The organism is Actinoplanes sp. NPDC051470 (assembly GCF_040682035.1).
GTDB lineage: Bacteria > Actinomycetota > Actinomycetes > Mycobacteriales > Micromonosporaceae > Actinoplanes.
The window spans coordinates 1-227875 of record NZ_JBFBAA010000013.1; the positions used below are offsets into that span (position 1 = coordinate 1).

The following is a 227875-nucleotide window of genomic DNA, read 5'->3' on the forward strand; positions in this document are numbered from 1 at the left end:
GCTCGCGTTCGGTCAGCACACTCGGTGGGCCACTGTCGGGCACCGGCGCCACGGCCGGGCGTACCGCCATCGCCACCGGGACGCGGCGGTCGCGCCGGCGCCTCTACCGCGGCGGGACGTCAGTCACTGATGCCGACGTCCCGGCCGAAGTCCTCCTGCTGCTTGTCCGACCAGTCCTCGATCTTCTGGCCGACCGTGCTGTCACCGACCTTGATGCCCGCGTCGTCCCCGGACCGGTCGGTGCTGGTGATCTTCTCGCCCAGCCAGCCTCCGGCGTAGGACCCCGCGCCGGCGAACACCGCCCCACAGGCCGGGGCCGCGGGCCCGCACACGCCGCCGGCTGCTGCTCCGAGCGCCCCAAGGCCCATGCTGAGGCCGGTCTCGATGCCGGCCTTGGTCCCGGCGGCGAACCACTTGTCCCCCTCACGCTTGTGCTTGGTGAAGCTGAGCGCACCGCCGATGGCGTCCCCGATCGGGCCGGCCGCCTTCCAGGCCTTGCTGCGACCGAGCTTGCCGGCCGCGTTCATGGCGGGGTCCTTCAGCTTGGCCGCGTCGGTCCACTTCTCGGTCTGCTTGGCGATGCCCTCGCCGGCCGACTGGAGCGCTCCGAGGTCGTCGGCCGCCTGCTTGCCCTTGTCGATCCCCTTGTCGATCGCCTTGTTGGCCTTGTCCTTGGTCTGCTCCCAGAGCTTGCCGGCCTTGTCGGACGCCTTCTGCGCGGCGCCCTTCGCGGCCTCCCCACCGGCTCCGATGGCGTCCTTGGCGACGTTCTTGAGCTTGTCGACACCTTCCTTGATCTTGTCGCCGATGTCGCCCAGGGAGAAGTGGCCGTCGATCTCGATGTTGGTGACCGGGTTGCCGCCGGCGAAGGCGTACCGGTTGTTGGTGAACGGGTCGACCGACATGTTGAGGTCGGCGAGCGCCCCGTTGTAGTAGTCGCGGCTGAGGAACCGGTTCAGGCCGGGGTTGTAGTTGCGGAAGCCCATGTTGTAGTCGCCGCTGACCTCGTCGAACCGCTTGCCGTTGAAGCGGTACGCGTTGTACGGCGTCTTGGCCGGGTCACCCGGCTGGGCGCCGCTGGGCTTGTCGATGCCGGTGAACTGCTGCTGGTCGTCCTTGCCGTAGGCGGTGTACCCGTACGTCGACTTCGAGTTGCCCTTGTCGTCGGTCAGCTGCTCGACGTCCTCGTGCGCGTTGTACCCGAGGTAGGCGTCCTCCTGCCCGCCGGGCGTGAAGGTGGTCTGCGACAACAGCTGCCCGGACGGCGAGTACTGGTACGACTTCTTCAGCTGACCGCCGACCTCCTCGGACAGGATCTTCTCCGAGGTGCCGAGGTAGCCGTACTCGGTGGTCTCGCTGCCCTTCTTGCGGGAGGCCTGCCGGTCCAGCGGGTCGTAGGTGTACTCCGTCGTGCCGCCCTGGAACTTCGACGCCGAGGTGACGCGGTTGAAGGAGTCGTACTTGTACGTCTGCAGGTCGATGCCCTGCGAGCTGATCTTCTCCATGCGGCCGAAGTCGTCGTACGTGTAGTCGGCCGTGGTTCCGTCCGTGGTCGACTTGGTCACCCGGTTGCGGTCGTAGGTGAAGGTCGTCTCGCCGTCCTTCAGCTTCTGCCGGATGACGTTGTTGTTGGCGTCGTGGTCGTATTCCTCGGTCGTCGCGCCGTGCCCGGTCTTGGTCACCTTCCGGATGCGGTCCAGCGGGTCGAACGAGTTCTCGGTCGTCGTGTCCAGGAACGCCGCGTTGTTGTCGGCGTTCTGCTTGTGGGCGACGTCCTTGCTGCGGTGGCCGTTGAGGTTGTACTCGTAGCTGTGCTCGTTGACCACCGCGTCGTTGTTCTTCTTCTCGACCTGGTGCTTCTCCTGGCCGTCGAGGTAGTAGTCCTTGGTGACCACGTTGCCGTTGGCCTTGGTCTCGGTCTTCACCTCGTGCCGCTTGGTGTAGGTGAACTTGGTGACCTTCAGCTTGGGATCGGTGCTGGACGTGCCGACCTTCGACTCGGCGGCGAGGTCGAGCGGGTTGTAGTTGAACTCGGAGAACTGCTTGTCGTGGGTGCGGGTCTTGGTCAGGCCGTTGGAGAAGTAGGTGAACGAGGTGGTGTTCTTCGTCGTCCCGGACTTCTTCTCCTCGATCTTGTCCACCCGGTTCAGCCCGTCGTAGGTCAGGGCGTACTGGTCGACCTTGGCGTCCGAGCTGGTGTCCTTCATCTCGGTGATGTTGCCGTTGAGGTCGTAGGTGTAGGCGAAGCTCTTCTTCTTCTGCCCGGCGCCGTCCCCGTCGTCGACCCGGGTCTTCTTCTTGCCGTCGGGGTAGTACGTCGTGCTCATCGACTGGGTCTTGTCCTTGCCGGTGACCTTGCGGCTGGTCTGCGCGCCGAGAGCGTCGTAGTCGTAGGTGGTCTTGATGTTCCACTCGTCGGTGCTGCTCCGCACCCAGCCGTTGTCGAAGTACTCGTGGGTGGTGTTGATCCGCTTGTCCTGGCCCTGCTTGCCCGACGGCGGCGAGCTGACCAGCTTGACCCGGCCCACCTCGTCGTACTCGTACGTGGTCTTCTCGGGGGTCTTGTACTCCGCGTCGTCCTCGTCGTACGGCTGGATCTGTTCCTTCACCCGGTTCATCGCGTCATAGACGGTGACGTTGGCGAAGTCGTTCTTGTCCGCCTCGGTCTCGACGCCGCGCGGCGTCTCCACCTTGGTGCGGTTGCCGACCTCGTCGTAGCCGAACCGGGTGGTGCGGTAGGTGACCTTGCCGTCCGCGGCCCGGCTGTACGGCACCCGCTGCTCGATCGGCTTGGCCCGCTCGTCGAGGACCGTGGTGGTCTCGTTGCCGTCCTGGTCCTTGCGGACGATCGGGTTCCCGTCGCCGTCGTAGCGGGTCTCCTGCCGGTTCCCGTCGGCGTCGAGGACCGCGGTGACCTGGTGCTTGCGGTCGTACTCGTAGGTCGTGTTGACGTCGTTGGGGTCGGTCGTGTCGTTCTTGCGCTGGTCGGCGATGGTCTTGAGGTTGCCGACCCGGTCGTAGGTGTAGGTGACCTTGCCGCCCTTGGCGTCGGTCATCTGCAGGACGCGGTTCAGCTCGTCGTAGACGTACCTGGTCCGGTAGTCGTTCGGGTCGGCGCTCGCGCTGCCCTTGGGCTCGGTGATCCAGATCAGGTTGCCGACGTTGTCGTACTCGTAGCTGGTTCGCCGTTCGGCCCCGCCCTGGGTGTCCGGCGGCTCCATGACGGCACGGATCCGGTCCATCGGGTCGTGGGTGGCCGTGGTCTTGGCCCCGTTGGCGCGGACGTCCTCGTAGACGTTGTCGTTGCGGTCGTAGCTCGGACCCGGGGTGATGATGTAGACGCCGTTGTCCTGGTCCTTCGGCACCTTGCTGCCCCGCGGCCGGCCGAACAGGTCGTACTCGTAGGTGCTCTTCTTCTTCCGGGCGTCCTCGACGCTGGTCACGTTGCCCAGCACGTCGTACTCGTACGTGGTGACGTTCTTGAGCGGGTCGGTGATCCGCTTGGGATAGCCCACCGGCTCGAAGTCGGAGAACAGGGTGGTCTTCTCGTTCGCGTCGGTGGCCGACTCCATCTGGCCGTACCGGTCGTAGGTGTAGGTGGTGGTGTAGTCACCCTCGACCCGGTCGGTGGCGACGCCCTTCGGGTCGGTCACCGAGACCAGGTTGGCGAAGTCGTCGTAGCCGAAGACCCAGTGCCGTCCCTCCGGGCTGATCTTGTCGATCAGCTCGGCGGTGTACCCCTTCAGCCCTGTGCGGTACATCAGCCTGGTCGGTGACTGCGGCGCCTGCGGGTCGGCGTTGGCCTCGGCGTCGCGGATCTCCGTGGGATAGCCCGTCCTGGGGTCGTACACCCACGTGGTGGTGGCCCCGTTGTCCTCCTTCAGCCGGTCCACGTTGTTGTCGGCGTCCCAGTGCAGCTCGGTCTTCTCACCCTTGGCGTTGGTCAGCAGGGTGGGCCGGCCGAAGCCGTCGATCAGGAACGTGGACAGCCGGCCCTGCGCGTCGAGAATGGTGGAGGTGATCTGCTTGTTGGCGTCGCCGTCGAGGTTCAGGTAGTCGAAGACGGTTTCCTTCTCCTCGCGGTCGACCACGGCCTTGGCCCGGAGCCGGCGGTTCTGGTTGTCGTTGGTGTCGTAGTAGCGCACCACCGTGGGGTTGCCGCGGGGGTCGTCGACCCGGGTCAGCTTCGGGTTGCCGTCGCCCAGCTTGTCGTCGTACCAGAACTGGAACGGCTTCTCCCCGCTGTCGCCCTGGCCGTCGACGACCAGCTGGAGCAGGCCCTTGTTGCTGTACGTGAAGGTGACCGTCCGGCCGTTGATGTCGGTGATCGACTTCAGCTGCTCGATGATCTTGCCGTTGTCGAGGTTGACGCCGCTCTTCTTCTCGTTGTTGACGAAGTAGTCGTACTGCGGGTCACCCTGCGCGTAGTAGTCCAGCGAGAGCGTGCGCCGGCCGGCCGAGTCGGTGATGTACTTCAGCACGCCCGTGTTCAGGTTGGACGCGGACGTCCGCTCGTACGTGTAGTTCAGCTCGTTGCCGTTGTTGTCGATGACCGCGGTCTGGTAGCCGTCGGTGTCGAAGAACGCCTTCGTCCGGTCCGGCCGGGTCATCACGTACGCCTTGGTGGTGTCCTCGTCACCGGTGCGCTGGAAGTACAGGTGCACGCCCTTGGGGTGGTCGTAGTCCCAGTCGGACGTCCTGGTGCTGTTGTGCTTGTTCAGCTGGAACACGTTGGTCGTGCCGTCCCCGTCGACCAGGTCGACCTTCTCGGGCCAGTCCGGCGTGCCGCCGGTGAACCGCAGCGGCGAGCCGAGCCGGGCGATGCTGGAGGTGGACAGCGACCAGCCGTAGCCGATGTACGAGTTGGACGTGTCCTGGCTGTTGTAGGTGAGCCGCACGAACGTGTTCAGGCCACGGCTCGGGTTGTCCAGCACGTCGTAGCTGAAGACGGCGTTGCCGCCGAACTGGTTGACCAGCACGTTCGAGCCGGCGCCGGCCGGTGAGCCGCCGTACTGATAGAACTTCTCCAGGCCGAGCTGGTCCGAGGTCGGGTCCTCGACGGCGATCTCCTGCGCCAGCGGGGGGATCTGCGCGGTCTGCGACAGCCACTGCCCGGTGGCCTTCTGCCGCAGGTCCCATTTCAGGACGAATGATTCCCGCTTGTTGGCCGTGTCCTGCCGGGCCGGCGTCATGATCTTCGCGGTCACCGTCTGCGCGTCACCACGGTTCAGGTCCGCGGTGAGCGCGGTGTCACGCCGGTTGTCGGCGGTCGTGACGTCCCGGCCGTCCGCCGTCTCCCAGCGGTACGAGAGCACCCAGTCGTCCTTCTTGATCACCTGGTCGGTGGTGTTGGCCACGGTGACCGGGGCGGAGTACTCGTCGCCCGGGATCATCCGGCTCGGCACCGTCGGGGCGTAGTACGTGCCCGCCGGGTCGGCGTAGACCACCGTCAGCTTCGGCTGCAGCAGCGGCTCGGCGCCCTCGCCGGAGAGGAACAGCGTGCGCTCCTGCGGCCCGGCCTCGTCGGCCAGCTTGATCAGGGCGCCCTTGTTGGTGTTCGGATCGGCGATCCACTTCTGCACCAGCGTGTCGGCGTCGAACTGCCGCACCACCGGGTCGTTGGTGACCTGGCTGACCGTGCCCAGCCCGGTGGCCTGGATGTCACCGCCCGGGCTGGTCCAGGCGGTGGCCGCGCTGGCCCGGTTCCAGCTGGCGGCGCCCTCGTCGAAGTCCTTGGTGAGCTCGTGCAGCTGGTAGGTGGCGCCGCTGCCGACGGTGTAGAAGCCCCAGAGGTTGACCTTGGCGTCGAGGACCCGGGCCCCGGTCGGCACGCCGTTCATGCTCGGGAACTTCACGACGGCGCGGGTCTTGCCGTACGTGGCGCTGTTGTTGCCCACCGACAGCCACGGCGAGCCCTGCAGCACGTCGTGTCCCACGGTCGGCTCGGTGCTGGACAACGTGGTGTCGCGGGAGTCGCCCTGGATCACCTTGACCACCCGGCCCGCCTTGGGCAGGCGGACGAGCTGGCTCTGCGAGCCGAGCAGCGACCCGTCCCGCAGCTTCACCGCGACCTGGTAGTAGAACGCGTTGCCGAACGGTTCGGCCGAGTTCGCCGGCGTGGGCTCGGCGCTGGTGTCGTTGTAGGCGGTCTGCCCCTTCTTCACCGGGGCGACCAGCGTGGCCCGGGTGGGCAGGAAGTGCTGCCAGATGCTGCGGTGGATCTGGTACTCGACGTAGTCGTCGTTGGCGTACGGAGCCCACTTCAGATCGGCGCCGGTGGACCGGATCGTCATCGGCGGCGCGAGGTCGACGCCCGGCTTGCCGTAGGTCAGCAGCAGCTTCGGCGTCTGGTCGACCTCGCCGTTGTAGGCGTACTCGGCGGCCTCGTACCGGGGCCCGCCGGTGTTCGGGGTCTCGGTGGTCGCCTTCAGCATGAACCCGTTGTTGGCCTGGGTGCCGTCCAGCCAGTTCTGCACGGTGTCCCGGACGCTGAAGTTGTGCCAGGCGTTGACCTGGTTCACCTTCTTGACGTCGGTGCCGCGCTTGATGAACCGGACCGCGTCGGCGACGACGGCCTTGCCTGCCACGTCGCCGAGCACGACCTTGTGGGTGGTCCCGGCCGCGAAGGAGTACGTGCCCAGGGTCGTCCACGCCCCGTCGCCGCCGGTGGTCTGGTTCACGTTCACCGTCGCCGTACCCCCGGCGTGGTGCACGGTGAACGGGGCGTTGGTGGCGCGGTCGGCGCCGCCGACGTGGTACGCCTCGACGGTGTAGACACCGGCCTCGGTCAGCCGCGGCACCCAGGTGAAGGTGTCACCGGTGCGGGTGTCCTTGTTCATCCGGTACCCGCCGCCGTTGCCGGCGCCCGTGGTGTTGGTCCACTCGCCGCTGAACGACGTCCGGTTGGCCTCCGAGTTGTCCACCGTGGTGCTGTTCTGGGCCAGATCCGCGCTCGAGCCGTTGATCGAGTTCCAGGTGACCGTGTCCTCGGTCCAGGGCGCGGTCACCCGGTACGCGCCGACCTCGACGTTGGCCGCGTCGGTGGTGTGCGTCTGGTCGAACCAGGTGCGCAGCTGCGCCGAGTCGAGCGTCGTCCCGGCGGGGATCCGCGACAGGTCGAAGCGCAACAGGCTGCGGGCGACGGAGCTGCTGGTGTTGCCCACCGACAGCCGCCAGTTGCCGTCGAAGTTCCGGGCCGGCTCGTCCGAGGTGATCATCGCGTCCTGCGACTGGGTGACCGTCGGCTGGATCTTCACGGTCGGGTCGACCACGACCGGGTACTTCCGCGCCGCGTCCGTCAGCCACGCCGCGTCCGGCGTGATCGTCACCAGGGACCGGGCGCCGCGTGCGGTCAGCGCCTGCGTCACCTTGCTGCTGTAGGCCTTGCCGTACGGGCTGCGCGCGTCGTCCTTGGCGTCGTACATGAACGGCTTGGGCAGGTAGAACAGCGGCGGGCCGTCACCGCCGGCGAAGGCGATCGACCCGTCCGGCCGCGCGACCGCGCCGACCCCGCGCAGATCCAGCACGAATCGGTACGCGGGGGCGGTCGCCGGCGCCGACCGGAGCCGGATGTCGCTCTTCAGCGCGGTCGGCGTCACCGTGTACGCGTACTCGACACCGTCCACGGCGAAGGTCGCGGTGCTCCCCTTGATCGCGGGCCGCACCGGGCGGGCCGGCCCGTCCAGGCCGACGGCCACCCGCCGGCCGTCCTGCTCGAAGGTCAGCAGGCGGTCGGTCCGGTCGCCGAAGTGCGTGATGAACGAGTTGGTCGTGTTCGCCGCCGGGTAACCGGGCCGGTCACTGGCCTTGATCCGGGTGTCGATGTTCTGCCACCGGCCCCGGTCGTCGCGGTAGTGCCGCGGCCCGGCCGACACCTCGTCCTGCACCCGCCCGTCCTTGAGCAGGAAGCGCTTGATGTTGACGGTCCGCTGGCCGACCAGCTCCCGGACCCGCTTGACGGCGGGCAGCGGCACCTTGGCCACCGGGCGTTCCGGCGTGCTGACCAGCTTGGCCGGTGTGCGGTCGCTGGTGGCGACCTCGCGGCCGGTCGCCAGGGGCACTCCCCTACCGGTCGCGCCGGTCGCCGGCGCCGCCTCGCCGGAGCCGGGCAGCCAGCCGCCCCTGCGGCCGGCCACATACACCCCGCTCCCCACCAGCGCGAGAACCGCTACGACGGCGATCCACCATCTGACGCGTACGGATTTCGACACACCAACCCCCCGTGGTTGTTGTCCCAGCACGACCTGTCGGAACGCAGCACGGAGGGCCGCGTCGCCCGGCAGGGTGCCGGAACAACGCGAATGAGATTGATTTCGGACAATGTAGTGCAGTCAGGCACGACGTTGTCGTGTCTGCGCCGAAGTGAAGTCAAGCCCCCGTGTAGTGCAATTGCCACGGACACGCTACGCAGAAAAGTTGCCACAAGGCAATGGCTCCTTCGGTCGAGAATCAGACGATCTCTCCACTGTGTATGCGGGGACTGTCCATGGTGGCTCGTCAAGCTGATTCGACGGGGTTGCAGGCCAAAAACCCGGGCGCTAATCTCCCGATGCTCGGGTTGTCACAACGGGGGAGGCACCATGAGGCAGTGGATCATGCATAGACAATCGGTCCTGCGCCGCGTCAGCGCCGTTTGCGCCGGAACACTCCTGCTGGTCGGGCTGACCGCGACGGCGGCGCGGGCGGCCGACGGAACCGCGCTGGGCCTGCCCACCTACGGGGCGATGGTCGTCGACGACGAACACTCCCTGGTCTTCGTCAGCGGGGGCCCCAGCTCGAACGGCATCGTCGTCACCGACTTCGACGGCCGGGTCCGCAAGACCATCGGCAGGCAGTACGGCGCCACCGGCATGGCCCTCAACGCCGACCGCACCAAGCTGTACGCCGCCCTCGCCGCCGGCGACGCGATCAGCGTCATCGACGTGCACACGCTCAAGGAGATCGACCGGTACCCCACCGGGTCGCGAACCTGCCCGACCCACCTGGCCCGCACCGGCGACAACATCTGGTTCGGCCACGGCTGCGACGACAACTGGACCGGCGGCGTCGGCCGCCTGGACACGGCGGTCAGCCCGGCCACGGTCCAGACCTCCCAGCAGGGCGAGGCGAGGTTCCTGCGTGCGCCGGTCCTCGCGTCGGCCGACGACGCCGACGGTCCGCTGGTGGCCAGCCAGCTGGCGCTGAGCCGCTCGACCAGCTGGGCCTACACGGTCGACGACAACGCTCTCGTGGCCCGGGCCAGCAGCGACGCCCCCGGCAGCAACCTGGTCGACACCGACGTCGACGCGACCGGCGAGTTGCTCTACACGGCGAGCCGGTCGACCAACGACTTCCCGGCGTACGAGACCGAGGATCTGGTCGGCCGGGGCGCCTACCGCGTCGGACAGCACCCGGCCGCGGTGTCCATCTCCCCCGACGACCAGTACCTCGCGCTCGGCATCCAGAACCCCGGCGACGACGTGCTCGTCTACGAGCCGGGCGGTGTCCTGCCGGTCGATCGGCTCGACGTCACCACCGACGTCGTCGCCCTGCGCGGGCTGGCCTGGTCCAAGTACGCCACCGAGCTGTTCGTGATCACCGTCGGCGCGAACGGCGGCTCCCCGACGCTGCGGATCGTCCACTTCTGATCGGCTCGGCATTCATTTCAAGCGATCATTCGGCGTGAATCCGGCACCTCGGGTCATTTATCGGACGGCACAATAGGGATTCATGAAATGGGGTGGCGGAAGAGTTCTCCGAGCTTCCGCCACCCACATTGTTCAGGCCGGGTCACCGGTGACCCGGGCCCGGGTCAGTTCTCCACGAGGGTGCGCAGTGTCCGGCGAAGCTGATCGGTCGCATTCGGACTGATCGCGGCCACGAACGCGCTCTCGGCCTTTCCGTACGCCAGCTCCGCCGCGTCGTAGGTCTGCAACCCCGGTGCGGTGAGCTCGACGACGTTCCTGCGCCGGTCTGCGGGGTCCGGGCGCCGCGTGATGATGCCCTTGCCCTCGAGCACGTCCAGCAACGCCACCATCGTGGTGCGGTCGATGCCGAGCGTCTGCGCCACCTGCAGCTGCGACGCCGGCTCCCGGTGGGCCAGGACCCGGAGCGCCCCGAAGTCCTTGCTGTCGATCCCCAGCGGCTCGAGCGCCGCGTCCGTCAACGCCGCGAGCTTGAGGGCCGCGTGCTTGAGGAGGTACCCCAAGACCTCGTGCGGGTCAGCGGTGGTGCTCGGCTCGGTGGACACGGGTCCCATCTTAGGCTTAGCCTGATCGTCAGTACTACTGACGATCAGACCTGCTGCGAAAGGCGCGACCATGATCCTCGTCACCGGAGGGCTCGGCTTCATCGGCTCCCACACCGTCCGCGCCCTCACCGACGCCGGCGAGGAGTGCGTCCTGCTCCAGCGCCGCACCCCGCAGGTCCCCCCGCACCTGGCCGACCTTCCCATCCACGTCGTCCAGGCCGACGTCGCCGACCTCGACGCCCTGCTCGCCGTGGGCCGGCAGTACCCGATCACCGGGATCGTGCACCTCGCCGTCGCTCTGCCGTGGCCGGTGACCGACGTCGACCCGATCGAGGCCACGAGGGGGGCGCTGGATGCGTTCCTCAACATCGTCCGCGCCGCGCAGGCCTGGGGTGTGCGCCGTGTCGTGGCCGCGAGCACCATCGGCGTCTACGGCTTCGGCTCCGGAGGCGCGCTGACCGAGGACGTGCCGATCCCCCTGGGGTACTTCCACCCCATCCCGACGTTCAAGAAGATCACCGAACTTCTCGCCGGCCACCTCTCGGACGTGACCGACGTGGACATCGTCAACGCACGCATCTCCGGCACCTGGGGTCCCGGCGGCCACCTGCCCGACCCGTTCTTCGCCGCACCCTCCCTGGCTCATGCCGCCGCCCGGCGCAGCCAACCCGACCTGTCCGGACTGCTCGCACCGCCGCACGCCGACGACGCTCTCGACCTGCTCTACGTCAAGGACACCGGTCGCGCGCTCGCGCTGCTGCAGCTCGCCGGGAAGCTGAACCACCCCACGTACAACGTCGCCTCCGGTCGCGCCACGAGCAACGCCGACGTCGTCACCGCGATCAACTCCGTCGAGCCCGGCTTCCAGTGCGAACTCCCCTCGGCCGGGGACCACCCGGTGAGCTGGCTCGACATCACGCGCCTGCGCGAGGACACCGGGTTCGAGCCCCGGTACGACACCGCCGCGGCTGCCGCCGACTACATCGCCTGGCTGCGCGCGGGAAACCAGCGGTAGCCCCCAGCCGTCCTCGGCTGCCCCGCAGCAGTGGTAGGTCCTGACGGTGTTCGGGGCCGCGATGCCGCTCTCCCCTACCACTGCTCGTGGCGGTGGTAGCGGAGCACGGCGGCGGGACAGCACTCTAGCTCCTGGCGGCCTCGTACTGGTCGAGGGCCGCGCCGAGCCGCGCGAACTTCTGGGTGTACTCGACCGGGACGGTGCCGGGCGGGGTCGCCGGGCGCTCCGGGTCCTGGTACTGGTCACCGAGGTTGGAGAAGACCGCGACGATGTAGTGCCGGTCGGCCGCGCCGGGCAACGACCTGACGACGCCGGCGTCGGAGCCGGTGTTGTTCACCCAGCCCGGCTTGTGGGCGAAGGTCACCTCGGCGGCCTCGTTGCAGGGCCGCACGTCCTGGCCGAAGGCCTCGCCCGCGACGGTGACCGTGCCGTCCTCGGCGACCCACCGGTCCGCGACCCGCTGCGGGATGCCCGCCGCCGGATAGTCCCGGCCGCAGTAGTTCGGCGTCGACAACATCCAGTTCCAGCCCTGCTCACCCAGCTTGGACATGAAGAGCCGGCGCGACGCGGAGGACAGGACGTCCCTGGTCACCGGCACGCCGGCCGGGGTCGTCCACAACGTGCCGGCGCCCCCGTTGACGACGGACAGCAGCTTCGCGGTGTCCAGCGAGCTCATCGTGACCGGGTTGCCCCAGCGCCCGCCGTTGACCGGGTTGGTGTTCTTGAGCTGCAACGTCTCCAGGCCGAGATCCTGGAACGCCTGGTTGAGCCCGTCGATCGCGCCGCGGTCATGCATCATCTTGATCAGCGCGCAGGTCGCCGCGTTCGACGACTCGGTCAGCGACTTGTCGACGTAGTTGCGGATCGTGTCACTGCTCGCCTCGCCGCAGAGCGAGCTGATCGTCGCCGGCTGGTACGCGTACGTGTCGTCGAGCGCGATCTGACCCTGGTCGACCAGGCGCAACACGCCGAAGTTGACCATCAGCTTGAGCACCGAGGCCGGGTACGGCGACATGAAGTCCAGGGGCGCGTCCTCCCGGCCGGGCACGATGTCGATCGTCCCCCGCGCCTGGTTGGCGTACCAGCCGGCATCGTCCCACTGCCGCCACCGCACGGCGCTGGTGTGATGGTTCTCGTCGACCGGCACGACCACACCGTGCTGGTACTGCGGGCTCATCAGCACGGTCGCCGAGCCGGTGATCCGGCCGTAGCCGTCCAGCTCGAGGACGGTGGCGTCGATCTGCGGCTGCTGCGAGATCGGCTCGGCGGCCGCGGCGGCGAGTCCCTTGACCCGCGGCGCCCCCTCCTTGTCGGCGGTCGCCTTCACCTTGACCGTGGCCGGCGGGGCGAGGTCGAGCACCTCCTGGAAGGCGAGTTCGTCCATCGTGGTCCGCAGGAACTCGGCGAGTGCCGGGGCCGGCGCCCGGGTGTCGGCCTGCGCCGTCATCGTGACCGACACGAGGCCGGCGGTGACGATCGCGGCGACTCCGCCGGCGATCAACCTTTTCGTTCGCAACATGGAGATCCGTCCACTAGAGAGGCGCTGCACGGCTTCCCATCCTCGCCTCTCGACCTGATTGAGAGTCAAGCGGGCACCGTCCGACGGTGTAGATGGCGTACGGCGTAAGCCGTGTGACCGCGCTCTCAAGCGGTTGTCTCTCACATCTATGTCAGGTTTTAGCGTGGGAGCCATGCAGATCTCAGGAGCCGTCGCCCTCGTCACCGGGGCCAACCGCGGCCTCGGCAAGCACTTCGCCGAGCAGCTTCTCTCCCGCGGCGCCAAGGTGTACGCCACCGCCCGCCGACCCGAACTCGTCGACCTCCCCGGCGCCACGGTGCTTCCGCTCGACATCACCGACCCGGACTCGGTCGCCGCCGCGGCGGCCGCCGCACCGGACGTCACGCTGCTTGTCAACAACGCCGGCATCGACACGGCGACCGGCCTGGTCACCGGCGACCTCGACCGGATCCGCCGCGAGCTCGACACCCACGTCTGGGGCACGCTCGCGATGATCCGGGCCTTCGCCCCACGGCTGTCCGACGGTGCGATCCTCAACGTGCTGTCGGCGATGTCGTGGTTCAACTATCCCGGCCACACCGCCTACGGCGTCGCCAAGGCCGCCGAGTGGAACCTGACCAACGGCGTACGCCTGGAGCTCGCCGAGCAGAAGACCCTGGTCACCGCCCTGCACCTCGGCGCCGCCGACACCGGGCTGAGTGACTACGACGGCCCCAAGGGCGACCCGGCCGTCCTCGTGCGGGCCGGCCTGGACGGGATCGAGCAGGACCGCGTCGAGGTGCTCGCCGACGAGTGGAGCGCCCACGTCAAGGCCTCCCTGGCCGGCGACCCCAGCGAGTTCTACCGGAACGACGAGTGAGGCCAGGACGACGAGTGAGGCCGGGACGGCGTCACGGCCAGGACAACATCACCTGGTCGACGATCCCGTCGAGCTCCGCGCGATCGAGGCCGTTGGCCGCGTGCACGGGAATGCCGAACGCCACCGCCATGATGTAACGGGCCAGCCGTTGCGGATCGGTGTCGCCGGGCAGGTCCCCCTCGTCCGACGCGCGGCGGAAACGCTGCTCGAGGCGGTCGCCGGCGGCGTTGCGCCACTGGACGAGCACGTCATGGACGGGACGGTTCTCGGCACTGGCCGACAGCGCGCCCTGGATGGTCAGGCACCCCGCGAAATTCTCGGGAAGGGTGGCGGTACGGACCGCTCCGCGCAGCAGCGCCTCGGCCACGGCCCGGGCGGTCGGCTGCGCCAGGGCATCGTCGAGGTAGCCGGCCGGGCCGTCCACGTACCGCTGCAGGGCCTTGCGGAACAGCTGCTCCTTGTTGCCGAAGGCCGCGTACATGCTCGTCCGGGTGATTCCCATGGCGCCGGTCAGGTCGGTGAGGCTCGAACCCTCGTACCCCTGCTCCCAGAACACCCGCATGGCGCGCTCCAGCGCCTCGTCGATGTCGAAGCCCCGAGGCCGGCCCATCACGGTGCTGCGGGAACCACTCATCGCGCGATCGTACCCCTCGGTACAGAAGTACTCCCCCGCCCGGTTGGTGTTCCCGCGCGGCACCATAATGGGCCGGTGATCCCGCTGCCCGCCGCGGTGACTGCCGCCCATGACCGAGCCGACGACGCCGGCTTCGCCTGCTCCAGCGAACCGCTCACCGGCCGGTTACTCGCCACGCTGAGCGCCGCGGTGCCGGTCGGCGGCCGCATTCTCGAGCTGGGCACCGGCGCCGGCGTCGGCCTGGCCTGGATCGCGCACGGCCTCGGCATCCGCCGCGACGTACGGGTCACCTCGGTGGACAACAACGAAGAACTCGCTGACGCCGTACGCCGGACCGGCCTGCCCGACGGCTTCGACATCCGCACCGGCGACGCCGAGGCCCTGCTACCGCACCTGGGCACCTTCGACCTGATCTTCGCCGACGCGCCGGCCGGCAAATGGACCGGCCTGGACCACACCATCGCCGCCCTCAACGGCCACGGCTGCCTGCTCGTCGACGACATGGATCCAGACCGCCACCCCGACCCCGCCCACCACGCGATCCTGGACCAGATCCGGCGAACCCTCACCGGACACGACGACCTGGTCACCACCGAACTACCGGTCGGCAGCGGCCTCATCATGGCCGTCCGCCGCTAGTCGAGTTCCTTCGCCTGGTCCTTCAGGGAGGTCAGGACGCGGCGGGTCTGCGGCGTGTCGGGGAGCAGCGCGAGAAGCACCGGAGCGGTCGAGAAGGCCGACTGGTGAACCATCAGGCGGCGGACCCATTCCATGCCCGCGGCCAGCTCGGCGAGGGGATCGGTCGCGCCGCCCTCACGGACCCAATTGCCGAGCGCCGAGCGGTGGATCGCGTCGATCAGGGCGGCGAGGGCCATCGACTGGAACGAGGGTGCGTCGGGCGGGAGGCGATCACGCAGGAACGACCGGGTCAGCGCCACGTACCGTTCGTGTTCGACGACCTCCCGCTTCCGCAGCTCGGGCACGACGCGGGTCAGCTTGTACCGCCGGAGGACGAGTTCGGGCCGGCTGAGGAAATCGCGCAGCGACTCCTCGGTGGCCGCGATGACGGCGTCCACCGGGTCGGTGCCGGGGGCGGACTCGGCCAGACAGCGCTCGACCAGCCCGAGGTGTTCGGTGTGGTCCGGGAAGACCAGTTCGTCCTTGCTCTGGAAGTGCCGGAAGACGGTGCGGCGGGACACGCTGGACGCTTCGGCGACGGCTTCGACCGTGACGTTCGCGTACCCCTCCTTCAGGAAGAGGGCCATCGCGATCTCCGAGATCCGGTACTTGGTCTCGAGTATGTTCCGCGATGTCACCGACCGGTGCCCTCTCCTGGGTCCGCGCTGTCCGGGCTGCGCCGCGACGACCTGCGTCGCAGCCGCCGGGCCAGCCACTGGTGACGCACGGTACCCCAGACGCCCCGGCGGAACAGCAGCACCACCAGCACGAAGACCGCGCCGGTGACCAGGTCGATGCCGTGGAAACCGGACGAGGCGAGGTAGTCGGCCAGCATCACGGTCAGGAACGCGCCCACGATTCCGCCCCACAGCGTGCCGATGCCGCCCAGCACCGTCATCAGAACAACATCGCCCGAGGTGCTCCAGTGCAGCTCGGTCAGCGCGACGAAACCGTGGCTGATGGCGAACACCCCGCCGGCCAGGCCGGTCAGCCCGGCCGACAGCACGAAGGCGATGAGCTTGTACTTCTCCACCTCGTAGCCGAGCGCCCGGGCCCGCTGGGTGTTGTCGCGGATCGACACCAGGACCCGGCCGAACGGCGAGTGCACGATCCGCCAGGCCGCCCACATGCCGAACAGCAGGATCGGCAGGGCCGCGTAGTAGAAGTAGAACGACTGGGTCTCCACCAGCTCGATGCCGAAAAAGGAGCGGGGTACGCCCTGCAGCCCGTTCTCGCCACCGGTCAGGTCGCTCCACCGGTAGCCGATGAAGTAGACCATCTGCGCGAAGGCGAGCGTCACCATCGCGAAGTAGATCCCGGACCGGCGCACCGACATGTACCCGATGGGAATGGCGAGAATCATCGCGAACACCGCGCCGCCGACGACCGCCACCGGGAACGGCACGCCGTAGTGCGTCGCGATCAGGCCGGCGACGTAGGCCGAGCTGCCCCAGAACGCCGCGTGTCCGAAGGAGAGCAGGCCCGCGTAGCCGAGCAGGATGTCCAGGGCGATCGCGAACAGCGCCAGCGCCACGATGTCCATCGCGACCGGCGGGTAGACGAACCAGGGCAGCGCCAGCGCGGTCACCAGGCCGGCGGCCAGCAGGATCCACCGCACCTTCGGGTCGCGTCCCGCGGGGGGCGCGTCCGCACCGGTGACCGGAGCCTCGGTAACCGCGGACTGCGTCATGCCGTCGCCTCCTTACGTCCGAACAGCCCGGCCGGCCGGACCAGGATGATCAGGGCCATCAGGACGAAGATGAGGATCTGGGCGAACGTCGGGGCGTACGCCTGCCCGAACGCCTCGACCAGGCCCACCAGGAAGCCCGCGACCACCGCACCGAGGATCGACCCGAGCCCGCCGATGACGACGACCGCGAACAGGATGATGGCGAAGTTGTTGCCCATGTCGGCGGTGATCGCCCGGAACGGCGCCGCGAGCACCCCGGCCAGGCCGGCGAGCGCGACGCCGAAGCCGAAGACCGGCGTCACCCAGCGACCCACGTTGATGCCCAGGGCCCGGGCAAGCTCGGGCTTCTCGGTCGAGGCCCGGACGATCATGCCGACCCTGGTCCGCGTCATCATCAGCCAGACGAGCACACAGACCGCCACCGAGAACAGCAGGACGAACAGCTGGTAGCGCGGCAGCACCACGCCGGCCAGGTCGACGCGTCCGGTGAGCCCGCCCGGAAGCTGGTACGGCAGCCCGGAGACGCCGTACCGCTGCTTGACCAGCTCGACGAGGACCAGGGTGAGGCCGAAGGTGAGCAGCAGGTTGTAGAGCGGGTCGAGCCGGAGCAGCCATTGGACGAGCAGCCGCTCCACCACGACGCCGAAGACGAACATCAGCACCGGCACCACCAGCAGCGACCACCACAGCGTGAGACCGAGGGTGTCGAGCAGGACGGCGGTGGCGACCGCGCCGAGCATGTAGAACGCGCCGTGGGCGAAGTTCACCACGCCCAGCACCCCGAAGATGACCGCCAGTCCCAGGGCGGCCAGCGCGTAGAAGCTGCCGGCCGCCAGTCCCTGTACGACGTACTGGAGAACCGCGCTCATGGCTTCATCGAGCAGCCGGACGCCTCGGCCGGCGGGAACCCCTTGGCCGCCGGAATCTTGGTCACGATCTCCTCGTAGTCCCAGGGCTCCTTCACGTCGGCCGGCTTCTTGACCCGGGCCAGGTTGGCGTCGTGGACGACCGAGTGGTCCTTGGCGCGGATCTCGCCGTTGCGCAGGAACACGTCGTTGACCTTCTTGCCCTCGAGCTTCCCGACCACCGCGTCGGTGTCGTCGGTGCCGGCCTCCTGGACCGCCTCCAGGTATTGCAGCGCCGCGGAGTAGTTGCCGGCGTGCTCGAAGCTCGGGCGGTTGCCGGTCTCGGCCAGGAACCGGTCGGCCCAGGCGCGTGCCTCGGCGTCCATGTTCCAGTACCAGGGGTCGGTGAACAGCGTGCCGGCGAACTGCTCCACGCCCAGCGAGTGGATGTCGTTGATGACCATCAGCCCGACGGCCAGCTCGACGCCCTTGTCCTTCAGCCCCGACTCGTTGAACTGCTTGACCAGGTTGATCAGGTCACCGCCGGCGTGCATCGTGCCGATCACGTCGGGATTGCTGCTGCCGGCCTTGGTGAGGAAGGTCGCGAAGTTCTCGTTCGGGAACGGCGTCGGGATGGTCTCCTGAACCGCGCCACCCGCCTTCGTGATCGCGTCGGTGAAGGACTTGGTCATGTTCTGCCCGAACTCGTAGTCGGGGAAGATGATCGTCCACTTCTTGCCGCCGCTCTGGGTGACCGTCGTGCCGGTGCCGTTGGCGAGCAGGTACGTGTTGTACGCCCACTGGAAGGTGTACTTGTTGCACTGGGCGCCGGTCAGCGCGGTGGTCGCCGCGCTCACGTCGAGGAACAGTTTCTTGTGGGTCTTCGCCTGGTTGGCGACGGCCAGGGCGGCGGACGAGGTCGGCACGTCCAGGATGACGTCCGCTCCCCCGCGCTCGTACAGCTCCGCGGCCTTGGTGTTGGCGATGTCCGGCTTGTTCTGGTGGTCGGTCGAGGTCACCTCGATCTTCTTGACGACCGCCTTGTCGCCGTACTTCTTCTGGTAGTCGGCGACGGCCATCTTGACCGCCTTGACGGAGTTCGGCCCGGACGCGTCCTTGTAGACCCCGGACTGGTCGTTGAGCACCGCCAGCACCAGCTTGTCCCCCGAGAAGGCGCCACCCGACCCACCGGGGCCTCCGCCACCGCAGGCGCCGAGAAGCAGGACGACCGTCATGGCCGGGACGCCGGCCCAGATTCGCTTGCTCATCATGATTTTCTCCACAGTGGTCAGATGCCGAGGTGTTTGAGGAGGTCGCCCTCGCGCCGCCGGAACTCGGAGTTGTCCAGGGTCTCCACGATCCGGCCCTGGCTGAGCAGGTAGTGCCGGTCGGCGACGGTGGCCGCGAACTTGACGTTCTGCTCGATGAGCAGCACGCCGGCGCCGCCGGCCTTGATCTCGCGGATGATCTCCCCGATCCGGGCCACCACCACCGGAGCCAGGCCCTCGGAGGGCTCATCCATGAGCAGCAGACGGGCCCCGGTCCGCAACACCCGGGCGATGGCCAGCATCTGCTGCTCCCCGCCGGACAGCGTGGTGCCCGACGCCTTGCGCCGCTCGGCGAGCACGGGGAACGCCTCGTAGACCCGGTCCAGCGGCCAGGCCCGGTCGGAGACCCTGGGCGGGAGCAGCAGGTTCTCCTCCACCGTCAGGCCGGCGTAGATGCCGCGGTCGTCCTGGACCCAGCCCATGCCGGCGCGGGCCCGCCGGTGCGCGGGCAGGCCAGTGACGTCCCGGCCGTGCAGACGGACGGTGCCGGCGACCTGCCGGTGCAGGCCGATCAGGCAGCGCACCAGGGTGGTCTTGCCGGCCCCGTTGCGCCCGGCCAGCGAGACGACCTCGCCCTCGCCCACGCGTACGTCCACCCCGTGCAACGCCTGCGCCTGCCCGTACCACGCCTTCAGACCGGTGACCTCAAGCATGGTCGGCCTCGCCCAAGTACGCGGTGATCACCCGTTCGTCGTCGCGGACCTCGTCGTAGCGGCCCTCGGCCAGCACCTTGCCCTGCTGCAGCACCGTCACCCGGTCGGCCAGGCTGCCGACGACATGCATGTTGTGGTCGACGAACACCACGGTGCGGCCGGCCGCGATCCGGCGGACCAGCTCGATGGTGCGGTCGACATCCTCGATCCCCATCCCGGCCGTCGGCTCGTCGAGGAGCATCACCGGTGGGTCCAGCGCCAGCACCAGGGACAGCTCCAGCGCGCGCTTCTGGCCGTACGCGAGCAGTCCGACCTGCTTGTCCGCCAGCGACATCAGTCCCACCTGGGACAGCAGCTCGTCCACACGGGCCCGGTGCCGGCCCAGCAGCTTCTCCGACCGCCAGAACCGGAACCCCTGGCTGCCGTGGCCCTGAAGAGCGAGTTCCACGTGCTCGCGACTGGTCAGCGTCTCGAAGAGGCTGGTGATCTGGAACGACCTGGCCACGCCCCGGCGCGCGACCTGCTCGGGCGGCCGGCCGGTGATGTCCTCGTCGAACACCATGATCGCCCCGGACGTCGGTGACAGGAAGCCGGTCAGCAGGTTGAACAGGGTGGTCTTGCCCGCGCCGTTGGGACCGACCAGCGCGTGCACGGTGCCCTCGCGGACCTCGAGGTCCACCGAGTCGACCGCGCGGAAGCCCCGGAACACCTTGGTCAGCGCCCGCGTGCGTACCGCCACCCGGCCCCCTTCCGGCCGGTTGTCGGTCGAGGTCACTGCGAACACACGAAGCTCTGCGCGAGGTCGGGATCGCCCGACCGGTATCTCGGCCAGCGCGGGTACTCGCAGAGCGGGCGGGTCCGGCCGTCCCTGGGGTCCTGCACCACCGGTCGGGCCGGCGGCCGCCCGTCCTCCACCCACTGCTCCAGGGCGGTCAGCGAGTCCCAGGTGGCGGCGAACGCCGGCGCCCCGAAGTTGGCGTGATTCGCACCCGGCGCGAGGTAGTACCGCATGAATTCGTTCGTCGGCCGGGCGCCGACCTTGGCGAGCACGCGCCGGTAGTAGTCGTTGGTGGAGCGATGGGAGACGAGCTCGTCCGCGGAACCGTGCATCAGGATCAGCCGTCCGCCGGAACGCGCGAAGGGGCGGAGGTCCACGTTGTTGCGGTCCTGGATGGTGGAGAGATAGCTGATCCGGGGAAACCACTTCCCGGGGCGCCGCGGGTCGACGTCGAGGGAGTTGTAGCCGGGGTCCCTGGTCAGGAAGTACTTGACCCACTGGTCCCAGTACTGGAAGCCGTACGCGCTCGTGGGTGGCATGGGGTTGGCGGGTGCGGTGACGCCGAACCCGAGATACGGCGTCCTCATGTCGGCGCCGGAGAGGAACGGGAAGCCGGGGTAGTACCGCTCGCCGCTGGCGATCCGGTACGGCCAGCTGAACGGGGTGGACGCGGCGGTCACCGAGGCGATCTGCGGGTCGGAGAGGCAGGTGGGCCCGGTGTCGGCGCCTCGGGGGCAGCGAAGCACCCGGGGGTCGAAGTGGCAGCCGCCGAGATTCGAGATGACCTTGTCCTCGACACCGTCCCGGCCGTCGCAGGCCGCCATGACGCTGTTGTAGAGGAGGGTCTGCTTGTCGGGCCCGGGGAACGCGCCGGGACGGGACATCACCTGCGCGAGGTACCCGAGATACAGGGCCTCGGCCATGTTGTTCCAGGCCGGGTAGGCCGAGATGACGCCGTCGAAGGCGTCCGGCCACCGTTGCGCGACGACCAGAGCCTCACGACCGCCGGTCGATCCGCCCGCGAAGTACGCCCGGCCGGGACGTACGCCGTAGCCATGACGGACCAGGTACAGGGCGGCGTCGTGGGTCTTCTTGAGCGCGTCGCCGGCGGCGAAGTTCCGGAGCGCCTCGTCGTTGCGGCCGAAGGACCCGTCCAGCGACGCCGCGGGACCGGCCTGGTGTCCGGAGTCGCTCGCGTACGTCGCATATCCCCGAGCCAGGGGCGTCGGCTGGTCGGGGCGGCCGAACGGCACGTTCTGGGCGATGTCGGGGATGGTGCCGTTGTATCCGCCGCCGCCGAACATCATCGTGTCGCGGTTCCAGCCGACCGGCAGGCCGATCCGCAGCCGGATGTCCGGAGCGGACGGATCCTTCGGGAAGAGCGCCGCGCGCACGTCGCAGTACTCCACGGTCCGGCCACTCACGACCTGGGTCACCAAGGCGGCCGACTCGACGCGGCCACCGCGGGTCGGCAGGCTGATCACCGAGGACGGGATCTCTTTCCCGGCCAGCTCGGCGCATCGCGGGACCGCGCTCACCGTGGCCGTGGCGGGCGCCGGCCCGACGACCATCGTGGCGCCCACCAACGCGGTCGCCAGCGCCACCCGCAGCATTCGACTCATGTCCGAACCCTCCTGACCCAGCACTCTGTGCCGCCGATACATCGATGTACGGCACTGGGTGCCACTGACTGTGCCATGGGTCACAGTCAGTGGCAAGGGTCAGTCCGAGGAATGTCGCGATTGGAATGGCGAGCACGAAGAAGCCGGCGGGCCCGTCACGGACCCGCCGGCTTCTCGGTCGTACTACCTCGCGCTACCTCCGGGCGCCGCGCGTCGGGAGCATGTCGTCCAACGGCAGCGGGACGGTGCGGAGCTCCGCGGTCGCGGTCGAGACACCGGCCCAGCGCCGCAGCGTGGCCGTCGCCGCCGCGGAGTCCGCCGGGTTCAGCCCGGCGATCCTCGCGCCGTGGTTGGCGCCCGGTGCGACGTACAGATAGGAGTCACGCCGGCTTGGGGCGAAGCGCTCGGCGCTCCACGGGTCGTTCTGGCCGTAGACGAACATCATGCGCTGCGAGAGCGTGCGCACCCACAGGTCCACATCGATCATCGGCAGCGGGTTGTGCGGCTTGCGCAGCTCTCGGGGCAGGGCCGAGTTCGCCGTGTAGAGCCCGGGGTACCGGCGCAACCCGCGCAGGTGGTCGAAGCGCAGGTCGGCCCAGCCGAGCTGGGTGGCCGCCTGGTAGTAGTACGGCCAGTAGTACTCCAGGCCCTGGTCGGTGTAGAACGACCAGCTCGCGACCGCGTCGATCCAGTCGTACAGCTGCTGGTCGGTGGCCGTGGCGGGCGGCACGCCGGCACAGGACGAGGTTCCCAGGTACTGCCAGAACGCCCACACCGTGTCCAGCACGGTCAGCTCCAGCGACCGGTCGGCCGTGCCCAGCGTCCGGGTGAACGTCCAGCCGTTCGCCGCGGCATCCGCCTGCAGCATCGGCACCAGGCGGTCACGGCGCTTCAGAGCTTCCTTCTGTACGCCGTTCAGCGCGCTGCGGCAGGCCGGGTCGCCGACCGTGGCGAAGAACCGGTCGTACGCGCCGTCGAGCTCGTTGAGCGGGTCGTTCGGGGCGACGTAGGCGACCACGCCGTCCACATCGTTCGGATAGAAGCGCCGGTGGTAGACCGACGTCATGCCGCCCTTGCTGCCACCGGTCTGGATCCACTTGCCGGCGTAGATGGCCTTGAAGGCCTGGACGATGCGGTGCTCGTCGCTGGCCTCCTGCCAGATGTTCAGGTCGGACCAGTCGGCCGGAGCGGGGCGCGACGGGCTGAAGAAGCGATGTTCCACCGAGACCTGGTTGGCGTTCAGGAGCGTGGTGGGCTCGGTACGCGACGGCCCGGGCGTGGCCGGCAGGCCGTAACCGCTGGTGGCGAGCACGACGGGCGCGTCGTCGGCCCGGTGCAGCAGGGTGAGCCGCTGCTCGTAGGTGCCGCCGCCGGGGTGCCGGTGGTCGGCCGGCTGACGGTAGGTCAGCACGAAGAACTGGTATCCGGTGGGTTCGGTGCGCGACACGACCGTCATGCCGGGGATCGCGGCGAGCCGCGTCGCCAGATCGGCCACGACACCGCGGGCGGACGCGACCGAGGCCGGCATCAGAAGGGCGAGCACAAGAAGAAGCACCGTCAGAACGCGACTACGCATTGACGGATGTTAGCTGGCGGGAACCCGGTGTCAAACCACTTCGATCAAGATCAGGGATCCGTACGCCGCGGTGAGCGCGACAGGATCGTGCAAGAGCGGAGAAGGATCGATCTAACGTTTCGGCTGTTCAGCGAGTCATGGTGGAACCACACACAGATCGCCACGCCGCACGAGCCAGGAGAATCAGATGATCGTCGGGCACGGATTCCACGCCACCATGACAGCCGCTCCGGGTCACAGCGACGAGGTGATCCGGCTGCTGCTGGCCGCGCCGTCACTGTCGCACCCGGACTGCGTCGTGTTCCTGGTCGGCCGGTCCGCCGGCAACCACGATGCCGCTGACCGTCCTGCGTCCCGCGGCGCCGGCCGCCTCGGCGCCGTGCGTCTACTGGATCCACGGCGGCGGCATGGTCATGGGCAACCGGTACTCGCAACTGGACATCCCGCTCGACTGGCTGAGCGACCTCGGCGCCGTCGTGGTCTCGGTGGACTACCGGCTGGCCCCCGAAGCCCGGGGCACCGCCCTGGTCGACGACTGCTATCTCGGCCTGACCTGGACGCTCGAGCACGCGACCGAGCTCGGCATCGACCCGCGGCGCGTCGTCGTGGCCGGCCTCAGCGCGGGCGGCGGCCTCGCCGCCGGGATCACCCTGATGGCCCGTGACCGTGGCGGCCCGGCGATCGCCGGCCAGGTGCTCATCGGGCCGATGCTCGACCACCGCAACCGGAGCGCGTCGAGCCGCCAGTTCGCCGGCGAGCCGGGCGTCTGGACCCGCGCGATGAACGAGTTCGGCTGGCGGTCCGTGCTCGACGGCATCGAGGGCGACGTTCCCGTGTATGTGTCACCCGCGCTCGCCGCCGACCTCTCCGATCTGCCGCCCGCCTACATCGACGCCGGCTCGGCCGAGGTCTTCCGCGACGAGGACGTCGCCCACGCGTACCGGATCTGGGCCGCCGGCGGGCGCGCCGAACTGCACATCTGGGACGGCGGCTTCCACGGCTTCGACGCCCTGTTCCCGGCCGCCCCGATCTCGGCCGGCGCCCGCCGTACCCGTGCCGCATGGTTGAGCCGCCTGCTGTCCACCACCTGAACCACCTCGGTCGTGATCAACGGCGGTCGTCCGGGAAACGCTCCAGTTCGTCACGAACCCGCTGGAGGGCCGCGAACAGCTCGGGACTGCGCTCGCCGAGCTCGGTGAGGTCACCGCGAAGGTGCAGCGACTGGGTCCACAACACCGACCGGCCCTGCTCGAGCATGTGGAACCCATGATGTGCACCTGCGACGCCGACCACCCCCACCGCCCGGAGGGTCGGCCCGGCTGCGGCGCCTACTGGACGTTGACCATCTCGGCCGTACCGCGGTGAACGATCCAGCGGCAACCGGCCACGCCACCGGGAGCCGGTTCAGCATCGCACCGGGACCCGGCCCGGCGACGCTCGACGATCTGCGCCGGGTCCAGCACCGGGACCGGTTGCTGCGTACCGAGCTGCCGCGGGGCCGGGAGGCGGCAACGGCCTGGCGCAACGGCCTCGGCGCGCTGCTCACGGCCCTGATCGGCTTCAGCCTGATCAAGGGCCGGGCGGACGTCGGCCAGCTCGCCGCGGTCGGCGCCACCTGGAACGGCCCGGAGAAGCCCAAGCCGGCGTTGCGGGTCACCACGCCCGCCGGGGTCGCCTGCGGCGCCGTCGTGCGGCTCACCCGGGGCACCGTGGTGCCGAAGACCAAGGCCGGCGAGGTCACGAACGATCTGACCACCGCAATATCCGTCCAGCCGGTCGACAAGTGCCCCGAACCGGCCACCGGATGAGCCGTCTTCCAAGGCCTAGGTGCCCGGCGGGGCGGTCAGGCGGCGGACCGCTTCGACCACGGCGGCGCGGCGGCGGCCCGGTTCGACCAGGTCGAGGAATTCCGGTTCGCGCAGCTGCCACATGTTGGCCAGGGCCAGCACGAGCGCGAGGATCTCGCCCGCCGCGATGTGGTCGGTGACGACGCCCCGGCTCTGGGCCTGAGCGATCGCCGCGACCTTGTCGGCCATCGCGGCGGTGGTCGAGGCCCGCCGGGCGGCCGGCTCGCCCCGCTCGAGCTGATACCAGGCCACGAAGCGCAGCACGCCGGGGTGAGCCAGGCCGGCGTCGCAGAGCCGGCGAGCTGACCGACCTGATGAGCGAACAGAAGTACCGGCCGATGGGCGCCTACGCGAAATCGAAGCGGGCCAACATCGTGTTCACCGTCGAACTCGCGCGCCGGCTGGCCGGCACCTCGATGACCGCGGTCGCCGTGCACCCGGGCGCGGCCCTGACCAACCTTCAGCAACACTCCCAGGGCCTGGCCGCCCGGCTGCTCATGCCGCTGCTCGGGCGGCTGGCGATGGGCTCACCCGAGGGCGCGGCCTGGCCCTCGCTCTGTGCCGCGACCAGCCCCGCGGTGGAGAGCGGCGCCTTCATCGGACCGGCCGGGCGCCGGCAGGACTCCGGCCCGCCCAGGCCGGCCCGCCTGCCCCGCGGCGCCGACCACCGGGCCACCGGGGCCGCCCTGTGGCGTGACAGCGAGCGCCTCACCGGCATCCCGTTCATCGTCTGATGAGCTCCCCGCGGATCGCGCTCGGCGACGACATTCGGCAACGTGTGCCACCGCGGCGGCCCGCCCATCACGGCCGGCCGGCGCACCGCTTCGTCACGCGAGGGTACGGAAGAAGGCGGTGACGTCCTCGGCGAAGAGGCCGGGCTGCTCCGCCGGCAGGAAGTTGCCGCCGGCCGGCAGTTCGGTCCAGTGGGTGACCGGGTTGTCCCGCTCGGCGAAACGCCGGACGGTGATGTCGGTTACGCCGAGCGCGACGCCGAGCGGAACCGTCGACTTCCCCTTCGGCGCCCAGGCGCCCGGGTCGTGTGCAGTCTCCCAGTAGAGGTTGGCCGACGAGCCGGCGGTGCCGGTGAACCAGTAGAGGCTCACGTTGGTCAGCAGCAGGTCGCGGTCGACGGCGTCGTCGGGCAGCTCGGCGGAGGGGTCGGTCCATTCCTTGAACTTCTCGACGATCCAGGCGAGCTGACCCACCGGCGAGTCGTGCAGCCCGAACGCGAGCGTCTGCGGCCGGGTCGACTGGATGGCGTTGAAGCCCATCCTGTCGTCGCGGAACTCCTGGAGCCGGCGCAGCCGGTCCTGTTCGGCGCCGGTGAGGCCGTCGAAGTCGGCGGGGTCGCCGGACGGGAAGGTGAGGTGGCCGTTGACGTGGATCCCGATCACCCGGTCGGGCGCCTGCCGGCCCATCTCGACGGCGATCCCGGCGCCGCCGCCGGTGCCCTGGACGCCGTACCGGTCGTAGCCGAGCCGGGCCATGATCTCGTTGAGGGCGGCCGCGCTCCGGGTGGTGTTCCAGCCGGCGTCGGTGAGCGGGCCGGAGAACGCGACGCCCGGGTTGCTGACCAGGACCAGGTGGAAGTGCTCGCGCAGCGCCTCGACGACCGGCAGGTAGAGCGCGAACGAGCCGGGCCAGTCGTGGCTGATCAGCAGCGGTGTCGCGGCCGGGTCGGCCGAGCGGAGGTGCGCGAAGTGCACGGTCTGCCCGTCGACCTCGGTGACGAACTGGGGCAGGCGGTTGAGGGCGGCCTCGGCGGCGCGCCAGTCGTACCCCTCGGCCCAGTAGGTGGCGAGGTCGCGCAAGTAGTCGACGGGGACGCCGCGGGTCCAGCCCTGGCCGGGGATCTCCGGGGTCCAGCGGGTGCGCATCAGTCGATCGTGCAGGTCATCGAGCTCGGCCTGCGGGATGGCGATCTGGAACGGGCGGATCTCGCTCACAACACACTCCTCTGCGTACGGAACGGAATGGTCTGTTCCGGTCGAGATTCAGCCTAGCACCATCTGACGCGGAGCGGAATACTTCGTTCCGTTCGGCTATCCTGGCGCCATGCCCAGCCCGACATCCGGCCGTGCCCAGCAGGCGATCCGCAACCACGAGGCGATCCTGGCCGCCGCCCGCGAGGTCTTCCTGGCCGACCCCCGCGCCCCGATCTCGGCCGTCGCCGAACGCGCCGGTGTCGGCATCAGCGCCCTCTACCGCCGCTACCCGAGCAAGGAAGACCTCCTGCGCACCCTCTGCCACGACGGCCTGCGCACCTACCTCGCCGAGGCCGAGCACGCCGCCGGGAACCCGGACGGATGGGCCGCCTTCGAGACCTTCCTGCGCGGCGTGGTCAGCGCCGACGTCCACTCCCTCACCGTGCACCTGGCCGGCACGTTCACCCCGACCGACGAGATGAACGCCGACGCCGTACGCGCGGGCGAACTCGCCGAGGCCCTGTTCCAGCGCGCCCACCCCGCCATGCGCGCCGACGCCACCAGCGGCGACCTGGCCATGCTGCTCGAGATGTGCGCGGCGATCCGGGTGCCCGATCCCGGGCGCACCACGCAGCTGCGGCAGCGCTACCTGACGATCCTGCTCGACGGGCTCCGCACCGGAAGCACCCCCGCGGCCGCGGCGCCGACGCCCGCCGAGCTCAACCTGCGCTGGCGGCAATCAACCGGGTGACCGCGTGTCGGATCGGGCCGCCCCGGTTCGTGGAAGGGGTGACCGAGAAATAAGGAAGGGAACTGACATGACTGCTGTCTACACCTGGGACGTGTTCTCCACGCTCGACGGATACGGCTCCTACACCGAGGGCGCCGACTGGGGTGGCTACTGGAGCAAGCAGGGTCCCGAACTGCTCGCACACCGGGCCTCGCTGTTCGATCCCGAGCCGCGGATGGTCTTCGGCGCCACCACCTTCCGGGAGACCGCCGAGATCATGACCTCGGGCATCGATCCCCTCTCCCTGGACGAGTGGAACGTCCGGACGATGCGCGCGCCGGCCACGGTGATCTCGTCCACGCTGACCGACACGCTGGGCTGGCCGGACGCCACCATCGTCAGCGGCGACGCGGTGGACATCGTCACCCGCCTCAAGAACGAGTCGGACGTCCCGCTGCGCTCGCCGGCCAGCCTGTCGCTGAACTGGGCGTTGATGGCCGCCGGGCTGGTCGACCGGCTGCAGGTGACGATCTTCCCGGTGGTCTCCGGCCGCACCGGGACCAGCCCGATCCTCGGCGGCGCGGACGACTTCGACCTGGAACTGCTGGAGAGCCGCACGCTCGACGGCGGCACCCTGGAGGTCGTCTACCGCCCCACCCTCCGGTCGTGAAACCGTAATCGGCGTTCCCACCTTCACCCCTGAAAAACCGTTACGGAGACCTGCCGCCCGAGGTCGTCGCGGGTCAGGAGCCCTGGTCAGAGCGATATGGCGCCGATCCGGCCGAGCGGATCGGCGCCCGCGCCGGACGGCGCCCTTGTTGTGCTTTCCGGAAACTTCTTGGCAACATTGGTGACTCGATGGGAGCGCTCCCAAGACGCCCCTCGCGCCCACGACCAAAGGATCACCCATGCCTCGCAAGTTCCTGGCCGCGGCGGCCGCCCTGGCCGCCGCGACGGCCGGCATCGCCGTCGCCGGCAATGCCTGGGCCGCCACCACGCTCGGCGCCTCGGCGGCACAGACCGGTCGCTACTACGGCGCCGCCATCGCGGCCGGCCGGCTCGGCGACTCGACCTACACCCGCATCCTGTCCACCGAGTTCAACGCGGTCACCCCCGAGAACGAGATGAAGTGGGACGCCACCGAGCCCCAGCAGGGCCGGTTCACCTACACCAACGGCGACCGCATCCTGGCCCAGGGCCAGGCGATCGGCGCCAAGGTCCGCGGGCACGCCCTGCTCTGGCACGCCCAGCAGCCCGGCTGGGCCCAGGGCATGTCCGGCTCGGCCCTGCGCAACGCGGCCATCAACCACGTCACCCAGGTCGCCACCCACTACCGCGGCAAGATCTACGCCTGGGACGTCGTCAACGAGGCGTTCGCCGACGGCGGCAGCGGCGGCCGCCGCGACTCCAATCTGCAGCGCACCGGCAACGACTGGATCGAAGCCGCGTTCCGCGCCGCACGGGCCGCCGACCCGAACGCCAAGCTCTGCTACAACGACTACAACACCGACGGGATCAACGCCAAGAGCACCGGCATCTACAACATGGTCCGCGACTTCAAGTCCCGCGGCGTGCCGATCGACTGCGTCGGCCTGCAGTCCCACCTGGGCACCACGATCGACTCCACCTATCAGCAGAACATCCAGCGCTTCGCCGACCTCGGCGTCGACGTCCAGATCACCGAACTCGACGTCCAGCAGGGCGGCAACCAGGCGAACATCTTCGCCACCGTGACCCGCGCCTGCCTGGCCGTCTCCCGCTGCACCGGCATCACGGTCTGGGGCATCCGCGACAGCGACTCCTGGCGCAGCGACAACCCCCTGCTGTTCGACGGCAACGGCAACAAGAAGGCCGCGTACACCTCGGTCCTGAACGCTCTGAACGCCGGCGGCGCCACCCCCGACCCCGACCCGGAGCCCGAGCCTGAGCCCGAGCCCGGCGCGGGTTGCACCGCGACGCTCACCCCGAACGCCTGGACCGGCGGCTACACCACCAGCGTGCGGGTGAACGCCGGCGGCAGCGCGCTCACCGGCTGGACGGTCAGCGTGTCCCTGCCCTCCGGCGGCACGATCACCAACGCCTGGAACGCGACCGTCTCCGGCAGCACCTTCACCAACGTCGGCTACAACGGCCGGGTCCCGGCCGGCGGCACCACCGAGTTCGGCTTCCAGGGCACCGGCGCCCCGCCCACCGCGACGCCCGTCTGCCAAGGGAGCTGACCGTGCGGACGTGGAAGGCCCTCATCGCGGCGGGGGTGCTGCTGTTCTCGGGCATCCCCGCGGTCGTCGGCGCCCCCGCCGCGCACGCCCTCGAGAACGGGGTCGCCCGCACCCCGCCGATGGGCTGGAACAGCTGGAACACCTTCGGCTGCAACATCAACGAGACCCTGATCCGGCAGATGGCCGACGCGATCGTCAGCAGCGGGATGCGGGACCTGGGTTACCGGTACGTGGTCGTGGACGACTGCTGGTTCAACCCGAACCGCGACTCGGCCGGGAACCTGCAGGGCGATCCCGGCCGGTTCCCGAGCGGGATGAAGGCGCTCGGTGACCACCTGCACGGCAAGGGCCTGAAGTTCGGCATCTACCAGGGCCCGCTGGACCGCACCTGCGCCCAGTACTTCGGCAGCTACCCCGGCGCGACCGGAAGCCTCAACCACGAGACCCAGGACGCCCGGCAGTTCGCCGCCTGGGGTGTGGACTACCTGAAGTACGACTGGTGCTCCCCCACCGGCACCATCGACGACCAGGTGCGGACCTTCGCCAAGATGCGTGACGCGCTCGCGGCGACCGGCCGGCCGATCGTCTACAGCATCAACTCCAACAGCGTGCACGCCAAGACCGGCCCGCAGCGCGACTGGGGCGACGTGGCCAACCTGTGGCGCACCACCGAGGACATCACCAACGCCTGGGACACCGGCCAGTCCAACGGGTACCCGATGGGCATCCAGAACATCGTCAACGTGACCGTGCCGCTGGCCGGCTACGCCGCCCCCGGTGGGTTCAACGACCCGGACATGATGGAGGTCGGCCGGGGCGGCATGACCGACACCGAGATGCGCAGCCACTTCGCGCTGTGGGCGATGCTGGCCGCGCCACTGATCGCCGGCAATGACATCCGGTCGATGAACGCGGCCACCCAGACCATCCTGAAGAACCAGGACCTGATCGCGATCAACCAGGACAGCCTCGGGTTGCAGGCGACCCAGGTGTCGAACGACGGCACCCGCCGGGTGCTGGCCAAGCGGCTCGCCGACGGCGACGTGGCGGTCGCCCTGTTCAACCAGGGCAGCGGCGCCACCACGATCTCGACCACCGCGGCCGCGGTGGGCAAGAGCGGCAACTCCTTCACCCTGCGCGAGGCGTGGACCGGCGCCACCAGCGGCAGCACCGGCGCCATCGCCGCGAGCGTGCCGGGGCACGGCACCGTCGTCTACCGGGTCAGCGGCGGCGCCACCACCCCGCCGCCGAGCGGCGCCGCCCTGGTCAGCGCCGCGTCCGGGCGCTGCCTGGACGTGCCGGACGGCGCGACGGCGAACGGCACCCAGCCGGTCATCTGGGACTGCAACGGCGGCGCCAACCAGCGCTGGACCGTGACCGGCCCGACCATCCAGGCGCTCGGCAAGTGCCTCGACGCCCCGCTCAACGCCGGCGCGGGCGCGAAGGCGCAGCTCTGGGACTGCAACGGCGGCAGCAATCAGCAGTGGACGATCAACTCCGACGGCACCGTCCGCGGCGCCGCCTCCGGGCTGTGCCTGGACGTCGACCGCAACCTGACCGCCAACGGCACCGCCGTGCTGCTGTGGACCTGCACCGCCGCCGCCAATCAGAGGTGGTCGCGGTGAAGCTCTGGATCGCCGCGGTGCTCGCCCTGGTCATCGGCGGCGCGGCCCCGGCCGCACCGTCCACGTTCAGCAATCCGGTGGTGTGGCAGGACTTCGCCGACGGCGACATCATCCGGGTCGGTGACGTCTACTACTACTCGGCGTCGACCATGCACTACTCGCCGGGCGCGCCGGTCCTGCGCTCCTACGACCTGGTGAACTGGGAGTACGCCGGACACTCCGTGCCCCGGCTCGACTTCGACTCGAGCGCCTACGACCTGACCGGCGGGCGGGCGTACGTCAAAGGCATCTGGGCCTCGGCGTTCAACTACCGGCCGGCCCGCAACACCTACTACTGGCTGGGCTGCACCGAGTTCAACCGCACCTACGTCTACACCTCGGCCTCGGCCGGGAACGGCTGGAGCAAGAAGGCCCGCATCAACAAGTGTTACTACGACGCCGGGCTGCTCTTCGACAATGACACCCCCTACGTCGCGTACGGCAACGGCACCATCAGCGTCGCCCAGCTCTCCCCCGACCTGACCGCGGAGGTGCGCTCGCAGGCGGTCTATCAGACGCCGGCGAGCATCGGCACGCTCGAAGGCGCGCGGATGTACAAGCGGGGCAACTACTACTACATCTGGCTGACCCGCCCGGCCAACGGTCAGTACGTGCTGCGGTCGACCAGCCCGTGGGGCCCGTACGAGCAACGGCAGGTCCTGCTCGACCTGCCCGGTCCGATCACCGGCGGCGGCGTCCCGCACCAGGGCGGGCTGGTGCAGACCCAGAACGGCGACTGGTGGTACATGGCCTTCACCGACGCGTACCCGGGCGGGCGCATGCCCACCCTCGCCCCGATCACCTGGAGCGGCGACGGGTGGCCGGTCCTGCAGACCGTCAACGGCCGCTGGGGGGCCAGCTATGCCCGGCCGAACCTGCCGTGGCACCCGCTGGCGCCGATGACCGGCGCCGACTCGTTCCCCGGCGGCACGCTCGGCCCGCAGTACGAGTGGAACCACAACCCCGACACGACGAAGTTCAGCGTGAACAACGGGCTGACCCTGTCGACCGCCACCGTCACCAACGATCTCTACGCCGCGCGCAACACCCTGACCCGTCGCATCCAAGGCCCGTCCTCGACCGCCACGGTGCAGCTCGACCACTCGGCCATGGCCAACGGGGACCGGGCCGGCCTGGCCATGCTGCGCGACTCCTCGGCGTGGATCGGCCTCCGCAAGGACAACGGCGTCACCCGGGTCTCGATGACCGACGGGCTGACCATGTCTGCCAACGGCTGGTCCACCACCGGGACCGGCGCCGAACGAGCCGGCGCCACGGTCGGCGGCGGGCCGATCTGGTTGCGGGTCAGCGCCGACATCCGGCCGGGCTCCGGCCGCACCGCCACCTTCTCCTACAGCACGAACGGGAGCACGTTCACCACGCTGGGGCCGGCCTTCCCGCTGACCAACGACTGGCGGTTCTTCATGGGCTACCGATTCGGCCTGTTCAACCACGCCACCCAGGCCCTGGGCGGTTCGGTCCGGGCCGGCCAGTTCACCGTCAGCACTCCCTGACCGTCTCCACGACCTGACCACCTCTACGACTGGCTCAGTCCGGCGGCCCGGGCCATGTGCGCGGCGTGCGAGCTGGGCCAGTCTGGGTCGGACCGGCCCAGCTCCTCCTCGTGCCGGCCGGGCCTCAGATCGCGTGGCCGATGGCCTTCTCGTAGTCCGTCACCGCCTCGTCGGCGGCCTCGGAGACCGCCTGCGGCAGCTTGTCGTCCCCGGCGATGTAGTGCAGCAGCGTTTCCGGCCGGTGCGGCGCTCCCGTGTCGTCGGTCGGCCAGGGCTCACCCGGGTAGGCGGTGGTCCAGAGGCCGGCCGCCGACTCGGCGACCGCCCGGTTGGTGTAGGCCAGGGCCGTGGCGACCAAATCGGTGCCCTGAGGCTGGATGTCGCGGAACCGCGGGGGGATCTCGACCGGCGCCGGCTCGGCGCCGGGTTCGGCCGCGGGCCGCCACCCGCCGGCCGCGGTGTCGTCACGTTCGGCGTCGAAGGCCTGCTCACCGGTGGTGGCGTCGTAACCGATGACCTTGTCGGCCCGGCCGTCGCCGTCCACGTCGGCGGCCAGGATGACGAGGTCTTCATCCTGCTGGACGGCGGTGTCGGGGCCGCCGCCCGGGATCGCGTCGAGGACGGCGGGACCCAGGTCGAACACCTGCGGGTCGGCGCCGGTCGTCTCGATGGTGATGTGCGCTTCCGGTTCGGGCCAGTCGTCGTTGGTCACGTGGTCGCTCATGAACGTTGGAGTGCCCGGATCGTCGCGATGTTCCCGGGAACATTGTCCGGGCCCGGGGCATCAGACCTGAGAACGAGTGGGGGTGCGGGTGGTTTCGGAGTGGGATCTCGGCGTCGATTTCGGCACGTCGAACACGGCTGCCGCCTACCGGTCGGGTGCTGCGCCGGCCCAGGTGGTCCGGCTGTCCTCGGCGGCCGACCAGGTGACCTCCGCGGTGCTGATGACCCCGGCGGGAGAGCTCAAGGCGGGCGCCGAGGCGGTGTCCTGGGCGATGGTGCACCCGGAAGGCTTCGAGCCCAGTCCCAAGGCGCTGCTGCACGAGGTCGGCGGCGGTCAGACCTGGCTGGGCGACCACGACGTGCAGGTGGCCGACCTGATCGCCGCGGTGCTCACCATGGTTTTGCGGCGCGGTCAGGAGCTGGCCGGTCCCACCCCGCCGGCCCGGCTGTTCCTGACCCACCCGGCCGCGTGGTCGGCGACGCTGACCGACGTCCTGGTCGAGGCCGCGCGCCGGGCCCGGATCGTCGCGGACCCGGCGCAGGTCACGCTGGTGCCGGAGCCGGTCGCGGCCGCGACCCGCTATGTGCTCCGGCGCGGGCGTCCGCTGCCGGCCGGGTCGGTGGTCGCGGTGTGTGACCTGGGCGGGGGTACGACGGACGTCGCGCTCCTGCGGGCCGACGAGCCCGGCCGGGCGCGCTGGACGGTGCTGGCCGAGCGTGGCGCCCGGGTCGGCGGGAACCTGTTCGACTCGCGGATGCGCGCCTGGGTGGACGAGCAGTTGCGGGCGCGCGGCCGCGACGACCTGCTCGCCGCCCTCGCCGACCCGGCCAACCTGGCCGCGGTGCTGACGCTGCGGGAACTGATCCGGGGCGCGAAGCACACCCTGTCGGACGGCGCGACCGTGGCACCCGTAGCGATCGCCGCGGCCGGGCTGCAGGACGTGCTCATGGTGACCGCGAGCGATCTGAGCGCCCTGATCGCCGGCGAGGTCGACCAGGTCGCCGGGCTGCTCACGGCCGCGCTGGCGGATGCGGGGCTGGAGCGTGGCGACGTCGCGGCGCTCTATCTCACCGGCGGCACCAGTCACGTCCCGCAGGTCCAGTCGAGGCTGGCCGCGGTGCTGGACCGGCCGGCCGAGCCGTACGAGGACGACCCCAAGACGGTGACCCCGCTCGGCGCCCTGGACAGCACCACCCTGTCGCGCCCCGCGTCGAGACCCCCGCCGCGCGGGCCGGCGTCCTCACGGTCGCTGACCCCGCTGGCGCCCCGGCTGCGCCTGCGCTCCGGCGTGGTGGCGGCGGCCTTCGCCCGGATCAGGGGCGAGGCGCTGACCGGCGACGGCCGGGCCGTCCTCACCGCCCGCTACCCGCGGGGGCGGGTCCGGGCGGCGATCGAGTTCTGGCCCGACCAGGGGCAGTGGCAGGTGTTCGACAACGACCCGCTGCTGTTCGCCCGGCACGTGATGAAGGGGCCGGTCGACGCGGTGGAAGCGCCGCGCCCGCCCGGCCTGCGGCACGCCGCGCTGGTCCGCTCCGGCGCCGGCGGGGCCGAGGCGCTGTCATTGCTGTGCCGGGTCCCGCACGGCCACCTCGTCTACGGCGGGTCACCGGCGCTCGTCACCGGGACCGGGTTGCGCGATCACCTGGTGGCGCTGACCGACGGCGCCCTCACGGTCGCGGCCGACCGGCTCGGCCTGACCTCCGGCGACGCCGGCCGGCCCGGATGGTTGCTGGTGCCACCCGGCTTCGAGAGCGTGCGGGAGAAGCTGGTGCAACGCCTGTACGCCGCGCCCGGCGAGCTGTTCGGCAGCATGCAGGCCCGGTTCGTCACGCCCGGCCCGGCGCGGGACCCCGCGGCGTGGGCGCGTGAGCTGGCGCTCGCCGGCGACGGCGCCCGGCTGATCGTCGAGCAGGAGATCCGCTCGGCGACCGCGGCGTGGCGGTGCTGCCTGTCCGAGTCGGCCGCGACCTTGTCGTTCGCCGGTGTCACGGTCCGTCCCGACGGCGCCGTCCTGGTGTCCCTCGACCTGGTGAAGTCGGCGCGTCCCGACCGGCGGCCGAAAGCGGATCCGGTGACCGCCTTCGCCGCCTGCCTGGACGCGGTCGAGGTGGCCGGCGACCCGCCGCCGCGGCCCGGCCCGGCCCGGGACGACACCCGCCTCGACCGGCGGGTGTACGGCCACGCCGACGAGGTGTACGGCTGGCTGCGGCGGACCGTCGCGGAGATGTTCGGCGGCCGGTTCATGGACCGGCCGTGCGGGTACCGGTTCGTCGATCACGACCGGCGGTGCGTCGTCCAGGTCGCCATCCCGCGCGCCGCGGTCCACGGTTCCTTCATCGTCGTGCCGGTCGGCTCCGACCATGGCCGGCCGATGAGCGATGTCGTCTTCCACGCCGAAGTCGTCCGTACGGCCGTCGCGCTGAAGCCGAACCCGGCGCACGCCGGAACTCAGGTCGCCGGGATGAAACAGGCCGTCTGGCAGCGTCTCACCCAGTCGTTCGAGGTGGTCGCCCCGTGAGCCCGGCCGGTGACCGCATCCGCCTGCCCGCGGAGGTCGCCCCCGCCTACCTCAGTGGCTTCCGGCTGCTCGCGAAGCACGACCGCGGCGCGGCGAGTGTTCTCACCACGCTGGCCGGCCGCCCGCTCAACCCACCGTCGGTCGTGGTCGTCGGTGAGGTCAAACGCGGCAAGAGCAGCCTGGTCAACGGGCTGCTGGGCCACGACGGGCTGTCACCCGTCGGCGTCGAGGTCACCACCGCCGCGTTCCTGCGCGTCGTCGCGCCGTCCGAGCGGCTGCCGGTCGGCCGGGCCGAGATCGTGCTGTCCGACGGCTCCGTCCGCGAGGTCTCGGCGCAGGCGGCGGCGCGGGCGGTGGACGACCGGACGGCCGACGCGTTCCTGCGTGCGGAACGGCTGGAGGCGATCGTGGTCGGGGCGGTCGTCGCCGCGGCCGGCCGTCATCTGCCCGGCGTACCCATCGTCGACACACCGGGCATCGGCGGCCTGGTCGCGGCGCACGCGCAGGTCTCCCGTCTGGCGGCCGGCGACGCCGGCGTCCTGCTCTTCGTCTGTGACGCCGGGCAGATCCTCACCGCGCCCGAACTGGCCTTCCTCACCGACGTCGCGGCCGGCGCCGACGCCGTCGTCCTCGCGCTGACCAAGACCGACCGGTTCCCGCGCTGGCGGGAGACCCTCGACGAGGACCGGCGGTTGCTGGACCGGCACGCGCCACGCCTGTCCGACGTGCCGATCGTGCCGGTCTCGGCCGCCCTGGCGGCGGCCGCCGAGCGCCTGCCGGCGGAGCAGCGCGATGCGCTGGAGGCGGCCGGGAACCTTCCGGCGCTGGCCGAGACCCTGCTGCGGGCGTTGGATCAGCGGCGGCAGCAGCGGACCCGGGCCCTGATGAGCGACCTCGACCTGGCGCTCGGCAAGGTGGCCGAGCGCGTCGGCGAGCGCCTCGTCGTGCTGAGCGATCCGGCCGCGGCGGCCGGTGCGAACGACGCCGACCGCGAGAAGCTGCGGGCCCTGACCGTCACCCGGGAACGCGCGCAGGCCGACCTGGAACGCGACCTCGGCCGGGTCCGCCGCGTCCTGGCGAACGAGATCGACACCGCGATCACCGAGCTGCAGGCACGGTGGGAGGCCGACCTGGCCCGGGAGAACAACGGGCATCAGGAGCAGGTCGCCCGCCGGTACGTGGCCCGGCTCGACAGCGAGCTGATCGCCCTGGCCGAGGAGCAGGGACAGCGCATCCGCTCGGCGATCGCCGCGGTGGCCGGCCTCCGGCTGGACGAGGAGCAGGCCGACGTCGTCATGACCTTCGTGCCCGCGCTGCGGGTACGCGCCGCGCTGCCACCCGCGCCGTCACCGTCCGGGCCGCTGACGCAGAAGAACGCCACCCTCGTGCAGCAGATCTCCGGCCTGGCCCGGAGCCTGACCATCGGCATCGCCAACCCGCTGATGATCCCGCTCGTGCTGGGACTGGGCGGCGGGGCGCTGTGGATGTCGGTGCGGACGATCAGCGCGCAGGAGGGCCGCCGGACGTTGACAACCATGGTCAGCCAGACGCTGCACCGGGCCCGCAACGACCTCACCGCGGCCGTCGACGACGCGATCCGCGAGACCAGGCCGGAGATCATCGTCGCGTACCGCAGGCATCTGGAGACCGTGACCCGGCAGACGCAGGAGCGGATCGCCGACCGGGACCGCCTGGCGAAGACCTCGCGGGACGGCCGGCAGTCCGAGCTGGCCGCCGTCGAGCACCACCTGGCCGCCATCGCCGACGGCCGCCGCCAGATCGCGGCGGTGTTGTCGGCGCCGATCGCGGCGTCACCGGGAACATCGCCGCCGCGGCCCGCATCGAATCCATGACCACCTCGGTCGAGCCGACGACTTCGGGAGCAACGAGATGAGTGACCCGCACATGACGGACGACGGCCCGGACGACCAGTTCGAGTTCGACGTCACCCAGGCGCCCCACCCGGAGGACCCGTTCACGCCGGCCGACGAGCCGGTCGCCGTGGTGGAGGACGTGGACGGCGCCGCGACGGACGGCTTCGTCGTCCAGGACGGCCAGCTGATCGGCGACCCGGTCGGCGACTCGCAGCACTGGTTCGAGCAGGCGGCGAACGGTTTCTGCGTGCCCTCCAGCGTGGCCCAGGTCGTCTCGGCGTTCACCGGCCGGCACTTCGCCGACGAACAGGATTTCGTCCAGGCCGCGAACGAGCTCAACGTGTTCACCGTCGGCCCGGACGGCGTTCCCAGCATGGACGTCCAGGGCGCACAGACCCTGCTCGACGCGGCCGGGGTGCCGTCGCACATCGAGGTGAGCGACCTGGACGGGCTGGCCGACCACCTCGCCGACGGCCACAAGATCATCCTGGCCATCGACAGCGGCGAGGTCTGGGGCACCGACACGCCGGGCGTCGAGGACCAGGCACCCGATCACGCCGTCGTCCTCACCGGCATCGACGTCGTCAACGGCACGGCCATCCTCTCCGACCCCGGTTCGCCGGACGGCAATCTGGAGACGGTGCCGCTGGACGTCCTGGCCGACGCCTGGGCCGACTCCGGCAACACCATGGTCGTCACCGACACCGCCCCGCCGGCCGACGGTGGAGCCGGCCTGCCGGTGCCTGGCGCCGAGCCCGAAACGGTGCTGGGGGCGTCCCTGGTGCCCCCGGAGCCGGGCGTGCTGGACGGCATCGGGAAGTTCATCGGCGATCACCCGGTGGTGCTGGTCCCGGTGGTGGTGGGGCTCGGAATGATGGCGTCGAAGGCGTCCAACCGGAAATGATCGACGTCGTGGTGGATCTCTGGCCGTACGCCGTGACCGGCGTCCTCGGCCTCGGCCTCGGCGTGCTGGCCGGCGTCGTCCTCGGCCGGGCCACGGCCCGGGGCGCCACGACCGTCGCCCCGGCGGCGCCCGCTCCGCCGCCGGTCGCCCCCGCGCCTCCCGCCCCGGCGCCGGTCATCCCGGCGCCGGCGCGGGCCGTCCCCGCCGACGCTCGCACCGATCACCTGGTGAGAGGCCTGATCACCGCCCACGATCTGGCCGTCCAGTTCCGGGCGACCAGCGTCGAGACCCACGTGACGACGGTCCTCGTCCGGGCCGGCGTACGGCAGCTCACGGCAACCGCGCGGGAAACCTTCGACGCGACCGTCCACGAAGCCGTCGGCGCCGAGCCCGGCGGCGCCGGCGGCCACGGCCCCGTGGTGCTCCGCCAGGTCCGGCCGGGCTGGGCCGACGACCACGCCGTGCTCCGGCCGGTGCAGGTGGTGGTCGCACGATGACGCCCTCCTCCGGCCGGGCCGCCGTGCCGGTCGGCCGGTCCGCGGTGCTGCTCGATCGGGTCGCCCGGCTCGCCGACGACCTGCGGCAAGCCGGCGACGAGACCCTCGAACCGGTCCTCGACGCCGTCGCGGCGGCGCTGACCGAGCCGCTGCGGGTCGCCGTCGTCGGTGTGGTCAAGGCCGGGAAGTCGACCCTGGTCAACGCGCTCATCGGACGTGACGTGGCGCCGACCGCCGTCGGCGAGTGCACGTCCATGGTCACCTGGTACTGCTTCGGCGAACCGAGCTCGCTGACCGTGCACCTGCGCGACGGCCACACGCTGAGCCGGCCGCTGCCCGGCGACCGGGTGCCCGCCGACGTCGGCGTCCCGGCCGAACAGGTCGCCCGGCTCGAAGTGCGGATCAAGGCGCCGGCGCTGCGGCAGATGACCCTGATCGACACTCCCGGCCTGTCCACCCTGACCCGGGCCAACGACGCGGCCACCCGCCTCGCCCTGCTCGGCGACGCGTCCTCACGTGCCTCGACCTCGGAGGCGGACGCCGTCCTGTTCGCCTTCCGGGACGCGGAACGCGAGTCCGACATCGGCTTCCTGCGGGCCTTCCGCGACGCCGGCGGCGGGGTCGGCGGGGTCGTCAACGCCCTGGGCGTCCTCACCCAGGCCGACCTGTTCGGATCGGGCCCGTGGAGCGGCGAGGACCCGTTCGCCCTGGCCGCGGCGGAAGCCCGCCGGCTGGCCGAACGCCACCCCGGCGAGCTGGTCGACGTGGTCCCGGTGTCCGGGCTGCTCGCCCAGACCGCGCAGACGGGAGCACTGAACGAGGCCGACGCCCGCGCCCTGGCCGCCCTGCGCGAACTCGACCCGGCCCTGCTGCAGGTCTGGGAGCAGGCCGGGCTGCCCGGCACGGTCCGGCCGGCCGAGGTACGCCGGCTGTTCGACCTGCTGGGTCCGTACGGCGTCACGGCCGGCCGGAATCACGCCGGCGACGGCCTGGCCGCGCTGTGGCCGTGGGTCGCGGCGACCTCCGGGCTCAGCGGCGTGGAGGCGGCGATCCGGGACCGGCTGGTTCAGCGCAGCGGCGTCCTCAAGGTCGCCCGGACGATGGCCCGGCTCGAGGCGGCGACCGCACCCGGCCGGTCGGCCGGCGATCACGGACGGGCCCGGGAGCTGATCGAGGCGGCCCGCGTGGACCCCGTCCTGCACCCGCTGCGCGAGCTGGCGATGCTGCACCAGATCAGCCGGGAGCACCCGGCCAGCCCGCTGCGGTCCGACCTCGAACGTCTGGTGTCGGCCGCCGACGACCGTGAACGGGTGGGGCTGGCGCCCGGGGTGGCCGGGACCGAACTCGCCGCGGCGGCGCAACGCCTCGCCGGACAGGCCCGCGCCCGGGCGGCGTCGCCGGAGCACCCGGGCGAGGCCGACGCCGCGCGGGTGCTGGTCCGCTCGTACCACCTCGTGGCCGGACGAGCCCGATGACGACGCCACGGTCAGCGCGGCGGGACCGCCTCCGGAACACCGAGGGCGGCGGCCACCGCGCGGCGGGCGCGGTTGAGGCGGCTCTTCACCGTCTGCACCCCGATGTCCTGGTGCGCGGCGATCTCCTCGTAGGTGAGATCGGCGTACTCGCGCAGCACGAACGCCACCCGGAAGTCGTCGGGCAGCAGACGCACCGCGGCGGCGATCCGGTCCGCCTCGTCGACCGCCGCGTACGCGTCGACCTCGACCGGGCGATCCAGCACATGATCCTCGGCCGGGGTGTCCCGGCGGCGGCGCACCAGCGCCAGCGCGGCGTTGGCCGCGATGCGGTGCAGCCAGGTGCCGAACCGCGACTCGGCGCGGAAGCCGCCCAGGTTGCGCCAGGCCGCGGTGAGCGCGTCCTGCAGCGCGTCGTCGGCGTCGTCGCGGTCGGCGGTGATCCGCAGGCACACCGCCCACACCCGGTTCCGGTACGGCGTCACGAGATCGGCGAAAGCGCGCGCGTCGCCGGCGGCCGCCCGCGCGAGCAGGACCGTCTCGTGCTCACCGCCCATCGGCCCGCCCCCCTCGTCGTGATCAGCCTACGGGGCTGTGAGCAGGGCGAACGTGTAATGGACGGGCACAGCTGGCCGACCGAACGTTTGTCCGGGTGCAACTTCCGGCCCCGGTACCCGGCCACCGGTACGACCCCGGAAGCGTGTATCCCGGCGCGGGCGAGGCGTAGAGTTTTCACGTACCGGCCGGCCTGCGGCGTCGGTGCGGAGGGCAGGTGACGACGCGATGACTGGCCCGGTTGCCGAGGACGCGATGGCGATCGTCGTACCCCCCGTGGTCTGGCATGCCGCCCTGGCGAACGCGATCGACCCGGCGAACGGCGCCGACGACCGCGCGCTCGCCGAGCTGATCCCGCCGCCCGAGATCCCGGCCCTCGATCCCCTGCCGCTCGACGACGACCTCGTCCTGGAGACGGCCCCCTGGGATCCGGCCGACGACGACTGGCCCGATCACGTCCTCGACCCCGAGCCCGATCAGGACTGACGTCCGATCGGAAATCCACTGTGGATTTACGGTGATCGCGATGAAAGACTCCGGTCATGACATCGAAGAAAGTGATTGCCATCCTGACTGCCGTCATGATCGCACTTACGGGGGTCTTCACGTTCGGAACCTCGCCCGCCTCCGCGGCGGCGCCGAAACCCGTCCAGGTCGATCTGGCCTTCTACCAGTTCGTGCACGGCCAGACCGGCAAGTGCCTGGAGGGCAGCGTGTCGGTCGGCATCCGGCTCGGCACCTGCGCCACCGACAACTCCTACCAGCTGTACCTGTTCGAGCCCGCCGGGTGGTCAACGTTGGCGAGCCCGCACGAATACTGCGTGGAGGCAGCCGCCAGCGTCGGTGTCCGCCCGGGCACCTGCACCCCCGACAACAGGTACCAGCAGTGGCGGTACTACCCCGCGACCGCCCAGCTCCAACACCTGCAGAGCTTGCTGTGCCTGGAGGCCTCGGCCAGCGTCGGCGTCCGGCTGGGCACCTGCAGCCCCAGCAACGCCAACAACACCTACCAGCAGTGGTACCTCAACTGACGCTCTTGTCCTGAACGCGGTTCACCGCCGTCCGGCCACCCTGCGCCGGACGGCGGCTACGCGGGCGTCCCGGGTCAGCGGATCGGCCGGAAGGCGGCCCGGATCTCGATGAAGGCTCGCGCCCGTGGAAGACCCGGGTCCACCCACCGGTGGCTGTCTCGGTGTGGGCGCCCGTGTCTTCCCGAGGATCATCCGGTACGCGAACACGGCGAACGACAGACTGCCGAGCAGGATCATCGCCAGCGGGATCAGGTCGCCGACGCTGGGCACGTCGTTGCGGAACAGCAGGTGGTCGCCCTCGGGCGTGCGAGCGCCGGCCGCGAGGACCATCACCACGCTCCACAGCCCCCAGGGCACACTGACCGCCCACCGCCGCCGGGTGGTGTGCAGCGCGAACCAGGCCAGCACCCAGTTCACCGCAACCGCGAAGACGACCGAGGCGCCGATCGGCGCCCCGGCCACCCGCAACGGCGTCAGGTAGAGCTCGACCACGGCGGTGACCAGGGTCGCGACCACCGTCACGCCCAGCCCGCCGGCCCGGATCACCCAGCGGTCGTCCGGGTCACTCGCCACGATGGTCATTTTCCACGCACATCGAACGCGGCGTCCGGCCGGGAATGCGGGCTCAGCCCGGCCGAACGCGGCGCGTGAGGTCAGTTGCCCCAGAAGATGTAGTTGGCGTTGTAGGGGACGCTGGTCTTCTGGCCGTCGGTGCAGGCGGTGGACGGAGCGACGCCACCGAAGGTGTTCATCCGCTGGATGTGCGTCACGGTGCTGAGGAAACCCTGACCGGAATGCGTCTTGACCTCGAGCAGCAACTCGGGGATGGCCCCGGGGACCGGTGAGTTGGCCACCGGGGCGGCGGTGATCAGCGAACCGTCCGACTCGGACTGCCAGGTCGGGCCGCCGAAGTGGTGGATCTTGCGGTTCGCGCCGTCGAACAGGCGGGCCTCGGGCACCGACGAGCCGGTGAACTTCCCACCCGTGCAGGTGTAGGTCTGTGTGCCGCTGCCGACCACGAACTGGCCGAGGATCTTCAGGCCGGCCGGCGGCTGGAGCGACGGGGCTTCGGCAGCGGAAGCCTGGTAGGTGACCGCCGAGACGCCGACCGTGACGAGGGCGGCGACAGCGAAGGCGATCTTCCGTTTCAACGTGAGCATGACCACGGATACGCGGGCCGGGACGTCACGGATGGGTACTTCCCAGAAGTACCTCATTTTGTTGCCCTCGGGGTGCACGCTCAGGGGAGGTCAGCCCTTCACCCGGGCGCCGGCCTGCCAGACCGCGGTGATGCGGGACGGGTCCGCGAGCAGCGAGATGTCGCGCAGCGGATCGCCGTCGACGATGACGATGTCCGCGTCGAAGCCGCTTCGCAGCAGGCCGGAGCGGGGCGCCTGCCGGCCCAGGGTGGCGGGACCGTTGGCGGTGGCGGCTTCGATCACGTCCAGCGCGTCCATGCCGATGTCGTTGAGCAACGCCGCCTCCCGCCCGTGACGCCCCCAGGCGGCGGGGGCGTCGCCGCTGCTCTGGATGTCCGTACCCATCGCGATCCGCACCCCGGCCTGGTGGGCGCGAGCGATGTTGGTCCGGTGGACCTCGGCGATGCCGGCAAGCTTGCGGGCCGCGTACGGCGGGAGCCCGCCGTCGTCGAGCAGCTCCCGGATGATGGTGAGGGTGGGTACCAGGATCGCGCCGGTTTCGCGCATCGCCGCGCAGACTTCGTCGTCGAGGTAGCTGCCGTGCTCGATGGTGAGCACGCCCGCCTCCAGCGCCGCCATGATCCCCGGCTTGCCGTGACAGTGCGCCGCGACACCCCGTTCGGCCAGCCCGGCGACCTCCACGATGGTACGCAGTTCCCGGCCGGTGAATTCCTGGTGGATCGGATCGTCGATGACGCTGAGCACGCCACCGGACGCACACACCTTGATGATCCGGGCGTTGCGGCGAAGCTGTTCACGCACCGCTTTCGCGCATTCGGCCTCGCCATCGGCCAACCGGAACTCGGTGCCCATCCGGGCGCAGTCGTCGATCCATCCGCTGGGCAGGCTGTGGATGTCGCCGTGGCCGCCGGTGGCGGACAGGATTGAGCCCGCGGCGTAGATCGCCGGGCCCGGCAGGTGGCCCTCGGCGACGACCGGGGCGAGTTGCAACCCCATTCCGCCGAGCTCACGGATGCTCGTGACGCCGGCGTCGAGGGCACGGCGCAGACCCGGTACGCCCCGGGCGGCCCGCGTCGCCGGATGCTCCTGAACCAGCAGGGCGGAATCGAAGGTGCCCGGACGGCCGCCCTTGACGTGCGTGTGACAGTCCCACATTCCCGGCATGACGGTGCGGGCCCGCACCGGCGCGACCGCCGAGGCGTCGATCGGTGCACCGTCGCGCGGACCCGCGTAGGCGATGACGGGGCCGTCGATGACGACGACACCGTCGCGGACGGGCGTACCACGGCCGGGGATCAGAAGATCCGCCTCGATGCGCTGCGTACTCATCTGGGCCTCGCGATCACCGGTAGCGTCAGCCGGCTGGGATGGGCCGGTCCATGGAAGATCTGGTTGCGGGCGACCTGGGTGCCGGTCATGGACGCGATGGTTCCGCCGCTGTTGGTGTTGCGGTCGTACCGCGGGAAGTTGCTGCTGGACACCTCGAGCCGGATGCGGTGCCCGGGACCGAAGACGTTCGATGTCACGCCCATGTCGATCGTGGCCTCGACGATCTGGCCGGGTTCCAGCGGCCGGGGCCGGCTCGTGCCGGCCCGGTACCCCAACCGGCACAGGCCTTCGCAGAGGATGATGGCGCGACCGTCGGGGAAGACGTCGACGAGTTTGCCGGTGACGTCGGTGTCCACCGCCGTCGAGGACATGTGCACGGTGAGGGCGACGTGGCCGGTGAGCTCCAGCGGTTCCGCGAGGAATTCGCTGGTGTAGCAGAGCACGTCGTCGCGACGTTCCACGTCGGCCTGATCGGCCGGGCCGGCGAGTCCGTCGACGCCGAGGGTCGGCCCGCCCACGGTCGGGACCGGGTCGAGTGGATCGTAGAAGAACGAGTCGCCGAGATCCTCGGCGGCGGGGCTCGTACGCAGCTGTCCGTCTCCCTCCGAGCTGTTGGCCCGTCCCGCGCTCCCCAGGAAGTAGTCGTCGTACCGGGTGTCGGGCAGCGGCCAGTCGTCCTCGTCGCGCCACCGGTCCGGACCCATGACGAAGATGCGTACCCGCGCACCTTGGTCGGCCTCGGCCCGGCCTCGCACCCACCGGTCGAAGAACCGCAGATGGGCCTGCGTCATCGCCGCCGCCTTGACGGACCCCGTGAGGCCGAACGAGCGGTCGGGGAAGACCCCCAGGTCGGCGCCGTCGCCGTGGCCCCATGGGCCGATGATGAGTTGCTGGCCTTCCCGGGCCGGCACGCTGCCGCCGGCACGGCGCATCGTGGTGTAAGAGCGGACGACTTCTCGCGCGAACACGTCGTACCAGCCGGTCACGTTCAGCGCCGGAACAGTGATCGCCGAGCTGCGATCCAACGAGTTCATGGGCTTCCAGTACGCGTCCGGGCCGGGATGGGCGAGCATCTCGCCGAGCCAGGGCAGGCCTCGGAGAAGGGCGCCCCGGTCACCGAGAGGCAACGAATACAGGGTGTCGGGGTCCTCGAGCGCGGCCCGGATCTCGGCCACGTCCCGCGGGTCGGCCGGTCCGGTGTTCCCTTGACGCGACAGGTTGGCCATGGCCATGCGGGCCGACCAGTTGAACAACGTGCTCTGCGACACCGCACCCGGAGTCGGGTACCAGGCCCGGTAGACGTCCGCCGAGGTCATCATGGGAGCGATCGCGCGCAGCGCCGGGGGCGCCTGCGTTGCCGCCTGCCACTGCGGGAAGCCCATGTACGAAGCGCCCCACATCCCCGTGCGGCCGTCGCACCACGCCTGGCCGGCGATCCAGGCCAGCGTGTCGACGGTGTCGCTCTGGTCGAAGCGGTGCGGTTCCATCAGCCCCGGGGACTGCCCGGTGCCGCGCACATCCTGGACGACGACCAGATAATCGTTGTCGACCAGGGTGCGGATGTCGGGCAGCTTCGGGTTGCCCAGGTGGGCGGTGGACGTTCTTCCGTACGGCGTGCGAGCGAGCAGGACCGGCCACGGACCCGATCCAGCCGGTCGCCAGAGATCGGTCGCCAGCGTGACGCCATCGCGCATCGGCACGGCGACGTCGGTGTCGATGCACAGGCCCATCTGGTTCTCCCTGTCGTCCGATGCCACTACCGGTTGAGCATCCAGTGACTGAAGGCCAGGTAGTTGGCGGCGAACTCCGCCGGCGTCGCCGAGTCCTCCACCTTCTTGGACAGCTCGTTGACCGTGCGATAGTGCGGAATCCGGTCCCGCTCGTAGGCGGTCAGCGCGGCGGGCACCCCGTCGGCGGAGGCCAGCAGCCGGGCCAGCACCAGGGCGTCCTCGACGCCCAGCGAAGCCCCTGCGGTGATGTGCGGAGAAAGTGCGTGAGCGGCGTCCCCGGCCAGGACCACGCGGTGCGACACCCACCGCGGCAACGGCGGCACCAGCATGATCTGGTTGTGCAGCACCTGTTCTTCCGGCGTCGAGGCGATCAGGGCCGGCAGGGCCGGATTCCAGCCCGTCGTGTCGAGGAACGCGGCCCGGTGCGTGGCCTGATCCTTCGCGGTGCCCTCCAGCGAATCCACGTTGAACTGGTTGACCAGCCAGTACACGGTGCCGTCGACGGTGGGCACGTACCCGCCCCGGGTGCGGTTCGCACCGAGCACGATGACCCCCTCGTCGACGGTGACGCCGGCCGGCGGCCGGACCACCGAGCGCCAGGCGTGATGGCCTTCGTGCTCGACGGCGTCGCTGCCCGGAAGCAGCAGGGATCGAACCACCGAGTAGGCGCCGTCGGCGCCGACGAGGACGTCCGCCTCGACGGTCGTCCGGTCGTCGAAATGGGCCGCCACGCCGGCATCGGTCTCGTCGTAGCCGACCAGCCGCGAGTTCAGGCGGATGTTGTCCCGGCCCACCGCGTCGGCGAGCAACTCGTTCAGCTTGGCCCGGTGCACGAGCAGGTACCGGTGGTCGTCCTCCGAGAACCCGGGAGGATGGATCAGTTCGCCCGCGTCGTCCCGGAAGTACATCTCCGCCGGCCGGCCGATGGCTCGTACCTGCTCACCCAGCCCCAGCTCGTCGAAGACCGCCAACGCGTTCGCCCATAACCCGAGCCCCGCGCCCGCCGCCCGGATCGCGGGCGCCTGCTCATGGATCACCGCCTCGATGCCCGCCCTGTGCATCGCGATCGCGCTGGTGAGTCCGACGATCCCGCCGCCGGCCACTACTGCACGCACGTGTCATACCTCCTGAATGGGCCGCGAATTCACTTCGTTCCGTGCCTGGCGCCGGTTCGGCCGTCAATGGAGCCGGGAGTGCGTGGTCGGCACCAGACGCACGGTCACCGCCTCGCCGGCCAGAAGGTCACCGAGCCGTGGTTTGATCTCGGACTCGAAAAGCGGATCGCGATGTACTCGCGCTACGACCTCTGCTCGTTCTTCATCGCTGCGGAACCCGCGGATCCAGATGAAAGCGTCTGCATCACCGGCATCGGTGAACGTGCCCGCAACAATCATCCCGTTCGCCTCGTGCAACGGAATGACCTGCTCGTCCATCCACCGGGCCAGCTCTTCGCCACGGCCGCGCACCGCCGATTCACGGCGCATCTCGTAGATCACCTGAAGCTCCTTCTCGCGCGATGTCGTACAGGTTGGGATTTCCTTCCCACGGCGCGGTCCGCACGATTGCCCACCGCCGGATCGCCCACCTCTGGTTCGCGTCGACAAGGTCGAGCCGCCAATAGCCCCGCATCGTGAGATGGTCGACGCCCGGGGTCGGGACGTGGTGATAGGCGACCATGTGGGCCCGGCAGCGCGCGGTGGCGCCGGAGACCTCGATGAGCAGGTTGGAACTCGCGTGATGCGTACAGGCGAAACCGCCGATGATCGCACGGGCCTTGGCCGTCATCTCCGGCGCCGTCAGTTCCTCGGCCGGCTCACCGGGCTGTCCCGTCAGGTCCAGCGTGACACGATCGGCGAACAGACCCTGAAAGCGTTCCCAATCCTTTTCGTCCTGGGCCCGCGCCAGATTGGCGACCACGTCGGAAATCCGAATATGGTCGATTGGCGTCACGTTCATACCGGCCACGCTAAACCGAGACGTCGGGGCAATCCAGTGCTATGTGGTAAAGCGACGATTTACCCGTACGCAATTGCAGTGCCGTCCCGACCGGCCCGATTCACGCCACCGTGTCGCGAGCGCGAATCCGGCGGATCAGCTCCATCACGCCGGACAGCAGAAGGGCGAGTCCGAGTCCGACCGCGAACGCCAGCAACGCGTTGTCCTGGAAGAGCACGCCGCCGAGGTACCCCGTCATGACGGTGTAGGCGCCCCAGGCGGCGCCCCCGACCAGGGTGAACAGGACGAACTGCCGATAGCTGTAGCGCACCATCCCGGTGGTCACGGTCACGAGGTAGCGCCCGACCGGAATGAACCTGGTGCTCACCAGGACGAATCCGCCACGGGCGGCCAGTTGCCGGGCGATCCACTCGTGCGTCGCACGTCGCCTGGAGCCGGGCGGAAGCCGCTTTCCGATCGCGGCGCTGAGCCGGCGGCCGAGCGCGTACGGAACCTGGTCGCCCAGGAAGGCGCCGACCGCGGTAGCGCCGATGACCAGCCCGAGGTTGGTGGACCCCGCGGCCGCGAAGACACCGGCGAGGATGATGACGGGCTCACTCGGGATCAGCGGGAGGAACGAGTCCAGCAAGGACACCGACATGAGGATCAGATATAGCCACGGGGACGACCCCAGCGACTCGGTCAGCGCAACCCAGTCAATCATCGAGTTCCTCTTTCGTCGGGGTGGAGTCAGATGAGCGCCCGGGTCAGGAGGACCAGGCCGATCGTCGCGCCGAAGGTGACGATGAGCGCCTTCAGCAGGCGGCCGGGCAGGCGCCGGGCCAGGGTCGCCCCCGCGTATCCCCCGGCCACCGTCGCGGGCGCCAGAACCAGAACGGCCGACCAGTTGACCGGGCCGAAGAGGGCGAACGCCGGTACCGTGACGGCTCCCACGGTCACGGTGAGGACGTTCTTGAGGGCGTTGATGCGGTTGAGCGTCTCGTCCAGCACGAGGGCCAGCGCGGCGACGTACATCACGCCCAGCGCGGCCCCGAAGTAGCCGCCGTACACGGCGCCGGCGAAGACCACCGCCTGCAGGGTGACCGCCCGCCGGCGGGGACCGAACGAGCGCGGGTGGCCGACCAGACCGCGCAGCCGCTCCTGGAAGAACAGCGTCGCCGCGGCGCCGAGCACCAGCACCGGCGCGACCAGCTCGAACGTGCGAGCGGGCGTCAGCAGCAGCAACGCGCAGCCGGCGGCCGAACCGGCGACGCAGGCGGGCAGCACCGCCGGGACGCGGCGCCACTGCCCGGCCAGGTCGGACCGGCTGCTCAGCGCGCTGGAGACGTAGCCGGGGAAGACAGAGACCGAGTTCGTGACGTTCGCCGAGATCGAGGGCAGCCCGGTCACGATCAAGCTGGGAAAGGTGATCAGCGAGCCGCCACCGGCCAGCGCGTTGATCACCCCGGCGACCACACCGGCGAGAATCAGCAGGAATACGTGTCCGAGGTCCATAGGATCCGAAATCCGTAAGAAGTTTTGATGCTCAGGGGGCATCGTCACGCTAATTCGTGTGCCGCGCGAACCCTAATGCAATTCGGTAAACCGACGATTTACCGTCATGCAATCGAAGCCGGGTGATGACGCGATCGCCATTTCATGACGAAACAGCAAAGCGCCACGAACACGGGGAGATGGCCGCCTAACCGGCGGTGAGGTCCGTGACCGCCGCCCGCACCTGGTCCCGCAGCCACGCGTGAGCCAGATCGGAGTCGTAGCGCTGGTGCCAGTTGCAGTTGATCGAAGCCGCGGGGAAGTCGGCCGGCAACGGCACACAGACCATCTTGAACGCCTCGACGAGTGGGCGGCTGACCAGCGCCGTCGTGGTGACCAGCAGGTCGCTCCGGCTGGCCGCGTGCAGGGCCATGGCGCCGGTTGTCACCGCCGCGGCCACATGACGTCGTAAGCCTTCGGCGATGAGCAATTCGTCGATCGGCCCGGTGAGGCGGCCACGCCGCGAGACGACCACGTGCGGATACGAGGCGTAGGACCGCAGGTCGAGGCGGCCGCCGCAGGGGTGCCCGGAACGCATCGCCACCACGAGGGGATCGGAGCCGAGCGTTTCGGAGCGGAACTCCGTCAGATCCGGTTGATCCTGACTGAGTTCGACATCGACCCGGCCGCGCCGCAGGTCACCGGTGTCCACGGAACTCTCGGTCAGGATGCGAAGTCGCACCCCGGGCGCCGTCTCCCCCACCCGGCGCAGCAGCGCCGGGGCCAGCGCCGTGGCGAGTCCGTCGTGGCACTGCAGCGTGAAGGTGCGTTCCAACTGCTCCAGATCCAGCGTACGGCTCGGCACCAGCACGTCATGGGCCTGGCTCAGCAGGAGGCGGACGTCCTCGCGGATCGCCGTGGCGTACGGCGTCGGAACCATCGTGCGCCCCGTGCGAACCAGGATGTCGTCACCGGTCAGCTTTCGGAGCCGGCCAAGGCTGCGGCTGATCGCGGGTGACGACAGGCGGAGTCGCTCGGCCGCACCCATCACGCTGCCTTCGTCGAGCAGGGCGTCCAGCACGACCAGAAGGTTCAGATCTAGTTGCACGCCGGTAAATGGTACTCGGGCGGAGTTTCTTCTGAAGAAAGGCGCCAGGCTCAGCGTTTGCTCTCCGTGGCCGTACGCGCCAGATTGGGTTCATGACGACCGCCCAGCAGCACCGCACCGCCGCCCGGCTCGGCGCCGCCCAGGGGGTGCTGGGCGCCGACCAGGTGCGGGAGTTCATCCGCGAGCAGCTCGACGCCGTGGACGCCGACGGGCGCAGTGTCTGCGTGCTCGTGCCGGACGGCACCCGTACCTGTCCCCTGCCTCTGCTTCTCGGCGCCGTCCACGCGGCGCTGCACGGGCGGGTGAGCCGGCTGACCACGCTCATCGCGCTGGGCACACATCAGCCGATGAGCGACGCGGCGATCGCCCGGCACCTGGGGTTCGAGGAGGGGGCGCTGGAGGCGACCTATCCCGGCATGACGGTGCTCAACCACGAGTGGTGGCGGCCCGAGACCTTCGCCGACCTGGGTACGATCCCGGCGGCCCGGCTGGCCGAGCTGTCCGGGGGGCGGCTCGGTCTGGACGTACCCGTCAAGCTCAACAAGGCGGTCGTCGAGCACGACATCGCGCTGGTCGTCGGGCCGGTCCTGCCCCACGAGGTGGTCGGCATCTCCGGTGGCAACAAGTACTTCTTCCCGGGGGTCGCCGGCCAGGACATCATCGACGTCTCGCACTGGGTCGGCGCGCTGATCACCTCGGCCGAGATCATCGGCACCACGGCGGTCACCCCGGTGCGGGCCCTGATCAACGAGGGCGCGGCGCTCGTACCCACCGAGAAGTTGTCGTTCTGCGTCGTCGGCGAGGCGGGCAGCCGCAACCTGCACTCGATCTCCTTCGGCGACACGATCACGGCCTGGGCCGACGCCGCCGAGGTGTGCGCGGCCACCCACGTCCACCACCTCGACGCGCCCGTCCGCCGGGTGATCTCCCTCGTGCCGGAGATGTACGACGACATCTGGACCGGCGCCAAGGGCTTCTACAAGCTCGAACCGGTCGTCGCCGACGGGGGCGAGGTCATCCTGTACGCGCCGCACATCACCCAGATCTCGACCAGCCACCCCGAGATCCTCGAGATCGGCTACCACTGCCGCGACTACTTCGTGAAGCAGTGGGACCGCTTCCAGCACATCCACTGGGGCACGCTGGCCCACTCCACCCACCTGCGCGGGGCGGGCACCTACGACGCCGAGACCGGTGAGGAACGCCTGCGGGTCAAGGTGACGCTGGCGACGCGGATCCCGGAGGAGGTGTGCCGCGCGGCCAACCTCGGCTACCTCGACCCCGACTCCCTCGACCTGGCGGCCGAGCAGGCGGCGGGCAGCTTCGTGGTGCCCGACGCGGGCGAGGTGCTGTTCCGGCTCCGCTCACGCCGCATCGACCTCATCGGACGACACTGACCCCGTCGTGGGCCCAGGCGTCCGCCGTCCGGGCCAGGCGCCGGACGGCGGCGGCCGTGTCCGGTGGCAGGCCGCTCGCTTCGAGGTCGGCGGCGGCCAGGGCCTCGGCGCCCGGCACGCTGGCCGGATCCGGACGGCGGTCCCGGCCACCCCGGTGAGCACGGCCACCGGCCGGCGCGCTAACGGCGGGGAAGGGCGAGGGCCGGATAGTCGCGCAAGGTGATCGCCTCGGCCTTGGCGAACTGCTTGGCGAGGAACTGCCTGGACGGCCAGCGGGTCATCATCCGCATGGAGAGCGCCCGGAGCCGGATCATCGCGCGGGACCGGGGCGCGAACCCGCTGATCCCGCCGGGCGGCAGCGCCATGCCACCGGCCACGTACGCGGCCATCCGGTCCTGGTAGGCGGCGAAGGCCTGCTCCGGTCCGTCGGCCTCGGCCAGCTCACCGGCCAGCACGTAGGCGCCGACCAGGCCGAAGCTGGTGCCCATCCCGGCCAGCGGCGAACCGCAGTAGCCGGCGTCGCCGAGCAGCACCACCCGGCCGCGCCACCAGCGGTCCACCCGGACCTGGCTGATCGAGTCGAAGTAGAAGTCGCCGGCGCCCGGCATCGCCGCCAGCAGCTCGTCGACCCGCCAGCCGGCGCCGGACATCCGCTCGGCCAGAACCCGCTGCTCCTCGGCCCGCGACAGCCGGTCGAAGCGTGGCTCGGGCTCGCGGAAGGACAGCGAGGCGTTGGCGGTGCCGCCCCGCTCCGGGCGCACGTTCGCGACCCGGCCGCCGGGCGCGTTGTACATCAGCAGCCAGTGGTCGAGGTCGCCCGGATCAGGAACGCTGAAGTACGCCGAGTACGCGCCCAGAAAGCGGACGTAGCGCTCGTCCGGGCCGAAGGCGAGGCCCCGGACGCCGGAACGCACACCGTCGGCGCCGACCACCAGGTCGTACCTCTCGCTCGTCCCGCCGGCGAACGTGACGTCGACGCCGTCGCGGTCCTGGGTCAGCGCGGTGATCCGGTCGCCGAAGCGGTAGCCGGCCTGGCCGCTGGTGGCGTCGAGGAGGATGCGGGCCAGGTCGCCGCGGGCGATCTCGATCTCGGCCACGATGCCCTCACCGCCGAACGCGTCGACCGGCAACTCGGCGAGCCGGCGCCCACGGCCGTCGATCAGGGCGCACCCACGCTCGTCGACCTGCTGCTCGCGGATCCGCTCGCGCAGACCCATGAGCTCCACGACACCCCGGGCGACGCCCCGGATGTCGACGGCGTGGCCGCCCGGGCGCGGCCGCTCGGTGCGTTCGACGACGGTCACCTCGGCGCCCGCCCGGTGCAGCCACAGTGCCAGAGCCGGCCCGGCGATGCCGGCGCCGGAGATCAGTACACGCATGTCCCCGCTCCTCTGCGTACTCTGTACATCGATGGCCAGGACGCTAGGCAGGAGCGGCGGTCCGGGGCAAAAATCGTACTAGTACGGGACGGCTGGTGTACTACCGTGGAGGCTCCCTATCGGAGGATTGTCGCCGACATCCGGCGGCAGATCGAGAACGGCTCGCTGCGCCCCGGTGACCGGGTCCCGTCGGCCCGGGCGATCACCCGCGAGTGGGGTGTCGCCGTCGCCACCGCGACCAAGGCCCACGCCGCCCTGCGGGAGGCCGGCCTGACCGTCGGCCGCCCCGGGGTCGGCACCGTGGTCGCGAGCCCGGTGCGCGACGCCGAGCTCAGCCGCGACCGGGTGATCACCGCGGCGGTGCGGATCGCCGACCGGGACGGCATGGCCGACGTCTCCATGCGCCGCATCGCCACCACGCTGAACGTGGCCACCATGTCCCTCTACCGGCACGTACCGAGCCGTGACGACCTGGTCACCGGCATGATCGACGCGGCCCTGGGCGACCTGCCCGGCACCCTCCGCAACACCGGCGACTGGCGGGCCGACCTGCAACGATGCGCCCGCGCCCTGTGGGCGGTCTTCCAGCGGCACCCGTGGCTCGGCCCGTCGATGTCGCTGACCCGCCCCCAGCCGGCGCCGAACGCGATGCACCTCGGCGAGTGGATGATGGGCGCGCTCGACCGGACCGGGCTGGCCGTCACCGACCGGATGCTCGTGCAGGTGCTGATCTTCAGCTTCGTCCGCGGCGTCGCCAGTGGCCTCGAACCGGAGGCGCAGGCCTTCCGCGACACCGGCCTGACCGACGACGAGTGGATGGAACGCCAGGGCCCGGCCTTCCAGCGCCTGGCCGCCCGCCAACCGGTGCCGCACTACGAGCAGCTGATCAACCTGGACTCCGACTTCGAGTTCGACCTGGACGTCCTCTTCGAGTTCGGCCTGGCCCGCCTCCTCGACGGCCTGGCCGTCCTGATCGACCGCTGATGGGCCGGTCAGCGGCCGGTGGGCGGTGACACCAGCCCGATGACGGCGGTCACGACCAGCGCCAGGGCGGCCACCAGGGCGACCACCGGCAGCACGGCCGCGCCCTCGGTCAGCACCCGATAGCCGGTGGTGAGGATGAGCACCAACCCGACGACGAGGTAGAACGCGCTCATCGGCCGGGTGCGGGGAATGACATGAAACCGGCGGTCACTCATGCGAACACTCCTTGTGGTTGCCGATACCGGATCTCATCCCAGGTTCCCGAACGCCCGGACGCGGAACGACCCACTCTCGACGGATCTTGCTCGTCGACCCGTGGTACGAAAGGACCACCGGTCACGGTCTGGGGTCGCCGCGAAGCAGGCTGTAGACGACCATGTCGTGCCAGGCGCCCTTCCGGAACTGCGCGTGCCGGGCGATGCCCTCGCGCTGGAAACCGGCCTTCTCCAGGCCCCGGAGCGCGGCACGGTTCCCGACGTCGGTCTCCGCCTGCAACCGCTCGAACGTCGTGGTGTCGAACAGGTAGTTCGCCAGCAGCGTCAGCGCGGGGCCGCCCACCCCACGGCCGCGGAATCCGGGGTTCAGCCGCATCCCGACATTCAACGCGCGGGACGGCGGATTCGGCCCGTGCGGCACCGGGAGCCATGAGGCCCGGCCGGCCACCGCGCCGTCGGCGTCCTCGATCACCAGGGTGCCGGTGTCGTAGCCGATCAGCCCGTCGGCGGCGAAGGCCCGCTCCAGCGCGTTGGTGGCGACGAAGCCGAAGGTGTCGATCGGATCGTCCCCATGGTCGACGAGCAGCAGGGGCAGATCTTCACGCCGGACAGCTCGTAGTTTGACTCCAACCATCCGCCGATGATGCGGGCGCGGTGGCATCAGCCGCCACACCGGGGCGCGAACATGCCACGCCGTCTGCCCCGATCTCCCGGATTCCGGGCCTCTCCGGCCTCGCGATGGCTTCGCGATGGCCTCGCGAAGGCTTCGCGATGGCGAAGCCGTTGATCATTGGCAATCACCCGGCGCGGTCGCGACCGCGGGCTCTCGTACAGTTGCCGTCGCGAGGGCGGCCAGATCGATCATCGTGAAAGGACTCGGATGAGCGACGGCCGGGCGTCCTGGGCATCGCGGCCGGCGTGACTACTCCGTGCCGTCCGCCGGCAGGCGTTCCGGCAGTCCGAGCCGGGGAACTGGTCGTCGTGAATGGTGGTGACAAACTCATCACCGGGCTCAGGCGAGCAGCTCGGCGAACTCGGCCGGGTCGATGATCGGGATGCCGAGTTTGGCGGCCTTCGTCGCCTTGGCCGTGGTCGTCTCGGAGGTGACCAGGGCGGTGGTGGCCGCCGAGACGCTGCCGCTGGCCCGGCCGCCCAGCTCCTCGATGCGCTCGCTCACCGTGGTGCGCGTGTAGCCGGGGACGGTGCCGCTGACCACGTACGTCCTGCCGTCGAGGGGTTTGTCACCCGTGGTCTCGGGGACGCTCATGGTGACGCCGGCCGCGGCCAGCCGGTCGATGACGCCGGCCATGGCGGCCAGGCCGTCGACCACGTGTTGGGCCTTGATCAGGCCCATCTTGTCGATCTCGGCGATCTCGTCGACCGTGGCCGCCCGCAACGCGTCCATCGTCTTGAACCGGGCGGCGAGCCAGCGGCCGACGCTGCGCCCGGTCATCCGGATACCCAGGCCGGTGATGACCCGGTTGAACGGCTGGGTCTTGCTGTGGTCGAGCGACGCGACCACCTTGGCCGCGTTGAGCTTGCCCAGCAGGACCACCCCGCCGGCCTTGGTGTTGCCGACGGGCAGCTCGGCCAGCTGGTCGGCGGTGAGCGCGTACAGGTCGGCGACGTCGGTCGCGAGGCCGGCGTTGACCAGCGCGACGCAGAGCGCCTCCCCCGCCCCTTCGACATCCATGGCCTCGCGGCTGCACCAGTATTCGAGCGCGTTGGTGGCGCTGCACGAGGCGGTGTGGCAGCGCCAGAGCAGGCTGGATTTGTCCCACGGTTCGCCGCACTGCGGGCAGGTCTCGGGCGGCGTCCACGGGGTGAGGCCGTGCGGCTGCTCACCGATGGGCGCGGTGACGCGCGGGATGACGTCACCGGCCCGCCACACGGCGACGGTCTGGCCGATGGCGAGGCCCTGGTCCTCGACGAACTTGGGGTTGTGCAGCGTCGCGTAGCTGATCGTGGTGCCGTCGACGAACACCGGGTCGAGCACGGCGCGCAGGGAGATCCGGCCGGTACGCCCGACCCGCACCTCGATGGCGCGCAGCACCGTGGAGCCCGTGTCAGCGGGGTATTTGAAGGCGGCCGCCCAATGCGGTGTGCGGCTGCCCGACCCGAGCCGGCGGCGGGTCGATTCCAGGTCGGCGGCGAGCACCGCGCCGTCGATCGGGAAGTCGAGGCCGCGGCGCACCTCACCGATGCGCCTGATGGCGGCGAGCGCGGCGTCGGCGTCGGCGGCGACCTGGACCTCGCCGGTGGCCAGCCGCCCGGCCGTGGGGAAGCCGAGCCCGGCCGCGTGAGCCATGCGCTCCTGGTGGGAGGGGAAGTCGCCGGAGATGTCGTACGCCGCGAAGGTCATCGGCGTCTCGTAGGTGCGGTCGACGCTGCGGATCGAACCCGCGACCGCGCCCCGCGAGTTGATGAACGCCTTGGCGCCGGCGGCGACCCGGTTCGCGCTGGCGGCCTCGAAGTCGGCCACCGTCATGTAGACCTCGCCGCGGACCTCCCCCGTCCACCCGGTGGCCAGGCGGGCGGGCAGGCCGGCGACCCCACGCAACACCTGGGCGGTGACGTTCTCACCGCTGCTCCCGTCACCGCGCAGCGCGGCCAGCACGAGCCGGCCCGACGCGTATTCCACCCGGATCGCGAGCCCGTCGAGCTTGACCTCGACCAGGCAGGGATCGCCACCGAGGCTCACCACGAACGCGCGTACCTCGTCTTCACCGGTGACCTTGCTCAGCGACATCATCGGCACCGGGTGGCGCACGTCACCGCCGCCGGACACACCGGCCGCGACCCGGGTGGTGACGCCGTGGTCGTCCCATTCCGGATGGGCCTTCTTGGCCTCGGCGATGCGGTCGAGCAGCGCGTCGTAGTCGGCGTCGGTCATCAGCACGTCGCCGGTGTCGTAGTACGACCTGGCGGCGGCCTGCGCCTGGCCGACAGCGGTGGCGAAGTCGGCGGCGGTGAGGGCGGTCTCCGTCATGCCGACAACCTACGACGCCGGTACGACAGGATCACGACGACTCACCTGGTCACCAGGCGGTCGGGGCGTAATCCTTGAGGAAGCAGCCGTACACGTCCTCGCCCTGCTCGCCGCGCACGATCGGGTCGTAGACCCGGGCCGCGCCGTCGACCAGGTCGAGCGGCGCGTGGAAGCCCTCGTCGGCCAGCCGCATCCTGGTCGGGTGCGGGCGCTCGTCGGTGATCCAGCCGGTGTCCACGCTGGTCATCAGGATGCCGTCGGCGAACATGTCCTCGCCGCTGGTGCGGGTCAGCATGTTCAGCGCCGCCTTGGCCATGTTGGTGTGCGGGTGCCCGGCGCCCTTGTAGCCGCGGCTGAACACGCCCTCCATCGCCGACACGTTGACCACGTACCGGCGCGGGAACGGCGACGCCGCCATCGCCGCGCGCAGCCGGCTGATCAGGATGAACGGCGCGGTGCTGTTGCAGAGCTGCACCTCCAGCAGCTCCAGGGCGTCGACCTCGTGCACCCGGGCGCTCCAGCTGTTGTCCGGGGCCAGGTCGGGCACCAGCCCGCCGGCGTCGATCGCGGACATCGCCGCGATCCGCTCTCGCGACGCGGACCCGGCGGTCAGCGCGAGCGCGGTGAGCGCGTGCGGGCTCAGCGCGGGGCTGGTCCCTTCCAGAGCCGCCGGGTGTACGCGCTGAGAAGCGTCATGCCCGCCCAGGTACTCCAGCTCCGGCAGCGGCCCGTCCGGCAGCCCGGCCGACTCGGCCACCTCCAGCGCGGCGTACGAGCCGGGCGAGCGGCGCACCGTCTGGGCGGCGTTGTTGATCAGAATGTCGAGCGGCCCCGCCGCGGCCACCGAATCGGCCAGCGCGACCACCTGCGACGGGTCGCGCAGGTCGATCCCGACGACCCGCAGCCGGTGCAGCCAGTCGGCGCTGTCCGGCATGCTGGTGAACCGGCGCACCGCGTCGTGCGGGAACCGGGTCGTGATGGTGGTGTGCGCGCCGTCGCGCAGCAGCCGCAGCGCGATGTACATGCCGATCTTCGCGCGGCCGCCGGTGAGCAGGGCGCGGCGCCCGGTCAGGTCGGTGCGGGCGTCGCGGCGGCTGAAGTTCAGCTCGGCGCAGGACGGGCAGAGCTGGTGGTAGAACGCGTCCACCTGGCGGTAGCGCTGCTTGCAGGTGTAACAGCCGCGGGACTGCTGGAGGAACCCGGCGACCGGCGCCTCGGTCCGCGTACGCAGCGGAATGCCCTGGGTCTCGTCATCGAGCCGGCCCGGAGCGCCGGTGGCGGTGGCCGCGGTGACAGCGGCGTCCGCGGCCAGGATGGCGTCCCGGCGTTCCCGGCGGCGCTGCTCCTTGGCGGTCTTGTAGATGGCGGCGGTGGCGCGGCGCACGCGTACCGCATCGGGGTGTTCCGGCGGCAGCGACTCGACCTCGGCCAGGACAGCCAGGGCAAGCTCGAGCCGCGCGGGGTCGATGCCGTTGATCATGGTTCCGGTGTTTCCTTCACGCTCACTGCCGTCTCACTCCGGTGCGTCGGGCTGCGCCGTCCGCCGCGGCCGCCCGCAGAACTCTACGCAGTGCCGCCGGTCACAGCCATTCCGCCCTTACCACCGATCTGCTGTTCGCGCCAGACAACCGGCGTCGGCACGCCCCACCCAGGTGGCACACGTCGCGCCGTCGACCATCCCGGTGGGCTGGCCCCTGCTGCGCAACCCGTCCAACCGGCGGCGGGCGCTGTCGCTGACGGCCCGGCAGTTCCGCTACAGCCACGGCAATGCGCTCTCCCCCGCCGAATCCGATGAGCTGCACCGGCGGTGGACCATCCCGTCGCCGGGCCGGCCGGTGTTCGAGCTGGTGTTCGCCAACCTGTCCCGCCACTCACCGGCCACGGTCGACACGGCCCGCCCGGACCGGGGACCGCTGCTCGTGATCGCCGGCGGCAAGGACCACAGCGCACCGGCGGCCGTGGCCAAGGCGACGGTCAAGCGCTACCGCGGCTCGCCGGCCGACTTTCGCGAGTTCCCCGGCCGCGGCCACTCGATGCCGGTCGACAGTGGCTGGCGCGAGGTCGCCGACGTCACGCTGACCTGGCTCGAAAGGCACCTCCGCTAACCGTTCTTGCGCTCGGCCGCGAAAGCACGGTCTGCGATCCGGTCAGCCGCTGCGATGTGCTCGCGGTCAGCTCGGTCACCGGCCTCGGGCCGCAACGGCATCTGGACCGTGCGCGGCCGCGTTGTGCGAGGTGGCGGCTGATCCGGCGCTGATCATGGCCGGAAAGGTCAGACTTGCTACCGGGCGTCATGTGCGGTCTATTGAGGTCTCGCAACGCCGGGGGTGAGAACGTGTCCGGATCACCGTACATCCGCCGTCTCTTGATGTGGACCTTGCCGCTGGTGCTGGTGATCTCGGCCGGGACGGCGGTTCCCGCTGACGCCGCGCCGCCCCGCCGATTCGTGCCGGGTGTCGACGCGTCCGGCCCGGACCACGCCTACGGGTTCGTCCGGGGGGTCAACAACCGCGGTCAGGTGCTGGTCGATGTCCGTACGCTGTGGCAGAACGGCCGGTACACCGACCTGGGGAGCCTGGGCGGTGACTACACCCGCGCCGCGGCCCTCAACGACGCCGGCGAGGTGGTCGGCGAGAGCAACCGGGCCGACGGTGACTACCACGCCTTCCTGTGGCGGCGGGGCCGGATGATCGACCTCGGCACGCTCGGTGGCACCACGAGCACCGCCCTCGCGATCGGCGTGAACGGGCACGTGGCCGGGAACGCCACGCTGCCGGACGGCTCGGAGCACGTCTTCCTCTGGCGGAACGGGGTGATGACCGACACCGGTCTCCCGGCCGCGCGCTCCAACGCGGTGCACGTCAACGCGCACGGCCAGATCGCCTTCAGCTATCCGGCCGAGAACTTCACCTCGAAGGGGTACTTCTGGGATCGGGGCCGGGCGACCGCCCTCGGTTCGCTCGGCGGCGGCGCGGTGACCGTCGTCGGGCTCAACGACCGCGGCGAGATCGCCGGGTTCGGCCCGGTCGCGTCCGGCGAGATCCACGGGTTCCGGTGGTGGCGCGGCCGGATGACCGATCTGGGGACCTTCGGCTGGGACGACGTGTTCACGTCCGGCATCAACAACCGCGGTCAGATCACCGGCACCGCCCAGACCACCCGGGGCCAGCATGCCTTCGTGTGGGAGAAGGGCGTCCTGAAGGATCTCATGGCGAATGTTCCGCAGGGGGTGGTGGGCGAGTCGTGGGGCATCAATGAGCGCGGCGACGTGGTGGGGAACAGCGTGATGCCCGACCTTGGCCGGCGGGGAACGGTCTGGCGGCACGGCCGGGTCATCCTGCTCGACACGGTCGACCGGCTGGGAAGCCAGGGCAGCTACATCAACGATCGCGGCCTGGTCGCGGGCATCGCCATCGACGAGTTCGACCCGCCGCGAGCGGCGGTGTGGGACACCGCGCGGTACTGAACCGGCGTCCCGGCCAGGACGGAACCTAGGCTGACGGCATGATGATCGAACATCGTGGCCGGCGACCCGTTGTGCCGGAATCGGCGTACGTTGCTCCTTCGGCGGTGCTGTGTGGCGCGGTGCGGCTCGGCGAACGGGTCCGCGTGCTGCACGGCGCCGTGCTGTCGGCCGAGGACGGCGAGGTCACCGTCGGCTCGGACGTCGTGATCATGGAGAACGCGCTGGTCCGCGGCCGGGAGAAACACCCCGCGATCGTCGGGGACGCGGTCCTGATCGGCCCGCACGCGCACGTGAACGGGGCCGTCATCGAGGACGAGGTGTTCGTCGCGACCGGCGCCGGCCTCTTTCCCGGCGCGGTGGCGGGCACCGGCTCGGAACTGCGGATCAACAGTGTCCTGCACGTCAACTCGCGGCTGGAACCGGGCACGGTGGTGCCGATCGGCTGGATCGCGGCCGGTAATCCCGCCCGGCTGTTCCCGCCGAACGAGCACGAGGAACTGTGGAAGGTGCAACAGACCCTCGACTTCACCGGCACGGTGTACGGCGTTCCGCCCGGCACCGGCATGCGCGCCATCATGGCGGGCCAGGTGGCGTTCTACGGGGCGCACGCCGACGATCGCACCATCACGTCCTGAGGCATGAGCCCCGTCAGCGCCCGCTCAGCGCTGCGCGACTACCGAGGCACTCGTCGCCTGCGTCGACGGCCTGCTGTTCGACCGCCTGGCCGGCGCGGGCTCCCGCCACGCGCCGGCCCCGGGTTCCGCCGCGAGCCGCCGAGATCTCGCGACCGCGGTGTCGGCCCTGCTGCGGGCCTTCGCGGCGAAGGACGACGGCTAACGCAGCTGGCTCTCCTGATAGAAGCCGCTGTCGACCAGCGCCTTCCGGTAGTTGGTCTTGTTCACGATCGCGGTGCCGAGCAACATCGACGGCACGACCTTGACGCCGTTGTCGTAGTCCTTGTCGTTGTTCGTGGCCGGCTTCTGCCCCTTGAGCACGGCATCGGCCATCTGGGCGCTCGTCTTGGCCAGGTCGCGGTAGTCCTTGAAGATGGTCGAGTACTGCTCGTCGGCGATGATCGACTTGACCGAGGCCGCCTCCGCGTCCTGGCCGGTGACGACCGGGTAGGGCTGGCCCGTGGTGCCGTAACCGTTGCTCTTCAGGGCGGAAAGAATACCGATCGAGATCCCGTCGTACGGCGACAGCACGCCGTCGACCTTCAGACCCGAGCGGTACGTGGAGGTCAGCAGGTTCTCCATCCGGTCCTGAGCGGTCTTGGGCTGCCACCGCAGGATCGCGATCTTCTTGAAGGCGGTCTGGTTGCTCGGCACCTTCAGCACACCCTTGTCGAGGTACGGCTTCAGCACCGACATCGCCCCGTTGAAGAAGAACGTGGCGTTGTTGTCGTCCGGCGAGCCGGCGAACAGCTCCACGTTGAACGGTCCCTTGGCCGAGCCCGGCGTCCCGTCGGCGTTGAGCACCTTCAGACCGGTCAGCAACGAGGTCGCCTGCTGCACACCGACCTTGTAGTTGTCGAAGGTGGCGTAGTAGTCCACATTCGGCGAGTTGCGGATCAGCCGGTCGTACGAGATGACCGGAATCTTCTTGTCCTTGGCGCTGTCCAGCTGGGTGGTGATCGCGGTGCCGTCGATCGACGCGATGATCAGCAGTTTGACGCCCTTGGTGATCTGGTTGTCCAGCTGGTTCACCTGGGTCGGGATGTCGTCCTCGGCGTACTGCAGGTCGACCTTGTAACCCAGCGCCTCCAGTTCCTTCTTGACGTTCTCGCCGTCGCCGATCCAGCGCTCCGAGGACCGTGTCGGCATGGTCACGCCGATCAGCGCGCCGGCGTTGTTCACGAACCCGGCCGGCCGGTCCACGGTCTTCTCGCTGGAACCGCAGGCGGCCAGCGCGAGGACCAGGACCGCAGCCGCGGCGAGGCGGGCGTACCGCATGAGCTTCTCCTTCTCTGTCACGGGATTGAAGCGCCGTACACGCCGATCTCGGCCGTGTTGACGTAGTAGCAACCGGTGTGGTCGTCGGGGCAGGTGATGCCCTCCTCGGCGATCTGCGTGCCGAGCATCGTGTAGCGGAGGAAACGCACCCGCGACGTGCTGCCCGCGGCGAGCGGCACCTCGTTCATCCGGTTGCGGTCGGCCACCCCGAAGTGGCCCTCGGCGGCGACCGTCCAGGCCTGGCCGTCGGCCGACGTCTCGACCCGGTAGTCACCGGTCGAGGCGCTGGCGTCGCCGCAGTCACCGGTCGGGTTGACCGCGACCGCCGCCACGTCGACCGTGACCGGAAGCCGCACCACCAGGTATCGCGGGTCGATCCGGCCGTCCTCGCCGTACACCGCGTCGCTGAGCCACCCGCTGCCCGGCCGGCCGTCCACCGCGTTGCCCGGACCGCAGCCGAAGTCGCTGAAGTCCTCGCCGTTGAAGCCGGTCACCTCACCGCCGGCGCTGGTCGCGGCCCAGTTCCAGCGCAGCCCCCAGTCCACCCGGTTGACACCCCGCTCGACCCGCAGGTCACGGAAGGCCGGCTCGTAGCCCGGCAGCGTGGCGCTGACCTTCGGGTAGGTGCCACCCGGCCGGACGCCGGTGATCGTGTACGCGCCCCGTGCGTCGGTGACCGCCCGGTACGAGCCGCCGAAGCCGGACGCGTGCCCGGCGAAGGTGACCGTGACCCCGCTCAGCGGCGCGCCGGTGAACGCGTCGGTGACCGTGCCGGTGACCGAGGTGCGCGAGGCGTCCCCGGCCGGCGGCATCGAGAAGTCCTCGACCGGCGTGGCATCGTCGCCGCCCAGGTCGGCGGCGAACCAGCCCATCCCCCGGGCGGCGAACACCTTCCAGATCTTCCCGGCGTCCCGGCCGCCCCGGGTGACCCGGTCGGCCATCACGATCGAGTTGCGCATGTCCAGGAACGACGGGTTCGCCGGCGACAGCTCCATGGCCCGGGTGACCAGCGATTCGGCGATCTTCGAGCCCACCGCCGTACGCAGATCCCAGAGCGTCTCGCCCCAGATCTCGCCGTCCGCGTGCTCCTCCGGGTACCCGCGGATCCGGCCGAAGTCGCCGTACGTGTACCCGCCCGGCCCGGCCCCCTCGGCGCCGGGGCAGACCGTCGCGCCCGCGCCGACCGCGCAGTCCAGCGGCTGGGTGCGGATCAGGTTCTGGCCGTCGCCCACGTACCGGCCGACCAGCACCTCACCCGGCGCCGCGGTGTCGGTCTGGAGGCCCTGGGCGACGAGGTGGTCGAAGGCGTACCAGTCGCTCCAGGCCTCGCCCATCGACAGACCCTGGATGCCGGTCAGCGTCGAGTTTCCGGACGCGTCGACCACCAGGCGATTGGACATGCCGTGGGTGTACTCGTGGTACACCACGTCGGCCTCGTCGCCCGAGTTGGCGGCCAGGAAGGGGTCCTCCGGCCAGGACGGGGCCCGGAACAGGAACATCTGCATCCGGCCGGGCACGCCGTCCGGGGTGGGCAGCATGGTTGCGTTGTCGGCGTGCTCCTCGTCCGGGAAGCCGTTCGCGGTGTCGGCGCCGTCGATCGCGTCGACCTCGATCGGGTCACCGTCGGCGGTCTCGTAGTTGCCGGCCGCCCGGGTGAAGCCGATCGGCGACTTCTCCAGGTGGTCGTGGAAGCTGCTCACGTAGTAGAACAGCTGGGCCGCGTTCTGCTTCGCGTTGTCCTTCCACGAGTACGCGACCTTCGGGTCCCACGAGCACTGCTTGTCCGCCGCGCAGGGCGGGCCGACCTGGCCGGTGAAGTCCTTGAACGGGAACCGCCAGTCACCCGGCCTGTTCGGGGCGACCTCCTCACCGGCGTCGGCCACGTCGTCGTCGTTCACGTCGAGGAACACGTGCGCCGACTCGCCGGACAGCGTGGTCGCGTCGGGCGCGATCCAGCCCGCGAGGGATCGGCGCTGCTGGGCGCCGCCGAGCGGGGCGCCCGGGTAGTTCCGCCACACCAGCGCGGACGGGTCGTTGTCGTGCACCAGCAGGTCCTGGCGGTAGAGGACGCGGCCGGTCGCCGCGTCGACCACGTGCAGGTAGCCGGTCTTGGTGGAAAGGATCTGCCAGGCCGGGGTGGCGCCGCCCGGGGTGACGAAGGCGACCGGCTCGGCCGGGCCGTCGGCCGGGCCACCGACGTCCTGGGCCGCGGCGTCGCGGGCCTGCGCGGCGGACAGTTTGGCGCGGCCCAGCGAGGCCGGCAGCGACGCCGCCGGGGAGCCGGTGACCTGGATCAGCTCGCCGTTCCTGGTGACGTCGGCCTTGACGCCGTTGCCGAACACCGGCACGTTGCCCACGACCTGCTCGTAGCTCAGGTGGTGGGTGCCGTCGACGTCGACGTAGTCCTTGCGGAACCGCAAGGCGGCGGTGTCGCCGAAGACGCCGGGATTGGCGGCGAGGTAGCCGGCGACGATCTCCTTGGCCGGCTTGGCGCTGGCGGCGGTCAGGAACCCGTCGAGGCGGGCGACGCGCCGGGCCGTCCCGGTGACCGGGTCGATGTCGACCAGGCCCTGCGGGCCGAGGCCCTCGTGCAGCCTGGTGACGGCGGCAGGCCGGTGGGCGCCGGGGGCGCCCGGCTGGAGCGTCCGTGCGTCGAAGTGCACCCGACGGCCCGGCTCGGGGCGGGGCGCGGCGGACGCCGGGACGGGGACGACGCCGATACCGAGGAGCACCGCGGAGGCGACCGCGACCGCCCGGCGTGCTCGTGCCGATGTCATCGGATGACTCCTTCACGCCGCCTGAACGGCATCTAATGTGGAAGGCCACCGTAGGCAACCAGGCGTTGTTCAGGATCGGTCGCGATCACTGAACAACAAACGCCGAACACGGCGGGACCCAGCGACGACGACGGATGGAGGTCCGGTGCCCCGACAGGAACGGCCGCTGGAGTCCGAGGACACCCCGCTGCTGCGATTCGCCGGTGACCTGCGGCGACTTCGCCGCCGGGCCGGCCTGCCGTCGTACCGGGAGCTCGGGAAGCGGACGAACTACTCGGCGGCGGCGCTGTCCGAGGCGTTGTCCGGCCGCCGGCTGCCCAGCCTCGCCGTCACCGGGGCGGTGGTCCGCGCCTGCCATGGTGACCTCGACGAATGGACCACCCGGTGGCGTGACCTGGCCGCCGCGCAACCGGCCGCGGGCAGCGACCCGGTGGCGCCGTACGTGGGGCTGGCCCCCTATCAGGTCGGTGACGCCGACCGGTTCTTCGGCCGCGAGGCCGTCACCGACACGCTGGCCACGCTGGTCGAGGACCGCCCGTTCGTCGGCGTCTTCGGCGCCTCCGGCGCGGGCAAGTCGTCGCTGCTGCGGGCCGGTCTGATCGCCCACAGCAAACGCACTCCCCTGCTGCTCGCAGCGGGCGCCGATCCGATCACCGAGCTGGCCGCGGCGGTGGCGCATCTCGCCGACGAACCCACCGACCGGGTCCGCCGCGACCTCGCGGCCGGCCCCGAGGCCCTGCGCGGCTGGCTCGCCAAGGCCGCCGACGACCTGCTGCTGGTGGTCGACCAGTTCGAGGAGGTCTTCACGCTCTGCGACGACCCGGCCCGGCTCTGGCTGATCCGGGCGCTGACCACGGCCGCGGGACCACGCGCCCGGGTCGTGATCAGCGCCCGCGCCGACTTCTACGGTCACTGCGCACGCCATCCCGAGCTGGTCGCCGCGCTGCACCGGGCCCAGGTCCTGGTCGGCCCCATGTCGACCGAGGAGCTCCGGTCGGCGATCACCGAACCGGCCGCGCGGGCCGGGGCGTCGATCGAGACGGCGCTGGTGGCCCGGCTCGTCGCCGACGTCGCCGGTCAGCCGGCCGCCCTGCCGCTGGTGTCACACACCCTGGCCGAGACCTGGCGCCGGCGGCGCGGGATGGTCCTGACCCTGGCCGGCTACGAGGACGTCGGTGGCATCGAGCACGCGCTGGCCCGGACCGCCGAACACACCTTCGAGGCGCTCTCCGACGACGACCGGGGCGCGGCGCGGCGGTTGTTCCTGCGGCTGGTGGTGCCGGGCGACGGCACCGCGGACACCAGGCGCCGGGTCCCGCGCACCGATCTGGACGTGCCGGACGCGCTGCTCGACCGGCTCGCCGCCGCGCGGCTGATCACCATCGACCGGGACAGCGTCGAGCTGACCCACGAAGCGCTGCTGCGGGCCTGGCCCCGCCTGGCCGGGTGGATCGACCAGGACCGCGACGACCTGCGCGCCCAGCACCGGCTCACCGAGGCGACCGCGGCCTGGGCCGCCCACGACCACGATCCCGACACCCTCTACCGCGGCGCCCGGCTCGACCAGGCCGCCCGGTTGCGCGACCGGCTCAACCCGGGCGAGCGGGCCTTCCTCGACGCCGGCCTGGCCGCCGAACACGCACGCACCCTGGCCGGCCGGCGCGCCACCCGCCGGTTGCGCCGGCTCGCCGCCGGGCTGACCGCCCTGGCCGTGCTGCTCGCCGGCACCGCCACCCTCGCGGTGGCCGCCCAGCACAGGGCCGCCCGGCAGCGCAACGAGGCGCTGTCCCTGCGAGCCGCCGACGCCGCCCGGAGCCTGATCACCTCCCAGCCCCGCGAGGCCGCCGCCCTGGCCCTGGCCGCGTACCGGCTCGCGCCCACCGCCGAGTCCCGGGACGCGCTGATCCTGGCGCAGGCGGCGGCCGGCGCCACCACCCTCGGCCAGGGCTTGTCGAGCCCGCCCGGCCGGTACGCGGTCACCTACGACAAGGAGACGCAGGGCGAGCGGCTCTGGCGCCGGGACGGCACGACCTGGCGACCGGCGGGCAGCCTTCCCGCCACGACCGGTTACCTCCACCTGAGCAGCCTCGACGAGAACCGGGCCATCTACTGGAACGCGGACAACAGATCCCTGCTGTGGGACCTGACCGACCTGGACCACCCTCGCCACATCCGGGCCCCGGCCGATCTGGAGATGAAGGACAGCATGGACCGGACCGGTTCCGTGCTGGGCGCGGTGGGGGCCGACCGGGCGGCCCGGGTGTGGCGGGTCGGTGACCGGTCGGCCCGCCGGCTGCCGGCCGACGGCGTGGTCGGGACGGCCGTGCTCGCCGACGGCACCGGCATCGTCCTGAGCCGGCGGGTCGGCGACCAGGACGCGATCGAGCTGTGGACCCTCGACGGTCGCCGGAGCGCCACCCTGCTGCGGGTGCCGCACCCGGCGGTTCTCCGGGCCGGGCCGGGCGGGCTGATCGCCGTCACGTCCTACGCTCGTGAGGTGTCCACGACCATCATGGACGCGACCGACCCCGGCGCCCCGCGAATCGTGGCCCGGGCCGGTGGCCTGGACGAGACGGCGGCCATCACCTTCGACGCGGCCGGCCGGGCGGTGGCCGTCGTGGACGGCACCCAAGCCCGGATCTGGGACGTCGCGACCGGCCGGAACCTGCTGACCCTGCACACCCAGGGCCTCCGCCTGAACGCGCCCCGCCTCGACGGCCATGACCTGGCCGTCGTCGACGGGAAGTCGGCGATGTGGCGGATCGATCCCGACCTGACCGCGGTGATCCGGCAGGTCTGCTCCCGGCCCGTCATCGTGGACCGGGCCCGCTACTTCCCCGGCACCCCGGGCCAGCGGTTGTGCCCCGGGTGACGCGGAGATCCGGTCAGCCGGGGGCCTGAGCGAGGGGCTGGATGGCGGCACGAAGACGCTCCCGGAGCCACCGGGAGGCGGGGTCGTGGTCGACCCGGCGGTGCCAGCGCAGTTCGACGTTCGCGGTCGGCAGGTCGAAGGGCACCTCGTGGCGGCGCAACGGGACGCCGCGTTCGGCCAGGTGCGCGGCCGTGACGTGCGGCACGAGGCAGATGAGGCCGTGTTCGAGGGCCATCAGAGCACCCACCGAGTAGGACGGAACGACCGCGGCGACCTGGCGGGACCGGCCGATCCGTTCCAGGGCGTCATCGAGCGGACCCCGGGCGAGGCCGCGTCGCGAGGCGGAGATGTGCGGATGGCGGCACAGGTCGTCCACCGTGAGGTGCGGGGCCCGGCCCAGGTCGGAGTCGGCGGCCACGACCGCGACGAAGTGGGCGGTGAACAACGCCGACGTCAGGATGTCGGGCGGGGGCGGGTCCGCGACCCCGACGTCGAGGTCGATCGAGCCGTCGCGCAACGGCTCCGGTTCCTTGGAGTCCTGATGGACGAACCGCAGGCGGACGCCGGGCGCCTCGTCGGCGATCCGGCGGGTGAGCCGGGGCGCGAGAACCGGGGTGAGAGCGTCGTTCAGGCGGATGGCGAAGGTGCGCTGCCAGGTGGCGGGGTCGCTGCCGGCGGGATCGGCGCGCAGGCCGTCGGCGGCGTCGAGCAGCGCTTTGACCCGGCCCGCGGCGTGCTGGGCGAACGGGGTCGGAACCAGGCCACGGCCGGCCCGGACGAGGATCGGATCGTTCAGGGCCCGCCGCAATCGGCTCAGCGCGCGGCTGGTCGCCGGCGCCGACAGGTGCAGGCGACCAGCCGCCTCCACGACGCTGCCGGTGTCCATCAGCGCGTGGAAGACGCGCAGCAGGTTGAGGTCCAGTTCCTCCGGCATGCGCGCTCCCTGTCGTGCGTACGACGCAAGTAGTCCTTACCAACAATGCACTGGGCATCATGCCAGGCGGAACCAATACTGCTGTCATGCCGAGAATCGTGCGTCCTACCGCCCATGGCACACCCGATGTGCTTGTCGTGACCGAGGTGCCGGCGCCGCGCGCGTCCGACGGCGAGGTGGTCGTCGAGGTGCGCGCCGCGGGCGTCAATCCGATCGACTGGAAGATCTACAGCGGCGCCTTCCACACCGTGGACGACGACCACAAGGACGCCGCCGGGATCGCCGCCTCGATGCCGTCGATCGGGCTGGAATGCGCGGGCGTGATCACTGAGGTCGGCGCGGAGGTGACCGGCGTGCGGGTCGGGGACGAGGTCATCGTCTACCCCGTGACGGGCGCCTACGCCGACTACGTGACCGCCCCGGCCGCCTCGATCGTCGCCAAACCGGCCGGGCTCGGGTGGGCCGAGGCCGGGTCGCTGCTGCTGACCGGCACCACCGCGGTCCACGCGCTGCAGGTGACCGGCGTCGGCGCCGGTGACACGGTGCTCGTGCACGGCGGGTCCGGCGGCGTCGGCCTGATGGGCGTCCAGCTGGCGGCCGCGGCCGGGGCGACGGTCGTCGCCACCGCGGCCGAACGCAACCACGCGTTGCTGCGCGAGCTGAAGGCCGTCCCGGTCGCCTACGGCCCCGGGCTGGCCGACCGGGTACGCGCCGCCGCACCGCGGGGCGTGAGCGCCGCAGTGGACTTCGCCGGCACCGACGAGGCGCTCGACGTGTCGCTGGAGCTGGTGGCCGATCGCGCCCGGATCGCCTCGATCACCGGGTCGGCGCGGCGGGCCTCGGCGGGCATCCGGCTGCTCGGCTACGGGCCGGGGCAGGACGCGGGAACCGAGGTCCGCAACGCCGCCCGCCGGGATCTCGTCGAACGCGCCGGGTCCGGGGCGCTGCGCGTGATCGTCGAGGCCACCTTCCCGCTCGCCGATGCCGCGAAGGCCCACGAGATCGGCCTGGCCGGACACGGTCCCGGCAAGCTGGTGCTGCTTCCCTGACCGGCATAGTTCCGTAAGTTTCGGATTGAAACCTTTCGAGTCCCCGCTTCGTCGCCACCGCAGAAGAATTCGATCAGCCTAGGAAGGGGGCATAACTCCAGCTCAAGAGCCTCCGAAGGGGAAATGCGGCCAGCCGGCGCCGGAATCTACTTCCGGATGTTTTCCGGAAAGTATTGTTTCGCTGGTGTTGCGATGCCTAGCATGGCCTGACATTCACCTTCATCGCTCTCTGGTTCAGGTCGGGCAATCCACCGACATCCCCTTCACCCCGCACGGTGGCTCGATGCCCCCTGCCCGCGTGAAGCCGGGTGGCCCGGTCCGGGACCGAGAAAGGAGGCCATCGTGGCAATCAGCTCCCCCGTTCCGCCCGCCGGCTCGTCACGACGCCGGTCGCTGCCCTTCCGTCCCCTGCTCGGTGTCGCCGCGGTCGTCCTCGCCGCGGCCGGCCTGGGTCTGGCCATGCCCGCCGCCAACGCCGCGGCGAACACCCTGGGCGCCGCGGCCGCCCAGTCGGGCCGCTATTTCGGCACGGCCATCGCGGCCGGCCGGCTCAACGACTCGACGTACAGCACGATCGCCGCCCGCGAATTCAACATGATCACGGCCGAGAACGAGATGAAGCCGGACGCGACGGAACCCAACCGCGGCCAGTTCAACTTCAGCTCCGGCGACCAGATCTACAACTGGGCGACCCAGCGCGGCCTGAAGGTGCGCGGCCACACCCTCGCCTGGCACGCACAGCAGCCGGGCTGGATGCAGAGCCTCAACGGCAGCGCCCTGCGCCAGGCGATGATCGACCACATCAACGGCGTGATGGCCCACTACCGCGGCAAGCTCGCCGCCTGGGACGTCGTCAACGAGGCCTTCGAGGAGAACGGCAGCCGCCGCAACTCCAACCTGCAGGGCACCGGCAACGACTGGATCGAGGTGGCGTTCCGCACCGCCCGCGCCGCCGACCCGAACGTCAAGCTCTGCTACAACGACTACAACATCGAGAACTGGTCGTACGCCAAGACGCAGGGCGTCTACAACATGATCCGGGACTTCAAGTCCCGCGGCGTGCCGATCGACTGCGTGGGCCTGCAGACCCACTTCACCGGCGGCAGTTCGCTGCCGGGCAACTTCCAGACCACCCTGTCGAGCTTCGCCGCGCTGGGCGTGGATGTCGCCCTGACCGAGGTCGACGTCACCAACGCTTCCACCTCGCAGTACGCCGGGCTCACCCAGGCCTGCCTCAACGTGCCGCGCTGCATCGGCATCACGGTGTGGGGCGTGCGGGACAGCGATTCGTGGCGCTCCAACGAGAGCCCGCTGCTGTTCGACGGTGGCGGCAACAAGAAGGCGGCGTACACCTCGGTGCTCAACGTCCTCAACTCGGCGAGCCCCGGGCCGTCGCCCAGCGATGATCCCTCCACCCCGCCGAACCCCGGTGGCTCGGGCCGGATCGTCGGCGCCCAGTCGGGCCGGTGCGTCGACGTGCCGGGCGCGTCCCAGAACAACGGCACCCGGGTCCAGCTCTACGACTGCAACGGTCAGTCCAACCAGGCCTGGACGCTCACCTCGAGCAAGCAGCTGACCGTGTACGGCAACCGGTGCCTGGACGCCGCCGGCTCGGGCAACGGGTCGGCCGTGCAGATCTACAGCTGCAACGGGCAGACGAACCAGCAGTGGAACGTCACCTCCGGCGGCACCATCACCGGCGTGCAGTCCGGGCGCTGCCTGGACGTCTGGGGCAGCGGCAACGGTCAGCAGATCCAGCTCTACGACTGCAACGGACAGGCCAACCAGCGGTTCAGCCTGAGCTGAGCCCCATGGACCGAGGCGGTGCGGCGTCACCACCGGGCTCGCCGCGCCGCCTCGCACCATCCCCACCCGAGAGGTGACTCGCAATGGCAGCACGCAAGACCCTTGTCCTGACGGCCGTGGTGGCTCTGGGCCTGGCCGGCCTGTCCGCCTGCGGAGGGGGCGACGACGGCGGCTCCGACTCCGGCGGCAACGTCACGATGACGTTGTGGCAGAACGCCACGACCGGCCCCGGCCGGGCGTTCTGGGACAAGGTGGCGGCCGACTTCCACACCGCCCACCCGAACGTGACGATCAAGGTCCAGACGGTCCAGAACGAGGACCTCGACGGCAAGCTGCAGACCGCGCTGAACTCCGGCTCGGCGCCCGACCTGTTCCTGCAGCGCGGCGGCGGCAAGATGGCCGCGATGGTCGAGGCCGGCCAGCTCAAGGACATCAGCGACGACATCACCGCCGAGACCAAGGCGGCGGTGGGCGCCGTGCTCGGTACCGGCACGGTCGACGGCAAGACGTACGCCGTACCGACCTCGATCCTGCCCGGCGGTCTCTGGTACAGCCAGGACCTGTTCAAGGCGGCCGGGGTGACCACGCCACCGGCCACCCTGGACGAGCTCAACGCGGCCGTCACCAAGCTCAACGCGAAGAACACCCCGATCGCGCTGGGCGGCAAGGACGCCTGGCCGGCCGCCCACTGGTACTACTGGTTCGCCCTGCGCGCGTGCAGCAAGGCCACGCTCGACGCCACCGCCAAGAGCAAGACCTTCGACGACCCGTGCTGGACCAAGGCCGGTGAGGACCTCAAGGCGTTCGCCGCCACCCAGCCGTTCAACAACGGCTTCCTGACCACCTCGGCGCAGCAGGGCGCGGGCAGCTCGGCGGGCCTGATCGCCAACCGGAAGGCGAGCATGGAGCTCATGGGCGCCTGGGACCCGGGCGTGATCGCCGGCCTTACCAAGGACACCAAGCCGCTGCCCGACCTGGGCTTCTTCCCCTTCCCGGCGGTTCCCGGCGGCCAGGGCGACCCGGCCGCGATCATGGGCGGCGCGGACGGCTTCTCGTGTTCGGCCAAGGCGCCCAAGGAGTGCGCCGACTTCCTGAACTACCTGGTGACCAAGGACGTGCAGACGGCCTCCTACAAGGCCTTCAACTCGCTGCCGGTCAACAAGGAGGCCCAGGCGGTCATCACCGAGCCCTACCTCAAGGCGTGCCTCGAGGCCTACAACAAGGCGCCGTACGTGTCGCAGTGGCTCGACACCGTCTACGGCCAGAGCGTCGGCAACGCCCTGAACGTCGGCGTCGTCAACCTGCTGGCCGGCAAGGGCGACGTCGCCGGGATCATCAAGGCCGTCAACGACGCGGCCAAGAAGGGTTGACGTGAGCGCTGCTGTCACCGAGGGAGCGTCCAGCAGCCGCGCGCGGGACGGGGGCGACGTTCCGGCGCCGCCCCCGCTCCGGCCCCGCCGCCGCGGGATCGGCTGGGCCCAGCGCCTGGAGATCCTGCTGCTGTCCGGCCCGGCGATCGTCGTCTTCGTCGGTTTCGTGATCGTCCCGGTCCTGCTCGCCGCCTACTACGGCTTCTATCGCTGGAAGGGCTACGGGGTTCCGACGAACTTCGTCGGCCTCGACAACTACGTCACCATCCTCGAGGACAGCTCGTTCCACGAGGCGCTGTGGCACAACGGGTTGATCGTCGTGCTGTCGATCGTCCTGCAGGGCCCGATCGCCGTCGGGCTGGCCCTGCTGCTCAACCGGAGGATGCGCGGGCAGTCGGTGATCCGGGTGCTGATCTTCGTACCGTACGTGATCTCCGAGGTCATCGTCGGGACCGCCTGGAGCCTGATGCTGCAGACCAACGGCGCGGTCAACGACGTGCTGCGGTCGATCGGGCTGGGCGGGCTGGCCGAGGACTGGCTGGCCGACCCGAAGCTGGCCATCTGGACCCTGATGCTGATCCTGACCTGGAAGTACATCGGGTTCGCGGTGATCCTGTTCCTGGCCGGGATGCAGAACATCCCGGAGGAGCTGTCCGAGGCGGCGGCGATGGACGGCGCGTCGTTCTGGCAGACCCAGCGGGAGATCACCCTGCCGCTGCTCGCGCCGACGATCCGGATCTGGGCCTTCCTGTCGATCATCGGCGCGCTGCAGCTGTTCGACCTGGTCTACATCATCTGGGGCCAGTACGTCGCCTCGACCGCCGGCACCTCGACGATGGCGACGTACATGGTCGTCGAGGGCCGCAACGCCGCCAATTACGGCTACGGCAACGCGGTGGCCGTCGTGCTGTTCCTGATCTCCCTGACCATCGCGCTGGTGTACCAGCGCTTCGTTCTGCGCCGGGACACCGAGGGCGCGCTCACCGAGGGAGCCTAGGCATGGCCAGAAAGGCAAGCGGCGGAGGCGACCCGATCGTCTACGTGGCCGCCCTGCTGCTGATCGGGGTCATGCTCGGTCCCGTCCTCTACATCATCATCGGCGGGTTCCGGACCAACTCGCAGATCACCGTCGACCCGGCCGGTCTGCCCGACCCGTGGGTGGGCGGCAACTACACCGACGTGCTGACCAGCGACACGTTCTGGCGCCAGGTCGGCAACTCGACCATCGCCGCGGTGGCCACCACCCTCGGCGTCGTCATGCTGGGCGTGATGGCGAGCTTCGTGCTGGCCCGCTACCGGTTCCGTGGCCGCGGGGCGATGTACGCGCTGTTCGCCGCCGGCCTGATGTTCCCGATCACCGTGGCCATCACGCCGCTCTACATCCTGATCAAGAATCTGGGCCTGGTGAACACCCTGCCCGGCGTCATCCTCCCGCAGATCGCCTTCGGGCTGCCCACCACGGTCATCATCCTGGTGCCGTTCCTGCGGGCGATCCCCCGGGAGATCGAGGAGGCGGCGATCATCGACCGGTGCAGCCGGCTCGGCTTCTTCTGGCGGATCGTGCTCCCGCTCTCGGTCCCCGGCCTGGTCACCACCGGGATCCTGGCCTTCATCGGCAGCTGGAACAGCTACCTGCTGCCGTTGTTCATCCTGAACGACCAGGACACCTTCACCCTGCCGCTGGGCGTGCAGGCCTTCTCGTCGCAGTACTCGGTCGACACGGCGAAGGTGCTCGCCTTCACCTCGTTGTCGATGATCCCGGCACTGGTGTTCTTCAGCCTGTTCGAACGCCGCATCGTCGGCGGGCTCACCGGCGCGGTCAAGGGGTGACCTGCGGATAGTGCTCGTTAAGATGCCGTCATGACGGCTCCTTCGAACGCGTTCCCGCTCCCGCCGCGCCGGCGCGCCGAGCGGCTGAGCGTCGCCGTCGTCAGCGAGCTGGCCGAGCTCATCGTGACCGGTCAGATCGCCGAGGGTGAGCTGCTCCCGCCCGAGGGCCCGCTCAGCGAGCACTTCGGGGTGAGCCGCACGGTGATCCGCGAGTCGGCGAAGCTGCTCGAGGAGAAGGGCCTGGTGCTGGTGACCCAGGGCCGGGGAACGCAGGTGGCGCGGTCCGGCTCCTGGAACATGCTCGACCCGGTGGTGATCTCGGCCCTGATCGACAACGACGAGTCCTCGGGGGTGCTCGACGAGCTGTCCATCGTCCGCGGGAACCTCGAGTCGGCGATGGCCGGCGCGGTGGCCGCCGGCCGTACGCCGGACGAGCTGACCCGCATCGAGCACGCGCTGCAGGTGATGCGGGAGATGCCGTACGAGAGCGACTCCTTCCGCCAGGCCGACGTGGTCTTCCACCTGACGGTCATGGAGCTGTCCCGCAACCGGCTGGCCGAGAACATCGCCAAGCGCCTCTACCTGCGGGCCCAGGAGAGCAGCCGGTTCCGGGGCTTCGGGTACGAGAACGCGTTCCGGTCCACTCTGGACGAGCACACCGCCATCGTCGAAGCGATCTCCCGCCGGGACGTCGCCGCCGCCGAACGCGTCATGCGCGAGCACATCATCGGTTCCTGGCAGCGCCGCCGGTTCCAGCCCCCCAAGAACTGAGCCGGGTAGCCAGGGTTCTGGTCGCTCACGGCCGGCAAGATCACCATCGTGACAGGCGCCCAACAGCTTCCTGACATTCGTGATTCAGGGTGGCGTCATGCGCGTACATACCATCTGTGCCATGGCCGGACTGGCCTTGGGCCTGCAGCTCCTTACCACCGGATGCGACGCGTCGGCCGACACCGCGGCGCCGGAGGTTGCGACGTTGCAGACAGCGTCGGCCGCCACGTCGGCGGTGCCCTCCCCGGTGACACAAGAGCGTCCGTTGATCCGTCCCGATGACGACCCGGCGACGGTCGACCGGCTCACCGAAGTCTGGACCGCCTGCCTGATCCGCCAGGGGATCCCGATCACCCCCCAGAGGCCGAAGGTGGACCTTTCCGACGAGCGTTACCGGGACAAGGCGAAGGCGTGTGAGTCCAAGCTCCCGGAGCCGTGGCTCGACCGTGAACGACGTACCAACCCACACTTCGAGGACCTCATGCGGGCCGAGGTCAAGTGCCTGAAGGACAAGGGGTACGACGTGACGCTCGGCGGGGATCCGCTGTATCCGATGTACGCCGGCGGCCCGTCAGAGAGCAATCGCGCCTTCGAGGATGAGCAGGAGTGTCAGCGTCAGGCGTTCCAGGAGTCCATCGAGAAATACAAAGGGTGACGCTGACGGCCACAGGTGGCGCAGGTCGGCCGGTCGGCGATCCCCAGCTGATCAGAAGGGCTCCCGCGGCGAGTCGGGAACCAGGCGCCGGCCCGCCCACGCCGGGCGGACGTGCGGCCCGCCCACCGCGGGCACCGAGGCGGGCGGACGGATCTCGGCGATACGCTGCTCGTCGACCCGGATGCCGAGGCCCGGCTCATCGCCGAGGACGATCCCGCCGTCCTGGTGTTCCTGGTCCACCCGCAGACCGGCCGGCCAGGTGAGTGCCTGCACCTCGAAGGTCAGGTGGTTGGGCACCGCGGTGGCGGCGTGGGCCAGCGGGCTGGCGTGCGCGCCGACCGGGCTCACCGGCAGGTCGAGGCTGTGGGCCACGGCCGCCACCCGGAGGAAGTGGGTGATCCCCCAGACGTTGCCGACCTGGACGATGTCCACCGCGCCGGCGTCAAGCAACGGCCGGTACTGCTCGAGCCCGGTGAGGTTCTCGCCGGTGGCCACGGCCGCGCGGATGCCCCGGCGGACCGACGCGAGCCCGGCGGCGTCCCACCGGCGTACCGGCTCCTCGACCCAGGTGAGGTCGACCGCCCGCTCCAGCTCGGTCACGTACCGCACGGCCTGCGACCGGTTCCAGGACTCGTTGGCGTCGAACATCAGGGCCGGACGCGCTGAGTTGCGCCCGAGGACGTCCCGGAGCGCTCGCAGCCGGCGCAGGTCGTGGTCGAGGTCGCGGCCGCCCTTCACCTTGCCGGACGCGAAGCCGCGGGCGGCGAAGTCCTCGTACAGCCGGACCAGGTCGTCGTCGCCTAGGGCGATGTCGAGGCCCGAGGCGTAGCCCGGGACGAACCGGTCCAGTCCACCGAGCAGGCGCCACAACGGTTCGCCGGCGGCCTTCGCCTTGAGGTCCCAGAGCGCCATGTCGAGCACGCCGATGGTGCCGAAGACCGCGCCGGCGTGCCCGGTCTTGAACACCGCGGCCAGCATCCGGTCGTACAGCGCCGACACGCCCCGGGGGTCCTCCCCCTCGACCACGGCGAAGACGCTCGCCACGTCCGGGTGCGGGCCGACCCCGATCCCCTCCAGCCCGGCGTCGGTCTCGACGATCAGCACGTGCACGTCGGTGCGAGGCTCGGGCATCACCCCGTTGGCGTCGCCGATCAGCCGGCCCCAGTCGTACTCGGTGGTCAGGCTGCGAAAACCGGTGACCTTCACACTCGCTCCTCTGCTGCGGGTACGCGACTCACTCCTTGGTGCCGCCCGCCGTCATGCCGGACACCAGGAACCGTTGGGAGAACAGGAAGACGACGAGTACCGGGAGCACCGAGACGACGGTGGCCAGCGCCAGCGTCGGCAGCTGCACCGACTCCGACCCGGCCGAGCTGGGGTTGAACGCCGGGGTCGAGGCCAGCAACGAGGTGAGCCCGACCTGGATCGGGTAGCCGTCGCTGGACGGCAGCATCACGAACGGCAGGAAGAAGTTGTTCCAGCTCTGCACGAAGCTGAAGAACGCCACCAGCGCCACGATCGGCGCGGCCAGCGGCAGGGCCACCTTGGTGAACACCTGGATCTCCCGGCATCCGTCGATCCGGGCCGCGGCGAGCAGGTCCCGCGGGATGCTGGTGGAGAAGTAGATGTACGTCAGGTAGACCCCGAACGGGAAGAACGACATCGGCAGGATCACCGACAGCGGGCTGCCGATCAGCCCGACGGTGTTGAGCTCGAGGAAGATCGGCAGCACCAGCGCGGTGTTCGGGATCAGCATCACGACCAGCGTGACGATCAGCAGCAGGCGGCGGAACCGGAACTCGGTCAGCGCCAGGGCGTAGCCGGCCGGGATGCCGGCGATCAGGGTGACGACGAGAGCGCCGATCGCGTACACGGCCGAATTGCCGACCCACGTGGTGACCGCGCCGTCCTGGAAGCCGAACAGCTGGTCCGCGTTGGCCGCCAGGCCGGACCATCGGCCGGGCGCGAACGGGCTGCCCACCGTGAGCTCGCGGGCCGTCTTGGTCGAGGCCAGGAGCAACCACACGAGGGGTACGAGGAAGAACAGCGTGAAGACCGCCAGCAGCAGCCCGGCGATCGCGCGGCCACTCCAGCCACGGGCAGAGGTCATGGCTCAGTCCTTCTCGAACAGACCGCCGCGCGTCACGAACACGGCGGACAGGGCGAGGGCGATGACCAGCAGCAGCAGCGAGATCGCGGCGGCGCCGTTGAAGTCGTTCTGCTGGAAGGCGTACTGGTACGCCAGCTGGTTGAGCGAGTAGTCGTTGGGCACGACCGCGTTGCTGGCCTGCGAGAGCAGCTGGGGCTCGACGAACAGCTGGGTGCCCGCGGCGAGCGACATGATCCCCATGTACGAGATCCACTTACGCAACAGGGGAAGCTGGATCCGCCAGGCGATCTGCGCCGGGCCGGCGCCGTCCATCCGGGCGGCCTCGATCACCTCGGCCGAGATGTTGTTCAGCGCCCCGTACATGATGACGATCCATCCGCCCGCCCCGGTCCAGAACGCGATGATGGCGAAGATCGGCGGCAGGTTCGCGGGCACGATGACCTCGACGAAGCTGCCGAAGCCGAACAGGTGCAGCAGACCGGCGGCCGGTCCGGCGGCCGGGTCGAGCACGAACAGCCACAGCAGGACGCTGGAGGCGCCGGCCAGGGCGCCCGGCAGGTAGAACACCAGCCGCAGCGTGCTGCTCAGCCAGCGCACCGACACGGCGTGCACGACGATGGCCAGGAAGGTCACCAGCACGATCAGTGCGACCAGCCAGATCACCAGGTAGAGGGCGACATGGCCGACGGCCGGGAGGAACCGGAAGTCACCGATCGCCCGGGTGAAGTTGTCCAGCCCGGCGAACCCGCCCTCGGCGTCGGTGAACGCCAGCCACAGCGAGTAGAGGGCCGGCAGCACGCCGAAGGCCAGCGTCAGCACCGCGTACGGGGCGACGAAGCCGTAGCTCATCGCGTTCCCGGGCCGGCCCGCCGGCCGCCGGCCCGGCCGGCGACGTTGAACCGCCGCCGGCCGGACCGCCCCTTCGACCGCTGTCACTTGGCCGTGTAGCCGTTGACCTGGGCCTGGTTCTTGATCGCCGTCTCCCACTCGGGCAGCAGGTCGACCAGGCTCTTGCCGTCGGCGATGGCCGGGGTGATCGTCTTGGCCCAGACGGCCTCCTGGCTGAACGTCCCGGAACCCCAGCCGTCCCAGATCTGGGTGCCGGCCTTCACCAGGTTCTGCAGGTCGGTGGCGTAGTAGCCGCTGGACTCCTGCTTCTTGATCCACTTCTCCCCCGCCGAGGCGAAGGCCGGGTAGCCGGGAGCGACGTTCACCTGGTAGTCGTCGGCGGTCGTGACGAACTCGGCGAACGTCGCGGCTGCCTTGAGGTTCTTCGAGTGGCTGCTGATGAACCAGGTGCCGCCACCGACGTTGCCGGTAACCGCGGGATCCGACGACCAGGCCGGCGGGGCGCCGACGCCGAGCTGACCCTTGGGGACGTTCAGCGCCTGCGGGTTGTTGAAGATGGCGCCCGCATACCAGGCCGGGCCGGGCATGACGAGGACCTTGCCGGCGTACTTCTTCACGAACTCCGGCGTGAAGACGCTGATGTTCGGGGTGGTGCCGTTCTTGATCAGGGTGTCCAGCATCGCCGCGGCGCGCTTGCACTCCTCACTGCCGGTGACGACGGTGACCGTCTTGGGCCCGGTGACGCCGTTCGCCTGGCACTTGCTGGCCCAGAAGAAGACCTCCGGCGTCCAGGCGTCGCCGACGGTGCCGACGATGTAGCCCGGGTGCTCCTTGGCCACCTTCTCGCCGAGGGCCTGGTAGTCCGGCCAGGTGGCGGGGACCTGATAGCCGAACTTGTCGAGGAGCGTCTTGTTGTACCAGAGGACGGCCTGGGCGAGGTCGTTGCGCAGGCAGTAGACCTTGCCCTCGACGGTGCAGGGGTTCAGCGAGCCCGCGGTGAAGCCGTCCAGCGTGGCCTTGGGCACGAGCCCGTCGCTGAGCGTGGCCGCGAACGCCTGCTTGCCGTTGGTCTTCTGGCTGGCCCAGGCCGCGTCGTTGTTCTGGCTGGAGAAGACGACGTCGGGCCAGCCGCTGCCGGCCCGGTCGAACAGCTGCATCTTGGTCCGGAAGGAGTTGGAACCGTTGGCGGAGCCGTCGTAGCTGACCGCCTTGACCGGCACGTCGGGGTTGGCCTTCTTGAAGGCCTCGACCGCGCCCGCCCGGTCGGCGTCCACCCAGACCGTGATCTCGGCCTTCTCGTCCTGGGTCACCTGGGGGAAGCCGTACGAGCCGGCCGAGTCGTTCGTGTCGCCACCACCGTTGCAGGCGGTCAAGGCCAGGGCGGCGGCCAGGAGCCCGGCGGCCATGGCCCCACGCCCCCGCCACAACCGTGTCGTATCACCCATGTCGGATCCTTGTCGGTCAACGTGTTGATGGTCCGTTCATCGTCACGAAATGTAAGGGCATACGTATCACCTTTGCAATAGGTGATACGTATGCTGTTTCCGTCGGCGCGAGTCTGTCGTACCCATGAACGACACTGGGGCGGTGAGGACGTCGAGGCGGGAGGCGAGCATCGCCCACGTCGACCTCGACGCGATGTTCGCCGCGGTCGAACAGCGCGACAAGGTGTCGCTGCGCGGCCGGCCGGTCATCGTCGGCGGCGTGGCGGGTCGCGGCGTCGTCGCCACCGCGTCCTATGAGGCTCGCCGTTACGGAGCGCGCTCGGCGATGCCGACCGCCGAGGCCCGGCGGCGCTGCCCACCGGGCACCGCCTTCCTGGCGCCCCGGTTCGCCGCCTACCGGCGGACCAGCGAGGTGGTGATGGCCGTCCTGGCCGATCTGTCACCCCTGGTGGAGCAGGTCTCCATCGACGAGGCCTACGTCGACCTGGCCGCCGCCGGCCGGCACGACCTGTCCGGGCCGGGCGTCACCGCGCTCGCCGAGCAGGTCAAGCAGATGATCGCCGCCGCGACCGGCGGCGTCACCGCGTCGATCGGCGTCGGCACCTCGAAGCTCGTCGCCAAGATCGGCTCGGATCTGAACAAGCCCGACGGGCTGACCGTGGCCCCGCCCGGCGGCGAACAGGCGCTGCTGCACCCGTTGCCGGTGACCCGGCTGCCCGGGGTCGGGCCGGCCACCGCCGAACGGCTGCGCCGCGCCGGCGCCCACACCATCGGCGCGCTGGCCGCCGTGCCGCTGCCCGAGTTGATCGACTGGTTCGGCCAGGCCCACGGGGCCGGGCTGTACCGGCTGGCCCGCGCCGACGACGACCGCCCCCTGGTCGGGGAACGCGAGGCGAAGTCGGTGTCGGCCGAGGAGACCTTCGACGTCGACCTGACCGACCGGACCCGGCTGAACACCGAGATCGACCTGCTCGCCACCCGGGTCGGCGGCCGGCTCCGGGCCGGGGGCGTGTCGGCCCGCACGGTGACGATCAAGGTCCGGCACTACGACTTCACCACGATCACCCGGTCGGTGACCCGGGCCCAGCCCACCGACGACCCCCGGCTCGTCGCCCAGCTCGCCCGCCGCCTGCTGGCCGAGATCGACACCTCCAGCGGCATCCGCCTGCTCGGCGTCGGCGTCACCACGCTGGCCGACTTCGTCCAGGACGACCTCTTCGCCACACCGGCCGAAGCCCTTCCGGTGGCCCCGGCCGCCGCCACCGAGGAGAGGACCGAGGCGCCGGTCGAGTGGCGGCCCGGCCAGGATGTCCGGCACGACGTGCACGGCGCCGGCTGGGTGTGGGGCAGCGGTCAGGGCCGCGTGACCGTCCGCTTCGAAGGCCCCACCACCCCGCCCGGACCGGTACGCACCTTCGCGATCGGCGACCCGGCCCTGCACCGGGCCGATCCGCCCGACTGGACCTGATCCGGTCACTCCGGCCTCCGCCGCGAGATGGGGTCACTCCGCCGCGAGGTGGCTGACGACGTGGGTGAGGATGAGTCGCTGACCGGCCGGTGCGGGATGGACGCCGTCGGCCTCGAGGAACGAGCCGACGTCCGCACCCCGGGTCGCGGCGTGCAGGTCGAGACCGGCCGGGTCGACCTTGCGGACGATCTCGGCGACCTCGGCGATGTCGCTCGCCCGCCACCACACCGGGTCACCGGCGAAGAAGTCGTCGATGCGCCGCTGGTCGGCCGCCGGTGGGGTGATCAGCGTGGTGGCGGCGCCGAGACCGGTGATGAGGTCGAGGAGCACGCGCAGGTTGCGCTCGGTCTCGGGTCCGGTGGCCATCCGGTGTCCGGCGGCCCGGCCGTGGACGCGGACGTCATTGGTGCCGAGCATGAGCAGGACCCGGGTCGGCCGGCCGGCTTCGAGCAGATCGAACCGTTCGATCACGTCGGCGGTGGTGTTGCCGCTGACGCCCAGGTTGATCATCGTGGGAGCCTCCGCGCCGGCCGGCGTCACGGCGGCCGACAGGATCTCGAACCAGCCGATGCGGTCGGCGGTGATGGAGTCGCCGATCGCGACCACCCGGTCCTCCGGGCGGAACGGCAGGGCGCGGAGCAGGTCCCGGAAGGCCGCGTCGGCGAGCATCTCGGCCGCGGTCTCCCGCACCTGGGCGGCGAAGGTGTCGACGATCGATCGCACGGCCGGCACGGAGCACCGGAGCATCTGGGCGAGCAGGTCGTCGTGCAGATCGTCGGTGACCGGGAAACGCCGCAGCATCGGCCAGTTGCGGGTGTGCGTGTAGCGGACGAAGTTCCGGCGCTCGTCGTCGGTCGGGCCGTGCGTGCTGGTCATGTGTCGGTTCCGGTCGTGAGAAGGTGCGGTCGGATCAGCCCTTGATCGAGCCCTGGAGCAGCGCGGCCACGAACCGGCGCTGGAAGACCAGGAACACGGCCAGGGTGGGCGCGAGGATGAGCAGCGAACCGGCGCAGAGCAGCGGGATGTCGGTGCCCCACTGGCCCTGGAAGGCGCCGAGGGCGCCGGCCATGGTGCGTTTCGCCGGGTCGTCGACCAGCACGATGGCCAGCAGAAACTGGTTCCAGGTCCAGAGGAACAGCAGGATCGCCAGGGACGACAGGGCGGGCCGGGCCAGCGGCAGGTGCACCCGCCGGAACAGCTGCCAGGTGGTGGCGCCGTCGAGGCGCGCCGCCTCGGACAGGTCTTCCGGCATGGTCACGAAGTGGGCCCGCATCCAGAGCACCGAGAACGGCATGAACAGGCCGATGAGCGGCAGGATGATCGCCCAGCGGGTGTTGAGCAGTCCCAGGTCGCGAACCTGGTAGTACAGCGGCGTGATGATGCCCTCGAACGGCAGCGTCAGCCCGAGCACGAAGATCAGGAAGCCGATGCGGTGACCGGGCATGCGCAGATGGCCGAAGGCGAACCCGGCCATGGTGCCGAACAGCAGCGAGATCGGGACGACGCCGGCCACGATCAGGGCGCTGGAGACCAGCAGCTGGCCCATCCGCGCCGACCGGAAGGCGTCGGCGAAGTTCCCCCACTGTGGATCGTCCGGCCAGGACAGCCCGGCCGGATAGCTGCCCGACGGGTGCAACGCGGTGACGAACAGGCTGACGAAGGGCACCACGGTGATCGCCATCAGGAGCAGCAGCAGGACGCGCCCGATCAGGGCCTCGCGGCGGTTGACGATCATCGGGATCCGTCTCGGGTGAATCGCTGGACCGGCAGGACGCAGGCCAGGACGAGCAGCACGAGCACGACCGCCAGGGCGGAGGCCCGGCCCACCTCACGCTCGGCGAAGGCCAGATAGAAGATCTCCAGCCCGGGAACCATGGTGGAGTTGCCCGGCCCGCCCTGGGTGGCGATGTAGACGATGTCGAAGCTGGCCAGGGCGGCGATGATGGTGACGGTCACGCAGACGCCGATCTCCTGGCGCAGGCTGGGCAGCGTGATGGCGAAGAACTCGCGCACCGGGCCGGCCCCGTCGAGGCGCGCCGACTCGTACAGCGCGACATCGATCTTGCTCATCCCGGCCAGCAGGAGCAGCGTGCACAGCCCGACGAGCACCCAGGCGCCGATCACCCCGACGGCCGGCAGCGCGGTCCCGAAGTCACCCAGCCACGCGCGGGTGACGCCGCCCAGGCCGACGGCCGACAGGAACTCGTTGGCCAGACCGGTCGTGGACAGCAGCCAGCTCCACATGATGCCGGCCGCGACCAGCGGGATGACCTGCGGCAGGAACAGCACCGTACGGGCGACCAGGGCCAGCCGGCTCTGCGCGATGCCGCGGATCGTGGCCGCCACGAACAGGCCGAGCAGCACCGGGATTCCGCTGAAGAACAGGATCAGCTCGAACGCGTGCAGGATCGGCGCGAACTGCTCGGGATCGGTGAACAGCCGGGTGTAGTTCGCGGCCCCGACCCAGCGGGACGCGCCGATGCCGTTCCAGTCGTAGAACGAGTACTGGACGGTCAGCGCCAGGGGACGCAGCACGAAGACGGCGTACATCACGGCCGCGGGGGCGGCGAACAGCCAGCCGAGCCAGGCCCCGGGGCGGCGCGAACGCCGCACCGGAGCCGTCGCGGTCCGGGTCGCGGATCGAGGACGGGTCACCTGATCAGCCCTTGACCTGACTCTCGTAATCCTTTTGCACGGACTTCAACAGGGCGTCCGCGCTCTGCTGACCGGCGGCCAGCTTCTGCAGTTGCGGGGTCCAGCTCTTGGCGTAGATCGCGCCGGTCGCGTTGGCGATGAAGTCCATGGCCCCGTTGTCCTTGCCGATGGTGGCGCCGGCGGTCAGCGTCGCCGCGGTGACGGTGCCCTCCTTGACCGGGGGCATGTAGGCGTCCGACGGGCCCATCGGGTGTGAGCCGCCGACCGTCACGGCGATGTCGCGGGCCTTCTGATTGGTCGCCACCCAGTTCAGGAAGTACGCGGCGCAGTCCGCGTGCGGCGCCTTGGCGCTGATCCCGTAGGTCAGGGGCGCCGACATCGCGGCCTGCTTGCCGCCCGGCGCCTGCGGGGGCATCAGGAAGAAGCCGGCGTTGCCCGCCATCTGCTTGTCGAGGTTGCCGGACTCCCAGTCACCGTTGAAGATGAACAGCGCCTTGCCGCCGATGAAGCGGCTCATCATCGTCGCGTAGTCCTGCGAGTTGATGTCCGGGGCGAAGTAACCGGCCTTGATCCACTTCTCCAGGTGTTGGGTGGCCTGCAGGTTGCTCGGGGTGTCGATGGTGGCGCCGGGCTTCTGGAAGATCCAGTCGTTGATCGCGGCCGGATCGCCGTACGCGGCCATCAGGTTCTGCAGGGGGAAGGCGAGCCCGCCGGTCGCGCCGCCGTTGAACTGGTTGATCGGCGTGAGCCCGGCGTCCTTGGCCTTCCGCAGGACGGTGTCCAGCTCGGCCAGCGTGGCCGGCGGTTGCGTCATGCCGATCTGGGCGGCCAGCTTCTTGTTGTAGAAGACGCCGGTCATGCTGAAGTTCAGCCCCTGCGCCTGCAGCGGACCGTCACCACGCTGACCACCGGGGTTGACCCGCAGCTGCTCCAGCTGCGACGCCGGCCACTTGTCCCACCCGTACGCCTGGGCGTAGGCGTCCAGGGGCTTGAGCAGGCTGTCCTTGACCAGCTCGGAGACCTGCGGCAGCCGCATCAGATCGGGCGGGTCGTCGGCCAGCACCCTCGGCGCGTTCTGGGTGATCACCGCGAACTGGTCCTCGCGGACCTCCCACTTGACGTTCGGGAACTGCTTGGTGAACTCGTCGGCGAGCTGCTTGGGTAGCGGGAAGCCGGTCTCGAAATAGCCCTTCAGGGTGACCGGATCGCTGCCGCAGGAGGTGGTCACCGCGGCCGCGCTGCTCGCCGCGTCCGGGGTTCCGGAGTCGCTGCCCGGAGCGCTGCAGCCGGCCGCGGCGATCAGGAGACCGGTGCAGGCCAGCGCCGCTATCGTCGGATATCTCATGCTTCACCACATTCTCGGATGGACGTAGCCCGGCCGCGAGGGACATGGCCGGTGGGGCGTCGACACATCTGCGTTACAAGCACGAAACCCCACCTCGAAAGCGGTGTCAAGAGATTCTATCGAAGCACTTTTCTAGGCGGCCGCACTCGTCCCGATCAGGGCTTCCCCGGGTTTCACCGCTGGTCAGGTGGTCGACCGCGCGACCAGGCGCACGTCGAGCGTCGTGGTCGAACGCAGGTCCGAGCCACCGAGATGACCCAGCAGGACGCTGAGCGCGGCACTGCCGGACTCCTCGAACGGCTGGCGCACGGTGGTCAGGTCGGCCGCCATGGCCATCTCACCGTCGTCGAAACCCATCACGGCCACGTCCTGCGGGACACGCAGCCCCCGCTCACGAGCCTCCAGCAGCACGCCAACGGCCAGCGTGTCGTGGTGCGCCATGACGGCGGTGGGACGGTCGGCGTCGTCGAACAGGCCGGCGGCGGCCCGGCGCGCCGCCTCGATCGCGTTGTCGCTGCTGGTCACCACCACCGAGCCGCCGGCCGCGGTGATGACCTCGCGGAAACCGGTGAGCCGCTTGACGGCCTGTGACTCGTAGTCCGAGACCTGCCTCTCCAGCAGGTAGCCGACACGGCGGTGACCACGGTCGCGCAGATGTGCGGCCGCGATCCGCCCGCCGTCGCGGTCGTCGATGACCACCCGGCTGAACAGGGCGCTGTCCGCGTCGACGGCCACCGTGGGCAGGCGCCGCTCCCGCAGCCGATCGGCGATGGCGTCCTCGATGCGCAGACCCATCACGATCAGGCCGTCCAGCCGCCCGTGCACCGGCATACTGGCCAGCACCGGGGAGGACGCCAGCGCCGCCGACTCGTGGTCGAAGACCAGGACGTCGATCTCCAGCTCGGTGGCCGCCGTGAGGAGCCCGGACAACCGGCGCAGATACGATCCGTAGGAGGTGAAGGGCGCCATCACCCCGACCCGCCCGGTACCCCGCCGCGCCAGGCTGACCGCCTGCACCTTCGGGACGAACCCGAGCTCGTCGACGGCCGCGAGGACCCGCTCCCGGGTCGCCGCGCTGACCCGGTCGGGCTTGTTCAGCACGTTGGAGACGGTCGAGATGCTGACCCGCGCACGATCGGCGACCTCGTAGATCGTGACCCGATGACCCGTCGTCAACGCCCCGCCCGCCTCACGTAGAGCCCGCCTGCAAACGGCTTTGTCAGAAGGACTCTACAACCGCGTACGCCCAGCCCGGGGCAACGGCCGCGACCGTCGCCCCGGCTGGGAACCCTCAGCGCTGGAGGGTCAGCAGGCCCGGCCGGTAGGGCAGGCGGCCGTAGTCGCCGCCGGAGCTGGGTGACCGGCCCTGGTAGAGCAGTCGCAGGTTGCAGGGGTCGATGGTCATGGTCTGATCGGCGCTGACCCGCACCAGCTCGCCGTGGCTGATGTCGTTGGTCCAGGTGGCGCCGCTGTTGGCCTTGCCGGCGAACGGGTTGCTCTCGGTCGAGGCCTGCGGCGTCCACGAACCGCCCAGGCTGCTGGCCGTGAACGAGCGGAAGTAGCGCCCGTTGGCCCCGATCGCCTCGACGATCATCAGGTACTGGCTCTGACCCTGGACCTTGTAGACCTGGACCGCCTCGAACAGGTTGTTGGTGGAGTCGCTCAGCACCACCGTCGACGCCGTGCCGAAGCTGCCCGGGAAGTTCCCGATCGGCATGCTCGCCCGGTAGATCTTGCCGTTGTCGCCGGCGAAGAACAGGTACATGGTGCTGGAGTCACCGATCACCGCCTGGTCGATCGGCCCGGTGCCGGAGCCCGAGATGGTGCCGGAGAACAGCGTCTGCGGCGCCGACCAGCCGTTCGCGTTGGTCGGGTCGCTCGACGTGCGGTAGGAGAAGGCCGGGCCACCCCACTGGTACGCCAGCACCCAGAGGCCGCGCGGCGCGAAGTAGAACAACGAGGGCGCGACGGTGGCCGACGACATCGCGTTCTGACCCGCCGAGGCCATGTCCGACCAGTTGGTGAACAGGTTGAAGTTCATCGACCCCCACGTGGTGCCGTTGTCGTGGGTGGTGGCGTAGACGAGCTGCCGGCCGTTGTAGGGGACGGTGGTGAAGTCCTTCAACGACACCCAGCCCGACCGGGGCTGGGCCAGCGCGCCCGTCGACGACCAGCGGTAGCTCGACGGGAGCGAGCACGTGGCGGAGCTGTCGCCGACCCGGACCAGTTGCCACTGCTGGTTGGTGCCGCCCCAGTCGTCGTACTGCACGACGTTGGCGCCATCGGCCGTCGACGCGCCCTGGACCTCGACCGCCTTGCTGCTCTGCCGGCCGATCAGGCGGACGTAGCCGTCGGCCGAGTCGGCCAGCCGGAACTGCTGGTTCTGCCCGTTGCCGTCGGCCCACTGCACGATGGCGCCGCCGTTGACCGTCGAGTAGTTGTAGACGTCGAGCACCTTGCCGGAGTGCCGTGACCGGACCCGGTAGAAGCCGTCGCCGGAGTCGACGAACTGCCACTGCTGCTGGTTGCCGTCGTTGCGGGCCCACTGGGTGATCCGGCCACCGTCGGCGGTGGACTGGTTGTACACGTCGAGCGCCTTGCCGCTGTTGCGGTTCACCAGCACGTACCAGGCGGCCGGATCGACCGTCGCGGCCGACGCCGGCGTCGGCGACACCACCGCCGGGAGAACGCCGGCCAGCAGCATGACGGTTATCGCACCCAGCCACTTCCGGGCACCATGAAACGCGGACATGAGACTCCCCTGGTTGTTATCGCTAACAGGTCTGACGGAGCTGCTCAGCATGCAGATGGTGCACATCTGTGGGAACGCTCCCATCGAGTACGGCCGATGTTGCCAGAATGTTTCCGCGCCCTCAAGTGCGGCCGATTCGGGGCGTCCCGCGTAACACTTTCCGGCCGCCTCGAGGAAGGAGCGGGCAATGGCGGTGGACGGCTGGACCGACCTCGTGGACGCCGCCCGCGCCGGTGACCAGCGGGCCGCCGAACGGCTGATCACCCACTGCCTGCCGCTGCTGTACCGCATCGTCGGCGAGGCGCTGGGCGATCACCCCGACGTCGACGACGTCGTGCAGGAGACCGTCCTGCGGGCCCACCGGGACCTGTCGGCGCTGCGTACCCCCGAGGGTTTCCGGCCGTGGCTGGTCGCCATCGCGATGCACCAGATCAGCAACCGCCAGCAGGCCTGGCGACGGCAGCGGAGCCGGGTCACGTCGCTCGACCAGGCGGTGCGCGTCGCCGATCCGGGCGCGGAGTTCGCCGATGCCACCCTGCTGCGGCTGAGCCTGTCCGACCAGCGCCGGCAGATCGCCGAGGCCGCCCGCTGGCTCGATCCCGGCGATCGGGACCTGCTTCCGCTCTGGTGGCGGGAGGTCGCGGGTGACCTCAGCCGCGCCGAACTGGTCGCGGTCCTGGGGGTCGGCTCCGGCCACGCCCGGGTCCGGATCCAGCGGATGCGCCGGCAGCTCGAGCTGACCCGCCTGCTGGTCGCCGCGCTGGGCGCCACGCCCCGCTGCCCCGGCCTGGCCGCGATCGCCCACGGCTGGGACGGCACGCCGGGCCCGCGGTGGCGCAAACGCTTCGGCCGGCACGTGCGCGGGTGCGACCGATGCGGGGCGGCCCGATCCGGATTCGTGCCGCTGGACCGGCTGCTGGCCGGCGCGGCCGCCGTCTCCGGGCCGGCCGGCGCGGCCACCGAGGTCCTCGCCGGCGGCGCCGGGTGGCTGGGTCAGCTCGCGGGGGCGAAGATCGCCGCCGCGCTGCTGGTCGGCGCGACCGTCTCCAGCGGCATCTACCTCAACCTCCCCAGTGAACAACCACGCGCCGCGGACGCCGCCGAACCGGCCCCTCCCCCAGCGGCCCGGCCCGGCCCAGCCTCCCGGCCCGGCCCGACGGCCCGGCCCGACGGCCCGGCGCCCCGGCCCAGCGCAGCGGCACGGCCCAGCCCGGCGGACCCTCTTCCGCCCGGCCGGTTCGTGATCCGCCCGGTCGCCGGGGCGGGCACCGTCGTGGCGCTCGACGGTGCCCAGCTGGTCGAGGCGGCCGGCCCGCCCGGCCTGACGGTCACCGTGACACCGGGCCTCGCCGACCGGAACTGCGTATCGCTGCGCGCCGCCGACGGCCGGTACGTCCGGCACTCCTCCTTCCGCCTGCGGCTCGACCCGGACGACGGGCAGGTGCTGTTCCAGATGGACGCCACGTTCTGCCCGGCGCCCGGGGCCACGCCCGGCAGCGTCCGGCTCGCCTCCTACAACTTCCCGGTCCGGTTCGTGCACGCGACCGGCGACGGCCCCCTGGGCCTGGACCCGGAAGAGACCGGCGCGGCGTACGCCGGGGAGACGTCCTACCGGTTCACCGGGTCGTAGCAGGCCGGGAAGGGCCGGTGTCCACGACGAGCCGGCCGCGGAAGATCTGGCTCACCGCCAAGGCGTGCCGGGCCGCCGGCGTCACCATCGGGCCGAGCCGCGATCCGCTCGGTGGCCAGGGCGGCGGCGGTCGGAGGCTCCCGCTCGGTGTCGGGATCGGCCCACCGGCGCGAGCGCTGATCGATGCGCCGGACCGGAGTAGGGTCAGGCTCAATCGACCGAGTGGAAGGCAGGGCATGGGCACCGTTTCGCCCCAGCGGCTGGCCGCGATCTTCGTGGAGGTCGCCGACACCCTCGTCGACGAGTTCGAGCTGCTCGACTTCCTGCAGATGCTCACCGACCGGGCCAACAACCTGGTCGGCGCGGCCGCGACCGGCCTGATGCTGGCCGACGAGCGGGGGCGGCTGGAGTTCGCGGCCGGCTCCGACGAGAACGTCCGCCTGGTCGAGCTGTTCCAGCTGCAGAACGGCGAGGGCCCGTGCTTGGACGCCTTCCGCAGCGGCACGCCGGTGGTCAATGTCGACCTCGCTGCCGCCGTGGATCGCTGGCCCCGCTTCGCCGTCCGGGCCGCGGAGGCGGGTTTCCAGTCGGTGCACGCGTTTCCGCTGCGGCTGCGGTCGCAGGTGATCGGCGCGCTCAACGTGTTCGGCGGCACCACCGGCGGCGATTTCGACGCCGCCGATGTCCCGATCATGCAGGCCCTGGCCGACGTGGCGGCGATCGGCCTGATCCAGCAGCGCGCGATCAGCCGCGGCGAGACCTTGACCGAGCAGTTGCGCGGGGCGCTCAACAGCCGGGTCGTCATCGAGCAGGCCAAGGGCGCGCTGGCCCAGATCGACGGGATCTCGGTCGACGAGGCCTTCCTGCGGATCCGGGCGTACGCCCGGAACAACAACCGCAAGCTCACCGAGGTGGCCCACCTGGTCGTCACCAACATGGGAAGCCTGCCGGGGCTGAGCCGGCCATGACGCCGGGTCAGCCCGGCGCCACCCGCGTCAAGCGGTCCACCGGCCGCTGGAGCAGGGCCGCGAGTTCGAGCTCGGCGTAACTCAGCCGGGAGACGGTCAGCGCGGCGGGCCGTCCCACGAGCCGGGCCGCGTCGCTGATCCGCCGGCGCAGGATGCTGACGATCCAGCTCATGCCGTCGACCTCCGGCGCCCGCTCACACCCGGCCAGCCACCACACTTCGACGTAGGTGGCCGCGAGGACCTCGCTGACCCGGCGGTCATCCGGGAGACCGGCGGCCAGCTCGGCCCGGGCGGCCTCGGACGTCCGGTCGAACAGCGCCACGAAGGCCGGAACGCTGCCGCGGGAGATCAGCTCGATCAGGGTGGAGTCGCTGGACCCCTCGACGTCGATCTCGGCCGGGGGTTCGACGGGTTCGGGAGAACCGGCGCTCATGCACGCTCCAGGACAGGCGGAGGCAGACGGGGCCGCCAGAGTCCGGAGCGACTCGCCCGATGTCATCGAGCGTCACGGCAACGCTACGCCGGTGGAACATGCCGAGGCTACCGTCGTCCTCAGAAGGGAGCACAAGAGTCCGATTGGTCATCCGGACCCGTCCAACGCGAAACATGGCTTCCCTCGGCGGAGGGCTCCGGCCCCAGAGCGCGTACGGTTGGGGTCACACCGGCTCTTCGGCTTCCTGCGACGTGCGCATCGCGCCCGCCCCTTGATGGCGCGGATGTCGTCGACAGGAAGGCAGCTCGATGACCGAGACCACGATGACGCGTGTCCCACAGACCCCTGACCAGGGCGTACGTCTGCGTCTGGACCCGAAACCGTCCCGCACCACCGTCCTCGACGGCGCCTGGTGGCCCCGGTCGACGGATGCGGTCGCCGAACTCCCCGCCCTCCTGGAGGGCCTGCACGACCTCCGGGGCGAGATCACGCACGTGCTGTTCAACACCACGGAGTGGGACCAGCCCCACCCGCGCCGGGCCGCCTCGGGCCGCCGGGTCGTCCGGCTGGGCTGGTTCACCTCCCAGCCGCCCGGCCTGGTCACCCTGATCAGCGGCTCGGGTGACCGTTTCGATCTGCTGGTCGTCCCACCGGCCACGACGCCGGCCTCGGCCGAGCGGGTCATGGCCGCCGCGGCCGACGCGGCCGACAAGCGACGCACCCCCGAACTCCTCGGCACCGCCGACATCACATCGGAGAGCAGGCCATGATCATTTCACGGACATCTGTCGTCACCGCGCTTCGCGAGCGCGGCCAGCAGGACCGGGCCGACTTCGTCGAGAAGGAACTGCCCGAGCAGGTCGACTCGACCCGGCACACCGGGCTGCTGGCGATGCTCCGGCTCGATCCGGCCGAGCTGGCCGCCTCGGAATCCGCGTGACCGCCGGGACGATCAGATACGGATTTCTCAGCACCTACCCGCCGACCCGATGCGGTCTGGCGACGTTCAACGCCGCCCTCGCCACCCACCTCGGCGAGGCCGGCGTGGCCGGCGGCATCGTCCGGGTGATGACCCGCGCTGACGGCTCCACACCGCCACCCGGCGTCGTACACACCTGGACGGCCACCACACCGGCCGGCTGGCGCGACGCCGCCGAGGTGCTCAACACCTTCGACGTCGCCGTCGTCCAGCACGAGTACGGCATCTACCCGGGCCGCGACGGCGGCGAGGTGCTGCCTCTGCTGCGGCGGCTCACCGTGCCCAGCGTGGTGGTGCTGCACACCGTGCTCACCCGCCCCACCCCCTCGCAGAAGTCGTTGCTCGAGCAGATCGTGGCCGCCGCCGGCGCGGTCGTCACCCTGACCACGACCGCGCACGACCGGCTGCTCATCGGGTACGCCGTCGACGCGTCGAAGATCTCGGTGATCCCGCACGGCGCCTCCGGGTACGCCGGCGCCCCGCCGGCCACCCGCCCGCAGCGGCACCTGCTCACCTGGGGCCTGCTCGGACCCGGCAAGGGCATCGAATGGGCGCTCCAGGCCCTGGCCCGGTTGCGCCGGCTCGACCCCACGCCCACCTACACGGTGGCCGGGCGGACCCACCCCAAGCAGGTCGAACTGCACGGCGAGGCGTACCGGACGGGTCTGCACCAGCTGGGCGCCACCCTCGGCATCGCGCACATGGTGAACTACCGGTCGGAGTACCTCGACGACGCCAGGCTCGGCGAACTCATCCGCTCGGCCGACGTCGTCGTGCTGCCGTACGACTCCACCGAGCAGGTCACCTCCGGCGTCCTCGTCGAGGCGGTGGCGGCCGGCGTCCCGGTCGTCGCGACCACATTCCCGCACGCGGTGGAAGTGCTCACCGACGGCCCCGGCATCCTCGTGCCCCACCGGAACCCGGCCGCCCTCTCGACCGCCATCCGGCGGATCCTGACCACTCGCGGCCTGGCCGCCTCGCTGCGGGAGAGCGCCCGCCCGGCCGGATCGGCGCCGCCCTGGCCGGTCGTCGCCGAGCAGTACCACGCGCTGGCCGCGACGCTGCTCGCCGCCGACCACCGCGCGGCTGCCGTTGTGGCCACGTGACCACAACCGACGAGGTCCGGACCGTACCGGCGCCTCCGTTCGCGCACCTCTCGCGGCTCACCGACGACACCGGGCTGTTCGAGCACGCCCGGCACGGCATCGCCCGCCGCCAGCACGGCTACTGCACCGACGACGTCGCCCGGGGGCTCGTCGTCACCTGCCGTGAGCCCGACCCGCCGCCCGAGGTTCTGCGCCTGGCCGAGCGCTACCTGACCTTCCTCACCCACGCCCAGGACGACGAGGGCGCCTTCCACAACCGGCTCGACTTCGAGCGGCGGTGGACCGACCAGCCCGGGCTCGGCGACTGGTGGGGACGGGCCCTGTGGGGTCTGGCCACCGCGGCGGCCCGGAGCCCGGCCTCCTGGATCCGCGAGGAGGCGCATCTCGCGTTCGTCCGGGGCGCGTCCCGCCGGTCCGCGGCCCCGCGGGCCATGGCCTTCGCCGCGCTCGGCGCCGCGGAGCTGCTCCGGGCCGACCCGGACGACGATCTGGCCGCCGACCTGCTGGCCGAGGCGTCCACGGCGATCGGACGACCCGGCCACGACCCGGGCTGGCCGTGGCCGGACGGGCGGTTGACGTACGCCAACGCCGCCCTGGCCGAGGCCGTCATCGCCGCCGGCGATCTGCTGGACGACCCACCCACCCTCGCCGCCGGTCTGCGGATGCTCGGCTGGCTGGTGGACATCCAGGTCAGCGACGGCCACCTGTCGGTCCTCCCGTCGGCCGGCTGGCAGCGCGGCGGCCCCCGGCTCCGGCACGACCAGCAACCCATCGAGGTGGCGGCCCTGGCCGACGCCTGCGCCACCGCGGCCGCGGTCACCGGCGATCCGGGCTGGGAGCGGGGCGTACGCCAGTCCATCGACTGGTTCCTGGGCGACAACGACGTCGGCGAGGTCATGTGGGACCCGGCCACCGGCGGCGGGTACGACGGGCTGACCCTGCTGGGCCCGAACCGCAACCAGGGCGCCGAGTCGACCCTGGCCCTGGTCGCCACCCTGCAGTTGAACCGGCATCTCCCCGCGCGCGTACTGGAGGAGGTGGCGGTACTGCGGTGAACCGGCTGACCCAGGGCGTGGTCATGCTGCTGTTCGGCGGCGCGATCATCCGGGCCACGCTGACCGACATGTTCCTGCGCTACGTCAAGGAAGGCCTGCGGCCCTTCCTGCTGGCGACCGGCGCGTTGCTGATCGCGGCCGCGGTGATGACCATCGGGTACGAGCTGCGCTCCCTCCGTACCCACCGCGAAGAACCCGATGACACCCACCGCGAAGAACCGGACAGCACCCACCGGGAAGAACCGGACGACGGGCACGGGCACGCGCATCACGAGCCGAGGGTCGGCTGGCTGCTCCTGCTGCCGGTGGTCGGCCTGCTGCTGATCGCCCCGCCGGCCCTGGGCGCGTTCTCGGCCGGGCAGGCCGGATCGATCGCGGCCGAGCCGTCCGACTACCCTCCCCTGCCGGCCGGCGACCCCGTACCCGTGGGCCTGCTCGACTACGCGTCCCGGGCGGTGTTCGACCAGGGCAAGAGCCTGTCCGGCCGCACGGTGCGGCTGACCGGTTTCGTCACGAAGGGCCCGGGCGGCCGGCCGATGCTGGCCCGGATGGTGCTGAACTGCTGCGCCGCCGACGGCCGCCCGATCAAGGTCGGGCTGACCGGCGAGGCGACGGTCGACGCGGCCCCGGACACCTGGGTGCAGGTCGACGGCGTCTACAGCGGCAAGGTGGGCAAGGACCCGGTCAACGACGCGAAGGTCGCCTATCTCGAGGTGAGGTCGTGGCGGGAGACCACGGAACCGGCCCAGCCGTACGCGTGAGGGTCAGCGGAGGGTACGCAGATCCAGGCTGTGCCGCAGGAACAGATCCTGGGTGCCGGTCGACCACCACAGCATCCCGCCGCGGTAGGTGACGTTGGCGGCGTCCGGGCTGATCTGGACCGTCCGCTTCCCGGCGATGTCGTAGGCCATCAGCCGCACGTTGCCGGAGTAGTCGGCGTTGCCGCCGGTCTCGGCGTAGAGCTCGAGGCGATCCAGCGCCCCGACGTCGGCCACGATCGTCTCCACCGAGCCCGCGGCGACCTCGCGCCGGCCGGTGCCGTCGGGACGGATCAGCCGGATCAGCGCGCCGTCCTCGGTCAGCGAGACGGCGCGGCACCAGCGTGGACCGCAGTTGGTCACCGCCCGGGGATCGCCCGGCACCGCCTGGCGCTGCCCGGTGACCAGGTTCTTCAACGTGGTCGCGCCGGAACCGGAGGTGACGCCGTCGACCAGCCAGGGCCACGCCGACAGCTGCCAGGTGCCCGGCTCCGAGGTGCTCTCCACCGCGCCACCGGTCAGGGCGATCGACCGCACCTCGGTGGTCCCGTACCGGCCGGCGGCGACCCACCGCACCCGGCCGCCGGCGATCACCAGGTCGAACTCGGACTGGTAGAAGCGGGCCTCCCCCATGTCGGCCGTCACCCGCCGCGGCGCCCGCCGGTCGCGGAGGCCGGCCGCCCACAGCTGCGGCCGCAGGTCGCCGTCGCCCTCGGCCCAGGCCACCACGCCACCGTCGGCCGTGACCGCCGAGAAGGACGGGTTGGCCCGGGTGGGCAGGCGCCGGAGCTGCCGCAGCGATCCGTCCGGCCGGCGGATCAGCAGCCGCAGGTAGGCGCCGTCGCGGGTGAGCGCCGTGCCGATCGAGGTGCGGGCGTCGAGGAACCAGGCCGGGGTGTACGCGCTGCCGTCCGCCAGCAGCGCGGGCACGTTGCCGCGCTGGGCCTGGGGCCAGGCCACCCCGGCCGTCAGCGGGGCGGCCGGCTTACCCTGCCCGGGCGGCGCCAGCACCAGCACGCCGCCGGCCGCGGTGGCGACGAGCAGGCTCAGCAGCGTCTGCCGGATCACAGGATCACCGCCGCGACCGCCACACCGACGCCGATGGCCAGGACGAACGTGGCCGGGGCGAAGCGGACCATGAACCGCCGGCCGAACACCCCCGCCTGCATCGAGATGAGCTTGAGGTCGACCATCGGCCCGACCACCAGGAACACCAGCCTGGAGGTGAGCGAGAACTGCGACAACGACGCGGCGACGAAGGCGTCGGCCTCGCTGCAGATGGACAGCAGGACGGCCAGGACGGCCAGCGCGATGACCGAGAGCACCGGGTTGTCGGCCAGGGTCTGCAGCCAGGCCTCGGGCACCAGCACGTTGATCGTGGCGGCCGCGGCCGCACCCACCACCAGGAATCCGCCCGCGTGCATCACGTCGTGCCGGCAGGCCGCCCAGAACGCCTGGGCCTTGGACTGCCCGTCCAGGTCGGGCCGGTGGGGCAGCCTGATCCATTCCGCCTTGCCCAGGCGCAGCCACAGCCAGCCCATCACCACCGCGACGATCAGGCTGGCCACGCCGCGGGCCACCACCATCTCGAGGTTGCCCGGGAAGGCGACCGCGGTGGCGGTCAGCACGATCGGATTGATCGCCGGCGCGGCCAGCAGGAAGGCCAGCGCGGCGGCCGGGGTGACGCCACGACGGATCAGGGACCCGGCGATCGGCACGCTGCCGCACTCGCAGCCCGGCAGCACCACGCCGGCCAGGCCGGCGGCGGGCACGGCCAGGGCCGGGTGCCGCGGCAGGGCGCGGGCCCAGAACGACCGGGGCACGAACACCGCGATCACCGCCGAGAGCGCCACGCCGAAGACCAGGAAGGGCGCCGCCTGGATCAGGACCGAGACGAACACCGTGGCCCAGGTCTGGAGGCCGGCGCCGGACAGCAGCCGCGACAGCGGGCCACGGAAGATCACCAGCAGGACCAGGAGCGCGGCCAGCACCTCGATGGAGCCGAACCGGCCCCTCTTGCGGCCCGGTTTCGGCTCCTCGGCGTCCCGCGACGCGTGTGGTCGCGCCTTCGTGCTCTCACCTGTGGTCAAGACTGCTCCTTCACCGGCCCGACGACCGGGGACCGGCCCGACGACCGGGACCGGGGCCAAAATAGCGTGATCTCACGAGCACGCGATGACGTCGCTCACATCCGGCCCTCCCCGAGGACCGTACGGGGGGTTCGATTGGCTGGTTCAGGCGGAAAGCTGTCAGAATCTTCCGATGCTCTTGCGCCCGGATGCCACGGAACAGCTGACCGAGCTCCTGCGGTCCCGGATTCTCGTCCTCGACGGCGCGATGGGCACGATGATCCAACGGCACGTCTTCACCGAGGAAGACTTCCGGGGCGAGCGGTTCGCCGACTGGCCGTCCGACGTACGCGGCAACAACGACCTGCTGTCGATCACCCAGCCCGAGGCGATCCGCGAGATCCACCGCGACTACCTGCGGGCCGGGGCCGACCTGATCGAGACCAACACGTTCAACGCCCAGCGGATCTCGCTGGCCGACTACGGCATGCAGGACATCGCGTACGAGCTGAACCTCGCGGCGGCCCGGCTGGCCCGGGCCGAGTGCGACGCGGCGACCGAGGCCGAACCGGCCCGGCCCCGGTTCGTGGTCGGCGCCCTGGGCCCGACCAACCGGACCGCATCGATCTCGCCCGACGTCAACGACCCCGGCGCGCGCAACGTCACCTACACCGAGCTGGTCGAGGCCTACCTGGAGCAGGCGAACGGCCTGGTCGACGGCGGCGCCGACATCCTGATGGTCGAGACGATCTTCGACACGCTGAACGCCAAGGCCGCGATCTTCGCCCTGGAGACCCTCTTCGAGGAGCGCGACCGCCGCTGGCCGGTGATGATCTCGGGCACCATCACCGACGCCTCCGGCCGCACGCTGTCCGGTCAGGTGACCGAGGCGTTCTGGAACTCCGTACGCCACGCCCGGCCCTTGCTCGTCGGGCTCAACTGCGCCCTCGGGGCCCAGGAGATGCGGCCCTACCTGGCCGAGGTGTCGCGCCTGGCCGGCTGCTTCGTCTCCTGCTATCCGAACGCCGGCCTGCCCAACCAGTTCGGCGAGTACGACGAACTGCCGGCCCAGACCGCCGCGATCGTGCGGGAGTTCGCCGAGAGCGGCCTGGTCAACGTGCTCGGCGGCTGCTGCGGCACCACCCCGGAACACATCGCGGCGATGGCCGCGGCCGTCGACGGCCTCACGCCGCGGGTGCCGGCCACCCCGGCGACGGCCACCCGGCTGTCCGGCCTCGAGCCGCTCAACATCACCGCCGAGTCGCTGTTCGTCAACGTCGGCGAGCGGACCAACATCACCGGCTCGGCGCGGTTCCGCAACCTGATCCGCGACGGTGACTACCCGGCCGCCCTCGCGGTCGCCCGTCAGCAGGTCGAGAACGGCGCCCAGGTCATCGACATCAACATGGACGAGGGGATGATCGACGGCGTCGCGGCGATGGACCGCTTCGTCAAGCTGATCGCCGGCGAGCCCGACATCAGCCGCGTCCCGCTGATGATCGACTCGTCGAAGTTCGAGGTGATCGAGGCCGGGCTGCGCTGCGTGCAGGGCAAGCCGATCGTGAACTCGATCTCGCTGAAGGAGGGCGAGGAGAAGTTCCGGGCCCAGGCCCGGCTGTGCCGCAAGTACGGCGCCGCCGTGGTCGTGATGGCCTTCGACGAGGACGGCCAGGCCGACAACCTCGAGCGCCGCCGGCAGATCTGCGAGCGGGCCTACCGGATCCTGGTCGACGAGGTCGGCTTCCCGGCCGAGGACATCATCTTCGACCCGAACATCTTCGCCGTCGCCACCGGCATCGAGGAGCACGCGAACTACGGCGTCGACTTCATCGAGGGAACCCGCTGGATCAAGCAGAACCTGCCCGGCGCCCTGGTGTCCGGCGGCGTGTCCAACGTGTCCTTCTCGTTCCGCGGCAACAACGCCGTCCGGGAGGCCATCCACGCGGTCTTCCTCTACCACGCCGTCGCCGCCGGCATGGACATGGGCATCGTGAACGCGGGCGCCCTGGTCGTCTACGACGAGGTCGATCCGGTGCTGCGCGAGCGCATCGAGGACGTGGTCCTCAACCGCCGTCCCGACGCCGGGGAACGATTGCTGGAGATCGCCACCGAGTTCGCCGGTGACGGCCGCAAGGCCGAGGCGGTCAACGACGCCTGGCGCTCGCTGCCGGTCGGCGAACGCATCACCCACGCCCTGGTGAAGGGCATCGACGACCATGTGGCGGCCGACACCGAGGAGCTCCGGGCGCTCATCGAGGCCCGCGGCGGCCAGCCCATCGAGGTCATCGAGGGCCCGCTGATGTCCGGCATGAACGTCGTCGGCGACCTGTTCGGCGCGGGCAAGATGTTCCTGCCCCAGGTGGTCAAGTCGGCGCGGGTGATGAAGAAGGCCGTCGCCTACCTGATCCCCTTCATCGAGGCGACCAAGACACCGGAGAGCGCCGGCCGCAGCAACGGCGTCGTGATCATGGCCACCGTCAAGGGCGACGTGCACGACATCGGCAAGAACATCGTCGGCGTCGTCCTGCAGTGCAACAACTACGAGGTCATCGACCTCGGCGTGATGGTGCCGGCCGAGAAGATCCTGGCCGCGGCCGAGGAACACGGCGCCGACATCATCGGGCTGTCCGGGCTGATCACCCCCTCGCTGGAGGAGATGGTCACATTCGCGGCCGAGATGGAGCGCCGCGGGCTCGAGATCCCGCTGCTCCTCGGCGGCGCCACCACGTCCCGGGCGCACACCGCGGTCAAGGTCGACCAGAAGTACCACGGGCCGGTCATCTGGGTGAAGGACGCCTCACGCTCGGTCCCGGTGGTCGCGGCGCTGCTGTCCGACGAGCAGCGCCCCGGCCTGCTGGCCGAGATCGAGACCGACTACCAGGCGCTGCGGGAGCGGTACGCCGCCCGCAACGACACCAAGGTGATGCTCCCGATCGCGGCGGCGCGCGAGAACCACACGCCGATCGACTGGGATGGCTACCGCCCGCCGCGGCCCCGGCTGCTCGCCGCGCAGTCGCCCCGGGTCCACCAGGACGGCCGGCCGGCCCGGGCGGCACACCAGTTCGTCAAGACGTTCACCGACTACCCGCTCAGCGAACTGCGCGAGTACATCGACTGGCAGCCGTTCTTCAACGCCTGGGAGATGAAGGGCCGGTTCCCCGACATCCTCAACAACCCGGCCACCGGGGAGGCCGCCCGCCGGCTGTACGACGACGCCCAGGCCATGCTCGACAAGCTGATCGCCGAGAAGTGGATCACCGCGTCCGGCGTCTTCGGGCTGTTCCCGGCCAACGCGGTCGGCGACGACATCGAGGTCTACACCGGCGAGGACCGCGGCTCGGTGCTCAGCACCCTGCACCAGCTGCGCCAGCAGACCGAACACCGGGCCGGCGTGCCCCACCGCTCGCTCGCCGACTTCGTCGCGCCCCGCGAGACCGGCCTGCCCGACTACGTCGGCGCGTTCGCGGTGACCGCCGGCCTCGGCATCGGCGACAAGATCACCGAGTTCAAGGCCGCGATGGACGACTACAGCGCCATCCTGCTCGAATCGATCGCCGACCGGCTGGCCGAGGCCTTCGCCGAGCGGCTCCACGAGCGGGTCCGCACCGAGTTCTGGGCCTACCAGCCCGACGAGAAGCTCGACAACGAGGCGCTGATCAAGGAGAAGTACGTCGGCATCCGGCCCGCTCCCGGCTACCCGGCCTGCCCCGAGCACACCGAGAAGCAGACCATCTGGCAGCTGCTCGACGTCCAGGCCAACACCGGCATCGAACTGACCGAGAGCATGGCCATGTGGCCGGGCGCCGCGGTCAGCGGCCTGTACTTCTCGCACCCGCGGTCGCAGTACTTCGTCCTCGGCCAGATCGGCCGGGACCAGGTCGAGGAGTACGCCCGCCGCAAGGGCTGGACGGTCTCCGAGGCGGAGAAGTGGCTCGCGCCCAACCTCGGTTACCGCTCGGACAACGACTGACGGTGGCCGACCGGCACCCGGCCGGATCGGTGCGGCTCAGGCCGCGCCGCCTTGCGGTTCAGGCGTGGTCCCGCCTCGGCCTGACGGTCAGGCGAGCGCGCGCCCGAGGATGGCGACCAGGTCTTCGGCCGCGCGGACGGTGTCGAAGGCCGGGTCGTCCAGGCTCTCCGCCACGATGGCGTCCAGCGCGCCGTTGACGATCACCGCGGTGACCCGCGGGTCGACGCCGGAGCGGTAGTCGCCGGCCGCCGACGCCGCCGCGACCAGGCCGGCGACCGAATCGCGGCGGCTGGGCGCGCCGTCCATGTCGCCGACGTCGGTCCCGGCGGCCACGTTCTCGATGATCATGCGGGTGTGGGCGGGGTAGTCACGCAGGTAGGCCACCATCGACCGGATGTACGCGTAGAGCGCGGCCGCTCCGGAGCTCGCGTCGACCGCGGCGCCGACCTGGCCGGTCAACGACTCCAGGACCGAGGTGTACGCGGCCCGCACCACCGCGTCCTTCGACGGGAAGTGGTAGAGCACCGCAGCCTTCGAGATGCCGGCCGCCTCGGCGATCCGGGCCAGCGAGGTGCCCGTGTACCCATGCTCGGCCACCAGGTCGATCGTCACGCCGATGAGCTGCGCCCGCCGGGCCTGCTCGGTGATGGTGAGTGGCTTGGCGGTGTTGTTCGAGGTCACGACCCTGATCCTACCCTGCGGTTGCAATTTCTACCGCGTGGTCATTAATCTAACCGCATGGTTAAGTGGATGCTCGGCATACTCCTGGTGATCGTCGTCGCGGTCGCCTACGGGCTGCGCGACCCGTCACCGGTCGGCTACTTCACGTCGGCCGCGGCGCACGACCGGTTCATCACGACATATCAGGCGGCGATGGCCGACCTGCCACGGCCCGACCGCACGGTGGACGTCCGCACGAGCTTCGGCGTCGTGCGGCTCTACCACTTCGCCGGCGGCGCCGATCCGGCCGCCGCCCCCCTGCTGCTCCTGCCGGGGCGGGCCTCGGCGTCACCGGTCTGGGCCGACAACCTGCCGTCCCTGCTGCGGCAGCGCAGCGTGTACACGGTGGACCTGCTCGGCGAGCCCGGCCTGAGCATCCAGGAACGGCCGATCGGGACCAACGCCGACCACGCGCAGTGGCTGCACGAGGTGCTGGTGGCCCTGCCCGAGCCGCGGATCCACCTGTTCGGGCTGTCGTTCGGCGGCTGGACGGCGATGAACCTGGCCGTGCACCGGCCGGAGAAGGTCGCCGGCGTCGTGCTGCTCGACCCGATCATGGTCTTCGCCGGCCTGTCCCCCGGCGTGGTGCTGCGGTCCATCCCGATCAGCGTCAAGTGGGCGCCGCGGTCGTGGCGGGACGGCTTCGCCAGCTGGACCGCGAACGACGCGCCGGTGGCCGACGTGCCGGTGGCCGACATGATCGAGGCCGGGCTGCACGCCTACCAGGTGAAGGTGTCCGCGCCCACCCGGCCGTCCGATCAGGAGCTCGCCGCGGCCGGCGTCCCGGTGCTGGTCCTGATGGCCGGGAAATCCCGCATGCACGACTCGGCCGAGGCGGCGGAGACCGCGCGGCGGCTGCTGGCCCACGAGACGGTGAAGATCTATCCCGAGGCGTCGCACGCCATCAACGGCGAATACCCCGACGAGATCGCCGCGGACATCGCCGCGTTCCTCCGGTAGACCGACGGCGCCGAGCGGATACCAAAGTTGATATCCGCTCCGGACGGCCGCCGATAGCGTGAGGCGATGGTTCCGGAAACTGAGGCCTGGGAGATCCGGCCGCCACAACACCGGGTGGACCGGCGGTTCATCGTCTGGCAGACGTTGGTGGCGGTGCTCTGGAGCGCCGGTGTGCTCGGCGTACTCGGCGCGATCCATCGTTTCGCCGAGGTCACGCGGCCGTGGCTGGGTCCGGTGCTGATAGTGCTCGCGGTGCTCCTCGCCGTGCAGATCCTCGTCGCGCCGACCGCGCGATACCTGGTCCACCGCTGGCAGGCCACCGACGACGCGGTCTACGCGCTCGAGGGGTGGCTCACCCGGCGATGGCAGATCGTGCCGATCAGCCGCATCCAGAGCATCGACACCGAGATCGGGCCGCTGCAACAGCTTCTCGGGCTGGCGACCATCCGGGTCACCACCGCGTCGTCCGAGGGCAAGATCTCGATCGAGGGCCTGGACGCCACGGTCGCCCGGACGACGGTCGACCGGCTGCGCGAGGTCACCGCGGCGACCGCCGGCGATGCGACGTGACCGCGGAGGCCGTTGACGCGTACCCCTGGCGGCGGTTGAGCATCCGGGCCGTCTACCTCGACCTGGTCCGGATCGCCGGCTCGCTGGTGCCCGGATACCTGGGCGTCACACTCGGCGAGGACGGACCCATCTGGTTCCTGGTCGCCGGATCCGCCCTGGGTCTGCTCGGCGCGGCCGGCGGCCTCGTGCGCTGGATGACCACCCGGTACCGGATCGAGCCGGAGCGGGTCGAGATGCGCAGCGGGCTCCTGCAACGCAAGCACCGCACGGTCGCCCGAGACCGCATCCGCACCGTCGACAGCACGGCGACGTTCCTCCAGCGGGCCCTCGGCCTGCGGGTCGTCCGGGTCGGGTCCGGTGACGCGGGCTCGTCGTTCGATCTCAACGCCCTGGACCACCGGCAGGCCGCCCTGCTGCACCGCGAGCTGTTGCCGGGCGCCACACCGGAACTGGCCGCCCAGATCCTCGTACCTCGGTCCAAGCCGTCCGGCAGGTGACGCCGTCCGGTCAGCGCTCGATCAACCGCATCTGCTCCTCGGTGTGGTGACCACCCTCGGCCACCGGCAGCGCGGTCAGGGTCGCGAGCTGCTCGGACGTGAGCGTGACGGCGTCGGCGGCGGCGTTCTCCTCGAGCCGGGACACCCGCCTGGTGCCGGGAATCGGAACGACGTCGTCGCCCTGGGCGAGCAACCAGGCCAGCGCCACCTGGCCCGACGTGGCGCCGACCTGATCGGCGACCGCCTGCACCTGGTCGGCGAGGCGAAGGTTGCGCTGGAAGTTCTCGCCGGTGAAGCGCGGGTGGTTCTTGCGGAAGTCGCTGTCGTCCAGGTTCTGGACGTCGGCCGGGGTGCGCAGGGCGCCGGTGAGGAAGCCGCGGCCCAGCGGGGAGTAGGCGACCAGCCCGATGCCGAGCTCGCGCAGCAGCGGCAGGATCTCCTCCTGGTCGCGGGTCCACAGCGAATACTCGGACTGCAACGCCGTGACCGGGTGCACGGCGTGGGCCCGGCGGATGGTGCCGGCCCAGGCCTCGGACAGGCCGACGTACCGGATCTTGCCGGCCTGGACGAGCTCGGCCAGCGCGCCCATGGTGTCCTCGATCGGGGTGTCCGGGTCGACGCGGTGCTGGTAGTACAGGTCGATGTGGTCGGTGCCGAGCCGCTTCAGCGAGCCGTCGACCGCGGAGCGGATGCTGTCCGGGCTGCTGTCCGCCCGGCCGGCGTCGCGTCCGGTGTGCGAGATCAGGCCGAACTTGGTGGCCAGCACGACCCGGTCGCGGCGGCCGCTCAGCGCCCGGCCGACCAGTTCCTCGTTGACGTACGGGCCGTAGAATTCGGCGGTGTCGATGAGCGTGACGCCGAGGTCGATCGCCCGGTGGATGGTGCGGATGGATCCGGCGTCGTCGCGGCCGGCGCCGCTGTAGCCGAACGACATCCCCATCGTGCCCAGGCCGATCCGGGCGACCTCGAGCCGGCCGAGTTTCGCGCTGCGCATGGTGTTCCTCCGTGATGTTTCGTCGATGTGGGGCCGGGCGGGATCAGGCACCACGTACCCGTCCCGAATCCAGCAAACCCCGGCGGGCCCGCTGCCGGGAGGTTCCGCTGTAACGGGTAACAACAGGACCCCCACCGTCCCCGCCACCGTGCTGGCGCTGGACGAGACGCGGCTGCGCGCGGCCGGCCTCACCCGGGCAGAAGGCGCGGTACACCCGGGCGGTGGCCGCCGCGGTGATCGACGGCTCGCTCGATCTGGACGGGCCGGCGCGGCTCGACGACGACGCGGCCCTGCTGCTCCCGGGCTGAGTCAGCGGCAGCTGGAGGTCTGGGTCTCTCCGTTGAAGGTGTCGATGTTCCCGACCTTCCAGGATCCACCCTGGCGCACCGCGTCGACGGCGAACATCGCGCCCGCGGTGGCGGTCTGCTTGCTCGCGGTGCTGGTGTCGCTCTGGGTGGCGAAGACCAGGACCCGCGCCCGGTCGCCGGTCAGCATCTCCACCCCGCTGTTGGTGACCGTGACCGTGACGACCAGACGTTGCTTCGGCGCGTGCTGCCGGACCACCGCGAACAGCTGGTCGTACTGGCAGACCGCCTTGCCGGTGAGCAGGGTCCGGGCCGCCTGCTGGGTCTTGTCCAGGTCGTCGTAGCGGTAGGAGAAGAGCGTGTTGACCGCGCTGGCGACCTGCCCGTTGGCCTCGCTGGTGGCGGCGTTGTCGGTGAGCGCGGTGTTCGTACCGGCCGCGGCGCGCACCTGCTGCGCCTGCTGGGCGAACCACACCGCCAGCGCGCCCAGGACGAGGGCGCACACGCCGAGGATCAGGGCCGGCCGCAGGGACCGCGGCTCGCGAGGCGGTTCGGGAGCCGACTTGGGAGCCGGCTTGGGAGCCGGCTCGGGAGGTTCCGCCGCCGCCGGGGCCGGGTCGACGGCCGCGCGGCGCCGCATCATGCGCCGGGTGACGCTCCGGCTGGGTGGCTGGGTCGAGGTCGGCATGCGGGCTGATTCCTTCCGTGCGCGGGCTCAGGCCGCGGAGACCGGCACCTGTCCGATGGAGCTGAGCTTCCAGATCGTTCCGGTGCGGGTGAGCTGGCCCGCCAACCGTTCCCGTTTGGTGGTCGCCCGGCCGGTCGCCGGGGTCACCGTCAACTCGATGGCCACGATGACGCTCGCCTTGCCGGCGCGATCGTCCAGCTCGGTCACCGCGCCGTCGAGGATCTTGGCCGTGGTGACGGTCTTCGCCTTCTTGATCTGGGTGAGGAAGTTCTGGCGGCCCTGGCTGAGCTGGTCGTGCAGGGCGCCGGTGGTGGACTCGGCCCAGAGGTCGACACCGCTCTCGGCCGTACGGTAATCGAGGGTGTTGAGATTTTGGATCGCCTGCTCGGCGCTGCGCAGAACCTCGTCGCGGGTGTGCGAGTAGCGCAGCGAGTCGTCATGCGTGGCCGACCACCAGGACCAGCCGGTCCAGCCGGCGGCCCCGGCGGCGATCAGGGCCAGGACGAGGGCCAGAGACACCAGGTGGCGGCGCAGGAAGGTCATCGGACGGCTCCACTCGCGGCGCGGTCGGCCCGCTCGTGCAGGCGCCGGGCCCGCAGGACCAGCTCCATGGCGAACCGGGAGTCGGGGTCGTCGAGCTGGTCGCCCAGGCTCTGCTCGAGCTGACGCATGCGGTAGCGGACGGTCTGTGGGTGCACCCGCAACCGTTCGGCGATCTTGGCGGCCGAGCCGCGCGCCTCCAGCCAGGCCTCGAGCGTCTCGATCAGCCGGTCGCGGCGGTGGGCGGTCAGGTCACGCACGGCGGCGAACTCGCGGCCGGCCAGCTGCTCGACCAGCGCCCGGTCGGAGAACAGCAGCATCTCGCAGAGATGGTCCTCGCACAGGATGGCCGGCTCGGCGTCGATCGCGCCCGACTCGGCCAGCGCGAGCGCCTGCCGGGCCCAGCGCAGCGAGTCGGACGCCGCGCTCAGCCGCACGGTCGGGCCGACGGCCAGGCGGCTGCCGGGGAACTCCGCGATCAGGCCGGCCCGGCGGTCGGCCGAGAGCCGCCCGGGCACCAGCAGGTAGGGCTCGACGGCGTCGAGATCGGACAACACGTCGTCCAGCGGCGGCGTCGCCTCGGGGCTGCCCAGGCCCACCGCGATCATGGTCACCTCGTCCGGCACGGTCCAGCCGGCCAGGTTGGCCAGGTCTTTCACGGCGCTGACGGGGGCCGGCGGAGACTCCAGGATCAGCCGCAGCAGCCGGCGGCGCCACTGGTTCAGCGCGTCGGCCGAGCGCGCCTTCGCCTCCACGTACCCCTCGACCGACAGCGCGGCCAGCTGGTCGATGTAGGCGAACAGCGCGTCGGCGAGCTGGAACATGATCGCCGACGGGAGGCTCTCCCGCCGGCCCACCTTCACCGCGCGCTGCCAGGCCACCCGGGCGCCGACCCGGTAGGCCGCCTGGAGGCTGTCCAGGCTGCGGTCCTCGTTGGCCTCGTACCGGCCGAGCCGCCGGAACACCCAGTCCCAGCCCTGGTGCGGGGCGGACGGGTCGGCGACCTGGTCGACGAAGGACTCGAGCGCGTGCTCGACGCCCAGCCGCAGGGTCTGGCCGTAGGGGCCGTCCATCGGGCGGGCGTACTCGGGGATGGTCTCGCGGATCTCGGCGATCACCTCGCCGGCCAGGCTCGGGAGCTCGGCCCGCATGATCACGGCCATCTGGCGGGGGAACATCTCGGCCGGCTTCAACCGGCCGTTCCTCGCGGCCTGGCTGTCGACCTGCAACGGACGGGTCATCGACGTCTGCCCCTCCTTGACACCCTGCGGCCGGCTCGACGTAGGCATCGAACATAGTCCATCTCGACCGGCTTGGCTCAAGTCCCTGGATTGCGCGAGTTGTGACAACTCGCGGGTCGACATCGCGCGGCAGATGACAAGAAATCGAGGCCGGGCCGGCGCCGACACAATTCATTGACATGACCGCTTGTGGCCCTATGTAACCCGCCAGTAACCTACCGCCGAGGCCGCCTCCGAGCCACTGACGGCCATCGATCCGAAGTCCTGCCTACGGCGCCGGGCGGGCTCGGAAAGCCAGGCCCAGCGGCCGTTCAGCCGGGGGCCTTTCCACAGGAGAGTGCCAATGCGCGTACGGAAAGCAAGTGTTCTCCTCGTCGCGGCCATGGCCGCCTCGGCCCTCGGCGTCAGCGCCTCACCAGCCTCCGCCGCGGCCGAACTCAGTGCCACCTACCCGATCAACGGCGTCAGCCACATCGCATCCAACGACTCCGACCTGCCGCTCGGTCCGGGCAGCCTGCACGCGACCGTCAACCTGGACAGCGGCGCGCTCGCCGCCGAGGTCTCCCTGCCCGCGGCGACCGGCGAGTTCAAGGAGCTCGGCTTCATCCCGGTGACCGCGACGGTCGAGCTCACCGAGGCCGAGCCGACCACCGGGCAGCTCGACCTCAACACCGGCCAGCTGCGGACCACCTCGCACATCACCATGCGGCTGACCCGGCTCACCATCGCCGGCCTGCCCGCACCGGTCGGCAGCCGCTGCCAGACCAGGGAGCCGGCCGAGGTTCCGCTGACCTCGCAGCCCGGGTTCAGTGTGCTTCGCGGTGGCGTTGTCACCGGGACGTACACCATCCCGCCGTTCCAGCACTGCCTGCTCAACACCGGGCTGATCAACCTGACCATCCCCGGCTCGGGCAACACCCTCTCCCTGACCCTCGGCCCGGCCGTCGTCGGCTGAGCCACAGTGCATCCCCCCACTGAGGAGGCAAGATGAGAATCCGCAACCGCGTCACCCGCGTCATGTTCTCGTGCGCCGCCGCGACCAGCGCGGCCGTGCTGGCCGGCGCCGGCTCGGCCCACGCCGCGGACGACGCCACGATCAGCATCACCAGCACATCGCCGGACGGCGCGTACACCGCCGTCACGTCGCACAGCTCGTTCCTGGACCTCAACTCCGGTGTCACGCTGACCTGTACGGCCGGCGGAGGCCAGAACTACGGTTCGCAGGGCACCGGCGCGCTGCCCGACCAGTCCGGCCAGCCTTTGCCGTCCACGCAGGCCACCGGCATCTCGAGCCTGCTGTTCAACACCGCCGGCGGCTGCACCAGCCTGCTCGGGTCGGTGACCTCGATCGCGACGGACACGCCGTACGAGATCGTCATCCAGAACTACCCGGGCGTGAAGTCCGACGGCGTCACCCCGGCCAACGGGGACGGCTACATCCACATCAAGAACGTCAACGTCTCGATGCCGGCCTGCTCGTTCACCGTCTCGGGCGACGCTCCGATCTACTACGACAACGCGACCCACTCGCTCAACGTCACCCCGGACGTCGCGCCGGAGTACGGCACCGGCGCCGGCGGCGACGTCACGCTGCCGGACGGGCCGCTGACCATCAACAACGTCCGCGGCTGCCTCGGTGAGGTGAACAACGGCGACATCGGCGCGTACTACGCCACCGCCGACGCCGAGGACCCGTTCGGCAACGACACGCCGTACGTCCTCGACTCCGGTCTGCAGATCACCTCGCCGTAGTGCTCATGAGAAGAATCCCCACGCCCCGGTCGCTGCGGCGACCGGGGCGCTGGCTCACCCGGACAGCCGCGGTCGCGGTGCTGATCGCCGCGACCGGCGCGCTGAGCTCGGCCGCGCCGGCGGCTGTCGAGGAGAGCCGCCGGGTGCCGGGAGCGGCGCCGCGAGCCGAGCCGGGCATCCCGCCGGCCTGCAGCGCCTTCCACATACCGGGCGAGCTCCAGCAGCTGGGCTGCGCGTTCGTGGTCGGCTACGCCAACGTGAACAAGCTGAACGGCGCGGTCCTGCTCGGCGTCCCCGACCCGGGTCTGGTCAGCGTCGTCATCGTGGCCAACCGGAGCTTCTGCGTGCCGTCGACGATCTCGCTCCCGCTCTGCGTCATCCGCGGCGGTGTGCGGCACACCCTGACCGAGTACAAGTTCATGCTGGAACCCAACGGCATCACCCCCGACATGGCGGAAGGGGAGTTCCCGCCGGCCGCCCAGACGCTGCTGACCTTCGGCTTCATGCCGGTCAGCGCGAAGATGCACCTCCGGGAGCTCGGCCCGATCAGCGGCACGGCGGAGACGACGCAGGCGAACGGCCGGCACACCCTGATCTCGACCACGCTGTCCGGCAAGGTCACGATCCAGCTCACCGACGTCAAGGTCAACGGCGTGCCGATGAACACCGGCGTGTGTCACACCCTCGATCCGGAGGAGGACAACCTCCACCTCTCCGGATCGGGCGACAACTCCACCATCCCGCCCGCCGGATACACCGTCGCCCGCGGCGGTCCGCTCATCGGCACCACCGACATCCCCCCGTTCACCGACTGCGTGGGCGACGACGGTGAAGACCTGACCCCCCTGTTCACGGCGTCGGTGTCCGGTCCGGGCAACTACACGAAGATGATCCAGGGGAACCTCTGCTCCCCCGACATCAGCGGCGCCAACGGCTGCCCGCCCCAGATCCCGGTGCCGGAGCGATGAAGGGACATTCGATGGGCATCGAAGTGCAGGCCGACGGTCTGACCAAGTCCTTCGGCGGGCACACGGTGTGGCGGGACGTCTCGCTGACCCTTCCGGCCGGCGAGATCTCGGTCATGCTGGGCCCGTCCGGCACCGGCAAGACCGTCTTCCTCAAGACCCTCGTCGGCCTGGTCCGTCCCGACCGCGGCCGGGTCGTGGTGAACGGCGTCGACATCGTCTCCTGCCGGGAACGCCAGCTCTACCGCAGCCGACGGCTGATGGGCGTGATGTTCCAGGACGGCGCGCTGTTCGGCTCGATGACCCTGTTCGACAACATCGCCTTCCCGCTGCGCGAGCACACTCGCCGCAACGAGCGGGAGGTCCGGTCCATCGTCGAGGAGAAGATGGCGATGGTCGGCCTGAGCGGCGCCGAGTCCAAGCTGCCCGGTCAGATCTCCGGTGGCATGCGCAAACGTGCCGGCCTGGCCCGGGCGCTGGTCCTCGACCCCGAGTTCGTCCTGTGCGACGAACCCGATTCGGGGCTGGATCCGGTGCGTACGGCGTACCTCTCCCAGCTCCTGATCGACCTCAACGCCCAGATCGCGGCGACCATGCTGATCGTCACCCACAACATCGACATGGCGCGCACCGTCTCGCACAACATCGGCATGCTCTACCGGCGGGAGCTGGTCGCCTTCGGACCGCGCGAGGTCCTGCTCACCAGCGGCGAACCGGCGGTGGAGCAGTTCCTCGGTGGCCGGCGCCACGGGCCGATCGGCATGTCCGAGGAGAAGGACACCGCATGAACGTTCTGGCTGACACCGGCCGGGTGTTCACGCTCGCGGCCCAGGTGGCCCGGATGTCGTTCAGCACCCGGCCGCAGATTCGCGAGACGGTCGAGCAGTTCTGGTTCATCGCCAGCGTGACGATCCTGCCGGCCGCGCTGGTCTCGATCCCGTTCGGCGCGGTCATCGCCCTCCAGGTCGGCTCGCTGACCCGGCAGCTGGGCGCCGAGTCGTTCACCGGCGCGGCCAGCGTGCTGGCCATCGTCCAGCAGGCCAGCCCGCTGGTCACCGCGCTGCTCGTGGCCGGCGCGGGCGGCTCGGCCATCTGCGCCGACCTGGGCGCCCGCACCATCCGGGAGGAGATGGACGCGATGGAGGTGATGGGCATCTCGCCGGTCCAGCGCCTGGTCGTGCCGCGGGTCTGGGCCGCGATGGGCGTGGCCGTGCTGCTCAACGGGCTGGTCTCCACGGTCGGCGTGGCCGGCGGCTACTTCTTCAACGTGGTCATGCAGAACGGCACTCCCGGGGCGTACCTGGCCAGCTTCTCCGCCCTGGCCCACCTGCCCGACCTGTGGATCAGCGAGCTCAAGGCGCTCATCTTCGGCTTCATCGCCGGGGTGGTCGCGGCCAACCGCGGGCTCAGCTCCAAGGGCGGCCCCAAGGGGGTGGGCGACGCGGTGAACCAGTCCGTCGTCCTGGCCTTCCTGCTGCTGTTCTTCGTCAACCTGGTGATCACGGCCATCTACCTGCGGGTCGTACCGCCGAAGGGGGCCTGAGGTGAGGTGGGACCGGGCGCTGTCCCCGGTGGACACCCTGGGCGACTCGCTGGCCTTCTACGTCCGCGTCGCGCTGTGGGTGCCCCGCGCGCTGTACCGCTACTCGCGGGAGATCCTGCGCCTGCTGTCCGAGGTCGCCTTCGGCAGCGGCGGCCTGGGCGTCATCGGCGGCACGGTCGGCGTGATGATCGCGATGACCATGTTCACCGGCACGGTCGTCGGGCTCCAGGGGTACGCCGCGATGAACCAGATCGGCACCTCGGCCTTCACCGGCTTCATCTCGGCCTACTTCAACACCCGGGAGATCGCGCCCCTGGTGGCCGGCCTGGCCCTGTCGGCCACGGTCGGCGCCGGCTTCACCGCCCAGCTCGGCGCGATGCGCATCTCCGAGGAGGTGGACGCGCTCGAGGTGATGGGCATCCCCAGCCTGCCCTACCTGGTCACCACCCGGGTGGTGGCCGGGTTCGTCGCCATCATCCCGCTGTACGGCATGGGCCTGATCAGCTCGTACGCCGCCTCCCGGTTCACGACCATCGTGTTCAACGGGCAGTCGGCCGGCACCTACGACCACTACTTCGCGCTGTTCCTGCCGGCCCAGGACGTGCTGTGGTCGGTCGCCAAGGTGCTCGTCTTCAGCGTCCTGGTCATCCTGACGCACTGCTACTACGGCTACCGGGCGAGCGGCGGCCCGGCCGGCGTCGGCGTGGCCGTGGGGCGCGCCGTCCGCAGTGCCATCGTGCTCATCAGCCTGACCGACTTCCTGCTCAGCCTGGCCATCTGGGGCGCCACCACGACGGTGAAGGTGGCCGGCTGATGACCACAATGAGCCGGCGCCTGGCCGGATTCGCCTTCCTCGCGGTCATCGTGCTGCTGGTGTGGCTGGTCGTCGCCCGCTACCAGGGACGGTTCACCCCGGCGGCGATGGTCGTGGTGGAGACCGACAGCGCCGGCAACAACATCCACCCCGGCGCCGAGGTGAAGGCCCGCGGCATCGTGGTCGGCCAGGTCCGCCGGATCTCGTCGACCGGCGACGGCGCCCGGCTCGACCTGGCGCTGCGGCCCGACCAGTTCCCGCTGCTGCCGGCCGACGTCAAGGTTCAGCTGCTGCCGACCACCCTGTTCGGCGAGCGGTACGTCGCCCTGGTCCTGCCGAGCCGCCCCGGCCCGGCCCGGCTGGCCGAGCACGCGGTCATCCCGCAGGACCGGTCGGCCAACGCCATCGAGCTGGAGCGGGTCCTCGCGAACCTGCTGCCCCTGCTGCAGGCGGTGCAGCCGCAGAAGTTGTCGGTCACGCTGACCGCCATCGCCCAGGCCCTGGACGGCCGGGGCGCCCAGCTCGGGACGACGCTGCGCGAGCTCAACGCGTACCTCACCGAGCTGGAACCGTCGTTGCCGGCGCTCAACGAGAACATCACCCGGCTGGTCGAGGTGGTGAACAGCTACGCCGACGCGGCGCCCGACCTGACCGACGCGCTGACCCATCTGAGCGTCACCAGCCGGACCCTGGCCGAGCAGCAGAACAACCTGCGCGCGCTGTACGCCTCGGTGACCACGACCGGAGGTGACGTGAACACGTTCCTGCTGACCAACAAGGACACCATCGTACGGTTGTCGGCCGACAGCCGGCCGTCGCTGGCCGTGCTGGCCAAGTACGCGCCGGAGTTCCCGTGTGTCCTGCAACAGCTCACCGACACGGCGTCCGACATGGACAAAGCCCTCGGCAAGGGTACGACGCAGCCGGGCCTGCGCGTGAAGCTGCACGTCTCCCCGTCCCGCGGGGCGTACCTGCCCGGGAAGGACGACCCCGTCTACCAGGACAAGGACGGGCCCGCCTGCTACCCGACACCGTACGGCCTGGCCAACGCCCCGCCGGAGAGTGAGTACCTGAACGAGCTGATGGCCGCGTCGATCGGCGTGCCGCCACGGTCGCTGCCGTCCTGGAGCAGCCTGCTGGTCGGCCCGATCTTCCGCGGCCGGGAGGTGACGCTGACCCCATGACCAGGAGCATCGCCGGCCCGGCGATCAAGGGCACCTTGTTCGCCGTCATCACCGTGTTCACCACCGCCGTGCTCGGCCTGAGCATCGCCAACACCGGCGTCGGCGAGACACAGACCTACCGCGCCCAGTTCACCGACGTGACCGGCCTGTCCGACGGCGACGACATCCGGATCGCCGGGGTACGGGTGGGCCAGGTGACCGGCATCCGGGTGGTCGACCGCCGGGTGGCCGAGGTGCGGTTCACCGTCGACGCCGCGCGTACCCTGCCGGCCTCGGTGACCGCCACCATCAAGTACCGCAACCTGGTCGGGCAGCGCTACATCACGCTGGCCCAGGGCGTGGGCCCGGTCGGCCGGACCCTGACCCCCGGGCAGACCATCCCGCTCGGGCGCACCACGCCGGCGCTCGACCTCACCGCGCTGTTCAACGGGTTCCAGCCGCTGTTCCAGGCGCTGGCCCCCGAAGACGTCAACCAGCTGGCCAACGAGGTCGTCCAGGTGCTGCAGGGCGAGGACACCACGGTGGAGAGCCTGCTGGCCCACACGGCCTCGCTGACCTCCACCCTGGCCGCCAAGGACGAGGTGATCGGCCGGGTCATCGACAACCTCAACGCCGTCCTGAAGACCGTCAACGGGCGCGGCGACAAGCTCTCCACCCTGGTCGCCACCCTGCAGGAGCTGGTCTCCGGGCTGGCCCGCGACCGCAAACCGATCGGCGAGGCGATCGACGCGATCGGCGACCTGACCACCAGCACGGCCGGCCTGCTGAAGGACGGCCGGGAGCCGCTGCGCCAGGACATCGTCGCGCTCGGCCAGGTGTCGGCCAACCTGTCGGAGGGACCCGAGCTGGACACGTTCCTGCAGACCCTGCCGGTGAAGATGGAGAACATCGGGCGGGTCGCGTCGTACGGCTCCTGGCTGAACTTCTACCTCTGCTCGGCGACGGTCAGCGGGGTCGCCGCCACGGACGGGTTCCCACCGCCGACCGGGCTGCCGGTGACCGAGGCGAGGTGCCGATGACCGGCCGCCGTCCCATGCTCGCCGGTGTGCTCGGCATCGCGCTGGCCGCCACGCTCGCATTCCTCGCGTTCAACGCCGAGAACCTGCCGATCGTCGGCGGCGGCACCACGTACACGGCTGATTTCACCGAGGCGGCCGGCCTGCACACCGGCAACGAGGTGCGGGTCGCCGGGGTGAAGGTGGGCAAGGTGACGCGCGTGGCCCTGCACGGCGGTCTGGTGCGCGTCGGCTTCCGGGTCAAGGACACCTGGGTCGGCGACGCCAGCACCGCGGCCATCCGGATCAAGACCCTGCTCGGCGAGAAGTTCCTCGCCCTCGACCCGCTCGGCGGCGCGGCACAGAACCCGCGGACCACCATCCCGGCCGCCCGGACGACGTCGCCGTACGACGTCACCGAGGCGTTCGGCCAGCTGTCCGACACCGTGGATCAGATCGACACCGACGCGCTGGCCCGCAGCTTCGAGGCGATGTCGCAGACCTTCCGCAACACGCCCGACTCGGTCAAGGGGGCGTTGCGGGGACTGTCCGACCTGTCCCGCACCATCTCCTCCCGGGACACCCAGCTGGCCGAGCTGCTCACCGCGACCAGGCAGATCACCGGGCGGCTGGCCGACGACAACACGCGGTTCCAGGCGCTGCTGGCCGACGGCAACCTGCTGCTGGCCGAGGTCCAGCGGCGGCGTGACGCGATCGCCGCGCTGCTGACCGGCACCCGGCAACTGGCCGCGCAGATCTCGGGGCTGGTCGCCGACAACACCGCGACGCTGGGGCCGGCGCTGGCTGCGCTCGACCGGGTCACCGACGTGCTCCAGCGCAACCAGGACAACCTCACCCGGGCGCTCGCGCTGGCCGGCCCTTATTACCGACTAGTCGGTAACTCCATCGGCAACGGCCGCTGGTTCGACGCGTACCTGTGCGGCCTGGTGCCCGTCTCGTACCAGGCGCCCGGCACCGCGCCGCCCAGCGGATGCCTGCCACCGAGGACGGGGAGCACCCGATGAGCCACCACTACCCGGCATCGGATCGGCGGACCGTCCGGCTCCTCGCCGCCCTCGTCGCGATCTCGGTCGTCTTCGCCGGCTCCATGGTCTGGCTGGTGATCCGCGACGTCGGCCTCAAGCACATCGTCGCCTACTTCGGTGAGGCCGTCGGCGTCTACGCCGGCTCGGACGTCCGGGTGCTCGGCGTACCGGTCGGCACCATCACGTCGGTCGAACCGCAGGGCACGCGGGTACGGGTGGGAATCACCATCGACCGCGGGGTCGACGTGCCGGCCGGCGCCCTGGCCGCGGTCGTCGCCCCCAGCGTCGTCAGCGACCGGTACGTGCAGCTCAGCCCGCCCTACACCGGCGGGAAGAAGATGGCCGACGACGGCGTGATCCCGGTCGGCCGCACCGCCACGCCGGTCGAGCTCGACCAGCTCTACGAGAGCCTCAACCGGCTGGCCACGGCCCTGGGACCGGACGGCGCCAACCGCACCGGCGCCCTGTCCGACCTGCTGGACACCGGCGCCGCCAACCTGGACGGCAACGGCCGGGCGATGGGCACCAGCATCGCCGAGCTCGGCAAGGCCACGCGCACGCTGTCGGGCTCCCAGGCCGACCTGTTCGACACCATCGCCAACCTCGAGCGCTTCACGGCCATGCTGCGGGACAGCGACGACCAGGTGGCCAAGGCGGAGACCCAGCTCCGCGACGTGGCCGGGTTCCTCGCCGACGACCGGCAGGAACTGGCCGCCGCGCTCCGCGAGCTGGCCACCGCCCTGATCCAGGTGCGCGACTTCATCCGGGACAACCGGGGGCGGCTGAGGTCCAACGTGGACAAGCTGGCCTCGATCACCGAGACCCTGCTCCGGCAGCGCGCCTCGCTCGAGGAGGCGCTGGACGTGGCCCCGCTGGCGCTCACCAACGTGGCCGGGGCGTACAACCCGGAGACCGGGTCCTTCGAGGGCCGGGGGAATCTGAGGGAGCTCACGCCCCTGCCGCTGCCCGCGGTGGGAGGCCGCTGATGCGCCGCCTGCTGGTTCTCCCGGTCGTTCTGGCGCTGCTCTCCGGCTGCTCCTTCTCCGGCGCCGCCGACCTGCCGCTGCCCGGCGGCGCCGACCTCGGCGATCACCCGTACCGCGTGGTCGCCGACTTCGCCGACGTCCTGGATCTGGTTCCGCACGCGGCGGTCCGGGTGAACAACGTGCCGGTCGGCCGGGTGTCGAAGATCGAGCTGCCGGACGGGAGCTGGACCGCGCGGGTGACCATGGAGGTCAACGGATCGGTCCACCTGCCGGCCAACGCCGTGGCCCGCCTGCACCAGTCCAGCCTGCTCGGCGAGAAGTACGTTCAGCTGGCCGGCCCGGCCGACGGATCGGGCGCCGGGACGCTGAGCGACGGCGCCGAGATCCCGTTGTCCCGCACGAACCGCAACCCGGAGGTGGAGGAGGTCCTCGGCGCCCTCTCCATGCTGCTCAACGGGGGCGGGATCGCCCAGCTGCGCACCATCACCGTGGAGCTGAACGACGCGCTGGACGGCAACGAGCCCGAGATCCGGGCGCTGCTGACCAACATCGACACGCTGATGTCCAACCTGGACGCTCATCGCAAGGACATCACCGCCGCGATCGACGGGCTCAACCGGTTCGCGGGCACGCTGGCCCAGCGGGATCGGCAGATCGGCACCATCCTGGACGACCTCTCCCCCGGGCTGCGGGTGCTGGAACAGCAGCGCGGCGAGCTGGTCACGATGTTGCAGTCGCTCGACTCGCTGTCCCGTACGGCGGTGGACACCATCGAGCGGAGCCAGGCCGACGTGGTGGCCGACCTGAAGCTGCTTGAGCCGGTGCTGCGGCAGCTCAGCAACGCCGGGCAGACCCTCCCGCAGGCGCTGCAGATCCTGCTGACCTACCCGTTCACCGACGCCGCCCTCGACGCGATCAAGGGTGACTACCTCAACGCGTACCTGTCGCTGGTGGCCGCGCCCGGCACCACCGTGATCCCGCCGCTGACCCCCGGCGACGTCCTCGCCATGGCGGCGAAGAAGGCCCAGGCGCGTCGTACGCCGGCCTCGACCCGGCCCTCGCCCGGCGCCAGCCCTCCGCCGCTTCCGCTGCCCGCCGTCAGTTCGACCCCGCCGCCGTCCACCTCGACGTCTCCTTCCCCGACCGGCCCACCTCCCGCGTCTCCATCGGAAGCTCCCCCTTCCAGCCCTCCGGCGCCATCGGACCCCCCGGCGCCGCCGGAGGCCTCCCCGGAAGCCGGAGGTGACGGCTGATGCTCACGCTCGGCGCGAAACTCAAGATCGTCCTGTTCGTCGTCCTCGGCGCGCTCGTGGTCGGGTTCATCGGGCTGCGGTACGCCGACCTGGGCCGATTCGTCGGGCACAGCGGCTACTACGTGGTCCAGCTGGAGCTGGGCGAGGCCGGCGGCATCTTCACCAACGCGGAGGTGACCTACCGCGGGGTGGCGATCGGGCGGGTCGGCGCCATGCGGCTGACCGCCGGCGGCATCGAGGCCGACCTCAAGATCGACGATTCCGCGCCGCGCATCCCGGCCGCGGTCCAGGCCGTGGTGGCCAACCGGTCGGCGGTCGGCGAGCAGTACGTCGACCTGCGCCCGAAGAGCGACGGCGGACCGTACCTGGCCGCCGGATCGCTCATCAAGCGCGCCGACACCCGCCTTCCGCTGCCGGTCACCACCCTGCTCACCTCGGTCGACGGCCTGGCCGCCTCGGTGCCCAAGGACTCGCTGCGCACCGTGGTCGACGAGCTCGACCTGGCCCTGGCCGGCCAGGGGCCGAACCTGCAGATCCTGCTGGACACCGGCGGGGACCTGACCCGGGCCGCGACGGACAACCTCGGCCCCACCACCCAGCTGCTCGACAACGGCCGGGTGGTGCTCCGGACCCAGCAGGACTCGAGTGACGCGCTGCGCTCGTTCAGCCGGGACCTCAACCTGCTCAACGCGCAGCTGGAGAGCTCCGACCCCGACCTGCGGCGGCTCATCCTTGCCGCCCCCGGCGCCGCCGACCAGGTGAGCGGGCTGCTGGAGGACACCGATCCGGGCCTCGGCGTGCTGCTGAGCAACCTGCTGACCACCTCGGACATCGTGCTGATCCGCCGCGACGGTCTGGAGCAGGCGCTGGTGACGCTGCCGGCGGTGACCGCGGCCGGTTCGACCGCCGTCACCCCGGACGGCATCGAGATGGGCCTGGTCACCACCTTCTTCAACCCGCCGCCGTGCCTCAGCGGCTACGACGACACGGCGTACCGCAACGGGCTCGACACGTCGCCCGCCACCGAGCTGAACACCGCCGCGCACTGCTCGCTGGACCCCAGCACCGGGGTCGAGGTCCGCGGCCCGGCCAACGCGCCCCGCCCGAAGAAGTAGCTAGTAGGTGAAGCGGGAGACCAGGGTCTGCAGCTGGCCGGCGGTGGTGGCGAGGTTGTCGGCGGCGCTGCGGGTGTCGCCGACGGTCTCGGTGGTCCGCCGGGCGGCCTGGGAGACGCCGGTGATGCCCGCGGCGATGTCGCCGGCGCCGCTGGCCGCCTCGGACAGGGTGCGGTTCATCTCCTGGGTGGTGGCGGTCTGTTCCTCGACGGCGGAGGCGATGGTGAGCTGGATGCCGTTGATGCGCTCGATGATGGCCGAGATCTCGCCGATCGCGGTGACCGCGCCATCGGTGTCGGCCTGGATGGTCTGCACCCGCCGGGAGATGTCCTCGGTCGCCTTGGCGGTCTCCTGAGCGAGGTCCTTGACCTCGCCGGCGACCACGGCGAAACCCTTGCCGGCCTCGCCGGCGCGAGCGGCCTCGATGGTGGCGTTGAGCGCGAGCAGGTTGGTCTGTTCGGCGATCGAGGTGATCACCTTGACCACGGTGGCGATCTCGCTGGACGACTCCCCCAGCCGGGAGACGATGGTGTTCGTCGCGGTCGCCACCTCGACCGCCTTGGCCGCGACCTCGGAGGCCTCGCTGGTGGACACCGAGATCTCCCGGATCGACGAGTCGACCTCGGTGGAGCCGGTGGACACCACGTGCAGGTTGTCGGACACCACCTTGGCCGCGTCGGCCACCGACCCGGCCTGCGACGACGCCTCGGACGCGGCCGCGTCGACCGCCCCGGACACCGCGGTGAGCTGCCCGGCGGCGGTCTGCAGGGTGCCGGCGGTGCCGGCCAGCTGGACCACGTCGGCGCGCAGCCGGGAGATGGCCTGGTCGAGGGACGCGGCCATCCGGCCCACCTCGTCGGTGGTGGTCACGCCGGAGGTAAGGGTCAGGTCGCCGCGGGTGAGGCCCTCGGCCAGGCGGCCGACCCCCTGGACCGCCCGGCGGACGTTGTTCATCACGCGCAGCCCGATCAGGGAGCTGACCAGGATGCCGGCGGCGAGCAGCACGCCGATGATCCACATCGCGTTGCGCGCCCGCCCCTCGGCGGCGTCGATGCTGTCCTGGGCCAGCTCGCCGGCCCGCTGCTGCAGGGCGGTCTGATCGGCGGTCAGCGCCCCGTACACGGCGTTGTACTGCTGGAGCAGCGCGTTCATGTCCTGCGACGGGGACGGCACGGGGCCGGTGGTGATGAACGTGACGAACGCCTGCCAGTCCTTCTCGGCCTTGGCCACGGTCTGCGCGCCCTCCGAGTCGGCGCTGAGCGCGGCGCGCAGCTGGGTCAGGGCGTCCGTGATGGCCTGACGATTGGCGGCCAGCCCCTTGTTGATCTCGGAGGCGATGGTGGGATACAGCTGTGCCGCCGAGATGCCGCCGCTGAACGCCTCGACGTTCTTGCTGAACGATCCCACCGCGCTCTCGACGGCGATGGTCTGCCGTTGCGCCGTCTCGGCGTCCCGGTTGAGCCGCTGTACGGTGTAGATCGCTACCGCGCCGACGATCAGGCCGCTGATGATCGCCGCCAGCATCGCCGCACTCATCTTCACCCGCAGCGAACGGTTGTCGAACGCCCCCGCGATACCCATCCCGACGCCCTTCCTGATCAGAGTCCCTTTTCGCATCCTCGTCCGGCGGCGTCGTTCGTGCTGGTCATTGGCCATGCTCCCGGCAATTTGGCCTTCCTTATAGCCACATACACCTACAAACCGGGCAGAAGTAGCAGCTCGCCCAAGCCGCCGGCCGGCCGGCTTCGGCGCGCACCGCCACCTTGAGGCGACAGGGCCGGCCGATCTCCGGCCGGCCGCCGTCGACCCACGTCGACGATGTCGTACCGAACATCTGACTCACTTCTCCATAGCGGGCCACCGGCCGCCGTTGTTCCACTGTGGACTTTGATGAGTCTCGATGCGAGAATCCCGCCATGACATCGAAGAGAGTGACTGCCGTTCTGGTTGCCGTCATGATCGCACTCACGGGGTTCTTCACGATCGCGAACTCGCCCGCCTCGGCGGCGTCCAAGCCCGTCCAGGTCCTGGCCTGGTACCACCTTCAGCACATCAAGACCACCAAATGCCTGGAGGGCAGCATCTCGGTCGGCATCCGGCTCGGCACCTGTTCCGCCACCAACTCCTACCAGCAGTTCCTGTTCGACGACGGGACGTGGGACTCGCTGGCGAACTCGAACGGCTTCTGCGTGGAGGCCGCCCCGAGCGTCGGCGTCCGGCCGGGCGACTGCAACGGCACCGACTACCAGCAGTGGTACTACTACCCGGCGACCGGCGCGGTCCAGCACATGCGGAGCAGGCTGTGCCTCGAGGCCGCCACCACCGTCGCCCCCCGGCTGGGCGAGTGCGGCATCAACGAGTATCAGCAGTGGTGGCTCTACGCGTGACGCATGAGGGCCATCGAGCCCCGGCCGGTGGCGGGCACGGCCTGCCACCGGCGGCGCTCTGGTAGGCCGCCGACCGAGAGATTCCGCTCGATGGCCGGACGGTAGTTGCGCGGCGCGGGCCGGTGGTGATTGCATGGCCCGCGGCTGTCCCTCTGACGCCGGTCAGGAGGCCGTCATGCTCACCGCGCTGGGTCGCACCGTCTACCTTCGCCGCTTCGTCGTCATCGCCGTGTGGGCGGTGGTCGCGGTGGCCGGCGGCGTGTTCGGCGGCTCCATCTACGACCGCACACAGTCGATCGACCCGCTGCCCGCCGGAGCGCCGGCCACGGTGGCGCAGGAACGCGTGGACAAGGTGTCGCCCGAAGGGGACCGGCTGGTCGCCGTGATCTCCGGGCGTGACGTCGGCGCCATCGCGCTGATCAACAGCGTCACCCAGATCTCGTACGAGATCCGCGACTACCCCGGGGTCGCCGAGGTCCAGGACGCCTACACCACACCGTTCCGGGAGATCTCCACCGACAACCGCAGCTCCCTGATCACGGTCGAGCTCGACCCGGGCCTGAGCGACGACGACGCGTTGCGGGTCGCCGACCAGGTCAGCGCCGCCCTGCTCCGCATCGACGCCCCGGAGATCCTGATCGGCGGCGAGCTGCTGGCCGAACGGGAGTTCGCCGACCAGGCCGTCCGGGACGCGGCCCTGGGCGAGACCGTGGCGCTGGTCTGCGTGGCGCTGCTGCTGATCGTGGTCCTGGGCGGCCTGGTGGCGGGGCTGCTGCCGCTGGCCGCGGCGGTCGGCGCGGTCACCGCCACGCTGCTCACGCTGACCGGGCTGGCCCGCCTGCTGCCGGTCAGCGAGTACACGGTCAACGTGGTCACCCTGCTCGGCATCGGGCTGGCGGTCGACTACAGCCTGCTGATGATCGCCCGGTTCCGGGAGGAACGGGCCGCCGACCCGGACGCGCCGCTGGTCGAGCTGATGGCCCGGACGGTGGGCACCGCCGGCCGGGCGGTGCTGGTGTCCGGCTCGGCCGTCACCGCGGCGCTGGTCGGGCTGTTCGCCTTCGGCGACCCGCTGCTGGCCGCGATGGCGCTGGGCGGGGCGCTGGTCGTCGCCCTGGCCACGGCGACCGGGCTGACGCTCGTACCGGCGTTGGTCGCGGTCTCGCACCGCCGCATCCCGGCGACCGGCCGGGGCCGGGGCTTCGGCCTGCTGAAACGTCAGGCCTCGTTCGCCCAGCGCCGGCCCGCCCTGGTGGCCCTGGCCGCGGCGGCCGGCCTGCTGGCGCTGAGCACCCCGCTGTTCTTCGTGGAGTTCGCCAACTCGGACGTCCGCGCGCTGCCGCGGAGCAGCGAGGCGCGGCAGACGTACGAGGCGGTGCACGGCCGGTTCGCCGACCCGCCCAAGGCGCCGCTGACCGTGGTCATCGAGGCCGACCCGGCCCAGCTCGGGGAGCTGTACGAGACCATCAAGCGGATGCCGGGCGTCTCCGACGTGTTCGAACGGGACCAGCTGCCGCCCGGGGTGAGCGTCGCCGACGTGGTGCCGCGCGGCCCGGCCGACGGCGAGCAGGCCCAGGGGCTGGTGGCCGACCTCCGGGCCCTCGACGCGCCCGCTCCCGTGCTGGTGACCGGCCCGGCCGCCGAGCTGGTCGACGAGAAGCGGTCGGTGGCCGACCGCCTGCCCGTCGCCCTGCTGATCATCGTCCTGGCCACCGGGGCGCTGCTGTTCGCCCTCACGCGCTCGGTGGTCGTGCCGGTCAAGGCCATCGTGATGAACATCCTCACCCTGCTGGCCACCATGGGGGTGCTGGTCGCGGTCTTCCAGTGGGGCTGGGGCGCCGGCGTGCTGGGCTTCGAGCCGTGGGGCGCGCTCGACCTGACCACGCCGCTGCTGCTGTTCGTCTTCGCGTTCGGCCTGTCGATGGACTACGAGGTGTTCCTGCTGGCCCGCATCAAGGAGGAATGGGACCGGCGGACGGCGACCGACCGGGCGGCCAGCGACCGCGCCGTCCTGGCCGGGATCACCGCCACCGGCCCGGTGGTCACCGCGGCCGCCCTGGCCATCGGCATCGTCTTCCTCGGCTTCGTCCTCGGCGACCTGGTCGCGGTGAAGGAGATCGGCGTCGGCATGGCCGTGGCGGTCCTGCTGGACGTCACGGTGGTGCGCGGCCTGCTCCTGCCGGCGACGATGTCGCTGCTCGGACGATGGAACTGGTGGCGGCCGGGCACGAAACCCGAGGTGCCGGCGCCGCCGGTGCCGGTGGGCTGATCGTCAGCCGAGGTCGCGGAGCTTCGCCTCGATGCTCTCGCGGCGCTGGGTGAGAACGTCGATCACCGCCTCGTTCTCGGCGATGCCGGTGAGGTCGGTGGCCAGCTCCTCGGGCTCCACGACCCCCTCCGACCGGGTTCCGTCCGAGCTGCGGCGGGCCTCGGCGTCCTCATCCAGCCGGCGTAGTTCCACGAGCTGCGTGTCGATGTCGGCGAGTTCCTGACGGAGCTGGTCGGCGTTCGTCTGATCGGTCATGACCCTCATAGTAGGTACGGCTCGCTCCCTACGGCGTGCGTCGACGGCGGCGACCATCGGCATGGCGTCCGGGCCGGCCGCCCGTGCGTGGCCCAGGTCAGGCCGGCAGGCGCTCGCGCGGGCGTTGTCGACACTGTGAAAGAGGGTGACCACGCACGGACGCGGAGGCGTAGCGGAGCGAGCCGACCCTCGGCGGGAGCGACGGTCTGAGCCACCCGCTCGGCTACGACCTCACGCTCTTGATCGTGAAGCCGTCGTCAGTAGAGGGTCGGCCATCGGGCCGGCGGCCAGGCCAGCACCGCGTAGATCTGGACGAGCGCCGCCTGCTGGATCGCCTCGGTGCCGCCGTCGGCGTTGAAGTGCACAAGACCGGTGGCGGGATCGCGGTTGGTGGCCCACACCTGGTCGGCGTACCGGGCCATCGCCTGCCGATTTTTCCGGCCGCCGGTCACCGATTCGAGCAGCAGCAGGTTTTTGAAGTAGATCGAGTTGAAGAAGATCGGCTGGCGGTGCAGGCGGCCCTGGGTGACGTAGTAGGTGTAGGCCGCGTCGGCGATCCGCTGCGCCCGCCGCAGGTAGGTGCGGTCGTGGGTCACCTGGTAGAGCAGGACGTTCACGCCGACCGGCACGCCCTGGTTGTACGACCAGATGGTCTTCTCCAGCGTGCCGTCGAGGTCGAGGTGGTCCCAGTAGAGGCCGCTGGGGCTCTGCAGATAGGTGTTGGTCCAGTGGTAGAACCGGAGCGCGGAGTCGAGGTAGTGGCGCTTGCCGGTGATCTGGTAGAGCCGGATTCCGAGCTGGGCGCCCGGCATGTTCGACACCGTGTTCCGGTCGTTGCTCCAGGTGGCCTGGGTCCAGAACACCCCGCCGGGAGCGGCGTGGCTGGTGTCGGTGTCCCAGCCGGACTCGACCAGGGTGAAGATCTCCTTCGCGCGCTTCAGCGCCGCGGCGTCACCGGTCTGCAGGTAGCGCTGGATCTTGGCCAGGCCGACCCATTCGTTGTCGTCGTAGAACATGTCGCCGCCGGCGCCGTAGGGCGCGACCGGGTACGAGTCGTAGCCGGGCAGGCCGGTCGTGCCGCCGGTGGCGTTCCAGTACCGTTCCTGGGCCTTGGCCCGCGCGGCGTAGGCACGCTCACCGCGCGGGTTCGCCACGGTGAGGTCGAGCGCGGCGATGTGGACCTGGGAGTACGGCCACTCGTAGGAGTACGGGTTGTCGCCGGCCTCGACCGGGTACTGCTCGCGGTAGAGCCCGGAGCCGTCAGCGGTGCCGAAGTATCGGTCGAGGGCCGAATAGGCGGCCAGCGCGCGGGCGGTCTGTGCCGACCGGCCGGGTTCGCGGTGGCCCGGCGCGGCCGACGCCGGCGCGGTCAGCACCATCAGGGTCGCGCTGAGGACGGCCCCCGCGAACACGAGCCGATGTGAACGTAGGCGCACGTGGACTCCCAACGTTGACAACGTTGCCATCCTCGCCCCCGTTATTCAACGTTGTCAATGATCAGCGGTGGTAGGTGCTTCTGGTGTCCTGGCCGCTGACGGCCTGGTAGGCCCGGAGCCCCCGCTGCTCGGCGCCGTTCCAGAAGTAGGACTCCTGGCCGGCCGGCACCCGTCCCCGGTAGGTGTTGTCGTTCAGCACCACGCGGGCGTTCTTGGCGGCGCCGCCGGCCGGAGCGTTCCGGAAGAGGAGCACGGCCTGGTCCGGGTTCGTCGCGATGACGGTGTTGTGCCTGATCGTGGTGTCGTGCACGTAGTACTGCAGGAGCATCTCGGGCGACCCGTCGTTCAGGGTGTTGTTGCCGCGCAGGAGGTTGCCGGTGACGGTCACGTCGTACGCCTCGCCGCGGTCCTGGTCGTAGCCGCCGATGGCCAGGCCGGTGTAGCGGCTGCCGGTCACGGTGTTGTCCTTGACCGTGATGTCGTTCGTACGGCCCTGACGCCATTCCGACGCGACCTCGATGCCGATGTCCGAGGCGTCCACCCGGTTGCCGGTGATGGTGATGGCGGCGCCGCCGTCGACGTAGATGCCGTCGGCGCAGTTGCACCAGGAGCCGTCGTCCCAATAGGCCGGGTTGCCCTCGCTGATGATGCGGGACACCCGGTTGCCCGCGATCAGCCCGTTCCGGGCCCGGTTGACCTCGGTGAACCGGGCCGCCCCGCCGATGGTCGACTCGAACCCGATCGCGTCGATGCCGATGTTGTTGTTGTCGTGGATGACGTTGTGGGTCACCGACCAGCCGTCGACGTTCCCGTTCAGCACCAGCGTCTCGCTGGCGCCGAGAACGAGATGGTCGAGCTCGTTGCCGGTGATGCTCACGTCGGAGAGCGACCGGGCCGCGCTCGTGCCGAACACGGCGATGCCGTGCGCGTTCATGTCGAAGCTGCCCAGGGTGCCGTTGTCGTTGCCGAGATGGTGCACGTGGTTGCCGCTGAGCCGGATCGCGTGACCCGAGCCGATCACCAGGATGCCGATCGGCACCGCCGTGAGCAGGCTGGTGCGGTAGCCGGTCACGGTCAGGCCCGAGACGGTCACGTCGGAGCTGTCGCGGATCTCGACCATGCCGCTCTGCCCGGCGAGCGGCGCCAGGCCCGCCCCGTCGAGCACCGCTCCGGCGTCGGCCCGCACCGTGAGGTGGGCGCGGTCCTTGATGACGATCCGCTGGCGGGCGTACCGGCCGCCCAGCAGCCGCACGGTGCCGCCGGGACGGCCGAGACGATCAACGGCGAGCTGCGGGGTACGCAGCGGATGACGAGCCGTCCCGTCGGCGGTGTCGGATCCGTGAGGGGACACGTACAGCGTCGTCCGGCCTCTCGCCTCGGCCCCGGCGCCCGACAGTCCAAGGACGACGGCAGCGGCGGCGACAACGGCGACGACACGTCTGATGGTCGGCATCCTGCGACTATCGCGCGCCACCACTGACCAGCGCAAACGCACAAAACGCGATGAGCGTTTGGGTTAGTTCTCGGTGCCGCAGTTGAAGGGGGTCACGCCGGCTGCCATCCGGATGCCGCCGTAGAGGTGGGCCAGCAGCAGCGGGTCGGAGTAGTACTCGCTCTTGTGGCCCATCGCGGTGTAGAAGGCGCGACCGCCGTCGAACGGCTGGCACCAGGAGACCGGGTGGTGCGGGCCCATGCCGGGCGAGCCGCCGGGAACGCTGTAACCCCGGGGGTCGTACGTCCGCTCGTCCACCTCGGCCAGGACGCGCACGGTGTGCCGGGGGTTGGTGCGGAAGTTGTACCACTCCTCCTCCCGGTCCCAGTAGCGCGGCAGCGGCCGGGTGGCCGGGGTGTCCCGGCCGAGAACGTTCACGGTCGCGACCTGGAACTGGGCGTTGACCGAGCCCGGGTGGTCACGGAAGTACGCGCCGACCAGCCGGCCGTACCAGGGCCAGTCGTACTCGGTGTCCGAGGCGGCGTGGACGCCCGCGTAGCCGCCGCCGGCACGGATGTAGCGCTTGAAGGCCGCCTGCTGCTGGTCGTTCAGCACGTCACCGGTGGTGCTGAGCCACACCACGACGTCGTACCGGGCCAGGTTGGCGTCGGTGAACGCCGACGCGTCCTCGGTGGCGTCGACGGTGAAGTTGTGCTCGGCGCCGAGCTGCCGGATGGCGGCCACCCCGGCCGGGATCGAGTCGTGCCGGAAGGCCGCGGTCTTGGAGAAGACCAGCGCGGTGAACCGGGGGTGCGCCGACGCCGTCGCGGCCGCCGGACCGGCCAGCCCCACCGCCACCACCATGGCCACCAGGTACGTGAGCAAGCGCTTCATGACCCCTCCTCGGCGTCGTACGCCATCGAAGCCTATGACTTCTGCCCAGGCCTGGGAAGAGCGCTAGAAGTAGTCGTGCAGGGTCGGCGCCGGGCCGGCGGTCGCGGCGCGCAGCAGCTCGTCGGTGCCGGCGTCCCCGCCGGTCAGGAAGCCGCTGCGGCGCAGTTGCTGCGGGGTGCCCGCGCCCGCGTACCAGGCGGCCAGGCCGCGCGGCGCCAGCCGGACCGTGCCCTCGCCGCCCGGCTCCAACCGGCCGTTCCCGCCGGCGAGCACCAGCCGGTGGCGGCCCTGATGCCACGGGCAGACGTCGTCGGACAGCTCGAGGTCGACCTCGCCGGTCAGGTGCCGCGGCCAGCCCCGGGCGGCGACCGCGCCAGGGGCGTCGACGACCCGCAGCATCCACGGCCGGGCCGACTCGGGCTTGGCATCACCCCGCGCCACCAGCGACCAGACCGGATCGGCGGCGCCCAGCCGGATCAGCACGGTGGGCGCGACGCTGGCCCAGGCGCCGAGCATGGCCAGCAGCGTGCGTGTCGCCTCCGGCGTCCGTCCGATCAGGTCGTCCACCGTGAGCCGGCCGTTCGCGTCGTAGCCGGGGCCACGGTTCCAGCTGGCGTACCCGGCGATCGTGCCGGTGTCGTCCACGGCGACGGTGAAGCCGTGGTACGCGGCCAGCACCTGCGCCGGGGTCGCCCCGAAGGCCGGACCGGACCGCTCCATCAGCCCGCTGCCGGCCCGCGCCACCTCGCGGTAGATCTCGGACACGGCGGGGAGGTCGGCCTCGGTCGCCGGTCGCAACGTGGTCGTGGCATCAGGCCCGATCTCGGCCAGCACCCGGGCCGGCACCCGGTGGTGAACCAGCGCGCCGACCTCTTCCCACCCGAGGGCCCGGTACGGCGCCGGCGTGGTGTCGAACAGGGTGCTGATCACCGCGCCCCGCTCCCGGGCGCCTTCCAGCAGCCGGGTCAGCACCAGCCGGGCCAGGCCACGCCCGCGCAGCTCGGGTGCGGTCGACACACCGGCGATGCCGCTGACCGGCACGATCCGGCCGCCGAACCACTGGCCCTGCTCGCGATCGTCGGCCTTGGCCACCAGCCGCCCGGCCGGGTCGAAGACGCCGAGCACGCGCCGGCCCGGCGAGTCCGGGGTCCAGCCCTCGGGAACGGGCTGTTCGGCGTAGCCGAAGGCGAGGCTGCCGAGGTGCCACGCGAGCTGCCGATCCGCCGGCCCGAGCGGCCGTACGTGGTACGTCATGCCGGCCATCCTGCCAGCCCGCCCGGTCAGCGGGCGGCCCTCAGTCCTCCGGCGCGGCGGGGGTGGTCCGGGCGATCGCCTTCTCGAGGAGCAGCCAGGCCAGGAGCGAGACGACAGTCAGCCCGGTGAGCACGTACCAGCGGCCCAGCAGGCCGAAGTCGCCCGAGCGGCCCATCGTGTGCAGGACGCTGGCGGCGGCGAGCGGGAGGCAGGCGACGGCGAGGAGCACGCGGCGGCGCCAGACCCGGAACCGGCCGGCCGGCGCGCTGTCGGTGGTGGAGGGAGCGTTCATGCCGGAAAGTCTGGCCGACGCGGCCCGGCCGGCGGATCGGGCTCCGGAGGGAGATCCGTCTATAACCTTGGGTGGAGGCCGCGCTCAGCCGGCGACCTCCACGCGAGCCGTGGCCCGGTGGAGGCGCACGGCCATCGCGGCGGCCAGGACCAGGAAGGCCAGGACGACGATCATCGCGTTCCGCAGGCCGTAGTGGTCGCCGAGGAAGCCCAGGGCCGGCGGCCCGACCAGGAAGGCCACGTATCCGACGGTCGCCACCAGCGACACCCGGGCCGCCGGGTGGTCGCCCGAGTCCCCGGCCGCCGACATCGCCACCGGGAAGCCGAGGGCGGCGCCCAGGCCCCAGAGCAGGACGGCGGCGAACGCCACGAGCCGGCTGTCGACGACGATGACCAGGGCCACGCCGGCACCGCCGATGATCGCGCCGGCGGCGAGCACCCGCGCCCGGCCGTACCGCTCCAGGAAGCGGTTGCCGGTGAACCGGCCGAGCGTCATCGCGGCGGCGAAGACGACGTAGACCGCCGAGCCCAGGGCGGCGCCGAAGCCGTGGCCATCCACCATGATCAGCGGCAGCCAGTCGTTGGCGGCGCCCTCGGTCAGGGCCATCGCGAGCGTGATGACGCCGATGATCAGCAGGATCGGGTCGCGCCAGACCGGAGCGCTCCCCCGCTCGCGGTTCCCGGCGGCGGTTCCCCGGCCCAGGCCGGCCGGCAGGTGGCGGACCGAGAGCACCGCCACCGGAACGCTGATCAGGCCGATCACGAGAAGATGCCAGGCCGCCGGGTACGCCACGGCGGTGAGCACCATGCCGGCGGTGGCGCCGACGACCGTGCCGAGGCTGAAGAAGCCGTGCATCGTCGGCAGCACCGGCCGCCCGAGGATCCGCTCGACGGGTGGGGGCGCGGTCCATGCGGTGGTTCCTTCCTGAGTGCGTACGAACGTACGCACTCCCCATCGCTTTGGGCCCCTAGAGCGAGCAGGATCACGGCGCTGACCTGGGCCTCCGACCGGCCGGCGGGCGTCCGCGAACGTCCCGCCGGGCGAACGGCGAGATACCGGGCCGCCCGGACATGTGCTGGGTGAAAGATCATTCCCAGCTCGAGTGGAGGTGGCATGGACGAGGAGCATTTCAGCGCGCTCTTCGCCGCGCAGTTCCCCGATGTGTGGCGATTCGCCCGCCGGCGTACGACATCCGAGACCGACGCCGACGACATCACGGCCGAGACGTTCGCGGTCGCCTGGCGGCGGCGCGACGACATCCCCGGTGCGGACGCGCGGCTGTGGCTGTTCGGGGTGGCGCGGCGCATCCTGGCCAACCACCGGCGCGAAGGGGTCCGCCGCGACCGGCTGCACCTGCGCCTGGTCAGCATCGACCGGCCGCCGGAGGCGTACGAGGACGCCGAACCGTCGCCGCAGGGCCTGTGGTCGGCGCTGGCCGCCCTCGACGAGGACGACCGTGAGCTGCTGCTCCTGCGCGCCTGGGACAGCCTCGGCGCCGGTGAGATCGCGACGCTGCTCGACCTGACCCCGGCGATCGTCTCGTCGCGGCTGCACAAGGCGCGCCTCAAACTCGACCGCCACCTGCGGAACCTGGACCCCCGACCCGCCCTGAACGAACGGAGACGTCATGCCTGAGCTCGAGGACGACGACCTGACCATGCTGCGCACGCTGGACCCGTCCGTCAGCGACCAGCCACCCGCCCCGGGCTCCGCCCGCTACCAGGACATCCTGCACCGCGCGATGTCCACATCCGCGACCGCCGAGCCCGTCGCGGCCGGCCCGGCGCGCCTGGCTCGTCCGGCCCGCCCGGCGCGTTCCTGGCGATGGCCGCTGACCTGGGCCGCCGCGGTCACCGCGGCCGCGGCGGCCGCGGTGCTGACCGTGGTCACGGTCGGCGGGAGTGGCCCGGCGCCGGACCAGATGGTGCTGGCGGCGGCCAACACCACGGCCGACGTCACCTCCCTGCGGGGCGTCACCCAGGTGCGGGCGGAGGACGGCCGGCCGAGGTCGGCGACGATCGAGGTCTCCGGCGAGAACATGTCGCTGGTGTCGCGCGACGGCCCGGTCACGGTCACCTCGGTCATCGTCGGCGGCCGGTTCTACGAGCGGGCCAGCGACGACCCGAAACCCCGGACCGGAAAGGTCACCCCCGAGTCGAGCCTCGCCCCGTTCGCCGAGTCGACCGGCGCGGTGGTGCGGGCCGCGTTGGCGGACGCCGAGGTGGAGGACCTGGGCGAGGAGAAGGTCCGCGGGTCCGAGGCGACCCATTACCGGCTGGAGATCACCACCGGCGCCCGGGCCGCCCTGGCCGCCCTGCCGGCCGGCCAGACCGCGTGGTTCGAGCTGGAGAACGCCGACGAGATCGCCTCGATCGACGTGTGGGCCGCCGGCAACCTCATCCGCCGCGTCACCGTCGACCGGGGGCCAGCCGGCTCCTCCAGCACCGAGTTCTACGACTTCAACCAGCCGATCACCGTCACGGTCCCGCCGGGCTTCTAGCTCAACCCGAATTCGGGCCCAGCTTGAGGTGACTGGTGATGCGGTAGCGGTCGCCGCGGTAGATGGACCGGGTGAACTCGATCACCCGGCCTCTGCCGTCGCGGGTGGTCCGTTCGAAGAGCAGGGCCGGTGAGTAGAGCGGCACGCCGAGCAGCTGGGACTCCTGGGCGTCGGTGACCGTGGGCTCGGTGGTCTGCACCGCGTCGGTCGGGTCCACGCCGAAGCGTTCGCGCATCAGGCGGTAGAGCGAGCCGGCCACGAAGTCGTCGGCCGTGATGCCGGTGACCAGGGCGGCGGGCAGCCGGATCTCCTCGATGGCCATCGGTTCGCCGTCGACCATCCGCCGGCGCGTCACGTGGAGCAGGTCGTCGCCCGGGGAGACCCGCAACCGCCGGCCGAGCCGGGCGCCGGCCGATTCGGTGCGGAACACGAGCACCTCGCTCGTCCAGTCCCCCTCGGCCGGCGGGACGGGCTGCCCGGAGGCGGACGGAACCTCCTGCGAGATCTTGTGCGGGCTGGTGAACGTGCCGCGCCCGTGCTGACGGACGAGCAGGCCGTCGCGGGCCAGCTCGTCGATGGCCGCCCGGACCGTCGGCCGGGAGACGCCGAGGTGTTCGCACAGCGACCGCTCGGACGGCATGGGATCGCCCGGCGCGCGCACCTCGATCAGCTCGCGCAGTTTCTCCCGTACCTCAGCCCGCCGCACAGCATCACCCTATGCCCTGCCGAGATTTACCAGTGGTAACACAGGACTTGACGTGGGCTGGTGGCATGGAGGACGGTCAATACCTTACCACTGGTCAGTTCGGCGCATCCCACGAAGGAGCCCACCCCCATGGGACTCGAGCCAAGACGCAAGACCGTCATCGGTACGACCATCGCCCTGGCCGCCGCGGCCCTCACCGGCCTCGGCGTCGCCTCCGCGCCGAGCAGCAGCGCCGCGGTCGGCTGCGGCGTGCTGTTCGACGACTTCAGCTATTCGTCGCGCACCGACCCGGCGCTGAGCCAGCGCGGCTGGAGCATCCGGAGCAACGCCGGCGGCCCCGGCGTACCCGGCGCGCAGTGGCTCGCCGACAACGTGGCCTTCCCGACCGTCGACGGGCAGAAGGTCGCCCAGCTCAAGGCGGTCACCAACGGCGCCGCCGGCGGCACGTCGCACGCCGAGTTCTCGCAGAGCAACCGGCGCTTCTTCGAGGGCACCTACCTGGCCCGGATCAAGTTCTCGGACGCCCCGGCGAGCGGATCCGACGGCGACCACGTGAACCAGACCTTCTACACGATCTCCCCGCTGGCCGCGCCCCGCGACCCCACCTACTCCGAGCTGGACTTCTCCGAGTACCTGCCGAACGGCGGCTGGGGCGAGGCGGGCCCGATCAACTACCAGACCACCTGGTACACGTACGTCGCCGACCCCTGGTACGCCGACAACCAGCACAGCCAGCAGGCGAGGAGCATCAACGGCTGGCACGACGTGATGGCGACCGTGTCCGGCGGCCACGTCAAGTACTACATCGACGGCGCGCTGGTCGGTGACCACTCGGGCAAGTACTACCCCCGGCAGAACATGTCGATCGACTTCAACCAGTGGTTCATCGACCTGGCCGGGCACGCCGGCGGCACCAGCACCTACCTGCAGTCGGTCGACTACCTCTACCACGCCAAGAAGCAGGTGCTGACCCCGGCGCAGGCGACCGCGACGATCAACGGCTACCGGTCCGCGGGCAGCACGCACACCGACAGCGTGGTCAGCACCAACGACTGCGACGCCGGCACCCCGCCCGGCAACGACCCTCCCCCGGCCTCCGGCGCGACGATGCTCCAGTCCAACTTCAGCGGCCGCTGCATCGACATCCCCGGCGCCAACCCGGTCGACGGGGCGCTGCTCCAGATGTACGACTGCAACAACAGCGCCGCGCAGAAGTGGTCGTCCGAGTCCGACGGCACGCTTCGCGCGATGGGCAAGTGCATGGACCCGGCCGGCGGCGCACTCACCAACGGCACGCCGATCCAGCTGACCGGCTGCAACACCAACCCGGTCCAGCGGTTCACCCTCACCTCGGCCCGGACCCTGGTGAACGTCTCCTCGGGCCGGTGCGTCGACATCAAGGACTGGAACGGCAGCAACGGGGCGACCCTGCAACTCTGGGACTGCGGCGGCGCCGCCAACCAGATCTGGGGCCGTCTCTAGATCAAGATCAAGGGCCGATGTGTACGTACGGCGCCCACAGGCTGGGTGCGGCCGGCCGCCGGTCGCGCAGGGACCGGACCGCGTCGTGCAGGGCGGCGGCCGTGCCGGTCAGGTCGCCGGCCTCGGCGATGCCCGCGTACACGGCACGGGCCACCCGTGGGGCGTACCGGTCACTGACCGCCCACAGGGTGCCGATGACCTGGCGGAACCCGGCGAGCTGCACCGTGCCGGCCAGGCTGATCGCCTCGTCGGGCAGCCGCCGGCTGCCGCTGAACGTCTCGCAGGCCGACAGGTACGCCAGCTCGGCCTGACCGGCCCGGTGTGCGACCAGGTCGCGCACGGTCAGCGGCCGGTCGTGCAGCAGCAGCCGGCTGGCCGACGGGGCGTTCAGGTCGTGCGCGGCGTGGCAGGCGAAATGCGCGAGGTCGCACCCGGCCACGGCGGCCAGCACCGCCGCCCGGGTGGCCGCGGGCCCGACCGCGAGGGTCGCGTCCGGATATCGGGCGGTGACCTCGGCCAGCTCCTCCTCGGCGCCGGGGAGGTCGGCGTACCCGTCGGTGTGGGGCATGGCGACGACCAGCGCGCGCGTTCCGGTGGAGGCGGCCGCACGGGGCGGCCGGGCGTGCAGGAGCGCCCGCGCGGTCGGCGTGTAGGACGACACGACCCGGTCCAGCACGGTGTCGCGCCCGCCGGCGCCGTGACGCCCGGCGGCGTGCAGCGGCAGGATGGCCAGCCGGCCGGTCGGGCACCACCACAGCCGGGTGTCCGGCCCAGCGACGTCCAGGTCGGCCAGGATCGGCGCGGCGATGACGTCCCACAGCCAGCCCAGGATCTCGCCGAGCTCGGCCTCGGGCCGCCTCCGGTCGCCGTCCCGGCCGGCGACGAAGCGCAGCAGCTCGTCCGCGCGGCGCCCCACCTCGGCGTGGTCGAGGCCGGGCAGCGCGGTCACCCGTACGTCGTCCGGGGCGACCGTGATCGCGTCGCAGCGCAGCCGGCTGACGTTGACGATGACCAGCGGCCCCCCACCGGCGCCGGCCGAGAGCCGCTCGAAGGCGGGCGGGCGGAGGAAGTCGGCGAAGCCGGGCAGTTCACGGATCTCGGCCAGCAGCCGGTCCTGTTCGCGCACGAGCGCGTGTACCCGATCGGCGTCCGGCTGGTCGCCGCCCTCGGCCGAGCGGGCGCCGAGCTCGTCCTGGACCGCGCGGAGCCGCTCGGCCGGCTCGGGCGCCGCGGCACGCAGCCGGTCGTACCCGGAACGCCCGTCGATGACCTGGGTGAGCAGCACGCCGCGGCCCTGTTCGAGCAGCTCCACGGCGAGCCGGGGCCGTCCGGCGGTCAGCGCGCAGGCGGCCGCGTCCACCGCCACGTCCTCGAACTCGGCCAGCAGGCGCTCCTGGTCCGGCCGGCTCAGCCCACGCCAGGCGATCGCCTCCAGCAGCCCGACCGCGGTGGCGTACGCCTCCACCGCCTCGGCCGGCCGGCCGGTCTCCACGATGAAGTCGCCGAGCAGCCGGGCCACGAACGCCCGGAAATCGGCCGGCGCCACCTCCACCGCGACCGACGCCCGGAGCGCCTCCTCGGCCTCCGCGCGGGTGCGGTCGTCGTGGCGGCGGCGCCATACATCCATCAGGACCCGGCCGAGGTACGAGAGCGCGACCGCGTGGATCCGGCCCGGTAGCGGCGCCTCGACGGTGGCCCGGCAGAGTTCCCTAGCCGCCCGGTCGAGGTCGCGGGCCTTGCCGGTCAACTGGTACCGGATCCACAGGGCGGACCCGAGGTTGCTGACCGACAGCGAGCGGTTCGCGGCGGTGGCCGACCGGTCGGCGATCGCGTCGGTCAGCACGCTGACCGCCTCGTCCAGCGCGGCGATCTCCTCGCCCTCGTTCGCTCCGGTCTTCTCGGCGGCCCTCGCGAACGGTTCACCCACCTCGCCGCCGGCCAGAACGGCGGCCAGCTCGGCCAGCACCGCGCGGCGGCGGCCGTCGCTCTCGGCGTGCTGGGCCCGCAGCACCAGGCTCCGGCCGAGGCTGTTGAGCATCAGCGTCCGCTGCGTGGAACCGGACGGGCTCGGCGGCGACCGCCTCGCGAAGCACCCGCACCGCCTCGTCGATGGTCGCGCCACTCTCCTCGCCGGTGACGATCAGCGCGTTCCCCAGCATGTGCAGGGCCTTCGGCCGGGCGACATGCCCGGCGGGCATCAACGTCGTCACCTCACGGAACACCCGCACCGCCTCGTCCAGCGACTCGGTCTGTCCGGTCTGGAGGCCGCGCTCGGCCAGCGCCTCGCCGAGGTTGCCGAGGTACAGCGGCCGGGTCGCCGGCGGCGTTCCCGGGGCCTCGGCGGCCAGCCGGCCGAAGCGGATGGCCTCGTCCAGGTCGGCGATGTCGCCGTCGTCGCGCCACCGGCGGCTCAGCGCGCCGGAGAGGTTGCTGGCGTACATCCCGCGGTTGACATGGGTGGCGGTGGCCGAGGCGACCGCGCGGTGGTGCGCCTCGATCGCCTCGTCCAGCGCGGGCGCGTCGGAAGTGCGCTCGTGCAGCCGGAGCAGCGCGCCGCCCAGGTTGGTCCAGACGATCCCCGGCTCGGCGAAGTCGTCGGGCAGGGCGGCCGCGGCCGCGCGGAAGGTGGCCACCGCCTCGGTCAGGGTGGCCAGGTCGCCGGCGGTGTCGAAGGACAGCACCAGCGCGTTGCCCAGGTCGGACTGGAAGCCGCCGCGGGCGGGGTCATCGGCCGGGGAGGCCGCCACCGCCCGGCGTAGCACGTCGACCATCTCCGGCAGGTCGTCGCGCCGGCCCAGCCACTCCATCCGCTGGCCCAGCGCCGCACCCAGCAGCCCGAGGACGGCGTACCGGAACGGGTGGTCGTCCGGTGTCGACGCGACGGCGTCCCGGGCGGTCGCGACGGCCTCGTCGAACAGCCGCGGGTCGCCGGACGCGGCCGCCCGCCTGAGCATGCCCGCGACATTGCCCGCCTGGTACAACGGCGCCATCGTGCGCGCGTCGCTCTGGCGAACGATCGCGGACACCTCCTCGAGGACGGCGGCCGGAGTCGGCTCGCCGGTCTCCGGGCCGGGCGCGTCGGTGGCCGGTGGGCCGGCCAGCAGCGGGCCGATCAGGATCCGGGCCTGCTCCGCGAACGACGGGAGGGCGCCGGGCAGCGCGGCGCGGATCTGATCGAGAACCTCGGTCACGCCGCTCGCCGGGTCGCTGTCGCCGCCCAGCGCCGCTCGGCCGGCCATCGCGCTGGCCAGCCGGGACGCCCGCCACGGGTAGAAATGGCTGCCGGTCGGCGTCAGCGACACCGCGGTCCGAAGCAGCTCGATCGCCTCGTCCAGGGACGACAGATCCGCGGCGTACAGGCAGCGCAGCTCCAGCGCGTGGCTGAGGTTGACCAGGCGCATGGCCCGGAGGTCGGGATCGTCGGCCGGGTCCTCCAGCGCGGCCCGGTAGTAGCCGATCGCCTCGTCCATCACCACCAGGTCGCTGTCCCGCTGGGCCAGGTGGCTCAGGGCGCTGCCCAGGCCGGTGTACACGGTGTAGAGGTGTGGATGGGCCGGGACGGCCGCCACCAGCGCCAGCGCCCCCCGGTGGATCGCCAGCGCCTGCTCCAGGCCGGCGACGTCGTGGTTGCGCTCGTACCGCATGCACAGCACGTCGCCCATGGTCGACAACCGCTCGGCCAGCTCCGGCGAATCAGGCGGGGTGTACGCCACCGCCCGCCGGGTCCACACCAGCGACGCGTCCAGCAGCCGCGGGTCCTCATTGGCCAGAAAGGCGGCCTGCAGGCGCAGGGCGAGCCGCTCGGACCCCCGGACCTGGGTTCGCGCCCACCACGACCGCACACCCATCCCGGGCCCTCCCCCTTCGAGGTGAACTGAGGATAGCCAGCACACCGGGCCCGGCCGATCCCTCCAACGGGTGCCGTACCCCAGGTGGGAAATCGACCAGGCTAGTTGACTCCGGAGGTGAGCTCGCCGAAGAGGCGGTTCGCGGTGGGCGAGGCGAACTGGCGCTGCAATTCGGCTCGGGCGATCTTCCGGCGGAACTCGCCGGCGTAGGAGGGGTCGCCGGCGTCGTGCATGGTGTCGGTGATCCACGCGGCGAACGCCTGGTAGTTCCAGACGTGGCGCAGGCAGTCCTCGGAATAGCGGCCGAGCAGGGTCGAGTCGCCGGTCCGCTCCTTCTCGATGACGGCGCGGGCCAGCGTCTCGGCGTCGTTGAGGGCGAGGTTGATGCCCTTGGCGCTCATCGGCGGGACGATGTGCGCGGCGTCGCCGAGCAGATGGAGCCGGCCGTGGGCCATGGGCTCGTGGACCACACTGCGCAGCGGCACGATCTGCTTGGTGATGATCGGACCGGCCTCGCGGGGGCTGCCGTAGCGGGCCGCCAGCTCACTCCAGATCCGCTCGTCCGGCCACTGCTCGAGGGTGGCGTCGAGGGGGATCTGCAGATAGATGCGGCTGGCGTTCGCCCCGCGGGGAATCAGCCCGGCCAGGCCGCGCGAGTGGATCGCCATGCCCGCCGAGGTTCCCGGCACGGCGGCCAGGACGCTGAGCCAGGCGTAGCCGTACTCGTGGGAGTAGCGGGTCAGGACGCCGGCCGGGATCGAGGCCCGGCTGACGCCGCGGTCGCCGTCGCACCCGGCGATAAAGTCGCAGCGGACGGCCCGGTCGGCCCCGCCGGCGTCGCGGTAGCGCACGAACGGGTGCTCGCTGTCGAGATCGCCGAGGGTGACGTCGGCGGCCTGGAAGCGGAGGTCTCCACCCTCCCGCAGGAAGACGTCGGTGAGGTTGCGGACCAGGATCTGTTGCGGGCACAGGATGCTGTCCTTGTTGTCCTCGTCGTCCAGGTCGATCGGCAGCTCGTCGCCGTCGATCCAGAAGCCGCCCGCGCCGTCGGGCAGCGATTCGCCCTCCAGCACCTCGTCGAGGCCCCACGCGCGGTACATGCGCACCCCACGGGCGTCGACCGTTCCGGCCCGCTGGCGCTGTTCGACGTACTCCCGGCTGTTCTTCTCGACGATGACGCAGCCGACGCCGTTACGCCGCAGGAAATTGCCGAGGGTGAGCCCGGCGACGCCGGCGCCGACGATGACGACGGTGGTCTGATCGCTTGGTTGAACCATGCGACCACTGTGAACGCGCCGGTTTCCGCCTGCCACCGGTGAATGACCGGCGGGCACCGCAATCCCGCCAACTTTCCGCGGCTACCTCAGCCGGGCCTGATATCGGCCCGGGGTCTGGCCCACAACCTCGGTGAACGCCTCGATGAAGCTGGTCGGGTTCGACCATCCGCAGGCGGTCGCGGTCTCGGTGACCGACCGTCCGCCGGTCAGGTGGATGAGGCCGTGATGAATCCGCAGCATGGTGCGCCAGCGATGGAAGCTCATCCCCAGTTCGAGGTGGAACAGGCGGCTGAGCGTTCGCTCGCTTGCGCCGGTCAGGCGCCCGAGGCCGGCCAGGGTCGTGTTCCGGCTGGGGTCGGCGTGCAGGACATCGGTCACGGCGCGAAGCCGGTCGTCGCGCGGCTCGGGCAGGTGCAGTGACTGCTCGGGCGTCTCGGCCAGTTCGTCGATCAGCACCGTACGCAGCCGGTCGTGGGCGCCGGCGCGGGTCTCGGACCGGTCGGTCAGCGCGAGCAGAACCTCACGCAGGAGCGGGCCGACCGCGAACACGCTCGGGTGGGCCACCAGCTCGCCGCACAGGCTCTCCGGGACGGCGACGAGGCGGACGTCGGTGTCGCCGTAGAAGCGGTGGGCGTGCTGAAACCCCGGTGGCGTCCAGGTCACCCGGTTGGCCGGCGCGACCCAGGTGCCACGTTCGGTCGTGGTGGCCAGCGCGCCCGCCGCCGCGTACACCAGCTGCCCTTGACGGTGTGAGTGGTGGTCCAGGTGGAAGCCGTGCGGCAGCCGGCCGGCGCCGCTGGGCGTGTCCTGGGGCTGGCGGGTTTCCGGCATAGGGCGTCAGGTTACCGGTGATGCTCCGGGACAGCCCCCGGCCGGGTCTCTAGGCTGAGGTGATGAAGGTTCTGTCCATCCAGTCGGCGGTCGCGCACGGTCACGTCGGGAACTCCGCGGCCGTGTTCCCGCTGCAACGCATCGGTGTCGAGGTTGTGCCCGTCCCGACGGTGAACTTCTCCAACCACACCGGCTACGGCGCCTGGCGGGGGCCGCTCATCCCGCCGCCCGATGTGGCCGAGATTCTGCTCGGCGTGGAGGAGCGGGGGGTGTTCCCGCAGATCGACGTCGTGCTCTCCGGCTACCAGGGCGGGGTGGGCATCGGCGACGTCATCATCGATGCCGTACGCCGGGTGAAGGCCGCGAACCCGTCGGCGCTCTACGCGTGCGACCCGGTCATGGGCAACGCCAGGTCCGGCTGTTTCGTGGCGCCGGAGATCCCCGACCTGCTGCGCGACCGGGTCGTGCCGGTGGCCGACATCATCACCCCGAACCAGTTCGAGCTGGGGTTCCTGACCGGCACCGAACCGGCGAGCATCGAGACGACCCTGGCCTCGGCCGACCTGGCCCGCGCCATGGGCCCGTCGACCGTGCTGGTGACCAGCGTGGAGCGCCCCGACCGGGCGGACGGCACGATCGAGATGCTCGTGGTCAACGCCGCCGGGGCCTGGCTGGTCGGCACCCCGCACCTGCCGTTCAAGGCCAACGGGTCCGGCGACGTCACGGCGGCCCTGTTCACCGCCCACTACGTCGAGACCGGCGACGCGGCGGTGGCGCTGGAGCGTACGGTCTCCAGCGTCTTCGATCTGCTCGAGACCACCCACCGATCCGGCGAGCGCGAACTCCAGCTGGTGCAGGCCCAGGAGTTCTACGCCACGCCGCGCATGCAGTTCCGCGCCAAGCAGGTTCGCTGACCCCAGGCGTCAAACGCTCCGTCAAACAGTGCGGCTGTGTCCTGGACGCAGGCATTGAGCGAAGGAGAATGCGATGTCACTGTTCATGGATGTGCACCACGTCGAGGGTGGGGTCGCGGCGGCCGATGTCGCCGCCGCACACGACGCCGACCTGGCGACGCAGGGCGAGTTCGGCGTGAACTACCTGAAGTACTGGGTCGACGAGGAGGCCGGGAAGATCTTCTGCCTGGTCGACGCGCCGGACGCCGAGGCCGCGAACGCCGTGCACCGCAAGGCGCACGGGCTGGTCGCCGACGAGATCTACCCGATCAGCTCCGAGGGCTGAGTGGCTCTCACCGTCCATCTGCTGGGTGCCCCGTCGGTCGAGCGGTCCGACGGGGTGACCTACCAGGTCCGCAGCCGTAAGAGCTGGGCGTTGCTGGCCTGCCTGATCCTCAGCGAGCGTCCACCGGCCCGCGAACGCCTGGCCGGCCTGCTCTACCCGGACGCCGACGACCCGATGCGGGCGCTGCGCTGGGGACTGACCGAGATCCGCCGCTGTCTGGGCGTCGCCGTGGACGGTGATCCCGTGGTGCTCAGGCTGCCGCCCGAGGCGGTGGTCGACGTCGACGTGCTGACCCACGGTTCCTGGTCCGCCGCCGCGACACTGCCCGGCCTGGGCGCCGACCTGCTCGAGGGCGTGGCCGTACGCGGCGCGCCGGTGTTCGAGTCGTGGCTGCTGTCCGAGCGCCGCCGGGTCGCCGCCGCCTCCGAGGCGATGCTGCACGAGGCGGCGCTGGGCCGGCTGGCCGGCGGAGACCTCACCGGCGCGCGCGACCTGGCCGTCCGCGCGGCGGCGATGAGCCCGCTCGACGAGAACCATCAGGCCCTGCTGATCCGCCTGTACCGGCTGGCCGGGGACGACGCCGCGGCGGAGAAACAGCACCGGGCGGTCACCGAGCTCTTCGCCACGGAGCTGGGCGTACGCCCGGGAATCGCGGTCGACGAAGCCCTGCGCGAGTCGCGGCAGGACCGCGACCCGGCGGCTGACGTCGCGTCCATCGAAGCCGTGATGGAGGCCGGCGCCGCGGCGGTGGCGGCCGGCGCGGTGGACACCGGCGTGCGTTCGCTGCGCACCGCGGTCCGCCTGGCCGACCGGGCGAGACCCGAACCGGTGCGGCTGCGGGTGGTCGCCCGCCTGCGGCTGGCCGAGGCCTTGATCCACTCGCTGCGCGGGATGGACGAGCACCTCGCGGCCGGTGACGTGGCGACCGCGGCGGCCGTGCTGGAGCAGGCCTTCGCCCGCGCGTGCCGGCTGGGCGACCCCTGCTGGGAGGGCATGTCGGCCCGGTCCCTGGCCCTGGTCGCCGACGCGCGCGGCGAGCAGGACCGGCCCTTCGAGCTGCTCGCCGACGCGCGGACCCGATCGACCCGGCTGGCCGACCCGTACGTCTGGCTCGAAGCGCACATCCTCGACGCGCAATGCGACCTCGGCCTCCGGCACGGCCACCCCGACACCGCGCGCTGGGTCGACACGCTGCGCCGGCTGTCGTCGCGGACCGGGATGCGGGAGATGACCGTCCGCGCGCTGCGGCACAGCGCGGCTTTGGGCAACACCGCCGACGGCGAGGCGGCGAGCCTGCTCAGCCGGCGATCCGGGTGATCAGGAAGTCGACCCGCTCTGCCTGCCCGTCCGGGGGGATGCGGCCGCTCTCCGACAGGACGGCCATCCCGTGCAGCGCGCTCCAGAGGACTTCGGCGTGCAGCCCGCGCCGGTCGTTCTCGGGCGGGAAGCAGCTGACGAACTCGTCGAAACCGGCCCGCAGCGGGGGCGGTGTCTCGGCGCTGCCGAACGTCAGGTCGGTGGGCAGGATGAACATGGCCTGGTACAGGGCCGGTCGCTCGGTCGCGAACCCCAGGTAGGCGCGGCAGACGGCGCGCAGGGGCGCTTCGGGCTCGGTGGCTTCTTCAGGCTTGGTGGCTTCTTGAGGCTTCGTGGCTTCTTCGGGCTCGGTGGCTTCTCCGGGCTCGGTGGCGGCCAGCCGCGCGCGGCGCAGGTGGTCGGCGAGCTCGCCGAATCCGGCCAGGGCGACGGCGCTGACGATGGCGTCCTTGCCGTCGAAGTGGCTGTACAGCACCGGCTGGCTGTACTCGACCCGGTCGGCCAGCCGCCGGGTCGTGACCGCCTCCCAGCCCTCGCTCTCGGCGAGTTCGCGCGCGGCCGTGATGATCAGCTGGTGACGGTGAGCCCGTTCCCGCTCGCGGCGCTCGCTGATGGCGGACATGACGCAATCCTAGCAGCGCTAGACATCCTAACGACGACAATCTACCGTTGCCGCCAGCGGCGCTGGCCGCCATCGGGGCCCGCGCCTTCTGGGTGCCGTAGGAAGGAGCCGCCACTCATGCCCAGCTTCGAAATCACCCCGATCGGTACGGTCCGGAACGACCGCACGGACGTCCAGCACACCGACAACTGGGGCGCCGTCCGCAGCACGATCACCGTCGACGAACGCTTCGGTGATGCGTGCCTGCAAGGCCTGGAGGGCTTCTCCCACGTGGAGGTCCTCTTCGTCTTCGATCAGTTCCCGGACGACGGCGACCACCGCGAACCCCGTCCCTACCGCGGCCGTTCCGACCTGCCGCCGGTCGGCGTGTTCGCCGGTCGCGGCCCCCGCCGTCCGAACCGCATCGGAGTGACGAGCTGCGCCATCGAGTCCGTCCACGGCCGCGAACTGACCGTGCGGGGCCTCGACGCGGTCACGGGCACCCCCGTCATCGACCTGAAGCCGACGATGACCGAGTTCCTCCCGGTGGACGTCAAACAGCCGGACTGGGTCAGCCCTCTGATGTCGGAGTACTTCCAGCCGTGAACGCGGCGTTCTCCCGTTCCGTAGGCGCGGCCTTCTCCCGCTCCACGATGGCGGCGCTCTCCCGTTCGGCGATGGCGGCGCTCTCCCGTTCGGCGATGGCGGCCTGGATACGACGGAGCGTACGCAGGGCTTTCTTCGCCGCGGCCCGAACCTCGCCATCGAAGACGGTCACGCCACGGTCGCCGGCCATCAGCCGCTCCAGCGTGGCAATGGCCCGGTCGTCGCCGGTCGATCCCAGCGCGACGGCGGCCCAGTAGCGCTGATCCGGATCCGGGCTGTCCGCCGCGGCCAGCAGCCGGGGCAGCACCTCCGGGGTGAACAGGGCCAACGCGCTGGCGATGTGACCGATCCGGGGGAACCGCCGATGCTCGAACTCGTCCCAGAGCGCCTCCAGCGCCGCGTCGCCACCGATGGCGGCCAGCGCGTCAGCGGTCTGCGCCCGTAGCCAGTCGGCCTCATCGCCGAGCAGCGCCCGCAGCCCCGGCACGGCCGAGGCGTCCCCGAGGCGGCCGAGGGCAGTCACCGCTTCACTCCGGACCATCCACTGCGAGTGGTCGAGCAGCGTGATCAGCTGGGGCACGGCGGCCCGGATGTCCATCGCCGCGCATCCCATCGCGGCCCAGGCCTGGCAGTTGTACCGGGTGTCACCGAGCGCGGCCAGCAACGGCTCCTGCAACTCGGCATCGGCGAAGACCGCCGCCTGGTTCATCGCCCGCGAATACAGGGACCGGTGGAAATCCCGATAGTCGCGGACAAGCACCTGCAGGGCAGCGATGGCCGACTCGTCGCCGTGCTTCCTGGCCCGGTCGAGCAGCTGGTAGACATGCGCTTCGCGCGTCTCGAGATCTCCCGATCGAAGGCCTTGCAGGTCAGCGGGATTCACCGCACGACCATACGCGCCACCACCGCCCCGGCCGGACCCGCCCGCCGCGCCGGTGGTCAGCATCTCGCTCCGGCGGTCACCAGGTGAGGCAGCGCCACGCCCACTCGGCCGGGCCGTAGCGGAACGAACGCAACCACGGGACGCTCCACACCGCCTGGACGGCGAGGATGCCGGTGGTCAGGCCGTTCTCAGGGGGCCGGCGGCCGCGGTGGCCTGGACGGCTTCGCGTCAGCGGCGGATCGGCCAGCTCAATCATCGGCCTGCGGGCCGGGGCATCGGCACCGCATCAACGGGTCGAGCTCGTCGGCGCGTTCGTGCCGTAGCGCGTGTCCGCGTTCTCCGACCGCTTTCCACTGGGCGGCGGTCAGGCGCCGGGAGTTCCAGAAGAGCCGGGCGGCTTCGGCCGCGTCCGGGTGCACCGGCCGGTGATCGCCGGACACGTCCACGCCGGTCAGCGCGGCTAGATCGAGGATCGGTATGTCGATGGCCGCGCCGAGGCCGATGAGCAGGTCGGGTGTCAGCTCCTTGGTACCGCGCCCGATCGCGCCGATGGTCGCGGCCGACAGCGCCGGCCGGCGGCCCAGACCGAGCATGGCCTTGGCCGCGTTCATCCAGCCGAGGTCGCGGTTCTCCAGCAGCCGCAGGACCAGACCGCCGGGGCCGTCCGGGTATTGCCGGTGCGGCGGCGTCGGCTGGCGGGGCACGAAAGGCGCCGGCAGCAGCGGCATCGCCCGGATCAGAGCGCCGAGATCCGGTACGGCGCCGGGGATGTAGGTCAGCGTCCAGATGAGACTGCCGAGCCTTGCCGCCCCGGGCCGTCTGCGCATGGCGAGGTCATCCGGCACCTCCTGACCGGCGATGGCGAACAGGTCGCTGGTGTGCAGTCCGAGCGCGGGCGCCAACCGCCGCAACTGGTCCGGGCGGGGCCCGCCGCCGTCTTTATCCCCCACCGAGCCGGGCCTGCCGCCGCCGTCATCCCCCACCGAGCCAGGCTCGCCGCCGCCGTCATCCCCCACCGGGCCGGCGGCCAGCCGAGCCAGCTCTCCGGAGTCAAGGCCGCGCCGAGCCGCAAGCCGCATCAGCCGCACGTCGAACTCCGTCACCGCCGCAGCCTACGAGGTCCGCCCCCGCCCGCGCAGGTGAGCTTGCCGCGTTGATCGACCGTTGCGGATCGCAAGTCAACGTGAACGTCGTTCTTACTCTGAGCACCCGACCCATCGGGCACCGCGCTTTCGCAAAGCGACTCAGCAGGCGTTCGCCCAGGTCCGTCACGTCCGGGCCGACTCGGCCCAGCCCCCGACCGTGCCCGGCAAAGGCGCGGTCGTCGTGGACGATCACGGGGCGAGCGCGGTCGTCCGTGGACGATCACCGGGCGAGCCGCTCAGCGCGTCAAGGCGAGCGCCAGGACGATCGGCCGCGGCTGGCCCGGCCAGGCGCCGGTGAGTGCGGGAAGCGTGGACGGCGGCGGGACGGTGAGTTCGAGGCCGCGTACGACGGTCAGGATCAACGGGGTGCTGATGATCGAGGTGACCTCGTCGCTGTCCAGTACGCCGTCGACCTGGCCGATCGCCGGGACGGGGCGGGCGTCGGCGACCGTCGAGGCGATGCTCATGGACGGCTCGCGGCGTTCGAGCCGGCCGTCCACCTCGATGTGTTCCTCGGCCTGCCCGTCGCCCCGGAGAACCGCGGCGGCCAGGGCGGCCACGTAGACCGGATCGCCGCACGCGTCGTAGACCCAGCGCTTGCCCAGGACCGAGTGCTCGCAGGTGCCGACGAGCGAGGCGTCGCGGCCGGGCAGCGGGGCGTCCCGGTAGGTCAGGGGAACCTGGTACACGAGTTCGTCGCCGGCGCTGACCAGCAGGGTCTCCACGCCGACCTCGCCCGCCGGGTCGTCGAACCGGAAGGCGGCCAGCCGGGTCAGCCGTGGTTCCGCCGGGCCACGGAACCACCGCTTGCCGGGCAGCCAGCCGGCGAGCAACTCAAGCTTGGACGGGTGAATTTCCGCTCGATGCAGGATCGCCATCCCCGGATCATCCCAGGACACACCGACGGACCGGACCCCACGGGCAGGCGCGGGGACCAGGAAAAGTTGGCTAGAAAAGGTTACTTCGAGCCCGTTGGCGGGGTCCGCGGCGATCATGTGCTACCTTGGCCTGGTTGCAGATTTGGTTTCCGTAGACGTTTTGGGCGCCTGATGGGTTATCTGAAACCCCGTGCAGGCGCCTTTTGTCGTGTCGTTCCGACGCGGTTGATCAAGCGGCGGCGAATGAATCCGCACAGTGCGGATTCCAACAGCCTGAAAGGGCAGACATGGCTACAGGTACCGTGAAGTGGTTCAACGCCGACAAGGGCTTCGGCTTCATCAGCCCGGACGATGGCGGCGCTGACGTCTTCGCCCACTTCTCCGCGATCTCGGCGAGTGGCTTCCGCAGCCTCGACGAGAACCAGAAGGTGGAGTTCGACATCACCCAGGGCCAGAAGGGCCCGCAGGCGGAGAACATCCGCCCGCTCTGATCCACCATACGTACGGCGGTCCGACTGGTTCAGCGGGCCGCCGTTCGGCTTTCTAAGATCACGTACGGCGGCCCGGCTGATTCAGCGGGTCGCCGTTCGGCGTTTCATGTGGCGATCGTCACCGGCACGGAGGCCGCCTCACGCGGCAGTCGCCACCTGGACGAGGGCCGCTTCATGTGACGGTGGTCACCTGGACGCCGCCTCAGGCGGCGGTCGTCACCGGGACGGGGGCGGCACGGTACGCAGCACCGCGGTCGGGGCGTCGGCGATGCGCGGACCGCCTGCGCCGACCGGCGCCGGCGCCGGGCCTGCGGCGGGGGCTGGGGCCGGGAGCACGGCATCGGGGCCGTTCCGGCGGCGGAGCAGCATCAGCACCAGGGCGCCCAGGCCCACGGCGACCAGCAGACCGCCCAAAATCGAGAACAGCAGCAGCGAATCACCGCCACCCTGGCCACCGGCGGCCCGGAGGGCGGCCGGCGGCGACGCCACGGCGGCGACTTCCTCGGCCGCCGGCGACTCGGCCGCCACGGGCGCACTCGCCACCGCGGAAGGCGACGGCGGTGGTGTGGACGGCGCGGCCACCGCGGCCATGGTCAGCCGCACGGTCGCGGCGCCGCCGGCGGTGCCCTGGGCCGACGCGCGAGCGGCGCGGTAGCCGTCCTTGCCCGCGGCGACCGTGATGAGGCCGGTGGCGATCGGCTTGCTGTCGCTCGACCTGATCGAGAACATGCCGTTCCCGTCGCTGGTCGTCCGGAAGTTGTGCCCGGCGCTGTCCCGCACGGTCACGTTCGCGCCACGGATCGCCTTCCCGCCGGCGTCGCGGACCCGGCCGGAGACCTGGCTCACCGCGGACGGCGCGCGGTCCGAGCCGCGTACGAGAATCATCTTGTGGGCGAAGCCGGTCCGCCGACCGATCCGCACGGTGACCGCGAGGTTAAGACCGCTCTCCTGCCCCTCGCTGACCTGGGGCGCGACCACCGTCGCGGTGAAGGACGCGCTCTGACCGGCCCCGAGGTCCTTGGTCGCGGAACACCCGGCGGTGCATCGCAGGCCGCCGGACACGGCCACGAAAGCCCGTTCGGTCCCGCGATCGTTGTTGGTGACCCGGAAGCGCACCCGCACCGACGCGCCGGACTTCACGTTGTCCGACGACACGCTCTCGATGCTGATGGCGGGAGGGGCCGCCGCGACCGGGGCCGCGGACACCGCGAGGGCCGCGCCGGCCAGCACGATCAAGGCGGCGCCTCGGGCCCACCCGGCACGTCTACGCGTCGTCACGTCAGTTACCTTCCCGCGAGCGAGCGACACCGGTCGATGACGCCGCGGCCACTATGCCCTGTCGCGGGTGGGGGTACAAACTGGCCCAGGTAGCCGGCTCGGAGCGTGGTTACGGTTGCCGCCATGGATTTCCCTGTCGTCCAGCGACTGATCGACGCCATCAACGCGCACGACCTCGACGCGCTCGTCGCCACCTTCGCCGAAGACTTCACCTGCACCTGGCCGGCCCATCCGGCCCGATCGTTCGACACCCCGGACCAGGTCCGCCGGAACTGGGCCTCCATCTTCGAGCGGTTCCCCGAGGTCGACATCTCGGTGACCCGGTCGGTCGTGTCGGCCGACGAGTTCTGGGGCGAGTTCCACTACGTGCTGCCCGGCGCGGCCGACATGCGCGGCGTGATCATCATCAAGGTGCGCGACGACGCGATCGTCCAGTCACGGTTCTACATGGAGGAGGTCGAGCACACCCCGGTGCCGCACCCCATGCCGAGCGTGGCGGCCGGTACGTCCGCGGGCTGACACAATGGCCGGGTGCCAGAGGACGACTTCGGGAGCGCGCTCCGAGAGCTGCGGGCGCGGGTCTCGCCCGAGTCCGCCGGGATCCCGGCCTCGCCGCCTCGTCACCGCCGGGTGCCCGGCCTGCGCCGCGCCGAGCTGGCCGGCCGGGCCGGTGTCTCCGAGGAACACCTCAAACGGATGGAGCAGGGCCGCCGCCGGCCGTCACCGAGCGTGGTCGACGCGCTCGCCGGGGCTCTGCGGCTCAGCGCCGGCCAGCACGAACACCTGCGTACGCTCGCCGGGTACGCCCCACCGCCGGCCCGGGCCGGCCTGGTACCACGCGAGATCACCCCGGCGGCGAGGCGGATGCTCGACCGGCTGACCGAGGTGCCGGCCTGTGTCTGCGACGCGACCTGGTCGGTGCTGGCCGGCAACGAGCGCTGGAACGCGTACGCCTGCCCCTCGCGGTCGGCGCACGGCCGGGACCGGAACATGGCCTGGCGGGTCTTCACCGAGGCGGAAACCGATGTCTTCCGTACGCCCGGCCACCTCGCCGCCGTCCGCGCCTCGATGGTGGCCGGGCTGCGCGCCGCCGCCCACCGTTATCCCGCCGACCCCGAGCTCCGCTCGCTGATCGCCGACCTCCGCGCGCTCGGCGACGGGTTCGTCCGGCTCTGGGAGGACCCGGCCGCCCACCCGGACGGCCTCGACCGGCTGCGGGTCCCGGACGGCCGGGGCGGGCGTACCTCGTTCGACAAGGACGTGTTGACCCTCACGCCGGGAGACCTGCGGCTGGTCGTCTTCACGCAGCCGGCGACCGCGGCCTAACGGGCCTGTTCCACGCTGCACCACCAGCTCGTACGCCCACCGACCTTGCTCATCGCCATCGGCGCGCCGTCGCGCGGGCAGTGGCCGCCCGCGACCCGGAACGGGATCACCTCGAGCGTGTGCACCCCGCCCTCCTTGATCGCCGACCGCACGGCCCGGCGCGTCGCCCGCAGCAGGCGATCGATGTCGTCGCTGGCGAGCCGGTCGACGCGGCGGCCGGGGTTGATCCGCGCCGACCACAGGATCTGGTCGGCCAGCAGGTTGCCGATGCCGGCGACCGCGCCCTGGTCGAGCAGGCGCGCCTTGACCGGGGCGGTGCCGCCCGCGAGCGCCGCCCGGAACTGGCCCGGTGTCATCGTCGCCGCGTCCGGGCCCAGGGCCTCCACCGGCGGGTCCAGCCGGACACGGCCGAGCCGACGGGGGTCGACCAGCATCAGGCGCCCACCGTCGGCGAAGCTCAAGGAGAAGCGGGACCACCGGTAGTCGCCGGCCCGGCGGCGGCCCTCCCAGTAGTCGCCGCCGTCGATCTCGCTGCCGTCCGGGTCGGCGATCACGATCTTGCCGGACATGCCGAGGTGAATGCCCAGCTCGGGGCCGTCGTCGCTGGTGTCGCACCACATGCTCTTGCCCCGGCGATGGGCCACCACCAGCTCCAGGCCGACCAGCGCGTCCCTGATCTGGCCGGGAAGATGAGGGCGGCAGACGTACGGGTCGGAGTCGTCCACGTCGACGATCTTGCGACCGAGGCCGGCCCGTTCGATGACCGCGCGGGCCGACTCGACCTCCGGCAGCTCCGGCATGTTTCCTCCCGACCGACAGGTGCTCGCCCCCCGGCATGGTTACCTCAAAGTGCCTTCTTCCCGACGGAAACCTGCTCTCCTACGGTAATCAAGAACCTTGAACGCCTCGAGAGAAGAGCAACCCATGTCCCGCATCACCGTCATCGGCGGCACCGGGTACGCCGGATCGGCCATCGTCGCGGAGGCCGCCGCCCGTGGTCACGACGTCACCGTGCTGAGCCGCTCGCTTCCGGCCGAGGGCGTCCCGGGCGTGACCTACGTCCAGGGCGACGCCGCGGGCGAGGCGGCGCTGTCCTCGGTCATCTCCGGTGCGGAGGTCGTGGTGGGCGCCCTCGCGCCGCGCGGCCCGCTGGCCGAGTCCTTCCGCGACGTGTACCGCTCGATCGCGCGGCTGGCCGACACCAACGGGGCGCGGCTGTACCTGGTCGGCGGCTTCTCGTCGCTGCGCCCGGCGGCCGGGGCCCCGCGGTTCGTGACCGACCTCAGCCACGCCGGCCGAGTTCCACCACGAGATCCGCGCCGGGGCGGCCGTCGTCATCGAGGATCTCCCGGCCACGCCGGAGTCGCTCAACTGGGTGTTCGTGAGCCCGGCCGGCGGGTTCGGCTCGTACGCGCCCGGCGAGCGGCGGGGCGAGTACCGGCTCGGCGGCGACATCGCCGTTCAGCCCGACGGCGGCGGGGAGATCTCCGGTGTGGACTACGCGCTCGGGTTCGTCGATCTGATCGAGAAGGGCGACCACCACCGGGCGCACGTCAACCTCGCGTACTGAGTCGAATCGGTGCGGCCCGCGCGGCCGCGGGCGTAGCGTCTAGGTGGTGATCAGGCGTGGGCTCCCTGCCGCGCCGGGACGCCGGCGCTCCGCGTGGCTGCTGTTGTCGGTGGTCACGCTGGGATTGTGCGGGACGCTGCTGGCCGCGGCCGCGCTGCTGCACGCGGAGCGCGAGCGGGTCACCCGCGCCCTGGCGCTGCAGGCAGCCCTGGTGCAGACCCTGGTCACCGGGGAGATCCGCCGGTACACCGGGTTCCTGTCCGACCTCGCCGCGGCGCTGGGCGCCCAGTCCCGGCTCGAGGCGCCCGAGTTCGCCGCGATGACCGCGCAGGTGGACCGGGAGCGGCTGCCCGGCGCGTCCGCGCTGAGCATGGTCGTGCCGGCGTCGCTGGACCGCATCCCGCAGGTGCAGGCCTACTGGCGGGCGCGGGGCGTGACCGGGCTGACGCTGCGGCCGAACGGCGCCGCCGACGAACACCGCTTCGTCGTGCTCAGCCGCACCCTGGACGGCACGGGCTCGGCGGTGGGGCGCGACCTGACCGCGTCGGGTGAGGCGTCCGAGGCGCTCCGGCAGGCCCGCGACACGGGTACGGTGACCGCGAGCCGCACCTACCGGCTGTTGCGCGACGCGTTGCTGCCGGTCGAGGACCAGCAGTTGTCGTTCCTGTTCGCCGCTCCGATCCGGGCCACCTCACCCGAGGCCGCGGACGTCGGCGAGTTCCGCGGCTGGCTGGTCATGGGCCTGCGGGGTGAGGATTTCCTGCGGCAGACGATCGGGCTCGCCGCCGGTGACGGGGTGGCCGTGACGCTGTCCGACGGCACGGCCGGCGATGTTGTCCCGGTCGCCGGGTGGCGGCCCGCCGTCCGGCTCGACACCACGACCCCGGCGCTCGTGGTCACCGTTCCCGCGGCCCAGCGGGCCTGGCAGCTCGCGGTGGCGCCGACCGTGCGGCTGCTGCCCGGCGGCCGGCACAGCAGCGTGCTCGCCCTGCTGATCGGGGGCACGCTGACCGCGTTGCTGGCGGTCCTCATCCGTACGGTGCTGACGTCCCGCGACCGCGCGGTCCGCCAGGTCGAGGTGGCCACGGCGGCGCTGCGTGAGGACATCGCCCGCCGGGAGGCGGTCGAGGCCCAGCTGCGGCACCGCGAGATCGAGCTGAAGGGCTTCGCCGGGGTGGTCGCCCACGACCTGCGCAATCCGCTGGCCCGGGTCATCGGGTACGCCGACGTGCTGCGCGAACACGTCGCCACGATGCCGCCGGAGCAGGGGATGTTCCTGGACCGGTTGCAGGCCGGCACGAGTCAGATGCAGCAGTTGATCGACGACCTGCTCGACTACGCCACCGCCGACAACCGGGTCCTGGAGCCGGTCCGGGTCGACCTCGACGAGCTCGTCGCCGCGGTCCTGCACGACCGCGTCGGCCCGGGACCGGGGCCGCGGCCGACGGTCGTGCTGGGCGCCTTGCCGGTGGTCGAGGGTGATCCCACGCTGCTGCGGCAGGTGTTCGACAACCTGATCGGCAACGCGCTCAAGTACACCCGGAGCGGCGAGGCGGCCCAGGTCGAGATCGACGCGATGCCGGCCGGCGACGACGGCTGGCGGATCGAGGTCCGCGACCGTGGCATCGGCATCCCGCCGGATCAGCGGGCGGCCGTGTTCGACGCTTTCGTCCGCGCGCCGGGCGGCCGCCCGTACCCGGGAACCGGTCTTGGTCTGGCCATCGTGGCGCGCATCATCGAGCGGCACGGCGGCCGGATCGACATCGAGGACAACCCGGGCGGCGGCAGTCTCTTCTGGTTCACCCTCAAGCAGCGGGTCCGCGAGGTCGTGGCGTAAGCGCAGGTCAGGCCGCGGGGAGGCGGACCTCGAACCGGCAGCCGCCGGTCACGTTGCGGACGCCGACGCGGCCGCCGTGGGCCTCGACCAGGCCGCGCACGATGGCCAGGCCGAGCCCGCCGCCCGCGCCGGACGGGGTGCGGGCCCGCTCGCCCCGGAACGCGACGTCGAACACCCGGCCCAGGTCGTCGGCCGGGATGCCGCCGCAGGTGTCGGAGACGGCCAGCCACACGTCGCCGCGGTCGTGCCCGGCCGCGATGTGCACGGTGCCGTCGGCCGGCGTGTAGCGGACCGAGTTGATCAGCAGGTTGCGGACCACCCGGGCCAGTTCCGGTTCGCCGGCGCGCACCACGGGCCAGCCCGTCTCGGGGGCGAGCACGGTGATCCGGCGGCTGGCGGCCAGCGGCGCCACCCCGGCGATCGCGTCGGACACCACGTCGTGCAGCGGCACCGAGGTCGGCACCAGGCGCAGGGCGCCCGCGTTGATCCGGGACAGCTCGAACAGGTCGTCGACGAGCTGGGTCATCCGGTCGGTCTCGACGCGGATCCGCCGGTGGTAGTCGGCGGCGGTCACCGGGTCGGCCACCACGCCGTCCTCCAGGGCCTCGGCCATCGCGCGCAGGCCGGCCAGCGGCGTACGCAGATCATGCGAGACCCAGGCGACCAGCTCGCGCCGCCCCGCCTCGAGCGAGCGCTCGCGTTGCCGCGCCGCCCGCGCCCACACCGCGGCGGCGGCCAGCCGCCGCCCGAACAACCCGCCGACGAGCAGGCTCACCACCGCCGACGCGGCCACCGTGACCAGCACGACGTTCAGGTCGTGCCCGGACAGGAACATCGCGAACGCGACCGCGCCCACCCCGGCCACGACGGCGAGCACGGTCACCGCGAGCAGCACCATGATGTGCACCAGGATCGACCGGCCCCGCAGCAGCCGCAGGACGACCGCGCCCAGCCCGGCCACCACCGCGCCGGCCAGCAGCGCGTAGAGGCCGATCAGCAGCATGTCGGACATCAGCGCACCGACTCGTAGCGGTAGCCGACGCCCCACACGGTGAGGATGCGGCTCGGCGCGGCCGGATCGGTCTCGATCTTCTCCCGCAGCCGCCGCACGTGCACCGTGACCGTCGACTGGTCGCCGAACTGCCAGCCCCACACCTTGCCCAGCAGGTCGGTGCGGGACCAGGCCCGGCCCGGGTTGCGCAGCAGGAACGCCAGCAGGTCGAACTCGCGGCCGGTCAGCGCGAGCGGCGCGCCGGCCAGCGTCGCGGTCCGCCGGGCGGTGTCCGCGGTCAGGTCGCCGTCGGCCAGCATGGCCGGCCCGTCCGGGTCCTCGACCGGCGCGGCGGTGCGGCGCAGCACCGACCGGATGCGCAGGACCAGCTCGCGCGGCGAGAACGGCTTGGTCACGTAGTCGTCGGCGCCGACCTCGAGCCCGAGCACCCGGTCGGCCTCCTCGCCGAGCGCGGTCAGCATCACCACCGGCAGGTCGGGGTGTTGCCGGCGCACCCGGCGGCACACCTCGATGCCGTCGATCCCGGGCATCATCAGGTCGAGCACCACGAGGTCGGGCCGGCGGGTGGCGATGGCGGCCAGCCCGTCGGCCCCGTCGCCGGCCAGCGTCACGTCGTAGCCGGCCTGTTCGAGGTAGCGGCGCACGACGTCGCTGACCGTGCGGTCGTCATCGACCACCAGCACCTGATGTCCCACGCCGGACAGGCTACCCATCGCCGCCCGATTCAGGGCTTTCCGAAGTCTTACGGTTGCGGACACGCGCCACCACCGTGGTCACCGCGAGCAGGATCGGCATCCACACCCCGTCGTGCAGGACCAGCACGGCGGCGAGGAAGATCACCACCCCGGCCAGGCGGATGTCCGGGTCGGTGAGCAGGCCCAGCGCGGCGAAGGCCAGGACGGCCACCCCGGCCAGGACGAGCAGGGTACGCCCGCGGGTCACGACTCCTCCCGTACGGTGATCCGCCCGACCCACTTGGTCTGCAGCACCCCGGGCCGGTTGGGGGCGATGAGCCGGGCCGGATAGCCGTGGTCGGCGTGCAGCAGGTCGCCCCGCAGCCGCAGCGCGATCAGGGTCAGCGGGTCACGGACGTGTTCGGACGCCACCGTCGACACCCGGTAGCGGCCGCCGGCCTGCAGCGACTCGACCTCGGCGACGGCGTGCTCGGGGTCGGCGCCGGCCAGGGCGACGAGGTCACGCAGCCGCACACCGGTCCAGGTCGCGGTCGAGCTCCAGCCCTCGACGCAGGTGATCGGCAGGATCGCGGTGTGCTGCGGCAGGGCGTTCAGCGCGGCCAGGTCGAAGCTGAGCTCGCCGGTGGGTCCGGCCACGATCATCCGGTACGCCGGATCGTGGATCGCCGCGGCCACGCCGGCCGCGGTGGCGGTCTTGTTCACCGGCAGGCCCTGGGGACCCTCGTTCGGGCGGCGGGGCGCGAGCAGCGCGATCGGGGCGAGCGGCCGGACCGTCTGCCCGGCGGTGAACAGCGTGATCAGCCCGGCGGCGGCGCCCACCCCGAGCAGCAGCCGGCGCCGGTCGGGCGACATCCGCTCCGACCGCAGCCGCCTGGTGCCGAGGTGGATCAGCATCGCGCCGATCAGCAGCCAGGCCACCCAGTGGTGCGCGGCGGTGAAGAAGAAGGGCATCAGCGCGTACGTCTGGAAGATGTTGAGAATGCCGCTGACCACCTGGAACAGCGACGCGGCGACGAGCGCGGCGACGGCGCCCCGTTCGGCCGCGTGCCCGACCGTCCGGGCCGGTGGCCAGGTGAACAGGCGCGGGTAGACCGACCACAGCTTGGCCACGAGCAGCGGCGCCGAGGCGAGCCCGGTGATCACGTGCAGGCCCTGGGTGACCTGGTAGAGGCGGATCGGGCGGGACGGCCACCAGAACCAGCCGGGCGGGTGCTGGATGAGGTGGCTGAGCAGGCCGGTGACGAAGCAGACGGCGAACGCGAGGCCCAGCCACATCCCGAGGCGGCTGGTCAGCGCGGTGGACCGGAGCCCGGACGGGAAGGCGCCGGGCCGCCAGGGTCCGCGCCGCCACCGTTCCAGGGGCGCCGGTAGCGGGCTGAGCCAGTACCGCGTCAGCCGGCTGATCACCGCGGCGCGAGAGTGGCGAACCATCGCCCGGCCTCCGTCCAGACCCGCAGCGGGCGAAGCTCGGCCGCCGCGGCCAGGTCACCCACGTCGTTGGCGGCGACCGTGGCCCAGGCCAGCGCGGCCACCTCGCCGCGGTGGGCGACGTGGTGCGCGGTGGCATCGCCGGCCCAGCTCGGGGTGCCCGGCGGCGCCAGCTCCAGGTGCAGCCGGCCGTCGTCGCCGACCAGGTCGCGGCAGCGGCGCAGCAGCCGGGGCGGGTCGCCGCCGATGCCGATGTTGCCGTCGGCGAGCAGCAGGTGCTCCCAGCGGCCGGTGCCGGGCAGCGGGCCGAAGACGTCCCGCCGGACGGCCGTCGCGCCGCGCCGCCGGGCCATCCGCACGGCCGCGGCGCTGACGTCGATGCCGAGGCACGTCCGGCCCGCCGCGGCCAGGGCGGCGGTCAACCGGCCCGGACCGCAGCCCACGTCGAGGGTGGGGCCGGTGCAGGCGGCGAGCAGGCCGGCGTCGCCCGGGATGTCGTCGCGGCACCAGAGGGCCGGGTCGAGGATCAGCCCGCCGCCGGGGCCGTGCACCGCGAACGACGCCGGGACCTCGGCCTCGGCCCGGCGGAACACGGCGTCGAAGACCGCGGCGGCGCTCATCGGGCGGCCGCCACGGCCCGGGCGAACCGGCTCCGCGGCGGGCAGCCGCCGGCCACCGCGTACGCGTCGTCGGCGGTGTCGACATCGCGCAGGACGGGAAGCGCCGTGACCCGCAGGCCCTGGCGCCGCAACGCCTCCAGGGTCATCGCGCCGGTCTCCGGGGTCGAGGTCGGTATGTCGCGCAGCACCTCGGCGTACTCCCGGCGCCGCAGGCCGAGCAACCACCAGCCACCGTCCGCGGCCGGGCCCAGCACCGCGTCGGCCCGGGTCAGCGACCACATCGCCTGGTCCAGCGTGGCGGCCGTCAGCTGCGGGGTGTCCATGCCGATGAGCAGGGCGGGAGCGTCGTGGTCGGCGAAGGCGTTGGCCAGCCGCTCACCCAGCGGCCCGCCGCGCTGCGAGCTGGTCCGCCACCCCGGCGGGGCCGGGTAGGAGCCGTCGACCACCAGGACCCGCTCGGCGGCGGCCGACCCGGTGACCACGTCGAGGGTGTCGGCCAGCGCGGCGGCCGCGAGCCCGGCGGCCTGCTCCGGCGTCCAGGGTGGGCACAGCCGGGTCTTGACCCGGCCCGGCACCGGCGCCTTGGCCATCACCAGAATCCGCACGCTCATCGGGCCAGCACCACGCTCATGTCGCGGACGGCCCGGGCTGTGCCGCGCAGCGTGCCGGTCACCTTCGAGCGGGTGCCCGCGGCGCGCGGATGGTAGTCGACGTCCACCTCGACCACCGGCCAGCCGGCCCGTCCGGCGCTGATCAGCAGCTCCAGCGGGTAGCCGAACCGCCGGTCGCGCAGGCCGAGCGCGAGCAGGTCGGCGCGGCGGGCCGCGCGCATCGGGCCGATGTCGTGCACCGGCAGGCCGGCGGTGCGGCGCAACCGCCAGCTGAGCGCGGCGTTGGCGAGCCGCGCGTGCGCGGGCCAGACCCCGGCCGCCACCGGCCGGCGCCGTCCGACCGCGAGCCGGGCCGTCCCCTGCCGCACCGGGCCGGCGACCCGCGGCAGCTGCGCCGGGTCGAACGAGCCGTCGGCGTCCATCACGCAGACCACCCCGTCGTCCGGGTCGGCGGCCATCGTCCCGGCGTGCACCGCGGCGCCGTAGCCCGGCTCGGCCACCTCGATGACCATCGCGCCGTAGGCCCGGGCCACGTCGGCCGTGCCGTCGGTCGACCCGTTGTCGACCACGATCGGCCGGTAGCCCGGCGGCATCCGGGTCAGCAGGCCGGGCAGGGCACGAGCCTCGTCCCGGCAGGGCAGCACCACATCGCTCATACCCCGGAAAGCTAGTGACGGCCCGGCCGGAAAGGCCTTACGCGCCGATGACGAACCCTTACCGAACGATGACATCCGGTGAATCGGCCGCCGATCGCTCCTAGGGTCGGCACTATGGTTCATGTGCTCGTGACCGGCGGCGCCGGTTTCATCGGTTCCCATGTCGTCACCGCGTTGCTCGCGGAGGGACACGACGTCACCGTCATCGACTCCGGCAACCCCGCGGCCCACCGCGCGCCGCTGCCGGCCGACGTCGCCGGCGTCCCGGTCCGCCAGGTCGACGTGCGCGATCGCGCGGCGGTGGCGGCGGCGCTGACCGGTGTGGACGCCGTCGTGCACCAGGCGGCCATGGTCGGGCTCGGCGTCGACCTCGACGACCTGCCCGACTACGTCGGCTGCAACGACCTCGGCACGGCCGTGCTGCTGGCCGAGATGGCGCGCGCCGGGGTGCGGCGGCTGGTGCTGGCCAGCTCCATGGTGGTGTACGGCGAGGGCGCGTACACCTGCCCGCGGCACGGCCCGGTGCGCCCGCCGGCCCGCGACCGGTCCGATCTCGACGCCGGCCGGTTCGAGACCGCCTGCCCACGCTGTCACGCCGACCTCGCCTCCGAACAGGTCGACGAGGACGCCCCGCTCGACCCGCGCAGCGTCTACGCGGCCACGAAGGTCGCCCAGGAGCATCTGAGCGCGGCGTGGGCCCGGCAGAGCGGCGGCGCGGTGACCGCCCTGCGCTACCACAACGTGTACGGCCCCGGCATGCCGCGGGACACGCCGTACAGCGGGGTCGCGGCCATCTTCCGCTCCGCGTTGCAGGCCGGCCGCCCGCCCCGGGTCTTCGAGGACGGCGCCCAGCGACGCGACTTCGTGCACGTCCGCGACGTGGCCGCGGCCAACGTGGCGGCGCTGGAGGCCGACCGCCCCGGCTTCCGCGCCTACAACGTGGCGTCCGGCCGGCCCGCCACGATCGGCGCGATGGCCACCGCGCTCGCCACCGCCGCGGGTGGACCGGCGCCGCTGATCACCGGGGAATTCCGCCTCGGCGACGTCCGGCACGTGGTCGCCTCGGCCGACCGGGCCTCGGCCGAGCTCGGCTTCGCGGCGTCGATCGGGCTGGCCGACGGGATGGCCGAGTTCGCCACCGCCCCGCTCCGCGGATGAGGCCGGTCCGGTCACGGGCCGACCTGGCCGTCGCCTCGGGCGCGTTCGGGCTCTTCGCCCTCGCGTCCATCGCGGGCGTTCTGCTCTGGCTGGCCGGGCGCCCGGTGCACGCCAGCACCGCGCCGCTGTTCGCGCACTGGCGGCCCCATCTCGGCCCCGGCACCGTACCCGCGCTGGTGATCGCCGTTCTGGTCTGCCGCTACGGCTTCGAGCTGTCCCGCCGCCTGTCCTGGCGGAAGCTGTGCCTGCTCGCCTACGCCACCGCGGCGGCCTGGATCACCGCCCTGGCCCTGGTCGACGGCTGGCAACGCGGCCTGGCCGGGCGGCTCACCACCAAGTGGGAATACCTGCACGAGGTCCCCGGCGTCACCGACGTCGCGGCCATGCTGCGCGGCTTCACCGGCCGCATCCTCGACTTCCAGCCCGACTCGTGGACCACACACGTGTCCGGCCACCCGCCCGGGGCGCTGCTCGTCTTCCTCGCCCTCGACCGGATCGGCCTGTCCGGCGGCGGCTGGGCCGGCGTCCTCTGCATCCTGGCCGGCGCGGCCACCGCGGTCGCCGTGCCGCACACCGTCCGGCTGCTCGGCACCGAGGACGCGGCCCGGGCGGTCGTGCCGTTCCTCGTGCTGTTCCCCGGCGCCGTGTGGATCGGCGTCTCGGCCGACGGCCTCTTCGCCGGGGTCACCGCCACCGGCCTCGCCCTGCTCGCCGCCGGGGTCCGGCGCCGGTCGCCGGTGCGGCTGGTGGGCGCGGGCCTGCTGCTCGGCGCCGGGTGCTACCTGTCGTACGGGCTGGTGCTGATCGCCCCGATCGCGCTGGCGGTGGTCTGGCTCGGCCGGGCCCGGCTGCGCGACATGGCCTGGGTCACCGCCGGGGCGGCCGTGGTCGTGGCGGCGTTCACCCTGGCCGGCTTCAACTGGCTGACCGGCTACCACCTGGTGGTCGAGCGCTACTACCAGGGGGTGGCCGCGGACCGGGCGTACGCGTACTGGATCTGGGCGAACCTCGCCATCGTCCTGGCCGTCTCCGCGGGCCCGGCCGCAACCGTCATCCTGCGCCGCGCCGTTGTTCTGCTCCGCACACCCGCCGATCTGCTCCGCTCACCCGCCGGTCCGCCCAGCTCATCCGCCCGTCCGCTTCGCTCCCCCGCCGGCCTGTTCCGCTCCCCCGCCCGTGTGCTCCCCGCCGACCTCCCTGATCACGCCGGCCTTCGCGAACACGCCGGCCTTCGCGAACACGCCGGGCCGCTGCTGACCCTGGCCGCCACGGCCGCGATCGTCGCCGCCGACCTCTCCGGCTACAGCAAGGCTGAGGTCGAGCGCATCTGGCTGCCCTTCGTCGTCTGGCTGCCCGCCGCGGCCGCCCTCCTGCCGGTCGACCGCCGCCGCACCTGGCTGATCGCCCAGGCGACGGTCGCGCTGCTGGCCAACCACTTGTTACTAACTGGTTGGTAGCAAGCCGGCGCGCCTGCGTTGTCACCAACCAGAGAGCGAGGGCCGGCACCCAGCGAGAGCAGGCACGACGCGAGGGCGGGCACCGACGCGAGGGCCGGCCGGTGCGGATGGGACGGACCTTCAGCCGGAAGGGTGTCCAGTTGGTGACGGGCCGGTGAGTCTCAGCCTCGGCCGGGATCAGTACGGGCCGGAGGTGCACGTGGAACGTAGTGTCGAGATCGTGGCCGACTTCGCCGAGCTGGCCCAGCCCTGGCGGCGGGAGATCGTCGCCCACTGCTACCGGATGCTCGGTTCGGCGGCCGATGCCGAGGACGCCGCCCAGGAGACGTTCCTGCGGGCGTGGCGGGGCTTCGACCGGTTCGAGGGCCGGTCGTCCCCGCGGACCTGGCTGCATCAGATCGCCACGAACGTGTGCCTGCGCCAGCTCGAGCAGCGCGCCCGCCGGGTGTTGCCGGCCGGGCTGGGCGGCCCCGAGCCGGACTGGCGCCGTCGAGCCCGGCCGGCCGACGCGGGCACCCCGTGGATCGCGCCGTTCCCGGTGGATCCGGCCGAGGTGGCGGCGACCCGGCAGCAGGTGCGGCTGGCGTTCGTCGCGGCGTTGCACCACCTTCCGGTACGCCAGCGGGCGGCGCTGCTCCTGCGTGACGTCGCCCAGCTCTCCGCGGACGAGGTGGCGGCCGCGCTGGACACCACGACCGTCGCGGTGAACGGCGCCCTGCTGCGCGCCCGCGACCGGATGGCCCGGCTGTCCCCCGATCCGGACGAGCTGAGCGAGCCGGACGACCCTGCGACCCGGGCCCGGCTGCGGCGTTACGTCGAGGCCTTCGAGAACGCCGATGTCGGCGCGCTCACGGCGGTGCTGCGTGAGGACGTGACCCTGGAGATGCCGCCGCACGCCACCTGGTTCGCCGGACGCGGTGCGGTCCTCGGCTTCCTCGGCGCGCATGTGCTGCGCGAGCCGGGCCGCTTCACCGTCCTCGAGGTGCGGCCGGGGGCCAACGACCAGCCGACGCTCGCGATGTACGCCGGGGCCGAGGCCCACGCGCTGCAGGTGCTCGACCTGGACGCGGGCGGCATCCGGCGGATCCACATCTTCCTGCAACCGGAACTGTTCCCGATCTTCGGGCAGCCGGTGAGTCTGGGCGCCGGGCGGGATCTTCCTGGGTGAACCCGATGCTCTGGAGGAACCGATGACGACAATGACCGGCAGAACTGTAGTGGTGGTCGGCGGCAGCCGCGGCCTGGGACTCGGCATCGCCGTGGCCGCCCGGGACGCGGGAGCGCACGTGACCGTCGTGGCCCGCGACCTGTCATCGCTCGGAGACCTGGACGGTGATCAGGGCCATGCCACCGACGAGGCCTTCGCCGAGAAGGTGCTGGCCGGCCGGAACCCCGACCTGCTGGTGCTCACGGCCGGGGCGGTCCCGCCGATGGCGCCGCTGAGCGGGCACACCTGGGAAACCTTCTCGGCGCACTGGCACGCCGACGTACGCATCGCCTTCACCTGGCTGCGGGCGGCCTTGCGCGTGCCGCTCGCGCCGGGTTCGCGGGTGATCGTGTTCGGCAGCGCGGCCGAGCTGCGCGGTTCGCCGCTCAGCGGTGGGTACGCCGGCGCGAAGGCCACCGTCCGGCTGATCACCGGCTACGCCGCGGCCGAGGCGACCGGCATCACGATGACCACGGTGCTACCGGTCATCACGCCGGGAACCACGGTCGGGGAAACCGCGATCCGGGGGTACGCCGAGAAGTCCGGCTCGACCCCGGAGGCCTTCCGGGCGGCCCTGCCGGCGGCGCCGACCCCGGAGTCCGTGGGCGCCGCCGTTGTCCGCCTCGCCCTCGAACCCGCTGGTTCCCTGGCCGGCGCCTACGTCGTGGACGGCACCAGGTTACAGCCCCGATAGCTTCTGCTGCCGGCCGAAGCGGCGGATCTTGGCGAACATGTCCTCGAGCAGGAACCGGACGTCGACGGCCTCGACGACCCGGATGGGATGCCCGGAACCGGGCAGGTAGTGGCCCTCTCGCCCGAAGCGGGGCGCCGGCACGGTGCGGAACTGGCCGCCGCGCGGATAGAGCATGAGGGCGATGGCGGGCGAGTCGCCCAGCGACCGGGACTCGATCGGTTCCGGGTGGTGGGCGGCGTTCCACTCGACCATCTGCCGGATCAGATAGTCGGCCAGCTCGGAGGTGCCGCCGATCTTCTCCTCGAGCTCGGCGTAGCTCACCGACACCTGCGAGTACACATCGGACGGCACCTGCCACACCGTGATGCCGGAGTCGAAGACCACGTTGGCGGCGGCGATGTCGTTGCTGAGGTTGAACTCGATGCCGGGCGAGGTCTCGACGCCGCCGTGGCCGACGCCGCCGATCCAGATCACCACGACGTCGCGGCCGACGATGGCCGGGTCGAGCAGGATGGCCGAGGCCATGTCGGTCAGCGGGCCGAGGAAGGCGACGTAGAGCTTGTCGTCCGCGGTGGCGAGCTTGCTCTCCTCGATGATCAGGCGTGCGCCGGGGCTGTCCCGCGGCGACGACTCGTCGGTGATACCGGCGGCAGCGCCGTCGGCCACCACGACCTGACCCGCCTGGCCGGTGAGCCCGAGCAGCAGGTCGATCTCGGCCCGGGAGTCCGCCATGCTGTGCTCGCTGCGGCGGTCGCCGAAGTGCGCGGCGATCAGCCCTCGAACGTCGAGCGTCGACGACATCAGCGCGTGCACGATGGCGAACTGGTCGTCGGCCTCGTTCTTGGCGTCGGTGTCCAGGATGACCCGTCGACGGCGGCTGGCGGGCATGATCGCTCCTCGCGCCGTGCATATCAATTCATAGGCGAATCGAAACGATATTCGGCGCGTGAGCCCGCCGTCAAGATCGGGTCCGGATGCGGCGAGTCACGGGCGCGAGGTCAGGTGGGCCACGACCAGGTCGCCGATCATCGTGCGCAGGTGGTCGCGCAGGCCCGGGTCGAGCAGGTCGCGGTCGAAGATGGCCCGGAACGTGTACCGGTTGGCGCCTCGGAAGACACAAAAAGCACTGATGACCATGTGTACGTCGAGAGCGTCGAGATCGTCGCGGAAGATCCCGGCGGCCCGGCCGCGGTCGATGATCCGGGTCAGCACATCGAGCGCGGGCGCGGCGAGCACCTCACGGGAACTCGACTGACGCAGGTGCTCGGCGTAGTGGATGTTCTCGATCGCGACCAGCCGCACGAAGTCCTGATGTGACTCGTGGTGGTCGAAGGTCAGCTCGGCCAGCTGGCGCAACGCCTCGACCGGCTCCAGGTCGTCCACGTCGAGCTGCTGCTCCAGCGACCGGATGTGCCGGTACGCCTGCTCCAGGACGGCCAGGAAGAGCCCCTCCTTGCCACCGAAGTAGTAGTAGATCATCCGCTTGGTGGTGCGGGTCTTGGCCGCGATCTCGTCGACCCGGGCGCCGGCGTACCCCTGGTCGGCGAACTCGTGCGTGGCCACGTCGATGATCTCGGCCCGGGTCCGCTCGGCGTCCCGGACCCGTGGTGTGGTGGCGTCCGATGCCATCTGCCGCCCTCCGGTCGTGTCACCGCCGACTGTACGGCCGGACCGCACCGGCGGCGCCGTAGCACCCCTGATGCATGACAGCCACGAAGCACCGGCGGGCTGAGCCGGCCTTTCGACCTCGCTCGAAAGGCTGGCCGCGAGGTGCCGCCCGCACGACGGTTGGGTCCATGATGACGGGGATCCACGGCGTCGGCGCCGTGACCGGCTACGGCTGGGGACGCGAACAACTCTGGGACGGGCTGCTCACCGGGCGGTCGGCCTGCACGCCCAGCCCGGGTTACCGGCCCGGACCGGACGATGCCGGGTACGCCGCCCACGTGCCGGACGGCGGCGACCCCGCCGACGGGCCCAGCCGCTTCGCCCGGGCCATGCGCGCCGCGGCCCGGGAGGCCATCGAGGACGCCAAGGCGAACGGCTGGGTGCCCGGGTTGCGGGTCGGCCTGCTGCACGCCACCGTCCTCGGCGAGGTCGACCTGTGGCGGGACTTCTACACCGTCCGCGACCGCAGGGTCTCCACCCGCGACTACCTGGCCCTGATGCCCTCCACCCCGATGTCGTTGCTGATGCAGGAGTACGGCTTCCGGGGCCCGGCCATGGCCGTCTCGGCGATGTGCGCCTCGGGCAACGCCGGCGTGATCACCGCCAAGGCCTGGATCGACGCGGGCGTGGTGGACGACGTGATCCTCATCGCGACCGACCTGTCCTGCACCCCCGAGACGCTGGAGCACTTCGTCGGGCTCGGGGTCGCGGTCACCGACACGGCGCCGCTGCTGGCGTCCCGGCCGTTCCAGGCCGGCAGCCGCGGCTTCGTCATGGGCGAGGCCTCGGTCGCCTTCGTCCTGTCGGCCGGCGACGGCCGCCCGTACGCACGGGTCCACGGCGGCGCCATGACCCACGACGCCTACCACGTCACCTCGATCGAGCCGGGGCTGGACTCGGTCCGGCGCTGCTTCACCGACGCCATCGCCGGCGCCGGTGCCGACGCCGGTGAGGTGCGCTATCTCAACGCGCACGGCCCCGGCACCCGCCAGTGCGACGCCGCCGAGTCGGCGATGCTCGCCTCGCTGTTCCCGCCGGCCGCCCGGGTCTTCTCGGTGAAACCTCTCACCGGGCACTGCCAGGGCGCCGCCTCGGCCGTGGAGATCGCGGTCAGCGCGCTCGCCTACCGCCGCGGCGTCATCCCCGCTCCCCCGGCCGTCGCCGAGGCTCACCCACAGCTACTGGCCGGCGTGCAACCGATCGAGCCGGGCCTGACGGTCAAGTCATCGCTCGGCATGGGCGGCCACAATGCGGTCATCGTGATCGGCCCGCCCGATTGATGCCGGGCGCATCGCTTGACTCCGGGCGCGCATCGCTTCATTCCGGGCGCGCGAAAGGGCGCCCGCTCGAAAGCGGGACGCCCTTTTCACCTTTTCCGAGCGGCCGGGTCAGAACCAGACTTTTCGGCCACCGACCGGACGGCCGACGGCGCCGAGGATCCAGAGCACAGCACCGATGACCAGGAGAATGATGCCGATCGTGTAGAGGATCGACACCTTCAGGAAAATGCCCAGCAGCAAGAGGATGAGGCCCAGAATCAGCATGACTTTGCTCCGTTTCGACGGCGGGCATCTCCCGCAGACGCATCCCTTGTACCCAACCCGTCGAAATACCAATCCGCCTCGATGAACGACTCTTGGCGGGGCCGCGATGACGCCGGGACCGGCGTCATCGCGGGTCGCCGATCACGAGACGGTCTGCTCGCAGGTGGCGGCGAAGGTGTCGTTGCCGCCGTTGCCGATGCAGAGGTCGCTCACCCCGCCGACCGTCTCGGCCTGGCCGGTGCCGCCGTCGAGGTAGTCGCCGCCGTCGCCGCCCTTGACCGTGTCACTGTCGTTCTCGCCGTGCAGGCTGTCGTCGCCGATCTGCCCGTCGAGGTAGTCGTTGCCGTCGCCGCCGTAGATGCGGTCGGCGTCACCGAAGACGGTCGCCGGCGACCCGGAGTCGCCCCAGATGCCGTCCGCGCCGGGGCCGCCGAAGATGAGGTCCTCGCCCTTGCCGCCGTAGACCGTGTCGACGCCGCCGCGGGCGCAGATCGTGTCGTCGCCGGCGCCGCCGTCGATGGTCTCGCCGCTGTCGGTCCCGATGATGACGTCGGCGCCGCCGGTGCCGGTCACGCCGGCCACGGTCGCCGCCAGTCCGTTACAGGTGACCGTGGCCGAGGCCGGGGCGGGCGCCGTCAGGGTCGCGGCCGTGGTCGCGATGATCGCCGCGGCCACCATGATGATTCGTCGTCCCATGAGTCAGTCCTCCGCTACTGCCGCCGCCCGGGTGGCGGTGGCGGTAGTCAGAGTCGGCGCGTTCGTCAGCGCCGCCTCACGGTGGCGTCAGGGTTTGCGGGCGACGCCGCCGATCATGCTGTAGTACGTGTCCTTCTGGTCGACCGGCGCCTCGTCGCCGGGGCGCCACTCGACCGGCGGCACCAGGCCCGGCTCGACCATCTCGAAGTCGCCGAAGTACGCCTGGATCTCGTCGCGGCGCCGCCACCGGCCGGTGCCCATGGTCGTGTTGAACACGTGCTCGGCCTCGCGCACCTTCTCGGAGATCTCCGGGTGCTCGTCGGCCGGGTCCCAGAAGTGGATCAGGGCCAGGTGACTGCCCGCGGGCAGCGCGTCGCGCAGCGTGGCGGCGATCCGGCCCGGGTCCTCGGTGTCGTGCACGTGGTGCAGGATCGACAGCAGCAGCAGGCCGATCGGCTCGGTGAAGTCGAGGCACTGGCGGACCACGGGGTGTTCGAGGACCTTCTCGGGCGTGCGGATGTCGGCCTCGATGACCGTGGTGTTCGGCTCGTCCGCGAGCAGCGCGCGGCCGTGCACGAGAACCATCGGGTCGTTGTCCACATAGACCACGTGGGCGGTCGGATCGACCTCGTAGGCGACCTGGTGCACGTTGGTCTGGGTGGGCAGCCCCGAGCCGATGTCGAGGAACTGGCGGATGCCGGCCTCGGCGGCCAGATAGCGCACCGCGCGGCGCAGGAACGCCCGGCAGGCGCGGCCGGCCTCCTGCGCGTCGGGCATGATGGCCAGCGCCTGCTGGGCCGCCATCCGGTCGACCGCGAAGTGGTCCTTGCCACCGACCATGAAGTCGTAGACGCGGGCGACGCTGGGCCTCGTGACGTCGATTCCCGCAGGCGCGAACTCGTTGTCGGTCACGTCGGCGCCCTCCCGTGGATCTCCGTACGGCCGACCGCATTGTAGGGGATTTTGTCGATGTCTTCCGTCCGCGGCGGCGGCCGGACGTGTTGATCGTCACGCTCGAAGGCGGGGCGACGAGTAACAAACCCAGTTCAGACTAGGTTTCGGGCCGGTGCGAATTGCGGAAACGGGCTGTCCGCGTTCGCCCGGGATGGCAGCATCATCGCCTGCCCGGGCGGTCTCACCGACCCAAACGTCAGACAGAATCTGGAGCTACCCGTGACCGATCAAGCCGCCGCGCCACCGCAGAAGCTGGACGCCGCCGTGCTGAAGATCGCCGGCGTGGTGGTCCTGGGCGCGATCATGTCGATCCTCGACATCACCGTGGTCAGCGTCGCCCTGCCGACCTTCCAGACCGAGTTCGACGCGACGTACGCGCAGGTCGCCTGGACCATGACCGGCTACACGCTGGCGCTCGCGACGGTGATCCCGCTCAGTGGCTGGGCGGCCGACCGGTTCGGCACCAAGCGGCTCTACATGCTCGCGCTGCTGCTGTTCACCCTCGGGTCGGTGCTCTGCGCGACCGCCGACTCGATCGAGCAGCTCGTCGCCTACCGGGTGCTGCAGGGCCTCGGCGGCGGCATGCTGATGCCGCTCGGCATGACGATCATGACGCGGGCGGCCGGGCCGCAGCGGATCGGCCGGCTGATGGCCGTGCTCGGCATCCCGATGCTGCTGGGCCCGATCGGCGGCCCGATCCTCGGCGGCTGGCTGATCGAGGCGGCGAGCTGGCACTGGGTCTTCCTGATCAACCTGCCGATCGGCATCATCGCGCTGATCTACGCCCTGTTCGCGCTGCCCAAGGACAGCCCGCAGCCGGGCGAGTCGTTCGACTTCCTCGGCATGCTGATGCTCTCGCCGGGCCTCGCCCTGTTCCTGTACGGCGTGTCCTCGCTCCCCGAGACCGGCACGATCACCACGCCCAAGGTGTGGATCACCATGCTGGCCGGGCTGATCCTGCTGGTCAGCTTCGTCCTGTACTCGTTCAAGCCGAAGCACCCGCTGCTCGACCTGCGGCTCTTCCGCAACCGCAACCTGAGCGTCTCGTCCCTGTCGCTGTTCGTGTTCGTGATCGCGTTCATGGGCGCCGGCCTGCTCTTCCCGAGCTACTTCCTGCAGGTCCGCGGTGAGTCCACACTGCACGCCGGTCTGCTGATGGCGCCGCAGGGCATCGGCGCGATGATCACCATGCCGATCGCCGGAACGCTGGCCGACCGCATCCCGGTCGGGCGCACCGTGCCGTTCGCGATGGCGCTCATCGCCGCCGGCTTCTTCACCTTCACCCAGGTCGGCACCGACACGTCCTACCTGCTGCTGTGCGGCTCGCTGTTCGTGATGGGCCTGGGCATGGGCGGCACCATGATGCCGATCATGACCTCGGCGCTGCGGACGCTGACCAGCAACGAGGTGGCTCGCGGCTCGACCCTGGTGAACATCCTGCAGCAGATCGGCGGCTCGATCGGCTCGGCCATCATGTCGGTGGTCCTCACCAGCCGGCTCAACCAGTCCGACCCGATCCCGGGCCTGACCAACCCGCGGACCGGCGAGCCGATCACCGAGGCGGGCGCCGCGATCGCCCACCAGCAGGGCGCGCAGCTGCCGGTGCCGCCGAACATCCTGGAGCGGGGCCTGGCGTTCGTGGCCGACTCGTTCGGCACCACGTTCTGGGTCGGTTTCGCGCTGGTGCTCGCGACGTTCATCCCGATCGCGTTCCTGCCGCGCAAACGGCCGGCCGCGAAGGTGGGCGAGGGCGACGCCGGCAACACCGTCGAGGCGCCAGTGATGATGCACTGACGCCTGCGACGGGTGGGGCTAGGACAACGCCCTAGAACGGAGTGGGGCCGCGGCCGACCAGCGACATCAGGATCTGCGTGGCCAGCAGCTTCCGGACGCCGGTCACCGTGACCTCGCCGATCCGGTCGTAGGGCAGCTCCAGCTCCACCTTCAACTTGTCGCTGGCGTTGCGAAGGTCGGCGCTGGCCTGGTCGGGGCGGAACTTGCCGCCCCAACCGTTGATACCCCTGTTCTGGTTGGTGCTCAGGGAGGCCATGCCGACCACGGTCGTGCCGTCTTCGAGGATCAGCTTGGCCGGGCCGGAGTAGGTCGTCATGGTGAGAACGGTACGCCGATGGGCCAATCCCGGTGGCGCGGAGGTCAGGCGATGGTCGTGATGTCGTCCAGTCCGGCCACCGCGAGCAGCGGCGCGAGCAGTGGGCCGGCCACCAGCCGCAAGCTCTCGACGTGCGGGAACATGGCGGCCAGGCCGGCGCTGTCGAGGTATTCGACCCGGGTCAGGTCGAGCACCAGCGGGCCGTCGGCGGCCTCGCCGCGGGCGTCGGACAACGCCGTACCGAACCGCGCGGCGTTGCTCATGTCGATCTCGCCGACGGCGGCGAGGACGACGGCGCCGTCCGGGCCGCGGCCCGTGCTGAACGTCAGTTCGGTGCTCATCCGGAAATCCTCGCCTGCAGGCCGACGACCGTGCCGGCCGCGCTGGTGGTGACGGTTACCTCGGTCATCAACGCTCTCATCAGGATCAGTCCTCGTCCCCGATGCGGGTCGGCGGCCGGCTCGGGTGGTTTCCAGCGGCCACTGTCACTGATGGTGAGGTTGAGGTGGCCGGCTGTTGCCGCGGCCCGCAACCGGATCTGGCCGCGGGTGAGGTGCCGGTGGCCGTGCTCGACCGCGTTGGCACAAGCCTCACCGGCGGCGACGAGCACATTCTGGGCCGTCGTGGGGTCGATGCCGCAGCGGGCGAGCCAGCCCCGCAGCGCCGACCGGACCGGCGCCAGCACCGCCGCCTCGGCCGGAAAGTCGATCTCCAGCGGGCCGGGATGCCGGTAGAGCAGCAGGGCCACGTCGTCGTCGTAGCCGGAAGGCGGGGCCATGCCGGCCATCACCTCGGTGGCGAGCTCCTCCAGAGCCAGGGCGCGCCCCTGCTGGACCGCGGCCGAGACCCGCTCGATGCCGGCGGTCAGCGGCTGCCGGCGGCGTTCGACCAGCCCGTCGGTGTAGAGCAGCAGGGTGGCGCGGGACGGGACGGCGTACTGCGCCTGCGGGCGATCGCCGCGGGAGTTCACCCCGAGCGGGCGGGACCGCCCCTGGTCGAGCAGGTCGGTGCTGCCGTCGGCGTGGGTGACGACGGCCGGCGGGTGACCGGCGCTGGAGTAGGCGAGTTCCCCGGTGGCCGGGTCGAGGACGCCGCAGAACACCGTGGCGCACATGGCGCCGGGAAGCTGGGCGGCGAACCGGTCCAGGGCCGTCAGCGTCTGTGCCGGGTCGGTGTTCTGCAGCAGCAGCGCCCGGCAGGCGCTGCGGAGCTGGCCCATGACGGTGGCCGCCTGCAGGCCGTGGCCGACGCAGTCGCCGACGACGATGCCGATCCGGCCGCCGGTCAGCGTGACCGTGTCGTACCAGTCGCCGCCGACCTTCAGGGGCCGGGTCGCGGGCGCGTAACGCACGGCGAATCCGGCCGGCAGCTGGGCCGGGCCGAGGATGGCCCGTTGCAGGGCGAGCGCCGTCTCGCGTTGCTGATCGATCTGATGTATCCGGCGCAGGCCCTGACCGAGGTGGCCGGCCAGCAGGGCCAGCAGGGTCCGGTCGTGCTCGGTGAACGGCCGGTTCTCGGCCAGCTCGATCCACAGCACCATGGTGCCGCCGGGGTGTTCCAGCGCGATGCCGGCGCCGCCCGGCTCGTCGGCCACCGGGGTGAGCAGCGGACCGTCACGCAGGGCGGTGAGCGTGGCCCGCCGGCTCTCGGGCAGCTCGTCGAAGCCCGGCGGGCTGGGCGAACCGTCGAAGACCACCGCGTGCGCCTCGGTCGCCCGCCACAGCCCCTTCAGCGTGTGCAGCACGCCGTCCAGCGCGTCGGCCAGGCTCTCGGCCTGTGCCAGGCGCACGCTGACCGCCGCCAGGGCGCTCTCGCGCTGGACGGCGTAGTGCTCGGCGGTGACGTCGCGGAAGGTGCCGACGATGACCCGCCGGCCGGTGTCCGGGTCTTCCACCTGGTTGAAGGCGGCCGCGACCCACAGTCGGTGGCCGTCCCGGTGGATCACCGGGATCGTGTACGAGCCGCGGGTCTGGTCGATCAGCTGGGCCAGGGCCGCCTCGACCTGCCGATGACCCTCGGGGTCGGTCTCGGGGTCGGGCCACCACGGCGGCAGCGACGCGTACGGCAGGCCCTCCGGCCCGTACCCGAGGATGTCGGAGAAGGCCGAGTTCATCTCGATGACCGCGCCGCTCTCGTCGCAGACGAAGAACGCCTCCTGGAGCGAGTCGATCAGCGCCGTACGGAACCGGGCGTGGTGGTTGCGCAGGCGGGCGAGTTCGACGTTGGCGCGGACCCGGGCCAGCAGCTCGGCCGAGGAGAACGGCTTGACCAGGTAGTCGTCGGCGCCGGCCTCCAGGCCCTCGATCGACGCCTCCTGCCCGGCCCGGGCCGAGAGCAGCAGCACCGGGGTGCCCGCCGTACGCGGATCAGCCCGCAGGGCCGCGACCAGCGCGAGACCGTCGAGGCGCGGCATCATGACGTCGCTGACGATCAGATCGGGGTTCTGGGTACGGGCGGCCTCCAGCGCGTCGCGCCCGTCGGCGACGCCGTGCACGTGGTGGCCGGCCGAGCGCAGCAGCCGGAGGAGGTAGTCGCGCATGTCGGTGTTGTCGTCGGCGACCAGCACCCGGGCCGGCGTACCCACCGACGGGCCCCGGCCGTCCGCGGCGGCCGTCCCCTCCGGAGCCGACGGGGCGTCCGGCAGCCAGCGCAGGGCCTCCTGGACGTAGGGCTCGGCGACCGAGGGCCCGGTCGCGGCGCCGGCGCCGGTCAGCGACTCGGCCGGGAGGTGCTCGGCGCCGTAGGCCAGCCGGATGGCGAAGGTCGTACCCTCGCCGAGGGGGCTCTCCGCGGTGATCGTGCCGCCGTGCAGTTCGACGAGTTCCTTGACCAGGGCCAGGCCGATGCCGCTGCCCTCGTTGGAGCGGGCCCGGGCGTTCTCGATGCGGTGGAAGCGCTCGAACAGGCGCGGCATCTCGGGTTCGGGCACGCCGACGCCGGTGTCGGTCACGGTGACCAGCGCCCGGTCGCCGGCCGGCCGCACGGCGATGCGCACGCCCCCCTCGAAGGTGAACTTGAGCGCGTTGCTGAGCAGGTTGAGGATGATCCGCTCCCACAGCGCCCGGTCGACGTACACCGGCCGCGGGAGGGGCGGACAGTCGACCTCCAGGGTCAGGCCGGCCCGCTCGATGGCCGACCGGAAGACGCCGGCCAGCTCGGCGGTGGCGGTGGCCAGGTCGACCGGCTCGTACCGGGCCTGCATCCGCCCGGCCTCGATGCGGGAGAAGGCGAGCAGGGTGTTGACCAGCTTGCCCAGCCGTAACCCGTTGCGGTGGATGACATCGAGCTCGGCCGCGAGCCGTTCGTCGCCCGGGCCCAGGCGGTTCCGCAGGTCTTCGAGCGGTCCCATGATCAGGGTGAGCGGGGTGCGGAACTCGTGGCTGACGTTGGAGAAGAACGCGGTCTTGGCCCGGTCGAGCTCGGCCAGCTCCTCGGCCCGCCGCTGCTGGGCCTCGTAGCTGCGGGCCGACGCGATGCCGGTGGCGACGTGACCGGCGGCCAGTTCCACGAACCCGCGGTAGCCGTCGTCCAACGCCCGGTAGCGGTTCAGGCCGGCCACCATGAACCCGTACGGCGCGCTCCCCTGTTGCAGCAGCGGCACCAGCAGCGCCTGGGTCGGTGGTTCCGGCCAGTCCCCCCGCGGCAGCTCGGCGAACGCGTCGCCGGTCAGGGCCACCTCGGCCGACTCGCCCCGGGCCAGGGCCGCCACCGGCCACACCGGCGAGTTGGCGCCCAGCACCGCCGGGGCGGCCGGATGACCCGCGCCGAGGCCGGACGAGCCGGCCAGCCGGGCCCCGGGCCCGTCGAAGAGGTAGGTCAGCGTGAACGGCAGATCGCGCGGGTTGCGGGCGAGCTGGGCGCTGGCGAACGCCAGCATCTGCTGTTCGGTCCGCACGACGCTCGGGTCGGAGCCGAGATCGCGCAGGGTGCCCATCCGCCGAGCGCCGATCACCCGCTCGGTCTCCTCGCTGACCACGCACAGAAGCCCGACGAGCGCGCCGTCGTCGTCACGCAACGGGCTGTACGAGAAGGTGTGGTAGCTCTCCTCGCTGTACCCGGAACGTTCCAGGAACAGCAGCAGCGCCTCGTCCCAGGTGGCCTCGCCGGTGGAGAGGACGGTCTCGACGCGGGGGCCGATGTCGGGCCAGATCTCGGCCCACACCTCGCTGGCCGGTCGGCCCAGGGCCCACGGGTACTTGCGGCCCAGGGTGTCGCGCCGGTACGAGGCGTTGCAGAAGAAGGTCAGATCCGGGCCCCAGGCCATCCACATCGGGAACCGGGACGAAAGCAGGATGCTGACCGCGGTCCGCAGGCTCTGGGGCCAGTCCGCCGGTGACCCCAGCGGTGTCGCCTCCCAGGGCACGGTCGCGAGGTCACGGCCGACCTCACCGCCACCGGCGAACACCCCGCTGCCGGGCCGGGGCTCAACCTCGCCCATCGATCGCGCCCTCCCCCGTTCATCAGGCGCGGACGGCCTGGTACGTACCCCGGTCCACACCCTAAGCGCAACGAGCTGGACCGGCATCAGTGTCAGCCCGTGGCCGTACCCTCAGGCCCGGCCCTGAACCGCGGTATTCGCGTCGAACCAGCCGCCGGGGTCGTCCATCGGGCCGAGCTTCAGCCCGTCCAGCAGTTTGAGCGCCTCCCGATCGGAGAGCCGGTCGAAGCTGACGACGTCGATCCGGGTCCGTCCGTCGCCGGTCCACAGGTAGCAGAACCCGTCCAGGCAGCCCGACGCACCGACCTTGTGCTGCGTCCCGAGGGCCACCGAGACCAGGAAGTTGTTCTTGATCGGGCTGCGCGCGCCCTCGCTCTTCGGATCCCAGGGCCGGAGCAGGCCGGTCGGCTTCGGCGCGGGCCCGGCGAACACCACCGCGGCGGGCTGGGCGTCGCCGTACTGCGCCGGGCTGGCCGCACCGGTCTCGACCTGGGTGCCGACCTCCACCGCCTGATAGCCCTTGGGCACGTAGGTCAGCCGGAACGGCAGCCGGGCCACCACCGACCCGCCGGTGCGCAGGCCGCCGGCCAGGGAGCGCAGCTGGTCGAAGGACGGCTGACCGTCCCGGACGGTCTGGATGGTCGCCCACGCGTTGTCGGCGTACTGCCAGGCGAGCATCCGATCGGTGTTGTTCGGCGTGGTGGGGTAGGTCTCGTCCCATCGGGCCGGGCGGCCGCCCACGGTGACCCGCTCGGTGCCGTCCAGGCCGGCCGGGTCGAAGGCGCCCGGCCGGTAGACCGTCAGGGTCCCGGCCGGTTCGTCGCCCAGCAGCACGTTCGCCGTCTGGTACGCGGTGGAGACCGAGGTCGGGTCGGTGACCCGCAACCGGCCGCCGGACCAGCCCCGCACGGTGAACACGAACGCCGGCCCGGAGGCGGTGGCCCGGGGTGGCGTGCTGGGCGGCCGGGACGGCGCGGCCGTGGTCAGCTGTTCACCGGCCCGTCGCGGGCCGTCCCAGGGTGCGAGCACCAGCACGGCGCCCGCGCCGACGAGCAGCAGCAGCGCGGCGGCCGCGGCGGCGGCCACGCCGAGCCGACGGGTCCGCCGCCGCGGGCCCGGGGCCGGCCGCAACGGCTGGACCTGCCCGGTGACGAAGTTCTGGAGTTCGAGCCGATGGGTCGGCGGGCCGAGGCCGGCCACCGCCGCGGACACGTCGGCCGGGCGGTTGCGCGGAAGCAGCAGGTCGAGCAGCTCCCGGGCGGTGGGGCGCAGCCGCGGATCCTTCTGCAGGGCGCGTTCGAGCAGCCCCCGCAGCGACGCCGGCACGCCGGTCAGGTCGGGCGGCTGGGTGAGGATGCGGACGGCGGTGCCCTGCACCGAGTCGGTGTCGAAGGGCGCCCGGCCGGTCGCCGCGTAGGCGACCACCGCGGCCCAGGCGAAGACGTCGCTCGCCGGGTCGGCGGGGGCGCTGCCGACCGACTCGAAGCGTTCCGGCGCCATGTACGCGACCGTGCCGACCATCTGGCCGGTGCGGGTGTGCGCGCTGGTCATCTCGAGCCCACGCGCGATGCCGAAGTCGATCACCTTGACGCCGCCCATGGCGAAGAGCACGTTGTCCGGCTTCAGGTCGCGGTGGATGACACCGGCGCCGTGGATCGCGGCCAGCGCGGTGGCCGTGCCCAGCGCCACGCTGTGCAGGTCGGCCTGGCCCATCGGCCCGTGCTCGGCCACCCGGCGGGTCAGGCTGGGGCCGTCGACGAACTCCACCACCAGGTACGGCGGGTCGTGGTCGGGATCGGCGTCGAGCACCGCGGCCGTGCAGAACGGGGGCACCTGCCGGATCCGGCTGATCTCGCCCCGGAACCGGCCCCGGAACTGGTCGTCGTAGGTGAGCTCCTGGCGTAGCACCTTGACCGCGACCAGCCCGCCGGCCTCGTCCCGGCCCAGGTAGACCACGCCCATGCCGCCCTGACCGAGCCGGGCGACCAGGGTGTAGCGGCCGATCCGGCGCGGGTCGCTCTGGCGTAACGGGAACTGCACGGAACGTCGTCCCAATCGCTCGGGGCCCAGGTAGGCGCGCCGGTATCCTAGCAGCGATTGAACACGTTCAATCGCGGCCGGAAACACTTGCGTGGCCAGCGGCATGTTGGGGTGTGAGAGAGATCCGAGAACGACCTCAGCGGGAGCGCTACGTGGAGGTGTACGCCTCCACGTACACCGACCTCGTCCGGTTCGTGGTCCGGCGCCGGCCCGCCACCGACCAGGCCGAGGACATCGTGGCCGAGGCCTTCGCGGTGGCCTGGCAACGCCTCGGCGACCTGCCCGGCGACCCGGGCGAGGCCCGCGCCTGGCTGTTCGGCATCACCCGGCGGCTGCTGATGGCCCAGCATCGGGCCGACCACCGCGGGCAGGCGCTGTCGGTCCGCATCGCCGGGCAGGTCGCCGTGGCCGGGCCGACGCTCGAGCACGACGACCTGGTCGCCACCTCGGTCGATCTGGCCAAGGCCTGGACCAGGCTCACCGCGATGCACCAGGAGGCGTTGAGCCTGTCGGTCTGGGAGGGGCTGACCGGGTCGCAGGCCGCGCAGGTGCTGGGCATCTCGGCGGTGGCCTACCGGATCCGCCTGAGCCGCGCGCGCCGGCTCCTCAAGCACCACCTCGCACACCCGGTCGGCGAACCCTCGGCCGACGGTCGCCGGATGCCCGCCAGCAGCGAAAAGGGACTCGCGTGATGAACCTCGACGATCAGCTTCGACGCCACGACCCCGCTCGCGACGTTCCCGCCGGCCTGGGCCGCTCGCCCCGCGCGGTGGCCACGCTGGCCCGATTGACCGCGAACGACCCCGGCGGCCGGTCGTCGTCCGCGATGTCCGCCCGCCCGGCCCGCCGCCGGCTCCTCCGGTACGCGATGGCCGCGATCGTGGCGGCGGCCGGTGTGGTCCTCGCCCCGATCCTGGGCACCGACGACGACGCGGCCCTCGCGACCTGGGACGCCAAGCCCCATCCGGTCACGGCCGAGGAGGCGGAACGCTACGCGAAGGACTGCGCGAGCTGGACGCAGGTCGGCTACCCGCCCCAGATCATCGAGGTACGCGGGACCTGGGTGATGACCTACCTCGCGTCCGCCGGCGGCGAGGCCCAGTGCCTGCGGTCGCTGACCCGTTCGGCCGAGTTCCCCGACGGTGAGGGCCAGGCGCAGTCCAGCCCGCTGACCCAGACGCCGGCCGCGGACGCCCTGGCCACGGTCGGTGTCATGGAGACCTCGGGCGGGGTCACGAACACCCAGTTCCTGGTCGCGGGCAAGGTCGGCGCCGAGGTCACCGCGGTCGTCTTCCGCACACAGGGCATGCGGGTGCAGGCCACGGTCAAGAACGGTCGCTTCACGGCCTGGTGGCCGCGGCGGAAGCCGGCCAGCCTCTACGGCCGGCTGATGGACAACACCGGGTGGAACGGCTCGCCCAATCCCAAGGTGACGATCACCCTCAGCGACGGCCGGACCATCACCAAACCGCTCAAGGAGTACGACGTGAACCACTGAGCGCGGGACGTGACGCACGTCCCAGTTCCCGGGGCGAGTGCACAGAATCGGGACGGCGTGCGTCACGCGTGCGTGAGCTTTACTCGTACCAAAGCACTGATCGTCGTGGGAATTCTCGCCCTGGCCGCGATCGTCGTCGTGGTGGTCACGCTGGTCCGCGACAGCCAGAGCGACAGCGCGGCCGGCCAGGACTGCCCGCCCGGCATGGTCCAGGCGAACGTGACCCTGCCCGCCGCGGCCGACGAGGTGAAGCTCCGGGTGCTCAACGGCACCCGGACGGCCGGCGTCGCCGAGCGGGCCAGCGAGGAGTTCAAGAACCGCGGGTTCACCACGCAGCCGCCCGCGGAGAGCAAGAGCAGGTACGCCAAGACCGCGATCGTCCGGTACGGGCCGAAGGCGGTCGGCGACGCCCAGTGGATCCGGGCGTTCTTCCTCGGCGAGGCGGTGCCGCAGTACGACCCGAAGCGGACCACCGACGTGATCGACATCGTGATCGGCGACCAGTACCGGCAGCTCGCCACCGACACCGAGGTCAACCAGTCGATGGCCCAGCTCAGCGAGCCGAAGCTGCCACCGGGCACCTGCGCCGCGCCAGGTCAGCCCTCCAGGTAGGCGAGGACGGCCAGGATGCGCCGGTGGTCGTCCTCGGACGGCCTGAGCCCGAGCTTGGTGAAGATCTGGTGGCTGTGCTTGCTGACGGTCTTCTCGGTGACGAACATCCGGCCGGCGATCGCGGCGTTGGAGTGGCCCTCGGCCATCAGCGCCAGGACCTCGTGCTCACGTGGGCTCAGCTCCAGCAGCCGCGGGTCGGTGGAGCGGCGGGTGAGCAGGGCGCTGACCACCTCGGGGTCCATCACCGTGCTGCCCGCGGCGACCTGCCGCACGTTGGTGACGAACTGGCCGACGTCCATCACCCGGTCCTTCAGCAGGTACCCCACCGCGCCGGCCCGGTCCGACATCAGCTCCCGGGCGTAGAGCTGCTCGACGTACTGCGAAAGCACCACCACGGGCAGCCCCGGAATCCGCCGGCGAGCCTCGATCGCGGCGCGCAGGCCCTCGTCGGTGAAGGTCGGTGGCAGCCGGACGTCGACGACCGCCACGTCGGGCCGATGCGTGGTCAGGGCCCGGATCAGCGCGGGACCGTCGTCGACGGCGTCCACCACCTCGCAGCCGTTGGCCCGGAAGATCCGGATCAGGCCCTCGCGGAGCAGGGTGAGGTCTTCGGCTACGACGACGCGCACGGCAGCGACATCCTTATCTCGGTGGGCCCGCCCGGCGGGCTGTCCACGGTCAGCGTGCCGTCGAAGGCCGCGAGCCGGCGGGCGATGCCCCGCAGGCCGGTGCCCCCGTCGACGGAGGCGCCCCCGCGGCCGTCGTCGGTCACCCGCACCGTCAGGTTCCCGGTCGGGCCGGCCTGGTGAGGGGCGAACTCCACGGTGATCCCGATGTGGCCGGCCCCGGCGTGCTTGATGGCGTTGGCCAGGGCCTCGGTGACCGCGAAGTAGGCCGCTGACTCGACCGGCGCCGGCAACCGTCCCGGTAGCCGGGTCACCACGGTGGTCGGGATCGGGTTGGCCAGGGCCAGGGCCCGCAGGGCGCCGTCCAGGCCGCGGTCGGCCAGGACCGGCGGGTGGATGCCGCGGACCAGGTCACGCAGTTCGGTCAGCGCGCCGGCGGTCGACTCGCGGGCCTCGGCCAGCAACCGCGGCACGGCCAGGGGATCGTCGTGCAGCAGTTGTTCGGCCAGGCCGAGGCTCATGCCCAGGGACACCAGCCGGGCCTGGGCCCCGTCGTGCAGGTCCCGTTCGATCCGGCGCAGCTCGCCGGCCTGGGTGTCGACGGTCTCGGCCCGCGAGGTCGCCAGCTGCTCGACCCGGGCCCGCAGTCCCGCCTGCTCGGTCGGGCCGAGCAGCGCGCGGATCACCCGGGCGTTGAGGTTCGCCAGCCGCGGCGCGGTCGCGTACCAGAGCACGAACAACACCGGGCCGAGCGGGACCAGCACGAACGACTGGGTGACGCTGTGCAGCCGGAAGGCGTCACCGAGCGGGGTGCGGAACACCTCGGACGGGGTGAGCGCGTAGACCAACGGGTAGAGCAGGTAGAAGAAGCCGCCGAGGAAGAGCAGCAGCGACAGTCCCGAGGTGAACCAGGCGGTGACCGCGTTGGCCACCAGCCAGGCCCAGTCCCGCCAGCTCGCCGGGTCGCGCACGATCGCCCCCAGCCGAGGCAGCCATCCGCCGTCCGGCGCCGGGATGTAGGGCCGGGGCACCGGTTCGCCCAGCCGGTCGGCGGCCCACCGGCGGTGCAGGTCGGCGAACCAGCGGACCAGCACGGTGGCGAGCAGCGTCAGCGGGATTCCGGCGCCCAGCGCGACCGACGGCACCGAGGTGATCCAGAGCGTGGCCAGCCCGGCGCCCACGACCGAGCCGGCCAGCAGCGCCACCGACCCGCCCAGCAGGCTCATCCGCAGTTTCACGGTGTTGATGATGACGGGTCGGCCGGTGCCGGCGCGGTGGGGTTGACTCCACCCCCCAGGGGATCCAGCCGCAGTGTTCCCGGCTCCCGGCCCGCCCAGGCTGGTGCCATGAAGCTGAAGCTGAACCCCTTTCCGGCGCTCCTGGCCGTCATGGCGCTGACCGCCTGCGGAACTCAGGCCGTACCCGTCTCGGCCGACCAGACCCATGCTCCGCCGACTTCGCTGGCCACGCTGGCCCAGCAGGTCGTGGACGCCGGCGCGCCCGGGGTGATCGTCCGCGTCGACGACGGCCGCGGGAAGGTGGTCGAGATCGCCCGGCAGGCACCCTGGACCAGGGCCGATCACACCATGGCGGCGAGCGACCGGTTCAGGATGGGCTCGAACACCAAGACGATGGTGGCCACCGTCGTCCTGCAACTGGTGGCCGAGCACCGGGTCCGGCTGACCGACCCGGTCGAGAAGTGGCTGACTGGCCTCATCCCGAACGGGAACGCCATCACCCTGCGGATGCTGCTCAACCACACCAGCGGCCTGTTCAACTACACCTTCGACCCCGAGGTGCTGCGGGCGTTCACCGGCCAGGACACCCGGGCCTGGACACCCCGGGAGCTGATCGCCGCCGGCGTCCGGCACGACCCGATGTTCGCGCCCGGCGCGGGCTACTCGTACAGCAACACCAACTACGTCGCGCTCGGCCTGATCGCCGAGAAGGCGACCGGGCGCCACCTGGACGACCTGATCCGGGCGCGGATCACCCGGCCGCTGGGCCTGACCGACACCTACCTGGTCACCGGGGCGGACACGCCGAGGACGCGCGGCCTCGCGCACGGCTACGAACCGGACGCCGCCCGCATCGGCCCGCTGCTTCCCCCGGGCGTACCCGCCGGAACCGCGTTCGCCGGCCCGGCCCGCGCCGCCGGGTACGTCGACACCACCACCATCAACGCCAGCACCGAATGGGCCGCCGGCGGCATGATCTCCTCGGCCCGGGACTGGGCCCGCTTCGACCGCGCGCTGTTGTCCGGCCGGCTCCTGCCGGCTGCCCTGCTGAAGGAGATGCGGACAACCGTCGCCGAGGAGACCGAGTTCCCGAACCGCCGGTACGGGCTCGGGCTGGAGCAGGTGACGACTCCCTGCGGGACCGTCTGGGGTCACAACGGCCAGGTCCCCGGCTACTCCGGCGAGACCTACACCGACGCCACCGGCCGGCGAACGGTCGCGGTGCTCACCACCACGATCTTCGGTCTGGCCGTCCCGAAGGCCGGCGCGGCCAACAAGGCCCTGGTGGACGCCGCGGTCTGCGCGATGCTCGATTAGCAGCGGGTGGCGGCGGCGTCCAGCTCGCGGTTCTTGTGCAGGGAGCTCAACCGGAGGCGGCGGGACTCGGCGCAGTACTCGGCCGGCGCCAGGTCGTACTCGGCGTGCAGCACCGCCTTGCCGGCCTGGATGAACGGCTTCAGGGCCTGGCACTCGTCGAACGCGGCGCACTCCTCGTTGACCGTGAAGTCGAAGTCGCCGACCAGCTCGGCCGCCTGATCGACGTCGTTCTTCAGCGCGACCGACAGCCCGCGTTCGTGGGCCAGCCGCGCGACGAAACGGTTGAACCGGAGCTGATGGGCGGCGGTGAGCGGGAAGCCGGTGTCGGCCTCGTACCCGTCCATCAGGTCTGGTTCGACCGCGTCGAAACCCTTCGCCGCGCACATGTCGAATCGCTTGGCCAGCACCGGTTCCAGCTTGGCCGGGTCGCGGATGTCGAGCCACCGCTCGCCGGGCCAGCCGTTCGCCCGGCCCAGCAGCTCGCGCGGCCAGTCGCGGTAGTCGGGGCGGAAGTCCTCGGCCGCGCCGACCTCCACGTAGCAGACCGCTTTCCGGCCGCGGCGGTGCAGGTCGGCGACGACGGCGGCGCTGTTGAGGAAGCCGTCGATGTCGTAGACCGCCGCGTCCACGCTCAGGTCGAGCGGAGTGGTCAGCTGCCACTGCCAGGTGATGCCGGGCGCGGGCACCCAGCGCTTCGCCGGCTTCCGGGACGGAGACGCGGAAGGAGAAACGGAGGGAGACCGAGAGGGCCGCACCGTGGGCGTGGGTGACGGGGAAGCCGCCGGGGAAGGAGAGGACGGCGGCGGGGAGACAATCGGCGGCGAGGAAGCGATCGGCTGCGCGGCGGTTCCGCAGGCGGCAAGCACAAGCAACGCGACCAGCGCGATGAGGAGGCGACGGACGGTCATCGGGCGAGCGACTCCAGATAGGTGGGTACGCCGTCCCACGGGTTCACCCCGGTCCGGTCGGTCACGTAGACGACGCCGGCCCCGGCCTCGGCGGCGCGGGACAGGGCCGCCGGCAACAGCGCCGACGGGGTGTCGTAGACCAGGTGCCAGATGCGTTCGGCCGGCATCGAGCGGATCCAGGCGGGCACCTGGATCTCCCGGTGCCAGGCGTACGGGCCCTCGAAGGTCACCAGCGCGTCGGCGAGCTCACCGTACCGGGGGTGCGGGTGGGCGCCGTGGTTGAACACCACCGTGCCGGCGGTCCGCCGCCGGATCTCCGACAGCACCACGTCGTACCAGATCAGCAGATCCGGAGAAGTGGACACGCGGTCGAGGAACAGGCCGCTGGTCGGATACCAGTCCTGCCAGCGGTCCACGTCGGCGAGCACCTCATCCGGGTCACGCCGCCCGTAGTCGGTGTCGACGTAGCCGAGCAGCGGCCGCCCGGTCGCCACCCCGGCCGCGATCAGCGACCGCTCGGGTGCCGGGCCGGGCCCGTTGAACGAGTTGAGGATCACCGCGCGGACCGCGGATCCGTGGGTGGCCAAGGCTTTCCAGTCGGCGCCGGCCACGGCGGGATGGAAGTACGCGGGTACGACCAGAGCGCTCATCAAGCCGCCACGAGGGAGCGCACGGAATCCGAGAGGGAGTACTCGGGCCGGAAGCCAAGCACCGACCGGGCCAGCGTGATGTCCGCCTGCTGCCAGGTGACCGCGGCCGAGCGGGCCGAGCCGATGGTCTCCTCGATCGGCTGCGGAACCCCGGTCATCCCGGCCGCCAGGGCCGCCAGGTCACGCAGGGCGGTGGCGCGGCCGCTGCCGATGTTCACGACGCCGGGCAACGCGCCCGTGACCCAGCAGGCGACCTCGACCGCGGCCGCGACGTCCCGGACGTCCACGAAGTCGCGGTGCCCGTCGAGCGGGCCGAGCCGGATCGCCGGGTCCCGCAACGCGGCCACCAGCCGTCCCGGCAGCAGCGTCGACGGCGTACCCGGACCGATCGGGTTGAAGACCCTCAGCACGGTGGCGGTCAGGCCGTCGCGGCGGGCGGCGAGGACCAGCTCGGTGCCGGCCAGCTTGCTCATCCCGTACGCCGAAACGGGTTGGGGGGTGAAGGTCTCCCCCACCGAGCGGCCGTCGGGCACCACGCCGTATTCCGCCGCCGAGCCGAGGTGGACGAGCCGGCACCCGATCGCGGCGGCCGCCGTCACCAGCCGGGCCACCGCGACCACGTTGCCGCGGGCCAGCGACGCGGGCGAGCCGTCGATCGCGCCGGCGCAGTTGACCACCACGTCCGGGGCCAGGTCGCGCAGCCGGGCGGTCAGGCCGGCGTCATCGAGGTCGAGCCGCAGGGGCCCGGACCGCCCGGCCGCGATGACGGTCACCGCGGGGTCGGCGGCCAGGCGCGCCCGCACCTGACCACCGAGGAACCCCGAGGCGCCGATCAGCAGACAGCGCATCAGGCGGCCAATCGTTCCCGCAGCAGGATCGGGCCCAGCACCCCGAACTCGGCGTTGGCCCGGTCGTAGTCGTCCGGCCGGCCGATGTCGAGCCAGTTGCCGTCGAACTCGTACTCGGCCGGCCCGCTCCCCTGGGCCAGCATGTCCAGCACCAGCTCGTCGAAACCCAGGGGCAGGCCCGGGGTGTACGGGCGGAGCGCGCCGGCCGACATGCCGTACACGCCCATGCTCACCCGGTAGTCCATGGTGGGCTTCTCGGTGAAGTCGACGATCCGGCCGCCGACCGAGGTCAGCACCCCGAAGTCGATCTTCACCTGGCGGGCGTAGGTGGCCACGGTCAGCTCGGAGCCGCCGGCGCGGTGCCGGTTCAGCAGGTCGGCGTAGTCGAGGTCGGTCAGGATGTCGCCGTTCATCACCACGAAGTGCTCGGGCAGCCGGTCCCGCATCTGCAGCAGCGGGCCGATGGTGCCCAGCGGCGACTCCTCTTCGGCGAAGTCGACCCGCTCCATGCCCCACTGGCTGCCGTCGCCGACGTAGGCCCGGATCAGGTGCCCGAGGTGGCCGATGGCCAGCGTCACCGAGCGGAAGCCGCAATGCGAGAGCTGACGCATGATGATTTCCAGGATCGAGTACTGGTCGCCGATCGGCACCAGGGGCTTCGGCAGAGCCGTCGTGTACGGCCGCAGCCGCACCCCTTTGCCACCGGCCAGAATGACTGCGTGCATGGGTGTTCTCCTCAACGCGCGTAGGTGCCGGGGCGGTACTTGGCGAGGTTGGCCGGGTCCAGGAACCAGTCGATGGTCAGCTTCACCCCGGAGGCGAGGTCGTGGGCGGGGGCCCAGCCGGTGGCCGTCCGCAGCTTGGTGTTGTCACAGACCAGCCGCATGACCTCGGAGTTGGCCGGGCGCAGGCGCTCGTTCTCCAGGCGGACCGGCACCGGGCGGCCCATCAGCGCGCAGATCATCTCGGCCGTGGCGCCGATCGAGATCTCGTCGCCGGTGCCGGCGTTGAACGACTCGCCGACGACCTGCTCGGCCGGCGCGGTCCCGACGGTGGCGAAGGCCTCGGCGGTGTCGTGCACGAACAGGAAGTCGCGGGTCGGGTCGAGCGCGCCCAGCCGGATCTCGTCCGCGCCGGCGGCGATCTGGCTGATCACCGTGGGGATGACCGCGCGGGCCGACTGCCGGGGCCCGAACGTGTTGAACGGCCGCATGATCACCGCGGGGGTGCCGAAGCTGGCGTGGTAGCTGTCCACCAGCTTGTCGGCGCCGGCCTTGCTGGCCGCGTACGGCGACTGCGCCTGCACCGGGTGGGTCTCGCTGATCGGCACGGTCCGCGCGGTGCCGTAGGTCTCGCTGGTCGAGGTGTGCACCAGCCGGTCACAGCCCTGCTCGCGGACGGCCTCCAGCACGTTCAGAGTGCCGATCACGTTGGTGTTCACGTAGGAGCGGGGCGCCCGGTAGGAGTGCGGGATCGCGATCAGGGCGGCCAGGTGGTAGACGGTGCCCGCCCCGCTGATCAGGTCGCGGACGGTGTCCTGGTCGGTGACGTCGCCGGCGACCACCTCGACGTTGGCCATCACGTCGGGGCTGAGCGTGTCCAGCCAGCCCCAGGTGCCGAGCGAGTTGTACTGGGCCATGGCCCGGACGTGGTGGCCCCGGGCGACCAGGTTCTCGACCAGGTGGGAGCCGATGAAGCCGTCGGCACCGGTTACTGCGACCGTCGTCGTCACGATGTTTCTCCTTGGGGGACGCTGTCTTTCGGGGGACTTCAGAGGTGGAGCTGGGCCCGGCGCAACGTCAGGTGGGCGTACGCGTAGAGGGCGATCAGCAGGCCGGCCGCGGTGCCGGCCTGGATGGTTTCGGGGGACGCGAAGGGCATCAGGGCCAGGCTCGCCACCAGGGCGGCCAGGCAGGCCAGCACGACCGGGCCACGGATGCCGAACGACATCAGGAGCAGGGCCAGGAACAGCGCCGGCCCGATCAGGGCCGGCTCGGCCCGGGGCAGCTCGCCGGTCAGGACGGCCCCGGCGGCGAGCAGCACGGCCAGGACGGCCACGTAGGTCGCCGACGCCCGGAGGAGGGCGGCGTTGGCCCGCCGGCGGAAGACCCGGAAGGTGCGGCTGACGGCCATCGCGTGGTGGGTCGCCGCGCGGTAGCGGTAGAGCAGCCATTCGGCCGCGCCCATGCTGACCGACAGGGGCAGCAGGACGGCCAGCGTTCCGGTGGCGCCCGGCTGCGGGTCCAGCGCCCGCAGCGCCGCCGTGAAGATCAGCAGTCCGCCGACGACCGCGCCGAACGCCACGGCGGGGAGCGCGGCGGCCAGTTCGGCCCGGGCCGGCCGCTCGGGTCGGACACCCCGCACCGACCAGCCCGCGACGACGACCGCGGCCAGCGGGGCGGCCGGCCCGGCGGCGAGCGCCGCCAGCAACCACCACTCCCGGCCGAGGACCAGGGCGACGGTGGCGGCCAGCACGTAGACCAGCTGACCGGCGGCGATCAGCGTGACCACGGCCGGGACGCCGAGGGCGAACCCGAGCGCGGCCACGACCGCCACCGCGGGCACTCCGACGGCCAGGGTGGCGCCGCTCAGCACGGCGGCGGCGCCGTTCCGGCCGGTCCGGCTCAGCCGGGCGTGACCCAGGTGGGCCAGGCCCTGCCCGGCCGACCAGGACAGCAGCACCGACACGACCAGCAGCACCGCGGCGCGCGGGCCGGTGATCCGGTCGGCGACGGTCAGGTAGGCCAGCGCCGGGAGCCCGAACAGCACACCGCGCAGCACGTGGGTGACCGGCTTGGCCCGCCACGGGCCCTCGGCCGGCACGTTCGGCTGCGGCTGCCGCGGCGTCTGCCGGAACAGCCGGTCGGCCAGGTCGAAGACGTCCTCGGCGCCGTGCCGTTCGCGGGCCGTCACGTCGGTGACCCCGTCGGCCTCCAGCACCGCGGCCACCTCGTACGAGTCGACCGCCGCCTCGGCGTGGGCGCTGTTCATCGGGCCTCCGCCGGTTCGAGGACCTCGGCGGCCGCCTCGCGCGACATCCGGAAGACCAGGTCGTGGTAGATCGCGTCGTAGCTGTCCACCGCCTTGTCCACGGTGAAGTTGGCCAGCGCCCGTTCCCGGGCCCGCCGGCCCAGGTCGTGCCGCCGCGCCTCGTCGCGCAGCAACTCCAGGCAGGCGGCGGCCATCGCCGCGGGTTCGCGCGGCGGCACCACCAGGCCGGTGTCGCCGACCGCCTCGCCGACCCCGCCGACGTCGGTCGACACCGTGGCCCGGCCCGAGGTCATCGCCTCGATCAGGGTGTACGGGAACCCCTCGGAGATGCTCGACAGCGCCACCACGTGACCGGCCGCGTAGGCGTCCCGGATCTCCGCCACCCGGCCCTCGAAGGTGACCGACCCGGCCAGCCCCAGCTCGGCGACCAGCGCCTCACAGCTCGCCCGGTAGGCCTCGCCGCCGGCCGGCACGCCGCCGAAGACGCGCAGCCGCGCCTCCGGCAGCTCGGCGCGGACCAGGGCGAAGCTGCGGATCAGCGTCTCCAGGTCCTTGATCGGGTCGATCCGGCCGGCCCAGGTGATGGTGGGCGCCGCCGGCTCGGGCCCGGCCGCCGGGAAGTCCTCGGGGGCCACGCCGTTGTAGACCGTCTCGATCCGCTTCGGGTCGGCGCCGAACCTGGTCTCCCAGCGGCGGTTGTACTGGTTGCCGGGGGCGATCAGGTCGGCGTTGCGGTAGGCCGTGACGCAGACCAGCCGCAGGAAGGCGGCGAGCGTCGCCTTGACCGGCCAGCTGTAGCCGGCGGCCCGCAGTCCGAGGTAGCGCTCGCGGAGGTAGACGCCGTGCTCGGTGAGCAGCAGCGGCGTGCCGTGCCGCCACCTGGCGGCCAGCCCGGGCAGGGTGGCCAGGCCGTTGGTCACCGCGTGGGTGAGGTCGGCCCGCGGCGCCGGCTGCAGCAGCGGGCGCAGCGAACGCTCGATGACGTCCACCGCGGTCAGCGCGTCCAGCACCGACGGCGCGGCGACCTGACGGAGCGCGGTGTTGGCCGGCCACGCGTCCATCAGCCAGCCCGCCGCCTCCTGGCCGTAGGGCGCCAGGCTCGCGCCGTCCGCGCACTCGGCCATCTCGCGCAGCGCCGCCGCGAACTCCTCGCCGGAATCCTTGGCCACGAGCGACAGGATCATTCTGCGGTACGCCGAGACGAGCCGTTCCGCGTTCCCGCCCCGGCCCGGCCGTGGCCGCCGCGTGAACGGCGGCCACAGCGCGATGCCGTGGACGGTGACGTTCGCCGGCAGCTCCCAGGCCGCCGGCTCGGTGCCGGTGGCCTGGATCGCGTACACGTCGAACTCGTGGTTCTTCAAGCCACGCACCAGCTGGTCACACCAGACGCTGACCCCGCCGAACGCCTGGGGGTAGGTGCCCTCGGTGAGCATGGCGATCTTCACGGAAGCACCAGGTCCACGGTGCCGCCGGCGGCCGGGGTGGTCCAGGCTGAGCGCAGCCCGGCGTACGCGTCACCGAAGACGGCCGTACCCCGCTTGGTCCCGGTGATCGCCGTGACCGGCACCACGACCGACGCCGGCGCCTCGATGTGCACCGCCTTGTCCTGCACGTAGCCGGTGACCTGGCCGCCCGCGACCGCGGCCCGCCAAGCGTTCTGCCGCTGGAGTTCGAGACCGGCCGCGCTCATCCGCGGGTTGACGAACGGCGCGTTGTCGGCCACCAGCGACCGGTACCGGGTCAGGATGCCGTCCATCATGGTCAGCAGGATCCGGTCCTCGGCCAGGTTGCCCTGGTGCGCGTAGTACGGGCGCGGGTCGTTGTTCAACATCCGGCCCAGGGCCAGCCGGGTCTCCAGCGGCACGATGTAGTTCTGGAAGCCGGTGGTCGTGTTCAGCGGCGCGATGCAGGTGGTGGTGGCCGGGTTGTCCTCGCAGATTCCGCTGCCGCCGTCGGCCCGGGACGTGTAGATCCAGTTGTACTCGTCGGCCATCTCGGTGCGCCGGCCGGCGTTGAAGTACACCGTCATCGGGTACCGCGGCACGGTCAGCGCCGAGCCGACCTGGATCTGGTCGGGCATCCGGGAGTTGTCCGCGGCCAGCCACTTGATGCCCTGGCCGGTCAGCGCCGGGGCCAGGTTCGGGTTGGTCTGCGGCTGCTGCGGCAGGATGTAGAGCCCGGAGTGCTCACCGGTGACCAGCTCGGTCCGGTCGATCGGCAGCTTGCGCACGGCGTTGCCGGCCCAGGTGACGTTCTTGCTGATCTCCGAGGTGATCAGGGCCTGCGTCGCCCAGCTGTTCGTGCACCTCCAGGGAATGACCGTGGTGTCCCGCACACAGCCCAGGTACTCGTGGTTCCAGGTGTGGTTGGTCCACCGGAAGTTCCCCTTCGACAGCAGGAACGCCAGGGTCAGCGGGTCCAGGCGCAGGAACGCGGCCGACGAGGCCTCGGCGCTGCCGTTCCCGTTGAAGACCATGTCGAAGACGAAGTTGCGGCTGGTCTGCCAGGACGAGACGGCCGACACGTCGGCGGCGCTCATCCGGATGTCCTTGGTCGTGATGCCGGCCTTGCAGTCCTCACCCGGGGTGCAGTTCCCGGTGGTGCTCCACCGGGCGTCGCCCATGAAGACGTCGTCCACCTGCACCGACAGGAAGTTGCGGCTGAGGCCGAGGTGCACGCCCCCGGTCATCCAGGTGACGATGCCCGGGGCGAGCAGCCGGAACTGCTGCTGGGCGCTGTTGTAGACGAAGTTCAGCGACAGCTGCCGCCGGTTGCCGGCCCTGGACTCGGCGACCAGCGTGTTGCCGGCCGACCCGTCCGGCGCGGTGGCGGTCAGCAGGGACGTGGTGGTGGCGTCGGCGGTTTTCTCGGCCGGGGCAGCGAGGTAGCCGTACGACTCGGCTACGGCCGGCGAATTGTCCTCGAACGGCACCGAGCCCTTCAGGTAGCCGAAGACGCCCTTGCCGGCCGCGGTCAGGGTCGCGGTCACGCCGTCCAGCGAGCCGGCCCAGGTCGGCGTCTGCATGCCCACCCCGGCGCCCGGGTAGACGTAGGCGTTCACCTGCGGGATGTCGAACTTCTGCTGGTACGCGGTGAGCGCGGCCAGCTCGGTGGCGTTGCCGAGCGCGTCCGGACCGGGCATCACCACGGCCTGGAAGTGGGCCCGGTCGATCAGCCGGCCGGCGCTGGTGACGGTGTCGGCCAGGAACGCGGCGTCGATCGCCGGGCGGGCCGCGTCACCGAGGTTGACCTCCTGGTAGGGCACGCCCTCGGACTTCAGCTCGGCCGCGATCGCCGAGGTGGCCGGCCCGCCGTCGGTGACGACCAGGACCTTCAGCTCGACCCGGCTGCCGGCCGGCGCCGCCGCGAACGACGGCGTGACGACCAGCGCCACCGCCGCCGTCGCGGCCACCGCCGTGATCACTGTGGAGCGCCAGACGCGCACCATGTTGCCTCCCAAGATGTCCGATCCAGGGGGCAAACGCTAAGTGACCGAAACGGAGATTTGAATACCCTCTCGACATATGCGGACCGGCCCGGCAAACACCACGAGTCACGCTCCGGACAACGGGTTCAATTACTCCGCGTAATAACGGTCATTATTGCGGAGAGTTACGTAGCGGGTCGGCCGTTCGGTGGCCGGAAATGCCCGGACGGCCCACGGTCGAACGGTTCGCCACGACCGGCCGCAGGGCTCTGGCCGCCTCGGCGAGAAGTGATCTCGTCAGGTCGACATCACTGAGGGTGATCTGGCTCCGGTTCAGCTGCTCTCATTGGCGCGGTGTTCGCCCGGCGCCCGGCCGGCCGCCCGAGCTCGCCTGACCGCCCGGGCTCGATCGAGTCCGCCGCCATCGTCACCACCTGTGACTTCAACGTGTGCGCGCGCTGGGCCGACCAGCACTGGTCCGCCTGACCGCGGCCGGGTCCGGGACCCGGTGGGATCGCGCGGGAGGGCGAGCGGGCACGGACGTGGAGGCGTAGCGGAGCGAGCCGACCCTCGGCGGGAGCAGCGGTCGGTAGCACCCACGAAGCTACGACAGTCGTTCGATCTTCGATCATTTCGCCGCTGTGGTCAGGTCGAGCGTGGCGGGCGGGGTGGCGAGGCCGTTGGCCTGAAACACGACAGGATCTCCTCCCTAGGCGTCCTGCTGCTCCCGGGAGCTCGAGCGGCGGCGGATCAGGGCGCGGGCGGCCGGCAGCACCGCCACGACGAGGAGACAGGCGAGCAGGACGCCGGAGATCGGGCGGGTCAGGAAGCCGGCCGGGTTGCCGTCGAAGAGCAGCAGGGAGCGGCGCAGCGAGGTCTCCAGCAGGGAGCCGAGCACGAAGGCGAGCACCAGCGGGCCGGGGTCGAACCCGGCCTTCTTCATGAGGTAGCCGACGACGCCGAAAAAGACGACCAGGCCGATGTCGAAGACGTCGTTGCGGACGGTGTACGCGCCGATCAGCGTGATCAGGGCGGTGATCGGCGCCAGGATCGCCGGGCGGACCCGCAGGATCCGGACGAAGAGGCCGACCAACGGCATGCTCATGATCAGCAGCAGGACGTTGCCGAGGTACATCGAGTTGACGACGCCCCAGAACAGGTCGGGGTGCTCGGTGACCAGTTGCGGGCCGGGCGTGATGCCCTGGATGAGCAGCGCGCCGAAGATCACGGCCATCGTGGCGTTGGCGGGAATGCCCAGCGACAGCAGCGGGATGAACGACGAGGTGGCGGCCGCGTTGTTGGCCGTCTCGGGCGCGGCCACCCCCTCGATGGCGCCGTGGCCGAAGCGCTCGGGGTGGCGGGACCGGCGCTTCTCCAGCGCGTACGCCGCCAGCGAGGAGAGCACGGCGCCGCCGCCGGGAAGGATGCCCAGGAAGAACCCGAGGACACCGCCCCGGCCGATGGCGCCGGAGGCCTGCCGCAGATCGGCCCGGCTCGGCCAGATGTCGTTGACGGCGGCCGGCGCCTGGGTCGCGCGGTGGCGCTCTTCCAGGTTGTAGAGGATTTCGCCGAGACCGAACAGACCCATGGCGATGGGTACGAAATCGAGCCCGTCGGCCAGCGACAGGTTGCCGAAGGTGAACCGTTCCACGCTGATGAAGTCGTCGCGGCCCACCGTGGCCAGCAGCAGACCGGTGGCGGCGGCGATCAGGGCCTTGAGCTTGCCGCTGTTCGAGACGGTGGCGACCAGCAGGATGCCGAGCAGGGCGAGCGCGGCGTACTCGGGCGGGCCGAAGTCGAGCGCGAACCCGGCGACGAACGGCGCGACCAGGGTGAGCGCGATGATCGACAGGGTGCCGCCGACGAAGGAGCCGATCGCGGCGATGCCCAGGGCGGTGCCGGCCCGCCCCTGCCGCGCCATGGCGTGCCCGTCGAAGACGGTGACCACCGACGACGCCTCGCCGGGCAGGCGCAGCAGGACCGAGGTGATGGTGCCGCCGTACTGGGCGCCGTAGAAGATGCCGGCCAGCATGATGATCGACGTGACCGGCTCGAGGCCGAAGGTCATCGGCAGCAGGATCGCGATCGTCGCGGCCGGGCCGAGACCGGGCAGCACGCCGATGAGCATGCCGATGACCACGCCGAGCAGGCAGTAGAGCAGGTTCTTCGGCTCGAGGACGACGGCGAAGCCGTCAAGCACCGGGGACAGGGTGTCCAACGGTTCTCCGATCGCGGGTCAGAACAGGTGCGGGATGGTGACGCCGAGCGCTCCGACGAACAGCAGGTAGAACGCGGCGGTGGCGGCCAGGCTGACGACGGCCGAGAGCCCCCACGACTCCCGGCCGAGGAAGCGCAGCCAGACGAAGGCCAGCAACGCGGTCGGGATCTCGAAGCCGATGACGCCGACCACCACGACGAAGACCACCATGGTGGCGGTCGCGGCGAGCACCAGGAGCCCGGCCCGGGTGAACCGCTCGGCGTCCGCGGTGCGCCGGGCCCGCGTCGCCAGGACGACGCCGAGGACCGCCAGAACGGCGCCGACGAGCCCGGGCCACAGCCCGGGGCCGGGCGCGGAGGGACTTCCCAGCCCCAGCCGGACGGCGCCGGCGACCGCCGCGCCACCGAGGACGACGACGATCGCGGCGGTGACGAGGGCCGTCAGCGGTCCGGCGGCCGGCGGACGCTCGGGCTCGGTCACGACGTGCCGCTCAGATCGATCTTGTACTGCTCGGTGAGCTGCTTGTACGTGTCTCGGGACTGGTTCCACTGCTGCCGGAGCGTGGCGCCGTCGACCTCGTTCGGGGTGAGCATCCGCTGGACGTTGAAGTCCCGGTAGGTCTGCTCGGCGAAGGCTTTCCGGAACGCCGCCCGCAGCCGGTCCAGCACCTCCTTGGGGGTGCCCTTCGGGGCCACGATCGCCCGCGACTGCTGCACCAGGGCCTGGTAGCCGGCCTCCTGGGCGGTGGGCGTGTCCGGCATGTAGGCCGGCCGCTTGCTCGCGAACGTGACGATCGGCGTCACCTTGCCCGCCTTGATCTGCGCCTGCCCCTCCCCCAGCTGCACCGAGGCCACGTCGACCTGCCCGCCGAGGACGGCGGTGAGCGCGGAGGCGCCGCCGTTGAACGGCACCGCGGTGGCGTTGATGGACGCCTGGGCGAAGAGCAGTTCCTGGCTGAGCTGGCTGCCGGTGCCGACGCCGGTGGTGGCGAACTTGATCGGCCGTTTGGCGTCCACGATGTCCTTGACCGTCTTGAATCCCGTCTCCGGGTTGGCGACGAGGATGTAGTCGTCCTGCGAGACGCCGGTGACCACCTCGTAGTCGTTGATGTCGACGGCCTGGTCCGCGGCGACGGCCAGTGGGGTGATGTAGGCCAGCGACCCGTTGAAGACCATCAGCGTGTAGCCGTCGGCCTTCGCCCCGGCCAGTTCCTTCGCGGCCACCCCGCCGTTGGCGCCGGCCTTGTTCAGCACGGTGACCGGCTTCGTCAGGTCGGCCGAGGCCGGGTCGGCCAGGGCGCGGGCGATGAGGTCGGTGCTGCCGCCCGCGTCCTGGCCGACGAGCACGCTGACCGCCCGCTCGGGGAACGACGAGCCGGCTTCGCTCGTGGAGTCGTCGAGGTTGCCGCCACACGCGCTCAGCGCGAGGACGGCGACTGTGGAGGCACCCAGAACCCTGCTACGCATGGAGTCTCTCCAGAATGTGAGGCGGGTCACGAGCGTATGACCGGGTATTCATGCCTGTCCAACTCTCTTATGGCATTGATTGATACCTTTCTGGCATGACATACACCCTGGATCAGCTCCGTGGTCTGGTCGCGGTCGCCGAGGAACTGCACTTCGGGCGGGCCGCCGCCCGCCTGCGGATGACCCAGCCGCCGTTGAGCCGTCAGATCCAGAAGCTCGAGGCCGCGATCGGCGTGCACCTGCTCGACCGGGACAACCGCCGGGTCGCCCTGACCCCGGCCGGCGAGGCGTTCCTGCGCGAGGCCCGGCGGATCCTGGCCATCGCCGAGGCGGCGCCCGACCTGGCCCAGCGGATCTCCTCGGGCACCCGGGGGCTGGTGCGGGTCGGGTTCACCGCGGCGTCGACCTTCGGCATCCTCGGCCGGCTGCTCAACGAACTCGAGCGGCGCCTGCCCGAGGTGCGCGTCGAGCTGTTCGAGATGGTCACCCGGGAGCAGGTCGCCGCGCTCGCGGCCGAGGATCTCGACCTGGGCCTGGCCCGGCCGCCGTTCGACCCCGACCTGTTCGACTCGCGGCTGCTGCACCGCGAGGCGCTCCTGCTGGCCGTGCCCGAGGGTCATCGGCTGACCGGTCTCGACCGGCCGGCCGCACCCGGCGACCTGGCCACCGAGCCGCTGATCTTCCACTCCCAGCAGCGGGCCCGCTACTTCTACGACCTGGTGGTCAGCATGGTCCCGCTGGCCCAGGAGCGGGTGGTGCAGAGCGTGAGCCAGATCCTCACCATGCTCTGGCTGGTCTCCGCCGGTCGTGGCCTCGCCTTCGTGCCGGCCTCGGCCACCCTGCTCGGCATTCCCGGCGTGGCCTTCGTGCCGCTGGCCACGCCGATCCGCGAGCCCGTCGAGCTGCACCTGCTGTGGCCGCGCCGATCGCCGAACCCGGCCCTGGCCAAGGTGCTGAACGTGCTCGATGCTCTGACGGTATGACGCGATGCGCAAACACTCTTGGACACGCATCGTGGCGGCTGCCTACCGTGACCGGGGTGACGCCGACTCCGCCCGATGAACTCGCCGCCCGTCTCGCCACCGGTCTGCTGTCCTTCCCCGTGACCCACTTCGACGACGACCTCGCCCTCGACGAGACCCGCTACCGCGACCACCTCGCCTGGCAGGCCGGGTTCGGCGTCGCCGGGCTGTTCGCGGGCGGCGGCACCGGCGAGGGCTTCTCGCTGACCTCGGCCGAGATCGACCGCGTGGTCCGGGCCGCGGTCGGTGAGGTCGGCCATCTGGTGCCGGTCGTCGCCCCCGCCACCGGCGGCACCGCGCAGGCCTCCGCACAGGCCGAGGCGGCCCAGCGGGCCGGGGCCGCGGGACTGCTGCTGCTGCCGCCCTACCTGACCGAGGCGACCCAGGCCGGCCTGGTCGCCCACATCAGCGCGGTGTGCCGGTCGACCGAGCTCGGCGTCATCGTCTACAGCCGGGCCAACGCCGTCCTGGACGACGTCACCGTGGCCGAGCTGGCCGACCGCAACCCCAACCTGGTCGGGCTCAAGGACGGCGTCGGCGACATCGAGCGGATGACCCGCACGTACGCCCGGCTCGGCGACCGCCTCATCTACATCGGCGGGCTGCCCACCGCCGAGACCTTCGCGCTGCCGCTGCTCCAGCTCGGCATGAACACGTACTCGTCGGCGCTCTACAACTTCGTGCCCGAGTTCGCGCTGCGCTTCTTCGCCGCCGTCCGGGCCCAGGACCGCGTCACCGTCTACCAGCTGCTCAACGAGTTCGTCATCCCGTACCTGGACATCCGCGACCGGGCCCGCGGCTACGCCGTCTCGATCATCAAGGCCGGCCTGACCGTGGTCGGCCGGGACGGCGGCCGGGTCCGGCCACCGCTCACCGACCTGACCGGCGCGGACCGGGCCGACCTGGCCGCCCTGGTCGACAAGGTGCGGGTGGCGACATGAGCGCGCCGGCGCCCACCGTCGCCCGCGTCGAGGTCATCCCGGTCGCCGGGCACGACAGCATGCTGCTGAACCTCAGCGGCGCCCACGGGCCGTTCTTCACCCGTACCGTCGTGGTGGTCACCGACAGCGCCGGCCAGGTCGGGGTGGGCGAGGCGCCCGGCGGGGAACCGATCCGGCGCACCGCCGAGGCCGCCGGTGAACACCTGATCGGCCGGTCGATCGCGCGCTTCGGCACGGCGCTGCGCGAGATCGGCGCCAGCTACGCCGTTCTCGACGAGCGGGGCCGCGGGCCACAGACCTTCGACCAGCGGGTCGCCGTGCACGCCGTCACCGCCCTGGAATGCGCGCTGCTCGACCTGCTCGGCCGGCATCTCGGCGTGCCCGTGGCGGAGCTGCTCGGCGACGGGCAGCAACGCGCCTCGGTCCCCGTACTCGGCTATCTCTTCTATGTCGGCGACCGCACCCGGACCGACCTGCCCTACCTGGCCGAGCCGGCGCCGGCCGACGACTGGGAGCGGCTGCGCCGCGAGCCCGCGCTCACCCCGGAGTCGATCGTGGCGCTGGCCGAGGCGGCGCAGGCCCGCTACGGCTTCGCCGACTTCAAGCTGAAGGGCGGTGTGCTGGCGGGCGAGGAGGAGATCGAGGCGGTACGAGCGCTCGCCGCACGCTTCCCGGCGGCCCGGATCACCATCGACCCCAACGGCGGATGGCGGCTGGCCGAGGCGGTCGCGCTGTGCCGGGACCTGCACGGCGTGCTCGCGTACGCCGAGGATCCGGTCGGCGCCGAGGGCGTCCTGTCCGGGCGGGAGACGATGGCCGAGTTCCGCCGCGAGACCGGGCTGCGCACCGCGACCAACATGATCGCCACCGACTGGCGCGAGCTGGCCCACGCCGTACGCGGGCAGGCCGTTGACATTCCCCTCGCCGACCCGCACTTCTGGACCATGCGCGGCTCGGTCCGGGTCGCGCAGCTGTGTCACGACTTCGGGCTCACCTGGGGCTCGCACTCCAACAACCACTTCGACATCTCGCTGGCCATGTTCACCCACGTCGGCGCGGCCGCACCCGGCGAGATCACCGCGCTGGACACGCATTGGATCTGGCAGGACGGGCAGCGGCTGACCCGCGAGCCGCCGCGCATCCGGGACGGGCGGATCGCCGTACCCGATCGGCCGGGCCTCGGGGTCGACCTGGACCGCGACGCCCTGCGCGCCGCGCACGAGCTCTATCTCGCGCACGCCCTGGGCGCCCGTGACGACGCCGCCGCCATGCGATACCTGGTGCCCGGCTGGCAGTTCGACCCCAAGCGGCCCTGCCTGGTGCGACCGTGACCGCCGACCGGATCGCCGGGATCACGCTGTCGTCGGTGACGCTGCCGCTGACCGCCGCGATCAGCGACGCCAAGGTGCTCACCGGCCGGCAGCGCCCGATGACCGAGGTGGCGTTCCTGGTGGCGGAGATCCGCACCGATGACGGCCACGAGGGCCTCGGGTTCGGCTACAGCAAACGGGCCGGCGGTCCGGCCCAGTTCGCGCACGCCAGGGAGGTCGCACCGGACCTGATCGGCGAGGACCCGAACGACATCGGCCGGCTGTGGACCAAGCTCGTCTGGGCCGGCGCGTCGGTGGGCCGCAGCGGCGCCGCGACCCAGGCCATCGCCGCGCTCGACGTGGCGCTGTGGGACCTGAAGGCCAAGCGCGCCGGCCTGCCGCTGGCCAAGCTTTTGGGCGCCTACCGCGACTCGGTCCGCTGCTACGACACCTCCGGCGGGTTCCTGCACGAGCCGATCGACCGGATCCTCGACAACGCCACCGCCTCGCGGGCGGCCGGGATCGGCGGCATCAAGATCAAGGTCGGCCATCCGTCGGCCGCGGTCGACCTGGCCCGGGTCCGCGCCGTCCGCGAGCACCTGGGCGACGACTTCCCGCTCATGGTCGACGCCAACCAGCAGTGGGACCGCACGTCGGCCCAGCGCATCGGCCGTGCGCTGGAGGAGTTCGGGCTGACCTGGATCGAAGAGCCGCTCGACGCGTACGACGCCGAGGGACACGCCGCGCTGGCCCGCTCCCTGGACACCCCGATCGCCTCCGGTGAGATGCTCACCAGCGTCGCCGAGCACCACGAGCTCATCCGCCTCGGCGCCGTCGACGTGATCCAGCCCGACGCACCGCGGATCGGTGGCATCACCCAGTTCCAGCGGCTGGCCGTGCTGGCCGAGCACCGCAACCTCACGCTGGCGCCGCACTTCGCCATGGAGATCCACGTGCACCTGGCCGCCGCGTACCCGCACGAACCGTGGGTCGAGCACTTCGACTGGCTGCACCCGCTGTTCGACGAACGCCTCGAGATCGGTGGCGGCCGCATCCACCTCTCGGACCGTCCGGGTCTCGGCGTCACCCTGAGCGAACAGGCCCGCGCCTGGACCGTGGACCGGGCCGACATCTGAGCTACTTTCCGGTGCGGAGAATCTTGCTGACGGCGCCCGAGCTGACAGTGAGGGACCAGCCGGTGGTCGTGGCGACCAGGTCGGCGCGGGTGATCTTCGGGCCGCGGGGCTGCGGGCAGGGCTGGCCGACCGCGGGCGCGACGGAGGTGCCGGAGATCCCCGCGTACGGGCCGGTGATCCGGAAGCCGGTCGGCACGGGCTGCCGGTCGTACCCGGTGGGCCCGCCCGGACGGCCCGCGCGGACCACGACGTCGGTCAGGTCGAACCGGCCGAACTCCCGCTGGTGGGCCACCGGGAACGGCGCCTGGCCACACCGGACCGAGTACGTGTCCCTGGTCCAGAAGTCGTGGCCGAAGACCAGCCCGTCGGCGCGGGCGGCCAGCTTGGCCTCGCTCCAGCCGAACGCCTTCCGCACGTCCGCGGCGCCGGCGAACCCGGTCTTGGCCACCGGGTCGTAGCGCAGCGAGGCGGTGGCCGGGACGGCGTACCCGAGGCCGGCGATGAGGGTCGCCCCGGCGACGGTGACCTGGACGATGCGGCGCGAGACCATCTCTGACCCTTCGATTGCGGCTTCCTACCGCGATCAACGATCATGGCGTCCAGACGTCGCGCCCGAAATATCCTGCCCAAACGGACCATGAGCACGGAGAGTGATCACCCCTAGGCTGCCCCTCATGCGTCTTCTCCTGGCCGTCTTCCTGGCCGTGACCAGCGCCGGACTGGTGGCCACACCCGCGGTGGCGGCCACCGCGGGGCCGACGATCTCCGCCCCGGCCAGCACAGCCGGTTACCAGACCGTCGCCATCACCGGCACCGCCACGCCCGGCGCGACCGTCGAGCTGTACGAGTCCGCCTACCAGTTCCACGCGTTGCAGCCGGCCCTCTACTGGCAGGACGGGAGCAACGCGCCGATCACCACCACGGCCGCGGCGAACGGCTCGTACCGGATGACGCGCTGGGTCGACACCGGGTTCGAGTTCGCGGTCGTGGTCGACGGCGTGATGTCGCGGACGGTGGTGGTCCGCAACCGGGTGGTCCCGATCCTGACGGTGGTCTCGGGCAAGGCCGGCACGGTCACCGCGAGGATCGTCGAGACACCGGCCCAGCCGTGGCTCACCGTGCGGATCGAGCGCAAGAACGCCGACGGCACCTGGTCGGCGGTGGCCCGCGGATACACCCTCGAGCACGGCGTCTGGTCCGTGGTGGTCAAGCAGACCTCGCGCCGGACCTACACCTACCGCGCGTGGGTCGGCGGGGACACCGAGTCGGCGCTGCTGGCCGCGTACAGCACGGCCCACGCCGTCAAGATCCGGTAGTCGCCCGTCACCGATGGGCGCATGTCACGGATGACATGCGCCCACCGGCGCGACCCGAGGAGAGCGCGGGCGCTGATTGCCAGACCCCCGCTTGCGCGGAGGTACCGATTCGAACGGGTGAGAAGGAAGCGCCCGCATGGCCTCGGATGTCGTCACTATGCCGGGATCAGCTCGCTGAGCCGATCCAGGGTGTAGGCCTCCGATCCGTCCGGCAGCCCGTCCGGAGCGTCGAGACCGATGAACATGACCGGCTCGTCCGGCGCCCGGCCGTCCCACATCGTCACCTCGGCCCGCGAGCGCCAAAGGTCGACCAGGTAGGACACGGTCAGGTAGCGGCGTTCCATCAGGGCCCGCACGCGGTGGGCGGTGGTGAACGTGTTGTCCTCCACCCGGTTGAACGACGGCCGGCCGCGCAGGTAGAGGTGCAACCACACGGCCTGCCAGCCCGACTCGCCCCGGGCGAACACCATCGGGAGGGCGACCCGGCCCGGGCCACGCATCTGCGAACGCGCCCGCACGGTCCGCGCGTCGAACGGGGCGCCGGCCTGCTCGGGCGTACGCGTCTGGTAGCCGAACATCGACTCGGCCGCGTCGTCGAACGACTCGCCCGAGTAGATGTACACCTGCGGGGCCACGTAGCTGCCCCGCACGGTCAGCGGCACGTCGATGAACTCGGTCGCGCCGTCGGCCGCGTCGGTGATGTCGCCGGAGTGCACGACACCGTCGTGGCGGTAGTTCGTCCACGACACCTGGCCCGCCGTCTGGAACTCGTCGTCGAGCAGCAGCACCGACAGGTCGTAGTCGGTGCGGCGGTCGCTCTGCCGCCAGTAGGTGAAGAACCGCAGCACCTCACCACTGACCGGCGCCCGCGAACCGCGCGGCAGCACCGCGAACCCGCCCTCAGCGGCCTTGCCGGACAACGGCAACGCCACGTCGAGCACGTCCGGGTCGACGAGCAGCGGAAGCGCCGGCTCGGGCAGCCGGGCGCCGATCTCGGCGTCGAGCCGCGCCGACACCTCGGCCAGCAGTTCCGGCGGCAGCGTGGGCCGCAGGTCGGGACCGACCCAGGCCCGGCGCGAGCGGTTCACGTACATCCGGGCCGACGCCGGCGTCATCCGGTTGGCCACATGCTCCCGCAGCGAGCAGAGCACCCGCCCCGATGCCGTGCCGAGCGCACCCGACACCGCCTCGAGCACCGCGGCCCGCTCGGACACCGGCGCCAGCCGCAGCAACCGGTCGGCCGACCGCAGCAGCAGACCGGGCGCCGCCGACAGCACCGACGCGGCCTGGCCGATCGCGCCGGCCCGGAACGCCGCCTCGGCCCCGCCGGACAGGCTCCCCAGCCGCCGCTCGCCACGCGCGACCGCGAACACCTCACGCGCGTGCGGCCACTCGGCGTGCTCGTGCGGGTGGAGCCGCTCCCCCAGCCGCTTCCACCGCTCGGCATACCGGGCGACGTCGGCGAGCTTGACCGGGCTCGTACCCACGACCTCGTTCAGCGCGGCCAGCAGCACCCGCCGCTCCCGGCGCCGGAACCCGCGGAATCGCGTCGGCGTCGCCAGCGAGACGTCCCCGCCGGAGACGTGGCAGGCGAGGCGCAGCACGTCGGTGGTGCTGTCCACGGCGACCAGCGGCCGGCCGAGGACGAGCCGCACCCCGTTGAGCACGGCCCGGTTCTCGCGCACCGGCACCTCGGCCGGCTGCTCCGCGTCCATGCAGGCCACGGCGAGCTCGCCGAGGATCGCCAGGTCGGCCTGGCCGAGCGGGGTCGTGCTGCCGGCCAGGGCCGCGTACAGCCGCGCCGCCTCCGCCTCGGCGCTCTCGCCGAGACGCAGCAGCGTCAGCCGGTCACCGGCCGAGGCGACCAGGGCGTCGTGGACGGCCAGCAGCTCGGCGTACGTGTGCTGATAGGCGCCGTACCCCGGCAGGTCGAGCAGGTTCACGCCACCCGCGGCGAGCGCGTCGCGCAGCTCCGCGTCGGTTGCCGGGTCGCCGCCGGCCGGCACCGCCGCCCGCAGCCGCTCCACCCAGAACTCCACGGTGTCGGGCACGTCGTGCGGGAAGCCGATGAAGTAGGCGTTGTGTCGCACGTGGTCGCCGACCAGCTCGCGCACCGCGGACACGACCGTGGCGGCGAGATCCATCGCCGGTCCCGGCGCCAGCCCGCCGACGTGCTCGAGCAGCGGCCGCGAGGCCGAGAACCCGGCGTCGAGCAGCGCCGCGTCCAGCTGCCGGGCCACCGCCGCGCCGTCGCCGGACGCGCCCACACTCGCCGGCACGCGCAGCGTCTTCTGAATGATCAACTTCTCCAGCATGTGAACCTCCGTTCCGCCGGACGTCGTCGTGGACAGATGGTGTGGGCCGCCGGGGACTCGAACCCCGAACCTTCCGATTAAAAGAGTGAGAAGGAAGCGCTCCCATGACCACCGAGGCGGAAAGCGGACGCGCTACACAGTCGAATGCTCTGCCAGTTGAGCTAACGGCCCCTGCGATGGATCATCGCAGGGGCCGGGTCGCCGGAGCCATCGAGTTTCGCGGCACACAGGTCAGTCCACTCCCCATCTCCGGTGGTGGAAGTGCAGGACGCGGTCGCCGAACTCCGACGCGATGAACTCGGTCGAGGTGACCACGACGCCGGCGCGGGTGAGGTCGCCGCCGGGCGCGTGGGCGCACCCAGGCCTCGTAGAGCTCGGCGCCGGCCGGGATCGTGGTCAGCGCCGCCCGGAAGTCGCCGGCCGGACGGTCAGCGTGTGCGCGTGTCCCCCGGCGACCTCACCCGCCTCGAAGAGGACCACCTCGTGCCCGGACCCGTCCAGCATCCACGCCGCGCTGAGCCCGGTGATCCCGGCCCCGACAATGGCGATCCTCACCCATCACCCACCCGCGAAGTCTCCCGCCCTGATCGACGCCGGCCACCATCCGAGCGTCCGATGGGGACATCCGTACCCGGAAGTCTTCCCCGGACAGCTGAACCTCAGCCGACCGGCGCGCGCCGGCGGATCACCGCCAGCAGCAGCAGGGCGACGACCGCCACCGCGGCGAGGACGCCGAGCGCGAGCGGCCACCGCGACGAGGGCTCAGCCCGGTCCTGAGCCACCGATGCCGGGGCGGTCTGCGCCGCCCGGGCCCGCACCTCGACGGTCACCTTGGTGGTGTTCGGGGCCGGGGCCTGGACGGTCACCTTCCACGTCCCCGGGGCCAGGATCGGGCCGCTGGAATAGAAACCCTGCCCCTCGCCGGACGGGGCGAGCTGGACCGGGCCGACGGTCCGGCCGCCCTCGGCGGTGGCGCTGAGGACCAGCCGGACCACGGTGTCCAGGCGGTGGCCGTCGGCGTGGACGGCCTGGACGGTGACGCCGGTGGCGCCGTCGCCGGCCACCTCCAGCTTGAGCTTTCCGTCGTGGGCCCGGGCCGGGCCCGCGACCGGCAGGATCGCCAGGAGCAGGCCGGCCAGGACCGCCGCCGCCAGGCGTCTACCCACGTGGCTTGACCCGGGTCGGGTCCCCGGCGAGCCGACCGGCGACCTTGGCCGTGCCGCCGAGCCGGGCGATCATCGCGTCGGCGTCGCGGGCCAGGGTGGCGCGGACGTCGGCGTCGGTGACCAGGGCGGCGTCGCCGGCCAGGGCCTTGAACGCGGTCAGCTGCTGCACCGCCCGCTTGTCGTTGCCGGCCGCCTCCGAGGCGCGGACCGCGTCCAGCTTGGTGGACAGCTGCTTGTGCGCCTTGGTGGAGAGCCGGCCGGTCGCCTTGAACCGGTCGAGCAGGTTCTGCATGTCGCGGAACGAGGTGGCGTTGAAGAACCTGACCGTCGTCGCGGTGACGTTGCCCGCCTTGTCGGTGGCGGTCGCGGTCAGCTCGTGCAGGCCGAGTGGCAGCTCGTACAGGGCCAGAAGAGCGCCGTTGGTGTACGCCCGTCCGTCCAGCGTGGCCGAGGTGGTCGCGATGCCGGAGGCCGGATCGACCGCCTGCCACGAGATCCGGACGTCCTGGCTGTCGCCGTAGAGCTGGCCGTCGGCCACCCCGGAGACCAGCAGGGTCGGCTTGGCGCCGTCGATCCGTACGATCGCCGACTTGAGGGTCTCGGCGTTTCCGGCCTTGTCCGTGGCCCGGTAGAGCAGCTCGTGCTGCCCGTCCCCGGCCACGTCGACCGGCGCGGTGTACGCCGTCCAGCCGCCACCGTCCAGCGACCACTCCAGCTTGCCGACCCCGGACCCGGCGTCGGCCGCGGTCAGCGTGATCGGGACGGCGCCGTTGTGCCAGCCGTTGTCGTTGGCCGGCGCGAACTGGGCCGTGGTGACCGGCGCCGTCCCGTCGATCCGCACCGCGACCGACTTGGCCGCCTCGACGTTCCCGGCCTCGTCGGTCGAGCGGAACCGCACCTCGTGCGTCCCGTCGCCGCTGACCGCGATCGGAGCGGTGTACGCGGTCCAGGCGGTCGCGCCGTCCAGCTGGTATTCGGTGCCCGCGACACCGCCGGCGTCCGTGGCGGTCAGCGTGACCGTGACCGGCCCGGTGTGCCAGCCGCCGACCGGCGTCCCGGACACCGCGGCGCTGGTCACCGGGGCGGTGGTGTCGGCGTTCCCGGAGGTGAGCCGGAAGTAGTCGAACGCCGCCGTCTTCGAGGCGGTCTGGGCCGCGCCGAGGGTGAACAGGCCGGTCTTCGGCGCCGCTCCCACCGCGGCGTTGGTCAGCGACCCGAGCGACGTCCACTCGGTGCCGTCGGCCGAGTAGGCGGCGGTGTAGGTGGTGCCGGCCTTGACCAGTTTCAGGTGCCACACCGCCGAGGTCAGGTTGCCGGCCTGCGGTTGCGGGTCCTGCACGGCCCCGCCGATCTCGCTGCGGAACTCGAGCCGCCGGCTGACCGGCTGCCCCGCCGTGTTGTCGGCGACGAGGTCGAGCTTGATGTAGTTGTCGTCGTCGCCGTACACGAGCAGCCCGGCCTGCTGGTACTGCTCGTTCAGCAGGCTGCCGTCGACCTTCGTCTGCACGGTCCAGTCGCCGGCCGGCGCGCCCTGCAGGATGAAGTTGGCCGGCCCGGTGTTGCCGGTGCCGTAGATGTCGCCGTTGGGCACGTCGATCCGCAACGCCCCGTCGGTGACCCGGTAGGTCGCCGGGTCCTCCCGGACGATCGCGTCCCACCGGCACTTGTCGAGCGTGGCGCCGGTGAACTCGTCCGACGGCACGACCGGTTCCGCCGGGGCGTCCGGGGTGAGGTGGAACCAGTCGAAGACCGCGTCCACGACCGGCGCCTCGGTGCCGCCGTTGAGGGCGAAGAGCCCGACGCGCGGGTTGGTGATGCCGGCCAGCGCGGCCGCCCGGCCGACCGGGGTGAAGGTCTGGCCGTCGGCCGAAGCCTCCGCCGTCAGGTTGGTCCCGTCGCTGGTCACCCGCAGGTGGATCACGTCACCGGCGGGCGCCGGGGTGCTGTCGCCGCCCTCGTTGCGGGGCGTCCCGGCGGTCTCCCGGATGAACTCGGCCGTCCGCGCGCCGTTGAAGAGCAGGTCGAGCTTGGCGTAGTTCTCGTCGTCGCCGTAGACGATCAGGCCGGCCTGCTGGTAGTTCGCGGTCACCGGGACGGTGATCCTCGTGGTGGCCTGCCAGGCCCCGCCGGGCGCGGGCCGCACGACCAGGTTGGTGGCGTCGTTGCGGGCGCCGTAGAGGTCACCCACGGCCGTGGGCAGCCGCAGCGCCCCGCCGGAGACCGAGAACGTCTGGTTCTCCCGGACCACCGACCACCGGTCCCGGTCCAGCGCGGTGCCGAGGAAGTCGTCCGAGCGCGCGCCGAGGCAGGCGTTGTTCGGCGCGTCCACCTTGATGGGCACGTTCGTGTACGCCTTGGCGCCCCGGCTGTCGGTCACCGTCAGCGTCGCGGTGATGTTGCCGGGCACCCGGTAGGTGTGGGTGGCGTCCAGGGTGTCCGCCGTGCCGCCGTCGCCGAAGTCCCAGGCGTACGTCAGCGGGGTGTCGCCCTCGTCGTCGGTGGCCGTGCCGTCGAACGCGACGGCGAGCGGCGCCGTGCCGGTGGTCGGGGTGGCGACGGCGCTGACCTTCGGCGGCGCGTTGTCGGTGACGCCCTTGCCGAGGAAGTCCATCCAGTTGACGTTGATCAGCGAACCCGCCCCGCCGGCCGGGTCGCGGACGACGAAGAACAGCGACGTCGCGCCGGAGGCGGGAACCGGGGTGGTGACGTCGGCCCAGTTCTGCCAGCCGCCGGTGCCGGGCACGGTGGCCGTGGCGACCAGGGGCCCGTCAGCGGCGTTGGCGTGGATCTCGATCCGCCCGCCGGCGACGTCCGAGGCGACCCGGAAGCGGATCGACTCGATGCCGGTCAGGCTGGCCGGGTCGAGCGACCACCAGTCCCCGTCCTCGATGAAGCCGATGTTCTGGCCGCCGCCGACCGGGTCGCTGGTGGTCTCGCGCTGCACACCCGGGTCGCCGCCGCCGGTGGCGCCGGCCACCCGGCCGGTGCCGGTGAAGTACTCGGCCTGCTTCCGCTTGGGTTGCAGCTTCTCGATCGCGCGCCCGGTGAGCGGCTCGGCGCCGCCGGCCCCGCCGTTGTCGGTGTAGGTCGCCTCGAAGAGGGCGAAGACGTTCGCCTCGGCGCCGTGCCCGGAGGCGAGGGCGGTCTGTACGGTGCCGGTGCAGCCGGTGTGCTGCTCCAGCGGGTGGGCGTGCTCGTCATGGCCGAGCAGCACCTGCAGGCGTACCCGGTCGCAGTGGATCTCGCCGTCTTCCGGGTCGTTCACCTTGACCGTGTACTTGATCTGGTCGCCCCATTCGAAGAAGCCACCGGCGGGCGGGAACTCGATGGTCACCGTCGGCGCGGTGTTGCCGACCGTCACCGGAACGTTGGCCACCGCGGTGCGCCCCTTGGGGTTGGTCACGGTGAGCTGCGCGGTGTAGTTGCCGGCCGTGGTGTATGTGTGGCTCGGGTTGGCCTCGTCCGACGTGCCGCCGTCACCGAAGGTCCAGGCGTAGGTCAGCGCGCCGCCGTCCGGGTCGCGGGATCCGGCGCTGGAGAACCGGGCGGTCAACGGCGCCGGCCCGGAGGTCGGTGTGGCGCTCGCCGCCGCGATCGGCGCGCGGTCACCGGCGATGTAGTCGATCCGGTAGACCCCGGAGTCGTCGTTGTTCCCGCCGAAGCCGGTGCCCCACTCGATCATGTAGAGCGCGCCGTCCGGACCGAACTCGAAGTCCATCGGACGGTTGAAGCTCATCCCGGTCAGCATCTGGTTGATGTCGACCAGGGACCGGCCGTCGGCGGTGACCTGCATCGAGTACATCTTCGACTGGTTCCACTCGCCGAACATCGCCTTGCCGTCGAAGTAGGCCGGCCACTTGCGCGCGGAGTTCAGCGCGGCGTCGTAGCGGTAGACCGGGCCGCCCATCGGGGCGCCGCCGCCGCCGATCTCGGGGAAGCGCGGGTTGCCGCTGTAGTCGTAGTCCACGGTGGCGCTGACCACCGGCGGCAGCGCGGTCAGACCGGTGTTGTTGGGCGAGTTGTTCACCGGCGCGGCGCAGTCGAACTTCGCCCCGCTCGGGCCGGACGGGAACTGGTAGTCGTTGTACGCGTAGCCGGCGCCGGTGCAGTACGGCCAGCCGTAGTTGCCCGCCCCGACGATGTTCCATTCCACCGTCCCCTCGGGTCCGCGGTTGGGGTTGGCCGCGCCCGCGTCCGGTCCGTAGTCGCCGACGTAGAGGGTGCCGGTGGCCGGGTCGGTGCCGATCCGGAACGGGTTGCGGAAGCCCATCGCGAAGATCTCCGGGCGGGTACGCGCGGTGCCCGCCGCGAAGAGGTTGCCGGCCGGCACGGTGTAGGTCCCGTCGGCCTCCGGGTGGATCCGCAGCACCTTGCCACGCAGGTCGTTGGTGTTGCCCGCGGTCCGCTGGGCGTCGTAGTCCTGCCGCCCGGCCCGCTCGTCGATCGGGGTGAAGGCGTCCGACTCGAACGGGTTGGTGTTGTCACCGGTGGCGAGATAGAGGTTGCCGTCGCGGTCGAAGGTCATGCTGCCGCCGGCGTGGCAGCAGGTGTTGCGCTGGGTGGTGACCTGGAGGACAACCTTCTCGCTGGTCAGGTCGATGGTGTCGCCGGTGACGGTGAACCGGGACAGCAGGTTGCGCGCCACCCCGTCGTTGCGGGCGTAGTAGAGGTAGACCCAGCCGTTCTCGTCGAAGCCGGGGTCGAGCCGGAGGCCGATCAGGCCGTCCTCGTTGCCGGTGAAGACATCGAGATCAATGGCGGTCACCGTACGCCCGGTGTCGGGTTTGACTATCTGCACCCGCCCGTCGCGCTCCACATAGAACACCCGGCCGTCCCCGGCGATGTCCAGCTCCATCGGGTTGCTGGTGTTGGCGTCCAGGCTGACCTTCTCGAAGCTCGCGGTCAGCGAGGCGCCGCAGTCGGCGTCCAGCACCCCGGCCGCGGTCTGGATGCCGCCGAGCAGGTGGGCGAGGAACTGCGGGTCGGCGTACGACTCACTCGTGTGCCCGCCGCCGGTGTACCAGGCCCGTCCCCCGTCGTAGTCCTGGCACCAGGCGGTCGGGTGGTCGGCGCCCATCGCGCCGGCGCCCGGGGTGTAGCTGGTCTCGTCCAGGCTGGCCAGCACGTGCACGTCGGCGCGCGGGTTGGTCTGGAAGTTGTACCACTCGTCGAAGCGCGACCAGCGTTCCGGCAGCTCGGCCGTGGACGGGTGGGCCGGGTCCTCGACCTTGACCGTGGCCTGCTGGTTGGCCGGGTGGCTGGCGAAGTAGGCGCCGACCAGCTTGCCGTACCAGGGCCAGCTGTACTCGGTGTCCGAGGCGGCGTGGATCCCGGCGTACCCGCCGCCGGCCTTGATGTAGCGCTCGAAGGCGGCCTGCTGGCCGGCGTCGAGGACGTCCCCCGTGGTGGAGAGCCAGATGACCGCCCGGTACTTGGCCAGGTTGGCGTCGGTGAACGCGGCACCGTCCTCGGTGGCGTCGACGGTGAACCCGTTGGCCGCGCCGAGCTGCCGGATGGCGGCGATCCCGGCCGGGATCGCGTCGTGCCGGAAGGCGGCGGTCTTGGAGAAGACGAGGACGGAGTAGGGGTCCGCGGCGGCGGGCGCCTGAGCCGCCGCCGGCCGGACGCCGGGCCCGCCGATGAGGACGGTCGCCAGCAGGGATAACGACAGCAGGGCAGCCGTGAACAGGCCGCGCGCAGGGTGGCGGGACACGTGATCTCCTCGTCCGGGGTGGACCATCGGTCGCTCGGGCCAGCCCGTCGGGAGGCGTCCCGTGTCTCGACATCGAGATTTGTTTATTGCCTGTACAAACTTCAGCCGCGGCCTCTGTGTCGGGCAAGAGTTCAACATGTAACAGTTTGATAACCGGGCGTCACATAGCCGACCGTCCTAACCGGAAAGGCCCAATTCGATCGATCTTCTTGACGCCTAGCATGCCTATGCCTAGTGTTCCTGGGCGTGGACATCCGTGGTCATCTCGACCTCCTGCTGCTGTCGGTGTTGAACGACGCCGGCCCGGTGCATGGTTACGCCGTGATCAGCGCCCTGCGCGACCGCTCGGAGGGCGCCTTCGACCTGCCCGAGGGCACGGTCTATCCGGCCTTGCAACGCCTGGAGCGCGCCGGCCTGGTGGCCAGTCACTGGGACGAGGCCGCACCCCGCCGGCGCCGCGTCTACCACCTCACCGACGAGGGCCGCCGCGCCCGCGCCGCCAAGAAACAGGAGTGGCGCGGCTTCGTGGTCGGCGTCCAGTCGGTGATCGGCCCGATGACCGCCGGCGGCCACGCGTGACCGCCGCGCTCCCCCACGACCGGGGCCAGGGGCTCGTCGACACCTACCTCGACGAGATGTTCGAGCTGCTGGCCGGAACCGGCGCCGAGGGCCGGCGGCTGCTGGCCGAGACCGAGGACCACCTCACCGAGGCGGTCGCCGAGGGCCGCGCCCGCGGTCTCGACGCCGAAGCCGCCGAACGCGACGCGATCAACCGTTTCGGCGCGCCGGCCGTCGTCGTCCGCCGGCTGCCGACAACCAGAATCGTGGTCCGCCTCGACCTGCGTCCGCTGCTCGTCGGGGCCTGGGCGTTCACCGGCACCTTCCTGACCTGGTACGGCCTCAGCGGCGCCCTGACCTGGCTGCTGAGCTGGCCGTGGACCCGCCTGCTCATCGCGACCGACCGGTTCGGCTCGACCATGATGTGCGATCCCTCGGCCAGGTGGCTGAACCTGGACGAATGCCTGGGGGCCTACCAGCAGGAGGTCGCGCTGGTCCCCTACGCCGACAACGACTTCCCGTACCTGCTCGCCGGCGGCGCCGGGCTGCTCCTGCTGCTCGCGTTGCTGTTCGCCCGGCGCCTGGGCGACCTCGGCACCCCGCCGTGGACACCGCCGCGCCGCGCCACGAGCCTGGTGTTCGCGATACTGTTCGGCCTCGGCGGGCTCGCCATGACCATCGAGGGACTCCACGGCATCACCCTCGACGTCCAGTACTACGTGCTGGGCGAGGTCACCGCCGGCCTCCTGGCCGCCGGCATCGGCGTGGCCGCGCTGCGGCACGCGCGCCGCTCCTGAAACCTGGTGAGGCGGTACGCGTCTCCGCCGGGGTTCGAGTCCCACGCAATCGGCTCGGAGGATGAGCCCAGCTGGGCGGCTCCAGCTCTGATCGCCCAAGGCCGCAAGCGCCGCTATGTCTTCACGCTACGTTCGCAACCTGCGCACGCGCTCGGCGGCAGAAGAGAATGCCGGAATGGTCGGTGATCGACGACGCTGCACGCGGATGGAGCGGATGGAGCGTTCCGGCCGTTCGACATCGTGATCTCATACGGGGACCTCGCCGAGGCGCGGCGAACCGGCGTCCAGGTGAAGGTCGCCCCGACATAGCGAGGCGCTCGGGAGGCGAAGTGTCACAGAGTGTGCCAGTGCCGGTTTGGTGGTTCCGGACTGACCGCGGTGCGCGGGCAACGCGCCCTGACCCGCGGCGGAGACCGATGGAAGGTCAGGCCGCGACGTTGACGTTGACTCCCGCTGTGACACTTGCCGAATGACCGAGATGGCAGCGCCGACCGCCCCGCCCACCCCGGACGGCCGGCGGCGGACCAGCCGCCTCGTGGCTTTCGCCGTGGCTGGGGCCGTGATTGCGCTCGGGATATTCCTCTGTTGGCCCCGAATCAGCACAATCAAGACGTTCACCCAGCCGCCGTCGGTGACATATGCCGACGGCTCCACCCACACTGCGGTCCTCAAACGGGTGAGAGCGCCGATCGCTGTTCTCGGCCTGACGGACACCATCGACTTCGCGCCGAACCACTACGAGATCTACCTCGGCCGCGACCCGGGCGGTGACTACGGCCACCACCTACGGCTGGACGCTACCGGAATGGACCCCTCGGACATGACGGTCGAATGGACCCCGGAAGGCGCCTGGCTCACCTTCCCACCCACCGGTCACCGGATCTTCGTCCCAGCAGACACCTTCGTGGGCGGCCGCTGACGGCAACCATCCGGGCCGGCCTCATTGGCCGCGAGCCGCGATCACCGCCAGGGCGACGACGGGATCCTCGCCCGCCGACGCGGCAGCGCCCGGCCGCATGCAGCCAACCCGCCGCTGGTCTCACCGACTGCCCCGCAACCCTCCGACGAGGCGAAGACCAAGAGCCTGAACGCGTCCGGACGTCGCCACGGTCTTGAACCTCGGCCTCGTCCGCTGCGGCGCTGCTCAGAAGGGAGGCCGCCGACCGTGGACGGGACTGACCGACTCCAACCGTCCGGCCAGAGCGAGGACGGCCTCGTCCTCGCCGCGCCGCCCGACCAATTGCACGCCGATCGGCAGTCCGTCGGCGCTGGTGCCGAACGGCAAGGACACGGCGGGCTGTCCGGTCAGGTTGAACGGCACCGTTGCCCGCATCACCGCCCGGGCGGGCACCAGTGTCTCTCCGATCTGCTGGCGAGCTTGAGCGTGCCGTGGCGCGGGGAACGGGGCGACCGGGCAGATCAAGAGGTCGTACGCCGAGAACCAACGGTCCAGAGCGTCCCGCAGCAGGTCGCGCTCGTGCTCGGCCGCGAGGCGATCGCCGTCGGCGACGTCGCCGACGGCGATCGTCTGCGCGGTGACGGCGTGGAGCTCCGATTCCCTTCCCGCGGTGATGGATCTCAGGTACGGGACGATCTCGGCGGTGAACAAGATCCTCGAGAGCCGCGTGCAGTCGTTCTGCGCCAGCCAAGGAAGGGCGGCGGGCTCGACGCGCAGACCGAGATCGGCAGCCGCGGCGGCGGCCGCGGTGACGGTCGCCTGTACGTCGGGATGAATCGGTCCGAACGCATCGATGTTCCAGCCGATACGCGAGATCGGGCCAGGTCGGCCGGCCGGCGGCACCGAGGCGTACGGATCGTGGCCGTCCGGCCCGCTCAAGCAGGACAACGCCAGACGCAGATCCCGTACGCTGCGGGCCATCGGCCCCACGTGCCACCATCGCTGAAGTACGGGCGGGAAGTGACCCGTGCACGGCACCCGTCCGTGGGTCGGCTTGATCGCCGCGATACCGGTGTCGTGCGCCGGGCCGCGCACCGAGATCGCGACATCGCTGCCTAGACCGAGCGGTGACAGGCCGGCCGCGATCGCCGCCGATTCGCCTCCGCTCGACCCGCCCGGGGTTCGCCCCGGGTCATAGGGATTGAGGGAACGTCCGGCTACCAGATTGTCGGTCTCCGTCCAGTACGACATCTCCGGCAGATTCGTCTTGGCCAGCAATACACCGCCCGCCGCTCGGATCCTGGCCACCGCAGTGGCATCGGCAGCCGGCACGTACTGCGAGAAGATGCGCGAACCACGGGTGGTCCGTACATCAGCCGTATCGAAGGAATCCTTCACCGTGAAGGGAACCCCACCCAGCCGGCCCCGTGGCCGCCGCGCGGCAGCCGCGAGGGCTTGCTCGCCGAGAACGGTGACGAACGCGTTGACGCGGTCACCCACGACTTCGATCCGATCCAGGTGCGCCTGGATCACCTCGACCGCAGTCACCTCGCCGACCGCGATCAGGCGCGCCAGCTCGGTGGCGTCGAGCCAGGTCAGATCCGTCGAGTCCATCAGCGGATCAGGCGGAGGCGCCGGTACGCCCTGAGCATGCGGCGCTCGGGGGCCGTACTCCCAGCGGGTTCGTCATGACCGCACTCCTTCGCATCGGGCCTTCGCCGGTCTCGTTCCTGGCCCATCGAGAACCAGTGATCCCGAGCCTGAGACGCCCGCAAGTCTGACACCACGCGGCAGCTGAAGTGCCCCGACCTTACCCAGTACCGCGAAGTGGTTCGGCGTGTCCCGCCACAGCACCAGGCGGCTGCGGTTGCGACAGGGCAACAGCGCTGCCCTTCCGTGGTAGCCGGCTTCGCCCGGTGCAAGGTTGCCGGTACGGCAGGGCAATGTGGCCGTGAGCGCCACCACCCGGCTCTTAGGGTTTGTCGCATGGATCCTCTCCACCTTCTGGCTTCCGTGCCCGGCGTCAGCGGCGGGACGCCGGTCTTCGTGGTCGCCGGCGCGCAGCTGACGGACGGCAAGCCGATCGAGTCGCTTTCGTTCCGCAAGGGCGAGCGGCTGATGGCGGTGGGCCGGTGACGGCGATCCCCGACGACGCCCGGGTCGCCGTTATCGGCGCGGGGTTCGGTGGACTGTGCATGGCGGTCGCCCTGCGCGACGCGGGCTGTACGTCGTTCGTGGTCTTCGAGAAAGCCGGCGAGGTGGGCGGCATCTGGCGCGACAACACCTACCCGGGCTGCGGCTGCGACGTGCCCTCCCACTTGTACTCGTACTCGTTCGAGAAGTACCGCAGCCGGAACGTGCGGTTCCCGGGGCAGCCGCAGATCCTGGACTACCTGCGCGGTGTGGCGGACAAGTACGGGTTGCGCGGGCACCTGCGTACGAGCACGGAGATCGTGGCGGCCGAGTACGCCCAGGAGACCGCCTCGTGGACGCTCACGACCGCCGCTGGTGAGCGGATGGTCTTCGACGTCGTCATCTCCGCGGTCGGCCAGTTGCACCGGCCGCACGTCCCGGTCATCGCCGGGCAGGACAGCTTTGCCGGCCGCGCCTTCCACACGACCGGGTGGGACCACGGGCTGGAGCTCACCGGCAAGGACGTCGCGGTGATCGGCACGGGCTCCAGCGCGGCCCAACTGCTGCCCATCGTGGCGGAGCGGGCCAGGCACGTCGACGTCTACCAGCGGACCCCGAACTGGGTGATCCCGAAGCCGAAGGCGGAGTTCGGCCAGGTCACCCGTTGGGCGCTGGGTCGTGTCCCCGCCCTGCACGACGTCGTCCGCGCCGGCACCTATCTCGCGGCGGACCTGGCGCTGTCGCCGGTCATCAGCCGGGGATGGTCGTTCCGGCCCGCGCGGTGGGCGGCGCTCGCGCATCTGCGCCGCCAGGTCCCGCAGGCCGAGCTCCGCCGCCGGTTGGTGCCGGACTACCCGATCGGATGCAAGCGGATCGTCATCGACAACGGCTTCTACCCGTCGTTGACCCGGCCCAACGTCGACCTGGTGACCGACGGCATCGAGCGGATCACGCCGAGCGGGCTGCGCACCGGCACCGGTGAGCAGCGGCGCGCGGACGTGATCGTCTACGCCACCGGCTTCCGGGCGACCGAGTTCCTCGTACCCATGAAGGTCGTGGGCCGCGGCGGACGTAGCCTGGACGACCAGTGGTCGGACGGGGCCGACGCCTACTACGGCATGGCTGTGCCCGGCTTCCCGAACTTCTTCCTGGTGCACGGGCCGAACACCATCCTGGGCCACAACTCCAACGTCTTCATGATCGAATGCCAGGTCAGGTACATCATGAAGTGCTTGAGCCTGCTGCCCGGCGCGGTCGAGGTGACCGAGGCGGCAATGGCCGGCTACGGCCGCTGGCTGGCCCGCCGGATGCGCCGGACGGTCTGGTCGGCGGGGTGCTTGAGCTGGTACAAGACCCCTACCGGCCGGGTCACCAACCCATGGCCTGCCGCCACCATGCGCTACTGGTGGCTGACCTCGCGCAACCCGCGCCCGGCGTTCACCCGACGGGCACCAGGCTAGTCAGTCGTCTGATGGCTTTGGGGCGCCTTATCGGCTAGGAGAACGTCGTTCGAGACTATCGAGCGCCGTTGCGTATACGCCGACCCGTGTGAATGATCGCCAAAAATCCTACGCAAAGCATGAACACACCTATACCTGCACACATCAAGATCGCAGTCCACAGAGGTTCATGAGGAATCGTGGCGCGAGTCGGCTCGTCCGGGTCGTACTTGACGACGACCTCGGCGCCTGCGTGAACTGCGGGGGCTCCCCGGATGCGTTCAGTGAATTCGTAGAGTTCGTTGTCCGGTGTACGGAAAGAGACATGATAGGTGCGGAATCTTGCGGAAAGCGACTGTGTCGTTCCTTCTGTCACCGTGCCGGTCGCCTCGGCATAATCGGGATACCCCTGACCTTGCCAAACCATGTTCACGGCCGCGCCCAGGAGTACGACCCCTACTCCTACGATGATCGCCCCCATGACGAGCGAACGTTTCACCGCGGACCGTCCGGATGAACTCGTGCCGTGATCGTCGCGGGTGCGGCCGTTGACCACTCGGATTTTGGGCACACGCCGATATCTCGGGGAAAGCGGCTGATGTGTTCCTTCACGAAGACCTGAGTCTCGAAATCCAGCTTTTCCGCTGCCATGCTTCCTGTCCCTGCCATTAGCTCAGTTCATGGGCCGGGTGACGAAATCCCGCAGCTTCCGAGGCGCCGTGCGGCGCCGCCCGCCCTGGCTCGTCAGGCCAACGCGCTCTGAGGCCCGGTCACCAGGCGACGTTTCCGTCGGGGCCGATGAACTGACCGCTGGGACCTTCCCGCCCGAGGCCGGCCACGCGCGCGATCACCGCTGCCGCGGCCGGGATCGGCTGGCCGACCGCTCGGCCCATCATGTCCGTGCGGGTCAGGCCGGGATCAACGCAGTTGATCCGGATGGCGGGGTAGGCCTTGGCGTACTGAACGGTGAACATGTTGAGGGCGGCCTTGGAAGCGCGATACACGTCCGCCGGGTAGGCGTTGAACTCGTCCGCCGGATCGGCCGACTTGGTCAGCGAGCCGATGCTGCTGGTCACGTTGACGATCCTGGGTTGCGTCGACGTGGACAGCGCCGGCAGGAAGGCCGTGCTGACTCGTATGGTCCCCAGGACGTTGGTGTCGAAGACTCCTTGCACGAGTGCGGCGGTGAGCTGCCCGATCGGGGTCGGCGCTTCGAGCACCCCCGCGTTGTTGACGAGGACGTCGAGCTGTCCGACCGTGGCCGCGGCGGCTGCGACGGAGGCGTCGTCGGTGACGTCGAGCCGCACAAAAGTTCCGCCAAGCTCGGCTGCGGCACGCTTGCCGCCTTCCTCGTCGCGGCACCCGAGCCAGACGTTGTCGCCCCCGGCGATCAGCGCCCTGGCTGTCTCGTATCCGATACCGCGATTAGCACCGGTGATCAGGACCGTTGACATTGTCGTTTCCGATCCCTTCGTCACTGGTGGCGGCGTGGCGGCTGGAGTAGCCCCGCGCTATCCAGGCCGTCGCGGTAGGGGTGATGCGTCGAGGCCGCCGCGGGCTGCGGCCTGGCCGCGGTGGCGGCGGGCGGCGCGGGTGGTTTGGCCGCGGTGTACAGCCATGCCGTGAAGAAGTCGTCGAGCTGCCGGCCGGAGGTCTTCTCGGCGAGCTCGATGAACTGCTCGGTGTCGACGTTGCCGCCGGCCCGGGAGGTTGCCCAGGTGCGCAGGATGCGGAAGAACGCCTTGTCGCCGACGGTGCGCCGCAGGGCGTGCAGCGTCATCGCGCCGCGGTCGTAGATCGGGCCGGCGAACAGGTTGTCCGGGCCGGGGTCACCGACGACAACTGTCCAGAAGTCGGAGTCCGCCGGGATGCCGTCGTAGAGCCCGTCGAAGGTCTGCTGGGCGGTGGCTCGCCCCTCGTGCTCGCTCCACAGCCACATGGCGTAGTCGGCGAAACCTTCGTTGAGCCAGATGTCGCGCCAGCGCTGCAACGCCAGACTGTTGCCGGTCCACTGGTGGGCCAGCTCGTGCGCCACGATGCTGGTGCCCTGCGGACCGAACTCCGGCTCCGGGCTGGTGAAGATGATCGGCGGGTACACCGGCCGGGTCTGCGTCTCCAGAGCGAAGTTCAGATCCTGGTTGTCGACGATGCCACCGCCGGTGGAGAACGGGTACGGACCGAACACACCGGACAGGAACCGGATGATCTCAGGCTGGCGGGCGAAAGCCGCGGCCACGTTCGCGCCCTCGGTGGCCGGCAGGTCGCCGACCGTACCGGCGATCCACGTGTTCGGATTGGCCGGGCTACCCGCGGGCGCGTCCGTCGCCATCCAGCCGTCCATCGGGTCGCCGTCCGCCTCGAACGACGTGCTCCCGGCTCCGGTGCTCACCGTGATGTCGTCGACCACGACACCGCGCAGGGCGCCGCGGCGGTCGGCGGCATAGGTCAGCGCGAGTTCCACCTTCTTGCCGGCGAACCGGGCCAGATCGACCGCCCAGTGTTCGTAGCCGTTGCTGCGGCCGGAGGCGGCCGACCACATGCCGGACGTTCCCGAGGGCGTACAGGTGTCCCCGGACGGTGTCAGATAGTGGTTGAGGAAGGGATGCGCGGCCCGCAGATCCCGGAATTGGCAGGCGAAGCCGACGTCCTCGGCAGTGTGACCGTTGGTGTCCGGCAGGGTTGTCCAGTCATCGGCTCCCACGGTGTGCGCCTCGACGAAGAAGAAGTCGAGGTCCTTCTCGGTACTGCGGTCCACCCAGAAGTCGGCCGCGGCCCCGCCGGCCGGCACCTCGATCGTCCTCACAAGCCGCTTGTACGCCGAGTTGCCGGACTGGCTGATCGCCATCTGCTGCCCGGAACGGGGCTCTTCCCGCCGGGACAATGACGGGTCGATCGCGTCCCAGTAGTGGACTCCCCCGGCGCGGTACGACTTCAGGTCGAAGTTGCCCACCGCCAGCGTCGACAGGTACGAGGCCATCGGCTCGCGGGCGTCCCAGCGCCAGGTGGTCCAGCCCGCGCGGGTGGCCTGATCGAGCAGTTCCCCGTTCGCGACGGCGGTCACCCCCTGCGGCACGGTGACCCGGAAGGTGTACGCCGCCTTCTCGACCGGGTGGTCGTTGACGGGATACCACAGCGCCGCGGAGTGCGGCTGCCCCGCGATGATCACCCCGTCCGCGGTGGCGAACGCACCGGAAACAGCCCCGTCCGCCTCCTCGAACGTCTCCGGGACACCGTCGTAAACGACCCTGGTGGTGAAGGCGCGCCCGGCCGGCAGACCCCGGCGCGGGGTGACGGTCAGCTCGCCGCCGCTACGACTCCAAGCCGCCGCCCGGCCGTCCACGGTCACCGACCGCACCGTCAGTCCACGCAGGTCGAGGTTGAACGCGGACAGATGCTCCGTCGCCCGGGCCAGGATCGTCGCCGTGCCGGCCAGCACATCGCTGGCCGGCGTATATCGCAGGTCCAAACCGTAATGCCGCACGTCGTAGCCGCCATTGCCATCGAGCGGGTAGTACGGGTCGCCCACCCCGGCCGCTCCGGGATGGGCCGGGTCCGGTCCACCGGGAGCGGCCCCGGCCGGGGCCGCGGTCACCGCCACCAGCGCGACAGCAGACGCCAGAGCTGCACTGCGAAACATAACGGAATGTTTCCTCTCAACTACGTCGAGCAGGGCCGGCAGGACACCGGCTTCACCTCAGAGGCTGTGGTGCAAACAGGATCGTGAAAATGGCTGCCTCCCGGCCGAGGTCGGCGGACTGTCCGCAGCCCACAGTTGATCTCCCTCGCACATTGCTCTCAGGAAGTGGGCAACCGCCGGAGACACATCACGACGATCTTGGCGAGACATCTTGCTGTACACATCGACAAGACGCGCGACTACCAAGCGCTATAGGCATCTTGACCACGAGTCAGGATTACCCAGCCGTGCAGGGCCCCGACCGGGTACGTCGAGGAATCTGCGTTCCACATTGGTACACCGCCGGCTTTCGCGGCGGGCCAGAAGGGTGCCGTGCAACCGAGTTTGCCGGGCGTGGTTACGTTCCCTCGCATGGTCAGCGCATCGAGCACCTCCGCCCATCCGAACCGTTTCCTGTTGAGGGTGGCCTCCTGGGTTGTCGCTGTGGTCCACGTCGGCTGGCTCTCGGTCGCTGTGCTGTACGCCCTGTCGTTCGTCGTGTTCGGTAGCGAAGGCGTACGTAACGGCGACCTGAGCGTCGGTGAGTGGCTGGGTGATCTGGCCGTGGCGGCCCTGGTCCTCACCACCGCCGCCGCCGGACTGACGGCCGCCGTGATCAGCGGAGTGCGACCCAACGGCCGATGGCTGATCAGCGGACTACTGTGCACGGCCGTCGGAGTCATCGCCGCAGTGGCGCTGTTCGCTCTTGACCGTTGATCCGGCCGCCGCGGCACTCGCATTCGTCGATGCATTGCCCGCTCGCGGTCCGCACAGCCATGGCAGGGAGAATTCATGGCGCTGCCGGCAACGGATATTCCACCGTGGAGCGCTATGTGCGATGCCGTCGAGAGCGTCAGTCTCGGGGCGGCGCGGGCCCGGCGACCGTTCCTGACCCTGGAGATGCACTCGATCGACGATCGCCACGAACCGCCGGTCGACTCCCGGCTGCCGGACAAGGGCCGGAAGGGCTGGTGGGGTCCGCGAGCGGCTGCGCACCAGAGTCGATCACAGCGTACCCTAGTCGTTTATTATCAGAATTTGATTGACCAATCAATGGCCATTGGAGTCGAATGTCAAACGCTTCCTCACACCGCGACCTGGGCGCCATGCGCAGACGACTGCTGGAAGCTGCCATCGAGGTTGTCTCTGAGCAAGGAGTCACTGCGAGTACAGCGGTCATCGCCAAGCGCGCCGGCGCCGCCCAAGGGTCGGTGTTCCACCATTTCGGCACCAAGGACGGAATGCTCGAGGCCCTGTTCGTCGCACTCAAGCACGAGCTACGGGAAGCGGTCCTGGAAGATCTCGACGCAGACCTGTCCGTCGATGACGCCATGAGCGCGATCTGGGACCGGTGGATGCGGTGGGGAACCGAGAACGCGGTGAGACGACGCGCCCTGCTCTCGATCTACAACAGCGACATCCCTTCTCTGCCGACCCGCGATCGCGTTGCCGACGACCTGGGCTCAGGAGTGGCCGTCTTCCTCGAAGCGAGCCGGCATGGGCCACTGGCCGGGCAGTCCATCCACTTCATCGGTCCTCTCGTCGCCGGTCTCGCCAACTCGATCATGGATTCGATGCTCGCCTTCCCCGCTCAGGCCGAGGAATACCAACGGGTCGGATATGCGGCGCTGCGGTCGATGCTCGGCATGCAGAACCGCGCGTGACGAGCGCCGCCCAGCAACAGCGATACCCGCGGCTGATCGCCGGTCGCCTGCGCGGTCTCCGCGAAGGCAGGACAGGATCGCCGACCCGAGAGCCGAGGCGCATCGCAGCGTCTCGTAAACGCCTACTGGACAACGCTCGACTCCCATGATTGAGTGATCAATCAACGCCACACCCGTCGGGCCGGCAAAGGGATCACTCTTGACGCGGACAAGGAGAGCATCGTCGTGAGCGTTCGCCTCCGGGAAGGTGCGATCCGAGCCGTTCCGCGATCGAGGTCGAGCAGTTCGCGGCCGCCCTTGAGCGCCGCTTCCCGACCGTCGACGTGAGGTGTGATGACGCCGCAGGATGATGGCGGATCCGCCCGAGATGTGGAGACGTATCTGCGGCAGCTGATGGCCGTGGCGGCCGCAGCGGGGCGTGCGTCCGAGCCGGTCGACCTGGCCGCGGCGCTGGCCGAGGCTCAGCGAGTGACCGCCTGGGGACTCCGGTCCGTCGTCGCGATGGGGCGGGCTCGGGGTTTGAGCTGGCGGGAGCTGGCGGACGCGCTGGACGTCCCGGCTTCCTCCCTGCATCGTCAGTACAGCAAGGGCACCTCGATTACGACGTCCTATGACAGCGTCGGGATTCGGCCGAGTGAGGCCGGGCCGCAGCCGGGTGACGTGCCTGCGGTGTTCGACCGCTTCGTCGGCCGCGGTCGCGAGCTGGCCGCGCTGCCCGAGCTGCTGCGGCAGCACCGGCTGGTAAGCCTGGTCGGGCCGGCGGGCGTGGGGAAGACCCGGCTGGCCGGGGAGATCGCTCACCGCGTCCGAGCCGGATACCCCGGGGGTGTGTGGTGGGTGCGGCTGGCATCCGTGTCGCGGGAATGGCTGATCGGTCCGGCGGTGAGCACGGCGGCGGCACTCACCGGCGCGGGTAAGGACGCCCGCCAGGTCGTCGCGGAGGCGACCAGGGGCGGCGCAGTGCTGCTGATCCTGGACAACTGCGAGCACTTGTCGGCCGGCATGGCGAGCATCACCATGGACCTTCGCGAGGCCGCACCGGAGCTGCGGATCCTTACGACAAGCCGCGAGCCGCTGCGAGCCCCGGGCGAGGCGATCCTGCCGCTGGCGCCGTTCCCGCCGGCCGGCGGAGCGGGCCGGGCCGCGCGAATGGCCGACGCGGTCCGGCTGTTCGCGGACCGGGCGCGCGCCGTCCGGCCCGACTTCGACCTCGACGCCTCGGCCGAGGACGTCGCCGACATCTGCGACCGCCTCGACGGGCTACCGCTGGCGATTGAGCTGGCCGCCCGCCAGAGCGACCTGCTGACACCGGACCAACTGCTGCGCCGGCTGGCGGAGCCGCTCGACGTACTGGTCGACACCCCCCGCGGAGCGGCCGGCCGCCACCACAGCCTCCGCGAAGCGATCGCATGGAGCTACCACCTGCTCGACGAGACGGCGAAGGCGGTGTTCGCGCGCCTCTGCGTGCTGCCCGGCGGCTTCGACCAGCACACCGCCGCCGCCGTCACCCGCGATCTGGAACTCGACCGGCCTCAGCAGTGGGCGCGGCTCGCCGACCTCACGCGCAAGTCGATGCTGGTCGTCGACGCGCAGACGGCGGGCCGTTTCCGGATTCTGGAGTCGCTGCGGGCGTACGGTCTGGAGGCTCTCACCCGGGCCGGTGAGCTCGCGCCCACCCAGACGCGGCTGATCGACTGGCTGATCGCTTACGAGGGACAGCTCGCCGGGCACCCGTGGGGCGACGAGCTGACCATCCTGATCAACCGGATCGCCGCCGAGCGGGACAACATCCGATACGCCGCCGACGTCGCGGCGGTGCTGGCCCCGGAGCGCCACCCCAAGCTCGCCCTCCTGCTCGCTCACCTGCTCTCCACCCAGCAGGAGATGACCGAGACGAAACGGCTCCTCCTCGGACTGCTCGATGGCCCGCAAGCGTCGACCGCGGACCGGGCGCGGGCGCATTGGATGCTCGCGATGAACACGGCACGGGTCGGCGATCACGCGACGGCCGCCGGCCACGCGCACGACGCGGTCCGGTTGGCGCGGACGCTCGACGACCTCGACGTGCTGGCCACGGCGCTCAGCGGCGTCATGATCACACGAGGGCTGATCAACGACCCGGCCGGTGGAGCAGAGGTCGGCGCCGAGTTGATCGCTCTGCTGCGCGCCAAGGGCCGGATCGGATCACTCGGGCGTGCTCTGAACATCCAGGCCTGGCTGCTGGTTGCCGGCGGCGACACCGGCGCCGCCCACGAGGTCATCTCGGAGGCCATCGCGATGTACGAGGCGCGGGCCGACCAGGCGCTTCCGCCGGCGGCCCGGTTCGCCAACGAGTGGGGCACGACTCTGCTGCACACGGCGGCGATCATCGACATCGTGCGGGGCGAGGATGCGACGGCCGCCGGGTACGTCACCGCGATTCTCACCTCCGAGTTCGAGCATCACAACGCGGTCGGGGGCGCGCTCAAGTGCGCGGCGATCCTCGCTGCCCGGCGTGGCGAGAACGAGCGTGCTCTCCGCCTGTCGGCCGGGGCGGAGGTGGTGGGCTTCCGCAGCGATGTGTTCGGCGATGACCAGCTGGCAGCCGCCACGCGCGCAGCCCGGAGGGCCGTCGGCCCGGTGAAAGCCAACGCAGCCGTCGCCATGGGACACGCCATGACCGTCAAGCAACTGAAGGAACATGCGATCAGCGGCGTGCTTCCGACCGACACCGGCCCCGCCGACCTTCTGACGCCGAGCCAGCTCCAGGTCGCGCTCGCGGTCGCGCGCGGTCTCACCAACGCCCAGATCGCTGTCGAGGTCGGCATGGGCAAGCGCACGGTGGCACACCATCTGACGAGCATCCGTACACGATTGGATCTCAACAGCAGAGTCGACGTCGCGGCGTGGGTGATCCACACGGGTCTGGCCGAGGCCCAGGACGGCCGCTGAGGATCACGCTCGACCACGCGCTGTCCCAGTCTGGGACAGCACACCACCACGATGGCCTGCCCCGCGGTTCACTTGAGCATCTTCGACGCCTTTGGTGGGCGAAGGGCAACGTGGAGTAGTTGCGCCGATGTGCGATGCCCGGCCGATACGACCGTGCCACGATCCCCGTGATCGAGTTTCCAGACCTGTCGGCCGATCGGCCGGTCTTGGGAGACGGCGTCGGGGACGCCGGGCATCGAGCCGAGGGGGCCGCGATGACAGGTACGACCCATGTGCACACCGGCCAGGGCATGAAGGGCAACGGCGGCCATCAGATCCGGGTCGTCGTGAACGGGGAGGCGGTCGAGGCTGCGGTCGATGATCCGCGGCGCTCGCTGCTCGACTTCCTCCGGGAGGATCGCGGGCTGACCGGGGCCAAGTTCGGCTGCGGTCAGGGCGGCTGTGGCGCCTGCACGGTGCTGGTCGACGGGAACCGCATCCTGTCCTGCCTGACGCTCGCCGTGATGGTCGACGGTTCGCAGGTGACCACCATCGAAGGGATCGGCGAACCGGACCGGTTGCACCCGTTGCAGGAGGCGTTCATCGCGCACGACGGGTTCCAGTGCGGCTATTGCACGCCCGGGCAGATCTGCTCAGCGATCGGTATGGCCGCCGAACTGGAGCGCGGGTTGCCCAGCAAGGCCGCCGACGAGGTGGCCGCAGACCCACAGTGGTCACGGCCGGAAGTGCGGGAGCGGATGAGCGGGAACGTGTGCCGCTGCGGTGCCTACAACGGGATCGTCGAGGCCATCATCGAGCATTTCACCGCGCCGGACCGGGTCCGATCGTGAGGCCGTTCACCTACCTGCGACCAGACGACGTGGCCGCCGCGGTCGAACTCGCCGCCGGCGCGGGTGCCCGGTACCTGGCCGGCGGAACGAACCTCGTCGATCTGATGCGCCAGGGCGTGGAGACGCCCGAAGTGCTGGTGGACGTACGGTCGTTGACGCGGCAGATCGAGGTCGAGCCGGACGGCACCCTGGTCCTCGGAGCCGGGGCCACCAACACCGCGGTCGCCGAGCACCCTCGCGTACGCGCCGACTTTCCGTTGATCTCCCGCGCCATCCTCAACGGGGCCACCGGGCAGATCCGCAACATGGCCACGGTGGGTGGCAACGTCCTGCAACGCCCACGGTGCCTCTACTTCTATGACACCGCGTCCCGGTGCAACCGGCGTGAGCCGGGCGCCGGCTGTGACGCCCTGGACGGGGGTACCCACAATCACGCAGTACTCGGCCACTCCCCGCACTGCGTCGCCACCCATCCGTCCGACCTGTGCGTGGCCCTGGCCGCCCTGGACGCCCGCGTCCATCTGCACGGACCCGGCGGTCCACGAGTCGTCGACCTGACCGACCTGCACCGGCTACCCGGTGACGAGCCCGCACGGGAGACCAACCTCGAACCGTACGAGCTGATCACGGCGGTTTCCGTGCCCCCGGCACCGTGGGGGCGCCGTTGCGTGTACCGCAAGGTCCGTGAGCGGGCCAGCTATGCGTTCGCGCTGGTGTCGGTGGCCGCTGTACTCGACGTCGACCGCGGCGTCGTCCGGCGCTCGCGACTGGCCCTCGGCGGCGTCGCCGCGAAGCCGTGGCGGGCGCGTGAGGCCGAACGGGTGCTCGACGGGCAACCGGTCAGCCCGGAGTTGTTCGAAGAGGCCGCGCGGACAGCGCTGAGGAACGCGGTTCCCTTGCGCGACAACGCCTACAAAATTCCGCTGGCCACCCGGTCGGTCGTGGCGGCACTCACCCAGCTCGCCGAAGAACCGCAGGAGGCGCCGTGACTCTGATGCAGAGAGCGTTCGAGATGGCCGCGCGGCTGCTGCCGGACCGCCGCCCCGACCCGCTGCTGAGCCGGACCGACCTGGTGCAGGGAAAGGCGATGGCCCGCCGCGACGGTCCGCTCAAAGTCAGCGGCCGCGCGCCTTTCACGCAGGACGTCGTCGTGCCCGGCCTCACCCACGCCGCATTGGTCTGTGCGACGAGGCCGGCCGGCCGGATCGCCGAGATCGAGGTGGCCGAGGCGGAGGCCGCCCCGGGCGTCCTGCTGGTCATGACCCATCACAACGCGCCGCCGATGAAGGCGCCGCGGCTGCTGATCACCCTCAAGGGCGCCTCGTTCACCCGCGCGCCGGTCATGCAG

Annotated in this window: 209 protein-coding genes, 1 tRNA gene and 1 pseudogene (1 of these 211 cut by a window edge); 97 read left to right on the forward strand and 114 right to left on the reverse strand. The window is 71.3% G+C overall.

Going from position 1 to position 227875, the window contains the following annotated elements:
• Positions 1-119: 119 nt before the first annotated feature.
• Complete coding sequence (locus AB0M54_RS22855) at positions 120-8135, reverse strand: DNRLRE domain-containing protein (protein ID WP_364473550.1); 8016 nt, start codon at positions 8133-8135, stop codon at positions 120-122.
• Positions 8136-8594: 459 nt separating this feature from the next.
• Here AB0M54_RS22855 and AB0M54_RS22860 point away from each other — a divergent pair, with 459 nt between their 5' ends.
• Positions 8595-9626 (forward strand): hypothetical protein, encoded by a 1032-nt coding sequence (locus tag AB0M54_RS22860; protein WP_364473551.1) that lies wholly within the window; start codon positions 8595-8597, stop codon positions 9624-9626.
• Between the two features lie 164 nt (positions 9627-9790).
• Here the strand turns inward: AB0M54_RS22860 and AB0M54_RS22865 are convergent, their stop codons facing one another.
• Complete coding sequence (locus AB0M54_RS22865; protein WP_364327139.1) at positions 9791-10228, reverse strand: MarR family winged helix-turn-helix transcriptional regulator; 438 nt, start codon at positions 10226-10228, stop codon at positions 9791-9793.
• Positions 10229-10298: 70 nt separating this feature from the next.
• Between AB0M54_RS22865 and AB0M54_RS22870 the strand changes: the two genes are divergently transcribed.
• Positions 10299-11243 carry an NAD(P)-dependent oxidoreductase gene (locus tag AB0M54_RS22870; RefSeq protein ID WP_364327136.1) on the forward strand — a complete coding sequence of 315 codons (945 nt, stop codon included), beginning with the start codon at positions 10299-10301 and terminating at the stop codon, positions 11241-11243.
• A 124-nt stretch (positions 11244-11367) separates the two neighbouring features.
• Here the strand turns inward: AB0M54_RS22870 and AB0M54_RS22875 are convergent, their stop codons facing one another.
• Entirely contained in the window at positions 11368-12762 is a 1395-nt protein-coding gene (locus AB0M54_RS22875; RefSeq protein ID WP_364327133.1) for a serine hydrolase, read from the reverse strand.
• Positions 12763-12934: 172 nt separating this feature from the next.
• On the opposite strand from AB0M54_RS22875, the gene AB0M54_RS22880 reads away from it, so the two are divergent.
• On the forward strand, positions 12935-13621 hold the full coding sequence (locus tag AB0M54_RS22880) for an SDR family oxidoreductase (protein WP_364473552.1): 687 nt from the start codon (positions 12935-12937) through the stop codon (positions 13619-13621).
• 31 nt (positions 13622-13652) lie between these two features.
• Here AB0M54_RS22880 and AB0M54_RS22885 read toward each other — a convergent pair whose 3' ends face one another.
• A complete protein-coding gene (locus AB0M54_RS22885) occupies positions 13653-14255 on the reverse strand; it encodes a TetR/AcrR family transcriptional regulator (RefSeq protein WP_364473553.1) in 603 nt (200 codons plus the stop codon).
• A 75-nt stretch (positions 14256-14330) separates the two neighbouring features.
• Here AB0M54_RS22885 and AB0M54_RS22890 point away from each other — a divergent pair, with 75 nt between their 5' ends.
• Complete coding sequence (locus tag AB0M54_RS22890) at positions 14331-14894, forward strand: class I SAM-dependent methyltransferase (RefSeq protein ID WP_364327124.1); 564 nt, start codon at positions 14331-14333, stop codon at positions 14892-14894.
• Here the strand turns inward: AB0M54_RS22890 and AB0M54_RS22895 are convergent.
• The 8 genes from AB0M54_RS22895 to AB0M54_RS22930 form a co-directional block, all read right to left on the reverse strand.
• Positions 14891-15571 carry a helix-turn-helix domain-containing protein gene (locus AB0M54_RS22895; protein ID WP_364327121.1) on the reverse strand — a complete coding sequence of 227 codons (681 nt, stop codon included), beginning with the start codon at positions 15569-15571 and terminating at the stop codon, positions 14891-14893. The two genes, AB0M54_RS22890 and AB0M54_RS22895, sit on opposite strands and share 4 nt — an antisense overlap.
• Positions 15568-16623 (reverse strand): branched-chain amino acid ABC transporter permease, encoded by a 1056-nt coding sequence (locus AB0M54_RS22900; RefSeq protein ID WP_364327119.1) that lies wholly within the window; start codon positions 16621-16623, stop codon positions 15568-15570. The genes AB0M54_RS22895 and AB0M54_RS22900 overlap by 4 nt, the downstream gene beginning before the upstream one ends.
• On the reverse strand, positions 16620-17492 hold the full coding sequence (locus AB0M54_RS22905) for a branched-chain amino acid ABC transporter permease (protein ID WP_364327116.1): 873 nt from the start codon (positions 17490-17492) through the stop codon (positions 16620-16622). The genes AB0M54_RS22900 and AB0M54_RS22905 overlap by 4 nt, the downstream gene beginning before the upstream one ends.
• Positions 17489-18739, reverse strand: coding sequence for an ABC transporter substrate-binding protein (locus AB0M54_RS22910; protein ID WP_364473554.1), 1251 nt, complete (start codon positions 18737-18739; stop codon positions 17489-17491). The genes AB0M54_RS22905 and AB0M54_RS22910 overlap by 4 nt, the downstream gene beginning before the upstream one ends.
• A gap of 17 nt (positions 18740-18756) precedes the next feature.
• Positions 18757-19449 (reverse strand): ABC transporter ATP-binding protein, encoded by a 693-nt coding sequence (locus AB0M54_RS22915; RefSeq protein ID WP_364327110.1) that lies wholly within the window; start codon positions 19447-19449, stop codon positions 18757-18759.
• A complete protein-coding gene (locus AB0M54_RS22920) occupies positions 19442-20188 on the reverse strand; it encodes an ABC transporter ATP-binding protein (RefSeq protein ID WP_364473555.1) in 747 nt (248 codons plus the stop codon). Before AB0M54_RS22920 ends, AB0M54_RS22915 begins: the two co-directional genes overlap by 8 nt.
• Before the next feature lie 32 nt (positions 20189-20220).
• A complete protein-coding gene (locus AB0M54_RS22925; RefSeq protein WP_364473556.1) occupies positions 20221-21849 on the reverse strand; it encodes a tannase/feruloyl esterase family alpha/beta hydrolase in 1629 nt (542 codons plus the stop codon).
• 193 nt (positions 21850-22042) lie between these two features.
• Positions 22043-23425, reverse strand: a complete 1383-nt coding sequence (locus AB0M54_RS22930; protein WP_364473558.1) for a S28 family serine protease — start codon at positions 23423-23425, stop codon at positions 22043-22045.
• A gap of 332 nt (positions 23426-23757) precedes the next feature.
• Here AB0M54_RS22930 and AB0M54_RS22935 point away from each other — a divergent pair, with 332 nt between their 5' ends.
• Positions 23758-24516, forward strand: coding sequence for an alpha/beta hydrolase (locus tag AB0M54_RS22935; protein WP_364473560.1), 759 nt, complete (start codon positions 23758-23760; stop codon positions 24514-24516).
• Positions 24517-24532: 16 nt separating this feature from the next.
• Here AB0M54_RS22935 and AB0M54_RS22940 read toward each other — a convergent pair whose 3' ends face one another.
• A complete protein-coding gene (locus AB0M54_RS22940) occupies positions 24533-24682 on the reverse strand; it encodes a hypothetical protein (protein WP_364473562.1) in 150 nt (49 codons plus the stop codon).
• A 104-nt stretch (positions 24683-24786) separates the two neighbouring features.
• Here AB0M54_RS22940 and AB0M54_RS22945 point away from each other — a divergent pair, with 104 nt between their 5' ends.
• Positions 24787-25233 carry a hypothetical protein gene (locus tag AB0M54_RS22945; protein ID WP_364473564.1) on the forward strand — a complete coding sequence of 149 codons (447 nt, stop codon included), beginning with the start codon at positions 24787-24789 and terminating at the stop codon, positions 25231-25233.
• Between the two features lie 15 nt (positions 25234-25248).
• Here the strand turns inward: AB0M54_RS22945 and AB0M54_RS22950 are convergent, their stop codons facing one another.
• Positions 25249-25524 carry a hypothetical protein gene (locus AB0M54_RS22950; RefSeq protein ID WP_364327090.1) on the reverse strand — a complete coding sequence of 92 codons (276 nt, stop codon included), beginning with the start codon at positions 25522-25524 and terminating at the stop codon, positions 25249-25251.
• 62 nt (positions 25525-25586) lie between these two features.
• Between AB0M54_RS22950 and AB0M54_RS22955 the strand changes: the two genes are divergently transcribed.
• Positions 25587-26006, forward strand: a complete 420-nt coding sequence (locus tag AB0M54_RS22955) for a hypothetical protein (protein WP_364473565.1) — start codon at positions 25587-25589, stop codon at positions 26004-26006.
• Positions 26007-26099: 93 nt separating this feature from the next.
• Here AB0M54_RS22955 and AB0M54_RS22960 read toward each other — a convergent pair whose 3' ends face one another.
• Positions 26100-27209: an epoxide hydrolase family protein gene (locus AB0M54_RS22960; protein ID WP_364473773.1), complete on the reverse strand. Its 1110-nt coding sequence runs from the start codon at positions 27207-27209 to the stop codon at positions 26100-26102.
• A 118-nt stretch (positions 27210-27327) separates the two neighbouring features.
• Between AB0M54_RS22960 and AB0M54_RS22965 the strand changes: the two genes are divergently transcribed.
• The 5 genes from AB0M54_RS22965 to AB0M54_RS22985 all read left to right on the forward strand — a co-directional run bounded on the left by AB0M54_RS22965 (position 27328) and on the right by AB0M54_RS22985 (position 33324).
• Positions 27328-27948, forward strand: a complete 621-nt coding sequence (locus AB0M54_RS22965; RefSeq protein WP_364327085.1) for a helix-turn-helix domain-containing protein — start codon at positions 27328-27330, stop codon at positions 27946-27948.
• A gap of 67 nt (positions 27949-28015) precedes the next feature.
• Positions 28016-28597, forward strand: coding sequence for a dihydrofolate reductase family protein (locus AB0M54_RS22970; protein WP_364473567.1), 582 nt, complete (start codon positions 28016-28018; stop codon positions 28595-28597).
• 238 nt (positions 28598-28835) lie between these two features.
• Entirely contained in the window at positions 28836-30146 is a 1311-nt protein-coding gene (locus AB0M54_RS22975; RefSeq protein ID WP_364473569.1) for an endo-1,4-beta-xylanase, read from the forward strand.
• A 119-nt stretch (positions 30147-30265) separates the two neighbouring features.
• Entirely contained in the window at positions 30266-31771 is a 1506-nt protein-coding gene (locus AB0M54_RS22980) for a ricin-type beta-trefoil lectin domain protein (RefSeq protein WP_364473774.1), read from the forward strand.
• Complete coding sequence (locus AB0M54_RS22985) at positions 31768-33324, forward strand: glycoside hydrolase 43 family protein (protein WP_364473570.1); 1557 nt, start codon at positions 31768-31770, stop codon at positions 33322-33324. Before AB0M54_RS22980 ends, AB0M54_RS22985 begins: the two co-directional genes overlap by 4 nt.
• Positions 33325-33448: 124 nt before the next feature.
• Here the strand turns inward: AB0M54_RS22985 and AB0M54_RS22990 are convergent, their stop codons facing one another.
• Positions 33449-34048 carry a hypothetical protein gene (locus AB0M54_RS22990; RefSeq protein WP_364327074.1) on the reverse strand — a complete coding sequence of 200 codons (600 nt, stop codon included), beginning with the start codon at positions 34046-34048 and terminating at the stop codon, positions 33449-33451.
• Between the two features lie 82 nt (positions 34049-34130).
• On the opposite strand from AB0M54_RS22990, the gene AB0M54_RS22995 reads away from it, so the two are divergent.
• Genes AB0M54_RS22995 through AB0M54_RS23015 form a run of 5 tightly spaced genes read left to right on the forward strand, consistent with a single transcriptional unit; the run spans position 34131 to position 41316 of the window.
• Positions 34131-36566: an Hsp70 family protein gene (locus AB0M54_RS22995; RefSeq protein ID WP_364473572.1), complete on the forward strand. Its 2436-nt coding sequence runs from the start codon at positions 34131-34133 to the stop codon at positions 36564-36566.
• Positions 36563-38419: a dynamin family protein gene (locus tag AB0M54_RS23000; RefSeq protein ID WP_364473574.1), complete on the forward strand. Its 1857-nt coding sequence runs from the start codon at positions 36563-36565 to the stop codon at positions 38417-38419. The genes AB0M54_RS22995 and AB0M54_RS23000 overlap by 4 nt, the downstream gene beginning before the upstream one ends.
• 37 nt (positions 38420-38456) lie before the next feature.
• Complete coding sequence (locus tag AB0M54_RS23005) at positions 38457-39344, forward strand: C39 family peptidase (protein WP_364327065.1); 888 nt, start codon at positions 38457-38459, stop codon at positions 39342-39344.
• Positions 39341-39841 (forward strand): nucleotide exchange factor GrpE, encoded by a 501-nt coding sequence (grpE, locus tag AB0M54_RS23010; protein WP_364473576.1) that lies wholly within the window; start codon positions 39341-39343, stop codon positions 39839-39841. The genes AB0M54_RS23005 and grpE overlap by 4 nt, the downstream gene beginning before the upstream one ends.
• Entirely contained in the window at positions 39838-41316 is a 1479-nt protein-coding gene (locus AB0M54_RS23015) for a dynamin family protein (RefSeq protein ID WP_364473578.1), read from the forward strand. The genes grpE and AB0M54_RS23015 overlap by 4 nt, the downstream gene beginning before the upstream one ends.
• An 11-nt stretch (positions 41317-41327) precedes the next feature.
• Here AB0M54_RS23015 and AB0M54_RS23020 read toward each other — a convergent pair whose 3' ends face one another.
• Positions 41328-41870 carry a sigma-70 family RNA polymerase sigma factor gene (locus tag AB0M54_RS23020; protein ID WP_364473580.1) on the reverse strand — a complete coding sequence of 181 codons (543 nt, stop codon included), beginning with the start codon at positions 41868-41870 and terminating at the stop codon, positions 41328-41330.
• A 226-nt stretch (positions 41871-42096) separates the two neighbouring features.
• Between AB0M54_RS23020 and AB0M54_RS23025 the strand changes: the two genes are divergently transcribed.
• Positions 42097-42354: a hypothetical protein gene (locus AB0M54_RS23025; RefSeq protein ID WP_364327054.1), complete on the forward strand. Its 258-nt coding sequence runs from the start codon at positions 42097-42099 to the stop codon at positions 42352-42354.
• Between the two features lie 95 nt (positions 42355-42449).
• The gene (locus tag AB0M54_RS23030) at positions 42450-42899 is read left to right on the forward strand and encodes an RICIN domain-containing protein (protein WP_364327051.1); all 450 of its coding nucleotides are present in this window, start codon (positions 42450-42452) and stop codon (positions 42897-42899) included.
• A gap of 21 nt (positions 42900-42920) precedes the next feature.
• On the opposite strand, the gene AB0M54_RS23035 is transcribed toward AB0M54_RS23030, so the two are convergent.
• From AB0M54_RS23035 to AB0M54_RS23080, 10 genes are all read right to left on the reverse strand, one after another.
• Complete coding sequence (locus AB0M54_RS23035; protein WP_364473582.1) at positions 42921-43472, reverse strand: hypothetical protein; 552 nt, start codon at positions 43470-43472, stop codon at positions 42921-42923.
• A gap of 80 nt (positions 43473-43552) precedes the next feature.
• Positions 43553-44116 carry a DUF3455 domain-containing protein gene (locus tag AB0M54_RS23040; RefSeq protein ID WP_364327045.1) on the reverse strand — a complete coding sequence of 188 codons (564 nt, stop codon included), beginning with the start codon at positions 44114-44116 and terminating at the stop codon, positions 43553-43555.
• Between the two features lie 33 nt (positions 44117-44149).
• A complete protein-coding gene (locus AB0M54_RS23045; protein WP_364473584.1) occupies positions 44150-45388 on the reverse strand; it encodes an amidohydrolase family protein in 1239 nt (412 codons plus the stop codon).
• The gene (locus tag AB0M54_RS23050; protein WP_364473586.1) at positions 45385-47118 is read right to left on the reverse strand and encodes a CocE/NonD family hydrolase; all 1734 of its coding nucleotides are present in this window, start codon (positions 47116-47118) and stop codon (positions 45385-45387) included. Before AB0M54_RS23050 ends, AB0M54_RS23045 begins: the two co-directional genes overlap by 4 nt.
• Before the next feature lie 26 nt (positions 47119-47144).
• On the reverse strand, positions 47145-48233 hold the full coding sequence (locus AB0M54_RS23055) for an FAD-dependent monooxygenase (protein WP_364473588.1): 1089 nt from the start codon (positions 48231-48233) through the stop codon (positions 47145-47147).
• 63 nt (positions 48234-48296) lie between these two features.
• Positions 48297-48614, reverse strand: a complete 318-nt coding sequence (locus tag AB0M54_RS23060) for a hypothetical protein (RefSeq protein WP_364327033.1) — start codon at positions 48612-48614, stop codon at positions 48297-48299.
• Positions 48592-49074 (reverse strand): nuclear transport factor 2 family protein, encoded by a 483-nt coding sequence (locus tag AB0M54_RS23065; RefSeq protein WP_364473589.1) that lies wholly within the window; start codon positions 49072-49074, stop codon positions 48592-48594. The genes AB0M54_RS23060 and AB0M54_RS23065 overlap by 23 nt, the downstream gene beginning before the upstream one ends.
• 100 nt (positions 49075-49174) lie before the next feature.
• Positions 49175-49777, reverse strand: a complete 603-nt coding sequence (locus AB0M54_RS23070; protein WP_364473591.1) for a DedA family protein — start codon at positions 49775-49777, stop codon at positions 49175-49177.
• 26 nt (positions 49778-49803) lie between these two features.
• On the reverse strand, positions 49804-50568 hold the full coding sequence (locus AB0M54_RS23075; protein ID WP_364473593.1) for a sulfite exporter TauE/SafE family protein: 765 nt from the start codon (positions 50566-50568) through the stop codon (positions 49804-49806).
• Positions 50569-50755: 187 nt separating this feature from the next.
• Positions 50756-51655, reverse strand: a complete 900-nt coding sequence (locus AB0M54_RS23080; RefSeq protein ID WP_364327021.1) for a LysR family transcriptional regulator — start codon at positions 51653-51655, stop codon at positions 50756-50758.
• A 92-nt stretch (positions 51656-51747) separates the two neighbouring features.
• Between AB0M54_RS23080 and AB0M54_RS23085 the strand changes: the two genes are divergently transcribed.
• On the forward strand, positions 51748-53052 hold the full coding sequence (locus tag AB0M54_RS23085; RefSeq protein ID WP_364473595.1) for a lactate racemase domain-containing protein: 1305 nt from the start codon (positions 51748-51750) through the stop codon (positions 53050-53052).
• Here AB0M54_RS23085 and AB0M54_RS23090 read toward each other — a convergent pair.
• Positions 53036-53170, reverse strand: coding sequence for a hypothetical protein (locus tag AB0M54_RS23090; RefSeq protein WP_364473597.1), 135 nt, complete (start codon positions 53168-53170; stop codon positions 53036-53038). The two genes, AB0M54_RS23085 and AB0M54_RS23090, sit on opposite strands and share 17 nt — an antisense overlap.
• 61 nt (positions 53171-53231) lie before the next feature.
• Complete coding sequence (locus AB0M54_RS23095) at positions 53232-54431, reverse strand: FAD-dependent monooxygenase (protein ID WP_364473599.1); 1200 nt, start codon at positions 54429-54431, stop codon at positions 53232-53234.
• Between the two features lie 105 nt (positions 54432-54536).
• On the opposite strand from AB0M54_RS23095, the gene AB0M54_RS23100 reads away from it, so the two are divergent.
• Positions 54537-55415 (forward strand): TetR/AcrR family transcriptional regulator C-terminal domain-containing protein, encoded by an 879-nt coding sequence (locus tag AB0M54_RS23100; RefSeq protein ID WP_364327009.1) that lies wholly within the window; start codon positions 54537-54539, stop codon positions 55413-55415.
• An 8-nt stretch (positions 55416-55423) separates the two neighbouring features.
• Here the strand turns inward: AB0M54_RS23100 and AB0M54_RS23105 are convergent, their stop codons facing one another.
• The 4 genes from AB0M54_RS23105 to AB0M54_RS23120 form a co-directional block, all read right to left on the reverse strand.
• Positions 55424-55630 carry a hypothetical protein gene (locus AB0M54_RS23105; protein WP_364473601.1) on the reverse strand — a complete coding sequence of 69 codons (207 nt, stop codon included), beginning with the start codon at positions 55628-55630 and terminating at the stop codon, positions 55424-55426.
• Positions 55631-55751: 121 nt separating this feature from the next.
• On the reverse strand, positions 55752-56264 hold the full coding sequence (locus AB0M54_RS23110; protein ID WP_364327003.1) for a GNAT family protein: 513 nt from the start codon (positions 56262-56264) through the stop codon (positions 55752-55754).
• A gap of 378 nt (positions 56265-56642) precedes the next feature.
• Positions 56643-58619, reverse strand: a complete 1977-nt coding sequence (ligA, locus tag AB0M54_RS23115) for an NAD-dependent DNA ligase LigA (RefSeq protein ID WP_364473602.1) — start codon at positions 58617-58619, stop codon at positions 56643-56645.
• 49 nt (positions 58620-58668) lie between these two features.
• Positions 58669-60099, reverse strand: a complete 1431-nt coding sequence (locus AB0M54_RS23120) for an SDR family NAD(P)-dependent oxidoreductase (RefSeq protein WP_364473604.1) — start codon at positions 60097-60099, stop codon at positions 58669-58671.
• A 172-nt stretch (positions 60100-60271) separates the two neighbouring features.
• Between AB0M54_RS23120 and AB0M54_RS23125 the strand changes: the two genes are divergently transcribed.
• From AB0M54_RS23125 to AB0M54_RS23135, 3 genes are all read left to right on the forward strand, one after another.
• Positions 60272-60724 carry an alpha/beta hydrolase gene (locus AB0M54_RS23125; protein WP_364326995.1) on the forward strand — a complete coding sequence of 151 codons (453 nt, stop codon included), beginning with the start codon at positions 60272-60274 and terminating at the stop codon, positions 60722-60724.
• 263 nt (positions 60725-60987) lie between these two features.
• Positions 60988-62085, forward strand: coding sequence for a hypothetical protein (locus tag AB0M54_RS23130; RefSeq protein WP_364473606.1), 1098 nt, complete (start codon positions 60988-60990; stop codon positions 62083-62085).
• Between the two features lie 38 nt (positions 62086-62123).
• Positions 62124-62720, forward strand: a complete 597-nt coding sequence (locus tag AB0M54_RS23135) for a gamma carbonic anhydrase family protein (RefSeq protein WP_364473608.1) — start codon at positions 62124-62126, stop codon at positions 62718-62720.
• Between the two features lie 198 nt (positions 62721-62918).
• On the opposite strand, the gene chvE is transcribed toward AB0M54_RS23135, so the two are convergent.
• Complete coding sequence (gene chvE, locus AB0M54_RS23140) at positions 62919-64037, reverse strand: multiple monosaccharide ABC transporter substrate-binding protein (RefSeq protein ID WP_364326986.1); 1119 nt, start codon at positions 64035-64037, stop codon at positions 62919-62921.
• A 17-nt stretch (positions 64038-64054) separates the two neighbouring features.
• Entirely contained in the window at positions 64055-66814 is a 2760-nt protein-coding gene (locus AB0M54_RS23145) for a M36 family metallopeptidase (RefSeq protein WP_364473610.1), read from the reverse strand.
• A 145-nt stretch (positions 66815-66959) separates the two neighbouring features.
• On the opposite strand from AB0M54_RS23145, the gene AB0M54_RS23150 reads away from it, so the two are divergent.
• Positions 66960-69686: a hypothetical protein gene (locus tag AB0M54_RS23150; RefSeq protein WP_364473611.1), complete on the forward strand. Its 2727-nt coding sequence runs from the start codon at positions 66960-66962 to the stop codon at positions 69684-69686.
• 13 nt (positions 69687-69699) lie between these two features.
• On the opposite strand, the gene AB0M54_RS23155 is transcribed toward AB0M54_RS23150, so the two are convergent.
• On the reverse strand, positions 69700-70620 hold the full coding sequence (locus tag AB0M54_RS23155; protein ID WP_364473613.1) for a LysR family transcriptional regulator: 921 nt from the start codon (positions 70618-70620) through the stop codon (positions 69700-69702).
• A gap of 137 nt (positions 70621-70757) precedes the next feature.
• On the opposite strand from AB0M54_RS23155, the gene AB0M54_RS23160 reads away from it, so the two are divergent.
• From AB0M54_RS23160 to AB0M54_RS23190, 7 genes are all read left to right on the forward strand, one after another.
• Positions 70758-71669 (forward strand): NADP-dependent oxidoreductase, encoded by a 912-nt coding sequence (locus AB0M54_RS23160; protein ID WP_364326974.1) that lies wholly within the window; start codon positions 70758-70760, stop codon positions 71667-71669.
• A 342-nt stretch (positions 71670-72011) separates the two neighbouring features.
• On the forward strand, positions 72012-73475 hold the full coding sequence (locus tag AB0M54_RS23165; protein WP_364473615.1) for an endo-1,4-beta-xylanase: 1464 nt from the start codon (positions 72012-72014) through the stop codon (positions 73473-73475).
• 83 nt (positions 73476-73558) lie between these two features.
• Entirely contained in the window at positions 73559-74845 is a 1287-nt protein-coding gene (locus AB0M54_RS23170) for an extracellular solute-binding protein (protein ID WP_364473617.1), read from the forward strand.
• 1 nt (position 74846) lies between these two features.
• Positions 74847-75842, forward strand: coding sequence for a sugar ABC transporter permease (locus AB0M54_RS23175; RefSeq protein WP_364326965.1), 996 nt, complete (start codon positions 74847-74849; stop codon positions 75840-75842).
• A gap of 2 nt (positions 75843-75844) precedes the next feature.
• The gene (locus AB0M54_RS23180; RefSeq protein ID WP_364326962.1) at positions 75845-76675 is read left to right on the forward strand and encodes a carbohydrate ABC transporter permease; all 831 of its coding nucleotides are present in this window, start codon (positions 75845-75847) and stop codon (positions 76673-76675) included.
• A 30-nt stretch (positions 76676-76705) separates the two neighbouring features.
• On the forward strand, positions 76706-77446 hold the full coding sequence (locus tag AB0M54_RS23185; RefSeq protein WP_364473619.1) for a FadR/GntR family transcriptional regulator: 741 nt from the start codon (positions 76706-76708) through the stop codon (positions 77444-77446).
• Positions 77447-77567: 121 nt separating this feature from the next.
• A complete protein-coding gene (locus AB0M54_RS23190) occupies positions 77568-78101 on the forward strand; it encodes a hypothetical protein (RefSeq protein ID WP_364326956.1) in 534 nt (177 codons plus the stop codon).
• A 51-nt stretch (positions 78102-78152) separates the two neighbouring features.
• Here AB0M54_RS23190 and AB0M54_RS23195 read toward each other — a convergent pair whose 3' ends face one another.
• The 4 genes from AB0M54_RS23195 to AB0M54_RS23210 form a co-directional block, all read right to left on the reverse strand.
• On the reverse strand, positions 78153-79307 hold the full coding sequence (locus AB0M54_RS23195; protein ID WP_364473621.1) for a mandelate racemase/muconate lactonizing enzyme family protein: 1155 nt from the start codon (positions 79305-79307) through the stop codon (positions 78153-78155).
• 28 nt (positions 79308-79335) lie between these two features.
• Positions 79336-80211, reverse strand: a complete 876-nt coding sequence (locus AB0M54_RS23200; protein ID WP_364326950.1) for a carbohydrate ABC transporter permease — start codon at positions 80209-80211, stop codon at positions 79336-79338.
• A 3-nt stretch (positions 80212-80214) separates the two neighbouring features.
• A complete protein-coding gene (locus tag AB0M54_RS23205; RefSeq protein ID WP_364326947.1) occupies positions 80215-81060 on the reverse strand; it encodes a sugar ABC transporter permease in 846 nt (281 codons plus the stop codon).
• A gap of 83 nt (positions 81061-81143) precedes the next feature.
• Complete coding sequence (locus tag AB0M54_RS23210; RefSeq protein ID WP_364326944.1) at positions 81144-82505, reverse strand: carbohydrate ABC transporter substrate-binding protein; 1362 nt, start codon at positions 82503-82505, stop codon at positions 81144-81146.
• Positions 82506-82647: 142 nt separating this feature from the next.
• Here AB0M54_RS23210 and AB0M54_RS23215 point away from each other — a divergent pair, with 142 nt between their 5' ends.
• On the forward strand, positions 82648-83973 hold the full coding sequence (locus AB0M54_RS23215; RefSeq protein WP_364326941.1) for a DNA polymerase IV: 1326 nt from the start codon (positions 82648-82650) through the stop codon (positions 83971-83973).
• 33 nt (positions 83974-84006) lie between these two features.
• Here AB0M54_RS23215 and AB0M54_RS23220 read toward each other — a convergent pair whose 3' ends face one another.
• The 6 genes from AB0M54_RS23220 to AB0M54_RS23245 all read right to left on the reverse strand — a co-directional run bounded on the left by AB0M54_RS23220 (position 84007) and on the right by AB0M54_RS23245 (position 90677).
• On the reverse strand, positions 84007-84849 hold the full coding sequence (locus AB0M54_RS23220) for a GDSL-type esterase/lipase family protein (RefSeq protein ID WP_364473623.1): 843 nt from the start codon (positions 84847-84849) through the stop codon (positions 84007-84009).
• Between the two features lie 34 nt (positions 84850-84883).
• On the reverse strand, positions 84884-85708 hold the full coding sequence (locus tag AB0M54_RS23225; protein ID WP_364326935.1) for a carbohydrate ABC transporter permease: 825 nt from the start codon (positions 85706-85708) through the stop codon (positions 84884-84886).
• Entirely contained in the window at positions 85705-86628 is a 924-nt protein-coding gene (locus AB0M54_RS23230; RefSeq protein WP_364326932.1) for a sugar ABC transporter permease, read from the reverse strand. Before AB0M54_RS23230 ends, AB0M54_RS23225 begins: the two co-directional genes overlap by 4 nt.
• A 4-nt stretch (positions 86629-86632) precedes the next feature.
• Positions 86633-87973, reverse strand: a complete 1341-nt coding sequence (locus AB0M54_RS23235) for an ABC transporter substrate-binding protein (RefSeq protein WP_364473625.1) — start codon at positions 87971-87973, stop codon at positions 86633-86635.
• Between the two features lie 183 nt (positions 87974-88156).
• Complete coding sequence (locus tag AB0M54_RS23240; protein WP_364326926.1) at positions 88157-89149, reverse strand: LacI family DNA-binding transcriptional regulator; 993 nt, start codon at positions 89147-89149, stop codon at positions 88157-88159.
• Between the two features lie 115 nt (positions 89150-89264).
• Positions 89265-90677, reverse strand: a complete 1413-nt coding sequence (locus tag AB0M54_RS23245) for a non-reducing end alpha-L-arabinofuranosidase family hydrolase (RefSeq protein WP_364473776.1) — start codon at positions 90675-90677, stop codon at positions 89265-89267.
• A gap of 235 nt (positions 90678-90912) precedes the next feature.
• Here AB0M54_RS23245 and AB0M54_RS23250 point away from each other — a divergent pair, with 235 nt between their 5' ends.
• Together AB0M54_RS23250 and AB0M54_RS23255 are read left to right on the forward strand one after the other, a co-directional pair.
• Entirely contained in the window at positions 90913-92355 is a 1443-nt protein-coding gene (locus AB0M54_RS23250; protein WP_364473627.1) for a sigma-70 family RNA polymerase sigma factor, read from the forward strand.
• Between the two features lie 236 nt (positions 92356-92591).
• On the forward strand, positions 92592-93323 hold the full coding sequence (locus AB0M54_RS23255; protein WP_364326920.1) for a GAF and ANTAR domain-containing protein: 732 nt from the start codon (positions 92592-92594) through the stop codon (positions 93321-93323).
• Positions 93324-93330: 7 nt separating this feature from the next.
• On the opposite strand, the gene AB0M54_RS23260 is transcribed toward AB0M54_RS23255, so the two are convergent.
• Positions 93331-93756, reverse strand: a complete 426-nt coding sequence (locus AB0M54_RS23260) for a hypothetical protein (RefSeq protein ID WP_364326917.1) — start codon at positions 93754-93756, stop codon at positions 93331-93333.
• Between the two features lie 308 nt (positions 93757-94064).
• On the opposite strand from AB0M54_RS23260, the gene AB0M54_RS23265 reads away from it, so the two are divergent.
• Genes AB0M54_RS23265 through AB0M54_RS23285 form a run of 5 tightly spaced genes read left to right on the forward strand, consistent with a single transcriptional unit; the run spans position 94065 to position 97657 of the window.
• On the forward strand, positions 94065-94526 hold the full coding sequence (locus AB0M54_RS23265; protein WP_364473629.1) for a DUF5994 family protein: 462 nt from the start codon (positions 94065-94067) through the stop codon (positions 94524-94526).
• Positions 94523-94696 (forward strand): hypothetical protein, encoded by a 174-nt coding sequence (locus AB0M54_RS23270; protein WP_364326911.1) that lies wholly within the window; start codon positions 94523-94525, stop codon positions 94694-94696. Before AB0M54_RS23265 ends, AB0M54_RS23270 begins: the two co-directional genes overlap by 4 nt.
• A complete protein-coding gene (locus AB0M54_RS23275) occupies positions 94693-95841 on the forward strand; it encodes a glycosyltransferase (protein ID WP_364326908.1) in 1149 nt (382 codons plus the stop codon). Before AB0M54_RS23270 ends, AB0M54_RS23275 begins: the two co-directional genes overlap by 4 nt.
• Positions 95838-96896 (forward strand): glycosyltransferase, encoded by a 1059-nt coding sequence (locus tag AB0M54_RS23280; protein ID WP_364326905.1) that lies wholly within the window; start codon positions 95838-95840, stop codon positions 96894-96896. The genes AB0M54_RS23275 and AB0M54_RS23280 overlap by 4 nt, the downstream gene beginning before the upstream one ends.
• Positions 96893-97657 (forward strand): TIGR03943 family protein, encoded by a 765-nt coding sequence (locus AB0M54_RS23285; protein ID WP_364473631.1) that lies wholly within the window; start codon positions 96893-96895, stop codon positions 97655-97657. Before AB0M54_RS23280 ends, AB0M54_RS23285 begins: the two co-directional genes overlap by 4 nt.
• Before the next feature lie 3 nt (positions 97658-97660).
• Here AB0M54_RS23285 and AB0M54_RS23290 read toward each other — a convergent pair whose 3' ends face one another.
• Both AB0M54_RS23290 and AB0M54_RS23295 read right to left on the reverse strand, forming a co-directional pair.
• The gene (locus AB0M54_RS23290; protein WP_364473633.1) at positions 97661-98722 is read right to left on the reverse strand and encodes a hypothetical protein; all 1062 of its coding nucleotides are present in this window, start codon (positions 98720-98722) and stop codon (positions 97661-97663) included.
• Positions 98719-99651: a permease gene (locus AB0M54_RS23295; protein ID WP_364473778.1), complete on the reverse strand. Its 933-nt coding sequence runs from the start codon at positions 99649-99651 to the stop codon at positions 98719-98721. Before AB0M54_RS23295 ends, AB0M54_RS23290 begins: the two co-directional genes overlap by 4 nt.
• A gap of 265 nt (positions 99652-99916) precedes the next feature.
• On the opposite strand from AB0M54_RS23295, the gene metH reads away from it, so the two are divergent.
• On the forward strand, positions 99917-103693 hold the full coding sequence (gene metH / locus AB0M54_RS23300; RefSeq protein ID WP_364473635.1) for a methionine synthase: 3777 nt from the start codon (positions 99917-99919) through the stop codon (positions 103691-103693).
• Between the two features lie 87 nt (positions 103694-103780).
• On the opposite strand, the gene AB0M54_RS23305 is transcribed toward metH, so the two are convergent.
• Positions 103781-104374 (reverse strand): TetR/AcrR family transcriptional regulator, encoded by a 594-nt coding sequence (locus tag AB0M54_RS23305; protein ID WP_364473637.1) that lies wholly within the window; start codon positions 104372-104374, stop codon positions 103781-103783.
• A gap of 69 nt (positions 104375-104443) precedes the next feature.
• Here AB0M54_RS23305 and AB0M54_RS23310 point away from each other — a divergent pair, with 69 nt between their 5' ends.
• The 3 genes from AB0M54_RS23310 (at position 104444) to AB0M54_RS23320 (ending at position 106440) form a co-directional block, all read left to right on the forward strand.
• A complete protein-coding gene (locus tag AB0M54_RS23310) occupies positions 104444-105373 on the forward strand; it encodes an alpha/beta hydrolase (protein WP_364473639.1) in 930 nt (309 codons plus the stop codon).
• A 66-nt stretch (positions 105374-105439) separates the two neighbouring features.
• Positions 105440-105943, forward strand: coding sequence for a PH domain-containing protein (locus AB0M54_RS23315; RefSeq protein ID WP_364473641.1), 504 nt, complete (start codon positions 105440-105442; stop codon positions 105941-105943).
• Complete coding sequence (locus AB0M54_RS23320; protein ID WP_364326884.1) at positions 105940-106440, forward strand: PH domain-containing protein; 501 nt, start codon at positions 105940-105942, stop codon at positions 106438-106440. Before AB0M54_RS23315 ends, AB0M54_RS23320 begins: the two co-directional genes overlap by 4 nt.
• Positions 106441-106450: 10 nt before the next feature.
• Here AB0M54_RS23320 and AB0M54_RS23325 read toward each other — a convergent pair whose 3' ends face one another.
• The 4 genes from AB0M54_RS23325 to AB0M54_RS23340 form a co-directional block, all read right to left on the reverse strand.
• Complete coding sequence (locus AB0M54_RS23325; protein ID WP_364473643.1) at positions 106451-107434, reverse strand: aldo/keto reductase; 984 nt, start codon at positions 107432-107434, stop codon at positions 106451-106453.
• 309 nt (positions 107435-107743) lie between these two features.
• Entirely contained in the window at positions 107744-108427 is a 684-nt protein-coding gene (locus AB0M54_RS23330; RefSeq protein WP_364326875.1) for a hypothetical protein, read from the reverse strand.
• Between the two features lie 27 nt (positions 108428-108454).
• Positions 108455-108970: a hypothetical protein gene (locus tag AB0M54_RS23335; RefSeq protein ID WP_364473645.1), complete on the reverse strand. Its 516-nt coding sequence runs from the start codon at positions 108968-108970 to the stop codon at positions 108455-108457.
• A complete protein-coding gene (locus AB0M54_RS23340; RefSeq protein ID WP_364326869.1) occupies positions 108967-110208 on the reverse strand; it encodes a helix-turn-helix domain-containing protein in 1242 nt (413 codons plus the stop codon). The genes AB0M54_RS23335 and AB0M54_RS23340 overlap by 4 nt, the downstream gene beginning before the upstream one ends.
• Before the next feature lie 343 nt (positions 110209-110551).
• On the opposite strand from AB0M54_RS23340, the gene AB0M54_RS23345 reads away from it, so the two are divergent.
• From AB0M54_RS23345 to AB0M54_RS23400, 12 genes are read left to right on the forward strand one after another with little or no spacing between them, the layout of a single operon-like run.
• The gene (locus AB0M54_RS23345) at positions 110552-111163 is read left to right on the forward strand and encodes a hypothetical protein (protein ID WP_364326866.1); all 612 of its coding nucleotides are present in this window, start codon (positions 110552-110554) and stop codon (positions 111161-111163) included.
• 32 nt (positions 111164-111195) lie between these two features.
• The gene (locus tag AB0M54_RS23350; RefSeq protein WP_364473647.1) at positions 111196-111960 is read left to right on the forward strand and encodes a hypothetical protein; all 765 of its coding nucleotides are present in this window, start codon (positions 111196-111198) and stop codon (positions 111958-111960) included.
• Between the two features lie 5 nt (positions 111961-111965).
• Positions 111966-112928, forward strand: a complete 963-nt coding sequence (locus tag AB0M54_RS23355; protein WP_364473649.1) for a hypothetical protein — start codon at positions 111966-111968, stop codon at positions 112926-112928.
• Positions 112929-112939: 11 nt separating this feature from the next.
• Complete coding sequence (locus AB0M54_RS23360) at positions 112940-113713, forward strand: ABC transporter ATP-binding protein (protein WP_364326857.1); 774 nt, start codon at positions 112940-112942, stop codon at positions 113711-113713.
• On the forward strand, positions 113710-114468 hold the full coding sequence (locus tag AB0M54_RS23365; RefSeq protein WP_364326855.1) for an ABC transporter permease: 759 nt from the start codon (positions 113710-113712) through the stop codon (positions 114466-114468). The genes AB0M54_RS23360 and AB0M54_RS23365 overlap by 4 nt, the downstream gene beginning before the upstream one ends.
• Positions 114469-114487: 19 nt before the next feature.
• Complete coding sequence (locus tag AB0M54_RS23370; RefSeq protein WP_364327290.1) at positions 114488-115282, forward strand: ABC transporter permease; 795 nt, start codon at positions 114488-114490, stop codon at positions 115280-115282.
• Positions 115282-116466 (forward strand): MCE family protein, encoded by a 1185-nt coding sequence (locus tag AB0M54_RS23375; RefSeq protein WP_364473651.1) that lies wholly within the window; start codon positions 115282-115284, stop codon positions 116464-116466. Before AB0M54_RS23370 ends, AB0M54_RS23375 begins: the two co-directional genes overlap by 1 nt.
• Positions 116463-117485: an MCE family protein gene (locus AB0M54_RS23380; protein WP_364473653.1), complete on the forward strand. Its 1023-nt coding sequence runs from the start codon at positions 116463-116465 to the stop codon at positions 117483-117485. Before AB0M54_RS23375 ends, AB0M54_RS23380 begins: the two co-directional genes overlap by 4 nt.
• Entirely contained in the window at positions 117482-118486 is a 1005-nt protein-coding gene (locus tag AB0M54_RS23385) for an MCE family protein (RefSeq protein WP_364473655.1), read from the forward strand. Before AB0M54_RS23380 ends, AB0M54_RS23385 begins: the two co-directional genes overlap by 4 nt.
• Positions 118483-119493 (forward strand): MCE family protein, encoded by a 1011-nt coding sequence (locus AB0M54_RS23390; RefSeq protein WP_364326843.1) that lies wholly within the window; start codon positions 118483-118485, stop codon positions 119491-119493. The genes AB0M54_RS23385 and AB0M54_RS23390 overlap by 4 nt, the downstream gene beginning before the upstream one ends.
• Complete coding sequence (locus tag AB0M54_RS23395) at positions 119493-120746, forward strand: MCE family protein (protein WP_364473657.1); 1254 nt, start codon at positions 119493-119495, stop codon at positions 120744-120746. Before AB0M54_RS23390 ends, AB0M54_RS23395 begins: the two co-directional genes overlap by 1 nt.
• Positions 120746-121861: an MlaD family protein gene (locus AB0M54_RS23400; protein ID WP_364473659.1), complete on the forward strand. Its 1116-nt coding sequence runs from the start codon at positions 120746-120748 to the stop codon at positions 121859-121861. Before AB0M54_RS23395 ends, AB0M54_RS23400 begins: the two co-directional genes overlap by 1 nt.
• Here the strand turns inward: AB0M54_RS23400 and AB0M54_RS23405 are convergent, their stop codons facing one another.
• Complete coding sequence (locus tag AB0M54_RS23405) at positions 121862-123442, reverse strand: methyl-accepting chemotaxis protein (RefSeq protein WP_364326834.1); 1581 nt, start codon at positions 123440-123442, stop codon at positions 121862-121864.
• Positions 123443-123816: 374 nt separating this feature from the next.
• Between AB0M54_RS23405 and AB0M54_RS23410 the strand changes: the two genes are divergently transcribed.
• Positions 123817-124248 (forward strand): ricin-type beta-trefoil lectin domain protein, encoded by a 432-nt coding sequence (locus tag AB0M54_RS23410; RefSeq protein WP_364326832.1) that lies wholly within the window; start codon positions 123817-123819, stop codon positions 124246-124248.
• Positions 124249-124423: 175 nt separating this feature from the next.
• Positions 124424-126517 (forward strand): MMPL family transporter, encoded by a 2094-nt coding sequence (locus tag AB0M54_RS23415; protein WP_364326830.1) that lies wholly within the window; start codon positions 124424-124426, stop codon positions 126515-126517.
• A gap of 3 nt (positions 126518-126520) precedes the next feature.
• Here AB0M54_RS23415 and AB0M54_RS23420 read toward each other — a convergent pair whose 3' ends face one another.
• The 7 genes from AB0M54_RS23420 to AB0M54_RS23450 form a co-directional block, all read right to left on the reverse strand.
• Complete coding sequence (locus AB0M54_RS23420; protein ID WP_364326828.1) at positions 126521-126772, reverse strand: hypothetical protein; 252 nt, start codon at positions 126770-126772, stop codon at positions 126521-126523.
• 257 nt (positions 126773-127029) lie between these two features.
• Positions 127030-128208, reverse strand: coding sequence for a glycoside hydrolase family 76 protein (locus AB0M54_RS23425; protein ID WP_364473661.1), 1179 nt, complete (start codon positions 128206-128208; stop codon positions 127030-127032).
• 61 nt (positions 128209-128269) lie between these two features.
• Positions 128270-129661 (reverse strand): hypothetical protein, encoded by a 1392-nt coding sequence (locus tag AB0M54_RS23430; RefSeq protein ID WP_364326823.1) that lies wholly within the window; start codon positions 129659-129661, stop codon positions 128270-128272.
• 63 nt (positions 129662-129724) lie between these two features.
• Positions 129725-130534 (reverse strand): ThuA domain-containing protein, encoded by an 810-nt coding sequence (locus AB0M54_RS23435; protein WP_364473663.1) that lies wholly within the window; start codon positions 130532-130534, stop codon positions 129725-129727.
• Between the two features lie 63 nt (positions 130535-130597).
• Positions 130598-131788: a GNAT family N-acetyltransferase gene (locus tag AB0M54_RS23440; protein ID WP_364473665.1), complete on the reverse strand. Its 1191-nt coding sequence runs from the start codon at positions 131786-131788 to the stop codon at positions 130598-130600.
• 40 nt (positions 131789-131828) lie between these two features.
• A complete protein-coding gene (locus tag AB0M54_RS23445) occupies positions 131829-132080 on the reverse strand; it encodes a hypothetical protein (RefSeq protein ID WP_364326814.1) in 252 nt (83 codons plus the stop codon).
• Positions 132081-132164: 84 nt separating this feature from the next.
• Positions 132165-133028 (reverse strand): MFS transporter, encoded by an 864-nt coding sequence (locus tag AB0M54_RS23450; protein WP_364473667.1) that lies wholly within the window; start codon positions 133026-133028, stop codon positions 132165-132167.
• A gap of 165 nt (positions 133029-133193) precedes the next feature.
• Here AB0M54_RS23450 and AB0M54_RS23455 point away from each other — a divergent pair, with 165 nt between their 5' ends.
• Both AB0M54_RS23455 and AB0M54_RS23460 read left to right on the forward strand, forming a co-directional pair.
• The gene (locus tag AB0M54_RS23455; RefSeq protein WP_364473669.1) at positions 133194-133715 is read left to right on the forward strand and encodes a sigma-70 family RNA polymerase sigma factor; all 522 of its coding nucleotides are present in this window, start codon (positions 133194-133196) and stop codon (positions 133713-133715) included.
• The gene (locus tag AB0M54_RS23460; protein ID WP_364473671.1) at positions 133708-134580 is read left to right on the forward strand and encodes a hypothetical protein; all 873 of its coding nucleotides are present in this window, start codon (positions 133708-133710) and stop codon (positions 134578-134580) included. The genes AB0M54_RS23455 and AB0M54_RS23460 overlap by 8 nt, the downstream gene beginning before the upstream one ends.
• A gap of 1 nt (position 134581) precedes the next feature.
• On the opposite strand, the gene AB0M54_RS23465 is transcribed toward AB0M54_RS23460, so the two are convergent.
• Positions 134582-135286 carry a GntR family transcriptional regulator gene (locus AB0M54_RS23465; RefSeq protein ID WP_364473672.1) on the reverse strand — a complete coding sequence of 235 codons (705 nt, stop codon included), beginning with the start codon at positions 135284-135286 and terminating at the stop codon, positions 134582-134584.
• Positions 135287-135415: 129 nt separating this feature from the next.
• Here AB0M54_RS23465 and AB0M54_RS23470 point away from each other — a divergent pair, with 129 nt between their 5' ends.
• Positions 135416-136768 carry an RICIN domain-containing protein gene (locus tag AB0M54_RS23470; RefSeq protein WP_364473674.1) on the forward strand — a complete coding sequence of 451 codons (1353 nt, stop codon included), beginning with the start codon at positions 135416-135418 and terminating at the stop codon, positions 136766-136768.
• 7 nt (positions 136769-136775) lie between these two features.
• Here the strand turns inward: AB0M54_RS23470 and AB0M54_RS23475 are convergent, their stop codons facing one another.
• The 4 genes from AB0M54_RS23475 to AB0M54_RS23490 all read right to left on the reverse strand — a co-directional run bounded on the left by AB0M54_RS23475 (position 136776) and on the right by AB0M54_RS23490 (position 142724).
• Positions 136776-138806 (reverse strand): CHAT domain-containing protein, encoded by a 2031-nt coding sequence (locus AB0M54_RS23475; protein ID WP_364473676.1) that lies wholly within the window; start codon positions 138804-138806, stop codon positions 136776-136778.
• A complete protein-coding gene (locus AB0M54_RS23480; protein WP_364473678.1) occupies positions 138688-140616 on the reverse strand; it encodes a hypothetical protein in 1929 nt (642 codons plus the stop codon). The genes AB0M54_RS23475 and AB0M54_RS23480 overlap by 119 nt, the downstream gene beginning before the upstream one ends.
• A gap of 101 nt (positions 140617-140717) precedes the next feature.
• Positions 140718-141893 carry a 4-hydroxybenzoate 3-monooxygenase gene (locus AB0M54_RS23485; RefSeq protein ID WP_364473680.1) on the reverse strand — a complete coding sequence of 392 codons (1176 nt, stop codon included), beginning with the start codon at positions 141891-141893 and terminating at the stop codon, positions 140718-140720.
• A gap of 81 nt (positions 141894-141974) precedes the next feature.
• Positions 141975-142724, reverse strand: a complete 750-nt coding sequence (locus tag AB0M54_RS23490; RefSeq protein WP_364473682.1) for an AraC family transcriptional regulator — start codon at positions 142722-142724, stop codon at positions 141975-141977.
• Between the two features lie 62 nt (positions 142725-142786).
• Between AB0M54_RS23490 and pdxY the strand changes: the two genes are divergently transcribed.
• The 3 genes from pdxY to AB0M54_RS23505 all read left to right on the forward strand — a co-directional run bounded on the left by pdxY (position 142787) and on the right by AB0M54_RS23505 (position 145280).
• Positions 142787-143638 (forward strand): pyridoxal kinase PdxY, encoded by an 852-nt coding sequence (gene pdxY, locus AB0M54_RS23495; protein WP_364473684.1) that lies wholly within the window; start codon positions 142787-142789, stop codon positions 143636-143638.
• 73 nt (positions 143639-143711) lie between these two features.
• Positions 143712-143963 carry a DUF4242 domain-containing protein gene (locus tag AB0M54_RS23500; protein WP_364326784.1) on the forward strand — a complete coding sequence of 84 codons (252 nt, stop codon included), beginning with the start codon at positions 143712-143714 and terminating at the stop codon, positions 143961-143963.
• Entirely contained in the window at positions 143964-145280 is a 1317-nt protein-coding gene (locus tag AB0M54_RS23505) for a BTAD domain-containing putative transcriptional regulator (RefSeq protein WP_364473686.1), read from the forward strand.
• Here the strand turns inward: AB0M54_RS23505 and AB0M54_RS23510 are convergent.
• Positions 145261-145902: a TetR/AcrR family transcriptional regulator gene (locus tag AB0M54_RS23510; protein WP_364473688.1), complete on the reverse strand. Its 642-nt coding sequence runs from the start codon at positions 145900-145902 to the stop codon at positions 145261-145263. The genes AB0M54_RS23505 and AB0M54_RS23510 overlap by 20 nt on opposite strands.
• A 117-nt stretch (positions 145903-146019) precedes the next feature.
• Between AB0M54_RS23510 and AB0M54_RS23515 the strand changes: the two genes are divergently transcribed.
• Positions 146020-146487, forward strand: coding sequence for an SAM-dependent methyltransferase (locus tag AB0M54_RS23515; protein ID WP_364326777.1), 468 nt, complete (start codon positions 146020-146022; stop codon positions 146485-146487).
• Here AB0M54_RS23515 and AB0M54_RS23520 read toward each other — a convergent pair.
• The 4 genes from AB0M54_RS23520 to AB0M54_RS23535 form a co-directional block, all read right to left on the reverse strand.
• Positions 146453-147370: a HEAT repeat domain-containing protein gene (locus AB0M54_RS23520; RefSeq protein WP_364473690.1), complete on the reverse strand. Its 918-nt coding sequence runs from the start codon at positions 147368-147370 to the stop codon at positions 146453-146455. The genes AB0M54_RS23515 and AB0M54_RS23520 overlap by 35 nt on opposite strands.
• Before the next feature lie 76 nt (positions 147371-147446).
• Positions 147447-147626 (reverse strand): DUF418 domain-containing protein, encoded by a 180-nt coding sequence (locus AB0M54_RS23525; protein WP_364473692.1) that lies wholly within the window; start codon positions 147624-147626, stop codon positions 147447-147449.
• Positions 147619-148473: a hypothetical protein gene (locus AB0M54_RS23530; protein ID WP_364473693.1), complete on the reverse strand. Its 855-nt coding sequence runs from the start codon at positions 148471-148473 to the stop codon at positions 147619-147621. Before AB0M54_RS23530 ends, AB0M54_RS23525 begins: the two co-directional genes overlap by 8 nt.
• 278 nt (positions 148474-148751) lie before the next feature.
• Positions 148752-149393 carry a hypothetical protein gene (locus AB0M54_RS23535; protein ID WP_364326766.1) on the reverse strand — a complete coding sequence of 214 codons (642 nt, stop codon included), beginning with the start codon at positions 149391-149393 and terminating at the stop codon, positions 148752-148754.
• A gap of 287 nt (positions 149394-149680) precedes the next feature.
• On the opposite strand from AB0M54_RS23535, the gene AB0M54_RS23540 reads away from it, so the two are divergent.
• Positions 149681-149884, forward strand: coding sequence for a cold-shock protein (locus AB0M54_RS23540; RefSeq protein WP_116503721.1), 204 nt, complete (start codon positions 149681-149683; stop codon positions 149882-149884).
• Positions 149885-150100: 216 nt separating this feature from the next.
• Here the strand turns inward: AB0M54_RS23540 and AB0M54_RS23545 are convergent, their stop codons facing one another.
• On the reverse strand, positions 150101-151162 hold the full coding sequence (locus AB0M54_RS23545) for a carboxypeptidase-like regulatory domain-containing protein (RefSeq protein WP_364326763.1): 1062 nt from the start codon (positions 151160-151162) through the stop codon (positions 150101-150103).
• 123 nt (positions 151163-151285) lie between these two features.
• On the opposite strand from AB0M54_RS23545, the gene AB0M54_RS23550 reads away from it, so the two are divergent.
• Complete coding sequence (locus AB0M54_RS23550; protein ID WP_364326760.1) at positions 151286-151681, forward strand: nuclear transport factor 2 family protein; 396 nt, start codon at positions 151286-151288, stop codon at positions 151679-151681.
• 12 nt (positions 151682-151693) lie between these two features.
• Complete coding sequence (locus tag AB0M54_RS23555; protein WP_364473695.1) at positions 151694-152488, forward strand: helix-turn-helix transcriptional regulator; 795 nt, start codon at positions 151694-151696, stop codon at positions 152486-152488.
• On the opposite strand, the gene AB0M54_RS23560 is transcribed toward AB0M54_RS23555, so the two are convergent.
• Positions 152485-153288, reverse strand: a complete 804-nt coding sequence (locus AB0M54_RS23560; protein ID WP_364326754.1) for a DNA-formamidopyrimidine glycosylase family protein — start codon at positions 153286-153288, stop codon at positions 152485-152487. The genes AB0M54_RS23555 and AB0M54_RS23560 overlap by 4 nt on opposite strands.
• A gap of 124 nt (positions 153289-153412) precedes the next feature.
• Between AB0M54_RS23560 and AB0M54_RS23565 the strand changes: the two are divergent.
• From AB0M54_RS23565 to AB0M54_RS23575, 3 genes and pseudogenes are all read left to right on the forward strand, one after another.
• Positions 153413-153688: pseudogene (locus AB0M54_RS23565) on the forward strand (NAD(P)H-binding protein); the annotation flags it as partial.
• Between the two features lie 175 nt (positions 153689-153863).
• Positions 153864-154058, forward strand: a complete 195-nt coding sequence (locus AB0M54_RS23570; protein WP_364473781.1) for a hypothetical protein — start codon at positions 153864-153866, stop codon at positions 154056-154058.
• A 46-nt stretch (positions 154059-154104) separates the two neighbouring features.
• On the forward strand, positions 154105-155895 hold the full coding sequence (locus AB0M54_RS23575; protein WP_364326749.1) for an ATP-binding protein: 1791 nt from the start codon (positions 154105-154107) through the stop codon (positions 155893-155895).
• 7 nt (positions 155896-155902) lie between these two features.
• Here AB0M54_RS23575 and AB0M54_RS23580 read toward each other — a convergent pair whose 3' ends face one another.
• From AB0M54_RS23580 to AB0M54_RS23610, 7 genes are read right to left on the reverse strand one after another with little or no spacing between them, the layout of a single operon-like run.
• Positions 155903-156907: a HAMP domain-containing sensor histidine kinase gene (locus tag AB0M54_RS23580; protein ID WP_364326746.1), complete on the reverse strand. Its 1005-nt coding sequence runs from the start codon at positions 156905-156907 to the stop codon at positions 155903-155905.
• The gene (locus AB0M54_RS23585) at positions 156907-157620 is read right to left on the reverse strand and encodes a response regulator transcription factor (protein ID WP_364326743.1); all 714 of its coding nucleotides are present in this window, start codon (positions 157618-157620) and stop codon (positions 156907-156909) included. Before AB0M54_RS23585 ends, AB0M54_RS23580 begins: the two co-directional genes overlap by 1 nt.
• Positions 157613-157849: a hypothetical protein gene (locus AB0M54_RS23590; protein ID WP_364326740.1), complete on the reverse strand. Its 237-nt coding sequence runs from the start codon at positions 157847-157849 to the stop codon at positions 157613-157615. Before AB0M54_RS23590 ends, AB0M54_RS23585 begins: the two co-directional genes overlap by 8 nt.
• Positions 157846-159033, reverse strand: a complete 1188-nt coding sequence (locus AB0M54_RS23595) for a molybdopterin-dependent oxidoreductase (protein WP_364473697.1) — start codon at positions 159031-159033, stop codon at positions 157846-157848. Before AB0M54_RS23595 ends, AB0M54_RS23590 begins: the two co-directional genes overlap by 4 nt.
• Positions 159006-159650 carry a methyltransferase domain-containing protein gene (locus tag AB0M54_RS23600; protein ID WP_364326735.1) on the reverse strand — a complete coding sequence of 215 codons (645 nt, stop codon included), beginning with the start codon at positions 159648-159650 and terminating at the stop codon, positions 159006-159008. Before AB0M54_RS23600 ends, AB0M54_RS23595 begins: the two co-directional genes overlap by 28 nt.
• On the reverse strand, positions 159647-160261 hold the full coding sequence (locus AB0M54_RS23605; protein WP_364473699.1) for a TIGR04282 family arsenosugar biosynthesis glycosyltransferase: 615 nt from the start codon (positions 160259-160261) through the stop codon (positions 159647-159649). The genes AB0M54_RS23600 and AB0M54_RS23605 overlap by 4 nt, the downstream gene beginning before the upstream one ends.
• Positions 160258-160917 (reverse strand): glycosyltransferase family 2 protein, encoded by a 660-nt coding sequence (locus tag AB0M54_RS23610; protein WP_364326729.1) that lies wholly within the window; start codon positions 160915-160917, stop codon positions 160258-160260. Before AB0M54_RS23610 ends, AB0M54_RS23605 begins: the two co-directional genes overlap by 4 nt.
• 114 nt (positions 160918-161031) lie before the next feature.
• On the opposite strand from AB0M54_RS23610, the gene AB0M54_RS23615 reads away from it, so the two are divergent.
• The 4 genes from AB0M54_RS23615 (at position 161032) to AB0M54_RS23630 (ending at position 165433) form a co-directional block, all read left to right on the forward strand.
• A complete protein-coding gene (locus tag AB0M54_RS23615; protein WP_364326726.1) occupies positions 161032-162075 on the forward strand; it encodes an NAD-dependent epimerase/dehydratase family protein in 1044 nt (347 codons plus the stop codon).
• Positions 162072-163532 carry a hypothetical protein gene (locus AB0M54_RS23620; protein ID WP_364473700.1) on the forward strand — a complete coding sequence of 487 codons (1461 nt, stop codon included), beginning with the start codon at positions 162072-162074 and terminating at the stop codon, positions 163530-163532. Before AB0M54_RS23615 ends, AB0M54_RS23620 begins: the two co-directional genes overlap by 4 nt.
• A 154-nt stretch (positions 163533-163686) precedes the next feature.
• Positions 163687-164700, forward strand: a complete 1014-nt coding sequence (locus tag AB0M54_RS23625) for an RNA polymerase subunit sigma-70 (RefSeq protein WP_364473702.1) — start codon at positions 163687-163689, stop codon at positions 164698-164700.
• 31 nt (positions 164701-164731) lie between these two features.
• Entirely contained in the window at positions 164732-165433 is a 702-nt protein-coding gene (locus AB0M54_RS23630; RefSeq protein ID WP_364473704.1) for an SDR family oxidoreductase, read from the forward strand.
• Here the strand turns inward: AB0M54_RS23630 and AB0M54_RS23635 are convergent.
• Together AB0M54_RS23635 and AB0M54_RS23640 are read right to left on the reverse strand one after the other, a co-directional pair.
• Entirely contained in the window at positions 165419-166321 is a 903-nt protein-coding gene (locus AB0M54_RS23635) for a nucleoside hydrolase (RefSeq protein WP_364473706.1), read from the reverse strand. The two genes, AB0M54_RS23630 and AB0M54_RS23635, sit on opposite strands and share 15 nt — an antisense overlap.
• Before the next feature lie 96 nt (positions 166322-166417).
• Positions 166418-167062 (reverse strand): TetR/AcrR family transcriptional regulator, encoded by a 645-nt coding sequence (locus tag AB0M54_RS23640; protein WP_364473708.1) that lies wholly within the window; start codon positions 167060-167062, stop codon positions 166418-166420.
• 167 nt (positions 167063-167229) lie between these two features.
• On the opposite strand from AB0M54_RS23640, the gene AB0M54_RS23645 reads away from it, so the two are divergent.
• Positions 167230-168381, forward strand: coding sequence for a beta-ketoacyl synthase N-terminal-like domain-containing protein (locus AB0M54_RS23645; RefSeq protein ID WP_364473709.1), 1152 nt, complete (start codon positions 167230-167232; stop codon positions 168379-168381).
• A gap of 108 nt (positions 168382-168489) precedes the next feature.
• Here the strand turns inward: AB0M54_RS23645 and AB0M54_RS23650 are convergent, their stop codons facing one another.
• From AB0M54_RS23650 to AB0M54_RS23660, 3 genes are all read right to left on the reverse strand, one after another.
• A complete protein-coding gene (locus AB0M54_RS23650) occupies positions 168490-168645 on the reverse strand; it encodes a hypothetical protein (protein ID WP_364326705.1) in 156 nt (51 codons plus the stop codon).
• A gap of 141 nt (positions 168646-168786) precedes the next feature.
• Positions 168787-169341 (reverse strand): hypothetical protein, encoded by a 555-nt coding sequence (locus AB0M54_RS23655; protein WP_364473711.1) that lies wholly within the window; start codon positions 169339-169341, stop codon positions 168787-168789.
• Between the two features lie 87 nt (positions 169342-169428).
• Positions 169429-170253, reverse strand: a complete 825-nt coding sequence (locus AB0M54_RS23660; RefSeq protein WP_364326701.1) for an SAM-dependent methyltransferase — start codon at positions 170251-170253, stop codon at positions 169429-169431.
• A gap of 261 nt (positions 170254-170514) precedes the next feature.
• Between AB0M54_RS23660 and AB0M54_RS23665 the strand changes: the two genes are divergently transcribed.
• Complete coding sequence (locus tag AB0M54_RS23665; protein WP_364473713.1) at positions 170515-172089, forward strand: DHA2 family efflux MFS transporter permease subunit; 1575 nt, start codon at positions 170515-170517, stop codon at positions 172087-172089.
• A 31-nt stretch (positions 172090-172120) separates the two neighbouring features.
• Here AB0M54_RS23665 and AB0M54_RS23670 read toward each other — a convergent pair whose 3' ends face one another.
• The 4 genes from AB0M54_RS23670 to AB0M54_RS23685 all read right to left on the reverse strand — a co-directional run bounded on the left by AB0M54_RS23670 (position 172121) and on the right by AB0M54_RS23685 (position 178883).
• Complete coding sequence (locus AB0M54_RS23670; RefSeq protein WP_364326695.1) at positions 172121-172405, reverse strand: hypothetical protein; 285 nt, start codon at positions 172403-172405, stop codon at positions 172121-172123.
• A gap of 44 nt (positions 172406-172449) precedes the next feature.
• Positions 172450-172746: an STAS domain-containing protein gene (locus tag AB0M54_RS23675; RefSeq protein ID WP_364326692.1), complete on the reverse strand. Its 297-nt coding sequence runs from the start codon at positions 172744-172746 to the stop codon at positions 172450-172452.
• Positions 172743-176843, reverse strand: a complete 4101-nt coding sequence (locus tag AB0M54_RS23680) for a SpoIIE family protein phosphatase (RefSeq protein ID WP_364473715.1) — start codon at positions 176841-176843, stop codon at positions 172743-172745. The genes AB0M54_RS23675 and AB0M54_RS23680 overlap by 4 nt, the downstream gene beginning before the upstream one ends.
• 111 nt (positions 176844-176954) lie before the next feature.
• A complete protein-coding gene (locus AB0M54_RS23685; RefSeq protein ID WP_364473717.1) occupies positions 176955-178883 on the reverse strand; it encodes a serine/threonine-protein kinase in 1929 nt (642 codons plus the stop codon).
• 113 nt (positions 178884-178996) lie between these two features.
• Between AB0M54_RS23685 and AB0M54_RS23690 the strand changes: the two genes are divergently transcribed.
• From AB0M54_RS23690 to AB0M54_RS23700, 3 genes are all read left to right on the forward strand, one after another.
• Positions 178997-179575, forward strand: coding sequence for an RNA polymerase sigma factor (locus tag AB0M54_RS23690; protein WP_364473719.1), 579 nt, complete (start codon positions 178997-178999; stop codon positions 179573-179575).
• The gene (locus AB0M54_RS23695) at positions 179575-180381 is read left to right on the forward strand and encodes a hypothetical protein (RefSeq protein WP_364473720.1); all 807 of its coding nucleotides are present in this window, start codon (positions 179575-179577) and stop codon (positions 180379-180381) included. The genes AB0M54_RS23690 and AB0M54_RS23695 overlap by 1 nt, the downstream gene beginning before the upstream one ends.
• Before the next feature lie 105 nt (positions 180382-180486).
• Positions 180487-180993: a LytR C-terminal domain-containing protein gene (locus AB0M54_RS23700; RefSeq protein ID WP_364332489.1), complete on the forward strand. Its 507-nt coding sequence runs from the start codon at positions 180487-180489 to the stop codon at positions 180991-180993.
• Here AB0M54_RS23700 and AB0M54_RS23705 read toward each other — a convergent pair.
• Positions 180978-181622, reverse strand: coding sequence for a response regulator transcription factor (locus tag AB0M54_RS23705; RefSeq protein WP_364332492.1), 645 nt, complete (start codon positions 181620-181622; stop codon positions 180978-180980). The two genes, AB0M54_RS23700 and AB0M54_RS23705, sit on opposite strands and share 16 nt — an antisense overlap.
• Positions 181607-182857 (reverse strand): sensor domain-containing protein, encoded by a 1251-nt coding sequence (locus AB0M54_RS23710; RefSeq protein ID WP_364473722.1) that lies wholly within the window; start codon positions 182855-182857, stop codon positions 181607-181609. Before AB0M54_RS23710 ends, AB0M54_RS23705 begins: the two co-directional genes overlap by 16 nt.
• A gap of 108 nt (positions 182858-182965) precedes the next feature.
• Here AB0M54_RS23710 and AB0M54_RS23715 point away from each other — a divergent pair, with 108 nt between their 5' ends.
• The gene (locus AB0M54_RS23715; protein ID WP_364473724.1) at positions 182966-184174 is read left to right on the forward strand and encodes a serine hydrolase domain-containing protein; all 1209 of its coding nucleotides are present in this window, start codon (positions 182966-182968) and stop codon (positions 184172-184174) included.
• On the opposite strand, the gene AB0M54_RS23720 is transcribed toward AB0M54_RS23715, so the two are convergent.
• The 11 genes from AB0M54_RS23720 to AB0M54_RS23770 form a co-directional block, all read right to left on the reverse strand.
• Complete coding sequence (locus AB0M54_RS23720; protein ID WP_364332501.1) at positions 184171-184860, reverse strand: endo alpha-1,4 polygalactosaminidase; 690 nt, start codon at positions 184858-184860, stop codon at positions 184171-184173. The two genes, AB0M54_RS23715 and AB0M54_RS23720, sit on opposite strands and share 4 nt — an antisense overlap.
• Positions 184861-185078: 218 nt before the next feature.
• Positions 185079-185732 carry a spherulation-specific family 4 protein gene (locus AB0M54_RS23725; protein WP_364332504.1) on the reverse strand — a complete coding sequence of 218 codons (654 nt, stop codon included), beginning with the start codon at positions 185730-185732 and terminating at the stop codon, positions 185079-185081.
• Entirely contained in the window at positions 185732-186580 is an 849-nt protein-coding gene (locus AB0M54_RS23730; protein ID WP_364473726.1) for an NAD(P)-dependent oxidoreductase, read from the reverse strand. The genes AB0M54_RS23725 and AB0M54_RS23730 overlap by 1 nt, the downstream gene beginning before the upstream one ends.
• A complete protein-coding gene (locus AB0M54_RS23735; protein ID WP_364332510.1) occupies positions 186580-187305 on the reverse strand; it encodes a sugar phosphate nucleotidyltransferase in 726 nt (241 codons plus the stop codon). The genes AB0M54_RS23730 and AB0M54_RS23735 overlap by 1 nt, the downstream gene beginning before the upstream one ends.
• Positions 187306-187316: 11 nt before the next feature.
• Positions 187317-188312, reverse strand: a complete 996-nt coding sequence (locus AB0M54_RS23740) for an SDR family NAD(P)-dependent oxidoreductase (RefSeq protein ID WP_364332513.1) — start codon at positions 188310-188312, stop codon at positions 187317-187319.
• Between the two features lie 38 nt (positions 188313-188350).
• Positions 188351-189571, reverse strand: coding sequence for a hypothetical protein (locus tag AB0M54_RS23745; protein ID WP_364473728.1), 1221 nt, complete (start codon positions 189569-189571; stop codon positions 188351-188353).
• Complete coding sequence (gene pelF, locus AB0M54_RS23750) at positions 189568-191016, reverse strand: GT4 family glycosyltransferase PelF (protein ID WP_364332519.1); 1449 nt, start codon at positions 191014-191016, stop codon at positions 189568-189570. Before pelF ends, AB0M54_RS23745 begins: the two co-directional genes overlap by 4 nt.
• The gene (locus AB0M54_RS23755; RefSeq protein WP_364332522.1) at positions 191013-193019 is read right to left on the reverse strand and encodes a hypothetical protein; all 2007 of its coding nucleotides are present in this window, start codon (positions 193017-193019) and stop codon (positions 191013-191015) included. Before AB0M54_RS23755 ends, pelF begins: the two co-directional genes overlap by 4 nt.
• Before the next feature lie 688 nt (positions 193020-193707).
• Positions 193708-195198, reverse strand: coding sequence for a tripartite tricarboxylate transporter permease (locus AB0M54_RS23760; protein WP_364473730.1), 1491 nt, complete (start codon positions 195196-195198; stop codon positions 193708-193710).
• Between the two features lie 36 nt (positions 195199-195234).
• Positions 195235-195696: a tripartite tricarboxylate transporter TctB family protein gene (locus AB0M54_RS23765; protein ID WP_364332530.1), complete on the reverse strand. Its 462-nt coding sequence runs from the start codon at positions 195694-195696 to the stop codon at positions 195235-195237.
• Positions 195693-196682, reverse strand: coding sequence for a tripartite tricarboxylate transporter substrate binding protein (locus tag AB0M54_RS23770; protein ID WP_364332533.1), 990 nt, complete (start codon positions 196680-196682; stop codon positions 195693-195695). The genes AB0M54_RS23765 and AB0M54_RS23770 overlap by 4 nt, the downstream gene beginning before the upstream one ends.
• A gap of 95 nt (positions 196683-196777) precedes the next feature.
• Between AB0M54_RS23770 and AB0M54_RS23775 the strand changes: the two genes are divergently transcribed.
• From AB0M54_RS23775 to AB0M54_RS23790, 4 genes are read left to right on the forward strand one after another with little or no spacing between them, the layout of a single operon-like run.
• Positions 196778-197665, forward strand: coding sequence for a LysR family transcriptional regulator (locus tag AB0M54_RS23775; RefSeq protein ID WP_364473732.1), 888 nt, complete (start codon positions 196778-196780; stop codon positions 197663-197665).
• A 56-nt stretch (positions 197666-197721) separates the two neighbouring features.
• The gene (gene kdgD / locus AB0M54_RS23780; protein WP_364332539.1) at positions 197722-198645 is read left to right on the forward strand and encodes a 5-dehydro-4-deoxyglucarate dehydratase; all 924 of its coding nucleotides are present in this window, start codon (positions 197722-197724) and stop codon (positions 198643-198645) included.
• Positions 198642-199976, forward strand: a complete 1335-nt coding sequence (locus AB0M54_RS23785) for an enolase C-terminal domain-like protein (protein ID WP_364332542.1) — start codon at positions 198642-198644, stop codon at positions 199974-199976. The genes kdgD and AB0M54_RS23785 overlap by 4 nt, the downstream gene beginning before the upstream one ends.
• Positions 199973-201091 (forward strand): mandelate racemase/muconate lactonizing enzyme family protein, encoded by a 1119-nt coding sequence (locus AB0M54_RS23790; protein ID WP_364473734.1) that lies wholly within the window; start codon positions 199973-199975, stop codon positions 201089-201091. Before AB0M54_RS23785 ends, AB0M54_RS23790 begins: the two co-directional genes overlap by 4 nt.
• A gap of 1 nt (position 201092) precedes the next feature.
• Here the strand turns inward: AB0M54_RS23790 and AB0M54_RS23795 are convergent, their stop codons facing one another.
• The gene (locus AB0M54_RS23795) at positions 201093-201641 is read right to left on the reverse strand and encodes a hypothetical protein (protein WP_364332548.1); all 549 of its coding nucleotides are present in this window, start codon (positions 201639-201641) and stop codon (positions 201093-201095) included.
• A gap of 124 nt (positions 201642-201765) precedes the next feature.
• Between AB0M54_RS23795 and AB0M54_RS23800 the strand changes: the two genes are divergently transcribed.
• Positions 201766-202407 carry a hypothetical protein gene (locus AB0M54_RS23800; RefSeq protein WP_364332551.1) on the forward strand — a complete coding sequence of 214 codons (642 nt, stop codon included), beginning with the start codon at positions 201766-201768 and terminating at the stop codon, positions 202405-202407.
• Between the two features lie 155 nt (positions 202408-202562).
• Here the strand turns inward: AB0M54_RS23800 and AB0M54_RS23805 are convergent, their stop codons facing one another.
• The 5 genes from AB0M54_RS23805 to AB0M54_RS23825 form a co-directional block, all read right to left on the reverse strand.
• The gene (locus AB0M54_RS23805) at positions 202563-204722 is read right to left on the reverse strand and encodes a hypothetical protein (protein ID WP_364473736.1); all 2160 of its coding nucleotides are present in this window, start codon (positions 204720-204722) and stop codon (positions 202563-202565) included.
• A gap of 42 nt (positions 204723-204764) precedes the next feature.
• Positions 204765-204893 (reverse strand) — tRNA-OTHER (locus tag AB0M54_RS23810).
• A gap of 225 nt (positions 204894-205118) precedes the next feature.
• Positions 205119-205277 carry an FAD-dependent oxidoreductase gene (locus AB0M54_RS23815; RefSeq protein ID WP_364332557.1) on the reverse strand — a complete coding sequence of 53 codons (159 nt, stop codon included), beginning with the start codon at positions 205275-205277 and terminating at the stop codon, positions 205119-205121.
• 104 nt (positions 205278-205381) lie between these two features.
• Positions 205382-205888 (reverse strand): hypothetical protein, encoded by a 507-nt coding sequence (locus AB0M54_RS23820; protein ID WP_364473738.1) that lies wholly within the window; start codon positions 205886-205888, stop codon positions 205382-205384.
• Complete coding sequence (locus AB0M54_RS23825) at positions 205881-211601, reverse strand: ThuA domain-containing protein (RefSeq protein WP_364473740.1); 5721 nt, start codon at positions 211599-211601, stop codon at positions 205881-205883. The genes AB0M54_RS23820 and AB0M54_RS23825 overlap by 8 nt, the downstream gene beginning before the upstream one ends.
• A gap of 246 nt (positions 211602-211847) precedes the next feature.
• Between AB0M54_RS23825 and AB0M54_RS23830 the strand changes: the two genes are divergently transcribed.
• The 3 genes from AB0M54_RS23830 to AB0M54_RS23840 all read left to right on the forward strand — a co-directional run bounded on the left by AB0M54_RS23830 (position 211848) and on the right by AB0M54_RS23840 (position 213875).
• A complete protein-coding gene (locus AB0M54_RS23830; RefSeq protein WP_364332565.1) occupies positions 211848-212180 on the forward strand; it encodes a helix-turn-helix transcriptional regulator in 333 nt (110 codons plus the stop codon).
• Positions 212177-212956 (forward strand): permease prefix domain 1-containing protein, encoded by a 780-nt coding sequence (locus AB0M54_RS23835; protein WP_364473742.1) that lies wholly within the window; start codon positions 212177-212179, stop codon positions 212954-212956. Before AB0M54_RS23830 ends, AB0M54_RS23835 begins: the two co-directional genes overlap by 4 nt.
• A 535-nt stretch (positions 212957-213491) precedes the next feature.
• On the forward strand, positions 213492-213875 hold the full coding sequence (locus AB0M54_RS23840) for a hypothetical protein (protein ID WP_364332574.1): 384 nt from the start codon (positions 213492-213494) through the stop codon (positions 213873-213875).
• Positions 213876-214100: 225 nt separating this feature from the next.
• Here the strand turns inward: AB0M54_RS23840 and AB0M54_RS23845 are convergent, their stop codons facing one another.
• On the reverse strand, positions 214101-215468 hold the full coding sequence (locus AB0M54_RS23845) for an amidase (protein WP_364473744.1): 1368 nt from the start codon (positions 215466-215468) through the stop codon (positions 214101-214103).
• A 372-nt stretch (positions 215469-215840) separates the two neighbouring features.
• Here AB0M54_RS23845 and AB0M54_RS23850 point away from each other — a divergent pair, with 372 nt between their 5' ends.
• Positions 215841-215990, forward strand: a complete 150-nt coding sequence (locus tag AB0M54_RS23850) for a hypothetical protein (protein ID WP_364332580.1) — start codon at positions 215841-215843, stop codon at positions 215988-215990.
• On the forward strand, positions 215987-217447 hold the full coding sequence (locus tag AB0M54_RS23855; RefSeq protein WP_364473746.1) for an NAD(P)/FAD-dependent oxidoreductase: 1461 nt from the start codon (positions 215987-215989) through the stop codon (positions 217445-217447). The genes AB0M54_RS23850 and AB0M54_RS23855 overlap by 4 nt, the downstream gene beginning before the upstream one ends.
• Positions 217448-217502: 55 nt before the next feature.
• Here the strand turns inward: AB0M54_RS23855 and AB0M54_RS23860 are convergent, their stop codons facing one another.
• The 4 genes from AB0M54_RS23860 to AB0M54_RS23875 all read right to left on the reverse strand — a co-directional run bounded on the left by AB0M54_RS23860 (position 217503) and on the right by AB0M54_RS23875 (position 221063).
• Entirely contained in the window at positions 217503-217907 is a 405-nt protein-coding gene (locus AB0M54_RS23860) for a DUF3592 domain-containing protein (protein ID WP_364473748.1), read from the reverse strand.
• Positions 217908-217921: 14 nt separating this feature from the next.
• A complete protein-coding gene (locus AB0M54_RS23865; protein WP_364332589.1) occupies positions 217922-218077 on the reverse strand; it encodes a hypothetical protein in 156 nt (51 codons plus the stop codon).
• A gap of 119 nt (positions 218078-218196) precedes the next feature.
• The gene (locus tag AB0M54_RS23870) at positions 218197-218880 is read right to left on the reverse strand and encodes an SDR family NAD(P)-dependent oxidoreductase (RefSeq protein WP_364473750.1); all 684 of its coding nucleotides are present in this window, start codon (positions 218878-218880) and stop codon (positions 218197-218199) included.
• 20 nt (positions 218881-218900) lie between these two features.
• Entirely contained in the window at positions 218901-221063 is a 2163-nt protein-coding gene (locus AB0M54_RS23875) for a M1 family metallopeptidase (protein ID WP_364473752.1), read from the reverse strand.
• Between the two features lie 462 nt (positions 221064-221525).
• On the opposite strand from AB0M54_RS23875, the gene AB0M54_RS23880 reads away from it, so the two are divergent.
• The 6 genes from AB0M54_RS23880 to AB0M54_RS23905 form a co-directional block, all read left to right on the forward strand.
• Positions 221526-221819 carry a hypothetical protein gene (locus AB0M54_RS23880; protein ID WP_364332598.1) on the forward strand — a complete coding sequence of 98 codons (294 nt, stop codon included), beginning with the start codon at positions 221526-221528 and terminating at the stop codon, positions 221817-221819.
• A gap of 389 nt (positions 221820-222208) precedes the next feature.
• Positions 222209-222766 (forward strand): TetR/AcrR family transcriptional regulator, encoded by a 558-nt coding sequence (locus AB0M54_RS23885; RefSeq protein ID WP_364332601.1) that lies wholly within the window; start codon positions 222209-222211, stop codon positions 222764-222766.
• Positions 222767-223135: 369 nt separating this feature from the next.
• A complete protein-coding gene (locus AB0M54_RS23890; protein ID WP_364473754.1) occupies positions 223136-225697 on the forward strand; it encodes a LuxR C-terminal-related transcriptional regulator in 2562 nt (853 codons plus the stop codon).
• Positions 225698-225951: 254 nt separating this feature from the next.
• Complete coding sequence (locus AB0M54_RS23895; RefSeq protein ID WP_364473756.1) at positions 225952-226527, forward strand: 2Fe-2S iron-sulfur cluster-binding protein; 576 nt, start codon at positions 225952-225954, stop codon at positions 226525-226527.
• Entirely contained in the window at positions 226524-227516 is a 993-nt protein-coding gene (locus AB0M54_RS23900; RefSeq protein WP_364473758.1) for a xanthine dehydrogenase family protein subunit M, read from the forward strand. The genes AB0M54_RS23895 and AB0M54_RS23900 overlap by 4 nt, the downstream gene beginning before the upstream one ends.
• Before the next feature lie 5 nt (positions 227517-227521).
• Positions 227522-227875, forward strand: the 5' portion of a protein-coding gene (locus AB0M54_RS23905) for a xanthine dehydrogenase family protein molybdopterin-binding subunit (RefSeq protein WP_364473780.1). 1962 nt of this gene lie beyond the right edge of the window; the window shows 354 of its 2316 coding nt (coding positions 1-354); its start codon is at positions 227522-227524; its stop codon lies beyond the right edge, outside the window.

Coding starts and splice junctions, on each gene's coding strand:
- AB0M54_RS23110 (WP_364327003.1), bottom strand. CDS start 56,264: ATGGTTGGAGTCAAACTACGAGCTGTCCGGCGTGAAGATCTGCCCCTG.
- AB0M54_RS23045 (WP_364473584.1), bottom strand. CDS start 45,388: ATGAGTACGCAGCGCATCGAGGCGGATCTTCTGATCCCCGGCCGTGGT.
- AB0M54_RS22990 (WP_364327074.1), bottom strand. CDS start 34,048: ATGAGCGACCACGTGACCAACGACGACTGGCCCGAACCGGAAGCGCAC.
- AB0M54_RS22880 (WP_364473552.1), top strand. CDS start 12,935: ATGCAGATCTCAGGAGCCGTCGCCCTCGTCACCGGGGCCAACCGCGGC.
- AB0M54_RS23260 (WP_364326917.1), bottom strand. CDS start 93,756: ATGAGCGCCGGTTCTCCCGAACCCGTCGAACCCCCGGCCGAGATCGAC.
- AB0M54_RS23385 (WP_364473655.1), top strand. CDS start 117,482: ATGACCGGCCGCCGTCCCATGCTCGCCGGTGTGCTCGGCATCGCGCTG.
- AB0M54_RS23805 (WP_364473736.1), bottom strand. CDS start 204,722: ATGCTGGAGAAGTTGATCATTCAGAAGACGCTGCGCGTGCCGGCGAGT.
- AB0M54_RS23430 (WP_364326823.1), bottom strand. CDS start 129,661: ATGCCGACCATCAGACGTGTCGTCGCCGTTGTCGCCGCCGCTGCCGTC.
- AB0M54_RS23250 (WP_364473627.1), top strand. CDS start 90,913: ATGGCGGTGGACGGCTGGACCGACCTCGTGGACGCCGCCCGCGCCGGT.
- AB0M54_RS23525 (WP_364473692.1), bottom strand. CDS start 147,626: ATGATTGAGCTGGCCGATCCGCCGCTGACGCGAAGCCGTCCAGGCCAC.
- AB0M54_RS23745 (WP_364473728.1), bottom strand. CDS start 189,571: ATGAACAGCGCCCACGCCGAGGCGGCGGTCGACTCGTACGAGGTGGCC.
- AB0M54_RS23315 (WP_364473641.1), top strand. CDS start 105,440: ATGGTTCCGGAAACTGAGGCCTGGGAGATCCGGCCGCCACAACACCGG.
- AB0M54_RS23480 (WP_364473678.1), bottom strand. CDS start 140,616: ATGGGTGTGCGGTCGTGGTGGGCGCGAACCCAGGTCCGGGGGTCCGAG.
- AB0M54_RS23435 (WP_364473663.1), bottom strand. CDS start 130,534: ATGAAGCGCTTGCTCACGTACCTGGTGGCCATGGTGGTGGCGGTGGGG.
- AB0M54_RS23200 (WP_364326950.1), bottom strand. CDS start 80,211: ATGACCTCTGCCCGTGGCTGGAGTGGCCGCGCGATCGCCGGGCTGCTG.
- AB0M54_RS23040 (WP_364327045.1), bottom strand. CDS start 44,116: ATGAGGTACTTCTGGGAAGTACCCATCCGTGACGTCCCGGCCCGCGTA.
- AB0M54_RS22915 (WP_364327110.1), bottom strand. CDS start 19,449: ATGCTTGAGGTCACCGGTCTGAAGGCGTGGTACGGGCAGGCGCAGGCG.
- AB0M54_RS23130 (WP_364473606.1), top strand. CDS start 60,988: ATGTGGACCTTGCCGCTGGTGCTGGTGATCTCGGCCGGGACGGCGGTT.
- AB0M54_RS23405 (WP_364326834.1), bottom strand. CDS start 123,442: ATGGGTATCGCGGGGGCGTTCGACAACCGTTCGCTGCGGGTGAAGATG.
- AB0M54_RS23375 (WP_364473651.1), top strand. CDS start 115,282: ATGACCACAATGAGCCGGCGCCTGGCCGGATTCGCCTTCCTCGCGGTC.
- AB0M54_RS23460 (WP_364473671.1), top strand. CDS start 133,708: ATGCCTGAGCTCGAGGACGACGACCTGACCATGCTGCGCACGCTGGAC.
- AB0M54_RS23615 (WP_364326726.1), top strand. CDS start 161,032: ATGGTTCATGTGCTCGTGACCGGCGGCGCCGGTTTCATCGGTTCCCAT.
- AB0M54_RS23620 (WP_364473700.1), top strand. CDS start 162,072: ATGAGGCCGGTCCGGTCACGGGCCGACCTGGCCGTCGCCTCGGGCGCG.
- AB0M54_RS22980 (WP_364473774.1), top strand. CDS start 30,266: ATGGGCTGGAACAGCTGGAACACCTTCGGCTGCAACATCAACGAGACC.
- AB0M54_RS23390 (WP_364326843.1), top strand. CDS start 118,483: ATGAGCCACCACTACCCGGCATCGGATCGGCGGACCGTCCGGCTCCTC.
- AB0M54_RS23535 (WP_364326766.1), bottom strand. CDS start 149,393: ATGGCGATCCTGCATCGAGCGGAAATTCACCCGTCCAAGCTTGAGTTG.
- AB0M54_RS22955 (WP_364473565.1), top strand. CDS start 25,587: ATGAGCGAACAGAAGTACCGGCCGATGGGCGCCTACGCGAAATCGAAG.
- AB0M54_RS23050 (WP_364473586.1), bottom strand. CDS start 47,118: ATGGGCCTGTGCATCGACACCGACGTCGCCGTGCCGATGCGCGATGGC.
- AB0M54_RS23850 (WP_364332580.1), top strand. CDS start 215,841: ATGGATCCTCTCCACCTTCTGGCTTCCGTGCCCGGCGTCAGCGGCGGG.
- AB0M54_RS23540 (WP_116503721.1), top strand. CDS start 149,681: ATGGCTACAGGTACCGTGAAGTGGTTCAACGCCGACAAGGGCTTCGGC.
- AB0M54_RS23225 (WP_364326935.1), bottom strand. CDS start 85,708: ATGATCGTCAACCGCCGCGAGGCCCTGATCGGGCGCGTCCTGCTGCTG.
- AB0M54_RS23515 (WP_364326777.1), top strand. CDS start 146,020: ATGCCCAGCTTCGAAATCACCCCGATCGGTACGGTCCGGAACGACCGC.
- AB0M54_RS23170 (WP_364473617.1), top strand. CDS start 73,559: ATGGCAGCACGCAAGACCCTTGTCCTGACGGCCGTGGTGGCTCTGGGC.
- AB0M54_RS22875 (WP_364327133.1), bottom strand. CDS start 12,762: ATGTTGCGAACGAAAAGGTTGATCGCCGGCGGAGTCGCCGCGATCGTC.
- AB0M54_RS23675 (WP_364326692.1), bottom strand. CDS start 172,746: ATGAGCACCGAACTGACGTTCAGCACGGGCCGCGGCCCGGACGGCGCC.
- AB0M54_RS23190 (WP_364326956.1), top strand. CDS start 77,568: ATGGCCGGACTGGCCTTGGGCCTGCAGCTCCTTACCACCGGATGCGAC.
- AB0M54_RS23335 (WP_364473645.1), bottom strand. CDS start 108,970: ATGACCTTCCTGCGCCGCCACCTGGTGTCTCTGGCCCTCGTCCTGGCC.
- AB0M54_RS23510 (WP_364473688.1), bottom strand. CDS start 145,902: ATGTCCGCCATCAGCGAGCGCCGCGAGCGGGAACGGGCTCACCGTCAC.
- AB0M54_RS23345 (WP_364326866.1), top strand. CDS start 110,552: ATGCGCGTACGGAAAGCAAGTGTTCTCCTCGTCGCGGCCATGGCCGCC.
- pdxY (WP_364473684.1), top strand. CDS start 142,787: ATGAAGGTTCTGTCCATCCAGTCGGCGGTCGCGCACGGTCACGTCGGG.
- AB0M54_RS23485 (WP_364473680.1), bottom strand. CDS start 141,893: ATGGTTCAACCAAGCGATCAGACCACCGTCGTCATCGTCGGCGCCGGC.
- AB0M54_RS23180 (WP_364326962.1), top strand. CDS start 75,845: ATGGCCAGAAAGGCAAGCGGCGGAGGCGACCCGATCGTCTACGTGGCC.
- AB0M54_RS23895 (WP_364473756.1), top strand. CDS start 225,952: ATGACAGGTACGACCCATGTGCACACCGGCCAGGGCATGAAGGGCAAC.
- AB0M54_RS22965 (WP_364327085.1), top strand. CDS start 27,328: ATGCCCAGCCCGACATCCGGCCGTGCCCAGCAGGCGATCCGCAACCAC.
- AB0M54_RS23865 (WP_364332589.1), bottom strand. CDS start 218,077: ATGGCAGCGGAAAAGCTGGATTTCGAGACTCAGGTCTTCGTGAAGGAA.
- AB0M54_RS22930 (WP_364473558.1), bottom strand. CDS start 23,425: ATGCGTAGTCGCGTTCTGACGGTGCTTCTTCTTGTGCTCGCCCTTCTG.
- AB0M54_RS23800 (WP_364332551.1), top strand. CDS start 201,766: ATGCGTCTTCTCCTGGCCGTCTTCCTGGCCGTGACCAGCGCCGGACTG.
- AB0M54_RS23355 (WP_364473649.1), top strand. CDS start 111,966: ATGAGAAGAATCCCCACGCCCCGGTCGCTGCGGCGACCGGGGCGCTGG.
- AB0M54_RS23725 (WP_364332504.1), bottom strand. CDS start 185,732: ATGAGCGCTCTGGTCGTACCCGCGTACTTCCATCCCGCCGTGGCCGGC.
- AB0M54_RS23870 (WP_364473750.1), bottom strand. CDS start 218,880: ATGTCAACGGTCCTGATCACCGGTGCTAATCGCGGTATCGGATACGAG.
- AB0M54_RS22970 (WP_364473567.1), top strand. CDS start 28,016: ATGACTGCTGTCTACACCTGGGACGTGTTCTCCACGCTCGACGGATAC.
- AB0M54_RS23235 (WP_364473625.1), bottom strand. CDS start 87,973: ATGAGATATCCGACGATAGCGGCGCTGGCCTGCACCGGTCTCCTGATC.
- AB0M54_RS23470 (WP_364473674.1), top strand. CDS start 135,416: ATGGGACTCGAGCCAAGACGCAAGACCGTCATCGGTACGACCATCGCC.
- AB0M54_RS23205 (WP_364326947.1), bottom strand. CDS start 81,060: ATGAGCTACGGCTTCGTCGCCCCGTACGCGGTGCTGACGCTGGCCTTC.
- AB0M54_RS22925 (WP_364473556.1), bottom strand. CDS start 21,849: ATGAGTCGAATGCTGCGGGTGGCGCTGGCGACCGCGTTGGTGGGCGCC.
- AB0M54_RS23095 (WP_364473599.1), bottom strand. CDS start 54,431: ATGCGTGTACTGATCTCCGGCGCCGGCATCGCCGGGCCGGCTCTGGCA.
- AB0M54_RS23635 (WP_364473706.1), bottom strand. CDS start 166,321: ATGCCCGCCAGCCGCCGTCGACGGGTCATCCTGGACACCGACGCCAAG.
- AB0M54_RS23025 (WP_364327054.1), top strand. CDS start 42,097: ATGACTGGCCCGGTTGCCGAGGACGCGATGGCGATCGTCGTACCCCCC.
- AB0M54_RS23735 (WP_364332510.1), bottom strand. CDS start 187,305: ATGCACGCAGTCATTCTGGCCGGTGGCAAAGGGGTGCGGCTGCGGCCG.
- AB0M54_RS23255 (WP_364326920.1), top strand. CDS start 92,592: ATGGGCACCGTTTCGCCCCAGCGGCTGGCCGCGATCTTCGTGGAGGTC.
- AB0M54_RS23145 (WP_364473610.1), bottom strand. CDS start 66,814: ATGACATCGGCACGAGCACGCCGGGCGGTCGCGGTCGCCTCCGCGGTG.
- AB0M54_RS23330 (WP_364326875.1), bottom strand. CDS start 108,427: ATGCCGACCTCGACCCAGCCACCCAGCCGGAGCGTCACCCGGCGCATG.
- AB0M54_RS23135 (WP_364473608.1), top strand. CDS start 62,124: ATGATGATCGAACATCGTGGCCGGCGACCCGTTGTGCCGGAATCGGCG.
- AB0M54_RS23410 (WP_364326832.1), top strand. CDS start 123,817: ATGATCGCACTCACGGGGTTCTTCACGATCGCGAACTCGCCCGCCTCG.
- AB0M54_RS23085 (WP_364473595.1), top strand. CDS start 51,748: ATGACGACCGCCCAGCAGCACCGCACCGCCGCCCGGCTCGGCGCCGCC.
- AB0M54_RS23020 (WP_364473580.1), bottom strand. CDS start 41,870: ATGGGCGGTGAGCACGAGACGGTCCTGCTCGCGCGGGCGGCCGCCGGC.
- AB0M54_RS23640 (WP_364473708.1), bottom strand. CDS start 167,062: ATGGCATCGGACGCCACCACACCACGGGTCCGGGACGCCGAGCGGACC.
- AB0M54_RS23490 (WP_364473682.1), bottom strand. CDS start 142,724: ATGCCGGAAACCCGCCAGCCCCAGGACACGCCCAGCGGCGCCGGCCGG.
- grpE (WP_364473576.1), top strand. CDS start 39,341: ATGATCGACGTCGTGGTGGATCTCTGGCCGTACGCCGTGACCGGCGTC.
- AB0M54_RS23550 (WP_364326760.1), top strand. CDS start 151,286: ATGGATTTCCCTGTCGTCCAGCGACTGATCGACGCCATCAACGCGCAC.
- AB0M54_RS23845 (WP_364473744.1), bottom strand. CDS start 215,468: ATGGACTCGACGGATCTGACCTGGCTCGACGCCACCGAGCTGGCGCGC.
- AB0M54_RS23185 (WP_364473619.1), top strand. CDS start 76,706: ATGACGGCTCCTTCGAACGCGTTCCCGCTCCCGCCGCGCCGGCGCGCC.
- AB0M54_RS23595 (WP_364473697.1), bottom strand. CDS start 159,033: ATGGTTCGCCACTCTCGCGCCGCGGTGATCAGCCGGCTGACGCGGTAC.
- AB0M54_RS23395 (WP_364473657.1), top strand. CDS start 119,493: ATGCGCCGCCTGCTGGTTCTCCCGGTCGTTCTGGCGCTGCTCTCCGGC.
- AB0M54_RS23475 (WP_364473676.1), bottom strand. CDS start 138,806: ATGCTCAACAGCCTCGGCCGGAGCCTGGTGCTGCGGGCCCAGCACGCC.
- AB0M54_RS23610 (WP_364326729.1), bottom strand. CDS start 160,917: ATGAGCGATGTGGTGCTGCCCTGCCGGGACGAGGCTCGTGCCCTGCCC.
- AB0M54_RS23325 (WP_364473643.1), bottom strand. CDS start 107,434: ATGCGCAGCGCGAAACTCGGCCGGCTCGAGGTCGCCCGGATCGGCCTG.
- AB0M54_RS23270 (WP_364326911.1), top strand. CDS start 94,523: ATGATCATTTCACGGACATCTGTCGTCACCGCGCTTCGCGAGCGCGGC.
- AB0M54_RS23885 (WP_364332601.1), top strand. CDS start 222,209: ATGCGCAGACGACTGCTGGAAGCTGCCATCGAGGTTGTCTCTGAGCAA.
- AB0M54_RS23585 (WP_364326743.1), bottom strand. CDS start 157,620: ATGGGTAGCCTGTCCGGCGTGGGACATCAGGTGCTGGTGGTCGATGAC.
- AB0M54_RS23105 (WP_364473601.1), bottom strand. CDS start 55,630: ATGAGTGACCGCCGGTTTCATGTCATTCCCCGCACCCGGCCGATGAGC.
- AB0M54_RS22935 (WP_364473560.1), top strand. CDS start 23,758: ATGCCGCTGACCGTCCTGCGTCCCGCGGCGCCGGCCGCCTCGGCGCCG.
- AB0M54_RS23680 (WP_364473715.1), bottom strand. CDS start 176,843: ATGGGCGAGGTTGAGCCCCGGCCCGGCAGCGGGGTGTTCGCCGGTGGC.
- AB0M54_RS23245 (WP_364473776.1), bottom strand. CDS start 90,677: ATGCTGCTGGCCGGCGTTCTCCCGGCGGTGGTGTCGCCGACGCCGGCG.
- AB0M54_RS23655 (WP_364473711.1), bottom strand. CDS start 169,341: ATGGGACGACGAATCATCATGGTGGCCGCGGCGATCATCGCGACCACG.
- AB0M54_RS23340 (WP_364326869.1), bottom strand. CDS start 110,208: ATGACCCGTCCGTTGCAGGTCGACAGCCAGGCCGCGAGGAACGGCCGG.
- AB0M54_RS23875 (WP_364473752.1), bottom strand. CDS start 221,063: ATGTTTCGCAGTGCAGCTCTGGCGTCTGCTGTCGCGCTGGTGGCGGTG.
- AB0M54_RS23360 (WP_364326857.1), top strand. CDS start 112,940: ATGGGCATCGAAGTGCAGGCCGACGGTCTGACCAAGTCCTTCGGCGGG.
- AB0M54_RS23350 (WP_364473647.1), top strand. CDS start 111,196: ATGAGAATCCGCAACCGCGTCACCCGCGTCATGTTCTCGTGCGCCGCC.
- AB0M54_RS22975 (WP_364473569.1), top strand. CDS start 28,836: ATGCCTCGCAAGTTCCTGGCCGCGGCGGCCGCCCTGGCCGCCGCGACG.
- AB0M54_RS23730 (WP_364473726.1), bottom strand. CDS start 186,580: ATGCGCTGTCTGCTGATCGGCGCCTCGGGGTTCCTCGGTGGTCAGGTG.
- AB0M54_RS22910 (WP_364473554.1), bottom strand. CDS start 18,739: ATGATGAGCAAGCGAATCTGGGCCGGCGTCCCGGCCATGACGGTCGTC.
- chvE (WP_364326986.1), bottom strand. CDS start 64,037: ATGCGGTACGCCCGCCTCGCCGCGGCTGCGGTCCTGGTCCTCGCGCTG.
- AB0M54_RS23065 (WP_364473589.1), bottom strand. CDS start 49,074: ATGAACGTGACGCCAATCGACCATATTCGGATTTCCGACGTGGTCGCC.
- AB0M54_RS22900 (WP_364327119.1), bottom strand. CDS start 16,623: ATGACGCAGTCCGCGGTTACCGAGGCTCCGGTCACCGGTGCGGACGCG.
- AB0M54_RS23715 (WP_364473724.1), top strand. CDS start 182,966: ATGAAGCTGAAGCTGAACCCCTTTCCGGCGCTCCTGGCCGTCATGGCG.
- AB0M54_RS23420 (WP_364326828.1), bottom strand. CDS start 126,772: ATGACCGATCAGACGAACGCCGACCAGCTCCGTCAGGAACTCGCCGAC.
- AB0M54_RS23670 (WP_364326695.1), bottom strand. CDS start 172,405: ATGACGACCTACTCCGGCCCGGCCAAGCTGATCCTCGAAGACGGCACG.
- AB0M54_RS23400 (WP_364473659.1), top strand. CDS start 120,746: ATGCTCACGCTCGGCGCGAAACTCAAGATCGTCCTGTTCGTCGTCCTC.
- AB0M54_RS23645 (WP_364473709.1), top strand. CDS start 167,230: ATGATGACGGGGATCCACGGCGTCGGCGCCGTGACCGGCTACGGCTGG.
- AB0M54_RS23310 (WP_364473639.1), top strand. CDS start 104,444: ATGCTCGGCATACTCCTGGTGATCGTCGTCGCGGTCGCCTACGGGCTG.
- AB0M54_RS23365 (WP_364326855.1), top strand. CDS start 113,710: ATGAACGTTCTGGCTGACACCGGCCGGGTGTTCACGCTCGCGGCCCAG.
- AB0M54_RS23155 (WP_364473613.1), bottom strand. CDS start 70,620: ATGCCGGAGGAACTGGACCTCAACCTGCTGCGCGTCTTCCACGCGCTG.
- AB0M54_RS23500 (WP_364326784.1), top strand. CDS start 143,712: ATGTCACTGTTCATGGATGTGCACCACGTCGAGGGTGGGGTCGCGGCG.
- metH (WP_364473635.1), top strand. CDS start 99,917: ATGCTCTTGCGCCCGGATGCCACGGAACAGCTGACCGAGCTCCTGCGG.
- AB0M54_RS23265 (WP_364473629.1), top strand. CDS start 94,065: ATGACCGAGACCACGATGACGCGTGTCCCACAGACCCCTGACCAGGGC.
- AB0M54_RS23695 (WP_364473720.1), top strand. CDS start 179,575: ATGAACCTCGACGATCAGCTTCGACGCCACGACCCCGCTCGCGACGTT.
- AB0M54_RS23440 (WP_364473665.1), bottom strand. CDS start 131,788: ATGACGTACCACGTACGGCCGCTCGGGCCGGCGGATCGGCAGCTCGCG.
- AB0M54_RS22860 (WP_364473551.1), top strand. CDS start 8,595: ATGCATAGACAATCGGTCCTGCGCCGCGTCAGCGCCGTTTGCGCCGGA.
- AB0M54_RS23380 (WP_364473653.1), top strand. CDS start 116,463: ATGACCAGGAGCATCGCCGGCCCGGCGATCAAGGGCACCTTGTTCGCC.
- AB0M54_RS23075 (WP_364473593.1), bottom strand. CDS start 50,568: ATGGACCTCGGACACGTATTCCTGCTGATTCTCGCCGGTGTGGTCGCC.
- AB0M54_RS22905 (WP_364327116.1), bottom strand. CDS start 17,492: ATGAGCGCGGTTCTCCAGTACGTCGTACAGGGACTGGCGGCCGGCAGC.
- AB0M54_RS23210 (WP_364326944.1), bottom strand. CDS start 82,505: ATGGGTGATACGACACGGTTGTGGCGGGGGCGTGGGGCCATGGCCGCC.
- AB0M54_RS23120 (WP_364473604.1), bottom strand. CDS start 60,099: ATGATCAACGGCATCGACCCCGCGCGGCTCGAGCTTGCCCTGGCTGTC.
- AB0M54_RS23860 (WP_364473748.1), bottom strand. CDS start 217,907: ATGGGGGCGATCATCGTAGGAGTAGGGGTCGTACTCCTGGGCGCGGCC.
- AB0M54_RS22885 (WP_364473553.1), bottom strand. CDS start 14,255: ATGAGTGGTTCCCGCAGCACCGTGATGGGCCGGCCTCGGGGCTTCGAC.
- AB0M54_RS23445 (WP_364326814.1), bottom strand. CDS start 132,080: ATGAACGCTCCCTCCACCACCGACAGCGCGCCGGCCGGCCGGTTCCGG.
- AB0M54_RS23605 (WP_364473699.1), bottom strand. CDS start 160,261: ATGAGCGTGCGGATTCTGGTGATGGCCAAGGCGCCGGTGCCGGGCCGG.
- AB0M54_RS23415 (WP_364326830.1), top strand. CDS start 124,424: ATGCTCACCGCGCTGGGTCGCACCGTCTACCTTCGCCGCTTCGTCGTC.
- AB0M54_RS23770 (WP_364332533.1), bottom strand. CDS start 196,682: ATGCGTAGCAGGGTTCTGGGTGCCTCCACAGTCGCCGTCCTCGCGCTG.
- AB0M54_RS22870 (WP_364327136.1), top strand. CDS start 10,299: ATGATCCTCGTCACCGGAGGGCTCGGCTTCATCGGCTCCCACACCGTC.
- AB0M54_RS23630 (WP_364473704.1), top strand. CDS start 164,732: ATGACCGGCAGAACTGTAGTGGTGGTCGGCGGCAGCCGCGGCCTGGGA.
- AB0M54_RS23600 (WP_364326735.1), bottom strand. CDS start 159,650: ATGAGCGCCGCCGCGGTCTTCGACGCCGTGTTCCGCCGGGCCGAGGCC.
- AB0M54_RS22940 (WP_364473562.1), bottom strand. CDS start 24,682: ATGCTCGAGCAGGGCCGGTCGGTGTTGTGGACCCAGTCGCTGCACCTT.
- AB0M54_RS23755 (WP_364332522.1), bottom strand. CDS start 193,019: ATGGTGCGCGTCTGGCGCTCCACAGTGATCACGGCGGTGGCCGCGACG.
- AB0M54_RS23785 (WP_364332542.1), top strand. CDS start 198,642: ATGAGCGCGCCGGCGCCCACCGTCGCCCGCGTCGAGGTCATCCCGGTC.
- AB0M54_RS23795 (WP_364332548.1), bottom strand. CDS start 201,641: ATGGTCTCGCGCCGCATCGTCCAGGTCACCGTCGCCGGGGCGACCCTC.
- AB0M54_RS23070 (WP_364473591.1), bottom strand. CDS start 49,777: ATGATTGACTGGGTTGCGCTGACCGAGTCGCTGGGGTCGTCCCCGTGG.
- ligA (WP_364473602.1), bottom strand. CDS start 58,619: ATGACGGAGACCGCCCTCACCGCCGCCGACTTCGCCACCGCTGTCGGC.
- AB0M54_RS23650 (WP_364326705.1), bottom strand. CDS start 168,645: ATGCTGATTCTGGGCCTCATCCTCTTGCTGCTGGGCATTTTCCTGAAG.
- AB0M54_RS23220 (WP_364473623.1), bottom strand. CDS start 84,849: ATGACCAGCACGCACGGCCCGACCGACGACGAGCGCCGGAACTTCGTC.
- AB0M54_RS23030 (WP_364327051.1), top strand. CDS start 42,450: ATGATCGCACTTACGGGGGTCTTCACGTTCGGAACCTCGCCCGCCTCC.
- AB0M54_RS23455 (WP_364473669.1), top strand. CDS start 133,194: ATGGACGAGGAGCATTTCAGCGCGCTCTTCGCCGCGCAGTTCCCCGAT.
- AB0M54_RS23775 (WP_364473732.1), top strand. CDS start 196,778: ATGACATACACCCTGGATCAGCTCCGTGGTCTGGTCGCGGTCGCCGAG.
- AB0M54_RS23005 (WP_364327065.1), top strand. CDS start 38,457: ATGAGTGACCCGCACATGACGGACGACGGCCCGGACGACCAGTTCGAG.
- AB0M54_RS23580 (WP_364326746.1), bottom strand. CDS start 156,907: ATGTCCGACATGCTGCTGATCGGCCTCTACGCGCTGCTGGCCGGCGCG.
- AB0M54_RS23015 (WP_364473578.1), top strand. CDS start 39,838: ATGACGCCCTCCTCCGGCCGGGCCGCCGTGCCGGTCGGCCGGTCCGCG.
- AB0M54_RS23560 (WP_364326754.1), bottom strand. CDS start 153,288: ATGCCGGAGCTGCCGGAGGTCGAGTCGGCCCGCGCGGTCATCGAACGG.